Genomic DNA, 228,614 nt, shown 5'->3' with positions numbered 1-228,614 from the left:
TTCCGGCGGCAGGGCATCTCCTCGATCCTGATTTCGCACAAGCTGAACGAGATTTCCAAGGTGGCCGACCGCATCACCGTGCTGCGGGACGGCAGGACGGTCGCCACCATGGATTGCCATGCCGGCCCGGTCGAGGAAGACGAGATCATCCGCAAGATGGTGGATCGCGACCTCGAAAGCCGTTTCCCCAAGCGCGAGCCGAAGATCGGCCCAACCATCCTTTCCATCCGCGACTGGTCGGTGGAGGATCCGCTCCACCCGGGGCGGCAGGCGGTCAAGGGCCTGAGCCTGGACCTGCGCGCCGGTGAAATCCTCGGCATCGCGGGGCTGATGGGCGCGGGGCGGACGGAATTCGCCATGAGCGTCTTCGGCCGCTCGTGGGGGCGCAATATCCGGGGCACCGCCACCATGCACGGCAAGCCGGTGGACCTGTCCACCGTGCCTGCGGCCATCCATGCGGGGCTTGCCTACGTGACGGAGGACCGCAAGCAACTCGGCCTGCTGCTGGACGAGGATATCCGCAAGAACATCACGCTTGCGCATCTGCGCGGCGTATCGCGGCGCGGCGTTCTGGACGACATCGAGGAACTGCGGGTCGCCAACACCTATCGCCAGAAGATGCGTATCCGCTCGTCCAGCGTCTACCAGGAGGCCGGGAAGCTGTCGGGCGGCAACCAGCAGAAGGTGGTGCTGTCGAAATGGCTCTTCTCCGAGCCGGAAGTGCTGATCCTCGACGAGCCGACGCGCGGCATCGACGTCGGCGCGAAATATGAAATCTATTCCATCATCAACGGCCTTGCCGACAGCGGCAAGGGGGTGATCGTGATCTCGTCCGAGATGCCGGAACTGCTGGGCATCTGCGACCGCATCCTCGTCATGAACGAAGGCAGTTTCGTCGGCGCCTTCGGCAGGGAAGAGGCCAGCCAGGAAAAGATCATGCGCGCCATCATGCGCAAGGAGACCCTGAAATGAGCGACAATCCGGCAACCATCGGGGAAACGCGCAGCTATAGCGGCTTCCTGAAGAACAATCTGCGCGAATACGGAATGCTGCTGTCGCTGCTTGCGATCATGATCTTCTTCCAGGTCATGACCGACGGTACGCTGATGCGGCCGTTGAACCTGACCAATCTGATCCTGCAGAACAGCTATATCGTCATCATGGCGCTCGGCATGCTTCTGGTGATCGTATCGGGCCATATCGACCTATCGGTCGGTTCCGTCGCCGGCTTCGTGGGCGCGGTCGCCGCGGTGCTGATGGTCAGGCTCGACATGCCCGCCATCGCCGCCGTTGCCATCTGCCTCGCCATCGGAGCGGCCATCGGGGCGGCGCAGGGCTGGTTCGTCGCCTATCTGCGCATCCCCTCCTTCATCGTGACGCTGGCGGGCATGCTGGTGTTCAAGGGGCTCAGCCTCGCCGTGCTCGGCGGTGCTTCCGTCGGGCCCTTTCCGACCACCTTCCAGCGCCTGTCGTCCGGGTTCATCCCCGATGTCTTCGCGACGCCGGGGCTGAAGCTGACGTCGCTGATCCTCGGCACCGTGCTGGCGCTGGGGCTGGTCTATCTCAACTTCCGCAACAGGGCGCGCCAGCAGCGCCACCAGACCGAAACGGAGCCCTACGGCTTCTTCGTCCTGAAGAACATCGTGCTCTTCTGCGTGATCACCTATTTCACCTACCTGCTCGCATCGCTGCGCGGCCTGCCCAACGTGCTCATCATCATGGTGGCGCTGATCGCGCTTTACGCCTTCGTCGCCAACCGGACCACCATCGGGCGGCAGATCTATGCCGTCGGCGGCAACGAGAAGGCGGCGAAGCTCTCGGGCGTCATGACCGAGCGACTGACCTTCCTGACATTCGTCAACATGGGCGTCCTGGCGGCGCTGGCGGGCCTGATCTTTGCCGCGCGGCTGAACACGGCAACCCCCAAGGCGGGCCTCGGCTTCGAGCTGGACGTCATCGCAGCCTGCTTCATCGGCGGCGCTTCGGCCTATGGCGGTGTCGGCAAGGTGGTGGGCGCGGTGATCGGCGCCTTCATCATGGGCGTCATGAACAATGGCATGTCCATCCTGGGCATCGGCATCGATTACCAGCAGGTCATCAAGGGCATCGTGCTCCTGGGAGCCGTCTGCATCGACGTCTACAACCAGCGCCGGTGAGGCGTAACGCGGTTTGCGCAAGGGCCGGGATGATCTATAGGCGGTGCAACATCCCTTCCGTGGAGTCGCCGCCATGCCCGACCAGTATGTCCTGTCGCTGTCGTGCCCGAACAAGCCGGGCATCGTGGCCTCGGTGTCGCGCCACCTCTACGAGCATGGCGCCGACATCCGCGAGGCGCACCAGTTCGACGACGCGGAAACCGGCCGCTTCTTCATGCGGGTCCGCTTCAATTTCGTCGAGGCCGGCAGCGACAGCGAAGCGCTGCGCAGCGCCTTCGACGCGGTTGCGCAGCGCCACGACATGGACTGGAGCCTCAATTGCGCGGCCCGGCGCCAGAAGGTTCTCATCCTCGTCTCGCGCTTCGACCATTGCCTCGCCGATCTCCTGTATCGCTGGCGCATCGGCGAACTGGCCATGGACATCGTCGGCATCGTCGCCAACTACCCGCGCGAGAGCTATGCGCATCTCGATCTTGCGGATATCCCCTTCCACTATCTGCCCGTGACCAGACAGACCAAGCTGGAGCAGGAGGCGGACGTCTGGCGCGTCGTGCAGCGGACAGGGGCCGACCTCGTCGTGCTGGCGCGCTACATGCAGATCCTGTCGGATGGGCTGGCCGCGAAGCTGGCCGGCCGCTGCATCAACATCCACCACTCCTTCCTGCCGGGGTTCAAAGGGGCGCGGCCCTACCACCAGGCGCATCACCGCGGGGTCAAGCTGATCGGTGCGACGGCGCACTACGTGACGGCCGATCTCGACGAAGGGCCGATCATCGAGCAGGACGTGGAGCGCATCGCCCACCACGACACGCCGGAGGATCTCGTCCGCAAGGGGCGCGATATCGAACGCCGCGTCCTGGCGCGTGCGATCACCTGGCATCTGGAAGGCCGTGTCATACCGAACGGTGCCAAGACCGTCGTATTCCGGGATTGAGGGATTTCCCATGCAGGGCAAACTGATCGACGGCAAGGCCGAATCCGCAAAGGTCCGCGCGGCGGTGGCGGAAAGGGCCGCAGCGTTTTCGGCGCGCCACGGCCGCAGGCCTGGCCTGGCCGTGGTGCTGGTGGGCAACGATCCCGCCAGCGAAGTCTATGTCGCCTCCAAGGTGCGGCTGACGCGCGAGGCCGGCATGGAAAGCTTCGAGCATCGCCTTGCCGCCGATACGGCGCAGGACGATCTCCTGGCGCTGGTTCGCCGCCTGAACGCCGACGATGCCGTCGACGGCATCCTGGTGCAATTGCCGCTGCCCGCTCCGCTGGATGCGGGGCCGGTCATCCTGGCGATCGATCCCGCCAAGGACGTGGACGGGCTCCACCCGGAAAATGCCGGTCGCCTCGTTGCCGGACTGCCGGGCCTCGTACCGTGCACGCCGATGGGGGCAATGCACCTGGCGCGCAGCGTGCGTCCGCGCATGGACGGCCTCACCGCCGTCGTCATCGGGCGCTCGAACCTGGTCGGCAAGCCGGTGGCGCAATTGCTGCTCAACGCCAACGCGACGGTGACGATGGCCCATTCGCGCACGCAGGACCTGGCAAGCCTGTGCCGCACGGCGGATATCCTCGTACCCGCGGTCGGCCGGGCGGAGATGGTGAAGGGCGACTGGATCAAGCCGGGCGCAACCGTCATCGATGTCGGCATCAACCGGCTGCCGCCGGCCGAAGGTCAGGCAAAGGGCCGCCTGGTCGGCGACGTCGCCTTCGACGAAGCGATCGCGGTTGCGGGCGCCATCACGCCGGTTCCCGGCGGTGTCGGACCGATGACGATCGCCTTCCTGCTGCAGAACACCCTGACGGCCGCCGAGCGGCGTGCAAATGTGACACGATAACCGCAGATTTCATTTTGATTTTCAGGCGGAAACAGACATATAGGCTGCGTTCCACCATCGAGAACCAAGATGACCGACCAGGCCATATCCTTCGGCTCCAAACCACCGCGCGGCGGTGATACGGGCGCGCTTCTGCGTGCCTACGACTGGCACTTGACGGGGCTGGGCCCGCTCGAAAGCTGGTGCCCGAACCTGCGCGTCACCGTGGACGTGATGATCGATTCCCCGGTGCCGAAGGTCCTGATGTGGGGCCCGGAGCACCGGATGATCTACAATGACGGCTATATCGCCATTGCCGGGCGCCATCATCCGCATGCTTTCGGCGGACGCGTCGACGAGGTGTGGCCCGAGATCTGGGACTTCAATCGCCAGGTGCTGGAAACCGGCATGCGCGGCGAGGTGCAGGCTTTCCATGACCAGTTGATGGTGCTGAACCGCAGCGGCGTGATGGAGGAGGTGTATTTCGACCTTTTCTACACGCCGATCTACATCGACGAGGATACCGTCGGCGGCGTGTTGTGCACCGTGGTCGAGAATACGGGCCGTGTCCGCATGCGGCGCGAGCTGCTGCACAGCACCAGGCGTTTCGAAGCGGCCGTGGCGGCGGTGGACGGGATCGTCTGGACCAATGATCCCGAGGGGCGCATGTCCGGCCCGCAGCCGGGCTGGCAGGCGCTGACCGGCCAGACGCAAGAGGAATGCGCGGGTTTCGGCTGGTCCGAAGCCGTCCACCCGGATGACCGTGCGGCGAGCGTCGCCGCATGGAACGAGGCGGTCGCCGAGCGAAAGACCTTCGTTTTCCAGCATCGCGTGCGCCGCAAGGATGGCGAATGGCGCTGGTTCTCCATCCGCGCCGTGCCGAGCCTTGGCGACGACGGCAGCATCCGCGAATGGGTCGGCGTCCATACGGACGTCACGGAAAAGCACCGGCAGGAGATCGCCCTGCAGGAGCATGCCGAACAGCTCGAGCGCCAGATCCGCCACCGCCAGCGTGCCGAAGACCAGCTCCGCCAGCTCAACGAGACGCTGGAGACCCGCATCGTGGAGGCCATCGCCGAAAGGCGCCAGGCCGAGATCGCCCTGGCGCAGGCGCAGAAGATGGAGAGCATCGGCAAGCTGACCGGCGGCGTCGCGCACGATTTCAACAATCTGCTGCAGGTGGTGTCCGGCAATCTGCAATTGCTGGCCAACGACATCGCCGGCAATGAACGGGCAGAGCGCCGCGTCGCCAATGCCATGGCCGGCGTATCCCGCGGATCGAAGCTGGCGGCGCAATTGCTGGCTTTCGGCCGGCGGCAGGCGCTGGAGCCCAAGGTCGTCAACGTGACGCGCTTCGTGCGCGGCATGGACGATATGCTGCGCCGTGCCATCGGCGAGGGGATCGAGGTCGAGACGGTGGTCGGCGGCGGCCTGTGGAACACCTTCATCGACCCGACACAGATCGAGAACGCGTTATTGAACCTTGCGATCAACGCGCGCGATGCGATGGACGGGCAGGGGCGGCTGACGATCGAACTCGGCAACGCCAGCCTGGACGACGACTATGCGCGTGCGCACGAGGAGGTGACGCCCGGCCAGTACGTGATGCTGGCGGTTTCGGACACCGGCTGCGGCATGACGCCGGAGGTGATGGAGCGCGTCTACGAGCCCTTCTTCTCCACCAAGAGCGAAGGCAAGGGTTCGGGCCTCGGCCTGTCGATGGTCTACGGTTTCGTCAAGCAGTCGGGCGGGCACGTGAAGATCTATTCGGAACCCGGCCACGGGACCACGATCCGGCTGTACTTGCCGCGCGCCGTCGAGGCGGAAGACCTGGAAGTCGAAGTGGACAACGGGCCTGTGTCCGGCGGCACGGAAACCGTCCTGGTGGTGGAAGACGACGACGAGGTGCGCGCCACCGTCGTCGAGATGCTGGGCGAACTCGGCTATCGCGTCCTGAAGGCGGTGGATGCGACTTCCGCGCTGAGCGTGGTGGAAAGCGGCATCCCGATCGACCTTCTGTTTACGGACGTGGTCATGCCGGGCGCGCTGAAAAGCCCCGAGCTTGCCCGCAAGACGCGCGAGCGCCTGCCGGGCGTCGCGGTTCTGTTCACCTCGGGCTACACGGAGAATTCGATCGTGCATGGCGGCCGGCTGGATGCCGGGGTCAACCTTCTGTCCAAGCCGTACACGCGCGAGGCGCTCGCGCGGAAGGTGCGCCATGTGTTGGCGAACCAGGCGCAGGTCAATTCGGGCGCGGCGCCGCTGCCCCCGGCCGACGCCACGGCCACGGGCAGTGACGGCAAGAAGGCCAATGTCGTCGGCATTTCGGTCATGCTGGTCGAAGACGACATGATGATCCGCATGAACACGGCCGAACTCCTGAAGGAAATGGGGCATCTCGTGGTCGAGGCCGGCAGTGCGGAAGAGGCGACGACCGCGCTGCAGACCATGCCGGTGAACGTGCTGGTGACGGATGTGAACCTGCCCGGGATTTCGGGGCCGGAACTGGCGCGGCGCGCGCTGGAACTGCGCCCCGAAATAGGCATCGTGTTCGCCACGGGCGACAGGCATGTCGACGGCATCGAGGCTTTCGACCCGGCACGCACCACAATCCTGTCCAAGCCCTACGACATGCGTGGGCTCGAGAAGGCCATTTCCGGGGTGTTCGGTGGTGTCGCCGCGCCGGCAGGCTTAGTCGCGGACAAGCTTTAGCAAGGGTTCGAACCGATAGAGTGCAGGCCGTCGGCCTGCAGATGCTTCTATCGTCTGCAGAAGTCCGCTCTCGACCAATACGCGGGTGAAGCGGTGCGCCGTCGGGGCCGGAATCCCCGATCGTGATGTAAAAACGTTGTTCCTGAAAACCGGTCTGGAGAACAGGAAGTCGAGCGCCGCGGTGCTCCATTGTGAGTTCAGGAGCTTGGGGAAATCCTTCTTGAGCGTGTCGTAAAGAATGCGGATGGACTCGGCGGTAGCAAGGTTCTTGTTGGCCTGCGCTTCCAAGGCTTCGAGGAAAAACACCGCCCATCCGGTCCAGTCATCGCTGCGCGAGACTTCTCGCATTCTGTCGATATATTCATCACGACGATCTTCCAGATAGTTACTGATATAGAAGTGCGGTGCGCTGATGGCGCCGAACTTCCAAAGCATCAACGTGATGATCATGCGGCCGATACGGCCGTTCCCATCCTTGAATGGGTGAAGTGCCTCAAACTCGAGATGGGCGATGGCCGTGCGCAAAAGTATCTGGCACTGGTCATCCTCGATAAAGGCGAATAGCCGCTCGAGGCCCACATCAAGCTGCTCTGGTCGGATCGGCACGAACTGGATTTTGCGACGCGACCTGTCCGCAAGGTAATTCTGCTCGGTCTTGAAGTCTCCCGGCGCCAGGTGGGCTCCTCGTCCGAAACCCAGAAGGACACGGTGGGCCGAACGAATGAGCCAGGGCGAAAGCGGTGCGTTGTCCTCAAGGCTGCGTTGGGCGTAGGTCAAGGCGCGCCCATAGAGGAACACTTCTACTGCTTCGCTTCGGTAACCCGACTCGGGTGGTGCATCATCACCCTCCTGATCGGCACCGTATTGCAGTACCTCATCCAGCGTGCTTATCGTCCCCTCCATTCGAGATGAGACAACGGCTTCCTGACTGCGGAGAGGAGTCAGCAGGATTTCGCTGTTGTGCATCCCCTTCAGCATCTGATCGTATCTGGCAAGCGCTGCGGAGGCCGACGCGATTGGGCCGATCAGCCGTCCCGCATCAAGCGAGCGCGGCGGGAAACGACCATAATGGTAATCGACCGCATCGTTGAAGTCGAAGTTGCGAATGTCGCTCATTTGAGTCTCATAAAGCGGAAGATGTGATATTCAACGCACGTTGCCTATCACACTAGATACTCAAATGGCTTTCACTCTCAAAAATTAAAAAATCTGCAAAACAAAGAGCCGAAGCCTTTGCCCCGGCCCTTTGACAGCGTCGATCGAAGGTCAGGCTACGGTGCCGTCCGCCTTGAGGGCGGCATAGGTGTCGTCCAGCGCCTTGCCGAAGCGGGAGACCATCTCCCGCACCTCGCCTTCCGTGATGATGAGCGGCGGGCAGAAGGCGATCTGGTCGCCGATGGCGCGGATGATCACGCCATGTTCGTGCCCCTTGGCGAAGAGTGTCCCGCCCGCCCGGCCTACGGGGTCGAAGCGCGCCTTGGTCGCCTTGTCCGCCACAAGTTCCACCGCCGCGATCAGGCCGACGCCCCGTACGTCGCCGACCAGCGGATGGTCGCGGAAACGCTTCAGCTCTTCCTGCAGGACTGCGCCGGAGCGCGCGGCATTCTCGACAAGGTTACGCTCGCGGATGATGGCGAGGTTCTCGTTGGCGATGGCGCAGGACACGGGATGCCCCGTCGTCGTGAAGCCATGGCCGAGCGTGCCGATCTTTGCCGTGTTGTCGGCAATCCCCTGGTAGATCGCGTCGGAGATCAGCACCGCCGCCAACGGCGCGTAGGACGAGGCGATCTGCTTGGAGGTCACCAGCACGTCGGGCTCGATACCGTAATATTCACAGGCGAAGGTGGTGCCGAGACGTCCGAAGCCGTTGATGACCTCGTCCGCGACGATCAGTATATCGTGCTTGCGGCAGATTTCCTGCACGCGCGCCCAATAGCCCTCCGGCGGCGGCAGCACGCCGCCGGCGCCCATCAGCGGCTCGCCGATGAAGGCGGCGATGGTTTCCGCCCCCTCCGTCGCGATCGTGTCCTCGAGCTCCTGCGCGAGCCGCTCGGTGAACTGCGCTTCCGTTTCACCGGGCTGGCCGAAGCGCCAGTAATGCGGGCAGGTCAGGTGCCGCACCGGGATGATCGGCAGGTCGAAATCGCGGTGGTTGACCGGCAGTCCGGTCAGCGACCCGGATACCATGGTGATGCCGTGGTAGGCATTCTGGCGCGACAGGAACTTCTTCTTTTCCGGGCGGCCGCGCGCATTGTTGTAATACCAGATCAGCTTGACGACGGTGTCGTTGGCTTCCGAGCCGGAATTGGTGAAGAACACCCGGTTGACGCTGGCCGGCGTCATCTTGACCAGCGTTTCCGCCAGGTCCACCGATGGCTCGTTCGTCTTGTGGCTGAACGTGTGGTAATAGGGCAGCTTCTGGAGCTGGGCATAGGCGGCATCCGCGATGCGCTTCTCGCCGAAGCCGACGGCCACGCTCCACAGGCCGGCCATCGCCTCGATATACTGCTTGCCCTGATCGTCGAAGACATAGATGCCTTCGCCCCGGTCGATCACGATGGGGCCGGTCTCCTCATGCTTGCGGGCATTGGTGACGGGATGGAGGATATATTCCACATCCCTCGCATAGACGGAATTCGGCAGCGCCGCAGACATGATGGCAGTTCCTTTCCCTGTGAGGCCGTCAAAACCATAAGGTTTGCTGACGGATATGCGATCTTCATAATGCGCTTCAGACCTTGGCGGCCAGCGATCTTTCCTGCCGCCACCGCAGCAGCGCGGCCAGTCCGGCCAGAAGCAGCGTCCCGAGAATGAGCAGGAACGCTGCGGCGGCCACGGCCGGGCTGATATTCTCGCGGATGGAGGAGAACATCTGGCGGGCCAGCGTGCGCTGGTTCGGGCCGGCGACGAACAGCGTCAGCACCACCTCGTCCAGCGAAGTGGCGAAGGCGAAGACCGCGCCGGTCACGATGCCGGGCGCGGCAAGAGGCATGGTCACGCGGCGGAAGACGGTGAATGGATTGGCGCCGAGGCTGGCCGCTGCCCGCAGGGAGGTGCGGTCGATACCGGCCAGCGCGGTGGATACGCTGACGATGACGAAGGGGATGCACAGCACCGAATGCGAGACGATGACGCCGAGATAGGTGGAGGAAAGGCCGATCCGCGCCAGCGATATCTGGAGGCCGACGCCCAGGACAACCGCCGGCACGACCATCGGCAGCAGGAAGACCGTGCGGAACAGGCCTGCGAAGGGCAGGGCGCTTCCCGCCAACCCCAGTGCGGCGAGCGTTCCGAGGACGACGGAGACCAGCGTGGCCCCGCCGCCGATGATGAGGCTGTTGACGATGGATCGCTGCCACGCCCCGGCGCCCAATTGTTCGAACCAGCGCAGCGAAAAGCCGGGGATCGGGTAATTCAGGAAGACCGAATCGGTAAAGGCCAGCGGCAGGATCGCGACGATGGGCAGCAGCAGGAACACGATGGCCGCGATGCCGAAGACGAGCTTGAGTGCGCGCATGTCAGGCCCCCAGCGGCGCGCCGTTGCGCGACAGCCTATTGTAGACGACATAGAGCAGCGTCGTGACGACGAGCAGGATGATGCCGAGCGCACCGGCCATGCCCCAGTTTGCCGTCTGCAACGCGTAGAAGGCGATGATGGACGAGATCATCTGGTCGTTCGGGCCGCCGACAAGCGCAGGCGTGATATAATAGCCGATCGCCACCATGAAGACGAGCAGGGATCCCGACAGCACACCGGGCAGGCTGAGCGGCAACAGCACCCGCCAGAAGGCGCGGAGCGGCGATGCGCCCATGGAAGCGGCGGCCGGCATGAGGTTCTTCGGAATGGCGGTGATGACGGAATAGATCGGCAGCACCATGAAGGGCAGGAGCACATGCGTCATGGCGACGATGACGCCGGCCCGGTTGAAGATCAGCGGCAGCGGCCCGGATATCAGGCCGAGATCCATCAGCGTGCGGTTGATGAGCCCCTGGTCCTGCAACAGGATGAACCAGGCGGCGGTACGGACCAGCAGCGACGTCCACAGCGGCAGGAGAACCGCGAGCAGCAGGATGTTGCGCTTCCAGCCGGAGACCGACGCCGCAAGCATGGCGTAGGGCAGGCCGATGGCGATGCAGAACAGCGTGATGACGGCGGCAATGGAGAAGGTGCGCCAGATGATCAGCCGGTTGGCCGAACTGCCGGCCGGGCGCGCCTCGATGTCTCCGGCGTCGTTGCGCTCCAGATCGACCGCAGCCAATAGATTGCGATCCGTGTAGGGACTGGCTGCGTTCTGTATGGCGGTCCAAAAGGCCGGGTCGCTCCAGCGGTCGTCTATGGACGGCATGTCGACCGGCTCGCCATCGGCCATGTCGCGCGCCACGCGCTGGGTTTTCCCCATCAGCGTGCGGAAACCGGAGACGGCACTGTTGAGGCGGCGCACGGCTGGCCCCAGTGTCGCGTTGTCCACTTCGCGCAGGTCCTTCATGAAGGCCTGCTGGATATCCATGGAGGGCGGGGCCTCGCCATCCCACCCGCCGATGACGGCGGCCGTCTCGGGCAGCGCGCCGGCCATGGCGTCGTCGCGAACCGCCACGGCGATCATGGTCCAGAGCGGCCACAGGAAGAAGACGGCGAGGAACAACGCCAAAGGCAAAATGAGCAGCCCGGCGCGCAGGCGGGCGGGCATGGTGACGTCGCTCATGTCGAAAATACCGAGCAGTCCGCCGGATCGAACGACATGTTGACCCGCTCGCCCGGGGTGAAACTGCGCGCGCTGCGCTCCAGCCGGGCGACGAGCGGCAGTTCCCCGGCGCTGAGATGCAGGCGGATATGGTCTCCCTGGTAGACGGCGTCATCGACGGTAACGTCGAAACTGTTGGGGAGGGGCGGGGTCCGGTCGAGCGCCAGCCGTTCGGGCCGGATCGACACGGTAGCGGCCCCGGATGCCGCGCCATCCTGCGGCGCGGTGGCCATGATGCGCCGCCCGCCGGGAAGATCGACCGCGACGAAAGCGCCCTCGCGGCCGGCGAGGGTGCATTCTATCAGGTTCGTCTCGCCGATGAACTGCGCGACGAAGCGGTTTTCGGGCCGGTCGTAGACCGCATCGGGAGCGCCGATCTGCGCGATCCGGCCCTTGTCGAAAATGGCGATCCGGTCCGACATGGTCAGCGCTTCGGACTGGTCGTGCGTCACGAAGACGATGGTCAGGCCGAGGCGGCGATGCAGGGCACGGATTTCCAGCTGCATCTCCTCGCGGAGTTGCTTGTCGAGCGCGCCGAGCGGCTCGTCCATCAGGATGACCTTCGGCTCGAAGACCAGCGCCCGCGTCAGCGCCACCCGCTGCTGCTGGCCGCCGGACAACTGGGACGGCTTGCGGTCGGCAAGGTGGCCGAGGCGCACCCTGTCGAGCGCCGCCTCCACGGCCTTGCGGGATTCCGCCTTGCCGACGCCCCGCATGTCGAGCGGGAAGGCGACGTTTTCGGCGACGGTCATATGCGGGAACAGCGCATAGTTCTGGAAGACGACCCCCATCCCCCGCTTGTGCGGCGGCAGGTCGTTGAGCTTCTGCCCGTCGAGCCAGATGGTCCCCGAGCTGGCGCGCTCGAAGCCCGCCAGCATCATCAGGATGGTCGTCTTGCCGGAGCCGGAAGGCCCCAGCAGACTCAGGAACTCGCCTTTCGCGACTTCGAGGTTCAGGCCCTCCACGACGCGCATCGGCCCATAGCTTTTCGACACGTCGTGGAGGTGGATGAAGGCGCGATCATTCATGCGGGTACAGCCTTACTGGGCAAGCCATGCGTTGAAGCGGGCGCTGAGCTCCTCGATATGGTCGATCCAGAAATCGGTATCGAGCGAGATCGCGCCTTCCATGTTTTCCGGAGAGGTGGGAAGCTCGGTGGCCTCTGCCGCCGGCACGAGCTTGCCGGCCTCGATGTTGGACAATCCATAGGCGATGTAGTTCGGCAGCTTGGACTGGTTTTCCGGCTGGCTCGCAAAGGCGATGAACTCGAACGCGGCGTCCTTGTTGGGCGAATCCTTCAGCACGACCCAGCTGTCCACGGCATAGATGCTGCCGGGCCAGACGATCTTCAGGTTCCGGTTCTCGGTCTTGTTGATGCCCGTCAGGCGGCCGTTATAGGCGGTCGTCATGACGACCTCGCCCGAGGCCAGGAGCTGGATCGGCTGGGCGCCGGCTTCCCACCAGACGATATCGGACTTCAATTCGTCGAGCTTGGCGAAGGCCCTGTCGACACCCTCGTCGGTGCCGAGAACCTCATAGACTTCCTCGGGCTTCACGCCGTCGGCCATGAGCGCGAATTCCAGCGCGTATTTCGGCCCGCGGCGCAGGCCGCGCTTGCCCGGGAACTTCTCCGTGTCCCAGAAGTCGGCCCAGCCCTGGGGCGCTTCCTTCAGCTTGTCGCCGTCGTAGCTGAGGCCGGTCGTCCAGACGATGGCGCCGACCCCGCATTCGTTGACCGCGGACGGAATGAACTTGTCCTCGCCGCCGAGGGCCGACCAGTCCACCGGCTCATAGAGGCCGTCGGCGCAGCCGAGGGCAAGTTCCTCGGCTTCGACCTGGACGACATCCCAATTGGCCGGAATGCTTTCCATCTTGGCGGCGATGACGCCGTATCCGCCATCCCAGGATTCCTCCAGCACGGGCTTGCCCGTCTTTTCGGCGAAGGGCTTGAAGTAGATCTCGCGCTGCGCGTCCTGGTAATTACCCCCCCAGGACACCACCGTCAGGTCGCGGGCCGAGGCCGCGCCGGAAGAAAGGGCGATGCCCAGCGCCACGAGGCCTGCCGCAGTCGAAATGAGTTTCTTCATTGAAATCGTCTCCTCTGGAAGTCCGGGCGAAAGTCAAACACAACCCGCCATGGTCCGCAGCAGGGAAAAGCAGGCGTTGAATATTCTGTCCGCGATGGCCTTCGCAGCTGCACTGGAACGGCCCCCGAGAGGCTAATAGGTGGGCGGTGTAATGGCGCTGACGATCCGCGCCGGTTTCCCCGAAACGTTGCGGAACCGATGCGGGATCTGGCTGTCGAAATAATAGGCGTCGCCCGTTTCGAGCACGCGCGACTGTGCGCCGACGGTCACTTCCACCGCACCCTCCACCACGATGCCGGCTTCCTGCGCGGCATGCGATATGGCCTCACCCGTATCGGCCCCCGCCGCGTAGGTCTCGTGCAGCATCAGGAGAGTTCGGTTGGGATGGTCGATGCCGACGATGCGATAGGAGATACTGGTGGGCCGGCCCGCTTCCGGCAGGTCTTCCGCGCGGTAGAAGGGGGAGTAGGGGGCGCTGGACGCAAGTTGCGAGAAAAAGCCGCTCATGGTGGAGCCCATGGCCTCCAGAATCGCGCCCAACGTGTCCACCGACGGGCTCAGCTTATCCCGCTCGATCAGCGAAATGGTGGAATGCGAAATGCCGGAGCGCACGGCAAGCTGCCGGGTCGACAATTGCCGCCTCCTGCGCAGCTCCCTCAAGCCGTGTCCGATCGCGGGCATTCGATGCTCCCGTTTGATCCCGTCGGGGCGGGCTGTCGACGCACCGCACAATTTTCAGTCATTACCATCCTACGACTGGTTATTATTTTCAACACCCCGGCCCCGGCGGATTGGCAGGCGCTGCGCCGGGTGACAGCTTCTGCGCGACAGAAAACCCTCTCTGACCTCCGCAGGAATGCCCGATGACAATGTCTACGCCGTCCCAGCCTGCCGTGCACGGCCTGTTCCACATCAAGGCTCCGGCGGCCAGCGCCGAAGTCGACGGTACGGAGATCGAATCGACGGTCCGCGAAATACTGCGCCGCGTGGCGCGGGAGGGCGACGACGCCGTTCGGCACTACAGCGAAGCCTTCGACGGGTCGGCGCCGGAGCGATTCGAGGTTTCCGATGCCGATAAGCAGGAGGCGGTCTCTGCCCTCGACCCGGAAGCGCGCGAGGACATGCAGTTCGCCATCGAGCAGGTGCGCCGCTTTGCCGAGGCGCAGCGGCAGACCATCCTGCCACTGGAGATAGAGACCTTGCCGGGCCTGCATCTGGGCCACCGCATCATCCCGATCCGCCGCGTCGGCGCCTATGTGCCCGGCGGGCGCTATCCGCTTCTGTCGGCGCCGGTGATGACCATCGTTCCGGCGGCTGTCGCGGGCTGCGCCGAGATCGTCGCGTGCCTGCCGCCCAACGCCCACCCGGCCATGGTCGCGGGCTGCCATCTGTCCGGCGCGACGCGCATCTTCCGGATCGGCGGCGCGCAGGCGATCGCGGCGATGGCCTACGGCACCGACAGCGTGCCTGCGGTGGACAAGATCGTCGGTCCAGGCAACGCCTATGTCAACGAAGCGAAGCGGCAGGTGTTCGGGCGGGTCGGGATCGACCAGCTGGCGGGCCCGAGCGAGATTTACGTACTCGCCGACGAGTCCGGCGATGCCGCGATGATCGCCACCGATCTGCTTGCCCAGGCCGAGCACGACATCCGGACGCGCGTCGGCCTGATCACCACGTCGGAAGCCCTGGGCCGCGCGGTGCTGGCCGAAGTGGAGGCGCAACTCGCCACACTGTCCACGGCCGCGGTGGCCGGTGCGGCGTGGCAGAGCTACGGCGAGATCGCCGTCGTGCCGGACGAGGATGCGATGGTGGCCTATTCGGATCGGATCGCTGCGGAGCACCTGCAGGTCCATACAAAAGACGCGGCGCAATTTGCGACGCGCCTGTCCAATTACGGATCCCTGTTCATCGGAACGCGGGCGAGCGTCGTCTATTCCGACAAGTGCTGCGGCACCAACCATACCCTGCCGACCATGGGGGCCGGCCGCTACACCGGCGGACTGTGGGTCGGATCCTATCTCAAGGTCGCGACGCACCAATGGCTGGACGACGAGGGTGTCGCCGCCGTCGCGCCGCATGCCGTGCGGCAGAGCGCCCGCGAGGGTCTTGAGGGCCATCGCCGCGCCGCCGCATTCAGGCTGGGGCTGGACTGATCGCTAGCGACAATCGGCCCGGCGGATATAAAAGGTCTGGATCTGGCCGTCGCCTTCGTAGCGATGCTCGACGGCGGCGAGGTCGCCACGCAGCAAGGCAGGCTTGAAGGTGGCGCATCGTTGCCCCGCCATCGCCGACTTCTCCTGTCGCGCGTCCACCGGTCCGTCCGCCGCGAAGGCGTAGACGACCTTGTCGCCCTCCTGCCGGATGTCCATCAGGCGCACGCCCGGGAGGACCTCCCGCGGGAGGCTCTGCGCCTCCCTGGCGATCGCATCATAGACGAATGTCTGGCTGTGTGGCATCGCCCAGGCCTGAACCTCGTCGACGGGTAGCTGCGTTGCAGCAATCCCAACTGCTCCGAGAAGTCCGATCTGGCTGTATCTGCTCCGCAATATTCGCATGACGATGTGCACCATCTTGACCACTGGAAGCTTGTTTAAACGATTCAAATGACATTGGGTTGCGCTTGCCGCCGGCCAAGTGTCGATTTTTGCCGCAGAATTGCCGGAATGGTTAACGCCGCCTTTCGCACCGCACCACTTGCCGTCTTGCTTGTAATGTTATAACAAACCGGCAACTGGAACATCCCGGCGACCTGATGCTCGAAGACAGCAAGACCCGATCGGCCGACACAGGCCGCAAACCGCGCTCCGTCATGCAGATGTCGGCCTTTCAACGCCTCGGTATCGTCGCGGCGCCGCTTCTGCTGCTCTGGGCGGCCGTCCTTCTGGTGATGGTGCGATGAGGGCCGGTGCGCCCGTCATCGCGCTGAAGGATCTGACGCTCGCCTATCGTCGGCAACCGGCCGTGCATCACGCGACGGGTGCTTTCGCACAGGGTTCGCTGACGGCGATCATCGGGCCGAACGGCGCCGGCAAGTCCACCCTGCTCAAGGGCATCATGGGCTTGATAGACCCATCCACGGGCAGCGTCTGCCTGCACGGCCTGAAACGTCACGACGTGGCCTACCTGCCGCAGGCGGGAGATCTGGATCGCAGCTTTCCGATCGACGTCGCGGACCTCGTCGCCCTGGGCGCTTCGCGCAAGTCCGGCTGGTTCCGCCGCATCGCCCAGGACGATCTGTCCCGGGTGGAGGAGGCCATCGCCGCCGTCGGCCTGCGCGGTTTCGAGAGCCGCGCCATCCATACCCTGTCGGGTGGCCAACTGCAGCGCGCGCTCTTTGCGCGGATGCTGGTGCAGGATGCGCGCGTTCTGCTGCTGGACGAGCCGTTCACCGCCATCGATATGCGCACGACGCTCGACCTTCTGGCCGTCGTGCGGCGCTGGCACGGGGAGGGGAGAACCATCATCGCGGTTCTGCACGATCTCGAACTGGTGCGCGAGCATTTTCCGGACACGCTGCTGATCGCCCGCGAAGTCGTGGACTGGGGCCCGACTGCGCGCGTGCTGACGCCGGAGAAGCTGCGCGAGGCGCGAACCTTGAGCGAGAACTGGATCGAGGATCCCTATTCGAGGTCGGCGGCATGAGCGCGTTGCTGTCTCCGTTCGCCGACTATGCCTTCATGCTGCGGGCCCTGACGGGCTGTCTCGCCCTTTCGCTGGGGGCATGCCCGCTCGGCGTCCTTCTGGTGCTGCGGCGCATGAGCCTCGTCGGCGATGCGATGAGCCATGCGATCCTGCCGGGCGCCGCGATCGGCTTCATGATCGCGGGTTTCTCGCTGGCCGCCATGACGCTGGGCGGCCTCGTCTCGGGCCTGGCCGTGGCGCTTCTGGCGGGCATCGTCTCGCGCTTCACCGCCCTGCGGGAAGACGCCAGCTTCGCCGCGTTCTACCTTGCGTCGCTGGGCCTCGGGGTGCTGATCGTCTCGCTTTACGGCTCCAATATCGACCTGCTCAACGTGCTGTTCGGCACGGTGCTCGGGCTCGACGACGCGGCGATCCTGCTGATGGCCGGCATCGCGACGCTGACGCTCGCGCTCACGGCCATCTTCTATCGCGCCATCGTGGCCGAGTGTCTGGACCCCGGCTTCCTGCGCTCCGTCGGCGGAGCCGGCGGACTGGCCCATATGCTGTTCATGAGCCTCGTCGTGCTGAACCTCGTCGGCGGCTTCCAGGCGCTGGGCACGCTGATGGTGGTCGGCATCATGATGCTGCCGGCCGCCGCCAGCCGCTTCTGGGCCGAGACCGTACCGGGCCAGATGCTTGTCGCCATTCTCGTCGGCTTCGCGTCCTCGGTGTGCGGCCTGCTGGTTTCCTATCATTACGGCGCGCCGGCATCCCCGGCGATCATCCTGTCCGCTTCGGCCGTCTACGCCGTCTCCGTCCTCGCCGGGCGCTTCGACAGCGTTATCGCCCGTTCCATCCAGTTCCGTCATATCCATCACTGAGGTCCTTGCATGTCGAAGTTCCTGTCCATCGGTGCCGTCTCGGCGATCGCGCTTCTTTCGGCCCCGGGCTTGGCGGCGGCCGAGCCCATCAAGGTCGTCGCGAGCTTCTCCATCCTTGCGGACATGACGCGTGAGATCGGCGGCGACGCGGTCGAGGTTCAGCCGCTTGTCGGCCCGGATGGCGACGCGCATGTGTTTCAGCCCTCGCCGGCCGATACGCGCAAGCTTGCAGACGCCGACCTCGTCGTCATGAACGGACTCGGCTTCGAGGGCTGGATGCCGCGCCTCGTCGAGGCGTCCGGTTATGCCGGCAAGACGGTCGTGGCATCGACCGGCGTTGTGGAGTTGAAGAGCGAGGAGCATGACGAGCACGAGCACGAGCACGGTCACGCGCACGACCATGACCATGACCACGGGCACGAAGATGCGGCCTCCCATGAGGGGCACGATCACGGGCCGATAGACCCGCATGCGTGGCAGGACCTGTCGAACGGCGTCGTTTATGCGCGCAACATCGCCGACGGCCTGGCCGAGGCCGACCCGGCCAATGCGGAAGGTTACCGGCAGCGGGCGGCGGCCTACGTCGCCGAAATGCAGGCGTTGGACGCGGAGGTGAAGGCCGAGCTTGCGACGATTCCGCAGGATCGCCGCAAGGTGGTGACGTCGCATGACGCATTCGGCTATTTCGCGCGTGCCTATGGGGTGGAGTTCATCGCACCGGAGGGCGTCTCCACCGAGTCCGAGGCTTCGGCCGCCGATGTCGCGGCGATCATCTCGCAGATCAGGGCCGAGGGCATCACCGGCGTCTTCGTCGAAAGCATCACCAACAGCCGGCTGATCGAGCAAATCGCCCGCGAGACGGACGCCCATGTCGGCGGAACGCTGTATTCCGATGCGCTGTCGGATGCGTCCGGACCGGCGCCCACCTATCTGGACATGTTCCGCAACAACACACGAAAGATTCTGGATGCGCTGAAGCTCGGCTGAGCGCTGCCGAAGATTTTTCCACGGATGGGCGCGGCGGCGGAAGATTGGTTCCACGCCGCCGCGCGATACGACCGGCTTCGACCTCGTCGCGCGGCGCGCGGCAGGAGATAAAGGGTCTTCGATCCAGAGCCAATTGCCGAGAGATACCCGATGAAGAAGTCCCTTCTGCTCAGCCTTGCGATAGCGCTTTCCACAGCCGGAGGCGCACAGGCGCAGGAGGCGGACAAGCTTCTGAACGCGTCCTACGATATCGCCCGCGAACTGTTCGTGGCGATCAACCCGGCCTTCATCGCCGACTACAAGGCGAAGACCGGACGCGACGTGACGATCGACCAGTCGCATGGCGGGTCGTCGAGGCAGGCGCGCTCGATCCTGGAGGGGCTGGAAGCCGACGTCGTCACCTTCAACCAGGTGACGGACGTCGATATCCTTGCCAAAAACGGCTTCGTCAGTGCCGACTGGCAGCAGGAATTCCCCAACCAGGCGTCGCCATACTACTCCCTGCCGGCCTTCCTGGTGCGCGAGGGCAATCCGAAGAACATCAACGATTGGAGCGATCTCGTCCGCGACGACGTCCAGGTGATCTTCCCCAATCCGAAAACCTCCGGCAATGCCCGCTACACCTATCTGGCCGCGACGGCCTATGCGCTGGAGGCCTTCGACGGCGACCAGGAGAAGGTGAGCGCGTTCATCGGTAAGCTGTTCGACAACGTGCCCGTCTTCGATACCGGCGGTCGTGCCGCCACCACCACCTTCGTCGAGCGCCAGATCGGCGACGTGCTGATCACCTTCGAGGCGGAAACGCGCGGCATCGAGCGTGAGTTCGGCACCGACAGCTTCGATACGGTGGTTCCGTCGGTCAGCCTTCTTGCCGAGTTTCCGGTCGCGGTCGTCGATCGCGTGGCCGAGCGGCGCGGCACGGCAGACCTTGCCAAGGCCTATCTGGACTTCCTCTATACGCCGGCCGGGCAGGAGATTCTGGCCGAGAACGGCAACCGGGTGCATGACGAGGCGGTGGCCGCGAAGTTCGCAGGGGAGTTTCCGCAAGTCCGTCTCCTGACGGTTGAAGACGTCTTCGGCGGCTGGGACAAGGTGCAGGAAGAGCATTTCGCTTCTGGCGGGACGCTCGACCAGCTCTACGGCAGCCGCTAAGAGGGTGACGTCCGAAGGCCGGCCAAAGGGCCGGCCTGTTCCTGTTTGCGCCAAAGTCGAGGGGGCGCCCGAAACGTGTCGCGTCGTGTCCTGCCGGGGTTCGGGCTGAGCCTCGGCTTCACCCTGTTCTACATCACGGTCATCGTGTGCCTGCCCCTCGGGGCCCTCGTCTTCAAGGCAGCCAGCCTTGGGCCGGAGGCCTATTGGCGGATCGTATCGGCGCCGCGCGCCGTGGCCAGCTACCAGGTCACCATCCTGACGGCGCTGGCGGCGACGGCATTCAACGTCGTCTTCGGGCTGGCGCTCGCCTGGGTGCTGACGCGCTATCGCTTCCCGGGGCGCCGGCTGCTCGATGCCATCGTCGACCTGCCCTTCGCCTTGCCGACGGCGGTGGCGGGCATCGCGCTGACGACGCTGTTCGCGGCCAATGGCTGGCTGGGCGGCGCGCTGGCCGATCTGGGCATCACGGTGGTCTACACGCCGCTCGGCATCATCGTCGCTATGACCTTTACCAGCGTGCCCTTCGTGGTGCGGACGGTGCAGCCGGTCCTGGAGGATCTGGACCCCGCGCTCGAGGAGGCGGCCTTGTCGCTGGGCTCCGGCGAGGGCCGCGTCTTCCGCAAGGTGATCCTGCCGCTGCTGGCTCCCGCGCTGCTGGCCGGGACATCGCTGTCGTTCGCGCGCTCGCTCGGCGAGTTCGGCGCCATCATCTTCATCGCCGGCAACCAGCCCTTCTACAGCGAGATCACGGCGCTGTTGGCCTTCATCCGTCTGGAGGAATACGACTACCCGGCCACGGCCGCGATCGCCTCCGTCATGCTGTTCGCCGCCTTCGTGATGCTGGCGGTGACCAATGTCCTGCAGGCCCGGGCGCTGCGCTACACGGAAAGGGGCTGAGATGGACATGCGCAAGGCTCGCATCGGCGATCGCCCCATCTTCCGCCTCGGACTGATCGGCTTCGTGCTGATCGTCGCCCTGGTGCTGATCGTCGCGCCGCTCGGGATGATCTTCGCGGCGGCCTTCTCGCAAGGCGTCGCCTATTTCGCCGAGACGATCCGCCAGCCGGATACGCTGCACGCCATCGGCCTGACGGTGACGACCGCGTTGATCGCCGTTCCGCTGAACACCGCATTCGGCGTCGCGGCCGCCTGGGCGGTGACCAAGTTCGATTTTCCCGGACGGCGCGCGCTGATCGTGCTGATCGAAATTCCCTTCTCGATCTCGCCCATCGTCGCCGGCATCTCCTATCTTTTCGTCTACGGCCTGCAAGGGCTGTTCGGCAGCTATCTGATGGATGCGAACCTGCAGATCCTGTTCGCGCTGCCGGGCATCGTGCTGGCATCCATGTTCGTCACGGCGCCCTTCGTGGCGCGGGAACTGATCCCGCTGATGCAGGCGCAGGGCCGGGATCTGGAAGAGGCGGCCGTATCGCTGGGCGCCGGCGGCCTGCGCACGTTCCTGCGCGTCACCCTGCCCAACATCCGTTGGGCGCTGTTGTACGGCATCGTCCTGTGCAACGCCCGCGTGATGGGCGAGTTCGGCGCCGTCTCGGTGGTTTCCGGCAATATCCGGGGGCAGACCAACACGCTGCCGCTGCACATCGAGCTTCTGTACCACGACTACAACACGGTGGGGGCCTTCGCCGCGGCGTCGATCCTGACGGTTCTGGCGCTGGTGACGCTGGCGGTGAAGGTGGCGCTTGAATCACGCGGTGCCGGACGACGCAAGCGCCCGGCCACGGCCCAACCCACCATTGCCCCGCCCGGAGGATTTGCGCGATGAAGATCAGCCTCGACACCGTGGTCAAGACGTTCCGGACCTTCCGGGCAGTGCATGGCGTATCGCTGGACATCGAAAGCGGCCGGCTGGTGGCGCTGCTCGGCCCGTCCGGCTCGGGCAAGACGACCATCCTGCGCATGGTCGCCGGGCTCGAATATCCGGATTCCGGCCGCATCCTGTTCGGCGCCGAGGATGCGACGGGCATCCCCATCCAGGATCGTGGCGTCGGCTTCGTGTTCCAGCACTATGCCCTGTTTCCGCACATGACGGTCGCCGAGAATGTCGCCTTCGGCATGCAGGGTGGCAAGGGACGCAAGCGTGGGCGGGCCGAAATCGGCGCGCGCGTCGCCGAACTACTCGGCCTTGTGCGCCTGGACGGGCTGGAAGATCGATTTCCGAACCAGATCTCCGGAGGGCAGCGCCAGAGGGTGGCGCTTGCGCGGGCGCTGGCGGTGGATCCACGCGTTCTCCTGCTGGACGAACCGTTCGGCGCGCTCGACGCTGCCGTCCGGCGCGACCTGCGGCGCTGGCTGCGGGAAATCCACGGCGAGCTCGGTATCACGACCCTGTTCGTGACGCACGACCAGGAAGAGGCGCTGGACCTTGCGGACGAGGTGGTGATCCTGAACGAAGGGCGCATCGTGCAGCGGGGCACCCCGCGCCAGGTGACGCGCGCGCCGGCCAATGCATTCGTGATGCAGTTCCTGGGGGATTCCAACCGGCTGTCGGTCGATGTGCGCGACGGGTTCGCCCGGCTCGGCGGCATCGCCATTCCGGCGCCCGGCGTGGGCGATGGAAAGGCCGGGCTCTTCGTGCGGCCGCGCGATGTGGATTACGCCCCCGCCGGTGAAGGACTGCCGGTCACGGTCCGGCAGGTGCTGGACCGCCCCGACAGCCGCCGGCTTGTTGCCGCCACCGACAGCGGCGAGATGCTCGAATTCGACGTTCGGTCCGATGTTGCCGTCAACTCCGGGGATCGTGGCTCCATCGCCATCCGGGACGGGCGGGTGTTCGCCGAATGATCAGTCCTCGGACCGGCCGCCCGAAGGCCTATCCTTCGCATGGCGGCGGATAAGCGGGAAGGCAGGCAGCCAGCCCTCCCGACGGATGGTCCACAGTTCGTAAGTCGGAACGAAGCGATCGATCTCGTCCAGCGCGCCCAGCGCGATCTCGATCTCGTCGGCGGACCTTCCGAAGACGGAGGAGCCGCAACGCGGACAGAAGTTGCGGCCCTGATACTCATGGGTGTCGCCCGAGACCGACACCGCATCCTGCGGAAAGATCGCCGAGGCATGGAACAATGCGCCATGGTGCTTGCGGCAATCGAGGCAATGGCAGATGCCGACGCGGAAAGGCGCTCCCGCCGCCTCGACCCTTACGGCCCCGCACAGGCATCCACCAGTCACTCGCTCCATGATCCAGTTCCTTGATTTGCGGGTGTGTAGCGCAGCTCCGTTCCCCATGGGTCTGTCAGCACGCGTGCCGCAGCATCGGCGCGGCGATCCAGCACCTCGAACCACAGAAGCCCTGTCCGGTTGCCCCGCAGGCCGGACCCGGCGCTGCGCCAGACATTGGTGCCGACATGGTGGTGATAGTGCCCGGTCGACAGGAAATGCGCCCCGGGATAGGTGGTCGCAAGCTCGAAACCGGCGTCACCGAGATAAAATCCGTCGCTGTCCTTCAGGTCGCCGACCCGCAAGTGGATATGGCCGACCGTGGTGCCTTCCGGCGCGCCATCCCAAAGCGGCTCAGAGAGGTCGACCTCGGCGAACAGGCTGTTGGTGTCCAAAGGTTTCGTCGCCATCTCCACCGCCTCGTTGCGCCACGTCCAGGCCGAGGACGGCCTGTCGGCATAGATCTCGACGCCGTTTCCTTCCGGATCGGACAGATAGAACGCCTCGCTGACGATGTGGTCGGATGCGCCTTCCAGCGGGACCTGCCGGCGGACGCCGATTTCGGCGGCCCATTCGGCAAGCGACTCCCGGTCGGGCAGCAGGAAGGCCGTATGAAACAATCCGGCTTCACGCGGGTCGTCCGGCTGGGCATTCGGCCGGTGGACGAGTTCGAGAAGCGGGGCGTCCGGGGTGCCGTACAATGCGCCTTCCTCACCCTTGCCCAGCGGGACGAGCCCGACGACATCGCGATAGAAGGCGCCGACCGCCTCCGGATCGCGGACGGCCAGCGCTACGCGGCCGATGCTGAGTGGGGCGAAAGAGGGGTGCGTTACGATGTCCATGACCGTCGATCCTGATTGCGACTTGCGGTGGTGTGAAGATGGATATTCCTTGCCGTGTGAGCAATTATCCCTGGATGCATCAGCGCTCACACTATCAGGCATCAGACCGGGAGCTCGCGGTCCCAGGGCGGCGTGCCGCTCCATACCGAAACCAGATGGTCGATCATCGCGCGCATCTTGGCGGAGGGATGGCGGGTCGCGGGCCAGACGGCATGGACCCCGCCAAGGCGAACCGGCGGATGATCGAGCGCGATCGGGACGAGTTGGCCGCCGCGCACCGCGTCTCCGACGATGAAACTGGGCTCGTAGACGATGCCGAGGCCCGCTATGGCCGCCAGCACGAGCGCGTCGCCGCTGCTGGCGGTGAGATTGCCCGATACCTTGACGGGCACTTCGCCATCTACGCCGAAGGTCCACAGCCCCGCGCCGGTGACGGTGGAGAGCGTATAGCCGAGACAGTTGTGATCCGGCAGTTGCCCGACGGACCGGGGCGCCCCATGCCGCTCGATATAGGAAGGCGCCGCGCAGACGAGGACGTTGCAAGGGGCGAGGCGCCTTGCCGTCAGGCTGGAATCCTTCAGGCGTCCGATGCGGATCGCCATGTCGAAACCTTCCGAAAGGATGTCGACCAGCCGGTCGTTGAAGTCGACGTCGAGCCGCACCTTGTCGTGGCGCGACAGATAGGCCGGCACGACCTTGGAGAATTCGCGAAGCCCGAAGGACAAGGGCGCGCTGACCCGCAGCGTGCCCTGTGGCTCGATCGTCTCCGCGGCCGCCAGCGCCTCCGCCTCGCGGATTTCCTCCAGGATGCGCTCCGCGGATTCTGCAAAGCGGCGTCCGGCCTCGGTCGGCGTCACGCGTTGCGTCGTGCGGCGGAGAAGCTGAACGCCGAGCCGGCGTTCCAGGGCGGCGACATGCTTGGTCACCATGGTCTGCGACATGTCCATCGCCCGGCCCGCCGCCGAGAAACTTCCGGCTGCGACGACACGGGCAAAGACTTCCATGGATCGCAGGTGATCCGGCATCTATTCCTCCGGGTGTGAGCCCTTATCCTGAAAAGCAGTCTTCTCCAATTTTGCGATGGAGGCAATATGCGACCCAGAACGACACGAACGCTTGAAAGCGACAATCATGATCGACACCAAGACCGCACCTTACGCGGCGCTCGCCCTGCGCCTCGTCCTGGGGCTCCTGTTTCTGGCCCATGCCGGGCTGAAGATCTTCGTCTTCACGCCGGCGGGGACGGCCCAATTCTTTGAAAGCCTCGGCCTTCCAGGCGTTCTCGCCTACATCGTGATGCTGGCGGAAGTGCTCGGCGGCGTGGCCCTGATCCTCGGTTTCAAGACCCGGATCGTGGCTCCCGCGCTCATCCCCATCCTTCTCGGAGCCATCGTCACGGTGCACGGGCCGGCCGGGTTCTTCTTCACCAATGAAGGGGGCGGCTGGGAATTCCTGGGCCTGTGGATCGTCGGCCTCGTGGCGCTGGCGCTGCTTGGCGACGGTCCCTACGCGGTGAAGCCTTCCATCGGGGGCTGAGGCGCGGCGCGCCTTTCGAGCCAACCGATCAGGCCCGCAAGATCGGCAACGATCACATCGGCATGGCCGGCGAGCGCATCCCGCGCCGCCGGCGTCCGCGCGATCCCGATCGGGTGCGCGCCGGCGGCCTTTGCGGCATCCATGTCGTGGCTGGAATCGCCGATCAGGGCGACGGCCTCCGGCGCAAGCCCGACATGCCGGGCAAAGGCCTCGACCATGCCGGGACCAGGCTTGGCGCCATGGCCCGAATCGTAGCCGGCGACATAGTCGAACCGGTCGAGGATATCGAGTGCGGACAGGTGCGCGCGGGCGGTGGCCTCGGCGTCATTGGTGGCCAGGCCGATGCGATAGCCCCGGGCGACGAGATGGTCGATGCCTTTCGCCACGTCGTCGTAGCCGCGCAATGTCGACAGGCTGGCGCTTCGATACAGGTCGTTGACGCGCGTTTCGAAGGCCTTGTCGAAGGGCACTCCGATAAGCTCGGCCCAGACGGGGGCATAGTCCGCCGTATCGCCGGCGATGATGGGGGAGCCCGGCCGGAAGCTCATGCGGCCGGTGTCGAGTCCGCAGGCATCGGCCATACGTCGGGCGATGCCCGGCCGCCGGCTCGCCAGCGCATCCAGAACCTGCATCGTCGCGGGCGCCCATGTGGCGTCGAAATCGAGCAGCGTTCCGTCCTTGTCGAAGAGTATGCCCTGCAGCCCCGCCATGCCCGGTCCTTCCGATACACGGGACCGGCATTGCAGCCAGGCGCGGCAACGTCAAGGCCGGGGCGTCGCCACCCCGGCCTCGTCTTCGCTCTACGTCCTATCGGCGATCGCCGCGCTCGTGCTGGCCGTGCTGGTGCGGGCCCTTGCCGTGGCGGCCGGGGCGCGGCAGCTCGCGCAGCAGCCTCTCGGCCGTTGCGGTCTGCTCCGGCGTCAGTTCGCCGGCCAGCTGCGCCATGGCGGTGCGCAGCGTTTCCGCGGCCTGTCCGCGTGCGATGCTTCGTTCCAGCATCCGGTCCACCCGCGCGAAGGGGCGGCTGTCGGGTAGCGACGGGGCTGCCACATCCGCCTCTGCCGCGTCGACGTCGTCCGATGCCGGGCCGGCATCGTCATCCTCGTCCTGCGCGGCCATGTCCGGCCCGCCGCGCGCCGGCCGCCCTGCTTCCACGAAGGCGATCGCGGCTCTCGTGAAGGCGTTCCAGCTATCCTGCTGATCGGCGGTTATGCCAAGCGCCGTCTGGGCCGCGGCGAGCCGCGAGGATACGTTCCAGAGCATCGACGGGCGGTCGCCCCTGTCGCCGCGCATCATGCGGCCATGGCCGGCCGGGCCCTGCGGCGGGCCCTTGGCCTCCGGTCCGGCAGAAGCGGGCGGCGGGGGCGGAGGCGCCGGCTGTGCCGTCTGCGCCAGCGCCGGAAGCGCGATGCCGGCGGCGAGCAGGCCGGCCAGTAGTTTCGATGACGTCTTCATCCGTTTCGCTCCTTTGTGCCTTGCGATGAACGAACAGATAGCGTCGCTTCGCGGCGGGACCGCGCCTGGCGTGTTTCGATATGTTGCAAAGTGTCGCTCCGGTTTCCGGCCCGCGGGAAAGCCGGAGCGCGCTGCAAGGTTTCGCAACAAATTTCCGCAAGAAATGCGGTGCGCCGCCGCTTACATGATGTCTTGGACGGTAATCGAAGGAACCGGAGATGGACGGTCGAACCCGCGTGCTGGTGGTCGACGACGATGCGGATATCCGCAATCTTTTGAGTCGCTATCTGGAAGGGCAGGGCTTCAGTACGGATCTGGCGGCCAATCGCTCGGAGGCTGAACAGAAGGTGGAGGCCGGGGGCATCGACCTCGTCGTTCTCGACGTGATGCTGCCCGATGGTTCGGGGCTGGACCTGTGCCGGGAACTGAAGGATCGCCGGCCCGAGCTGGCCATCATCCTTCTGACCGCCCTGAAGGAGGATGTGGACCGCATCGTCGGGCTGGAGCTCGGAGCCGACGATTACCTCGGCAAACCCTTCAACCCGCGCGAGCTTGCGGCGCGTATACGCGCGGTCATGCGGCGCGGGGCCGAGCGTGGTTCCGCCGAGCCCGAAAGCGGCGTCTACCGCTTCGAAGGCTTCACCGCCGACAGGACGGCGCGGCGTGTAACGGACGACGCCGGACAGGATCTCGACCTGACGGGGGCGGAATTCGATCTTCTGGTCATCTTCCTGGAGCGGCCGGGCCGGGTCCTGTCGCGCGATACGCTGCTGGACCTCCTGCACGGGCGCAGCTTCACCGACCCGTTCGACCGCACCATCGACGTGACGATGAGCCGCCTGCGCCGCAAGTTCGGCGATGGCGGGGTATTCCGCCTGTTCAAGACCGTTCGCAACGGCGGGTATCAGTTCTCGACGCAGGTGGAGCGCATATCCTGATGGGCTCGATCCGCTCCCGCCTGGCCCTTCTTCTCGTGGTCTCCATCGTCGGCGTCGTCGTGCTGGCGGCGCTGGTGAGCTGGCGCGTCCTTGAGCGCCCGGACCGCCGCAGCTTTGCCGCCAGCTTTGCCGAGGAAGTGCGCATCGTGGCAAGCGTGCTGCGGCACGATCCGGCTGCCGCCGCGCGCCATGGCATACGCACCGGCCCGCCGCCGGGCGGGGAAGACGATGGCGAACTGGCGCGCGAGGCGCGTGGCGTGCAAAGGGTGCTGGCCCGGCAGGGAGACCCGATGCAGGTGCTGATCTTGCAGGATGCGGAGGGTGCGCGCCGTCTCGCGCTCGAATACGAGCCAGGGCAATGGGCCTACCTGACCTATCCCGCGCCGCCGCCCTCGGCGCGCGCGCCGCTGGTGTTCTATCTCGGCCTCGTCATCCTCGGCGCGCTGGCCATCGCCTTGATCGCGGCAACCATGATGACGCGCCCTCTGCGCATGCTGGACGAGGCGGTCGGCGCCATCGGGCCGGACGGACTGCTTCCGCATGTCGAGGAACGCGGCCCCGCGGAGGTGCGCGAAACCGCGGCCGCCCTGAACCGCCTGTCCGCGCGCCTGCGCAACGCGATGGAAAGCCGGATGCGGCTGGTGGCGGCGGCCGGCCACGACCTGCGGACGCCGATGACCCGCATGCGCCTGCGAGCCGAGTTCCTGCCCGAGGAAGAGCGTGAAGTGTGGCTGCGCGACCTGTCGGAACTCGACAGGATCGCCGACAGCGCCATCCGCCTCGTGCGGGAGGAGGTGGCGGGCCCGGAAGGGAGAGAGCCTGTCGACCTTGCCGCCTTGACCCGCGAGATCGTCGACGAACTCGGCGAGATCGGCCTCGCCGTCACGCAGCGCGGCGCGGTGGCCGACGCGATGGTGAATGCGCGGCCGCTGGCGATCAAGCGCGCCTTGCGCAACCTCATCGAGAACGCCTGCATCCATGGCGGGGGCGGGACCGTGTCCCTGCAGGCCGACGGGCCGCGCCTGCGCGTGATCATCGGCGACGAAGGGCCGGGCATACCGGCCGAGTTGCTGGACAGGGTCTTCGAGCCGTTTTTCCGCGTCGATCCGGCACGCCGCAAGACGGCGCCGGGCGCCGGGCTCGGGCTTGCCATAGCGCGGGAGATCATCGAGCAGGAAGGCGGCACGCTGACGATCGCCAACCGGCCCTCCGGCGGGTTGGAGCAGGTGGTGTCGCTGCCTGCGGCGACCTAGCGCTCGCGTCCGATGCGCGAGAGGATGGCGACGGGCACCATGCCCACCAGCACGATCAGAAGGGCGGCGACCGACGCATCCTCATAGGTGCCGCGCGCAGCCTCGCCGTACAGATGCGTCGCCAGCGTCTCGAAGTTCAGCGGCCGCAGCAGCAACGTCGCGGGCAACTCCTTCATGCAGTCCACGAAGATCAGGATGGCCGCAGCCGCGATGGCCGCGCGCGACAGGGGGATGTGGATCGTAGCGAGAAGCCGAAGCGGTGTCGCGCCCAGCGTGCGCGCCGCGCCGTCGAGCGATGGCGGAATGCGCGACAGGCCCGCTTCTATGCCGCCGGTCGAGATGGCCAGGAAGCGCAGCGTGTAGGCCAGCACCAGCGCGCTGCCCGAACCGAGCAGAAGGAGGCCGAGGCCGGTGCCGAAATAGCTGCGCCAAAGCCCGTCCATCCAGCGATCCGCCAGAGTGACGGGATAGAGGACGCCGATGGCGAGCACCGTTCCCGGTATGGCGTAGCCCACCAGGGCGGCGCGCGTGAACAGGCGCGACACGCCACCCGGCGCAAGGCGCGCGGCAAAGGCGATGACGAGGCCGAAGGCAAGCGCCGCCAGCGTGCCGGCCGTGGCGATGGACACCGTGTTGACGACTTCGTTCAGGATGGCCGGCGATACGCCGCTGAAGGCGATGCGCTTGCCGGCGGCGTCCGCCAGGTAGGATGCGGGAAACAGGAAGCCGAAGCATACGGGCACCAGCGTGGCCAGAAGGGCCAGGAGGCCGGCCGCCCTGGACAGGCGTTTCGGCTCCAGCCGGCGGGGACGCTGCGCCGATGCCGCGTAGGCCTGATGCCGGCGTGCCCATCGCTCCGCCGCCACGACGAGGATGACGAGCAGCAGCAGGGCGAGCGCGATCTGCGCGGCGCCCGGAAGGTCCGTCCGGTTGACCCATTGCGAATAGATCGAGACCGTCAGCGTGCGGATGCCGAGAAACTCGGATGCGCCGATATCGTTGAGCGTTTCCATCAAGGCGAGGCTGATGCCGACGGCGATGGCGGGCCGCGCCTGCGGCAGCGCCACCCGGAAGAAGGCGGCGCGGTAGCTGCAGCCGAGCGTGCGCGATACGTCGATCAGGTTGGCGGCCTGCGTCATGAACATCGCGCGGGTGGTGATGTAGACGTAAGGATAGAGGACCGAGGAGACGATCAGGATGCAGCCGGCCATCGAGCGCACGTCCGGCAGGCGGAAATCGCGCGGGCTTTCATAGCCGAGGATCAGCCGGATCGTGGATTGCACGGCCCCGACGGGATGCAGGAGGTCCAGATAGGCATAGGCGACGATATAGGTCGGCACCGCCAACGGCAGAAGCAGCGCCCATTCCATCTGGCGCCGCAACGGAAAGTCGTATGCGGTCACCAGCCAGGCCGTGCCGCAACCGACGATACCGGTGATCGTGCCGACCCCGCCCAGCAGTAGAAGGGTGTTCCAGGTTGCGCGCGGCAGGACGTTTGACAGGAGGTGCGGCCAGACGTCGAGCGATCCGCCCAGCGCCAGCACGGCCAGCGCCACGATCGGCATCATCGCGAGTGCGGCGACGATGCCCGCAGCCACAAGCCACGCGGCGCGTCCGCGACGCCATGGGCGGACGCCGGATAAGGCCCGTGCCGGAAAGGTCGGCGTCGTCATGCTGGATTCCAGTGTGCGGATATGCGCCGCCGCCGGGACGAGCCGGCGACGGCGCGGGTTTCAGTCTGCTTAATCGTCGAAGCCGACCTTCTCCGCAAGGTTCGTCGCATCGGCCCGGCGTGTGGCGATGGTGGCCAGCGGCGTCGGGTCGATCTCGAGCGTGCCGAACTCGGCGATGATCGGGTCTACCTCGACACCGGCGCGTACCGGGTATTCGTAGTTGGCGCGGGCATAGATTTCCTGCGCCTCTTCCGAGACGAGGAATTCCAGGAAGTCGACGGCCACATCCTTGTTCGGCGCATGCGCGGCGACTGCCGCGCCCGAGATGTTCACCTGCGTGCCGCCGCCCTCGAAGGTGGGCAGGATGACCTTTATGGCCTTGGCCCATTCTTCCTGGTCTGGCCCGCCGGCGCCGCTGCGCATCAGGCCGACATAATAGGAATTGGCGATACCGATGTCGCAGATGCCGCCCATGATGTCGCGCGCGACGTCCCGGTCGCCGCCGCCGGCCTTGCGGGCGAGGTTGGCCTTGACGCCCTCGAGCCAGGTTTGCGTGGCCTCGCTGCCGTGATGGGCGTCGTAGGCCGCGAACAGGGCCGTGTTGTAAGGGTGCTGGCCGGAGCGGATGCACACCTTGCCGCGCCATTCGGGATCGGCCAGTTCCTCATAGGTGAAGCTGTCTAGGTCCAGGTCCTTGGCGGCATAGAGGACCCGGGCGCGGGCCGAGAGGCCGAACCAGTTGCCATCCGCATCCCGCAGGTTTTCCGGAATGGCGCTTTCCAGCGCTTCCGAGGTGACCGGCTGTGTCAGGCCCTTGTCGACGAGATCGACGAGGTTGCCGAAATCGACCGTCATCAGGACGTCGGCCGGCGAGCTTTCCCCCTCGCTGGCGACGCGTTCCGCAAGTCCGTCCTTGAGGAAGATCGTGTTGACCGTGTTGCCCGTCTCCGCCTCGAACGCATCGATCAGCGGCTGGATCAGACCCGGCTCGCGGGTGGTGTAGAGATTGACCTCGGCTGCGAGGGCCGATCCGGCGCCCGCCGAAAGGCAGACGCCGCACAAGAGCGCCCTGCCGAAAGTTCCGTTGATCGCGCGCATGAACCATGCCTCCTGTGGTGACCTCGATGGCCACGCTAGAAACCCAACATGATTTGGCTAGTCAAGTTTAAATCGACCACTCGCGAAATTGTCACGAGGTTACGGGAAATACAAAGGCGTCCTTACGGTCGAGTACGACGCGGATACGGTCGGCGCCGGAAATAAAGTCGCCGACGTTTCTTCGAATGGTTACAAGTTGCGGATGCGCATCCAGCCTGATGTCGAGTTGTTCCACTTCGCCGCAGAAGCGTCGATGTACGATCCGTGCCTCTATGCTGCCGTCGCCATGGCCGGGGCGCAGGCCGCCCGGGCGTACGAGCACAAGCATCTCGCTTCCCTCGGCAGCGTCGCGCCCGGCCGCCACGCGGCCGAACGGGGTGTCGATTTCGCCATGGTGCACCGTGCCCCGCACCTCGTTGAAATCGCTGAAGAACCGCGCGACGAACGGGGTTTGCGGCCCGTAATAGAGGTCGCGGCCGGTGCCGGCCTGAATGATGCGGCCCTTGTGCATCAGGGCGATCCTGTCGCTGACCATCAGGGCTTCCTGCGGATCGTGCGTCACCAGAACCACCGTCGCGCCGATCTGGCGCAACAGCGCCAACGTCTCCATGCGCACCGTCTCGCGCAGGCGGCTGTCCAGGTTGGAGAAGGGCTCGTCCATCAGCAGGACGCCCGGGCGCGGCGCGATGGCGCGGGCCAGGGCCACGCGCTGCTGCTCGCCACCGGACAGCATATGTGGATAGCGCGCCCCGAAATGCGCGATGCCCAGCCGTTGCAGGGTAGACTCGACGCGTGCCGCGATTTCGCCCCTCGACCGTCCACGCAGGCCGAAAGCGATGTTCTGCCGCACCGTCAGATGCGGAAAAAGCGCATAGTCCTGGAACATCAGGCCGACGCCGCGCTTCTCGGGTTCGACGAAGCGGCCAGGGCCGGCCACGACCTCGCCACCGAGGGCGATCTGCCCGGCACTGGGTGCGTCGACGCCGGCGATCAGCCGCAGGAGCGAGGATTTGCCGCATCCCGAATGACCGACGAGGCAGAGGATTTCCCCTGCGGCGACCTCGAGGTCGATGTCGGACAGGATATCCAGCGCACCGATGCGGCGCGACAGGCCCGCCAGCGATACCGGAATGGCCGCGCCTTCGTCGGCCGTCGTCTGCAACACCGCCAAGAGCGCCCCCGTAAACTGGAGCCCTCTACTACACAAAATGGCGTGCCGACTTCAACTCCGTCGGGGCGCGGCGCCCGTCACAGCGTCGCCAGCACGCCGCCGTCCACATAGATGGTCTGACCGTTGACGAAGTCGGAAGCCGACGATGCCAGGAAGATGGCCGCGCCCTGCAGTTCCTTCACATCCCCCCAGCGGCCGGCCGGGGTGCGGGTGCGCAGCCAGGCATCGAATTTCGGGTCTTCCACCAGGGCCTTGTTCAGCGGCGTATCGAAATAACCGGGGCCGATCGCGTTGACCTGAAGACCGTGCCGCGCCCAATCCGTGCACATTCCCTTGGTCAGGTTCTTCACCGCGCCCTTGGTCGCCGTGTAGGGCGCGATCGAATAGCGGGCCGCTTCGCTTTGCAGGCTGGCGATATTGATGATCTTGCCGCGCTTGCGCCCGATCATGTGGCGGGCGACCGCCTGCCCGACAAAGAAGACGCTGTCCAGATTGGCGGAAACGATCTCGCGCCAGGTATCCAGCGCGAAATCCTCCAGCGGGGCGCGGCGCTGGATGCCGGCATTGTTGACGAGAATGTCGATGGGGCCGGTCTCCGCCTCGATCCGGTCGACGCCGGAACGCACCGCAGCGGCGTCCGTCACATCGAAGGCGGCCGCCGTGGCGTCGAACCCGCGCGTGCTCAGGGCCTCGGCCGCCGCTTCGACCCGCGGCGCGTCGCGCCCGTTGAGCACGATCGCCGCGCCTGCCGCCGCAAGGCCTTCCGCCAGTGCCAGGCCTATGCCCTGGCTTGAGCCGGTGATGAGGGCACGGCGCCCCGCAAGGTCGAACAGGGACAGCGACATCGGTTTTCTCCCGGGGATTGATTCTCGTTTGGCAGCGCTGCCATTTTTCTCCTGTATGCTCCCGCCGCCGGCCTCGCGCAATGGCCGGTTCATTCGGCAGCGCTTGTGCGCTATGTCATGCGCCACTTTCAACCGACGGAAAGCGCATGCCCGAATCGCCAGCCCTGGCCGCGTCCAACGCCGTAACCGCGGATCTGATCGCCGTGCTGGCCGCAGTAACCGATGGCGCACCGACGGTCCTGACGACGGCCGATGGGCGGTCCCTGCCATCCGGCCCGTTCGAATCGGGGCACCGTTCGCTGCAGTTGGGCCTGCGCGCCTGGGTGGAGGAGCAGACCCATCATCCGCTGGGCTATCTCGAACAACTCTACACCTTCGCCGACCGCGATCGCGACGTCGCGGGCGGCCGGGCCATCTCCATCAGCTATCTCGGCCTGACGCGGCAGGCCAACACGACGCTGGACGGCGGCGCCGGCTGGATGGATTGGTATCGGTATTTTCCGTGGGAGGATCATCGAACCGGGGCGCCTTCCATCCTGGCCCAAATCCGGCAGGCATTGGCTCGTACGCAGGGCGACGACGCCTTCCGCCAGCGGGCGGCCACGGCCTTTGCCATGGAGGGACAGGGCTGGAACGAGGAACTGACCCTGCAACGCTACGAGCTCCTCTACGAGGCGGGCCTCGTCGACGAGGCATGGCGCGACCGGGGCAAGACACGAGCGCCGGAATTGCCGACCGGCTGCGCCATGGCGGCCGACCATCGGCGCATCCTGGCGACCGGGATCGCGCGGTTGCGCGCCAAGATCAAATACCGCCCCGTCGTTTTCGAACTGATGCCGCCTGACTTCACGCTGCTTCAGCTGCAGCGCAGCGTGGAAGCCTTGTCGGGCCGGCTGGTGCACAAGCAGAATTTCCGTCGTCTGATCGAGCAGCAGGAACTGGTCGAGGAAACCGGCGCCATGGCGGGCGATACCGGTGGAAGGCCGGCGAAGCTGTTCCGGTTTCGACGCGCCGTCGTTGCCGAACGCGATGCCGTAGGGACGAAGCTGCCGCTTACCCGCTCTTGACAACGCTTATACTCATAGTAAGCATATGGCCGATATATACTCAATATGAGCATTATTATGGCCATGAACGCAGATTTCCTCGAACGCACCGCGCCGCTCTATGACCGCGTGTCCCGCGTGATCCCCGCGATCGAATGGCCTGCCATGGCCGGCGACGTGGATGCGATCCTGCGGCTCAAGCGCGAGAAGAACGCGATCATCCTTGCGCACAATTACCAGTCGCCGGAGATATTCCATTGCGTGGCGGACGTCGTGGGCGACAGCCTGGCGCTGGCGCGCGAGGCGATGAACGTGGATGCCGATATCATCGTCCTGGCGGGCGTGCACTTCATGGCGGAAACCGCCAAGCTGCTGAACCCCGGCAAGACGGTTCTGATCCCCGACATGGGGGCGGGCTGTTCGCTGGCCGACAGTATCACGGCCGCCGACATCCGGCTGCTGCGACAGCGTTATCCGGGCGTGCCGGTGGTGACCTACGTCAACACCAGCGCCGATGTGAAGGCGGAGTCCGACATCTGCTGCACCTCCGGCAATGCCCGAAAGGTGGTCGAGGCGCTGGGCGTGCCGCGGGTCATCATGCTGCCGGACGAATATCTGGCGCAGAACATCGCGCGCGAAACCCATGTGGAAATGATCACCTGGGCGGGCCATTGCGAAGTGCACGAACGGTTCACGCCGGGCGATATCGCCGAATTGCGCGCCAGCCATCCGGGCGTGATCGTGCTGGCCCATCCGGAATGCCCGCCCGAGGTGGTCGAGGCGGCGGATTTTTCCGGCTCGACGGCCATGCTGTCGGATTACGTGGAAGAAAAGCAGCCGGGACGGGTGGTTCTTCTGACCGAATGTTCGATGAGCGACAATATCGCCGTCCACCATCCGAAAGTGGATTTCATCCGCCCGTGCAACCTCTGCCCCCACATGAAGCGGATCACGCTGGCCAATATCCGGGAAGCGCTGGAGTTCGGGCGCCACGAGGTGACGGTGGATCCGGCGGTGGCCGACCGCGCGCGGTTGGCCGTCGAGCGGATGCTGGCGATATGACCGGCCGCAGCCAGCCTGCCGTGATCGTCGGGGCGGGGCTGGCCGGAATGCTGACGGCGCTGTCGCTGGCCGAGCCCTGCATGCTCGTCTGCCCGTCGCTGAAGGCCGCGACATCGTCCACCGGGCTGGCGCAAGGGGGCGTCGCCGCGGCAATCGGAGCAGGCGATGACGCCACGCTGCATCTGGCCGATACGCTTGCCGCGGGCGACGGCCTGGTGGAGGCCGGTGCCGCCGGACGAATACTTTCCGGCGCGGCCGGGGCAATCGCGCGCCTTGCCGGCTTCGGCGTCCGCTTCGACCGCGACGCCGATGGCGCGCCGGCGCTGGGGCTCGAGGCAGCCCACGCACGGCGCCGCATCGTGCACGCCTTCGGGGATGGCACGGGCGCGGAAATCCACCGCGCGCTCGCCGCCGCCGTACGCGCCGCGCCGCATATCCGCCTCGTCGAAGGCCGCCGGGTGCGCCGGCTGCAGCTCTGCGACGGGCGGATCGCCGGCCTCTGGCTCGACGATACATTCGTGCCGACGGCGCGGGTCATCCTTGCGACGGGCGGGGTCGGCGGTTTGTTCATGGCCACGACCAACCCGGCGGGCAGCATCGGCGGCGGGCTTGCCCTCGGTCTTCGCGCCGGTGCGCAACTGCAGGATCCCGAGTTCGTGCAGTTTCATCCGACCGCACTCGACTGCGGTCGCTTTCCGCTGCCGCTCGTCTCGGAAGCCGTGCGGGGCGAGGGGGCCATCCTGGTCGATGGGGAGGGGCGGCGCTTCATGGCCGACACGCCGGGAGCGGAACTGGCGCCGCGCGACGTCGTGGCGCGCGCCATCCACGCCCGGATCGCCTGTGGGCAAAAAGTCTACCTCGATGCGCGCGGAATCTGCGACGGCGCCTTCGCCGATCGCTTCCCCGCCATCGCCGCGCTCTGCCGCGCCTTCGGGGTGGATCCGTCGCATGATCCGATCCCGGTCCGTCCGGCGGCGCATTACCATATGGGCGGTCTTGCCACGGACCTGTCCGGACATACGACGGTTCCGGGCCTATGGGCGGTGGGCGAGGTAGCGTCGACCGGGCTGCATGGCGCCAACCGGCTGGCCAGCAATTCGTTGCTGGAAGCGGCGGTGATGGCGCCGCGCGTCGCCGACAGCATAGCCGGCGCGCCGGCCGCCGGTCCGATCGTAGAGGCCGCGCCGCCTTCGGATACGGGCGATGCCGCGCTGGAACAGGTGCGCCGGATCCTGGGGCGCGATCTGGCCCTCATCCGCGACGAAGCCGGCCTGACGCGCGCCGTGGCGCAATTGCTGCCTCTGGCCGACACCAGCGATCCCGCTCTCGTCGGCCTCGCCATGGCCGTCGGGGCGTTCGAACGACGCGAAAGCCGTGGCGGGCATTGGCGCTCGGATCATCCCGCCCCTGCGGCGCAGGCACGTCATACATGCCTCGACCTTTCATCCATCCACACGGCGGCGCGTGACATCGCCCGGCCGCTTGCCATGACCGCCTGACAGAGCGGTGGAGACCATGCTGACACCCTTGCCCGATATCATGCTGGAGCCGGTGGTGCGCGCCACGCTGCTGGAAGACCTTGGACGCGCCGGCGACATCACCACCGACGCCATCGTGCCGCCGGATCATCGTTCGCGCCTTGCATTGGGCGCGCGGCAAAATGGTGTCGTCGCCGGTCTCGACCTCGCCCGCATCGCGTTTCGGATCATGGACCCGGCCATCGAGATGACTGTGCATCGACCGGATGGCGCACCTGTCCGGGCAGGCGAGGCGATCGCGACCCTGTCCGGCCCGACGCGAGGCCTGCTGACCGCCGAGCGGACGGCATTGAACCTGTTGTGCCGGCTGTCCGGCATCGCCACGGCGACGGCCGGCCTCGTCGAGGCCGTCGGGGGATACCGGGCCAGCATCGTCTGCACCCGCAAGACGACGCCGGGCCTGCGCGCGCTGGAGAAATATGCCGTGCGCGCGGGCGGCGGCGGCAACCACCGCTTCGGGCTCGACGACGCGATCCTCATCAAGGACAATCACGTTGCCATCGCAGGCGGCATCCGCCCCGCCCTTCAGCGCGCCCGCAGCCATGCCGGCCACATGGTGAAGATCGAACTCGAGGTCGACAGCCTCGACCAGCTTCGGGAGGCCATGGAGATCGGGGTCGACGCGGTGCTGCTGGACAATATGGGCCCGGACATGCTGGCGGAGGGCGTCGAGATCATTGCCGGGCGCGCGATCAGCGAAGCCTCGGGGCGGATCACGCCGGAAACCGCCCGCGCCATCGCGGCCAGCGGGGTGGACCTTATCTCATGCGGATGGATCACCCATTCGGCCGCGATCCTGGACATCGGCTTCGACCATCTGGACTGAGCGAGTCCTCGCAAATGGATTGTCTTTGCATTACATTGTCATGCAGCATGGAGGTTGAATCATGGGCGCGAACCGGCTGGTGCAGACGCGTATAGACGGCGACGTAAAGGATGAGGCTACCGCTGTTCTTGCGGCGATGGGCCTGACCGTATCCGATGCGGTTCGGCTGATGTTGACCCGGGTAGCGCGCGAGAAAGCCCTGCCGTTCGAGCCGTTGGTACCGAACGATGAGACGATCGCGGCAATGCGTGAAGCAAGAGAAGCAAAGCTCGAAGCCGTGACGATCGATGAGTTGCGATCCGCCATCCGTGCGCAGCATTGAGCAGACAAACGCGTTCAGACGCGATCTCAAACGTGAGGCAAGAGGGCGTCATCGAACCACGCTCGAAGGAGAACTTCTATCGGTAATCGACGCGTTGGCGTGCGATAATCCGCTCCATGTGAAGCATCGCGACCACGCCCTAACCGGGAATTGGCGTGATTATAGGGACTGCCATATCCGGCCAGACCTGCTGCTTATTTACCGCAAGCCGGACGATCGGACCCTGCAACTCGTTCGTCTCGGCTCTCACGCAGAACTTGGTTTGTGACTGCAGCGGCGCCGCCGCCGCAGTCACGGTGACGATTGCATTTTCAGGCCTTCGACCAGTCCAGGACGATCTTGCCGCTTTCGCCCTTCATCATGGTGTCGAAGGCTGCGCGGTAGTCGGCGACATCCATGCGATGGGTGATGACGCCCCGCACGTCGAGGCCGCTTTGCAGCATGGCGAGCATCTTGTGCCAGGTCTCGAACATTTCTCGCCCGTAAACGCCTTTGATCGTCAGCATCTTGAAGACGATCTTCGTCCAGTCGACCGGCGCGGGACGGGGCGGAATGCCGAGCATGGCGATCTTGCCGCCCATCAGTAGCTGGTCGACCATCTGATCGAAGGCGGCGGGCGAGCCGCTCATCTCCAGCCCGACGTCGAACCCCTCCTTGAGGCCCAGCCGCGACTTGACGGACCGCAGGTCCTCTTCCGCTACGTTGACCGGCGTCACGTCGGCGACGCGGCCGGCCAGTTCCAGGCGCGCGGGGTTGATGTCGGTGATCACGACATGGCGTGCGCCGACATGGCGGGCCACCGCCGCACTCATGATGCCGATGGGCCCGGCGCCGGTAATCAGCACGTCCTCGCCGACGAGGTCGAAGGACAGCGCCGTATGCACCGCGTTGCCGAGCGGATCGAGGATCGCGCCCATCTCGTCGTCGATATCGTCGGGCAGCGGCACCACGTTGAAGGCCGGCAGCTTGACATATTGCGCGAAGGCGCCCGGGATGTTGACGCCGATGCCGCGCGTTTCCGGATCGAGATGGAAGCGGCCGCCGCGCGCCGCGCGGCTCTGCATGCCGATGACATGCCCCTCGCCGGAGACGCGTTGACCCACCTTGAGATTGCGGACGGACGCGCCCGTCTCGACGATTTCGCCGGCATATTCATGGCCGACCACCATGGGCACCGGTACGGTGCGGCTGGCCCATTCGTCCCATGCGTAGATGTGGATGTCGGTGCCGCAGATGCCGGTCTTGTTGACCTTGATCAGTACCTCGTCGGGGCCGATGGACGGCACCGGCTGCTCTTCCAGCCAGAGGCCCGGCTCGGGCCGGGTTTTCACGAGAGCTTTCATGGATGATACCTCAGATGATGCCGAGCGATTTGCCGGCATCCTTGAATGCGTCGATGGCGAATGAGACGTCGTCCGGCGTCAGCGCCGCCGACATCTGGGTGCGGATGCGCGCCTTGCCCTTCGGCACGACGGGGAAGAAGAAGCCGGCGACATAGACACCGCGCTCGTCCAGGGCGGCCGCCATGTCCTGCGCCTTGCGCGCTTCGTGCAGCATCACCGGGATGATCGGCGTCGAGCCGGGCAGGAGATCGAAGCCGGCCTCGGCAAGGCCGCTGCGGAAACGCTCGGTATGCCGGCTCAGCAGTGCCCGGCGATCGTCCGCCTGTCGCGCGATCTCGATGGCCTTCAGCGAGCCTGCCGCAACAGACGGCGCAAGGCTGTTGGAGAAGAGATAGGGGCGCGCCCGCTGGCGGAGCAGGTCGATAACCGGCTGCGAGGCGGCGACGAAGCCGCCCATGGCGCCGCCGAGGCTTTTGCCCAGGGTGCCGGTGATGATGTCCACCTTGCCTCCGACGCCTGTCAGCGTGGGCGTGCCGCGTCCCTCCGCGCCGAGATGGCCGGTGGCATGGCAGTCGTCCACCATGACCAGCGCGCCGTAGCGCTCGGCGAGGGCGCAGATGGACGGCAGGTCGGCCACGAAACCGTCCATGGAGAAGACGCCGTCGGTGACGATGAGCTTGAAGCGCGCTCCCGCGGCGTCGGCTTCCTTCAGCCGCGTTTCGAGCTCGTCCATGTCGCCATTGGCAAAGCGGTAGCGTGCCGCCTTGCACAGGCGGACACCGTCGATGATGGAGGCATGATTGAGCGAATCCGAGATGATCGCGTCTTCGGCGCCGAGGAGCGGCTCGAAGACGCCGCCATTGGCGTCGAAGCAGGCGGCGAACAGAATGGCGTCGTCCTTGCCGAGGTAGCTGGCGATGGCTTGCTCCAGCTCCCGGTGCAGCGTTTGCGCGCCGCAGATGAAGCGGACGGAGGCCATGCCGAAGCCGAACGCATCCAACCCCGCATGCGCGGCGGCGATGACCTCCGGGTGGTCGGCGAGGCCCAGGTAGTTGTTGGCGCAGAGATTGATGACCTCACGCCGGCCTCCCCGGCCCTCGATGGCGATGCGGCCGCCTTGCGGGCCGGCGATCAGGCGCTCGCGCTTGGTGAGGCCTTCGGCCTCGATCTCGGCGAGCGTCGCCTTCAGATGGTCTGCGAAGCCAAGGGCCATGATCGCCTCTCCATAATTCCACGATATTGGAAATTACAGTATACCGGAAATATGGCAAGGCAGCGTCGGTTGAATTCGCCCGCTTCCTAGCCGTAATGCAGCACCATCAGCGCGCGCGCCGGCGCATCCGAGAGATTGTCGATGGCATGCGGGATATCGGCCTTGTAGCGCGCCGTCTCGCCCAGCGACAGGGGGCGGGTAACGCCGCCGCTGGTGACGCTGAGACCTTCCGTCAGCGCGGTGAGGTGCTCGAACGCGCCGGGCGCATGCGGTGCGCTGTCCAGCCGTCCGCGCGGTGCGATCTCCACCTCGTACCATTCGGTCAGGCCGGCAAGGCGCGGCGGACTGAGGATGCGCAACCGGCAGGAACCGTCCGGGCTGCGGATTTCCGGCGTGTTGAAGGCGGAGACGATCTCGACTGCCGGCTCTTCCACCGGCGCGGCGCGCGCGCCGCCGACGAGGTCGGAGAAATCGATCTTGAGCGCGCGCGTCAGGCTCCAGAGCACGGCAAAGGTCGGGTTGGCGCTGCCGCGCTCGATCTGCGACAGCATGGAGCGCGATACGCCCGACAGCGCCGAAAGTTGCTCCAGCGAGAGGCGTCGCGCCTTGCGCTCGCGTTGGAGGATGGGGCCGATGCGCGGCGTTTCCATGGTGCTCTCCCGTCAGGAAAGAAGCCGCGCCGCCGCCAGGGATAGCGCGACGACACCATGCCGGATGCAGCCCTCGTCGGGCTGGTAATCGGCGTTGTGCAGCCTGTCCTGGCGGCCGGGCTGGCCCGAGCCGACGCCGAGCTGGAAGGTGGGTACGATCTGCGAGACGAAGGCGAAGTCCTCGGCGCCGAGGTCGGCCGGCTTCTCGTCGGCGACCGGGCCGTAATGGGCCTGCACCACGTCCACCGTCGCCGCCAGGATGCCGGCGTCGTTTTCCAGGCATGGCGTGCCGCGCTGCCAGTCGAGGTCCGCCGTCACCCGCATCGAGGCTTCGATGCCGGCGCATAGCCGGCGCAGGGCCGCTTCGATCGTTGCGCGTGCCGCGTCGGACTGGGTACGGGCGGTGCCGCGCAGGATCGCGCGTTCCGGGATGATGTTGTGCGTATCGCCGGCCTGCAGCGCACCCACGGTCACGACCGCAGGCAGCATCGGATCGATCTCGCGCGAGACGACGGTCTGGATCTGCAGCACGAGGAGCGCCGCCGCGATGATCGGATCGCTTGTCTGGTGCGGGCTGGCGGCATGGCCGGACCGCCCGCGCAGGACGATGTCGAAATCGTCGGAGGATCCGTTGGCGACACCGCGGACGTAACTGAACCGGCCGACGGGCACTTCCGGGTAGTTGTGGAAGCCCAGCGCCATGTCGGCTCCGTCCAGCACCCCGTCGCGGATCATCGCCTCTGCCCCGCTGACCGGGGTTTCCTCCGCCGGCTGGAACATCAGCCGGACCGTGCCGGCGAGGCCGGGGGCGATGTCGCGCAGGACGCGTGCAACGCCCAGCAGCGTGGCCGTATGGAGGTCGTGCCCGCAGGCATGCATCTTGCCGGGCACCGAACTGGCGAAGGGCAGGCCGGTTTCTTCGGCGATGGGCAGCGCGTCCATGTCGGCTCGCAGCACCAGGACGGGACCCGGCCGTCCGCCGGCGATCTCGGCCACGACCCCGGTCTGCCCGACGCCGGTCTGCGGGGCGAGGCCCAGCGCACGCAGTTCGTCGGCCACGATCGAGGCCGTGCGCACCGTGTCGAAACCGGTTTCCGGATGGGCATGCAGATCGCGCCGGATGGCGACCAGCCGCGCTTCGTCTTCCGCCGCCATGGCTTCGACGCGCGATCCGAGATCGTTGACCATGCGATTCATCGACGGCTCCTTCCTTCAGGACCGTCCTTATAGGCCGCGCGCCCCTCCGCTGGAAGCGGCCGCGCGGTCAGTCGTCGCCGCGTGCGCCCCTGCGCGCCTCGTCTCCCGCCGCCCCGCGCCGCCAGTAGGCCGCGACGAGATGGCGATCCTTGGCCACCTTCAGATCCTTCCGGACACTGCGTCGAATGGCCTTGAAGGCATCGAACTCGCAGCCCGCCCAGATATAGAGGTCGTCGGCGATACCGTCGGCGGCGACGCTTTCCAGTGCATCCTGAAGCAGCCGCGTCGTGCCCGCCGGTGCGCCGAGGCGGTGCAGATAGCGTATATCGGCCTTGCAGGCGGCGGCGATGGGTTGTTCTTCGGCGGGCCCGTCGACTTCGATGAAGGCGGTCGCCGAGGCGTCCGGCGCGGCATTTTCCAGAATGCGCGCCATCGCGGGCAGGGCGGTCTCGTCACCCAGCAGCAGGATGCGCCGCGCCTGCGGCAGGAAGCCGCCGCCGGGCCCGGTCATGCCGACGAGGTCGCCCGGTTCGGCGGTTTCGGCGAAGCTTGCGCCCGGCGTGTCGGCGCCGGGATGGAGCACCATGTCCACATCGAGCGTGCCGGCCGCGACGTCGATGGCGCGGATGGTGTAGACGCGCAGCACGAGCCGGTCCTCGCCCTGCGGCCAGACCGGCATGCCGTCTTCTCCCATGACGGGCCAGACGGGCACGCGCCCGCGTGGCGGAAAGACGAGGCGTATATGGAGGCCGCCGGCCGCGAACCGCCCGATATCCTGCCCCGACAGGGTCAGCCGTTGCATGTGCGGCGTGATGCGGCGGCTGGAAACCACCTGCATCACGCGGAAAAACGGCGGCTGCACGCCGCTGACGCCGTCTCCCTGCCAACGCACGGTCGGGGCGGGCTGCGACGCGAATTCCAGCACATGGCTCGTCACGCCCATCTTCACATAGGCAAGGCCGGTCTCGTCACGGGATTCGGCGATGGCGTGAAGCGCCCCGTCCACCACGCTCAGCCGGGCTTCGCCGAAGCTGACCACGATGCGCGCCGTTCCGTCGCCATGCGTCACCTGGCCATGCTCGGAGTAATGGCTGCACAACGCATCCAGCAGCGACTGCGCTTCGGCCACCTCGATGCGCGACCAGGCATGCAATACCATCGTTCGACCTCCGGACCGGATAACCGGTCGAAGGGCTATTTAACTAGACATTCAAAGTCAAGTTTCAGCTTCCGCCCTCGACCTGCCGCTTCAGGCCGTTGAGCCCGGTGCGGATGAATTCGGTCATGGCGCGTACGGCATCCTCGTCGGTCTTGCCTTCGGCCGGCTCGTTGTTGGTGTCGGCACGATAGAAGCGGCCGAGCCAGGTGACCTTCGTTGCCTGGCCCTCCGGCTCCAGCTTCATCTCGGCGGTATAGGAGGAGACCGGCAGGGCTTCCGTTTCGCCCTGAAGGCGATAGCGATAGCGCATGGACTCCGGGCGATGGGCATCCAGCCCTTCGGTCACGGTGCCGGACGGCAATGTCAGGGTGCGGTGCGAGCCACGCTCGTTGCCGTTGGAGACGGTGGCTTCGGTGACGGCGGGGCTCCAGTCCGCGATGGAGCCAAAATCGCCCATCACCGCCCATACCCTCTCGGGTGGCGCGTCGATGACGACGGTCTCGTCCACTTTCTGGGGTGTCGGCCCATGGGCCATGGCGGGAGCGGCCATGACGCCGATTGCAAGAACGGCGGGAAGGAGGATCGTGCGTATCATCGGGGTCTCCTGTTGACGAGCAGGGCGGAAACGGCGGCGACCAGCGACCCCATGGCGAAGAGGGGCGACAGGTCGCGGTGGCCGGCCAGCGCAACGGCGCGCGTGGTGGTCATCAGGCGGGCGGACAGGGACGGATCCTCGAGCCGCGCGAAGCCGAGGCCGGCTTCGGATGCCATCGCCTCCAGATAGCCGGCGCGCAGCGCCGAGAGATGCTCGGAGCCGTTGAGATCGGCTTCGCCATACGGGTTGTTGCGCGGATGGAAGCCGGGCTCGGACGACGCGGTGGGCGAGGGCGCGCCGATGCGCGAGCCGTGCACCATGTCCTCCATGCGGTAGAAGCCGATTTCGCGCCCACGCTCGTCGTGACGGGGTATCGGGGACGGCCTGTCCGCACCGACGCCGATGATGAGCCCGCCGACGCCGCCGTCGTTGCGCATGGGCTTGCGGCCGCCATGGGGCAAGGGCGGCGCCTCGTGCCCGTCGGTCAGGAATACGAGGTCGGCGCCGTCGTCCGCCGCGAAGCGCAGCGCGCTGTCGACGCCGGACGATATACGGCTGTCGCCGTCCCAGCCCATCCGCCAGTCGAGCCTTTCGATGGCCTGGCTTAGCGGCGTATAGTTGGCGCAGACCTCTACCGGACGGAAGAAGGTGAAGCTCTGGCGTTCGGCGAAGACGGCAAGTCCGGCGCGCGAGCCGCAGGGGAGGCCGCGTATGAGGGCCGGCAACGCGCGGCGCACCGCGTCGAGCCGGCTGTGCGGCGCCTGAGGCGGCCCGTAATCGCGCACGTTCATGCTGCCGGTGATATCGACGGTGAAGAGGATGTTGCGGACCGACGTTTCCGCCGGCACGGAAGGCGTGGCCGCGGCCAGCGCCGCCAGCCCGGCGCCCAGCGCCAGCAGCGCGAAGCCGGCCCTCATGGCAGGCCACGCGGCAGGCCCGGCAGGTCCGTCCATATGTTGCGGGGGCGGCTGCCGTCTTCCTCTTCCTCGGCCGCCGCGCGGGGAAAGGCGCGGACCAGCCTGCTGGCGAGGTCGAGGTTCCACTTGGCGTCGAAATCTCCGGGATCTGTCCGCAGCGCGCGGCGATAATCCTCCTGCGCCACCCGCACCACCGGTATGGCCGCATCGATGCGATTATCGTCCACCATGGCGAAGGCCTGCCGCATCCGGCCGTTGCCGAGATTGTAGGCATGCGCCGCCGCAAGGCCGGAATTGCCAGCCATCGCGATGGCCGGCGACAGGGCTTCCGCCTCGTCCGGACGGTCCCGGCGCAGGAGATAGCGCGACTGCGCGAACAGAACCTCGGCGCGCCGGCTGGCCGTCTCGACCTCGATGCCCGAGCCAAGGGCCGCGATGGCGCGGTTGTCGCGTTGCTCGGCCACCAGTTGCACGCTGGCCCAGATGGCCAGCGTGCAACTGGCCAGGACCGCCGTGAGGAGAAATCCGGTCGCGATCCGGTCTCGGACCCGATAAGAAAGGCCGGTCATGCCGTGTCCTCCGCACGGAAAGGCGGCAGCGGCCTGCCGGGAAAGGGCGACCGCTCGACCGCCTTGGCCAGCGCCAGCAGGGCGAGCGATAGCGCGGCGACGCCGTAGGCCAGCGGCGCAAGGCTTTTTTGCGGGATCGTCGCCAGATAGGTCAGCGGACGTGCTTCCAGGCGGTCGATTTCGGCGATTGCCGCCGCGACGGCATCGGGATTCTCGGCCTCGAAGGCGCGATAGGGGACGCCCAGCCGCCGCAGGAACAGGTCGAGATGGCGTTCGGGACGCACCTGCGGGGTATCCATCTCTCCCCTTGCCGGTGGTTCGAAGATGCCCTTGGAGCCTTCGGTGCGCAGGAAAAGCCAGTAGAGGTTCACCGGCTGGCGGGCGACCATGTCGGTCAGCTCCTCCTGGACGTCGCGGCTGATGACGCCGGCCCCGTCGGACACCAGCACCACGGCGCGCGACGCCGTGGCCGGCTCGTCGTCGAACAGCGACAGCGCCATGGCGAGGCCGCGTCCGACATTGGTCTGCGTCAGGCCCGGCTCGTCCATCGCCGCGATCGCGGCATGCACCGTGTCCATCCGGTCGGTCAGCGGCACGGCCAGCATCGGCGCGGTCGAAAAGGCCACGACGCCGACCTTGTCCTGGGCCCGCCCGCGAACGAATTCGGCCAACAGGCGCCTGGCCGCCGTCGCCTTGGATTCTTCCGTGCCGTCCGGACGGCGGTTGGCGAAGGTGTTGTCCATGGAACTGGACCGGTCCAGCAGCAGAACCAGATGTGCACCGAGGCCCGTTCTCGCCTCCTGCATGTCCGTTCGCTTCAGCCCCGCGAGGCCGACGAGCAGCGCGGCGATGGCGAGCGCCGCGAGGGCGCGCAGCGCGGCCGCGACGATGCGGGACAGCGTATCCGCCGGTGCGATGGCCGTCTGCGGCACGGAAACGGGATGCAGCAGGGACAGCAGGAACGGCAGCAGGGCCATCGGCAGCGCAATCAGAATTTCGGGACGGTCGAAGGCCAGGGGAATCATGGCGCACGCTCCAGCGCGGACAGGCGGCGGGCCAGAGGCAGCAGGGCCTCCGGCGGAAGCAGCCGGGCCGCCTCGTCGGGGCGCTCGGAAAAGTGGTACAGGCGTGACGCCTCGAAGAACCGCTCGAGGTCGGCGCGCCCGGCACGGTAACGGGGTGCGTGCGCCGCGAAGGCATCGAGGTCGCCGGCGAACAGGCGGCGTCCATGGGCGGCATCCAGCGCCCGATGCAGGACGGCGAGGGACTGGCCGTAGGCTTGCGGCCTGCGGGACAGGGCGCGCAAGCGGCGGGCCGCCAGCCGGAGAGGGCGCGGCGGGCGATGGCCGAAGGACCAAAGCCCGCGATATCGCAGCAAAGCCAGGAGCGTGAGCGCAAACAGCGCCCACGCGCCTGCGACCTGCCATTGGCGCGGACGCGTATCGATGGCGCGGGACAGGATGTCCGGCTGCATCGCTTCGGGCCGGGAGCGCTGCATGATGGGGCGCAGCGGCGACATCACGAAGGAAAAGGACGGCAACGCGGCTTCGACGGGCGCACCATCGCCTTCGTCGGCAAGGAAGCGCAGCCGTTGCGCCGGCAAGATCCGCTCGGACGGCTCGAGCGGCACGTAGAACGCCTGGTACCGAAGGTCGATCGTCACGACGCCGTCGGTCTCGTCGACGTCCATGGCGACGAGGTCGAGCCAATAGTCGAGGGGGCCGACCTGCGGCAGCGAGGCGCCGTCCAGCCCGTAACCCGGCGGCGGAACGATGATCGCGCGATAGTCCAGGACATCGCCGACGAAATATCCGAAGGCGCGGGGCAGCCGGGTTTCCACCGTCGGGGCGGTGTCCTGCCCGGCTGACGTGCAGGGGGCCGTCGCGATCAGCACTGCGAGAAGGCCGGCAAGACGACGACGCCTCATGGCGTGGGCCCTTCGGCCAGCAAGGCTTCGAGCAGGCGGTCCACGTCGATCTGATCGGAGACGATGATGGGCGAGACGCCGTGCGCGGCGAACACCCGCTCGAGGCCGCGCGCATGCTCCTCGGCCGCCCGGCGCCACCGCGCGGCCAGCGCGGGGCGCATGAGCACGGTCGTGCGCCGGCCGGTTTCCGCATCGCGCAGTTGCGCCAGCCCGACGCGTGCCGGCGGTGCGTCGAGAAGGCTGTCGGCCAGCACGAATGGCCGCAGGTCGTGCCGCGAGAGCGCGCCAACCAGTCGGTCCGTGATGGCCGGCGGGAAGGCGAAGTCGGAAATCAGGAAGGCGATGCCCGGCCGTGTGGGCAGCGCCGCCATGCCCGCCAGAAGCCCGTCCAGCCGATGGCCTGCAGGCGCCATCGCGGAGAGCGCTCCGAGAACCTCCCCGGCGATGGAACGCCGCCGGTTGGGTGCAAGGTGCAGCGGCGCGCCGTCGCTGCCGGCCGTCAGGGAGACGCGGTCGCCGGCGCGCCGCGCCATATGGGCAAGGCCGGCCGCCAGATGGGTGGCCACCTGCCACCGCTCGACGCGGCCGATGGCAGCCATGGAAGCGGAACTGTCGACGATCACATGGACATCGGTTTCGGCCGGCATGCGGTAGCGGCGCACGAGAAGTGTTCCGAACGGGTCGCGCAGCGAGGCGCGAAGGTCGAGGCGGCGCGGATCGGGCCGCTCAGTCAGGGGTACATGGATATCGAAAAGACCCTGCGCGCCCGGCTGTCGGCCGCGATGCCCGCCCGGGCGAAGTCCGCGCGCCGGAAGCCGCAGGCGGTAGGCAAGCTGTGCGAAACGCTCGACCCCGTCCGGCAGGAGGCTTTCGGAAACCCGGCCGGAGTCGCTCATGCGGGGGCGGCCACCTGGCCGAACAGCGCGTCGATGAGCGCCGGCACGATCGCGTCCCGGCGTATTTCGTACATCGGCGCCAGGAAGATGCGGTGGCCCATCACGCAAGGGAACACGGCGCGGACGTCTTCCGGCACGAGAGCGTCCCGTCCCTCCAGGAAGGCGTGGACGCGTGCGGCCCGCACCAGCGCCGAAACGCCGCGCGGGCTGACGCCTCCGTCCACCAGCCGCTCCATGTCGACGCCCGGCAGCGCCAGCCCGTGCCGCGCCGGATGCCGGACGGCATCCCACAGCGAGACGACGTAATCCTCGACGGCGCGGCTGCTGCGCACATGGGCCTGGATCGTGTCGGCCCGCCGGTTGAGCTCCCGATAGGGCAGGATGCCGGGCTGTATCTCGGCGATCAGGGCGTCGGCGTCGTGGTAGCGCGTGTCGAAGGCGAGGGCGCGGCGCAGCCCGCGCTCTTCCGGCGCTTCCACGGGAATCTCCATGAAGAAGCGGTCGCGCGCGGCGGCAGGCAGTTCAAACGTCTCGTCGCGCTCCACCTTGTTGCGGTCGGCGAAGACCTGCAAATGGGGGAAGGCGAACTCGCGCTGGAAAGCGGTGGTGCTGCGCTCGGCCATCAGGCGCAGCAGCAGCGAATGGACCTGCGGGCGCGCGCGGTTGATCTCGTTGAAGAAGAAGACGGCAAGGTCTTCCCCCCGCGCCAGCAGCGGCCCGGGCTCCATGCGGGGGCGGCCGTCCTCGCCCACGAAGGCGCTGTAGAGCATGTCGCCCGGCATCAGGTCTATCGTGCCCTCGATGCGCTGGTACGGCCCGCCGAGCGCGCGGGCGACGGCGCGCAGCAACGTCGTCTTGCCGACACCGACATCGCCTTCCAGCAGGACATGTCCGCGCGCCAGTATGGCGATCGTCATCATGCGAATCGCGGCGTCCTGCCCGATGACGACGCTCGCAAGCGCCCGCTCGAATTCCATGGCTTCGTCCCGGATGGCGAGTGGCGTCGTCGCATCCGGCCTCATCGCAATCTGCATGTCCCGACCGTTCGAAATCGCATGGATACAAAGTCTGGAAACAAGGGCGCCGCGCCGGGCGTCCGGGCCGTGCTGCCCCGAACGCGCGCCGCGCGGCGCCCTGCCGGACGACGGCTCAGTTGGCCGTGCCGCCCTCCGGCGTCGGGGATGCGCCTTCCGCGGACGCCTCCTCGATGCGGTTGACGTCGAAGACGAATTCGCCCGTATCCTTGAAATGCTGGAGGCGCTTGGCGTTGCGCTCTTCCATGGCGGCGATGGATTCCATCTGCTTGTTCAGTTCCGCCGGATCGTGCTGCGGATCGTATTCCGAACCCTCGACCCTTTCCGGATAACCGGGCTTCGGCTCCCAGCAATTGCCGGGCTCCTTGCAGTTGGTGCCGTCATAGGCCAGCACCGGGGCGGCGCCAAGGCCGATCGCGGCCGCCATGGCCAGGGCCAGCGTGCGTGTCGTTCCATGCATGTCGGTATCCTCCCGTTCTGATTTCAGCGGTTCAACCGCCTTCGCTTCCGTAGGGCTTGAAGGACTGGCGCTGCTCGCGCGTCAGCCACACGGCCTCGCTCGGATCCCCGGTGAAGAGGTGCCGGGTCCAGGCCATCACCTTCAGCATCTCGTCGAGGTTGAGATGGCCGTATTGCGGGCCCATCATCCCCTGCGCGCCGCCGTAGATGGTTTCGAACAGACCCTTGTCGGTCTCGTTCTTCGGGTAGGTCCAGTAGGAGTCGTTCAGCCCCGGCCCGAGCTTGCCCTCCGCCGTATGGCCATGGCAGCCGGAGCAGGCGGTAAGGTAGAGTTCCTCCCCCTCCTTCAACGCGTCCGGCTGCTCGTTGTACTGGTTGACGCCGGTCTGCAGGAAGGCCTTCACGGCCTCCGTGTCGCGCCCTTCCTCGGGGGCGAAGGAGAGGTCGAGGGGCGTACCCTCGACCGTATGGCTGAACTGCATCTGTGCCGCCGCCGCGAAGGTGAGGGCCAGTGCGGCGCCGCCGGCAAGAAAGATCGTCTTGAGCGTCATGAGCCTGTCGTTCCTGTGAACCCGAAATTGCCCACCGGGAACCGGAGCCTTTTCGAACGGAGGCTCCGGCAACTTCACAAGGACAGCGGCCGCCCTTAGCTGGACAGCGGCAACAGCGGTATGCCTTCTTCCTCGAGGATCGAGCGGATCCGGTCCTGCGCCTTGGCGAGGCCGTCGTTGACCTCCTTCAAGAGGGCGTCGTCGCCCTTCCGCACGCCGACGGTCTGGCCGTATTGCAGAGGGATGGTCACGCCATCCTGCCGCTCCAGGCTGTTCTCGATCAGGGTCAGCTTCAATTCCCCGTCCGACGCCTCGACATACCGGGCGACATCGGGGGCGAAGGCGATGGCCAGATCGGCCTCGCCGTTGCGCACCTCGCTCGCCAGCCTGTCGGCTGCGACCTCGGTGAAGGCGTTGCGGTTGGACTTGAAGTTCACCAGTCCGTAGAGATAGGCGAGGTTGTCCTCGTACTTGCCGGCATATTTCAGCATGGTCTGCGCCGGTGAGTGGATGCGCGTCGCGAAGCGCGTCAGCCCGTCGCGGCCCGCATCCTGCCAGCGATGGCCGTCGAAGCCGGAATCCGCCCGGCTTACGAAGGCGTAGGCCGTCCGGAAATAGGGCTCCGAAGTCTGTACGCGCGGATCGCCCGGATCGATGCCGAAGACGACGTCGCATTTCTTCGGATCCAGCAGATCACGCACATTGTAGATCGATGCGCGCTCCGAAAAGACGAACTCGGCCTCGCGGCCCATCGCCTGCGCCAGGGCCTCGGCGATCCGGTTCTCGAAGCCGTCCTTCGCCGCGGTCGAGTAGGGGGCGTCCTTGCCGGAGGCACACACCATCAACCTGTCGCTCATCGAGGTCGGGCTGGGGCCCCGCTCTTCGGCGGTCGGCTCGTGGACCTGCGGTATGACGCCGACGGCCTCGGCGCGGGCCGGGCCGGCTGAGACGGCGAGCGCCAGCACGGCTGCGGTCATGGAAAGCTTTGCGAACATGACTTTCATCCTTCGATCGGTGGGCGGAATGCCGGGGTGACGGCATTCCGAACCAAGCCTGTTCAGTTGACCGTCCGTCCGGGAGCGTCGCCCTGCAGCGAGGCGTCCCGGCCCACTGGAGCGGGCGGCTCGTTGATGCGGGGCTGGTATTCGCCCTTCTCGAGGTCGCTGTAGGGGCCTTCGCCATCCAGCGAGAAGACCATGATGCCACCGCCCATTTGCGTGTAGTTCTGCAACTGGCGGAAGGCGCCGACCGAGCCGAGGCCGGCCGTCGGGTCGTTCAGGTCGAAGACGAGGCCGACGCCCGGCCAGCCGCCGACGCCGTAATAGATGGCGACGTACTGGATGCCGTCATGCTCGTAGGTCATCGGGTGGCCGATGGCGCCCGAAGGCATCTTGAACTTCCACAGGAGGTCGCCCGTGTCGGAATCGCGTGCCTTGATGAAGCCGTCCAGCGTGCCGTAGAACATGACGCCGCCGGCCGTCGCCAGCGTTCCGCCCCAGGCCGCGAAGCGCTCCATCACCTCCCATTTGAAGTCGCCGGTGATGGCGTCATAGGCCTTCACCTGCCCGAGGCCGAGGCCGTTCTGGCGGTCGCCCTTGGGCCCCGGATACATGCTCAGCGTCGCCCCGACGAAGAACTGGCCGGCGCGGTAGGGCAGCATGAACGGCTCCCAGTCCATGCAGATGTGGTTGATGCCCATGTAGAAGAGCTTGCGCTCCGGGTCGTACGAATCGTGGCCCTGGTTATGGTAGCCCATGGCCGAGGGGCAGATGTCGCGGGCCTGATGGTCCATGCGGGTGCCGAATTCGGGGTCGCGCTGGGGAATGCCCGTCTCCAGGTCCACCTGCGTCACCCAGTTGACCGTATCGTCGATCTTGTCGGCCGAGATCAGGTCGCCATTGGTGCGGTCCAGAGTATAGACGATGCCGTTCCGGTCCGGGTGGGTCAAAAGCTTGCGCGTCTGGCCTTCCTTGTCTTCCTGCTCCGACAGCATCATCACGTTGACGCCGGCATAGTCCCATTCGTCATGCGGTGTCTTCTGGTAGGCGAAGCGCGCCTCGCCCGTGTCGGCGTCGCGGCCCCAGATGGCCATGGTCCACTTGTTGTCGCCCGGCCGCATCGTCTCGTTCCACGGCGCGGGGTTGCCGGAGCCGTAGTAGAACAGGTCCTCTTCCGGATCGTAGGCATACCAGCCCCAATTGGTGCCGCCGCCGATCTTCCAGGCGTCGCCCTCCCAGGTGCGGGTGCCGAGGCCCGTCTGGCCGTAATGCGGGTTGGCGTCGTTGAAGTCGGCCGCCAGCAGCACCTCCTCATCGGGACCGGTGGCATAGGCGCGCCATAGCTGTTCGCCCGTCTTGACGTCGTAGCTGGTGACATAGCCGCGAACGCCCAGTTCCGCGCCGGACGATCCGACCAGCACGGTATCCTTGATGACGTAAGGCGCGATGGTGAGGGTGGAGCCAACGCGAATGTCGGAATTTTCCATTTCCCACCGGGTCTCGCCCGTCGCGGCATCCATCGCCACGATGCGCCCGTCGAGCTGGGTGCGGAAGATCAGCGGGTCGACGTCGCCATCGCCGGGCCAGTAGGCAAGGCCGCGATTGACGACGTCGCAGCAGGCGACGGCGCGGGCCGTCGGATCCTGTCGGGGCTTGTTCTGCCACAGGATCTTGCCCGGCTCGTCGAGGTCGAGCGCAAACGTCGTGTTGGGGAAGGGCGTGTGCACGAACATCTTGCCGTCCACCACGAGCGGCGTTCCCTCGTGGCCGTGCAGCACGCCGGTGGAGAAGGACCATGCGGGCCGCAGCTCGCCGACGTTCTCCTTGGTGATCTGCGTGCTGGGAGAGAAATTCTGCGCGTTGTAGTCGCGCCCGGTCATGACCCAGTTTTCAGGGCTCTTCGCAAGCTCGACCAACGCGTCGTTGGCCTGCGCGCCGCCCTGAGCCCCAATTAACAATGCGCATGAAAGCGCGGCGCCTGACGCCGAAGCCCAGAGTCTGTTCATTGTGCCTCCCCATCAACTTCGTGTTGCCAAGGCCCACCAAGTCGTTCCTTGGGACGATCCCCAAGTGCCGCCCTTTCCGGATGTTTTGTCGTGTCGAGGCACTTGCCGCGATGCTCCGGGGACGTGCTGTTGGAGAAAAGAGTTACACAGGCATTGTGGAACGTCTCTAGGCTATTTGTGCAGAGGAACCGGGAAATACTTCCCGATGGTGTTGGACGAAGTCTCCGGGAAATATTCCCGATCATGGCGGGAAGGCACGCCGATCCGGTAGGAAGGCTTTACCCGCCTCGCGTGCGGCGCTTAAGCTGGTCTCGGCAAACGCCCGGCGATGGGTGGGCACCCAAGTACGGAGTGTGCGGATGAGCCATGGCGTCTCCTGCGCCATGCTGGCACTAATATCGGGCGGGCTCGCCGCCTGTGACGAGCCACCGGTGGCGGAAACGGTCCCTGTGCAACGGCAGACAGAGGCCCATTGGCAAGCCTATGGCGTCGACCGGCCCGCCGGCGAGTGGCTCGCCATGCTGGAGGCCGGCCGAGAAGTGGGCCCAAAGGATGCCCGCGCCCGCGATTACGACGCGCTTTTGGACCACGCGGCGCGCCGCTTTACCGAATCTCCGCGCATGATCGCAAATCGCCTCGTCCAGGCGCAGGACACCCTGCAGGCCATGGGAGAGGTGCACGGCATGGACGAACTGCTGAACGATTTCCTGGCAGAGGCGGCCGGTGACGGACGCCTGTCCTTCGGCACTCTCCTTCATCATTACCTGAACCTGAGGCGGCAGGGCCTGGATCATGGCTCCGCCGTCGCGGAGCTGCATCGCACCGGGCCCGGCGGGAGAGCGCAATGACCGTTCGGGAAGGACGTGGCCTGAGCCTGTCGCTCGCCTTGTCCGGATCGCACGCCGCCGGGCGGCGCCTGCCGCAATTGCGCAGCCGCATCATGCTTGGCGTCGTGGGGCTGAGCGCCGCGCTGTGGCTGTTGCTGGCCTTCGGCATGGTGGTCAATGCGCGGCTTGCAACGCGTGCCGAGGTTTCCGCCTCGTTCGCCATCGCGGAGCGCTTCGCCGAGGCGCGGATCGCCTCCATCGGCCCGGATGGGACGCTGGAGGCGTATCGCCGGCTGGTGGATGAACTGGGCGAGATGCGCCATGTCAGCGCCGCGCTGTCGCATCCGCTCGCAGGGCCGGCCGAGGATGCCGCCGCCGACGACGACGATGACGGGGAAGAGGCGCCGCGCTGGTTCGCCGCGCTGATCGAGATCGAACCGATCGACAGCCTGTTCAATCTGACGCTTGACGATGGATCGACGGCCACCCTGATGCTGTCGGCCAACGACGCGGACGAGATCGCCGAGGTCTGGCAGGATTTCAGCTTCATCCTGCCCGTCACCATCCTCTACGGGGCGATCCTGTCGCTCCTGTCGATGCTGCTGGTCAGCCTTGTCTTCGCGCGGCTGCGCCGCATCGAGGATGCGCTGGACCGGTTGCGCGAAGGCGCCCTGGATACGCGGCTGGATCGGGCCGATTTCGCCGAGTTCGACCGTGTCACGGGCGGCTTCAACGATCTTGCGAGCCACCTTTCGGAGGAAAAGCGCCTCAACCGCAATCTGGCTCGCCGTCTGCTGGACGCCCACGAGGCCGAACGCCGAGCCCTGGCCAACGATCTCCATGACGAGTTGGGGCCGCATCTTTTCAGCCTGCGGGCGGCCGTGGCCATGCTGAAGCGCAAGGCTGCACGCGCCGAGGACGGCGGAGGGCTGGAAGAGCCGCTGCACATGCTGGAAGACGAAGTCGCGACGCTGCAATCCGCGACGCGGCGGCTTCTGGCGGGCCTGAGGCCGATGGCGGTCGGTGGCGTGCCCCTTCGCGACACGGTGGAGGGCGCGGTGGATTCGTTTCGCCGGTCGTCGCCCGACACGCATTTCGCGTGCCGGACGGAAACGGCGGACGCCACTTTCGGCGAGGTGGTGGACCTGACCGTCTATCGCTTCGTGCAGGAAAGCGTTCTCAATGCGCTGAAGCATGGCAAGGCCGGGCGCGTGGAGGTGGCGATCGCGCTGCGACCCGGAGATGCGTCCTGCGACGCGGTGCTGGAGGCGACGGTTGCCAATGACGGGACGATGCCCGTCGCATCGAACAGGGAGGGTTACGGATTGATCGGTATCGCGGAACGGGTGGAGGCCCTGGGCGGCTTTGCGACGGCGCCGGCCGTAAGCGGCGGACAGACGATCTGCCGGATCGCCATTCCGGTCCGCGCGGCCGGCGACGGCGCGGCGCGGGGGGCGCGGCCATGACGCGCGCGCTCGTCATCGACGATCATCCCGTCGTGTTCCAGGGATGCCGACAGACCATCACCGATTACGGGGCCAGCGAGGTGTTCGGCGCGTTGTCGCCCCTGGAGGGGTTCCGTGCCTACAGGCGTTTGAACCCGGACGTGATCCTTCTCGACCTGTCCTTCGGGCCCAACATGTTCGGCGGGTTCGCCTTCATCAAGCGGTTCCGCTCGCGCGACGGGCGCACGCCCATCCTGATCTTCTCCATGCATGACGATCCCGTCATCGTCCGGCGTGCGCTCAACCTTGGCGCGACGGGCTATGTGCAGAAGGATGCCAGCCCCGACACGATCGGCGAGGCCTTCGATACGGTGCGGCAGGGCAAGCCCTATCTGCCCCCGGACATGGCCGCCCGCGTGGCCTTCCTGAACCGGCCCTCCGGCAGTTCCGACCGCGACAGGCTGACCGACCGCGAACTCGAGATCCTGGGGCTGCTGGCGGCGGGCCGCTCCTACGCCGAGATCGCGGAAGGGCTCAGCATCAGCTACAAGACGGTGGCCAATGCCTGCTCGTCGCTCAAGGTCAAGCTGGCCGCCAAGACGCTGCCCGATCTGGTGGCCAAGGCGGTACGCATCACCGGAAGTGCGTAAGGGGCAGGCGCACCGTATGCGCCGCGACATGGCCGAGAAGGGCTTCGTCATGGCTGATCGCCAATATGCCCGTTCCCCAATCGGCGCAGAGGGATTGCAGGCCGCGCCACACATGCGCCTGTGCGACGGCGTCCAGCGAGGCCGTCGCCTCGTCCAGCACGAGAAAGCGCACGGCGGGCGCCAATGCCCGCACAAGCACCACCCGCTGCAACTGCCCGCCGGACAGCGATTGCGGATAGCGGCCGGCCCAATCCGGGTCGACGCCGAAGCGGCCCAGCAATTCCGCCGACGGCCGGTGCGCCTCGGCCAGGATGCGCTGTATGCGCCATGCCGGGTTGACCGCGCCGAGCGCGTGCTGGGCCACATACTGGATGGGGCTGAGGCCGCGCGCAGGTAAAGGACGGCCATCGATATGGACGGCTCCTGCGGCCGGGCGCAGCAATCCTGCAAGGATGCGCCCCAGGGTGGATTTGCCACAGCCGGACGGACCGGCCAGGCCGACGATCTCGCCCGGCCGGATGGTCAGGTCGAAACCCTCGAACAGGGTTGCGCCCCTGCGCGATGCCGTGATGGCGTGCGCCTCAAGCATCGACCGTCATCCCGTTTGCCGGTGTTGCGCGCCACAGGCGGCGTGCCTGCGCATCGGGGATATCTGCGCCGTCCGCCACGAAGGCCGAGGCGGGCATCGGCGCGGCGAATCGGTCGGGCGACAGGACGGCGATCCTGTCGGCGAGGCCGCTTGCGAAGACGAGATCGTGCGTGATGACGAGGAGGGCGCACCCGTCCGACGCAAGGCGGCTGAGGTCGCCGGCGACATGGTCGATGGCGGCCCGGTCGAGGCCGCTGGTCGGCTCGTCCACGATCAGGACTTGCGGACGGCCGACGGTGGCGATGCCCAGCAGGATCCGGCGCGCCATGCCGCCGGACAGATGGTGCGGGTAGAGGCTCGATGTCCGTTCCGGCAGGCCGAGCCGTGCCAGCGCCGCGGCCGGCGCCGCCTTGCAGGCCGCCCCGGACAGGCCGGCGCGCCGCGCCGCCCAGCGGAACTGGTCGTCGATCCGTGCGGAGGGGTCCAGGCTCGACAGTGGTTGCGGCGCCAGGGCGATCCGCCGTCCCCTGGCGGCGCGCAACCGCGCGTCGGTCATCGTCTCGCCATCGAGGAGCAGCGTTCCGCCGCGTCGCCCGCCCCCCGGCAGCATACCCAGGAGCGCAGCCGCGATCAGCGACTTGCCGATACCGGACGCACCGGCCAGCGCCAGGATCTGCCCCCGCTCGAGCGTAAAGGAGACGTCGGATACGAGGCGGCGTCCGTCGACGTCGATCGCCAGATCCTGCGCCTTCATCATCGGGCCGCCTCCGGCATGGGTGTGAGATGTCGCTGCAGGCGGGCTCCGACACGCTCCACCATCAGCACCGTGGTCACCAGCACGAGGCCCGGAAACAGCCCGAGCCACCAATAGCCGGCACTCAGGGTTCGCATCGCCTCGGACATGAGGATGCCGAGGGCGGGGCGTGTCGGCTCCAGCCCGAAGCCCAGAAAGGTGAGGGCGGCCTCGTGCAGAATGGCGTGCGGCAGCATCAGGACGGCTCCGACCGCCAGTTGCGGCAGCAGATGCGGCAGAACGTGCCGTGCGGCCACATGCAGACGCGAGCGGCCGAATGCTCTGGATGCGGCGACGAAGTCCGATGACAGGACCTGCTCCAGCTCCAGGCGCAGCAGCCGCGTCAGCCTTGGCCAATGGGAAAGGGCCACCGCCACGACGACGGCTTGCGCACCACCGCCCATTGCGAAGGCGATCAGCACCAGCAGCACCAGGTGCGGAAGGCTCAGCACCGCATCGGTGACGAAGGAGACGAGCCCGCCGGCCATCCTGTGCAGGCTTGCCGCCATCGTCAGGCCGAGGGCGATGGCGGTGGAGGCGAGCGATGCGGCAAGCCCGATGTGCAGGCTGAGGGAAAGCCCGGCCAGGCTGCGCCCGAACAGGTCGCGGCCGAGCGCGTCGGTGCCGAAGGGCGCCTCCAGGGATGGCGGCATCAGACGGCGCGCGAAATCGGGCATCGGCCCGGCGTCGCCGGACGCCGCCAGCGCGGTGAGGGCCAGCACCGGCAGGGCGAGAGGCCAATGGCGGGCGATCCTGGATCCGGTCATGGGGCGAAGACGGCCTCCGCATCGCGAAGGCGCGGATCCACCGCCCTGGCCACCAGACGCGCGGCCATGCCGCCCAGCCCGACGACGAGCGCGGTCAGGAGCGTGATCGCCAGCAGTAGCGGGACGTCGCCTTGCAGGCCGGCGTCCACCGCTGCCCGGCCGAGGCCGGGATAGGCGAAGACCTGCTCGGCCAGCATCGCGCCGCCGAACAGCTCCCCGATGGATGCGAGCATGAGCGCGATGCCGGGCAAGGCCGCGTTGCGGGCCACGTGGCGCAGGGCGACGTCGACCCGGCCCGCCCCCTGCGCAAGGGCGAAGCGGACATGATCGGACCGCATGACGAGAACGGCCTTGGCGCGCGTATGGAGGGCGATCTGCGCAACGCCGAACAAGGTCAGGGTGACGAGCGGCAAAGCCAGGTGCAACAGGGCCTGCATCGGCGACACATCCTGCGGGCGCACGCCGATGGGGCCGGCGCAGCACAATGGCGCCCAGCCGAGGCCGACCGAGAAAACGGTGAGCATCAGGATCGCCAGCCAGAAGGTGGGCGTGGATGCAAGGATGAAACACCAGAAGCGCACGACACGGTCCAGTACCGTATCCTCGTAGACGCCCGCCAGGATGCCGAGCGTGAAGCCTGCAAGGCTCGAAAGCAGCCAGCTCGTCCCCGCAAGGGCAAGGCTCGGCCCCGCCCTTGCGGCGATGACCTCGGCGACCGGGGCGTTGTAGGAGAGGCTGTAGCCGGCATCGCCCGACAGGAGATTGCCGAGCCACAGCAGGAATTGTTCAGGCCAGGGGCGATCCAGCCCCCACGCCGCGGCGATGGCGGCGCGCTGCGCCTCGCCGACGCGCGCGATGGCGGGCCCGAGATAGGCATCCACGGGATCGACAGGCGACAGCTTGACCAGCAGGAAAGCGCAGAGGGCCACGAAGGCCAGAAGCGCCGCCAGCCTTGCCAGCGCCGATACGAGAGAGCGGATCAGTCGCACGTCCAGCGCCAACCCGCGATGCCTGCCGTAACCGGCCAGCCATGGCCATGCGGCTCGATCTGCGTTTCGCCGATGTCGAGGCATGCGCCGACCAGATAGACATGGGTAAGGTTGACCAGCCAGGCATAGGCGGCATCGCCGCGCGAGCCGTAGCCGGTCGCGCCATCGAACGCGGCGGCGCGCCAGTGGGGATAGGATGCCTCCATGCTGGCGGCGGCCTCGGCCGCATCGAGATGCCCGTCGACGGCGGCATTGGCGTAGAAGGTCGGGTTCATGTAGCCGCGCCCGGCCAGCGAGGAATGGTAGAGGCTGTAGACTTCGAAGGGCGAGTGGCTGCCGAAGCCGAACATCACCGGCTCCGAATGCATGATGCGGCGGATCGCCGACCACGGCGCGCCCTGCGGTCGCATCTCGATGCCAAGCGGCCGGACAAGGGTGGCGACCGTTTCGGCCAGGATCTGCCTGGTGCCGTCCCCGGCGGGATAGTACAGGGGGACGCTGGCGCGCAGCCCGTCCCTGACCCGTATGCCGTCCGCGCCAGCCTGCCAGCCGGCCTGTTCCAGCAGACGCACGGCGGCTTGCGGATCGTGGATGGCGGCTTCGTCGGCATTGCCCCAGGGCAGCCCGTCGGCCGGACCGGTCGCCGGGCTGCCGAAGCCGCCCAAAGCCACCTCCGTCAGAAGGTGCCGGTCGATACCGATGTCGATGGCGCGGCGGATTGCGCCATCGGCCGTTACGGCGTTGCCGATGGGCAGCCCGTTCCGTGTGGTCCTGCCGGGAACCTGCGTCGGCAGGCTGATGCCGCGGTTGTCCACGGAACGGACCTCCCTGCGGCGGAAGCCTTCCGGCACGATGCCGGCGAGCATGCCCGGCACCGCCGCCATGTCCACCGCCCTCGCACGGGCGGCGGCGAGCGCGCCATCCTCGCCGGTGAACAGGAAGGTCAGTTGCCGGAAGGCCGGCGCCTCGCCGTAATAGAGCGGATTGCGCTCGACGATGAGCTGCTCGCCTTCGCTCCATGAGACGAGCCGGTAAGGACCGGATCCGACCGGCCGCCGCGCGTAGCCCGGACCGTAGGATGCCGCGGGCACGATGCCGAGCGTGTGGAAGAACTCGGTGAAGGTAATGGCCGGCTTGCGCAGGCGAAACGTGACCGTAGTGGCATCTTGCGCCGTCGCCGCCTCCAGCATGGTGAGGTCGAGCGCGCCTGCGGCATCCCGCGCCGTGTTGAAGGTGAAGGCGACGTCGCTGGCGGTCAGCGGCGTATCGTCCGAAAAGCGGGCGTCCGGGCGGATGGCGACCGTCCAGGTCAGCCGGTCGTCGGACAACGACCAGCGCGTCGCAAGGTCCGGCCGGCTGGCAAGCTTCGCATCGCGGCGGAGCAATGTAGACTGGAACAGGGGGTGTCCGTAGGCGCCCCAGCCCAGTACCGGGTCGAAGCCGGTTTCGGGCTCGCCGCCGATGGCAAGAACGAGAGTGTCGCGCGGGGCGGCGCCCGCTGGAGCGGATAGTATCCCGCAACAGATTGCAACCAACCCAAGAAAAGCGGCAAAACGCATGAACCATACCCCGACCTGGCCGAATCGCCGAGACAATAGGATCGGCTCAGTATGAGGTCTATATAAAAACATCATACGCGCGAATGCGCGAGGGAGTGGACATGCAGCGCGTTACGGTGACGCTCGACGACGATCTGATGGACGAGCTGGACCGCATCATGGACGAGCGGAACTACCAGAACCGGTCCGAGGCGGTGCGCGATCTGGTGCGTGCGGGGCTGCGCGACGCCAAGGTGGACGGGCCGGAAACCGGCGCGTGCATGGGCGCCCTCGTCTACGTCTACGATCACAATGCGCGGGAGCTGTCGCGGCGGCTCACCAATGCCTATCACGACCATCACGACCTGTCCGTCGCGTCCCTGCACGTGCATCTGGATCACGACACCTGCATGGAGCTGTCGGTTCTACGGGGCGAGGTGCGGGCCGTGCGCCACTTTGCCGACCACGTCATCGCCGAGCGCAGCGTGCGCCATGGAGAGCTGGTGATCATTCCGCTGGAGCCGGGGAAAGACGGTCGCGATGGGTGACAAAAAGTCACGCCGCGTGCGCAAGGGAGAGAAGCGGCAGGTGGCGGCGCTGCCCGTGCGGGTGGACGAGGACGGCAATCTGCTCGTCCTGCTGATCACGTCCCGCGAGACACGGCGCTGGGTGCTGCCCAAGGGCAATTTGATGAAGGGCAAGACGCCGGCGCGCGCAGCGGCCATCGAGGCGATCGAGGAGGCGGGCGTCGTCGGCAAGACGATCAAGAAGCCCTATGACAGTTTCCAGTACTGGAAACGCGGCAAGCGCGCCTTCGCCTTTGCGGTCGTCGACGTCTACCTGCTCATCGTTGCCGGGCGGCGACCGACCTGGAAGGAAAAGGGGCAGCGCAGGCAGGTTTGGGTGACGCCGTCCCAGGCGGCCCTCATGGTGCTGGAGCCGGAACTGCAGTCCTTGCTGCAGCGGCTGGACGCGGACGACGCCGTGGCGCGTCAGATCCGCGACAGTTTTCCGGAACCGTCCTAGAAGGGAGTGGCGCCAGCCATTCCCTATCGCCGCCGCGGACCTAGTTTCCCCGAAAGGCAAGCCGCAAGGGGTCAGATAAATGCGTTCCATTCTTATCGCAGCGGCATTGGCCGCAAGCGTTGCGGCCGGCCCGGCGCTCGCAGCGCCGGTGGTCGTTTCCTCCAAGATCGATACCGAGGGTGGCGTACTCGGCAACATGATCCTGCTGGCGTTGCAGAATGCCGGCATCGAGACGACCGATCGTATCCAGCTGGGCGGCACGCCGGTGGTGCGGCAGGCGATCGTCGCCGGCGAGATCGACATCTATCCGGAATATACGGGCAATGCCGCCTTCTTCTTCAACAAGGAAGGCGAGGCCGATACGTGGAAGGACGCCGCGAAAGCCTACGAGGCCGCCAGGCAGCTCGACTACGACGCCAACAAGATCGTCTGGCTCGCCCCGTCGCCGGCCAACAACACCTGGGGCATCGCGGTGGCGGGCCCGGTTGCCGAAGAGAATTCCCTGAATACGCTGACCGAGTTCGGCGCCTGGGTTGCCGGCGGCGGCGACGTCAAGCTTGCGGCATCGTCCGAGTTCGTCAATTCGGCGGCGGCCTTGCCGGCCTTCCAGGCAACCTACGGGTTCACCCTGACGCCCGATCAACTGCTGACCCTCTCGGGCGGCGATACGGCCGCCACCATCGCGGCCGCCGCGCAGGGCACCAACGGGGTCAATGCGGCCATGGTCTACGGCACCGATGGCGGCATAGCCCCGTCCGGCCTGAAGGTGATGGACGACGACAAGGGCGTGCAGCCGGTCTACCAGCCCGCGCCGATCATCCGCGAGGCCGTATTGCAGGAGCATCCGGACATAGCCGAGATCCTGCAGCCGATCTTCGCCAGCCTCGACCTGACGACGCTGCAGGAGTTGAATGGCCGCGTGCAACTGGGCGGCGAACCCGCCCGCGCCGTTGCCGAAGACTATCTGACCTCCAAGGGACTGATGAAGTAGCCGGACGGGGCAGGGCTGAAGGGTGCACAGGCTCGACAAGCTCGGACTCGTCATCGCCGCGATGGCGTCGGCGGCACTGTTCGCGCTGCCCTTCGCTACCTTCCGGGCCAACCGCATCGTCGCCGGCGAAGGCCGCACGCTGCTCGACGCACTTCCGCCGACGCCGTCGGCGATAACCCTTGCCATCCTTTTGGGCGTCGGCGCCCTGGCGCTGCTGCGCACCGGGCCGGTGCCGCGCCTTGTCGGCAGCCTCATCGCCCTACTTGCCCTTGTCCTGGCGATCGGAATGGCTCCCGCCCACCTGACGCCGCCGGAAAACGGCTTCGCACGCGTGTCGCCGGCTTCGGGGTTCTGGGTGCTGCTGTTCGCCTATGCCCTGCTGGCCACCGACGCGCTGGCGCGCCTGAAGCCCCCGCCGCTTATCCGCGTGATGATCCTTGCCGGCGCACTCGGGGTGCTGGCGCTGGTGCTGTGGTCCGGGCGGTGGGATGGACTGTCGCTGATGCGTGAATATGGCAGCCGCGCCGATTCGTTCTGGCGGGAACTGGGCCGTCACCTGGTGCTGGCGCTGGGGTCGCTCGTCGCATCGGTCGTCGTCGGCATTCCGCTCGGTATCGCCTGTCATCGTATCGCCGCCATCCGCGCCCCGATCCTGAACGGCCTGAACGTCGTGCAGACCATTCCGTCGATAGCGCTGTTCGGCCTTCTCATCGCGCCGCTGGGCTGGCTGGCGGCCAACGTGCCGCTGGCCAACGCCATCGGCATTCGCGGCATCGGCGTGGCGCCGGCCTTCGTGGCCCTGTTCCTCTATTCGCTGCTGCCGGTCGTGGCCAATACCGTGGTGGGCCTTGCCAGCATACCGGCCGATGCCGACGACGCGGCCCGCGGGGTCGGCATGACGGACAGGCAGCGCCTGTTCGGCGTGGAGCTTCCGCTCGCTTTTCCCGTTATCCTGACGGGCATCCGCATCGTGCTGGTGCAGAATATCGGCCTTGCCACCATCGCCGCGCTGATCGGCGGCGGCGGGCTCGGCGTCTTCGTGTTCCAGGGCATCGGCCAGACGGCAATGGATCTGGTTCTCCTGGGCGCGCTGCCCACCGTGGTCATGGCCTTCAGCGCCGCCATCATCCTGGATGCCGCCGTGGAGGCATCCAGCCACCAAAGACCGGGAGCACGGGCATGATCGAGCTTCGCAGCCTCACCAAGCGCTATGGCGACGTCGCCGTGGTGGACGACGTCTCCTTCACGATGCAACCGCACAGCGTAACGGCCATCGTGGGCACGTCCGGTTCCGGCAAGACGACCCTGATGCGGATGATCAACCGCATGACGGAGCCGACGGACGGGGCCGTGCTGATCGACGGCGAGGACAACCGCTCCCTGCCGCCGCACGAATTGCGCCGGCGCATCGGCTACGTGATTCAGAACCATGGCCTGTTCCCGCATCGCACCGTTGCCGAAAACATCGCGACGGTGCCCAACCTGATCGGCTGGGACAAGGAGCGGATCGCGGCGCGCGTGTCCGAACTGCTCGACCTGTTCCAGCTCGATCCTTCCGATTACGCCGGCCGCTACCCGCATGAGCTGTCCGGCGGGCAGCAGCAGCGCGTCGGCGTGGCGCGGGCGTTGGCGGCGGAACCGAACATCCTGTTGATGGACGAGCCCTTCGGGGCGCTCGACCCGATCATCCGCACCAAGGCCCAGGCCGACCTGATGGCGATCCAGAAGCGCTTCGGAACCACGATCGTCTTCGTGACGCACGACATGGAGGAGGCCATCCACCTGGGCGACAACATAGCCGTGATGGATGGCGGCAAGGTGATCCAGTACGCATCGCCCAAGGAAATCCTGTCCAGGCCGGCGGACATGTTCGTCGACAGGCTCATTGGAACCGGCGACAGGCCCTTCCGCTACCTGTCGCTCAGCGGGGTCGGCGACCTCGTGGAGCAGGGAGAGGCCAGCGGCGCCCCCATCGCGCGCGACGCCAGCCGCAGGGATGCGCTGGCCGAGCTTCTGTGGTCGGGTCGCGACGTTGCGCCGGTGGCCGACAGCGGCGGCGCGACGCTGGGGATCATCCGGCGCGCGCGGCTGATCGCGGAGGCGGCGCGTCCGGCATGAGGCGCCTTGCCTCCATTCTCTGGCGCGTCTGCCTGCTGGGATTGCTGGCGGCTTTCCTGTTGCGGCCGGAAGCCTTCGCGCCGCTACTGCGTCCGCTGACGCAGAATAACGCCCCGGCGATCTACGCGCAGGGCAGCCTCATGGAGCTGACGGTCCTGCACCTGAGGACCGTCGCCATCGCGACCCTGGCGGCGACGATCGTCGCCCTGTCGCTGGCCATCCTGGTGACGCGGCCGGGCGGGCGGGAATTCCTGCCGCTGTCGCGCAGCGTGGTGAATATCGGCCAGACCTTTCCGCCGGTCGCGGTGCTGGCGCTGGCGGTGCCGGCGGTGGGTTTCGGCGAGGCGCCGACGCTGATAGCGCTGTTTCTCTACGGGTTGCTGCCGATCTTCGAGAATGCGATGACGGGACTTACAGGCCTGCCGCCCGCCGTGGTGGAGGCGGCGCGCGGCACCGGCATGACCAACTGGCAGCGGCTGTGGCGGGTGGAACTGCCTTTGGCGCTGCCCGTCATCCTGGCGGGCATCCGGCTTTCGGTGATCATCGGTCTGGCCACGGCGACCATCGGATCCACGGTGGCGGCGCGGACGCTGGGCGAGGTCATCATCGCCGGGCTTTTGTCCAACAACCTCGCCTATATCGTGCAGGGCGGGCTCATCGTCGCGGTGCTTGCGGTGCTTCTGTCGGACCTCTTTTCGCTGGCCGAACGCATAACCGCCCGCCGCATGGGGCAGGCGGGGCGGCAGGGCTGATCCGCGGGAACGCCGCGCCTGGGCGACCGTCAACAAGCAGGATGGCGGCGGCAACAAGCCCGGCGGCTCGGGCAGGGGCAAGCGGGCGCCCTGACCGGCATCAGGACCCGCCGGACACGATCCTGGGCTCTTCGGTGTCGCCGGGTCGGAAAGCACCCGCGATGCTGAGCCCGTCGAGCACGTAGACCTGGCAATCCGGGCAGCTTTCCTTCTCGCGCGGGGAAGGGGGCACCTGCCGGAAGAAGCAATAGGCCTTGGCCGCGATCGGCTCGCCGTAGATGTTCGCCGCCTCGAAATGCACGACCATCACATAGTTCTGCGATCCGGGCTCGCGCTGGTTTTCCACCTCGCCCCGCCGGTAGCTGGCCGGGTTCTGGATGGCGGCCGTCACCCCGGCTTCGCACCGTGCGACGGCCGTCGAGTCGGCGGCACGCACCGGCGCGGCGAGCGCCAGCGAGGCCATGAGCAAGCAGAAACGGAGAGGCTTGGTCGAAACCGCCATGTCACCCTGTCGTTCGTATCCGACGGGCATACTATCCAAGACTGCGGCATTCAGACGGCAAGCCCCGGACATTCGGTTTCGCTACTCGGCAGCGCCACGAAACGACCGTTCCGTCGCATCGCGGAACTGCATGCGCGCAAGCTCCGAATAGAGGCCGCCGGAAGCGGCCAGACTGGCATGGGTGCCTTCCTCGATGATACGACCGCCGGACATGACCAGGATGCGATCGGCCTTCAGGACGGTGGCGAGGCGATGCGCGATGACAAGCGTGGTGCGTCCCTGCATCAGGGTTTCCAGCCCTTCCTGGACGGCCCGCTCGCTTTGCGAGTCGAGCGCGGACGTCGCCTCGTCCAGGAGAAGCACGGGCGCGTCGCGCAGGATGGCGCGCGCGATGGCCAGCCGTTGCCGCTGGCCGCCCGACAGTGTCACCCCCCGCTCTCCGACCGGTGTATCGTAGCCCTGCGGCAGATCCCGGATGAAGCCATCCGCCATGGCCGAGCGCGCCGCCGCCTCGATCTCGTCGCGCGTGGCGTCGGCCCGGCCGAAGGCGATGTTGTCGGCGATGCTGGCGGCGAAGGCCGCGACGTCCTGCGGCACCAGCGCGATGCGACGCCTGAGCGCGTCGAGGCTTACCGACCGGATATCGCAGCCATCCATCTCGATGCGGCCGGATGTCGGATCGTAGAACCGCTCGATGAGCGAGAAGACGGTGGATTTGCCGGCTCCGGAAGGCCCGACGATGGCGACCGTCTCGCCCGGACGGACCGTGAAGGAAAGGCCGGATACCGCCGGCATGCCCCCCGCGGGATAGGCGAAGCCGACATCGTGGAAGGCGATGGCGCCGCGTGCCGGCTGCGGCATGGGCAGCGCCGGAACGGGCTGCGGCACCGACGGCTCCTCGACGAGCAGTTCGGTCAGGCGTTCCGTGGCGCCCGCGGCCAGCGCAAGATCGCCCCAGACCTCGGACAACTGCCCGAGAGCGCTGGCCGCGAAGACGGCGTAGAGAATGAACTGGCCCAGCGTGCCGGCGGTCATGTCGCCGGTGATGACCTGCTGCGAGCCGATCCAGAGAACCGCCACGATGGACGAGAAGACGAGGAAGATGGCGAAGGCGGTCAGGAAGGCGCGCGCCTTGATGGTGCCGCGCGCGGCCTCGAAGGCATCGTCCACCGCGCGCGTGTAACGCCCCGTCGCCATATCCTCGGCGGTGAAGGCCTGTACCGTGCGCATCGCGCCGATCGCCTCGGTGGCGTAGGCGCTGGCATGCGCCAGCGTATCCTGCGCCGCCCGGGACTTGCGCCGCACGGAGCGGCCGATGGCGATCAACGGAACCACGATGACGGGGATGACCGCGATGACGATGAAGGACAGCGCCGGCGCCGTGAACACCATCATCGCCAGCGAGCCCGTGACGAGGATGGCGTTGCGCAAGGCCAGCGACGCGGTCGAGCCGACCGCGGATTTGACCTGCGTCGTGTCGGCAGTGAGTCGCGAGACGATCTCGCCGGACATCGTCCTGTCGTAGAAATCCTGCGAAAGGCGGGTCACCTGTGCGAAGACATCCTTGCGCAGGCCGGCGACGACGCGCTCGCCCAGCGTCACGACGAAGTAATAGCGGCCGGCGCTGGCCACGGCCAGCAAGCCGGCCAGCACGACGAGCATCGCGAAATAGGTGTCGACGAAGCGGGTGTCCGGCGTATCGAAGCCGAGGTCGATGACGCGGCGCACGGCCAGCGGCAGGGACAGGGTGGTCAGCGAGGCGAGGGCCAGGAAGACGATCGCGCCGGCAACAAGCCCGCGATTGGCGGCCAGGTAGGGCAGCAGCTTGCGCAGCGGGCGCAGGTTTCGACGTTTGGCCCCTCCCGGCGCAACGGATGTTTCGGCCAAGCTCAACTCTCCTGTATCTGACCCTTGTGCCCCATGGGCCGCTGATGTATAGGCTCACCCTCGAATTTGGAAGCATTTGCGCGATGGTTCTTCGGGAGCCGGCCTTTTGGCGCCACCGGGTGGCAACAGGTCATCACGCGCTGCCGACGCCTAAAGGATCAGGAAGCATGAAAGCCAAGATTCATCCCGATTACCACACCATTACCGTGGTGATGACCAATGGTACCGAGTACCAGACCCGCTCCACCTATGGCCGTGAGGGCGACAAGCTGAACCTCGACATCGACCCGACCAGCCACCCGGCCTGGACCGGTGGCAACCAGCAGCTGATGGATCGCGGCGGCCGCGTCTCGCGCTTCAAGAAGCGCTACGAAGGCCTCGGCATCTAAGCACGGTGCATCGTCGAATTGAAAAGGCCCGGTGCGAAAGCGCCGGGCCTTTTTCATTGCGTTTCGAAGTTTCGTCGCGGGCCGCGCGTCTGGTTGCGGCGGCGCCGCCATCAAAAGGAGAAGGCGGTCTTCAAGAGGTCGATCTGCTCGGCAACGGCGTTGCGGGGCGCCTCGCGCAGCGGCGTGCGCCCTGTCAGGCCGGCGTCGAGCCGGCGGACCCTGTCTTCGAGCCGGTCGGCGCGGCGTACCAGATGCAGGAATGTCTCCGGCAGTTCCGAAAAGTTTGCCGAATCCTGTGCCGCAGAGGTGCCGTCCAGGCGCACCTTCGCCTTCTCTGCCGCCACCTGCTCGGCCGACATCTCGCCCTGGATGGCCGCACGCTGCAGCAGCAACCAGGAGGCCAGATGCATCAGCCGCGTCGTGAGGCGCATGGACTCGGCGGCATACAGGGTGGAACCGGAGCGATCCAGCCGCTCGCTGTCGCGGCGACCTTCCCCGTCGAGATAGGTTGCCGTTTCGTCCACGAGAGCCATGCCTTCGCGAAACAGGCTTTGAAAGGATTGACCGCAGGCATGCCGCTCCGCAAGCCGGATCGGGCCTTGGACAGAACGGTCGTCGTGGAAGCCAGTGTTCATGGTGTCGAAAACGGCGGACTCGTGTTGAAAGTTGCAGCCGCCTGGCGGAATCGCCATCGACCTGGCCGGGAAAGTGCGGCGATGCTGTCCATAAGGCAAGGATGGACTATGTCCTTGGTTAATTCACGTTAAGCTTCTGTGGACAAGATGGGAAGGTGGCGTTCGTGGCGGAGATGACGGCGGTCGTTCTGGATGGATTCGGTGGCCCGGAGGTTCTGAAGGCAGCAACGGTTGCGCGGCCCCGGCCGGGCCAGGGCGAAATCCTGATCGAAGTTCAGGCGGCCGGGGTGAACCGGCCCGATGTGCTGCAACGCAAGGGTGCCTATCCGCCGCCGAACGGCGCGCCCGCCTGGCCGGGCCTGGAAGTGGCCGGCACCGTCGCGGAGCTCGGCGAGGGCGTCGACGGCCACGCTGTCGGCGAACCGGTCATGGCGCTTCTGCCGGGCGGCGGTTACGCCGAATTTGCCGTGGCCCCGGCCGGCTCGGTCCTGCCCGTGCCGGCCGGCGTCTCCATGGTCGAGGCGGCAGCGATGCCGGAAACCTTCTTCACCGTCTGGCACAACGTCATCGAGCGCGGCGGCCTGATGGCCGGGGAAACCCTGCTCGTGCATGGCGGCGCCTCCGGCATCGGCACGACCGCCATACAATTGGCGCGCGCCCGCAACGCGCGCGTGGTGGCGACGGCCGGCAGCGCCGAAAAATGCGCGCGGCTGGTGGAGCTCGGCGCCGACAGGGCGGTGGACTACCACACCGAGGATTTCGTCGAAATCGTGCGCGAAGCGACCGGCGGGCGCGGGGCCGACGTCATCCTGGACATGGTGGGCGGCGACTATCTGGCGCGCAATCTCAGGGCGGCAGCCGCCGACGCGCGGATCGTCCAGATCGCCTTCCTGCGAGGGCAGAAGGCCGAACTGGATATCGGGCTTCTGATGGCCAAGCGCATCACGGTAACGGGGTCGACGCTGCGGGCGCGCGACGCGGCCTTCAAGGCCGGCATCGCCCAGGCTATCGAGACGCATGTCTGGCCGCTGGTGGAAGAGGGAAGGGTGCGCCCCGTCATCGACCGGACCTTTCCGCTGGAAGAGGCGGCACAAGCGCACCGCGCCATCGATGCCGACCATTTCGGCAAGATCGTGCTGACCACGGCGCGGCACGCCGATCTGTGACGGATGCAGCCGAATTCGCCGACGCTTCCTTGCGGAGCGGCTGCCTCATGCCTATACTACGCCCGAATTTCCCTACATGTGGCGCTTGACCACGGCCCGCTCGGACGAGCGGGCGAACAGGAGACCTTTACCCCATGGCCCAGCAGCTTCTGATGCCAAAGGCGACCGCAGTCTGGCTGGTGGACAACACCGCCCTGTCGTTCGACCAGATCGCCGAATTCTGCAAGATGCATCCGCTCGAGATCAAGGCGATCGCGGATGGCGAGTCGGCGCAGGGCATCAAGGGCATGGACCCGATCATCACCGGCCAGCTGACCCGCGAGGAGATCAAGCGCGCCGAAGGCGACGAGAATTACCGGCTGAAGCTGGCGCCGCCGAAGGTGCGCGTGCCGGAGGCCAAGAAGAAGGGGCCGCGCTACACGCCCGTCTCCAAGCGGCAGGACCGTCCCAATGCCATCCTGTGGCTGGTGCGCAACCATCCCGAATTGAAGGACGCGCAGATTTCCCGCCTTGTCGGAACGACGAAGCACACGATCGAACAGATCCGCGAGCGCACCCACTGGAACTCCGCCAATCTGCAGCCGATGGACCCCGTGACGCTGGGCCTTTGCTCGCAGATCGACCTCGATCTCGAGGTGGAGAAGGCATCGCGTGGGCTGCCCCGGCCCGAGCAGGACGAGGAAGAGCGTCTGCTGGCCGCCGCCCAGACGCAGGAATACCAGGATGGCCGCTCCGGCGCCGAAAGCGAGGAGCTGGACGCTGCCGCCGTCTTCGCCAAGCTCAGCTCGATGCGCAATGCGCCCAAGGAAGACGAGGAGGAAGACAGCTACTAAGCTGTCTTTCCTGAAACCGCTTCCGGGGCCGGCCGGTCAGCCGCCGCCCCGGAACTCGGGATACAGCGTCATGCCGCCGTCGACGAACAGGGTGTGGCCGACGACATAATCGGAGGCGTCGGACGCCAGCCAGGCGGTGGCGCGTCCGACGTCTTCCGGATCGCCGATCCGCTTGTAGGGGATCAGCTTCAACATCGCCTCTTCACCACCATCCTTGTCGCGTTCGGCACGGTTGATGTCGGTGGCGATGGCGCCCGGTCCGACGGAATTGACGCGGATCCGCTCCTGCGAAACTTCCTGGGCGAGGGATTCCATCAAGAGTTTCAATCCGCCCTTGGAGGCCGCGTAGTTGACGCGGAACGCCCAGGGAATCCGCTCGTGCACGGACGAGTTGAAGATCAGCTTGCCGAGCGCCCGGCTGACATCGGGCCTCAAGCCCTTTCGGCGGAAACGCAGGATGGCTTCCCGACCCACCAGGAATGCGCCCGTCAGGTTGGTCGAGACGACGGCGTTCCAGTCGTCCAGCGTCATGTCGCCGATGGCGGCGTCCTTTTGCCGTCCGGCATTGGAAACCACGATGTCGAGTGGGCCGAGCGCCTGCTCAGCCGTGTCGAACATGGCCTTTACATCGGCTTGCGAGGCGACGTCGGCCCGGATGGCGACAGCCCTGCGGCCGAGAGCACGGACCATTTCCACCGTCTCTTCGGCGCCGTCCCGCGATCCGTGGTAATTTACCGCGACATCGGCGCCGGCCTCGGCCAGCGCAACGGCGACGGCACGCCCGATGCCGGCGGAGGCGCCGGTCACCAGGGCCGACTGCCCCGTCAACGAATGCATGTCATGATATGCCATCCGGATCCTCCAGTATGTGCCTGTGCTCGCCGACGCTGCGGTCGCTGAGGGCGCGATCCAGCCAGATCGCCGCCGAAATCAGCGACAGATGCGTCAGCCCCTGTGGGAAGTTGCCGAGATGATCGCCCGAGGACGACAATTCCTCGGCGTAGAGGCCGAGGTGGTTGGCGTAGGAGTGCAGCTTCTCGAACAGCAGCCGCGCTTCCGCGACATGGCCAGTCCGCGCCAGCGCCTCCACATACCAGAACGAGCAGATCGTGAACGAGCCTTCGCGTCCTTCGAGGCCGTCATGGCTGGCTTCGTCGTGATTGTAGCGATGGACGAGGCAGTCATGGACGAGGTTTTCCTGAACCGCCTTCAGCGTCGAAACCCACATGGGATCGCGCGGGTTGATGAACCGGACCAGCGGCATCAACAGCACCACCGCATCCAGCGCGACGCCGCCCTTTACCTGCGTGAAGGCGCCGATCTCCGGGTTCCAGAACTCTTCCAGTATGGTTTGCTGGATCGTGTCTCGCGCCGTGCGCCATGTTTCGACGTCACATGGAAGCGACTGGCGCAGGGCGATGCGCAGCCCGCGGTCCAGCGCAACCCAGCACATCAGGCGGGAGGAGAGATACTCCTCGTCTTCCCCACGGCTTTCCCAGATACCCTTGTCCGGCAGGTGCCAGTTGGCCGCGAGCCAGTCCAGCATGCGGCGCATCTTCTTCCAGGCGCTGGTCGTCGGTTTGCCGCGCGCCTTGGTGGAGATGTAGACGGCGTCCATGAACTCGCCGAAAATGTCCATCTGCCGCTGGGTATAGGCCTCGTTGCCGATCCGGACCGGGCGCGAGTTCTCGAAGCCGTCCATATGGTCGAGCGTGCGTTCGTGCAGATGGTCGTGGCCGTCCATCGCATACATGATCTGCAGGCCCGGTCCGCCGTCCTCCGGTTCTTCCATCACCCGCTCCAGCAGGAAATGGGTAAAGGCTTCAGCCTCGTCGTAATAGTTCAGCCGCGAAAAGGCATAGAGCGTGAAAGCGGAATCGCGGACCCAGCAGTAGCGGTAATCCCAGTTGCGTTCTCCGCCCAGAACTTCCGGCAGGCCGAAAGTGGCGGCCGCCGCGATGGATCCGTGCTTCTGCGATGTCAGGAGTTTCAGCGTCAGGGCCGAGCGGACGACGAGCTCGCGCCAGTTGCCCGGATAGCGGCCCGCCGCGACCCATGTGTGCCAGTATTCGCTGGTCTGCCGGAAGGCGTCGCGGACGTAGTCCTTGTCGATCTTCGGCATCTCGGCACGGCCCGGGCAGAAGACGACATGAAAGGTTTCGCCTTCCTTCAGCGTCCATCGGCCGGATGCGCTGTCCTCTCCGACCGTCATCGGCCGATCGCTGTAGAAAAAGAGCTGGTAGTCCTTGCCGTCCTGCTTCCAGGATACCGCGAAACCGCCATCAACGGGTTCCAGCGTGGGCACGATCCGCCCGTAATCCGGACGGGGTACGATCTTCAACGCAAAGGTGACCTCGCCGAGAACGGCCTTCGCACGGCGTACGATGCGCCCCGAACCGTCGGTCGGCATGAAGTCCGACACCTCTCCGATGGCCCCGTCGTTGAGGAAGCGCGTCAGGAGGATGTTGGTATCGGGCAGATAGATCTGCCGCGTGCCGAACCCGTCATTGTCGACACAGAGGCTGAAGAAGCCGGCGCCCGGATGCAGGAGGCTGCAGAACAGGCTGGGCGCGTCGAAGTCCGGATGGCAGAAGAAATCGATGGTGCCGTCTACGGCGACGAGAGCGGCCGTGCGCATGTCGCCGATCACGCCATGGTCTGCGATGCGGTTGGGCACGGTGTCGCTGGATGCTTCGTTCATGATGCGGTGCCCTGCGGATCGGATGGGGGATGGGGCGGCGGGATGGCCGCGCCTGGATGCGGTGCGTTGCACCCTATAAAGCTTCTGCATCCTGGGCAGTTCCGACTTGGCAAGCCGGTGCCGCCTATGAGACACAAGGTTCGTGTCATGCCGGTGGTGCATGATGCACAGGGCCGCAAGCCCGAGCGGAGGTGTAATGAGTGCATTGGAAGAAAGCCTGCGGCGCGCGCTGAACGGCGGTGATGCAGCCGACCCCGAATTCAGGCTTTCAATCTATCAGGCATCCGAGCGCGCCCTCGAGAAGATGCTTGCCGAGAAGGCCGTGCCGGCGGACGAGGCACATCGACGCCGCCATGCGCTGGCGGACGCGATCTCGCGGATCGAAGACGATTTCGAGGCCGGTGCACTGCCGGCCGGGCATGATCATGATGCGGCGCCCCCGCATGCAGGCGATGACGACGTCTTCGACGACGAGCGCGCCGGCTATCGGTCGCCGGAGCCGCATGCGGACTACGAGCCCGGCATCGACCGGCCTCCTCCCCGCCGGGGCCTCGTGTCCACGCCGACCCTGATCGGCATCGGCGTCGCGCTTTTCCTCGTCATCGCACTTTACGTCCTGAGCACGATCTTCCAGACGGGCGATGCCGTTCCGGCGGGCGACGGCAGCAACGCGGCTCTGACCGGCGAAGCGGCTTCGCCGACCGACATCTCGTGGATCAACGTCTTTTCCGGCGGCAATATCGAGACGCTGTCGACGCCGGAGGGCGGCCGCGTCGAGGCGATCACCGCCAATGGGCGCGAGGCGGTGCGCATGCAATCTCCCAGCGGCCAGACCAGCGAAGTGATGCTGGCCGTCGGGCCGGGGCTCGTCGGCGAGATCGCCGGATCCACGGTGCGGGTGGAGCTGACGGCCGGCTCGCCCGATTCCCGCGCGCGGGAATTCAGCGTGCGATGCCTCTTCGCCAGCAACAGCATCTGCGACCGGCAGCGATTCGTGACGAGCATGCAGGAAGAGGCCTTCGTCTTCGACATCGCCGTGCCGGGCGACGCCGCCAGCCCGGCCACACTGGCCATCGCCCCCGGCGTCGGCGGCGAGGGCTCCGACCTCGATCTCTTCGCCGTGCGGATGCGCGTCATCGGATAAGGCCGGCTTGCCATGGCGGACGACCGATCCTTCCTGTCCCGCGCCGCATCCCGCCTGGCCTCGCGCCTCGGCGCGGAAAGGCCCGGCGGCGTCGGCGGGCCGCGCATGCAGCCCCACTGGCCCGACGCCGGAATGAAAGCCGTTCTGGAGGCCATGCAGGAGCCGGCTTTGCTGGTGGACAAGGCGCTCGTCATCCGATTCTGCAATTCGACGAGCCAGGCGACGTTCGGTGCGATGTCTGTCGGCGACCCCTTGTCGATACGGTTCCGGGCGCCGGAGCTTCTGTCAGCCGCACAGGCCGTGCTTGAAACGGGTACGCCGAGGCAGGTGGAACTGGCCGAGAGGGCGCCGCGCGTGCGCTCCTTCGGGGTGGAGATCGTGGGCATCCGCGAGGCGCCGGACGACGCGCCGGAGCTTTTGCTGTTCACCATGCAGGACCGCACCGCCGAGCGGCAGATCGAGCGGATGCGCACCGATTTCGTGGCCAATGCAAGTCATGAATTGCGGACGCCGCTGGCTTCGCTGATCGGCTTCATCGAGACGCTTCAGGGGCCGGCGCGCAACGATACCGGTGCGCGCGAGAAATTCCTGGCCATCATGCGCGAACAGGCGGGCCGCATGTCCAGGCTCATCGACGACCTTCTGTCCCTGTCGCGAATCGAGACGCGCCCGGCGCTCGGCCCGGGTGAGCGCGTCGACCTTTGCCGGATGCTGGAGGAGGTCCGGGATGCGCTCGAGGCCCGCGCCGGCGCGGCTGGCCTGCGCCTCGAACTCGAGGTGCCCGACACCGCCGTCGAGGTCAACGGCAGCCATGACGAGCTTTCGCGGGTCTTCTCGAACCTCGTCGAAAACGCGATCAAATATGCCGGCGGCGGCGAACGTGTCATAATGGGGATACGTCCGGCGCCGAAGATGCAATCGACAGTCGAAGCCTTCGTGCAGGATTTCGGGCGAGGCATTCCTGCCGAGCACGTTCCGCGCCTGACGGAACGCTTCTACCGCGTCGAAGAGGGCAAGGCCGCCAAGGCGGACGGCACGGGCCTCGGCCTGTCCATCGTGCGCAATATCCTGCAGCGCCACAACACGCGACTCCTCATTCAGTCGCGGCCGGGCGAGGGCTCCACCTTCGCAATGCGCTTCCCGACCATGACAAAGAATCGCCCTTAGTGGAATAATCTTATATTTTTCAATATTTTGCGCTGTCATAAATCGGAAACCAGACCGTCATATATGGTTCAAGGCAAACCGGTAGAGGGTTAGCCGACCCGAAGACGGCGGCGCGACAGCGTTGCGCGGGTCGAGGCAAATTCCAAAGACAACTCCCGAAGGAGTAGAACCCGTGACGACCAAGACCCTAGCGAGCCTCGCGCTCGGCGCCGCTTTCTTCATGTCCGCCGGGGCGCATGCCCAGTCGGTCGAACAGATCCAGATCGCCGGCTCCTCTACCGTGCTGCCCTATGCGCAGATCGTCGCCGAAAACTTCGGCGAGGTGTATCCCGACTTTCCGACCCCCATCGTCGAATCGGGCGGCACGTCCGGCGGCTTCCGCCAGTTCTGCCAGGGCGTCGGCTCTCAGACGGTCGATATCGCCAATGCCTCGCGCCCCATCAGCGACAGCGAGCGCAAGGCCTGCCAGGATGCCGGCGTGACCGACATACAGGAAGTGCAGTTCGGCTATGACGGCATCGTCTTCGCCTCGGCCGCATCGGGCCCCGATTTCGCCCTGACCCCGGAACTGGTCTTCAAGGCGCTGGCCGCGAAGGTGGTCAAGGACGGCCAGGTCGTCGACAACACCGCCGCCACCTGGGCCGACGTCGACGCCTCGCTGCCGGCCCAGCCGATCTCGGCCTTCATCCCGGCCGAAAACCACGGTACGCGTGAAGTCTTCGACGAAAAGCTGCTGGCCGCAGGTTGCGAGGCTTCCGGCGCTCTCGAGGCGTTCACGGCTTCCGGCATGGACAAGAAGGCCGCGCACGACCAGTGCATCTCGGTTCGCGGCGGCAACATCACCACCGACATCTCCGGCGACTACACCGAGACCCTGTCGCGCATCGACGCCAACCCGCAGAGCGTCGGCGTATTCGGCCTCGCCTTCTACGAGCAGAACCAGGACCGCCTGAAGGTTGCGACGATCAGCGGCGTGACGCCGAGCGTCGAGACGATCTCGGCCGGCGAGTACCCGGTTTCGCGCCCGCTGTTCTTCTACGTCAAGAAGGCGCATGTGGGTGTCGTCCCCGGCCTGCAGGAATTCGTCGAATTTTTCCTCGACGACCAGATGGTCGGCCCGGACGGTCCGCTGGCGCAGTACGGCCTCGTCCCGGCGCCGGACGCCGAGCGTGAGGCGGTCCGCGAAAAGTTCACGGCCGGCACCACCATCGAAGGCTGATGCAGCCATAGCGGCCGGGCGCTTCGGCGCCCGGTCTTCGCATGCCCGCGGCGCAAATCCGCCCGCGCGCTCCCCCGGCCTTCGACGAGCGTGAAACGATGTCCACACTTTCGATCGTTGCAACCGTCCTGCTGATTGCATTGGCGGGATTTTTCATGGGCCGGGCCCGCGCCATGCGCCTTTCGGGCGAGGGGGGCGTCAAGCTTCATTCGCGCCCCGTCTATCATGGCTCCTACGTCTTCAGTTTCGTGGCCGTTCCGGCAATCGCGCTGCTGGCCGCGTGGGTCGCCTTCGCGCCTGTGCTGACGGCCAACGACATCTCCGGCCGCCTCGCCGAGGTCGAGACCAGCTTGCCGCCGCATCTGGCGGCGAACATGGTCGGGTCGCTTGCCGCGGGCATCCGCGCGCTGCCCGACGACGAAAAGCAGAACCTCGAAAACGCGACCGTCGACGAATTGCGGCCTCTCCTGCAGCGTCGCGGCATTCCGCTGGCTGCCGAGACGCAGGATTTCATGGTTCCGCTGGCGCTGCGGCAGATCGCATCCGAGGATTACAGCCGGCTCGGCATGAGCATCGCGGTTCTGGCCGTCGCGGCGGCTGGCCTCGTCTTCGCGCTCTCCCGCATCCAGCGGCGCCTGAAAGCGCGCAATGCGGTCGAGGGCGTCGTGAGGGGCTTTCTTATCCTCGCCTCGTCCATCGCCATCCTGACGACGGTCGGCATCGTGTTCTCGATGCTGTTCGAATCTCTCGATTTCTTCTCGCGCATTCCCCCGGCCGACTTTTTCTTCGGGACCGTGTGGGAGCCGCGTTTCGCCGCCGCAGGCTCCAGCGTGCAGGGGCAGTTCGGCCTGATCCCGCTGTTGCTCGGCACGCTCTACATCGGCTTCGTGGCCATGCTGTTCGCGGTGCCGGTGGGCCTGTTCGCGGCCATCTACATGGCCGAATATGCCAGCAACCCCGTTCGCGCCTTCGTCAAGCCGCTGCTGGAAGTGCTGGCCGGCATTCCCACCATCGTCTACGGCTTCTTCGCGCTGATCACCGTCGGCCCCTTCCTGCGCGACCTGTCGGCACAGCTTTCCGGGCTCGCGACCGGTGATTACACAGCCTTCATCCAGGCGCAGAGCGTGCTGACGGCGGGCCTGGTGATGGGCATCATGCTGATCCCCTTCGTGTCGTCCCTGTCCGACGACATCATCACCGCCGTTCCACGTTCGCTGCGCGACGGCTCGCTCGGGCTCGGAGCGACGCGCTCCGAGACGGTCAAGCGCGTGGTCCTGCCGGCGGCGCTGCCGGGCATCGTATCGGCGTTGCTGCTGACCGCCTCGCGCGCCATCGGCGAAACCATGATCGTGGTTCTGGCGGCGGGCATCGCTGCCAACATCACCATCAACCCGTTCGAGGCCATGACGACGGTGACGATCAAGATCGTCAGCCAGCTGACGGGCGATCTCGACTTCACCTCGCCGCAGAGCCTCGTCGCCTTTGCCTTGGGCATCACGCTGTTCGTCATGACGCTGATCCTCAACGTCGTCGCCCTCTACATCGTGCGCAAATACCGGGAGCAGTACGACTGATGACCGACATTTCCATCGACAAGGCCGGCGCCGTCAGCAAGGCGCCGCCGCGCCGCGACATCGGCATCAAGCGTCGCTACGCCGCCGAACGCCGCTTCAAGGCCTACGGCATCGCAGCCATCGCCATCGGCCTGATCTTCCTGTGCACGTTGCTGTGGACGGTCATCTCGCAGGGTTATACCGCCTTCTGGCAAACCGAGATCCGGCTGCCGATCACCTTCTCGCAAGAGGTCATCGACCCCGACGGCACCGGCGGGCAGGACGCTTCGGCCCTGATGCGCGCCAACTATCCGCGCCTGACGCAGGACGCCATCGTGCAGCGCCTCGGAATCGACCCGTCGAACCGGCAGGAGGTGCAGCGCGCCGCAGGGCTGGTATCGCAGGGCGTACGCCTGCAGCTCCGCCAGATGGTGCTTCAGGATCCGTCCATCATCGGCACCACGCAGGACGTCTGGATCTTCGCCAACTCCACGGTGGACAGCGCCCTGAAAGGCCAGTTCAACCTTTCCGTGGAGGAAAGCCGCAGACCGCTGAACGACATGCAGCTGCGCTGGATGGACGAGCTGGAACAGGCCGGCGATCTTGCGCAGCGCTTCAACACGGCCTTCTTCACGAGCGGCGCCTCGAGCCGCGCGGAAACGGCCGGCGTCGGCGTCGCCATCCTCGGTTCGCTCTACATGATGCTGATCGTCCTGGTGTTGTCGCTGCCCATCGGCGTCGCCGCGGCGATCTACCTCGAGGAGTTCGCGCCGAAGAACAAGCTGACCGACCTCATTGAGGTGAACATCAACAATCTGGCGGCGGTGCCCTCCATCGTCTTCGGTCTTCTCGGCCTCGCCGTGTTCATCAACTGGTTCGGCCTGCCGCGCTCGGCATCCCTGGTCGGCGGCCTCGTGCTGACGCTGATGACGCTGCCGACGATCATCATCGCCACGCGCGCGGCGTTGAAGGCCGTGCCGCCCTCCATCCGCGCGGCTGCGCTGGGTCTCGGCGCCTCGCGCAACCAGATGGTGTTCCAGCATGTTCTGCCGCTTGCCGCGCCCGGCATCCTCACCGGCACCATCATCGGGCTCGCCCAGGCGCTCGGAGAGACGGCCCCGCTTCTGCTGATCGGCATGGTCGCCTTCGTCGCCGATTTTCCCTCCGGTCCGATGAGCCCGGCGACGGCGCTGCCGGTGCAGATCTTCATGTGGGCCAACGAGGCCGACCGCGCCTTTGTCGAGCGCACATCCGGCGCGATCATCGTGCTGCTTGCGTTCCTTGCATTCATGAATATCGCTGCGGTGCTTCTGCGCCGCCGGTTCGAACGTCGCTGGTAGGAGCGGCAGGAGCAGATCATGATGGAACATCTTCACATCACGGCCGCCCGGCCAGCAGGAAAGCCCGACATGCCCATCAAGATGCGTGGTGAGAAAGTCTCCGTCTTCTACGGCGCCAAGCAGGCGCTGTACGAGGTGGACCTGAATGTCGCGGAGCGGCAGGTGACGGCGCTGATCGGCCCGTCCGGCTGCGGCAAGTCCACTTTTTTGCGGACGCTCAACCGCATGAACGACACGATCGAAGGCTGCCGCGTCGAAGGGCGGATCACGCTCGACGGTGACGATATTTACGACCGCGACCTCGACGTGGTGGAACTGCGCGCCCGCGTCGGCATGGTGTTCCAGAAGCCGAATCCCTTTCCGAAGTCCATCTTCGAGAATGTCGGCTATGGCCCCAAGATCCATGGCCTGGCTCGCAACAAGACCGACCTCGAGGAAATCGTCGTCACCAGCCTCAAGAAGGCCGGCTTGTTCGAGGAGGTGAAGGATCGCCTCCATGACGCCGGCACCGGACTGTCGGGTGGCCAGCAGCAGCGCCTCTGCATCGCTCGAGCCATCGCCGTGTCGCCGGAGGTGATCCTGATGGACGAGCCATGCTCGGCGCTCGATCCCATCGCGACCGCGACGGTCGAAGAGCTGATCGACGAGTTGAAGCAGAACTTCACCATCGTCATCGTGACGCACTCCATGCAGCAGGCGGCGCGCGTGTCGCAAAGCACGGCCATGTTCCACCTCGGGCGGATCGTGGAGGTCGGACCGACGGAGAAGATGTTCTCCAACCCGGACGACAAGCGCACGCAGGATTACATCACCGGCCGCTTCGGCTGACCGGGGGAGGGGAAACATGGAAGATCACATCGTACGCTCTTACGACGAAGAGCTGAAATACATCATGCGCCGCATCTCCGAGATGGGCGGCCAGGCCGAGCGCATGGTGGAGCAATCGGTGCGCGCCCTGACGCGGAGCGACTTCTCGCTTGCCCAGTCGGTGGTGGCGGACGACGTTCTCCTGGACGCAGCCCAGCGCGAGCTGGAAGAGCGCGCCATCCTGACGATCGCCAAGCGCCAGCCGATGGCGCAGGACCTGCGCGAGATCGTCGGCTCCATCCGCATCGCCTCCGACCTGGAGCGCATCGGCGACCTCGGCAAGAACATCGCCAAGCGCGTCATCGCGGTCCACGAGTTCGGGCAGCCGGTCCAGCTGACGCGCGGGATCGAGCATATGGCCGAACTGGCCCTCGACCAGTTGAAGGACGTGCTGGATTCCTATGCGACGCGCGATACCGACCGGGCCGAGGCGGTGCGTGCCCGCGACGAGGATATCGACGCAATGTACACGTCGATCTTCCGCGAGCTCCTGACCTACATGATGGAGGATCCGCGCAACATCTCGGCCTGCACCCATCTCCTGTTCAGCGCCAAGAACATCGAGCGCATCGGCGATCATGCGACGAACATCGCCGAGACGATCTACTACATCAAGACGGGCCAGCAGATCGAGGACGAGCGTCCCAAGGGCGACCGCACCCCTTCCATGGTGCTGCCGGTGAACGTCGATACGGGCAAGTGAGGGCATCGGGATGAACGCCAGGGTTACTGTTGTCGAGGATGAGGAGGCCCTCAGCGTCCTCCTGCGCTACAACCTCGAGGCCGAGGGCTTCACCGTCGACACGATCATGCGCGGCGACGAGGCCGATCTTCGCCTCAAGGAAGAGGTTCCGGATCTCCTGATCCTGGATTGGATGCTGCCGGGCCTTTCCGGGGTCGAGCTGTGCCGCCGCCTGCGTCTGCGGCCGGAAACGGAGCGTATGCCGATCATTCTTCTCACCGCGCGCGGCGAAGAGAGCGAGCGTGTGCGCGGGCTTTCCGTGGGCGCCGACGATTATGTGGTCAAGCCGTTCTCCACCCCGGAGCTGATGGCCCGCGTGAAGGGGCTTCTGCGGCGGGTGAAGCCCGAGCGCATCTCCTCCCAGTTGACGGCCGGCGACATCGACCTCGACCGCGAGACGCATCGCGTGCGCCGCGCCGGCCGCGAGGTAAAGCTGGGGCCGACCGAGTTCAAGCTCCTGGAATTCCTGCTGCAGGCTCCCGGTCGCGTCTTCTCTCGCGAGCAGTTGCTGGACGGTGTCTGGGGCCGCGACATCTATGTCGACGAGCGTACGGTGGACGTCCATGTCGGCCGCTTGCGCAAGGCGATCAACCGTGGCCGCCAGCGCGACCCGATCCGCACCGTCCGCGGCGCCGGCTACGCGCTGGACGAAACCTTCGCATCCGTCCGCCAGGTCGCTGCGCGCTGAACTGAAAATTTAGGCCTCGCAACCCATGAAGCCCTGAACGAGCCGAGGGTGCGAGGCCTGCAAGTCCCTTTCGGGATGTGCTGCCAATTTAGCGTAACGCGAATAGGATATCAATCTTCCGAAAATCCGAGCGCGTGCCGCAGGCCGGTCTCGACACGTAGAATGTCGGCGTCCGTCATTCCCTCACTGAGGTACTGACCGCTAACCCGCACACGATCCAAGCGTCTGTGCGAAACATGCGCCAACATTTCGCAGATTGCCCAAGTCCGCACCTTGAGACTGAGATACGTTTCCTCGTTGAAAGACACGTGGGACGCTCGGGGCTCGCGTGGTTCAGACGCCGTAAGAGGAACCACGACGCATTTGCCTGAAGCGGTGAAATGCGGGGAGTTATATGATCTTGGAGATACTACGACGACTCTGCGCACTTTTCGCATCTCTGGGGGGACCGTCGCCATGTCGAAGTTGCAGATAAGGATTTGCCCACGTTTTGGAGCGAAGTTGATCATGCAAGGCGGCTTTCTTCAATTCAAGCCGCCAATTATATCATTAAAAAGTTAAACTCTATATGTTTTGCGCGTTGGCGCGTGAAAGTCGGGCGGGCGGCGGGCGATCCATTTCAGGAAACCGGTAAGTTCCGGTCGCTCGCGCAGGCTCTGGCCCTCCAATTCCATTCGGGCCAGTTCGGTGTTGGTGAAATACGCGTGCATGGTGCGATGGCAGATCGGATGCACCGGAACGATCTGCCGGCCGCCGCGGCTCTTCGGGACAGGATGATGCCATTCCACGCGGCTGCCCAGCGGGCGGCCGCACAGCCAGCATGCATCCGCATTTGCCATGGCGTTCAGAGTCCTCGTAGCATCGTTCAATTCGACAGCAGGAACAGGTTCGTCCAGGGAGCAGATCCGTTCGCTCCATTCCGTCGAGATAGGGCGCAAGCAAGCCGACCGGGCAAAAACTGCATCCCGGCCGGCCGAAGCGGGCGCCGATCAGGCGAAGGCCTGCAGCCCCGTCTGGGCGCGACCCAGGATAAGCGCATGCACATCGTGCGTGCCTTCATAGGTGTTGACCGTCTCGAGGTTCTGGAGATGCCGCATCACATGGTACTCGCCCATGATGCCGTTTCCGCCATGCATGTCGCGCGCCATCCGCGCGATGTCCAGCGCCTTGCCGCAATTGTTGCGCTTGACCAGGCTGATCGCCTCCGGCGCCAGCGCATCCTCGTCGAACAGCCGTCCGACACGCAAGGAAGCCTGCAGACCCAACGCGATCTCCGTCTGCATGTCGGCCAGCTTCTTCTGGACGAGCTGCGTGGCCGCGAGCGGGCGGTCGAACTGGATGCGCTCCAACGTGTAGTTGCGGGCGCGCTGCCAGCAGTCTTCCGCAGCACCCAGCACGCCCCATGAAATGCCGTAGCGTGCACGGTTGAGGCAGCCGAAAGGCCCTTTCAATCCGCTGACATGCGGCAGGAGGGCGTCTTCCGGAACGACGACGCCGTCCATGACGATCTCGCCGGTCACGGAGGCGCGAAGCGACAGCTTGCCGTTGATCTTTGGCGCGGAAAGACCGGCCATGCCCTTTTCCAGCACGAAGCCGCGTATGGCGCCGTCATGGGCATCGGACTTCGCCCAGACCACGAAGACGTCGGCGATGGGCGAATTGGAGATCCACATCTTGGCGCCGCTGATGCGGTAGCCGTCGGCGACCTTTTCGGCGCGCGTCTTCATGCCGTTCGGATCGGACCCGGCATCGGGCTCCGTCAGTCCGAAACAACCGATCCATTCGCCGGAGGCAAGCCGCGGCAGGTACTTGCGCCGCTGCTCTTCCGTTCCGTAGGCGTAGATCGGGTACATGACGAGCGAGGATTGCACGCTCATCATCGAGCGATAGCCGGAATCGACACGCTCCACCTCGCGCGCGACGAGGCCGTAGGCGACATAGGATGCGCCGGCGCAGCCGTAATCCTCCGGCAGGGTGACGCCGAGCAGGCCGAGGGACCCCATCTCGCGGAAGATGTCCGGCTCGACCGTCTCCCGCTCATAGGCTTCGAGGATACGGGGCTGCAGCTTTTCCTGGGCGAAGTCCCTGGCGGAATCGCGGATCAACCGCTCGTCCTCGGTGAGCTGCGCTTCCAGCATGAACGCGTCCGCCCAGTCGAACCGGCCCATCGCGGGTTGCCCACCGGCGGGAAAAGCGTGTGTCATGTCCATGTCTCCCAAATCGATGGGCCTGCTATCGCATGAATTTCGCATCGTCTCCACCGCCGAGGTCGACTGGGGGCTCTACCGATCGGAATATAGTTGATATCAACGTAAAGTACGGTCGGGGCTTGCCATGAAACCCGGCTGTCCTAGGCTTCCCTTCCACGAGCAACGGATGGGGATGACGATGACAGCCGTTTGGAGCCGCTTTGCCGCACTGGCCCTCGCAGCCTCGGTCGTCTTTGCAGGGGCCGCACCGGCGAAAGCGCAGACGCCGCCGGGCGTCCTGATCGTGGGGCAGATCGCCGAACCGCAATCGCTGGACCCGCACCGGGTGACGGCCGCCAACGACTTCCGCATTCTGACGAACGTCTATGACGGCCTCGTTCGCTACGAAGCGGGTACGCTCGACCTGGAACCGGCCCTGGCCACCGCGTGGGACATCTCGGAGGATGGGCTCACCTATACGTTCACCCTGCGCGAGGGCGTGACATTCCACGATGGGTCCGCCTTCGACGCCGAGGCGGTGAAGTTCAACTTCGACAGGATGCTGGACGAGAGCCATCCGTTCCACGATACCGGTCCGTTCCCGCTGTCCTTTCAGTTCGATGCCGTCGACAGCGTCACGGCGGTCGATCCGTTGACGGTCGAGTTCACGCTGAAGGAGCCCTTCGCGCCGTTCCTTTCCAACCTCGCCGCGCCTGTTGGCCTGATCGTTTCGCCTGCCGGAGTGGAGGCAGCAGGCGGTGAGTTCGGCCGCAGCCCCTCGGGCACCGGGCCTTTTCGCTTTGCCGAATGGGTGGCGAACCAGCGGGTGGTCGTGGAAGCCAACCCCGACTACTGGGATGGCGCACCCGCCCTTCAGGCCGTCGTCTTCCGTCCGATCACCGACGCCAATACCCGGATCGCCGAGATGATGGCAGGCGGTATCGACGTCCTGGTCGAAACGCCGCCCGACAACGTCGCGGTCTTCCGCGACGATCCGACCTTCACCGTCCACGAGGCGGTGGGCCCGCATGTCTGGTTCCTGATCCTGAATACGCGCGACGGCCCCTTCGCGGACAAGCGGGTCCGGCAGGCGGTCAATTACGCCGTCGACAAGCAAGGCATCGTCGACAACATCCTGCAGGGCACGGCGGAAGTCGCCGCCGGACCGATCCCGCCCGCCTTCGACTGGGCGACGGACCCCGGCATCGCGCCTTATCCGCACGATCCCGAACGTGCGCGGGCGCTGCTGGCAGAGGCCGGGGTTACCGAGGCGGACATGACCTTCCTGGTGACGGAAGGCGGTTCCGGCATGCTGGACCCGGTGCAGATGGCGACGGCCATCCAGTCGGACCTCGCCGCTGTCGGCCTCAACGCCAATATCCAGACCTACGAGTGGAACAGCTATCTGGCCCAGGTGAATGGCGGCCTGTCCGGCAAGGGCGACATGGCCGAGATGGCGTGGATGACGAACGATCCGGATACGCTGCCCTTCCTGACGCTGCATTCAAACGCGATGCCGGAGGCCGGCGGCTTCAACTCGGGCTACTACAGCAACCCGCATCTGGATGGCCTCCTGGATCAGGCCCGCACGGCGATCGACTTCGAGGAACGGGCCGACCTGTACCGCGAAATCCAGGGCCTCGTGCACGAGGAGGCCCCCTGGCTCTTCGTCGCCAACTGGAAGCAGAACGCCGTGACGACGGCGCGGGTGGAAGGGTTCACCCTCCAGCCCGACTTCACGCTGATCCTGCGCGACGTCGTGAAGAACTGAAGGCCCGGCGCATGGCAGCCACGATCCTGAAGCGACTGCTGGCGGCCGTGCCGGTTCTGGTCGGCCTGTCGATCCTCGTCTTTGCCATCATGGCGATGATACCGGGCGATACCGCGCTGGCCATACTCGGATCCTACGCGACGCCGGAAAACGTCGCGCGGCTGAACGCGCAGCTCGGCCTCGACCGGAGCCTGCCCGAACAATACCTGATCTGGGCCGGCAACCTGCTGCAGGGCGATCTCGGGCAATCCTACATCCTCAACCGCCCGGTGCTGGACGAGGTCGCAGAGCGATTTTCCGCAACGCTGATCCTTGCCGGAACGGCGCTCGTCCTCGCCTCGCTGCTCGGCATCCTCGCCGGGATCGTCTCTGCGGTCCGGCAGTTCGGCTGGGCGGATCGCATCGTCACCTTCGCGGTGCTGATCGGCATCTCCATGCCGGCGTTCCTGCTGGGACTCCTGTTCATCCTGATCTTCGCGGTCCGGCTGCGCTGGCTGCCGGCCTCGGGCATGACGGCAGTCTATGGCGGCGGCGGGCCCGGCGACATCATCCTGCATCTCGTGCTGCCTGCGTCCACGATGGCGATCATCGCGGCGGGCGTCATCGCGCGGCTGTCGCGCGCGGCCATGCTGGAGGTGCTGCGGCAGGATTTCATCCGCACGGCCCGCGCCAAGGGACTGCCCGAGCGCCTCGTCGTCGGGCGCCACGCCCTGCGCGCCGCGCTGGTGCAGATCATTCCCATCGTCGGGCTCCAGGCCGGCTTCGTGCTGGGCGGGGCCGTCTATGTCGAGACGGTGTTCCAATGGCCCGGCCTCGGGGCCATGCTGGTGCAGGCAGTGTCGACACGCGACCTCCTGCTGGTGCAGGGCGGCGTCCTGGTGGCGGCCGGCTGCTATGTCCTGGTGAACCTGGCGGCCGATATCGCGCAGGCGATGGTCGATCCGAGGCTGCGGGCATGACATCGCACGCGCGCCCGTCCACCCTGCGCCTCATCCTCGCCAATCGCCTCTCGGCGATCGGCATGGCCTTGTTCGTTCTCATCCTCCTGACGGCGCTTGCCGCGCCGTTGCTGCCGCTGCCGGACCCCGATGCGACGGACACCGCCGCAAGACTGCGGCCGCCCTTTTCGCCCGGTCATCTCCTCGGTACCGACCCGCTTGGACGCGATGTCCTTTCCCGCCTGGTGTGGGGCACCCGCGTCTCGCTCGCCGTCGGAATCGGCGCAACGCTGGTGGCCGCGGTCCTTGGTACGGCGCTCGGCCTCGTGGCCGGCTATGCCGGACCGCGCACCGATACGGTGCTGATGCGCCTCGTGGACATGCTGATGGCATTCCCCTACGTGCTCCTGGCGCTCGCCATCGTGGCCGTGCTGGGGCCGGGACTGATCAATGCCCTCTACGCCATCGCAGTCGTCAACATACCCTTCTTCGCGCGCAACATCCGGGGGCGCGTTCTGGGGCTGAGCCATCAGCCCTTCGTGGAAGCGGCGCGGCTGTCGGGCAAGGGCCACCTGTCGATCCTGGCCACCGAGATTTTCCCCAACATACTTCCGGTTATCGTGGTGACCATGTCGTCTACCGTGGGTTGGATGATCCTCGAGACGGCCGGCCTGTCATTCCTGGGGCTCGGCGCACAGCCGCCGCAAGCCGATCTTGGCTCCATGCTCGGGCAGGGGCGGGCGCAGCTTTTCACCGCAGCGCATGTGGCGCTGGTCCCCGGCCTGATGATCTTCATACTGGTGATGAGCATCAATCTTGCCGGGGACGGCATCCGCGATGTCCTCGACCCGCGGCTTCGGTCGGGCGCCCTCGCGCGCCCGCAGCCCGTAACGGAAATCGCGCGGCGGGCCGCGCCACCCGCGCAGGCGCGCAAAGCGCCCCTGGCGGTCGACTCCCTGTCGGTCGGCTTCCGGTCGGGAAAGGCGATACGCCCTGCCGTGCGTGACGTCTCGCTGACGCTGGGGCAGGGGGAATGCCTCGGCGTGATCGGCGAATCCGGCTCGGGCAAGAGCGTCACCGCCCTGTCGATCATGGGCCTCGTCACATCGCCTCCCGGCGTCATCACCGGCGGTGCGATCCGGCTGGACGGACACGATCTCATGGCGCAGCCCTCGCGCATGGCGTCCCTGCGGGGGGCAAGGGTGGCCTACATCTTCCAGGATCCGCTCACCAGCCTGCACCCGATGATGCCGATAGGCCGCCAGATAGCCGAGGCGGTCACCGCCCATCGTCCGGTCGGCCGCACGGAAGCACGCCGCCGCACCCTGGCCCTGATGGAACAGGTCGGGTTGCCGGACCCTGCCGGGCGATACGGGGCCTATCCGCATCAACTGTCCGGAGGCCAGCGCCAGCGCGTCGGCATCGCGATGGCGCTGGCCAACGATCCCGACATCCTCGTGGCCGACGAACCGACGACGGCGCTGGACGTGACGGTGCAGGCCCGCATCCTGACGCTGCTGAAGGAACTGCAGCGGGGCCGGGGCCTGTCGCTGCTGCTGATCACGCACGATTTCGGCGTGGTCGCCGGCATGTGCGACCGGGTGGCGGTGATGAAGGACGGTTCCATCGTGGAAGAGGGCGCCACGCGGGACGTGCTCGCCGCACCGTCGCATGCCTATACGCGCCGCCTGATCGCCAGCGTGCCGCGTCCCGGCGAAGGGCGGCACTTCCTGTCCCGCGTCAGGGCCATGCGGGACGTCGACGCCCTCGAGGCGCGCGCATGACCGCCCGGCCGCTGATCGAGGCCGAGAACCTCAACCGCACCTTCCAGCGCGGCGGCTGGCTGTCGCGTCGCGCTTCCGTCGTCGCGGTCCGCGACGCCACTTTCCATGTCGCCAAAGGCGAGACCCTGGCGATCGTCGGGGAGTCCGGCTCCGGCAAATCCACCGTCGCGCGCATGCTTGTCGGGCTGGATCGGCCGACCGGAGGCGCGATCCGCCTCGAGGGCGAGGACCTTTCGACCCTGACCGCGCGGGACAGGCGCATGCTCGGCCGCCGCATCCAGTACGTATTCCAGGATCCGGTCGCATCCCTGAACCCACGACACCGGATCGGCGAAATCCTCGGCGGCACGCTGATGCGTCTTGCCGGAATGTCCGATAGGGCTGCGCGCCGCGCCCGCATGGAAGAGCTGCTCCATCATGTGGGATTGGCGGCGGAAACGCTGGATCGCTACCCGCATGAGTTTTCCGGCGGGCAGGCGCAGCGCATCGCCATCGCGCGGGCGCTTGCCGCGGAGGCGCGCATCATCGTGCTGGACGAGCCCGTCAGTGCCCTGGACGTATCGGTGCAGGCGCAGGTTCTTCTGCTGCTGGACAGGCTCAAGGCCGAGTTCGATCTGACCTATGTCTTCATCAGCCATGACCTTGCGGTCGTGGAGGCGATCTCCGACCGGGTCATGGTGATGCAGGGGGGCGAGATCGTGGAGAGCGGACCGGCCGGAAGCCTGTTCGCGGCGCCCCAGGCTGCCTATACGCGGTCGTTGCTGGCAAGCGCCCCGAGGCTGGATCGAGCGCTCGAAACGCTTTAGAGCGTTCAAAGGCTCTAATACCGCATCGCGCGAAAAGGAAGATCCAGATGAGCGACCGTACCCAGCAACGGGCCTTCATGATCTTCCTGATGATCGTGACGATCGGCTTCCTGTGGTTGATAATGCCCTATCTGGGCGCGGTGCTGTGGGCGGTCGTGCTGGCCGTCATCTTCAACCCGGTCCACCGCCGTATCCAGGCCGGGTTGAACGGCCGCAACTCGCTTGCCTCGGCGGTCAGCGTTCTCGTGTGCTTTCTCGTGGCGATCATTCCGATGGCTCTTCTGGTGGGCTCGATCGTGCAGGAGGGGCGCAACCTCTACCGCCGCATGACGAGCGAGGGCTTCGAGCCGGCGGCCTACGCACAGGCCTTGTACGACCGCCTTCCAACGGAGGTGCAAGGGTGGCTGCAGGGGCTGGGCGCCGACAATCTTTCGGAGCGCATCACCTCGGCCGCGGCGCAGGCCGGCCAGATCGTCGCCGGCCAGGCCTGGAATTTCGGGCAGGGGACACTTGGCTTCTTCGTCGCCGCCGGCCTGATGATCTATCTTCTGTTCTTTCTCTTCCGCGACGGCGACCGGATCGCCCGGGCCCTGCGCGACGCATCCCCGCTGCGCCCGGACCATACCGAAGCGGTCCTGAGCCGCTTCATATCCGTCGTACGCGCCACGGTGCGGGGCAATTTCATCATCGCGGCGTTGCAGGGGTCCATCGGCGGCATCGCCTTCTGGGCGCTCGGCGTCAACGGCGCGGTGCTTTGGGGCACCCTCATGGCCTTCCTGTCGCTGCTGCCGGCCGTCGGTGCGGCCATCGTATGGATGCCCGTCGCGCTTCACTTCCTGATCACGGGCGAATACGTCAAGGGCGCGATCCTGATCTTCGTCGGGGTTGCGGTCATCGGCCTCGTCGACAACGTGCTGCGTCCACCGCTGGTGGGCAAGGAAACGCGGCTTCCCGACTACATGGTCCTGTTTTCCACCGTCGGCGGCCTGACGCTGCTCGGCATCAACGGTTTCATCATCGGCCCGTTGATCGCCGCCCTGTTCGTGACCGTCTGGTCTCTCTACACCGAGGAGCGGCGCAAGCCGCGGCTGATTACGCCCGATCGCTGAGAACGCGCCGGACGGCGTCCTCCCACCCTGCGAGCTTGCGGTTTCGCAAATCCTGCCGCATCGACGGTTCGAACCGCCGGTCGAGGCTCCAGCGGTCGGCAAAACCGTCCATGTCCGGCCAGACGCCGCTATGGCGGCCGGCCAGCCACGCCGCGCCGAGGGCGGTCGTCTCCAGTACGGTCGGGCGATCCACCGGGGCGTCCAGAAGGTCGGCAAGCCGCTGCATGGTCCAGTCGCTCGCCACCATGCCGCCGTCCACGCGCAGCACCGTATCGGAAGCGGCGGGCCAGTCGCGCCGCATGGCCTGCAGCAGATCGGCCGTCTGATAGCAGACGGCTTCCAGCGCCGCCCTGGCGAAGTCGTCCGGCCCGGTATCCCGCGTCAGCCCGAAGATGGCCCCGCGCGCGTCGGCATCCCACCAGGGTGCGCCCAGCCCGGTAAAGGCGGGCACGAGATACACGTCGTGCCTGTCGTCGACGCGTTCGGCCATCAACCCCGTGTCGGAAGCGCGCTGCACGATCCTGAGCCCGTCGCGGAGCCATTGAACCGCCGCGCCGGCAATGAAGATGGAACCTTCCAGCGCATAGGTGGACCGTCCGTCGAGGCGGTAGGCCAATGTCGAAAGAAGGCGATTGCCCGAGCGGACTCGCTCCGTCCCGGTGTTGAGGACGGCGAAGCAGCCGGTGCCGTAGGTGGACTTCATCATGCCCGGCTCGAAGCAGGCATTGCCCAGCACGGCGGCATGCTGGTCGCCCGCCATGCCGCAGATGCGGATGGCTCCGCCGAACAGGGCCGGGTCCGTTTCGCCGAAATCGGCGGCGCAGTCGCGGACCTCCGGCAGCAGCGCGGCCGGCACCCGGACAAGCCGCAACAGCTCTTCGTCCCAGGCGTTGGCCCCTGTATCGAACAGCATGGTGCGGGCCGCGTTGGTCGCGTCGGTCAGATGCATGCGGCCGCCGGTCAGCCGCCAGAGCAGAAAGGTGTCGACTGTCCCGAAGGCCAGCCTGCCGTCTTCGGCCTTTGCCCGCGCGCCGTCCACATTGTCGAGGATCCAGGCGATCTTGGTGCCCGAGAAATAGGAATCGATGACCAGGCCGGTCCTGTCCATGACGATCTCTTCGGCCCCCTCGCGGACCAGCTCCCGGCAGCGTTCCGCCGTGCGCCTGTCCTGCCAGACGATGGCGTTGTGGATGGGCCTGCCCGTGTCCCGCTCCCAGATGACGGTCGTCTCGCGCTGGTTGGTGATGCCGAGGCCGGCGATGTCAGCGGCCGACAGCGACGCGTCGGCCAGCGCCCGCTTCACCGTGGCGACGACCGTGCGCCAGATTTCCTCCGGATCGTGCTCCACCCAGCCGGATTGCGGCAGGATCTGGCCGAACTCCTCCTGCGCGACGCCCACCACCCGGAAGGACGCGTCGAAGACGATGGCGCGCGTGGATGTCGTGCCCTGGTCGATGGCGAGGATATAGCCGGACATGGGTGAGGGGTCCTCCCGTTGAAGATGTGGCGATGGTCGAGACGAAGGGGCCGGGCCTCCCGGCCCGGCCCCTTCGATGGATGACGGATTTGCCGTAAGGGCTCAGTTGGCCGGGGCCGCGTCGGCGCGGTCGCTGCCGGCCGCATCGGCCCAGCTCTTCACCAGTTCGTCGTAGTTGACGGTGATCGGCGTTTCCTTCTCGTTTTCCTTCTTGGGCTGCGGTGCAAGCGTGCCGTTGGCCTTGGCCTGCTCCACCCAGTACTCCATGTCGTGCTCCTCGTTGAGGACAGGGCCCTTGTCGCCCTGGACACCGGCGCGCTCGAGGCGCGCCATCACGCGTTCCTGCTCCTCGCAGAGAGAGTCCATCGCCTCCTGCGGCGTCTTGTTGCCGGCCGCCGCATCGCCGATGGCCTGCCACCAGAGCTGCGCCAGCTTCGGGTAATCCGGTACGTTGGTGCCGGTGGGCGACCACTGCTTGCGGGCCGGCGAACGATAGAACTCGACCAGGCCGCCCAACTCCTTGGCGCGGTCGGTGAAGCTCTTGTCGCGGATGGTGGATTCCCGCACGAAGGTCAGGCCGACATGGCTCTTCTTCACGTCGACCGTCTTGGAAGATACGAACTGGGCGTAGAGCCACGCGGCCTTGGCGCGGTCGATCGGGGTGGATTGCATCAGCAGCCACGAGCCGACGTCCTGGTAGCCGAGCTTCATGCCCTCGACCCAGTAGACGCCGTGCGGCGACGGGGCCATGCGCCATTTCGGCGTGCCGTCCTCGTTGACGACGGGCAGGCCCTGCTTGACCGCATCGGCGGTGAAGGCCGTGTACCAGAAGATCTGCTGGGCGATCTCGCCCTGCGCCGGAACCGGACCGCTTTCCGAGAAGGTCATGCCCTGGGCGGCCGGCGGAGCGTAGGCCTTCAGCCATTCGAGATACTTCTCGATGGAATAGACGGCCGCCGGTCCGTTGGTATCGCCGCCCCGGGCGACGCAGGAGCCGACCGGCTGCGACTTGTCGTTGACGCGGATGCCCCACTCGTCGACCGGCAGGCCGTTGGGCAGGCCCTTGTCGCCGTTGCCGGCCATCGACAGCCAGGCATCCGTGAAGCGCCAGCCGAGCGAGGGGTCCTTCTTGCCATAATCCATATGGCCATAGACCTTCTTGCCGTCGATCTCGCGGCCGGTGAAGAACTTGGCGATATCCTCGTAGGCCGACCAGTTGACCGGCACGCCGAGGTCGTAGCCGTATTCGGCCTTGAAATCGGCCTTGTTCTTCTCGTCGTTGAACCAGTCGTAGCGGAACCAGTAGAGGTTCGCGAATTGCTGGTCCGGCAACTGATACAGCTTGCCGTCCGGCGCGGTGGTGAAGCTGGTGCCGATGAAATCGGCCAGGTCCAACCCCGGATTGGTCACGTCGGCGCCTTCGCCGGCCATCCAGTCGGTCAGGTTGCGCACCTGGTTGTAGCGCCAGTGCGTGCCGATGAGGTCGGAATCGTTGACATAGGCGTCGTAGATGTTCTCTCCCGACTGCATCTGCGTCTGCAGCTTTTCGATCACGTCGCCTTCGCCGATGATATCGTGGGTCAGCTTGATGCCCGTGATGTCCGAGAACGCCTTGGCGAGCACCTTCGACTCATAATCGTGGGTGGTTATGTTTTCGGAGACGACCTTGATCTCCATGCCGGCGAAGGGCTTAGCCGCATCGATGAACCATTGCATCTCCGCTTCCTGCTGCGCGCGATCCAGCGTCGACAACTCGCCGATCTCGCTGTCCAGGAATTTCTTGGCGGCGTCCATGTCCGCCGCCGCGGGGCCGGCCGCGACCATCATCGCAAGGCTAGCGGCACCCAGCATCCATCTCGTCTTCATGAAGATTCCCTCCCAGGAACGATGTTGACCGGAGACAAACCCGTTCCCGCGCGACCGGCGACGCGCGGCGGGCACCTGCAACCCGCTTCAGACGAAGCGGAAGACCAGCCCCGCATAGGCGAGGCAGACGAGGAGCGCCGGCCACAAGGTGGCGTCCTCGAAGAAGAAAAGGGAGCCGAGACAGATGAAGGCCGAGCCCAGCAGCGACAGGAACAGGCGGTCGCCGCGCGTCGTCTCGAAGCGCAGTATGCCGTAGCGCGGGCCGCCGCCCGGCGACACGGCCTCCCAGACGCCCATCAGGGCGATGAGGAGGGCGATGGTCAGAAAGAAGATCGCCGTCGGCCATGTCCAGGCCATCCATGAGAAATCGGGCATGATCACCTCCGTCAGACCCGGCCCAGGGCGAAGCCCTTGGCGATGTAGTTGCGTACGAACCAGATGACGATCGCTCCGGGGATGATCGTCAGCGCCCCGGCTGCGGCCAGCACGCCCCAGTCCATGCCGGATGCCGAGACGGTGCGTGTCATGATGGCCGAGATGGGCTTGGCGTCCGTCACCGTCAGCGTGCGGGCGATGAGAAGCTCGACCCACGAGAACATGAAGCAGAAGAAGGCCGCCACCCCGATGCCGCTGGCGATGAGCGGCATGAAGATCTTGAAGAAGAACCGCGGGAAGGAGTAGCCGTCGATATAGGCGGTCTCGTCGATCTCCTTCGGCACGCCCGACATGAAGCCTTCCAGGATCCACACCGCCAGCGGCACGTTGAACAGGCAGTGCGCCAGCGCGACCGCGATATGCGTGTCGATGAGGCCGAAGGCCGAATAGAGCTGGAAGAAGGGCAGGGCGAAGACGGCAGGCGGCGCCATCCGGTTGGTGAGCAGCCAGAAGAAGAGATGCTTGTCGCCGAGGAAGCGGTAGCGCGAGAAGGCATAGGCGGCCGGCAGGGCGACCGACACGGAGATGACCGTGTTCATCACCACGTAGATCATCGAGTTGATGTAGCCGCGATACCAGGACGGATCCGTCAGGATGGTGCGGTAATTGTCCAGCGTCGGGTTGACCGGCCACAGCGTGACGCCACTGATGATTTCCTGGTTGGTCTTGAAGCTCATGTTGACCAGCCAGTAGATCGGCACCAGCAGGAACAGGATGTAGAGGGCCGGTATCAGCGCCTTGAGGTGGAAGCGCCGGCTGGCGGCCTGTGCCGAGCGGCGCTTCAGCGCGTCCTCGGCGTGCAGGGCGGGCGGCACGGAAGCGGCGGGATGGGTGACGCTGCTCATGACTTGTCTCCCTGGCCCTGGGGCCGGTCCGTGCCGACATTCGTCATCACGGTGTAGAAGACCCAGGACAGGGCGAGCACGATCAGGAAGTAGATCAGGCTCATTGCCGCCGCCGGGCCGAGGTCGAACTGGCCGACCGCCGTCTTGACGAGGTCGATCGACAGGAACGTGGTGGAATTGCCCGGTCCGCCGCCGGTGACGACGAAGGGCTCGGTGTAGATCATGAAGGAGTCCATGAAGCGCAGCAGGACGGCGATCACCAGCACGCGGCCCATCTTCGGCAGCTGGATGTACCGGAAGACGGCCCAGCGCGAGGCACCGTCGATGCGCGCGGCCTGGTAGTAGGCGTCGGGGATGGAGACGAGGCCGGCATAGCACAGGAGCACGACGAGGCTCGTCCAGTGCCAGACGTCCATCACGATGACGGTGATCCAGGCGTCCAGCGGGTTCTGGACGTAGTTGTAGTCGATGCCGAGCCGCGTCAGCGTGGCTCCGAGAAGGCCGATATCGGTGCGTCCGAAGACCTGCCAGATGGTGCCGACAACATTCCAAGGGATCAGCAGCGGCAACGCCATCAGCACCAGGCAGACCGGCACCCAGAAACCCTTGCGGGGCATGGCAAGCGCCACCACGATGCCCAGCGGCACCTCGATCGCCAGGATGATGGCCGAAAACAGAAGGTTGCGGCCCAGCGCATCATGGAACCTCGAGGACTGCAGAACCTCGGTGAACCATTCCGTGCCGGCCCAGAAGAATTCATTCTGGCCGAACGTGTCCTGCACCGAATAGTTGACGACCGTCATCAGCGGGATCACCGCCGAAAAGGCGACGAGAACCAGCACCGGCAGGACCATCAGCCAGGCGCGATTGTTCCAGGTTTTTTCCATCGGTCAGGCCCTCCCGCCCACAAGCCAGGAATCGGCATAGAGATTGACGGCACGCGGCTCGAAGAGCACCGCGGCGTCGGCGGGAACCGGTGCGTCGTCGGCCAGCACCGCCGTCAACTTCTCGTCACCGAGGCGCGAGCGCACGATGCGGCTGGAGCCGATATCCTCGACCTTGTCGACGGTGATCGGCAGGGCGCCCGCCGTGCCCGCAGGCACGACGCGGACGAATTCCGGCCGGACGCCGATCTCCATGCGCGCATCGGTCGATGCCGTCATGCCCTGCGGCAAAGGCAGGCGCGCGCCGCCGACAAGGGCGACGCCATCCGCGACGCGGCAGGACAGAACGTTCATGCCGGGAGAGCCGATGAAATACCCGACGAAGGTGTGGCGCGGCCGCTCGAACAGCTCTTCCGGCGTGCCGATCTGCACCACTTCGCCCTCGTACATCACCACCACCTTGTCGGCGAAGGTCAGGGCCTCGGTCTGGTCGTGGGTGACGTAGATCATCGTGGTGCCGAACTGGCCATGCAACTCCTTCAACTGCGAGCGCAGGATCCATTTCATGTGCGGGTCGATGACGGTCAGCGGCTCGTCGAACAGGATGGCGGCGACGTCCGAGCGGACGAGGCCGCGCCCCAGCGAAATCTTCTGCTTTTCGTCGGCCGTCAGCCCGCGCGCCTTGCGGCCGGCCTTGTCGGCGAGCCCCAGCCGCTCCAGCATCGCGGCCACGCGGCGGCCGATCTCGGCTTCCGGAACGCGCCGGTTGCGCAGGGGAAACGCCAGGTTCTCCGCAACGCTCATCGTGTCGTAGATCACGGGAAACTGGAACACCTGCGCGATGTTGCGGCGCTCGGGCGAAAGGTCCGTCACGTCGCGCTCGTCGAAGAGGATGCGCCCTTCGGTCGGCGTGACGAGGCCGGACATGATGTTGAGCAGCGTGGTCTTGCCGCAGCCGGACGGGCCCAGCAGGGCATAGGCGCCGCCGTCTTCGAACGTATGGTCGATCTGGCGCAGCGCATAAGTGCCCGCAGCCGCCAGTTGCGGAGTGTAGGCGTGGCGGAGGCGATCGAGTCGGATACTGGCCATCGGCGTTTTCCCCTCAAGCCGCGCGGCTGGCGGCATGCGTCCGGTCGACGCGGCGGCCATCGGCGGTGAACAGCATCATGTCGGCCCTGTCGAAGGCCAGTTCCATCGTGTCGCCCGCCTGCAGGCGGCGCACGCCGGGCAGCACGGCGACAAGGCGGGCGCCCGCGCCGTCCGCATGGGCAAAGGTCTGGGAGCCGGTGACCTCGGATGTCGCAAGGCGCGCCACCAGCCGGCCCTGGGCCGCGGTCGCCGCTGTCGGATGCAGGTGGTGCGCGCGGATGCCGAGCGCATAGGCGCCGTCCGCAAGCCCCGCGAGCGTACCGGCGGGCAGTGTCAGGCCATCGGATCCTGTCAGGGCGCCATCGGAGACGGTCAGCCCTATGACGTTGAGTGGCGGGTCCGACATGATGCGCGCCGTTTCCAGGTCGGCCGGCCGCCGGTAGAGCTCGCTCGTCGGGCCGACGGCCGTGACGCGGCCCTCGCGCAGCGTCACGGTGCGCCCGCCGAGCAGCAGGGCTTCGGTCGGCTCGGTCGTGGCGTAGACGAAGATCGCCCCCGTCTCGCTGAAGATGCGGGGCAGCTCTTCGCGCAGTTCCTCGCGCAGCTTGTAGTCGAGATTGGCCAGCGGCTCGTCCAGCAGCACCAGGTCGGCGCCCTTGACGATGGCGCGGGCCAGCGCCGTGCGTTGCTGCTGCCCGCCGGACAGGTTCAGCGGCGTTCTGTCCAGATAGGGTTCAAGCTTCATCAGGCGCGCCGCGCGCGCCACCGCCGCATCGATCTCGGCGGAACTGCGCCCCGCGACCCGCAGGGGGGAGGCGATGTTCTCGCGCACGGTCATCGCCGGATAGTTGATGAACTGCTGGTAGACCATGGCCACGTTGCGGCGGCGCACGGACACGCCCGTCACGTCGACGCCGTCCATCAGGATGCGCCCGCTCGTCGGCTTGTCGAGCCCGGCCATCAGGCGCATCAGGCTCGTCTTGCCACTCAAGGTAGCGCCCAGAAGGACGGTCAGCGTTCCGCGCTCCAGCGACAGGGATACGTCGCCGATATGCGTATCGGCCCCGACACGCTTCTCCACATCGATGAGTTGCAGCACCGTTTCCTCCCGTGCGCGCCCCGGACAGATCTTACTCTGCCGCGAGTGGCGGCCTTGCGATTTCCTCGACCCTGTTTTCCAGGGATTGTCTTTCTTCCGGGGCGAACACGAGCCCCAGCTTGGACCGCCGCCAGAGGATGTCCTCGGCGCTCATGGCCCACTCCCGTTCCACCATCCACCGCACCTCGCCCTCGTGCAGCCCATGGCCGAGATCGGGTCCGAGCCCGGCGGCGATGGCGAGGGCGTCGGTGCCGTAGGCGCTCACCATGCGCGCCCGCGTGGCCGAATCCAAGCCGGGCGCGATGTCGCCAAGTCGCGCTTCGAGCGCGGCCACGCCATCCACCGGAAAATCTCCACCGGGCAGGGGCCGCATGCCGGTGAAGGCAGGCCCGCGAACGCCGAGACGGCGCTCGATCTCGGCGAGAACGTCTTCGGCCAGCTTGCGGTAGGTGGTGATCTTGCCGCCGAAGATGTTGAGCAAGGGCGGCTCGCCGGCATCGCCCTCCGTCTTCAGGACGTAGTCGCGCGTCGCCTCCTGCGCCTTGCCGGCATGATCGTCGAACAGGGGGCGTACGCCGGAGAAGCTCCACACGATGTCGTCGCGGCGCAGCGGCTTTTCGAAATACTCGCCGGCGGCTGCGATCAGATAGTCGATCTCCTCGTCGGCGATGGCCGCCCTGGCGGGATCGCCTTCGTAGTCGCGGTCGGTCGTTCCGACGAGCGTGGTGCCGAAATGATAGGGAATGGCGAAGATGATGCGGCCATCGGCATTCTGGAAGATGTAAGCCCGGTCATGCTCGTACAGCCTCCGCAGTACGATATGCGAGCCCTGGACGAGGCGCACGTTGCGGGGCTCTGCCCTCTTGACCACGCCGGCCAGAACCCTGTCCACCCACGGGCCGGCGGCATTGACCAGAAACCGTGCCACGACGTCGCTTTCAACGCCCGTGCGGGCGTCGCGGAGCCTGACCTGCCAGCCGCCCTCGATGCGGGTGGCGCCGACCACCTCGGTCCGCACCGCGATCCTGGCGCCGTGCGCCGCCGCGTCGCGCGCATTCAGGACGACGAGTCGGGTATCGTCCACCCGCGCGTCGGAATATTCGAAGCCCTTGCGAAACTCAGGCTTGAGCGGCGCGCCCATCGGGCCTGTCAGGTCCACCGCGGTCGTGGCCTTCAGTCGCTTGCGACCGCCGAGATGATCGTAAAGGAAAAGCCCGATGCGCAGCAGCCATGCGGGCCGCAGCCCCTTGTGCAGCGGAAGGATGAAGCGCAGGGGGCGCACGATATGCGGTGCGATGCCCCATATGACCTCGCGCTCGGCGAGCGCCTCGCGGACCAGCCGGAACTCATAATGTTCGAGATAGCGCAATCCGCCATGGATCAGCTTCGTGCTCCACGACGAAGTGCCGCAGGCAAGGTCGCCCCGTTCCGCCAGCATGACGGAGAAGCCGCGGCCGGCCGCGTCACGCGCTATGCCGCAGCCGTTGATCCCGCCACCGATGATGAAGACATCCAGCATGTTTCGTTGCCACCCCCGCTTTCGCATTGCAGCACTGACGGGCAATTTCGAAAGCGATGTGATTTAGAAACGAAAATAAACGAAAGTCAAGCGACAGAGTCTCGGTCGAGGCTCGTTTCGATCAGGCGTACGCCGGCGGCGTGACACAGATCCCTGACCTTGTCGCTCGGGCAGCGGTCCGTAACGAAGGTTCCGATCTGCTCCAGGCGGGCGAGGCGCACGGGCGCGGTGCGCTCGAACTTCGTCGAATCGGAGACGAGCACGACGTGGCGCGCATTGGCGATGATGGCCTGCGCCACGCGTACTTCCCGATAGTCGAAATCGAGGAGGGCGCCGTCCTCGTCGATGGCGGACGCGCCGATGACGGCGAAGTCCACCTTGAACTGCCGGATGAAGTCGACGGCCGCTTCGCCGACGATGCCGCCGTCCGACCGGCGGATCAGGCCGCCGGCCACGATGACTTCGATTTCCGGGCTGGCGCGCAGCGCGTGTGCGACGTTGAGATTGTTGGTGATGACCATCAGGCCGGAATGATGCAGCAGCGCGCGCGCCGCGGCTTCGGTCGTGGTGCCGATGTTGATGAAGAGGGAAGACCGGTCCGGAATCAGGTCCGCGGCGGCCTTGCCGATGGCCGCCTTCTCGTTTGCGGCGATCGCCCGCCGCGCGTCGTAATTGAGGTTTTCGGCGCCGGCGCCGAGCACGGCGCCACCATGGATCCGCGACAGAAGGCGCGCGTCGCAGAGTTCGTTCAGGTCTTTCCGAATGGTCTGTACGCTGACGGCGAAGCGGCCTGCCAGCGTCTCGACCAGGACGCGGCCGTCTCCGCGCGCCAGTTCCATGATGGCGTTCTGCCGTTCCGAAAGCATTGGCCTCCCTCCTTCGCTTGCGTCGTTATCGCTTCATAAAACGAAATGGAGGCGAAGGGAAAACGAAACTCGCCGATGGTTTCGGCGGCCGGCCGCGGCGGCTGCACGACGCGATCACAGATCCGTGGGGCCCTCGAGCGCCAGTTGACCATGCGTATCGCGCGCTACTTCGCCGCATGTGACAGGATGATCGACGCGTCGGCCAGGAGAACTCGATGACCAGCAATTCACGGACCGCGTGGGGCGTGTTCTACCTCGTCGTGGCAGCGTCGGCTCTCCTGGTCGGCCTGCCGACGCTGGGGCTCGGGCTGTGGCTGATCGCGCTCGGCGGAAACTGGTTCTATGCCCTTCTCGGATTCGCCCTGTCGCTGGCCGGCCTGCTGTCGTTTCTCGGGCATAGACGGCTTCCGACGGCGATCATGGTGGGCGCTGCCGCCGCCACCATCCTCTGGTCGCTTGCCGAGATCGGCCTCAAGGGCTGGATGCCGGCATGGCTCGTCGATCTTGCCGCGCGATCCGGCCTCGTCGTCCTGCTTGCGGCGCTGTCGCTCCTTGCCTTCGCCATGGAGCGTCGCGGCCCCGGAACCGGCCGTGCGAGGGTAGCCGTGCTGTCCGTTCTTGCCGGCGGCATAGTGGCGGCTGCCGCGCTCGTCGCCGTCTTCTGGGAGCGGCCGGTGGATCCGCAGCAGCCGGCCGAGGCGACGATACCGTTTCCCGCCGATACGGATTGGGTCGCGTTCGGCGGCACGCCGGAAGGTCGGCGCTACCAGGACATTTCGCAGATCACTCCACAGAACATCTCTGGCCTGGCGGAGGCATGGCGGTTCAGCACGGGGGATGTGCAACCGAATGATCGGGTCTTCTACTCGTCGCAGAATACGCCTCTGAAGGTCGGCGACACGCTGTTCCTGTGCTCGCCCGGCAACAAGGTGTTCGCGCTGGACCCCGGGACGGGCGAGGAGCGCTGGCGCTTCGACCCGCAGGTTGAGCCGCGTGCGATGGAATCGATGTTCAGCGCCGCCTGTCGTGCGGTCGCCTTTTTCGAATCGGACGGCCTGCCCGCAAACGGACCCGGCGATGCGCCGTGCCAGCGACGCATCTTGGTCGCCGTTGCCGATGGGCGGCTCGTGGCCCTGGACGCCGGCTCGGGCAGTCTTTGCCCCGGTTTCGGGACACAAGGCGTCGTCGATTTGACCGAGGGAATGGACATCCGGGAACCCGGCCACGCCTCTTCGAATTCGGGCCCCGCCGTCGTCGGAAACCTCGTGCTGGTCGGGCAGCAGGTCTCGGACAACCAGCGTCGCGATGCACCGTCCGGCGTCGTCCGCGCTTTCGACGCCATGACGGGCGCGCTGGTCTGGGCGTGGGACGCAAAGCGGATCGACCGGCCGATGCAGCCGCTGGCCGAGGGCGAGATCTGGCCGCAAGGCACGCCGAACGTCTGGAACGTCATATCCGGGGACGAAGGGCTCGGTCTCGTGTTTCTCGGCACAGGCAACCCCGGTAACGACCATTGGGGCGGCAACCGCGATCCGGAGGACGACGAATACGCATCGGCGGTCGTCGCCGTCGATCTTGCCTCCGGCGAGACAAGGTGGCACTTCCGGACCGTTCTGAACGACCGTTTCGACTACGATATCGGCGCACAGCCCGTGGTTGCGGATATAGACGTTGACGGTACGCGCAGACGCGCCGTCATCCAGGCAACCAAGACGGGTTCGCTGTTCGTGCTGGACGCAGAGACCGGCGAGCCGTTGCGGCCGGTGGACTACAAGCCGGTTCCGACGGTCGCGCTCGAGGGCGAGCAACTCTCACCGGTTCAGCCGCAGTCGGTGTTCTATCCTAACCTCGCCGGACTGTCCGGGCCGGATCCGGAAGTCATCGATGCCCGCCATGCCTTCGGCCTGACGCCGATCGACGCCGCCCTTTGCCGGATACAATATCATCGTATGCGCTACGAAGGCATCTATACGCCGCCTGAGGAAGAGGGCCTGGGAACGCTTCTCTTTCCGGGCACGGTCGGCGGGCCGAACTGGGGCGGCATCGCGGTGGACGAGCGCCGCGGCATCGCCATCGGCAACCATAGCCGGCTTGCCAACCGGGTCGAGATGATCCGGAACGAAGATTTCGACGAGGTGCCGATCGGCGATGGCGGCCGACGGCCGGACCAGGCCGTGGCGCCACAGGCGGGCGCCCCGTGGGGCGTCGATCGTCCCGTCTGGCTGTCACCTCTCGGCGTGCCGTGCATCGCGCCGCCCTGGGGCTTCCTCTGGGCCGTCGACCTTGCGAGCGGCGCGCTGTTGTGGAGCGAGCCGCTCGGCACGGGCTACGACATGGGTCCGTTGGGCATCCCTACGTTCCTGCGCGTGGCCATGGGCACGCCGAACCTTGGGGGCGCGGTGCTGACCGCATCCGGCCTGGCGTTCATCGCCGCCGCGCAGGACGACTTCCTGCGCGCATACGAAACGCGAACCGGCCGGATGCTATGGTCGGCGCGCCTGCCGGCCGGCGCGCAGGCCGGTGCGATGACGTACATGCATGAAGGCCGCCAGTACGTCGCGATCGTCGCCACCGGCCATGCCCGCTTCGAGACGACCCCGGGGGACGAACTCATCGTCTACGCGCTTCCGCAATAGGGTAGCCGGCGCTGCTGCGACGCATCAGGCGATGGTGCCGCCGCCGTCAACCGTGACGGTGGATCCGGTTGCGAATGGGTTGGTGGCGACGAAGAGGATGGCTTGCGCGATATCGGCCGGCTGGCCGACGCGGCGGGCCGGCAGGTGGGCTGCGACCTTGTCGAACATCGCGTTCCGGTCGGCGGCCGCCATGCCGCTCCACAGCCTCGTGTCGATGAGCCCGGGCGAAACGGCGTTGACGCGCACCGGCGCACGCTCCAACGCCAGGCCACGCGTCAGGGATTCCAGCGCCGCGTTGATCGCGCCTTGCAGCACGGACGTTGCGCTTGGCCGCGTGGACAGGAAACCCGACACGAATGTCAGCGAACCGCCATCGTAAATGCGCGCTGCCTTTGCCACACGATAGGCTCCGAAGAACTTCGAGTTCATCGCGTCGCGTGCATCCGCCAGAGCGAGGCCGGCGACCGGGCCGGCCCTGGTCTGGGCGGCGGCGACCACGACATGGTCGAACGGGTCAGCGTCCGTGAAGTAACGCTCGACCGAGGCGTCATCGGTGATGTCGAGTGTGCCGCGGCCGGGTCGCTCGACCGTGCCACCGGCGGCCGCGAAGGCATCGGCGGTGGCGCCCCCGATGCCGCCGGACGCGCCGACGACCAGCACGCGGGCGTGGGAAAGATCGATGGTCATGGTCTTGTCTCCTCGATGGTTCGGACCCGGAAGCCGCGGTTGCATCCCCGCACGCGGCTGTCGTGTTGCCGATATACGACTTGCCACCAAACGTGATAATCGAGCGCACGGCCGATACAGTCTCAACTTCGGGGCGACATGCTGAGCGATCTGAACGAACTGCGCACCTTCCGCCAGGTGCTCGTCAGCGGCTCGCTCACCGGCGCTGCTCGTGTGCTTGGTGTGACCCTTGCCGTCGTCAGCAAGCGGCTTGCGACGCTCGAGAGGCGCGTCGGCGTGCGGTTGGTGAACCGCACGACGCGCAGCCTGTCACCGACCGAGGAGGGCGAGCGGCTGCTGGTCGAGGTGGACCGCGCCCTGGAAGCGATCGCGCAGGGCGAAGCGCTGTTGGCGACCGGGCGGGACGAGCCGGTCGGCACGCTTCGGGTTTCGGCACCGGTCTCTTTCGGTCGCCGCCATGTCGCGCCGGTCCTGGGCGCTCTGACGGAGCGCCATCCGCAACTTGCCGTTCTGCTGTCGCTGGACGACCGGCTTGTCGATGTGGTGGGTGGCTCCGTCGACGTGGCCGTCCGGATCGGGGGACTGGCGGACGCAAGCGCGACGATGCTCAAGCTCGCCGACAATCATCGTGTGCTGGCTGCCTCTCCCGCCTACCTCGACCGCCATGGGCGGCCTGCTATGCCGACAGACCTCTCCGCCCACGCGCTCCTGCGGTACGGTGACGGCATCGCCCCGTGGACCTTGTCGAGCCCGGACGGTCGTTCTGCAACGATCGCCGCGCAGCCGCGGCTGCGCGCGGACAGCGGCGACGTCCTGCATGACTGGTGTCTCGGCGGATACGGAATCACGCTGAGGTCGATCGTCGACCTTCGGGACGATCTCGCGAGCGGCCGGCTGGAACGGGTGCTGCCCGGTTGGAGCGAAGACGCGGCGCCGGTGGTCGCCCTCTACGCCAGCCGCCACAACCAGCCCCGGAAGGTGCGGGTCTTCCTTGACGCCATGGCCGCCGCTATGCGCGGCGGAGCAATGGCGGGCACACCGGATGATCTCGATACGGGAGAAGGCATGCGGCGGCGCGGCCCGATAGAAGGCAATTGACGCAATCGCCGTTCGCCGAACCCGTCTCGCCATTCGTGTTTTCGGCGCCCCGAAGGGCGTTTTCAAAGCAGTAGCGAGATCAGCGGGAAATTTGGTCGGAGTGGCAGGATTCGAACCTGCGACCCCCTCGTCCCGAACGACCATTCCTTCTCAAAATTCTAGCAGATTCAACAGCTTATCGGTATCGTTTGCGTCAACGAAACGCGGTTTGTTCCGTCGTATCGTTGCCAATCGTTGCCGTGGCACGCCAAACCTAACCCAAGGAAACTGCCATGCGAGTTCTCTACGCGCACCGGCTGGACGAGATCCAGCGGGACGGAAACACCTGCCTAGCATCTGTCGACATCGAGCTGAACGACCACGTTAGGCTTTACGCTTTGCGCCTCCTCCGCATGTCGGACGGCTCTCACTTCTTGTTCGCACCGCAAGCCGGGAAGCGCCGCACGGCGACGTTCTCTGTCGCGATGTCCAAGCACCTCACTAGCCTCGCGCTTGCCGCCTATGAGGCCGACAATGACCGCTAAATCTGGCGGTCTGCTCGCACGTCACATCCTGGTCGTCGAGCTCATCCGCTCAGAGTGGTCCACCCGGCTTGACCATAAGATCTTCGCGGAAATCGTCGAGCGATACATGGAGGCGCATGGCAACGCTCGCGTGAGCCTGCGGTTTCTCGAGCGCGCGACCAAAGCAACCCGGCCGAATATCATTGCGGCACTGCGCCGCCTCCTGGACAGACAGGCCATCCTCATCGTGCGTGAAGGGCTTGGCACCAGGCCAACCGAGTACGGCCTAAACTTCGCATTCACGTCTAGCGGTATCGCCCACGATACCGCTGAGGCGGTGGAAGCTAGCGGTATTGCTGACGATACCGCAGGAGGTATTGCAGGCAATACCTCTAAGGGCTCTAGCGGTATCGCTGACGATACCGAATCCCTCTTACGTAAACCGGTTACAATAACCGTGTTTACGGAAAGAGATCTTGATCCAGCCGCGCCGACGGCGCCGCTTCCCTCCTTCCCTGTGGGGGCGGAGGTCGCGGTTTCGGCTGGAGGTTTTGAGTCGTTGTGGATCGCCTACGGCCACCGGCAGAAGAAAGCCGAGGCACGCGCAGCCTACAAGAGCCTGAATCCAGACGCCGAGATGCAGGCCCGTCTCGTCGAAGCGGCAACCGCATGGCGGATGCGATGGGAAGAGCAGGGCAATCCACAGGCTGCTCGCTACACCTTGGCGAAATGGCTCGAGCGTGAAGAGTTCGAGTGCGACCCTCCGGCAGGCTACAAGGCGAAGGCTCCGAAGGCGCGAGTTCCAGCCGCTAACAGTAATCGTCCCGCTGCGCCCGCCATACTGGCGCCTGCGACGCGGCTTCCCTTCCATCCATCCCGCGTAGTGGAAGTTGTCGCGAGCGAGGTTGCAGATGAAGGGCGCGCGACGGTCTTGAGGCTTTCCCTTCGCCGAGACGATGGCGCCTTAGAAACCATGTCGATCGATATCGAAAGCAACGATGCGTCTGAGCAGGCTAGGGGGCAGCGACGTCTTGGGGAGCTTGCTACAGCTGCCGGGCTAGACGCTATCGATGATACTGGCGAACTGCACGGTCGGCGCTTCACCATCCTGGCTGACGGGGATCTCAGGGCAGCTTGAGCCCGCACCACGATGCGACCAATGTTTGCTGTGTTCATCGTGGCTTCGGTGCCGTGTTTGGTGGTGTAAGTGCGGGGCTCCGGGTCACTATCCAAATTGGATAGTGACGACCGGGCTGTTCAACGGTGCGCGGCGCATCTTGTGATCGATCACAAGATAGAGGTTCCGGGTCACTGTGTTCTGAACACAGTGACGACCGAAGCGGGCCAACACGGGGCGTAGCGTTTCCGCACTGGAAATGCCACCGCCGCCGATATCGGCCTTTCTCAGCGCAGCATAAATTCGCTGCCGACCTCCTCAAAATCTTCGCCGAACACTATATATCTAAGAGTGCCGCATGGGCGCTCCGGCTGGACAGAGCCGCATCAAGGAGCGCAATCATGACGAATGCAAACGCTGCCGCTCGCAGCCATTCAACTCCAGTCCTCGATCGATTGAAGGCCGGGCGGCTATTCCCTACGCCAGAGGCCAGTCTCGCCGCGCTGCGGGCCTTCCTGCGGTTCGATGCTACGATCGGCGAGGCGGAAGCCGAGAGCTGTTACCCGCGATGGCTTGAGGGCGCGGCCGACACTGAGGACTACTCAGGCCAAACGCCATCGCGTGAGGTTCAGGGAAGGTCTGCGGAGCGCGTTATCGCGGACTACGACGACGGGCCACTGGAGCTGCACGAGCCAGTGCGGTTGCACGTACCTGCCAATGACAATTTCGACGCTCTCGACGCGGTTACGACGTCGCCAAGCCGGGCCGGGCGATACAAGTTCAACCAAGCCGGTATCGTCATTGGCTACCGCCTGAACAAGGAATCGAAGGCGGGCGGAGACGTATGGGTATCGTCGAGCCATCCGAAGTTCCCCGACAATGTCGCGACACCTCGGTACGCCTCCGGTGGGCATTCCCAGGCTACTACTGCCCGCGACACCTTCGACGCTCGCAGTACGATATCCTGGCTGAAATTCAGAATGTCGCCCGAGCATTTTGAAGCAATCTACGACGCCACTGCCGGGCTTGGCTTCGGCGCGATAGGCGAGGCGTCGGGGTATAAGGGCAAGCAGGCCGAGGCGGTCGGTAAGGACCGTGTCGTTTGCGGCCTGTCTCGCCTCGTTGGCCTGTTCGCCGAGTATGATCAGGCCGGGTGCACCTAGAAGCCTCTCCGCGGATCTACATAGTAGGAATTACAGTTTGGCCCGCCATCGCGCGGGCCTTTTCATTGTCCTGAGCGCTCCTCAGGCCATGCGCCGTGATGGCTGTCACCATTGCGGCGACCTCTTGTAGTGCGGATTGCAAGAGCCGCAGCCCTTCTCGCGTCCCCAAACTGGGGAAGGGCTGCACCCTATTTCGCATCGACCGCGGAAGTACCGGCGATGCATGGCGCCTCGGCTTCGGCCGGGCGTCGCTCTTTTTATCCATCGACAAATATTCCCCACAAAACGGAGGAGCGGACGTGACACTGCGACCGACCGACCGCGTCTTCACGTCCGTTGAAGCCGCAGAAATTACCGGCATTCCCGAAGCCACCATACGGACCCATCTGCACAAAGGTGCCGTCGACCTGGTGTCTGGAAAGACAAAGGGCAATCGCTTCTTCTCTGCGGCTGACCTTTATGTCGTTGCCTTGGCGAATGAACTCATCCGGCACGGCTATCGGATCGACCATGCCTACTGCCTGGCTCACCTAGAGACCAAGCGCGGCACAGCCGATCCAGCGGAGCAGCCCGGCTACATGATGCTCGTCGGCCTGCCGCAGCAGAACGAGGCAAAGCTCGTGATGCTGGGCAAGGCAAGCGCTCTAATGGCGCAGCCTGGCGCGTTCGCGTCGCCAGCCGGCCTCATCGCGGCTCGCATCGCTGCCTGCACCCATGAGTTCGCAAAATCAGAGCCTGTGCCGGCGTGATGATAGTGCGCAGGCGAGGGCGCGCTGGGATGGCACAGAGACGCCGCAGGTTGGCACAGGAGCCGCTCTGTCGTGACTGCCATGATGCAGGTCGGACGCGTGAGGCTACCGAGGTCGATCACATCATCCCGCTGTCGCAAGGCGGCAAGGATGAGGACGACAACTGCCGCAGCCTATGCCGCGACTGCCACCTCGAACGCACGGCGCAGCAGTTCGGCCATCGTCGACGGCGACGACCCATCGGGACAGACGGATGGCCACTGTGACCGGGGGGCACCTCGATCTCTGGGGCATCCCACAGGGACACCGGCGGGCAATCTTCTTTTATCGCTAATACAGATTTTTCGATTCATGCGCGCGCGTGCGCGCAAGGGAGGCATCAATGTCTGAGCTTTTTAAAGCCGGCGCGCCGCTCGAGCTGAAGCTACAGGACGCCGACGCCGGCGCCGTTTCTGGCTATGGCTCAACTTTCAACGACGTTCCTGACTCGTATGGCGACGTCATACTGCCTGGCGCCTTTACGAAGAGCCTTGCCAGCTCATCTGGCCGGGTGCCCATGCTGTGGGCGCACGACCAGGCGCGGCCCTGCGGCTCTTGGCATGCAGTCCGCGAGGACAGCCGCGGGCTGCTGGTCGAAGGCAAGTTCAATCTGGATACGACTGCCGGCCGAGAGGCGCTTGCGTACGTGCGGGCCGGCGACGTCACGGGCCTTTCAATCGGCTTCAGAACGCCGCCAGGGGGCAGGAAGTCGGCTCAGCCAGGCGTCTACCAGATTTCCGAGATCGACCTCAAAGAGGTGTCAATCGTCGCTATCCCGGCCAACCCCTCGAGCCGCATCATGCTCAAGAGCGCGTTGAGTGGCGACGAATTCGCTCACTTCCTCGCACAGGCCGGCCTCTCCGAGCGCGATGCAGAACGTGTCGCCGCACGCGGATGGGATGCGCTCCAGATCGACCCCGAAACCGAAGAATTCAACCATCTGGCCGGCCTCGTGAAGGCTGCGGCTGCCGAACTGAAGGGAATGAAGATATGAGCATTGAGACGCTGACGAAGCAGTTCGAAACCTATCACGGCGAGATCAAGGGGCTGGCCGATAGCCTGAAGGCGACGCACGCCCGCCTCGACGACATCGAGAGGAAGGCCAACCGCTTCGGTGGTGCGCCCGTCGAGACGAAGACCGCCGGCCAGCTTGCCGTGAAGTCCGAGCAGTTCGAGACCCTGGCGCGTGAAAAACACGGCACGGCGCGCATTACGCTCGAGTCTAAGGCGCTCATCACAACGGCCGATGTCGGCAACGCGGTTCGCGTCGATCGTGAAAGCGACATTCAGGCGCTTGCCCGCAAGCCGCTGATGGTTCGGCAGCTCCTTAGCGGCGCGAACACCACGGCGAAGAGCGTCGAGTACACCCGGCAAACGGGCTTCACAAATGCGGCTGCTCCGGTGGCGGAAGGACAGCTCAAGCCGGAGTCGAGCATCGCGTTCACCGCAGCGAAAGCTGACGTAAAAACGATCGCGCACTGGATTCCGGCGTCCCTCCAAGTTCTGGATGACGCGCCGGCTCTTGCTGACATGATAGACTCGGACCTCCGGTATGGTTTCGAAGATGAAGTCGAGCAGCAGTTGCTGAACGGCTCCGGCATCGGCGAGAACCTGCACGGGCTTATCCCCAACGCGACCGATTACGACCCGGCTGGCATTCCCGCGGGTGCAACGAACGTCGACACGCTCGCTTGGGCCATCCTGCAGTCAGAGCTCGCGAAGCTGCCCGCGACCGGCATCATCCTGCATCCAACTGACTGGTGGACGATGCTGCTTCTGAAGAAGACGGACGGCTCCTACTTGTCCGGCGGCGCCTTCGAGGCCACCGTCAAGCGTGTATGGACTCTACCGGTGGCAACGTCGCTCAATATGGCGCCCGGCACCTTCCTGGTGGGCAACTTCGCTGATGCTGCGACCGTGTACACGCGCCAAGACGCGACGGTCCAGGTATCGACCGAGGACCGCGACAACTTCATCCGGAACATGGTGACGATACGCGCCGAGGGACGCCTTGCGCTCGCCGTGAAGCGGCCGGAAAGCATCATCTTCGGCGAATTCTGAGCCTACGGGCGGCGATCGTAGTGATCGCCGCCACCTTCATTCCATGTACGAGGAAAACCATGGTCGCGATGACGCCTTTGCAACTAGCTGTTGTCCGCTCGCTCGATGAGGCGGACATTGCACAGCGGATCACTGAGCGAGCCGTCGCGGCTATGACGACGGCCGGGTGCACCACTCACGAGAAAATCGAGGCCTTGCTTGCGCTTGCGATGACCGTCGCGCTCGCTGACGACGATGTCGGGCGTTGGGTTGAACTTTTCGCGGCGGCGCCCGGAATTATGGAGGAGCGGATCAATGGCGAGTGAGGTTGAGCGCCTGCTAGTCAGGCTAGAGGTCTCGCAGAACAAGTTCGAGCGGCAAATGGCTGCCATTTCATCGTCTGCGGACCGTAGTGCGAGGCGTGTTGAAAGCCGTTTTGCATCGATGAACAAAAAACTGCAGTCTCAGTTCAGTGGTCTGGGTGGGCTGGCAGGAGCATTCGCGGGCATTGCATCGGCTCGTGGCGCGCAACAGCTTCTGGATGCTGCCACTCGCATCACGAACTCACTTCGCGTTGCTGGTCTCGAAGGCGAGGCACTGACTTCGGTCTACAACCAGCTTTTTGAGAGCGCGCAGCGCAACGCGGTGCCGATCGAGAGCCTAGTCACGCTCTACAGCCGCCTGACCGTCGCGCAGAAGGAACTCAACGTCTCCAATCAGGAGATCGTGCAGTTCACGGATCTCGTGGGCATGTCCCTTCGTGCATCGGGGCAGTCTGCAACCGAGGCGCAAGGGGCGCTCTTGCAGCTTAGCCAGGCGCTTGGGGGCGGTGTCATCCAGGCCGAAGAATACAATTCGCTTCTCGACGGCGCGCGCCCGCTTCTACAGGCGGTTGCGGCAGGGATGAAAGAGGCCGGGGGATCAGTTGCGACACTGACGCAATTGGTCAAAAGCGGCCAGGTGTCGTCCGAGGCATTTTTCCGTGCCGGACAGGCAGGCGCGGCCATCCTGGAGCAACAGCTTTCGGGCGCCGAGACTACTATCTCCGGATCGTTTGTTCGGCTTCAGAACGTGCTGGTCGACACCGCGCGCAAACTGGACGAAGGCACCGACGCCAGCGATCGGGTCTCGGAAGCGCTGTCGGCTTTGTCGAAGGTGATTGCCGAGACCGACTTCTCTCCTTTGATCCAGGGAGCGATGGATTTCGCAGGTGCCCTGATTGGGGTTATCGGCAAAATCCAAGAGATGGCGGGTGCGCGCTTGGTAACCTGACCGGCGCAAGCAGTTTCGGAGACTACGTACGGGGGCTGAGGGCTGAGCGTGCGAAGGTCGACGCCGAAAACAAGAAGATCCAAAGCCGCATCGACAATGCGTTCGACGACACCGCTGGGTCAGGCCTAACGCCGTCTGGGACCGTCGTTGACGTCCCTGGTGGTGGCATCACCCCGATCACCTTGGCAGATTATGCGCCACCTCCCAGAAGTTCGGGCGGTGGGTCCGGTGGTCGCAAGGGACGCGGCGGCGGAAGAGGCGGAGGCGGTCGCTCAAGCGAGGATCGCTTTGGCCGCGAGTTGGAGCGCACGCAGGGGCAGATCGACGCCATGCGCGCGGAGACGGCTGCCATGGCGCAGCTCAATCCGCTGATCGACGACTATGGCTATGCGCTGGAGCGTGCCCGCACTCAGCAGGATTTGCTAACCGCAGCGAAAGAAGCCGGGATTGCGATCACGCCCGAGTTGCAGGCGCAGATCGATGCTCTGGCCGATGGCTATGGCAGTGCGTCCGCCGAGGCCGCAAAGCTGTCGGAAAGTCAGGACCGGGTACGACAATCTGCCGAGGATTTCCGCAGCATCCAGAAAGAGGCCATCGGCGGCTTCATTCAGGATATGCGCAACGGCGTCAGCGCGTCCGAAGCCCTGTCGAATGCCTTGAGCAAGGTGGTCGATCGACTGATCGAGATCAGCTTGAACGACATCTTCGATAGCAAGGGTGGCGGTGGCGGTCCTTTGGGTCTTCTCGGCAAGGTGTTCGGGTTCAAGGACGGCGGTGTTGCCGCTCATGGTCGACCCCGGACATTCGCCCGAGGCGGCATCGCCAAGTCCGCTTCGATCTTCGGTGAAGCTGGACCGGAGGCAGCTGTTCCGTTGCCCGATGGTCGCCGCATACCGGTTGACCTGAAGACTCCGACAGCGAGGGCAGGGAGACAGCAGAGCGCGCCAGTCAACGTGCGTGTGGCAGTCGATCAGAACGGCAACCTGCAAGCCTTCGTCGATCGCCGTGCGGACGAGATATCCAGAGCCAATGTCGGTGCAGGTATGAGCCAAGCGCAACGTGCCTGGCCTGCCCAGCAGCGCGACCAGCAATTGCGACGCTCGTGATTGAAGAAGGGCCAGCGGGAAGGCTGGCCCTGTTCCTACCGGTATAGGCTTGAGAGAGGGCCGAGTACTTGACCGTTAGACGGCGGTCCTGACGGAGCAACGTTTACGCTCAGCCATTCTGCAGCGTTCTCATCTGCGTTTCGGGTAGCCCAGTCGGCACCGACCTTCATTTCGATAACGATCAACCGGTCGGCTACCCCGAGGAATGTTCGGATCGAATCTCTCAAGTACTCCGCGCTGTACGGCGAGCTGACGAACCAAACAGATTGCGCAGGCGATCTGCCGTTCAGCATCCGAAGGTAATCATGCAGTCCGTCGTAATTGACACCGGGCCGCTTGTCGTAAGTTATCATGTAGGCGCGCATGGCTGCCTCCGCATCAGTTGCAATGCGAGAACAATGGCAGAACATCCGATTTAACGCAACATGTAGTGGGCGATATCCACACACTGGGGCTAGATCTAGCGACTCACGCCGATCCCCTTCAGCCATTTCTCCATCGGATCTACCTCTTCCGTCTTCGCGGTATCGATGCCAGACGCCCGGTCAATAGCTGCATCGATTGCGCGCTTGTCCCACCGCTTGGACCCGAAGAGCGGGCGGGGCAAATATCCCTCTGTCACCCACCTTGAGAAGGTCGACGGGCTGCATCCACAGTAGGCAGCAGCCTCGTGGCGCGACAGGAGGCGAGGGCCGTCGTCGGTCACTCGGCGGCGCCTGGATGAAGAAAGCCCTTTGCCTCAAGATCGCTGACGATAAGCGTCTCGATGTAGCTGGCGACCGACCGACGATCGGCTTTAGCAGCTTTCTCGAGAGCCTCTTTAACTTGCGGCACAACACGGATTCCGATGCTGGCGGTTCTAGTCGCGGACATTCTTTTCCAAGCCCTTCAGGTTCGTTCGCATTTGTTAGCAAATGATGGTTGACAAGTCCAATCTGCCCCGGCATAGGTTAGCAATCTGCTAACAAACGCGAGCAAGTGTTATGACCCGGAAGACCAAGCCCTTTACCCTTCGCGGCGACAATTTCGCAGCCGTCACTGCCGCTCGAGCTGAAGACGCTATCAAGGCCGGCGCAGTTGACCCACGCCGGTTGTCCGCCCTCGAGACCGTTGCAACATTTCAGGAAGCCAAGAGCAAGGAAGCCGCGCTCTTTCACGTCGGCCTGCTCTGCCAGGTGGGCGACCGGTTGTCTCGAGCCTGCGCGCCGGACGTCCGCGCCGCGCTGCAGGCTCAGCATGACCGCCTGACTCAATCGATCGCTCGCTATCTCGAAGGCGTCACTGGAGTGGACCGCCATAAGTGCGGCTTTGACTACTATCTCGGTGCGGCTTGATCGAAGTGGGCATTCGCCCTTCAATGAATACTCCAACGATCATCACCAGGGAGATTCCATGCAGGCGGCAAACGACAATACCCCTGTCCGCCTGACGGACATTATCCCGATAGCCTTCCCCCTCGGGGGAATTACCGCAGCCGGCCTACGTCGAGAGGCCAGGCGAGGGCGACTTACCCTTATGAGGATTGCAGGCAAGGACTTTACGACCCTTTCCGCAATCGAGGAGATGAAAGCAAAATGCCTCGTGCCCGCAAACCAGCACGCCTCTGGCTCAGACCCGCTGGCAAAGACCGAGACGCTGTCTGGATCATCCTCGACGGCGGCAAGCAATACGGCACGGGATGCAGCGCTGCTGATGTGCAAGGCGCTCAGGAAGCGCTCTCCGAACACATAGCCCGCCAGTTCATCGTCGCTCCAAAGCAGACGGGAAGGGCAGCTAAGGAGGTCCAGGTTGCCGAGGTGATTGCCCACTATCTTTCAGTCAAGGCGGACGCAGCGCGCCGTCCGACAGAGCTTGCAGCACGTGCAGAGGCATTGCTTGCCTTCTGGGGCGACAAGACCCTGGACGACATCACAACCGCGACGTGCAAGGCTTATGTCGCATCCAGGAAATCTCAGAGCATGGCGCGGCGCGAGCTCGAGGATCTGAGAGCCGCTTGCCGGATGGCAATCGCTGACAACGTGACGCGACAGGCCGTCACCGTGACATTACCGCCGAAACCAAAGGGGCGCGTTGCCCACCTGGAACGGGACGCGTTGGCGCGTTTGATATGGGCTGCATACCGCAAGCGTGAAGTGCAGAGGGGAGCCCCAACCAAGAAGAGGGCCACCCTGCACGTTGCGCGCTTTCTGCTTGCCGCCACCTATACCGGGAGCCGGTCGGCACGCGTCTGGCAGGCATCGTTCGTGCCAGAGGCTAATCGGCCGTACGTCGACCTAAAGGCCGGCGTTTTCTATCGAGCTGCCCCAGATGAGCGGGTGGCTGCGAACAAGAAGGCTCCGCCCATTCGCCTTCCTAAGCGCCTGCTTTCGCACATGCGACGGTGGCACAGGAACGGCGCGCAATATGTCGTCGAGTATCAGGGCAGGCCAGCCGACCCAAAACGGGCGTATCGGAACCTTGTCCGCGACGTGCTGGGGGAGGAGGGAGTCGGCGTCGTGCGGCATACGCTCCGCCATACGGCGGCGACTTGGCTTATGCAGTCAGGCGTCGATATGTGGCAGGCGTCTGGCTATCTCGGCATGACGCGCGAAACGCTTGAGCAAACTTACGGGCATCACCACCCAGACCATCAATCAGCGGTCGGGGATGCGTTCACGCGCGGCAAGGCCGGCCGACTGTGAGTCGTTGCCGTTATCGTTGCCGTATAGTCGGGAGGGCCTCAGTAAAGTACTGAGAAGATTGGTCGGAGTGGCAGGATTCGAACCTGCGACCCCCTCGTCCCGAACGAGGTGCGCTACCAGGCTGCGCTACACTCCGAAACCGCCGTCCGTATAGCGGCGGGGCGAGTGCGGTGCAAGCGGTTCTTTCGGCAAAATTTTGGCTCCGTGCGCTGATTGCCAGTGCGCGCCGGAGGGGGTATAGAGCCAGCGCTGCGACAGCGGCCGGTGGGGCGTAGCCAAGCGGTAAGGCAGCGGTTTTTGGTACCGCCATTCCCTGGTTCGAATCCAGGCGCCCCAGCCATGCTCATTTTTATTGATGATATCAGTGTCTTAGGCGATCCGCCTTCGGCTCATGTGTTACATCCATGTGACGCTCCACGCTTGATAGACAATCGAATCGACCCGCAGGTCTCGCTATTGCGAGACATACGCGCGCCTTCCGCCGAATTCGGTAGTTGTCACGATTGATGCGATGCTTACAGTTATCGATACAACGGTTTAGGTATTTAATGGGTGCCGAAAAGCCAGTTGGCGAGGAGCTTTAGAGGGTGCTGCGTCCCGGTAGGTCCGTGTCGTAACTGTGAGCCGCTGCCGGTTTTTCGGACACCAGGTTAAGCTAGCATAGCTATTTCCTCGAACTCGACAGGGCTCAGATAGCCCAATGTCGAGTGCAGTCGTCGAGGATTGTAGAAGCGCTCGATGTAGTCGAATGTCGCGGTCCGCTTTCAGCTTCGCCACTTCCTTGCGCAGCCGGTCACTCTCCAACAACTTCGGCTTCATCATGGCGTCGGGGATTCCCCTACCTAGAGTTCCGTACGCTTCGCATCCTGAAAGCGCGCGATTTTACCGTTGCGGCGGGCGATAAGATACCGTGGCCGCCTCTTTGTCTCCAAATAGATTCGGCCGACATACTCGCCCAGGACGCCGATGCCGATGAGTTGGACTCCGCCTAGGAATAGGATGGACACGATCAGGGACGGGTAGCCCGGAATAGGGTTCCCCCAGACGATCTTCTCGATCAGCATGTAGAGGGCGACTATCAGGGCCGCCGTCGCGACGCCGAAGCCGAGATAGGTCCAAATGCGGAGAGGCACCGTCGAGAAGGACGTGACGCCTTCCAAGGCGAGGTTCCAGAGCCGCCACCCATCGAATTTTGAGGCGCCGACTGAACGCTTTGGACGGACGTATTCCACGATCTCGATGTGTCCGCCTACCCAACTGAGAAGACCTTTCATGAAGAGGTTCCGCTCTCCCATGAGAAGGATCCTGTCGACCACCTCCCGCGACATCAGGCGGAAGTCGCCGACATTCTCCTCGATCTTCGGACGGCTGATCAAATTGTGGACCTTATAGAACATCCCGGCAGCCCGCCTCTTCATCCTCGTATCCGAGGAGCGGTCGATCCGCTTCGCTAGGACCATGTCGGCTCCTGTCTGCCACTTTTCCACCATCGACGGGACGATCTCGACCGGATCTTGGAGATCGACGTCGATCGGGACGACAGCGTCTCCGGTCGCGTTCTCGATGCCAGCGAGGAGGGCGGACTCTTTGCCGAAATTGCGTGTGAGCGAAAGGGCCGTGACAAGCGGATCTGCGATCGCCAGCGCCTCGATGAGCCCCGCAGTGCTGTCGGTGCTCCCGTCGTCCACGAAGACGATCTCTACCTCGCCCTCGGCGAACTGCAGGACTGAGCGGACGCGGGTATAGAAAAGGGGTATCGCCTCCTCCTCATTGTGAACGGGGACGACCAGGGACAGTCTCACGGCTTGATCCCGAACACGATGAACCGGGAATAGGCGAACCCGGCAAAAAGGCTGAAGAAGCTAAAGGTCGCGAGCGTGAGAAGAGGATTAAGTCCGCTGCGGTCGCCGGCCCAGCCGGTGCCGAACGCGACCGTACCCATGAACGCGACGAAGAGGACATAGCGACCGGCAGTCGCGGATCGTCTGAACGTCAGGCGGGCGTTGGCGAAGAAGGAGACGGTGACGGCAGCGCAAAAGGCGAGGACGTTGGCTTCCGCCTGCGACGTGCCCAAGGCGACAAGAGCGCCGAAGATCGCCCAGTGGATTATCGTGTTCAGCACACCCACGAGCGCATATCGCGCCATGAGCCACAGCCCCGTTCTCGGCGCGGAGCGATTGTCGTCGATCGTCATGGGCATCTCTGTTGGGGCATCGATCGTTGTTCTCGACAGGGTCGATAAGGTTGCGCTCGTCGGTTTCGGCCGGTGGACGCCCCGGCCGCGGCGTTCTTATAGCATTTCTGGCGGGGGCGGAACGCCTCGGCGTTGGGCCATGCGACGAGCCGGTCCCTATCTCGGCGCCAGAAGCAGCCGACGCGAATCTTTGCATTATTCGAGACCGAGGCGCCATTCGCGGCCTACGGGCGACCGGCAGGGTGGACACGCACGCGTCCGTCGGGCTAAGCGCGACGGCATTGCTCCATGAGATCAATCGGAGTCTGCGGCCATTGTCCACCCAGCGTCTTTTCCGCGTCGTGACGCCTCTTGCGCTGTCCGGCCTCATGGGAGCGATCGTCTTCCTGTGGCAGTCGGGGCGCGGACACGGTTGGACCTATTACGGTAGCGATCTCGTCCATCCCTTCCTGCTGGCCCAGGATCTCCTGGCCGATCCGTCGTCCTGGACGGCCTGGACCCACCCGCCCGCACCCTACATCTTCCCGGACGTCGTCGTGGCGGCGATGCTCGTCACGCTGCCTTTGAGCGCGGCGGCTCTGCCGGTTGCCTATGCTGCCAGCCTGTCGCTCGGCTACGTCGCCGCCACCGCATCGATCGCGCGATCCGCGTCCGGCGCCGCCTGGGTAACGTGTCTCTGGACGTCCTGCGCCGGATATGCGGTTCTCTTCGCTCTATCCGGCTTCACGCGCGGCGACGTGCCCGACATCAGCGCCTACCTTCTCGCTCCATTCATTCATTCCGGAGCAGTTCTGTTCTTTCTCGTCTCGGTCGCTCTGTTGCTGCGCACTCTCTCGGGAAGCCGCCGCGCAGGCGTCCTGCTCGGCGTGGTCGCGCTCCTCTCGACGTTGTCGGACACTCTTTACGCGGTCTGGTTCGTGGCCCCTGCGTTGATGACACTCCTCCTGCTCGCCGCCAACCGTGGCAGCATCTGGCCGGCGCGAATTGCAGCCCTCATTCTCGCTGCGTCGGGGGCCGGAGCGCTGCTCGCGCACTTTGCCCTTCCGTATAACAAGGCGTATTTCGAGGCCACGGCATCTTCGCCGAGCGTCTCGTTGGAACGGTTCCTCGCCTCGCTCGCGCAACTCCCGGCGGAGCGCGACATCGCTTTAATGATCGTCCTTATCGCCGGTTTCATCCTTGCCTTCCGAGCTGCGCAGCTCGTGGCGAGGATTCGAAAACTCCGGTTCGGTCAGGATGGGGTTGCGGTTCTGATTCTCGCAGGCGCCTTTGGCACGGCACTGTTGGCTCCGGTGATCAGCGGGCGCTTTCTCGATGCCACGAGTTGGCGGTACAGCATCGTTCTCCCCGTTCTGCCTTTGGTGTTCGCCTCGCTTGCCGTCGCGGCATCCGGATGGGCGGACCGGCGCATCGTGTCTTTCGTTCAAGTCGCTGTGGTCAGCGCGCTCTGTTTGGTGCTCCTTAGACAAATTCCCACTGAGGGTCATCGCCTCGCGATCTCATCGGAGCTGGCAAACTGTCTTCCGTCCGGTCCTTATGGGATCGTCGGAGACTACTGGACCGCCAAGCGGAACATCTTCCTTTCGGATCGGCGGTTCCATGTTTTGCAGGTCCGCCCCGATGGAAGCCCGTACGCCTTCAACTACAACGGGCGATGGTTCTTTCCCGGCGGAGAGACTGGCGTCCCCGAACCGACCGCCGTTTGGCTCGACCGGCTTGATGGGGAATCGATCCGGCATAAATATGGCGATCCCACCGAAATCCGAACATGTAGCGGTAGCGAAGTCTGGCTCTACGACGATGTCCTCGCCCCTTACGATATGTACTATCGCGCCGACCGTCTGCCGGGCCATGTCGGCACCGTGGAGGGGTCGGATCGACGCGTAGAGGATGGATCGCTCGAGGGCTTCGCGCTGTTCGGCCCGCATATCGATCTGCCGCGCGGACGCTACGAGATCTGGATAGACTACACGGCCGAGGAGTTCGGCCACCGGTGGGAGGTCACTGGCAACGCTGGGAACATAATCTTCGCGTCTGGGATCCTCGATCCGGGATATAACAGCCAGCGTGTCGTCATCGATATCCCGAGCGAAGTCTCGCTTTTCGAAGTGCGGGTCTGGTTCACTGCGGAATCGGGCCCTTTGACGCTACGCGGGTTCGGCCTCCGCTATCTCAAAGCCGAGGGTTCGTGAGTTGGAAGGATCGTCTGGTCGTGGCCCAACATTACAGTTGCATTTTTTGTTTTGAGATAGGCTCGTCGAGCGGCCGCCTGATGGGCACGTCTTCAGCATGACCATGCGATGACGTAGGCGGGGTTCATGCGACGCTGATTGAATCTGATAGCGATGCGCCGCACTTCTTGGATAGACCAGCGGATCAAATCCTGATGGTCGGCATCCGCGGTCTTTTTGGGGGCGTCGCGTCATTGGCGCGGGACCGGATCACCACCATCATGGCGAAGGCGAGCATGACGAGGGAGACGTGGCGATGCCAGCCATGCCATGATTGGGTTTCGTTGTGATCGAGGCCGAGCTCGTTCTTGGCAGTCTCGAAGCTGTCTTCGATCGCCCAGCGATGGCCTTCAACGGAAACGAGCGTCTGGATACCGGTCCCGGCCGGGCACCATGTGATGAAGAATGCAAGATCACCGTCACTGATATTGCGCCGGATCAGGAGGCCACGGGTCCAAAGCACCGATTTCGTCTCGTTGTATTCGTCGGCATCAAGATCAGCGAGTTCGCAGTAGGCCCAGTCATGAAGCCGCGCACCGTTGGTGCCATTACCGGCGGAAAGACGTTGCCAGGCACTTGGATCGAGATCACCGGCGATTTCCTGACAGTCCCGATGAAGAGCCAGGATCGACTAGACCTGCAGACTTTGCACCGGGCACGCTCTCGGCTGGTGGCGGCGCGCAAGCCACTCGAGAACCAACTCCGGGCAGTCTTGCTCGAGCGTGGCCATGCGTTCACGCAGGGACGCGAGGTTCTCGAACGGGAAATCGATCCGTTCCTCGCTGGACTGTCAGGAATTCTGTGCGGGTGGTCATGATGATTGAAAGGAAAGGACCATCGCATGGCTATCGACAAAGAGCTTTTGGACCGGCTTTCTGGCGGGACGCGATCCGCAGGATGTCTTCGCCCGTGACGGGCTGCTCGACGATCTGAAGAAGGCGCTGTCGGAGCGCATTCTGAACGCCGAACTCGACGAGCGTCTCGAAGGGGAGCAGGCCGACGCCAAACCAAACCGGCGCAACGGCTCGTCGAAGAAGACGATGCTGACGGGGACATCGAAGATCGACCTGGCGATCCCTCGGGACCGGGCCGGCACCCTCGATCCGCAGCTCATCGCCCGCTATCAGCGCCGTTTCCCGGACTTCGACGCCAATATCGTCTCGATGTACGCCCGCGGCATGACGGTGCGCGAGATCCGCGGTCACCTGGAGAACCTCTACGGGATCGACGTCTCGCCCGACCTGATCTCGACGGTCACCGACGCGGTGCTCGACGAGGTCGCCGAATGGCAGAACCGTCCGCCGGATGCCTGCTATCCGCGTGTCTTCTTCGATGCCATTCGCGTGAAGATCCGCGACGAGGGCTTCGTGCGCAACAAGGCGGTCTACATCGCGCTCGGCATTCTGCCGGGCTCGGGACGCGGAGGCTGGGATGAAAGCCGTGGAAGCGTTCGAGGCCGGCGAATGGGTCCAGCGATACCCCGCGATCGGCTTGAGCTGGCGGCGCAACTGGGCCCAAATCGTGCCCTTCTTCGCCTATCCCGAAGGCGTGTGCCGGATCATCTACACCACGAACGCCATCGAGGCGCTGAACTCCAAGCTGCGGCGTGCCGTCCGGACGCGAGGCCACTTCCCCAATGACGAGGCCGCCATGAAGCTGCTATACCTCGTCCTCAACCACGCGGCCCAGGATTGGAAACGTCCTCCGCGCGAGTGGATCCAGGCCAAGACGCAGTTCGGAGGATCGCCCGTGCATAAACTCGTTCTGCCGGTCGCCGCATTGTGCCTCGGCGGCTGCGTCGCCACGAGCGAGCTGGGCAAGGCGGAACTGGAAGCCGGAGCCGCTTCCCCGGCGGTCAAGACGGCCATCGTCGAGGGTGCGCGTAGCTATATGGAAGAGCCCTATATCCTGCGGGCTGCCGAAATTTCCACCATGCCGTTCGATGCCCTGCGCAACCGCCACTACGTTTGCGTCCGGGCCGATGCCGCAGATGCGAGAGGCAACGATCTGGGGCGCAAGGCCATGGCCGTCTTCGTTCGAGACGGGCGGCCGGTGGCCACCTCCCTGAACGATCCGCTCTGCGCCAGAGCCGGCCTTCGGTGGGAGCCGTTCCCGGAACTGGACGCCCTTCAGCGCTCCTAGGGCCAGGCCCTATCGTTTTATCCTGCGACGGGCCATGATGCCGGTCATGACCGAAACACCCATCGTCCTCGTCGTCGCCATGGCCCGCAACCGCGTGATCGGCGCGGATGGCGGCATGCCCTGGACGCTTCCAACGGATCTTGCCCGCTATCGGCGCCTGACGATGGGGCGCCCGATGATCATGGGACGTCGCACGCTGGACGCCATCGGGCGCGTGCTCGACGGCCGCGATTCGATCGTGCTGTCCCACGATCCGGGGCGAGTGCGCGACGGGGCCCTGCACGCGAACAGCCTGGAAGCCGCCCTCCGGCTGGCGCGCGCCAGCGCCGGCAAGCGGGGCGCCGACGCCATCATGGTGGTGGGCGGCGAGGAAATCTTCCGGCAGTTCATGCCGATGGCGAACCGCATAGAAATGACGGTGGTCGAAACCGAGCCGGAAGGCGATGCCTTCTTTCCCGAACTCGGCGACGAGGAATGGCGCGTGGTTCTGGACGAGCCGATGAAGCGCATCGAAAGGGATGATGCGGACGCCCGCTTTTTGTCCCTCGAACGGCGGCGAGTTGCGATTTAGGCTCAAATCTCGGATTTGTGCTTGGCGGAATTAGCCGGCCGTCATTGAATGCAGAATTGGCAGTTCCTATAAGGGCCTGAAACGTCAGGTCGCCGCCATGTCCGTGGTGCGCGTGCCCTTGTGTGAGAGGACATAGATGCCCTGGAGCAATCAGAGCGGGAACGGCGGCTGGAAAGGCGGCGGCGGTAACAATGGCGGCCCATGGGGGCAGGGGCCGCAGAACCCTCGCCCTGGCGGCGGCGGCGGCGGATCGCCCGACCTCGAGGAAATCCTGCGTCGGGGCCAGGACAGGCTGCGCCGCGCGATGCCGGGCGGCGGCGGCGGATCGGGCGGCGGCGGCCGCGGCAGCGGACTGGCCTTCGGCGGTCTCGTGGTGGTCGGCCTGGCCGTCATCTGGGCGCTCAACGCCATCCATGTCGTGGAGCCGGGCGAGAACGGCGTGAAGATTCTGCTCGGCCAGCCGCGCGAGGAACTGTCTCCGCCGGGCCTGCACATGACGCTTTGGCCCCTGGAAACCTTCGAGACCGTACCCGCCGTCGAGAATCGTCTTCAGATCGGCGGAACGGGCGGCAGCGATACGTCGGGCCTGATGCTCTCCGGCGACCAGAACCTCGTCGACGTCAAATTCTCGGTTCTCTCCTTCGTGTCCGATCCGCAGGCCTATCTGTTCAATGTCGACGACGCGCCGGGCATGCTGCGCCAAGTGTCCGAAAGCGCCATGCGCGAAGTGGTCGGCCGCAACCCGGTGGACGACCTCTTCCGCGACGACCGTGCCGCCATCGCCGAAATGGTGCGCGCCATCACGCAGCAGACACTCGACAATTACGGCGCCGGCATCACCATCAACGCCGTGTCAATCGAGGAAACCGCACCGCCGACGCAGGTCGCCAGCGCCTTCGAGGAGGTGCAGCGCGCCACGCAGGACCAGGATCGCTTCGTCGACGAGGCGAATATCTACCGAAACCAGCAGCTTGGCCGCGCCCGGGGCGAGGCGGCGCAGATCAACGAGGATGCGCTGGCCTATCGCAACCGCGTGGTGCAGGAGGCGATCGGTGAATCGCAGCGCTTCGCTTCCATCCTGGAGGCCTACGAGCAGGCGCCGGAAGTCACGCGCCGCCGCCTCTATCTGGAAACGATGGAAGGCGTACTGCGCGACTCCAACAAGGTCATCATGGACAGCAATGGCGATGCCAGCGGCGTCGTGCCCTATCTGCCGCTGACCGAACTGGACAGGCTGCGCAACACCAATAATACCGGCAACGCCAATCAGGGCGGAACCGGCAGCGGGAACGGCGCCGCGGCTGCATCGATACCGCCGTCCGGACCATCCGCGAACACGCAGGGGCGCAACTGATGAGCAACCGTTTCTATGCCGTGCTGGCGACGGTCGCTGTCGCGATGCTCTTCGTCTGGAACTCGGCCTTCATCGTTTCGGAACGCCAGCAGGCGCTGGTGCTTCGTTTCGGCGAGATCCAGCGCGTGATCCAGCAACCGGGCCTATATTTCAAGCTGCCCTTCAGCTTCGCACAGGCCGATAATGTGCAGTTGCTGCCAAAGCGTCTTCTCCGCTCCGACCTGAACAATTTGCGGGTGCAGGTGTCGGGCGGCGCCTTCTACGACGTCGACGCCTTCATGGTCTATCGCATCGAAGATCCGGCGCTGTTCCGCCGCGGCGTTCGCGGCGGTCAGCTGGACGAGGCGGAGCGCCTGCTTCTGACGCGCTTCGACTCGGCCATCCGCGCCACTTACGGCCGCCGCAGCTTCTCGGCCGCGCTGTCGGACGAGCGCGCCTCGATGATGGTCGAGGTCCGCGATCAGGTGCGCCCGGAAGCGCAACGCCTGGGAATCGACCTGGTCGACGTCCGTATCGGCCGCACGGATCTGACGCCCGAGATCTCGGAACGCACCTATGAGCGCATGGCCGCCGAGCGCCTTGCCGAAGCCGAGCGCCTGCGCGCGGAAGGCCAGGTGCGCGCCCGAACCCTGCGCGCCAACACCGACCGCGAGGCGTCCGAGACGGTCGCCGGCGCCCGCCGCGACGCGGCGGTGCTCCAGGGCCTGGGCGAGGCCGAGCGCAACGCAACCTTTGCCGAAGTGTTCAGCCGCAATCCGCAGTTCTTCGAGTTCTACCGCTCGATGCAGGCTTACCGAACGGCGCTGCAGGACACCGGTACGACGATGGTGCTGTCGCCCGATTCGGAGTTCTTCCGGTATTTCGGCACGGATGGCTCCGACATCGACGGCAACCTGACGCCGCCGCGCGACACGCCGCCCGCGACCGGGCCAGCGGCGGCGGCGACGCCATCCTCCGCCGCGATCGGCAACTGATGTGGAAAGCCCGGGCATCGTCCCGGGCTTTTTGCTGGCAGCCACGGGTGCGTTCTTGATTCAGTCGCTTTTATCGGCTTGCCTCGACGGCTGAAGCCGTCAGGGATGGAAAGGGCAGTGATGACGCAGCTACCGCAGGCCCGCAATGCGATCGCAGCGGCACTCCTGGCCGCGATGACGGGCGGCGCGCTGGCGCAAGGCGTCATCCCGCCGCCGGCCGAGGGCCAGCAGATCGCGCCGCAGCGGCCGCCATCCGAAACCCAGGACCCATCGGCCCCCGGCGTTCCGCCTGCATCGGCCCAGCCGCGCATGCAGGGGCCGGCTTCCGTTGCCGGGCTCGCCGAAGGCCTGCTCGACGCGGTGGTGAACATCTCCACCTCACAGCGCGTGGCCGGCGGGTCGGCGGTGCCGCCTCTGTCCGCGCCGGAGGGCTCTCCGCTGCAGGAGTTCTTCGACGAGCTGCTGCAGGGAAACGAGGGGACGAACGCGCAGCGCGTGCAGTCGCTCGGATCGGGCTTCGTTATCGACCCGGCGGGCATCGTCGTCACCAACAACCACGTCATCGCGGACGCCGACGAGATCACCGTCAATTTCGCGGACGGCTCGTCGCTCAAGGCGACGCTTCTCGGCACCGACACGAAAACGGATCTTGCCGTCCTGAAGGTGGAGCCCGAGGAGCCCCTGACCGCTGTTTCCTTCGGCGACAGCGAGGAGGTGCGCATCGGCGACTGGGTCATGGCCATCGGCAACCCGTTCGGCCTTGGCGGCTCCGTGACGGTCGGCATCGTTTCCGCGCGCGGGCGCAACATCAACGCCGGCCCCTACGACAACTTCATCCAGACCGACGCCGCCATCAATCGCGGCAACAGCGGCGGCCCGCTCTTCGACATGTATGGGCGCGTCATCGGCATCAACACGGCGATCATCTCGCCAACGGGCGGCTCCATCGGCATCGGCTTCGCCATTCCCTCGCTGCTGGCCGAAAACGTGGTGGACCAGCTGCGCGCGTTCGGCGAAACGCGCCGCGGCTGGCTTGGCATCCGCCTGCAGGAGGTGACCGACGAAATTGCCGAAGGCCTCGGGCTGTCGGACAATTCGGGCGCCATCGTCATGGGCGTGGTGCCGAACGGGCCTTCGGATACCGATGAGATCGAGATCGGCGACGTGATTACCCGCTTCGATGGCCGGCCGGTGCCGACCTCGCGCGACCTGCCGCGCATGGTGGCCGAGACGGAAGTCGGGAAACGCGTCACGCTGACGCTGATGCGCAAGGAAAGCCAGGATGCGGAGCCGCGCTCCATCGACGTGGAGGTGACGCTGGGCCGGCTCGAGGATGGCGAAGCCATGATGGAGCAGCAGGAGGGCGCAACCGGCGAAGAGGGCGGAGAAGAACCCGCTGCCGAGGCCACCGCCGAAACGCTGGGCATGACGCTTGCCGACATGTCCGACGCGTTGAAGACGCAGTTCGGCATCGATGAGGAACTGGAAGGCGTGGTCGTGACCGAGGTCGCCGCCGAATCGCCGGCGGCGGACAAGGGCATCGAGCCCGGCTCGGTCATTACCGAGATCGGACAGGAGTCGGTGGGCACGGCGGCGGAATTCCGCAAGAGCCTCGCTGCGCTGCGCACAGACGGCCGCCGCAACGCCCTGCTGCTCGTCGCCTCGCCTGGAGGCGATCTGCGTTTCGTGGTGCTGCCGCTCGATTGAGGCAGGCGGCGCCTATGCAGCGATGAACTGCTCCGCCTTGTAGCCCTGCAGGAACAGAAGACCGGTCAGGTCGGCATGGTCGATCCGGAATGGCGCCTTCGCGGCGACGGCCGGCTTGGCGTGCAGGGCGACGCCGGTGCCGGCGGCAAGGATCATCGGCAGATCGTTGGCTCCGTCTCCAACCGCCAGCACGTCGCCCGCGCCGACGCCGCGCGCCGCGGCGATCTCGTGCAGGGCAGCCAGCTTGGCGTCGGCGCCGAGAATCGGCTCGGCGACCGTGCCCGTCAGCGCGCCGTCCGCGATATCCAGCTTGTTGGCGCGGTTTTCGTCGAAGCCGAGCTGCCGCGCCACCTCCTGCGTGAACAGGGTGAAGCCGCCGGAAACGAGGGCCGCGTAGGCGCCATGGCCACGCATGGTGGCGACCAGGGTCGCACCACCCGTGGCAAGCTGGATGCGCCTGGCCAAAACGTCCTTCACGCGGGCGACGGGCAGGTCCCGCAGCAGGGCCACCCGTTCGCGCAAGGCCGGCTCGAACGCGATTTCGCCGTTCATGGCGCGGGCGGTGATGGCGGCGACCTTGTCCTTGATTCCGATTTCGGCGGCCAGCTCGTCGATGCACTCCTGGTCGATCATGGTGGAATCCATGTCGGCCAGCAGAATGGATTTCCGGCGGCCTTCGACCGGCTGGACCGTGCAGTCCACCGCGGCGGATAGGGCGAGCCGTGACAGGGCCTCGCGCGTGGCGGCGTCGGGGGTCTCTTCCGTCACGAGGTCGCAGGCTGTATCCCGCTCGAGCCAGAAGATCTCGGCCTCGCCGATGATATACTGCGCCTGCTCTGCGAGGGAGCGGCTGACGCGCGGATCGTTCCGGGCGGATATCAGGGTAACGACGTGCATTGGCAGGGGACCTGGCAGGCTTGGACCGGTTGAACGCGATTTTGATAGCGGGCCCCACCGCGAGCGGCAAGTCGAAGCTGGCCGTGGACCTGGCGCGGAGCCTGGGCGGCGTCGTGGTGAATGCCGACTCGATGCAGATCTATGACGGGCTGCGCATCCTGACGGCGCGCCCGTCCGAGGCGGACATGGACGGCATTCCCCACCATCTGTACGGCTATGCGGACCCGGCCGCGCCCTATTCGACGGGCTTGTGGCTGACCGAGGCGGAACGCGTGCTCCGCGCGATACGCGGGGCGGGCGCGGTACCGATCTTCGTGGGCGGCACGGGGCTGTATTTCCGTGCCCTGACGCAGGGGCTGGACGATATGCCGGCGGTTGCGCCGGAGCTGCGCGCGGCGCTGCGCGCGCGCCACGCACAGGAAGGGCCGGGGCGGATGCACGAGGTTCTCTCCGGCCTCGATCCGCAGGCTGCGGCAAGGCTGCGCCCAACGGACAGCCAGCGTATCCTGCGGGCGCTCGAACTGGTGATGACGACGGGCCGGCCGCTGGCGTCGCTTCAGGAGGGCAAGGGGCGGCCGCTCGTAACGGGCGCGGGCATTCGCCGGATCGTTCTCGCGCCGGACCGGGCCGTCCTGCGGGCGCGGATCGCCCGGCGGTTCGATGCCATGATGGCCGAGGGAGCGGCGCAAGAGGCGCTGCGCTTCGCGCAGCGTCCGGGCGCTCTGGACCATTCGGCGGGGCAGGCGATCGGCGTGGCGGAGCTGCTTGCGGCGGAGCGCGGAGACATGACGCTTCGCGATGCCGTGGAACGGGCGGTGGTGCGGACGCGACAATATGCGAAGCGGCAGGAGACGTGGTTCCGCAACCAGTTCGGCCCGGATTGGGAGCGCCTCGAGACCTGAGCGAAATTGCGTTGACGTGCGAAGTCTATGGAAGTATCGTCCCGCCCCATGAAGAACATCACGCTCATTCTCGTAGGCAGGCGCACACGCGAGGCGGTTTAGAGACCGTCCGGCGAATGCCACGTGTGCGCGAAAGACAGGCCCCTCGAAGGGCCTTTTTTATTGCCTGAAAGAAACCAAGGGAAACGACGCGCACCGCTTGACGGGAGGCGCCCAGCAGGAACAGCAGCCATGGACGACATGACGACCAATCCGGAGATCCGCAGGATGACCGGCGCCGAAATGGTGGTACAGGCCATGAAGGATCACGGTGTCGAGCACCTCTTCGGATATCCGGGCGGGGCGGTGCTGCCGATCTACGACGCGCTGTTCCAGCAGGATGCCGTGCAGCACATCCTCGTCCGCCACGAACAGGGCGCCGGCCATGCGGCCGAAGGTTATGCCCGCTCGACCGGCAAGGTCGGCGTGATGCTGGTCACCTCCGGACCCGGCGCAACCAATGCGGTGACGCCGTTGCAGGACGCGCTGATGGACTCGATCCCGCTGGTCTGCATCACCGGGCAGGTTCCGACCTTGCTGATCGGCTCCGACGCCTTCCAGGAATGCGATACGGTGGGCATCACGCGGCCCTGCACCAAGCACAACTGGCTGGTGAAGAGCGTCGAAGACCTCGCCGAGATCCTGCACGAGGCATTCCATGTCGCGACATCCGGACGGCCCGGGCCCGTCGTGGTCGATATCCCGAAGGACGTCCAGTTCGCCACCGGCACCTATACCCCGCCGCAATTGAGCCGCGCCGCCAGCCGCTATCACCCGCGCGTCGACGCGGATCGGGGGCGCGTGCGCGCGGCCGTCGAACTGCTGGCCTCGGCGAAGCGGCCGGTCTTCTATACGGGCGGCGGCGTCATCAATTCCGGGCCGGAGGCAAGCCGCCTGCTGCGCGAATTCGCGGCCGAGACGGGCATACCCGTCACCTCGACGCTGATGGGGCTCGGCGCCTATCCGGCATCGGGCGAGAACTGGCTGGGCATGCTCGGCATGCACGGTACCTACGAGGCCAACCTCGCAATGCATGACTGCGACGTCATGCTGTGCCTGGGCGCGCGCTTCGACGACCGGATCACCGGCCGCCTGGATGCCTTCTCGCCCAATTCACGCAAGATCCACGTGGATATCGACCCGTCGTCGATCAACAAGAACGTCCGCGTCGACCTGCCGATCATCGGCGATGTCGGCCATGTGCTGAAGGCCATGCTGGAGGCTTGGCGCGAGCTGGGGCTCAAGACGGACACGGCCGCTCTGGCCGAGTGGAAGGGCCAGATCGCACGGTGGAAGGCGCGCAACTGCCTCGCCTACCGGCAGGACGGCGACATCATCATGCCGCAGCACGCGGTCAAGCGCCTGTACGAACTGACGAAGGACCGCAAGACCTACATCACCACCGAAGTCGGCCAGCACCAGATGTGGGCGGCGCAGTTCTATGGCTTCGAGGAGCCGAACCGCTGGATGACGTCGGGCGGGCTCGGCACCATGGGCTACGGCCTGCCGGCTGCGCTGGGCGTGCAGATCGCCCATCCGGACGCGCTCGTCATAGACATCGCCGGCGACGCTTCCGTGCAGATGACGATGCAGGAGATGTCGGCGGCGGTGCAGTACGAGGCGCCGATCAAGATCTTCATCCTCAACAACCAGTACATGGGCATGGTGCGCCAGTGGCAGCAATTGCTGCACGGCAACCGGCTGTCGCATTCCTACAGCGAGGCGTTGCCCGACTTCGTCAAGATGGCGGAAGCCTTCGGGGGCGTCGGGCTGCGGGTCGAGAAGGCGGGCGATCTCGATGGGGCCATCCGCGAGATGATCGACATCCGCCGCCCCGTCATCTTCGATTGCTGCGTGGCGAACCTCGCCAACTGCTTCCCGATGATTCCCTCGGGCCGCGCCCACAACGAGATGCTGCTGCCGGACGAGGCGACCGACGAGGCCGTCGCCAACGCCATCGACGCCAAGGGCAAGGCGCTGGTCTAGACCGGTCCCGCCCTTCGATCCAACCGTTTTCCAGAGTCCGAGATCCATGAACAGTCCGCTACAGCCGCCCGCATCCGCCTATTTCATTACCGAGGAGAAGGAGAGGGCGGAATCGCATACGCTCGCCGTCATCGTGGACAACGAGCCGGGCGTGCTGGCCCGGGTGATCGGCCTGTTTTCGGGCCGTGGCTACAATATCGAGAGCCTGACCGTGTCGGAAACGGAGCATGCGCGCCATCTGTCGCGCATTACGGTGGTGACGCGCGGTGCGCCGCACGTCATCGAGCAGATCAAGAGCCAGCTCGACCGGATCGTGCCGGTGCATAGCGTCGTGGACCTGACCAACGCTGCCGCCGGCAATGGCGAGGACGGCCCCATCGAGCGCGAACTTGCGCTGGTGAAGGTTGCCGGCGAGGGGGATGACCGCGTGGAGGCGCTGCGGCTGGCGGACGTGTTCCGCGCCAAGGTGGTGGATTCCAGTACCGCTCATTTCGTGTTCGAAATTACCGGCCGCAGCACCAAGATCGAGAAATTCATCCAGCTGATGAGCCCCATAGGCCTGGCCGAAGTGTGCCGCACTGGCGTTTCGGCCATGAGTCGGGGCCGCGAGCCGATGATCGTTATCGAGCAGGAGTAGCTCCGACTAAGGCTCTGATGCATGACCTATGAACTCCTGGTCGGCCTGGTGGTCTTCGCGTTCGTGTCCTCCATCACGCCGGGGCCCAACAACCTCATGCTGATGGCGTCGGGCGTCAATTTCGGCTTTCGTCGTTCCATCCCTCACATGCTCGGCATCTCGGGCGGGTTCGCCCTTCTGCTCCTGGCCGTCGGCATGGGGCTGGGCGTCGTCATCCACGCCTATCCCGGCCTGTCGCTGGCCATGAAGTTCGCCAGCGCGGCCTATCTCATCTATCTGGCGTGGCGGATCGCCTTTTCGCGCAGCGTCGGATCCGGCCAATCCGCTGCCGAGCCCCTGACATTCCTGCAGGCGGCGATGTTCCAGTGGGTCAATCCCAAGGCCTGGGCCATGGCCCTTGTCGGGATGGGGGCCTACGTCAACATGGAACGGCCCTGGCTGTCGGTGATCCTGGTCGCGGTCGTCTTCACCCTCGTCAACCTGCCGAGCGTGTCGGTCTGGACCGGATTCGGGATCGCCCTGCGCGGCTTCCTGGCCAACCGCACCCGCCTGCGCCTCTTCAATATCGCGATGGGGCTCCTGCTGGTCGCTACACTGTGGCCGATGCTGCGATGAGCTTGCGGCGGCGGTGTTTTTCTGCGAGGCGATTGGCATGAAGCTATCGTCACAGCAGGAAGATGCGCTCGACCGCGTCGCAGAATGGTTGAAGAGCCGCAACCAGCCGGTTTTCCGGCTGTTCGGATATGCCGGCACCGGCAAGACGACGCTGGCCCGCTACTTTGCCGAGGGGCTGGACGGGCAGGTGCAGTTCGCCGCCTTTACCGGCAAGGCGGCACAGGTGCTGCGCAGCAAGGGCGCGCGCAACGCCCGCACCATCCATTCGCTGATCTACCGCCCGCGCGGCGAAGAAACGGTCGAGGACGCCGAGACGGGCACCTCCCGCGTGTCGCCGGCCTTCTCGCTGAACCGGCAAAGCCCGGTCGCCAAGGCCAAGCTCATCATCGTCGACGAGTGCTCCATGGTCGACGAGGCGCTGGGCCGCGACCTCCTCAGCTTCGGAACGCCGGTCCTGGTGCTGGGCGATCCGGGGCAGTTGCCGCCGGTATCGGGCGGAGGCTTCTTTACCGAGGCGGAACCCGATTTCCTGCTGACCGAGATCCACCGGCAGGCGCGCGACAATCCGATCATCGACCTGGCGCTGAAGGTGCGCGAGGGGGAAGAGATCGCCTATGGGAATTATGGAGCGGCGCGCGTCATCTCGCGTCACGAAGTGGACAGGGATGCCGTCCTTGCGGCCGACCAGGTGCTGGTGGGCACCAACCGCACGCGGCGTCGCTACAATACCCGCCTGCGGGAATTGAAGGGCTTCCAAGGCGCCACGCCCATTTCCGGGGACAAGCTGGTCTGCCTGCGCAACGACCCGGCCAAGGGGCTGCTGAACGGCTCCCTGTGGCAGGTCATGACCGCCTCGCGCGAGACGGTGAAGCCCGGCGTCAACCTGATCGTCCGCCCGGAGGACGACGATCTGGACCGGGGCGCTGCCAAGATAAAGCTGTTGAAATCCGTGTTCGAGGAGCCGGATACGGAAATTCCGTGGCAGACGCGCAAGCGCTACGACGATTTCGATTTCGGCTATGCCCTCACCGTGCACAAGGCGCAGGGCTCGCAATGGAACGACGTGATGCTGTTCGACGAAAGCTTCGCCTTCCGCGACACGCGGGAGCGGTGGTTGTATACGGCGATCACGCGGGCGGCGGAACGGTTGACCGTCGTTCGGTAGGGGGAAGGTTCGATGACCAGTCTGTCGGTGAACGTGAATGCGGTGGCCATGCTGCGCAATCGGCGCAACCTGCCCTGGCCGAGCGTGACGGGCCTGTCGCGCATCGCGCTGGCGGCCGGCGCGGCCGGAATCACCGTGCATCCGAGGCCCGACCAGCGACATATCCGCTTTTCCGACGTGCCGGACCTGCGCGCGCTGCTGGATGCCGAGTTTCCCGACGCCGAATTCAACATCGAGGGCTATCCGACGCCCGAATTCCTGGCCCTCGTGCGGATGGGCCGTCCGGACCAGGTGACGCTGGTGCCCGACGATCCGTCGCAGGCGACATCGGATCATGGTTGGGATTTTGCCGGCAGGGCCGAGTTCCTGAAGCCCGTCGTCGAGCGCCTGAAAGGCGAGGGCATTCGCGTTTCGCTCTTTGCGGACCCGGATCCGGCGGGATACGAACAGGCCGTCGAGATCGGCGCGGACAGGCTGGAGCTCTATACCGGGCCCTATGGCGCCACCCATGGCGACAGTGCCGCGGCAGGCCGGGAGTTGGACCGGCTGGAGGTTGCCGGAAATCGCGCAACGGCGCTCGGTCTTGCGCTCAATGCCGGCCACGACCTGACCATTGCCAACCTGCCGCCGCTGTTGCACCGGCTGCCCGCCATCGCCGAGGTTTCCATCGGCCATGGCCTGACGGCGGACGCGCTGGAATTCGGGATGGCCGGCGCCGTCGGCCGCTTCATCCAGGCCACCCGGCCGCACGGCTGACCTTCGGGGTACTTGCAGCCGCCCGGCAAGTGCTGTAGAGCCTCTGACCGTAACCAAGGTTACGGTATGGCGCCTAAGGCGCGGCAGAGGATTGCGATCGTCTTGAACGACTTGGGCGACATCGATTGGACGGAGAGGCAGGTCGAGCTGCTGGACGCGGCGCTGGCGCTGCTCGTCGCACTCGGCCGGGCGCCTACCATGACGGAAGTGGCGCGCGAGGCCTCCTGCTCGAAGGAAACGCTCTACAAGTGGTTCGGCGGTCGCGACGGGCTGCTTGCTGCCATGGTTCGACGCCAGGCCTCGAAGGTTCGTGGCCTGCCGCTGGGCGCCGACGGGCTGGATGCGGCGGCCCTGGTGCTGCGGCTGGAGGTTTTCGCCCGGGACTGGCTGCAGGTCATCCATGGGCAGACATCCGTCGCACTCAACCGGCTTGCCGTCGGGCAGGCGGGCCATCAGCGGCATGGCCTCGGCGATATCATGCTCGACAACGGGCCGGCCGCGGTGCGCAGCCGCATCAAGACATTGCTGGAAGAGGGGCGGTCGCTCGGCCTGCTCGCCTTCGACAGTCCCGACGAGGCGTTCGGAGCCCTGTTCGGACTGGTCGTTCGCGATACGCAGATCCGGCTTCTCCTCGGCGAAAAGCTCAATGCGGACGACGCATTGGTGGAACACGACGCCAGGCTGGCGGTGCGCCAGTTCCTGGCGCTCTACGGAACAACCGGGATTCGGCCCTGACGGCCGAACCAATCCTAACTTGGAGGACATGACTATGCGCGTCTATTACGATCGCGATGCCGACCTGAACCTGATCAAGTCCCGCAAGGTGGCGATCGTCGGCTACGGCAGCCAGGGCCGCGCCCATGCGCTGAACCTGAAGGACAGCGGCGCAAAGGACGTCGCCGTCGCGCTGCGTCCCGGGTCGGCGACGGCCAAGAAGGCCGAGGCCGATGGCTTCAAGGTCATGACGGTGGCCGAGGCGGCCGGCTGGGCCGACCTCCTGATGATGGCGACGCCGGACGAGCTGCAGTCCGACATCTATCGCGACGAGATCGCCCCGCATATCCGCGACGGTGCGGCCATCGCCTTCGCGCACGGCCTGAACGTGCATTTCGGGCTGATCGAGCCGAAGTCCACCGTCGATGTCGTCATGATCGCCCCGAAGGGCCCCGGCCACACGGTGCGCGGCGAATACCAGAAGGGCGGCGGCGTGCCGTGCCTCGTGGCCGTGCATCAGAATCCGTCGGGCAATGCCCTGGAGCTTGCGCTGTCCTATGCCTGCGGCGTCGGCGGCGGCCGCTCCGGCATCATCGAGACGAACTTCAAGGAAGAGTGCGAGACCGATCTCTTCGGCGAGCAGGTGGTTCTGTGCGGCGGCCTGGTGGAACTGATCCGCGCCGGCTTCGAAACGCTCGTTGAGGCGGGCTATGCTCCGGAGATGGCCTATTTCGAGTGCCTGCACGAGGTGAAGCTGATCGTCGACCTGATCTACGAGGGCGGCATCGCCAACATGAACTACTCCATCTCCAACACGGCGGAGTGGGGCGAGTACGTGACCGGGCCGCGCATCATCACGGACGAGACGAAGGCCGAGATGAAGCGCGTCTTGAAGGATATTCAGAGCGGTCGTTTCACGTCCGAATGGATGCAGGAATACCGCTCGGGCGGCGCGCGCTTCAAGGGCATCCGCCGGATGAACGACGGCCACCAGATCGAGGAAGTCGGCGAGAAGCTGCGCGGCATGATGCCGTGGATCAAGTCCAACGCGCTGGTCGACAAGGCCCGCAACTGACCTGAGCGCCCCGGGCCCGGCCCGGGCGCCATCCCGCTTTACCGTCTTTGTTCGATGCCGCCCGGCGCACCGCGCCGGGCGGCATTATTGTTTGCGTGAACAGTATAACTTGATGTATAGGATATCATGTAGTATAAATTAAATACAACTATAAGTTTTTATTTTAAGGCGGCGGCCATGACTGATATAAGCTTGACACTCGACGACGTCGTCAATCTGCAACGGAAGCAGAGCGTCTCCCTCGTTACGGCGGAGCATGGCGCGCTTGCCGCCGGCACCCGACTCGAGTTGTGGCGCGACAATGTCCGCGTGCGCAGTGTGGTCGTGGGCAACAACGCAGTCTCTACGACGTTCAGCCTGTCCGGTGCCGATTGGGGCGCCGACGGCACGAGGTCGTTCAAGGTCAGGACGATCGCCCCCGGCACGGGTGCTGCAGGGGCCTGGAGCGCAGAAGAATCGGTCCTGGTGGATACGCGTCCGCCGTCACGTCCGACGATTCTGTCCGTATCCGGCGACAACAAGGTCAACGCCAGCGAGCGGTCCGCCGACATCCCCGTCGTTGTCTCGCACGAGGCGGCTGTCAGCGGAACTACCATGGACATCCTGATGAACGGGATGCTGGTCAAGACCGTGACGCTGGAAGCCGGCGCCCGCAGCACGACGGTCGATCTGTTGGCGGCGCTTTTCCACGAGGTCACGTCCTTCACCATTTCCGCTCGTCTGATCGACAGTGCCGCGAATTCGAGCCCTGTGAGTTCCGAGCGTTCGGTTCAGGTGATCACGCAGACGCCGGCGGGCGTCGCCATGCCCGTCATGGCCGGGGACAATATCGTCTCCGCGGCGGAGCGCGCCACGGTCACGACCGTTTCCGTTGAACATGCGAGCAATCTGGGCGGCGGCAAACTGGAAATCTGGCGCGACGGCGTGTTGCTCAAGTCGATCGCCATCGCCGCAAACGCGACCTCCACCGCCGTGCGCTTCAGCGGCGCGGACTGGGGGGCCGATGGAAGCCATACCTTCCAGGCCCGTATCGTCGACAGCGCGGGCAATCCCGGCGATTTCGGCGGTTCCCAGACCGTCAGGGTCGATACGGCCGCGCCGCAGGCGCCCGTCTTTTCCGCGATCGCAGGCGACGGGTTCGTCAACGCCGTCGAGTCTGCCCAGGGTGCGAGCTTCTCTATCGATCACGAAGTCGCCGGCGCCGGCGACAGACTGGAACTCTATCGTGATCGCGTCCTGATCAAGACCATCGATCTCGATGTCGGATCCTCGTCGACATCCGTCAGCCTGCTGGGGGCCGAGTGGGGTACCGAAGGTGCGCATACGCTCCGCGCACGCGTAGTCGACGCCGGCGGGAATGTCGGTGCGTGGAGCGCGAATGCCTCCTACAGCGCCGATACCGCCACGCCTGCTGCCGCCGAGCTGCTGATCATCGCCCGCGACGACCAGGTGAGCGCGGCAGAGAAGGCGCAAGCGACGGCGGTTGTCGTCCGCCACGGTCTGGCCATGAGCGGATCGCGGGTCGAATTGATGCGCGATGACGTGGTGCTGAAGACGGTTACCCTGGCCACTGCCGCTTCCTCGACATCCATCAGTCTCACCGGCGCCGACTGGGGGGATGATGGGGCCCATGAGTTCAAGGCGCGCCTGATCGATGCCGCCGGCAACGAAGGCGAATGGAGTGCGGTCCGTTCGGTTACGGTTGCGTCGACGCTCCCGGGCGCGCCCGTGCTCGGTATCTTCGCAGGCGACGGAATGGTGAACGCGGCCGAGCGCATCGCGGGGTCGACGCTTTCCATTGCGCACGACGCGGCTTCCGACGGGGCGCAGCTCGAGCTGTATCGTGGATCGACGCTTGTGCGTCGCGTAACCATGGCGGCGGGATCGACAGCCACGGAAATGCAGCTTGCCGGTATGGACTGGGGTGCCGATGGCCAGGCATCCTTTACGGCGCGGATCGTGGATGTGTACGGCAACGCGAGCGCGTCGAGTGCCGTTTCCACCGTGCTGGTGGACACGCGCAGCCCTCTCGCCGTCACGCTGCCCTCCATCACCGGTGATAACAAGATCACACTCGGCGAGAAGCAGGCGGACGTAACCATCGCGATCGGCCACGAAGCCGCCTCGGCCGGTTCGGTCCTGCAACTCTATCGCGACGGCACCCTGTGGAAGACGGTCGAACCGGTGGCCGGTACGACGTCCACTGCCGTCATCGTGGCGCCTGCCGATTGGGGCGCACCAGGAACGCTGCAACTCAAGGCAAGGCTTGTCGATACGGCAGGCAACGAGGGCGCATGGAGCGTGGAGCAGCGGGTTTCCGTCGCCGGCGCCCTTCCGGCGGCGGTGACTTTGGCGACGGTTGCCACCGACGGAATCGTCAACGCCGAGGAGCGGCGTTCCGTCACCCTGTGGCAGGCAAGCCATGAGGCCGCCCTGCCCGGAAGCGTCATCCAGCTGTACCGGGACAACGTCCTGTTGAAGTCCGTCACCGCGATCACCGGCGCGACATCGACCGCGATCTCCATGGCCGGAGCGGAATGGGGCATGGACGGCCAGCATCAGTTCAAGGCACGCTTGGTCGATCCGACCGGCGGCGCGGGTGAATGGAGCCTCGTATCCGACGTCCGCGTCGATACGAGCGCGCCTGCAGCGGTCGTCGTGCCCGTCATTGCAGGGGACGATCGTGTCAACGCTGCCGAGAAGGCGGACGGCGTCCAGGTCGTCATACCGCACGAGGCGGCACAGCCGGGAAGCGTGCTTCAGATCTACCGCGATGGCGCGGCCTTGCGGACCGTGACCCTGTCGGACGCGTCCGTGGCCACGACGGTAACGTTGCTCGATGCCGACCTTGGAGCTGACGGTGTCCATGCCTTCAAGTTCCGCCTGGTAGATGGCGCCGGCAATATCGGAGCCTGGAGCTCGGAGCGCCGTGTCCTCGTGGATACGGTGGCCGATGCCGCACCCGTCATCGAAACGGTGGCCGGCGACGATTTCATCAGCGCTCTCGAAAAGACGAATGTCCGGCTGATCACGGTCAGCCACGGTGCAGCCGCGACCGGAACGACGATGGCCCTCTACCGGGACGGCGTCCTTCTGAAGACGGTGATGCCGGCCTATGCGGCCACCTCGACCAAGATCGCCATGAGCGCAGCCGAATGGGGCGCCGACGGCGCGCACGAGTTCACGGCAAGGCTGGTCGATGCCGCCGGCAACCAAAGCGACCTCAGCGTCGAGCGTCACGTCACCGTGATGACCGGCACCCCGACTGCACCGACTCTTCCGGTTCTCGGCGCCGACGCGATCATCAGCGCGACCGAGAAGGCGGCCTCGTCTACGGTTTCCGTCACGCACGGGGCAATGAGCGACGGGGCGACGCTGGAGCTCTATCGCGATGGCGTCCGCGTGAAGACCGTCCAGGTCGCCGAGGGCGCCACGTCGACGGATCTTGCGATGAGCGGCTCCGACTGGGGAACCGACGGGTTCCACGGCTTCAAGGTCCGCATCGTGGACGTTGCCGGAAACGTCAGCCAGTTCTCGACCGAGCAGAGGATCTCCGTCGATACGATCGCGCCTGTGGCAGCCGTCCTGGCGGCTGTCGGCGACGGCTACGTGAACGCAACCGAAAAGCAGGGCGCCACCATCGTCAGGATTTCGCACGAGGCGGCGACTGCCGGCTCGGTCGTCCAGCTCTGGAGGGGTGACGATCTGGTTCGTGCGGTTTCGGTTTCCGCCGGCGTCAGGGCTACCGCAATCACGCTGACCGGCAGCGACTGGGGAAGCGAGGGTCCGCACGCGTTCAAGGCGCGCCTCATCGATGGCGCCGGCAATATCGGCGCATGGAGCGATGTGCAGACGGTTACCGTGGCATCGGCCGCACCGCCGGCGGTTACCTGGGGTACGCTCGCGACGGACGGATTGGTGAACGCGGTAGAGAAGGCGGCCGGGGTCGAGGTCGCGATCGGGCATGGCGCAGCGCAAACCGGTGCACGTCTGGAAATCTACAGGGATGATCGACTCGTCAAGACGGCCGCTCTCGAACAGGGCGCCACGAGCACGATGGTGTCTCTGGCCGCCGGCGACTGGGGCAGTGAAGGCGCGCATGTTTTCAAGGCGCGCATGGTCGACGGTAACGGGAATGCGGGCGCCTGGAGCGAGGATCGCTCCGTTCTGGTCGACAGCGTGGCGCCGGCAGCATCGTCCATCCTGTCGATCGCGAACGGCGGTTCCGTCGGTGCAGCGGAGCTGAGCGCGGTTTCGCATGCGACCGTGAGGCACGATGCGGCGTCCGCTGGCTCCAAGCTGGAGCTCTACAGCGGTGATACGCTGTTCAAGCGCATCGATCTGACGGTCGGCTCCACGCAGACGACGGTCGACATAAATCCGGCCGAGTGGGGGCCCGACGGTGTCTATACATTCAAGGCGCGCGTGGTCGATGCCGCCGGCAATATCGGCGCCTTCAGCTTCGCCAAGACCGTGACGGTCGCCCTGCCGACCGCCCTTTCCGCTCTCTCCGACGGGGTCGTCAACGGCACGGAACGCATGCAAACGACGGTTGCGACCGTTTCGCACACCGCGCTGGGAACCGGCTGGACGGTCGAACTCTATCGGGACTCGACCTTGGTCAAGACCGTTTCGGTGACTTCCGGGGCGACATCGACGGCAATCCCGGTGACGAACTCCGATTGGGGCGTGGAGGGCACGCACAGCTTTACCGCGCGTCTCGTCAGCCCGGCCTCGGTAAGCCGGACGACCGCCGCCCATCAGGTGCTGGTCGATTACACCGCTCCGAACGCGACGTCCCTCGCCCTGGGCATAATTGCAGGAGACGATACGGTCACATCGGTCGAGCGGCAGCAATCGACGGACGCCATCGTAACGCATGCCGCGGCAGAAACCGGAGAACGCCTCAACCTTTACCGGGACGGCGTCCTGGTGAAAAGCATTGCGGTTGCCGCCGGCTCCACTTCCACGGCGCTCTCCTTCGCGGAATCGGACTGGGGCAGCGATGGCTCGCACGCCTTCACGGTCGGGTTGATGGATGCAGCAGGCAACGTCAGCGTACACAGCGCGGCTCGAACCGTCGTGGTCAATCCCGCAGCGGCGCTTCTCGATATCGCGGCAGCGGCCGTGCGCGACGATTCGGCGCTGCTCGTCTGGGATCGTTACACACCGACGCAGTCGGGGCATTCCGTCGCCTACCGGATCTACAATGGATCTACCCTGATGGGGGAAACGACCGACCTCGCCTTCAAGGTCGAAGGGCTGAATGCCGCGACCAATTACGTGCTGTCGGTGAAGGTGGTCGAGCAGGGTGTCGAAACCAATCTCGGCGAGCAGATCGCATTCCATACGACGGCATCCGACTGGTGGGATATCCCGCAGGTCTACTCTCCCTACATCGACGTCGGGATCGGGCCGGTCACCTACAACAACCATCTCAAGATCATAGAACAGTCCGGGCTGAAAGCCGTCACACTCGGCTTCCTCGTACTGAAGCCCGAGGGCTGGATCGACGCCGACCACGCTTCCCAGGTAGACGGCGCGGGACTTCCGACCGGCAACACCAAAGGTCTCATGTGGGGTGAGTCCAACACGTCCGTCTTCCCATCGGACATGATCACGGAGACCGTCTCCGTGAAGGCGATGATCGCCGAGCTGCAGAGCAAGAACATCGATGTCACCATCGCGCTCGGCGGCTTCTCGGGCAGCGAGCCCGCCCTTTACGAAACGGATGTCGCCAAGCTTACGGCGATCTACCAGTCGATCATCGACGAATACGGCATCAAGCACCTCGACATCGATATCGAGGGCGCGTCGCTGAATTCGCTGGAATCCGGTGCCTATCACGGCTTCTATCCGCAATCCTATCTGGATCAGACGCATCTCAACCGGATCGAGGCGCTCAAGGCCATCAAGGATGCGAACCCGGGCGTGTCGATCTCCTTCACCCTGCCGGTCCTGCCGACAGGATTGCTCCCGAACGCCGTCGCCCTGATGCAGATGGTGAAGGACGAGGGATTCAGCCTCGACGTCCTGAACATCATGGCCATGGATTACGGGACGGGCGATCCGGATCAGGGGCGCAACGCTGTCGAGGCCGCCCGGAACACCATTGCCCAGTTGCGCGGAGTCGGGTTGGCCACAAAGGTCGGCGTCACGCCGATGATCGGCATCAACGACGTGATCAGCGAGGTGTTCACGCTGGAGGATGCGCGCGAGTTGCTGGAATTCGCCAAGGACAATCCGGATATCGCCTCGCTCGGCATCTGGTCGCTCGGCCGCGACCTTCCAAGCGATCCCGGCTCCAACGGCTTCACGCAGGACGACGTCAAGCCCAACGGCAGCGCGATCGTCGACCAGACGCGCTACGAGTTCTCGAACATATTCAACCAGCTCTCCAATGCGGGCGCGGGTTACGATCCGGCCAGCGGGGTGACCCTTCTGGGGGTGGTCTCCGGCAATGATATCGTCGGTTCAGCCGAAAGTACCGCGACGACCCAGGTGACGGCCAACTTCCCGGCAGCCGTAGCCGGTTCCCAACTGCAGGTAATTCGCGACGGTATCGTCATCAAGACTCTCGCACTTACCGCCGGCAGCACATCGCGCGAGGTGGCGTTGAGCGGTGCGGACTGGGGTGCGGAGGGCGTCCACATGTTCTCCGTCCGCGTGGTCAACGGCAGTGGAGCGACCCTCTCCACCAGCGTGCCGCGCGCAGTGACCGTGGACAAGACCGCCCCTGCCGCGCCGGTGATCGGCCAGCAGGCCGGGGACGATGCGGTGGGCCTGCAGGAGGCGACCGGTGGCCTTGCCTTCACCTTCACGCACGCCGTCGCTGATGCCGGAACCAAGGCACGGATCTTCCGTGACGGGGTTCTGGTCAAGACGGTGACGCTGGCGACGGATTCTACACAGTCGGAAGTCATGCTCTACGGTAGCGACTGGGGAACGGTGGGCGCTGCCGCCACGCCGTCCTTCACGGTCCAGCTCATCGATGCCGCCGGCAATGCCTCGGCGATGAGCGCGGGGCATACCGTCGCGGTCTCCAAATACGCGACGTTGCAGAACTGGGATGTCGGCAAGAACTATCCGTACAATTCGACTGTCGAAGGCAGCCAGCCGATCTATGTCCTGCACGAGGGGGTCGTCTATCGCACGAAGTGGTACGCTTCGCTCGGCGAGGAACCAGGTACGATCAGCGATCCGTTGTCGGATCCATGGGAAGTAATCGAAATTCTGCCTACCGAGCCTGAACCGCAAGACGGAGCGTTGCGAGTCCTGCCGACGGCATTGGCCGATACATCGGTCATGCTCATGTGGGATGCGCAAACGGCAAGCAGCAGCGGCGCGGCGGTTGCCTACAAGATCTACAACGGCAGCGATCTGCTCACGACGACTTCGAGCCTTTCCTACAAGGTCACCGGCCTGACCGCTGCAACGGCCTACCAGTTCTCGGTCCATGTCGTCGAGAACGGGGCGGAGACGCAAGTCGCCGAAACCGTTTCGGTTCAAACGGCCGCCTACCCACTGTGGGATATCGCGCAATACTATTCCCCCTACATCGACATGGGCCTCGGAAAGTCCCAGGCCCAGTTGGAAGCGCTGACCACGAGCAACGCCAAGCACGTGACCCTAGCCTTCCTGGTGCTCAAGCCGGACGGATGGGTGGATTCCGACACGCCGGCAGCCGTCGATGCAAATGGAAACCCGACGGGCGTCACCCATGGTCTGCGGTGGGGTGAAGGCAATACGTCGTTCTTCCCGGACGACAAGACGGCGAACGGCAGCACCACGATCAAGGCGCTGATCCAGCAGTTGCAGGGCAGGGGCATCGAAGTCACGATCGGGCTGGGCGGTTTCTCCGGCAGCGAGCCGGCCCTGTTCGTGACGAACGTGCAGGCGCTCACCGCAATGTATCAGTCCGTGCTCGATACCTACGGGGTCAAGCATCTCGACATCGACATCGAAGGCGCGTCGCTGAACTCTCTCGAGTCCGGCGGGTATCACGGCTTCTACCACCAGGCCTACCTGAACCAGACCCACCTGAACCGGATCGAGGCGCTGAAAGCCATCAAGGCCGCCAACCCCGACGTGACGATCTCCTACACGATCCCGATCACGCCGGACGGCATGCTGCCGAACGCGGTTGCACTGATGCAGATGGTCAAGGATCACGGCCTCGATCTGGATGTCGTCAACATCATGGCCATGGATTATGGGGCCGGCGATTGGGGTCATCGCGGCGACCAGGGACGCAACGCGATCGATGCCGCGCGCAATACCATCGCGCAGTTGCGGCAGATCGGCCTCAGTTCCAAGGTCGGCGTCACGCCGATGATCGGCATCAACGACGTCCAGACCGAAATCTTCACCCTGCAGGATGCGCAGGAACTCCTGGCGTTTGCCAAGGATAATCCCGATATCGCCTCGCTCGGCATATGGTCGCTTGGCCGGGACGAAACGGGTACTGCAGGTCAGCTCACCGTGGGTGGAAGCGGGATCACGCAGGACCCGTACGGGTTCACCACGATCTTCGAAGGCATCACCGATATCGGGGCGGGCTATGACACGCGATCCGGCCTGTCGATCGTCAATCCCCTGTCGTCGGACAACATCGTCAACGCCGCAGAGAAGTCCGGAGGCGTATCCTTTACGGTCAACCATGCCGCGGCGGTGGCCGGTTCGACCGTCAAGGTCTATCGGGATGGCGTCCTGATAAAGACGGTCTCGGCATCGGCCGGATCGAACCAGACGACGGTCAGCCTCAGCGGAACAGACTTCGGCTCGATCGACGGTGACTATACCTTCGCCGCGTCGCTCGTTTCCAACGGTGTCGAAGGAACCAGAAGCACCCTCCGCCACGTGCAGATCGATACGAGCGCTCCGGCTGCCCCGGTCATCGCCGCGGTCAGCAGCGACCACAAGGTCGTCGGAGGTGAGGGTGCAGATGGTATTCCCGTTTCCTTCTCGCATGGCGCGGCGTCGGCCGGATCGAAGCTCGACATCTACAAGGACGGCACGCTGATCCGCACGGTGACGATGCTTGCGGGGACGACACAGACGTCGGTAAGCCTGTCCGCAGGCGACCTTGCCCTGGCGACGGAATCCAACACGACGATAGGCCTGACCGCCAAGGTGCGCGATCTTGCCGGCAATATCGGCGCGACCTCCGCCACGGAATCGGTCATCGTCCAGAAATTCGCCTTCGTGAAGCCCTGGTCGGATGCGGTCGGCGCTTATACGAGCGGGGGTCTGTACGCGAGCTATGAGGGCCAAGTTTACAAGACGAAGTGGTATCCGAGCGACTACACGCCCCCTTCGGCCAGTTCGGAGTGGACGCTCGTCGGGCCCCTGTATTCCGATCCGGCAGTGCCCAACGCGCCGAAACGCCTTTATGCGACGGGCATAAGCCAGACCGGCGCCTTCGTCATGTGGGACAAGGCGCTCATACCAGGCACCGGAACGGTTTCGGGGTACGACATCTTCGTCGACGGATCGAAGGTCGGCAGCTCGACCGATACGCAATTCTCGCTCACCGGCCTCACGGCAGCGCATACTTATGCCGTGACAGTCGTGGCCAAGGACGCGACCGGGTCGTCAGTCGCATCCACCCCGTTGTCAGTGGTCACACGGTCAACGCCGGCGCCCGACATTGCCCAAACCTACACAATGGTGGCCGATGTAAGCCGCGTCGATACCGACGTCACAAACTTCATTGGTCATTCGTCGTCGATGTCCACAAGTTACATCCACAACCATGTTGAGAACTTGAGCAACTCGATCGTCTGGGCCGGAGGCAACTCCTCATTGGTCAGCACTGGCGGTCAGGATAGATGGATGAACTACGGTGCGTCCGGTACCGGAAATACCATCGGGCGGGATCAGATCAGCGAATACCGCAGCGGCGCAGGGGCGCCGGTTATCCTGTCGTTCGCACGGGATACCTCGGATAGCACCAGCGATCTGGCCCTCGGATATCCAACCGCGTCGGACTTGCTGCCCCAGCTGTCAAGCTTGACGAGTCAATATAACACCAACTACGTCGATTTCACTTTCTGGAATTCGGATCTCAGCTCATACTCGGCGAATGCAAGCAAGCATACAGTCCGCGATGTCGCCCTTCGGAATCTCGACACCCAAAAGGGAGATGCGCTGCACATATCCTATACGGTCGAAACGTCGACGACCGGCCTCACTGCCGGCGCGATACAGATGTTGCAGAGCGCCCATGCGAACGGTGTGAAGCTGGACGTGCTGAACATCCTGGCTGCGGACTACTGGGGTTCCGGCAGCGGAATCGATCTGGGCCGTACGGCCATCGATGTCGCGCTGGATGCGATCCAGAAGCTCGATGCCGCCGGCTATACCGACACCAAGGTGGGCATCTTCGTGCGCGCCGGTGCAAACGGTGGCGGGGGGACGTTCTCGCTCGACGATGCGCAGCAGATATACGCGTTCGCGAAAGAGAATCCGCATATCTCCGGCATCGGGTTGCTCAACCCGTACCAGGAAACGAACTACAACTACTCGAACATATTCAACGGGCTATAGGCGGATCGGCGCCCGGCATGCCAAGCGCATGCCGGGCGACGGCTATCGAAGACCGTGACAAAGACAAGAAGCGAGCCGGAACTCCGGTTCGCTTTTTTTTGTTCGAACGCGCGAACAGTGCTCCCCTTACGGGCGTAGAATGCAGCATCGCATGGAAGGTATTTGGTGGGTGATGTAGGGATCGAACCTACGACCCGCTGATTAAGAGTCAGCTGCTCTACCAACTGAGCTAATCACCCGAGCGCCTTGGCGCTGTGAACCGGTTGGCCCGTGCTCACGAGCGGCTTTCTAGTGGCTGCGGGCGGCGGTGTCCAGAGCTTCGCCGCACTTTTTTCACGAAGCAGCCCGGGCCTCGTCGAAATAGCGGGTTCGAAGCCGAAAAGGGTGTGATGCGAGGCGGTGCGTGCCTATATGGAAGCTGCCAGACACGGCCTGACGACAGGCCAGATTGATGGGGTTTCCAGATGTATCCGCATACGCAGCTTCTGATCGCCGGCGAATGGGTCAACGGCGAGGGTGGCGACTCGATCGACGTCGTCAACCCTGCAACCGGCGAAGTCGTCGGCACGGTGGCCAAGGCCTCGACATCCGATCTGGACAGGGCTCTCGAGACCGCCGATTCGGCCTTCCGGGCCTGGCGCAAGGTGCCTGCCGTCGAACGCTCGCGGCTGTTGCGGCGTGCAGCGGAGATCGTCCGCGAGCGCGCCGGCGACATCGCCCGCATCGTCACGACGGAACAGGGCAAGCCGCTTGCCGAAGCGCAGGGCGAGGTGCTGTCCTGCGCCGACGTGCTGGAATGGTCTGCGGAGGAAGCGCGCCGCATCTATGGGCGGCTCATCCCGCCGCGCGCCGATGGCGTGAACCAGCGTGTCCTGCGCGAGCCGGTCGGCCCCGTGGCCGCCTTTACCCCGTGGAACTTTCCGGTCAGCCAGGTCGTCAAGAAAGTGGCTCCCGCCCTTGCCGCCGGCTGCAGCATCATCGTCAAGGCGGCCGAGGAGACACCGGCTTCTCCGGCGCTGCTGATCCGCGCGATCGTCGATGCCGGTATTCCGGCCGGCGTCGTGCAACTCGTCTACGGATCGCCCGCCGAGATTTCCGGCCACCTCGTGCCCCACCCGGTTATCCGCAAGGTGTCCTTTACCGGGTCGGTGCCGGTCGGCAAGCATCTCGCCGCACTGGCCGGACAGCACATGAAGCGCGCCACGATGGAACTGGGCGGCCATGCGCCGGTCATGGTGTTCGAGGATGTCGATGTGGACAGTGCCGCCGCGACGCTGGTGGGCTCCAAATATCGCAATGCCGGGCAGGTCTGCGTATCGCCGACGCGCTTCCTGATCCAGGAATCGATCTACGACGATTTCGTCAGCCGCTTCGTGGAGAAGGCATCGGCACTGAAGGTTGCCAGCGGGCTCGAGGACGGGACCCAGATGGGGCCCCTCGTCAACGAGAAGCGGGTCCAGGCGGTAGACGAGCTGATTGCCGATGCGGTACGTGACGGGGCCGACCTGGCGCTGGGCGGCGAGCGGATCGGCAACAAGGGGTCGTTCTACAAGCCGTCCGTCCTGCGCAATGTCGACAGGACGATGCGCATCATGAACGAAGAGCCATTCGGCCCGGTGGCGCTGATGACTCCATTCGCCAGGGTGGATGAGGTGATCGAGGAAGCCAATCGCCTGCCGTTCGGTCTTGCGAGCTATGCCTTCACGCGGTCTGCGCGGACGGTGGAAATGCTGGCCGATTCCGTCGAAGCGGGCATGATGACGGTCAATCATCTGGGCCTCGCGCTTCCCGAAACGCCGTTCGGCGGCATGAAGGATTCCGGCTACGGGTCGGAAGGCGGGGCGGAATCCATGGACGCCTACCTGACCACCAAGTTCGTGACGCACAACGCCCTCTACTGAGGGCGAGCCCGTCTTTCACGCATTCGTGAATTGCCCCCCGCCTCGGGCGGGGGGACGCTTCGTGCATGCGCTGCCGACCGTTCAGTCCCGCTGCCATCGCATTATGTGCTGCCGCTGCTTCCCTTGCTGCGCCGGCGGCGGCGCAGGACGTCGAGGTCGACGTGGAACTGGTGCTGGCAGTGGACGTGTCCTGGTCGATGGATCTGTCGGAGCAGGCGATCCAGCGTGACGGGTACATCGCCGCCTTTCGAAGCCCGGAGGTCCAGAAGGCCATCCTGGAAGGGGGGTGGGGCCGGGTCGCGGTGACTTATGTCGAATGGGCCGGCAGCTTCACCCAGTCCGTCGTGGTGCCGTGGACGCTGATCGACTCTCGCGAGGCGGCCGACGGGTTCGCCTATCGGCTGTCGCAGGAAGAACCGAACCGCGAAAGACGCACATCCATCTCGGCCGCGCTGGATTTTTCCGTATCCCTGTTCGATGACAATGGCTTTGCCGGATTGCGCCGGGTTATCGACCTCTCGGGCGATGGCCCCAACAACCAGGGCCGTCCAGTCGACGAGGCGCGGGATGCGGCAGTGGCCCGCGGGGCGACGATCAACGGCCTACCGCTGATGACGTCTGGAGAGGAAGGCGGCGCATTCTCGTGGGGCGGGATCGCCGATCTCGATGCCTATTATACGGCCTGCGTGACGGGCGGCGCCGGAGCCTTCGTGATTCCGGTCAACGACTGGTCGCAGTTTCCGGAGGCCATACGGCGCAAACTGATCCTGGAGCTTGCGGGCACATGGCCGAAGACTGCCGGCGGCGAGGCGGTCATACAAGTCCAGGCGGGCGAGGCCCCGGTCGATTGCCGCATCGGCGAACGCATGTGGCAGCAGCGCCAGGAGCGCTGGAACATCCCCAATTGATCAGCGCCGCGGCGTGCCCTGCCTGTGGCGACGCCAGATCGAACTCTGCTCGAAACCCAGCACGATGACGATCGCCATCGCGAAGGGGATGAGCAGATACAGGATGCGGAATACCAGCAGTGCCGCCAGGACATCCGTTTCCGGCAGGAAGGGGAAGCCGGCCAGGAAAGCCACTTCCAGGACGCCGAGCCCGCCCGGCGCATGGGATATGAGCGCCAGCGAGAACGAGATCACGAAGACGGCGACGACCATCATGTAGCCGGGATGGTTTTCCGGCGGCAGCGCGAAATAGATGATGGCGGCCGCAGCGAGAATCTCGGCCGGCGCGATGGCCAGCTGGCGCATGACGACGTCGCGCGCAGGATAATGCAGCTCGAACTTGCCGATGCGCAGGGGCCGCAGCCCCGCGAAGCTGCCGAAGACGTAAAGCGCGACGAGAAGCAGGATCGCAGTTGCGATGCTGCGCGGCACGATGGGCGACACATCGAAATAGCCGTTCACCGCTTCGGGATAGACAAGCAGCGACACCGCCGAGACGATGAGGACGCCGAGAGCGAAGGTGAAGGAGCAGAACGCGATCAGCAGCGCGACGTCGGAAACGCTGAGCCCCTTGGACGTGTAGGCCCTGTATCGCACCACCGCGCCGGAAAAGACGGACGCTCCGATATTGTGAGACAGCGCATAGGTGGTGAACGAGGTGGCGAAAACGAAGCGGAAAGGTATCCAGCGCTTCAGATGGCGCAACGCCAACTGATCGTACAGGGCAAGCATCGTGTACGCCACGATGGCGGCAATGGCGCTGAGCGTCCACTGCCGGGCCGAGATGGCCTGGAAGCTGGTGAGGATCGCATCGAGCGAGAGTTCCCGCACTTCATGAAACAGGATCCAGCCGGAAAAGATCACCGCCGCAAGACCGATGACCGGCCAGATGTAGTCCTTAAGCTTCATCGGCTCCTCGCTACCTCCAGTTTTCGGGTTGGTCCTATCCCGCGGCGCGGCAAGGCGCGCCCTGTCTTATCGTCTGCCCGGATGCGAAGAAAGGCCGGCAGGCGATTAATTGACCGCTCCCGGCAAAGGCCGGCTCGGCCTCAAGACGCTGTCATCGAATTTTGAAGACGGGTGGAACGAATTGCCACATGCGGCGTTTTTCACGCATAGGCAGTTTAACCTGGAGTAGCCACGATGCCCCGTCGTACCGCAACCATCGCCCTCGGCCTCGTCGCTGTCATGGCGCTTTCGGCATGTGCCAATACCGTGCGTGGCGTCGGCCGCGATGTCGGCAATACCGTTTCCGCAACCGAGGGTGCCGTTAACGACGTGGCACGCCGCTAGTCCGCCCTGGCGGACGGCGCGGATATTCGAGCCTGATGAAAATACCTGCGAGCGGTTGCCGCTCGCAGGTATTTTGCGTGCCTACAGTGAGAGGGCGGGCGCGTTAGGCGAACCTTAGTGATTAGGCCTTAAGCCTGATGACGCGGCAACGTCGCCAATGCCCCGGCTTCAGGTCTTGCGTACCGGGGCAGACCGCCATTCCCACCCGATGTCCGGGGCAGGGTCCTTTCGATCTCGCTGTGATGGAACGGCTTGTGCACATGCGGCACCGACCGCAGGTGCGCCGGTATCTCATCGGGATTTGCCGTTACGAAGACAAACCGCACTCCCATCGCCTGGAGACGCTCGGCGATCGGTTGCGAGGTGGTGCCGGCCGGCCGCAGGTTGACATCCAGCAAGGCAAAGTCGACGCCGCGCGACAGGTGTGCCAGCGCCTGGTCGACGGTCGCGGCGAACAGGCATTCGGCGCCGGTGCGGGCCTGCACGATATCTTCCAGATCCATGGCGATAAGTGCATCATCTTCGACGATCAGGATACGCATCGTACGGCCTCCTGCCTGAAAGCAAACCGGCGCGAGATTGCCGGAACCCGAGGCGGAGCCGAATCCGCCTGGCAGGGAAACACCGTCGGTCAACGACGGTTGCCCCGCATGACGATTCTGTTTCGACATGCTCTATGAACGGTTAACGATCTGCCAGCGCCGGTGGAACCACATCCACTGTTCCGGAGTTTCGCGCACCCAGCGCTCGACGACGTCGTTCAGCAATTGCGTGCTTGCGGCGACGTCGACGTCGCCGTCCTCCGTGCGAGGCAGATCCAGCCTCGGCTCGAGTTCCAACCGGTAGCGTCCTTCCGGCAGGCGAATGCAGCGCGCCGGATAAATCTCGGCGTCGAACTGGCGCGCCAATTTGGGCAGAAGCGGGTTGGTCAGGCACGGTCGGCCGAAGAACAGGCCCGGCGTTCCTTTCTGAAACTTCTGGTCCACCAGCATGCCAACGGCCCGGCCTTCGTCCAGCCTGGCGGCAAGGTTGCGGGCAGCCCCGGCCTTGGATGGCACCAGGTGACCGCCATCGGTGCGCCGCGCATTCAGGACACGCGCAGCGATGAAGGGGTTGTTGGGCTGGCGGAACAGGGCGGTGACCTCAAGCCCAAAGGTTGCCGCGCAGACGGGCAGCAGTTCGAAGCAGCCGATATGCGCCGTGAAGAAGATGAAGGGGCCCTTGCGGTCCCGCAGTTCCTCGAAGAGCGCAACCCCTTCCACGTCGATCAGGCCTTCGCCGTCGGGCCGGCCGGGCACATAGTCGAAAAGGCGGTCCAGGAAGACATATTCGGCGGCGATCCGCCCCATCTGCCCCCAGTTCGCGCGGGCCGTCCGGTCCGCCCAGGCCGCATCCTTTTCGGGATAGGCCTGCCTCAGATTGTCGAGTGCCAGCTTGTGGCGGGGCGTCAGCGGGCCAAGCGTTCGCGCCAGCCGATCGGCGAAGTTCAGCGCCTTGTGAGGCGGCAGCCGTTTCAGCACCGCGAGAAGCGAAAAGGCGATCTGCGCCACGACCCAGTCGACGATGAGGCCGAGGCGGTGGCGCAGGCGGCGCAACCCCTGCTTCATCCGGCCTGCTCGTCCGACATGCGCAGGATGATCTTTCCGAAGACCTGCCGCCCCTCCATCCGTTTCAGGGCAGGGTCGATATCGTCGAGGCCGACTTCCATGTCGATTACCGGATGCACGCGGCCTTCAGCCATCTTCTGCATGGCGTCGGCCATGTTTTCCATCCGGCAGCCGAAAGAGCCCAGCAGCTTCAATTGTTGCTGGAATAGCTGCATCAGGTTCATCTGCGTCGAGACGCCCGAAGTCGAACCGCAGGTGACCAGCCGGCCACCGCGCTTCATGCACAGCATGGAGCCGGCCCATGTGTCGGCGCCGACATGTTCGAAGACCACGTCGACGCCGCGCTTCCGCGTGAGCTTGCGCACGACGCCTTCGAACCGGTCGGTGCGATAATTGATCACGTGATCGGCGCCGAGCGCGCGCGCCTTTTCGATCTTGTCGTCCGAGCCCACCGTGGTGATGACCGTGGCGCCGTGCCGCTTGGCAAGCTGGATGGCGGCTGTGCCGATGCCCGAGCCACCGGCATGAACCAGGATGGTCTCGCCGGGTTGAAGCCGGGCATTGTCGAAGAGCATGTGCTCGACGGTGCCGAAGGTGACGGGGGCGAGCGCCGCCCCGACCGCGTCGCAGCGGGGCGGCGCAGGCACCAGAAGGCGGGCCGGCAGGTTGATGCGCTCCTGCGCGAACCCGTCGAGATGAAAGCCGTGGACGCCGGAGACATGCTCGCAGAGATTGTCGCGCCCTTCCCGGCAAGGGCGGCACAGGCCGCAGGTGCGCGCGCCATAGATCGATACAAGCTGGCCGGGAACGAGCCCGGACGTGCCCTCGCCAAGGCGTTCCACGACGCCGGAGGCCTCGGCGCCGATCGTCAGCGGCAGCTTGCGCCTGGCGAAGGCCATGCCGCGCCAGCCCCAGACATCGATATGATTGAGCGCGACGACGCGGATGGCCACGGTGACCTCCCCCGGGCCGGGCGGCGGCGGCGGCGGCAGGTCGACCAGTTTGAGGTCGCGGTCCGCGACGAGTTGCAAGGCGCGCATCTTGATCTCTTCGTCCAGGGGGCTGTCGTGCGGGTCAGTCGCGCGGCGCGCGGCCGACGACCAGGCTGACGTTCTGGCCGCCGAACCCGAACGAGTTGGAAAGGGCGGTCGCCGCCTCTGCCGTACGCGCCGTATTGGGCACCGTATCGAGCGGAATGGCCGGGTCGGGCGTGTCGTAATTGATCGTGGGGGGCAGCACGCCGCGTGCGAGCGTCAGCGTGGAGAACACCGCCTCGATCGCGCCGGCCGCCGTCAGCGTATGGCCGATCATCGATTTGTTGGAAGAGATGGGCGTCTCGGCCACCGCATCGCCGAATACCTTCGACAGGCCCGTATATTCCATGCGGTCGTTTTCCGGCGTCGAGGTGCCGTGCGCGTTGATGTAGCCGATATCTTCGGGCCGAAGGCCCGCATCGGCCAGCGCGCGCTGGATGGAGGCTACGATGGGCGTGGCGTCGGGCTTGGACCGGGTGCGATGGAAATCGTCCGCCGATTCCCCGTGGCCCAGCATGATGCCGAGAATATCGGCGCCGCGGGCACGGGCCGCTTCCAGCGATTCCAGCACCACGGCGCCGGCGCCCTCCGCCATGACGAAGCCGTTCCTGTCTTTCGAGAAGGGGCGGGACGCCTTTTCGGGTGCGTCGTTCGCCGTGGTCAGGGCCGACAGCAGCGAGAAGCGGATCAGCGCTTCCGCGCCGACGGAGCCGTCCGTGCCGATGGCGATCGCGCGCGGGGTCTCTCCGCGCCGGATCGCCTCTATGCCGAGCTGGATCGCCGTCGCGCCGGAGGCGCAGGCGGTGGACAGGGTGACCGGCAGTCCGCGTGTGCCGAAACTGTCGGCCAGGCGTTCGGAGATGCCGCCGAAAAGCGTGAGACGGTAGATGTCCGGTGCATGCCGCCGGGCGGCCAGCAACATCAGCCGATCGTAGCCGGCCTCTTCCAGGACGGCGTCGGGCAGGCTGTCGAGATAGAGCCGCTGCGACCATTCGAGCTCGATCGGAGGCGCCGCAAGGAACAGTGGCGCGTCGAAGCGGCGCGCGTCCAGGCCGGCGCCCTCGATGGCCTCCGTTCCGGCCGCCTCGGCCAGCGCGTAGGACAGGTCGATGCCGCTCCAGGGCTCGACATCCATGAAGTCCACGGTGCCTGCGATGGTAGTGCGCAGATTGTCGGTGGGAAAGCGGGTGATCCGGTGAATGCCGGAACGCCCCTCTGTGAGCGCGGCCCAGTTCTCTTCGACGCCGCGGCCGAGCGAGGTGACGACGCCGACGCCGGTGATGGCGACGACAGGCCGTCCGAATGTGTCCAGAAGATCTGCGCTCATGGCTTAACCTACCGCCTCGAGAAGGCCGACACCTTCGCCGCGAACATGCCCGACCGTGGTCACGAGGGCCTGCCGGGGCGTGAAACCTGCCGGGCGCTCTTCACCGCCATCGGCAGGCGCCGGCATCGCCCCGCGCGACAGCGCCGCCGCGGCCAGTGCCAGCCCCATGCCGAACTGCGCTTCCATGCCGTGGCCGATGGCATTGCCGTAGGCGCGCAGCGCGGCATCCGGATAGCGGGCGGCAACCGTGCGGCGCTCGACGTCCGTGATGGGCTGCAGCCCGGTGGCTCCCGACAGGATCATCAGATCGCGGGCCTCGGCGCCGCTATCGGCCAACAGGCGCGACAGGCGGGCAGCGAGCGCTTCTTCGTCGCGCGGACCGCGATCTCCGGCGACGTAGCCCAGCTTCGCATAGGCCGGAACGTTGCGCTCCGCAGCCGACTCGGCCGATTCCAGAACCAGGAAGGCGCCCATTCCGCCGGGCGTGAAGCCGCCCTTGCCGCTGCGCGAGAAGACCGGCTGCCAGGGCGCGTGCAGCAGGTAGTCGCCCAACTCGTAATTGACGAGGATATCCTTGCGTTGCGCCGAAAACGCCCCGCCGACGAGGCAGATGCGGCTCTGGCCCGCCGCGATGCGGGACGCCGCCACATGGAAGGCCGATATGCCGGCGCTTTCCTCGCCCATGAAGGTGCGGGACGAGCCGGTCACCTTATGGACGATCGAGATGTTGCCCGCCATCAGATTGGACAATTGCGCCAGAAACAGCGTCGGCCGCAATTCGCTCATCAAGAGTTCGTTGATGTCGGCGCGTGGGTCTTCCACGCCGCGCGCGCGCGCCATCACCAGCGCGTCGACGGTCTCGTCCCGCTCGCCGCCGCCGGCCGCGACGATCATGTCCATCGTTGCGCGAAAGGCTTCGTCCTTGGGGATGGCGGCATCGTCCAGCGCCAGCCCGGCCGTATACGTGCCGAGCTTCTGCCAGGTCTCCATCTGGCGCAGGTCGCCCTTGCGCTCGATCTGTGTCGACCAGTCTATGGAGGGAAGCGGATGGACGAGCGCCGGCGTGTATGCGCCGGCCTCGATGATGGGCTGCGGCGCGCTGGCGCCGGCAAGCTGGCGCAGATGCGACTCCACGCCCTCGCCCAGCGAGGAAACCAGCCCGATGCCGGTGACGACGACGGATTGCTTGGCCATGGCGGGCTTGCGCCTCAGGCTGCCTTGGCGGCGCGCAATTCGTCGATCTTGGCGCAGAGGTTTTTCATGACGAAATACTCTTCCGTGTCGACCTGGCCGTCATTGACCTCCTGCGTCCACTTTTCCAGCGGGATCTTGATGCCGAATTCCTTGTCGATCGCGAAGACGACGTCCAGGAAATCGAGCGAGTCGATGCCCAGATCGTCGATCGTGTGGCTTTCCGGCGTGATCTTGGAACGGTCGATCTCGCTGGTTTCGGCGATGATGTCGGCGACCCGGTCGAAGGTGTTGGACAAGGTTCCATCTCCTGATGCTGGCTGCCCGATCGATGCGCAAGGACGGCAGCGATTTTATGACGGTTCGGGCCACGAATGATGTCGTGCAGCACCTAATGCCGCGCGGCTTTGCGCGCAAGCTATAAGGTCTCGCCTGCCATTTTGCAAAGAATGAAACCGCCGGTATTCAAGGGACGGCGGACTGGCAGACATCCACCCATCGGCCGTCGGCGATCTCCGCGAGCCGCTCCGGCGCGATACGCACCGCGCTGTTGCGCGAGCCGGCCGCGGGCACCACGATGTCCCACGCGCGCAAGGATACGTCGCAGTAGACCGGCAAGGGAGCGCGCAGGCCGAAAGGGCATACCCCGCCGACGGGATGGCTCGTCAGCCGCTCCACCTCCTCGGCGTCCAGCATGCGGGGCTTTCCGCCCAGGAGCTGCTTCACCTTGCGGTTGTCGAGCCGCGCATCGCCGGCCGCAACGACGAGGACGACCCTGTCGCCGACACGCAGGGACAGCGTCTTGGCGATCTGTCCGGGCTCGACGCCATGGCCGGCCGCAGCCTCGGCAACCGTGGCGGTGCTGACCTCGAGTTCCATGACGACGATTTCGGGGGCGTGCTCCTTCAGGAACGCGCGTACGGACTGCAGGCTCATCGGGATGGTTCTTTCAGTGCCGGCCCAGATGGTCGATCAGCGCCATGGCCGCGTGCGGGTTCTTTTCCTTGGCGCCGCTGATGACGTAGAGGAACACGTCGCGGGCGGCTGCCTTCTTGCGGGCAGGGCGGACGGGCGCAAGCTCGGCAGGGGTTTTCCCGTCCGCCAGCGCGCGCGCCGTATCGGCCCAGGCGGCAAGGCGCTCGTCCGGGTAGCCGAGTGCCTCGCCGTCGACGGTGCCCATGATGCGCAGGTATGAGAAATCGGCAGTCTGGTCGCCGATGAGCGGGTATTCGGAATCCGCGGCGGTCACGATCGCAACTCCGCACGCGGCGCACAGATCGACGAAGCGCTCGTCGCGGAAGCTTTCATGGCGCACCTCCACGGCGTGGCGAAGCGGGTGGGCGCCGGCTGCCTCGGGGAGCAGGCGTAGAAACGACTGGAACTCCTCGGGGTCGAAGCGCTTGGTCCCGGCAAATTGCCAGTTGATCGGGCCCAGCCTGTCGCCCAGTTCCGCGATGCCGCCCTCGGTGAACCGGCTTATCGATTCGCCCGCTTCCGCAAGGTTGCGCCGGTTGGTGGCATAGCGCGGCGCCTTGAGCGCGAAGATGAAGCCATCCGGCGTCTCGTCCCGCCATTTGCGAAACGTATCGGGGCTCTGGGAACGGTAGAATGTTCCGTTGACCTCGATCGTCGTCAGCCTGCGGCTTGCGAAGGCAAGCTCGCGGGAATGGGTGAGGCCCTTGTCGTAGAAACTGCCGCGCCACGGCTCGAAGGTCCAGCCGCCGACGCCGACCCGGATCGAGGGGTTGACTGACATGAACTTTACCCTTTCACCGAACACCGTTTTCGATCGGAGCGCACAGTGACTGTATCCATCTACGGAATCAAGAATTGCGACACCATGAAGAAGGCGCGAGCCTGGCTCGACTCGCATGGGGTGTCCCATGTCTTCCACGACTACAAGATCGAGCCCCCGGAGCCGGCGCGCCTGCAGGGCTGGATCGACGATCTCGGCTGGGAGGCGGTGCTGAGCCGCGCCGGCACGACGTTCCGCAAACTGCCGGACGAGGCGAAGTCGGGGCTGGATGCGGAGCGGGCCAAGGCCTTGATGCTGGAGCAGCCTTCGATGATCAAGCGCCCGATGCTGGAGGCCGACGGCGCCCTTCTGGCCGGCTTCAGCCCGGCGCAATACGAGCGGCTGTTCCTGTAAAGCTCCGGACGCCCGAAAAGGGCGCCCGAAGGGAAGGCCATCAGGAAGGTGGCTGCTGGTCGCGGACCTGGTCCAGGATGGTGTTCTGCGCCAGCACGAGGGCCTGGATGCAGCCGTTCTCGTCGGAACGGGCCTGTGCGGCCTCCGCTTCGCCGACATGCGTCTTGGCCTGTGCGGTCTCCAGTCCGCTCGATTCGGCCTGGCCGACGAGCTGGTTGATCTGCGGGAGGGCTTCCGCGCAGGTTGGGGGTGACGCCTGCGGCGCCGTGGCGTCCTGGGCGAGTGCGGGTGCTGCTGCCAGGGCGGCAAGCGCGCCCACCAGTATCCAAGGCTTCACTGGCTTACTCCGTGTTCGGTTCCTGTTTGCCGGCATCGTTCGATGCGGCAGACGGAGCCTCGTCACCGGGTATGGCGAGAACAGGCAGCCGGGATGGTCATTGCTTGACGATTTTGTGAAGGGTTGGTGGCTCGGTCTGCACCGCGCGGATCAGGTCTTCGATCGCCTGCATCTTGGAACGCTTGAGCGCTTCGCGCGCCGAGATGACCCCCGAGAGATAATCGGCAAGGATAACGGTAAGCGGCATGTGGAAATCCCCCGATTCGCATGTGGAAAACAAGGGTAGAGTCTGTGGATAATTTTGCCATAGCCTCGCCACAAATGGTTAACGCGCGTTGCAATTCCGACTCACCTGAACGAATGCGGAACGCTTGTAAATCAGGAGTTTTGGGGCGATAGCGGAGGGCTGACCTCTGATTGGAGATTGTGCCGTTTTCGCGGCCGGATCATGGCCGCGGCGGCCGATCTTCCTCGATGACGGTCGCGATGTCCGGTGCGATCGTGGCTGTCGGCGTATGCCCTTTCTTCTGCTCGCGCAGAAAGATGAACAGGCCGGATCCGATAATGAGCACCGCACCGGCCAGAAGTGCCGGCTTCGGCTCGTCGCCGAAGAACAGCGTTCCGTAGACGATGGCCCACACGATCAGCGTATATTGATACGGCACGACCACCGAAGCCTCGGCCAGCCGCAGCGACTGGTTTACGCATACATGGGCCAGCATCGCGATCAGGCCGAGCAGGACGAGAAGCGCGAAACCTGTCAGGTCGATGGGCGCCCAGTCGAACGGAGCCGCCGCCAGCCCGAAAAGGAGGGCGCCGGCCGTCTGCCAACTGATCAGCGTCGTGCCGCTGGCACCGGACAGCGAGCGCGTGGAGATGATCAGCAACGCATAGGCAAGGCTGCCCGCGATCGCCAGCAGGGCGCCGGTGGATGCTTCCTGGAAGCTGGGTCCGAGGGCTATGACGACGCCGAGAAAGCCCACGAGAACGGCAGACCAGCGCCGCCATCCCACAGGCTCGCGCAGGATGAGCGCCGACAGCGCCGTCACATAGATCGGCCCGGCCAGATAGAAGGTCATGACATCGGCGAGCGGCAGATAGAACAAGGCTGCGTAGAACAGCGCGACCTCGGCTGTCGAGCACACCATGCGCAACAGGTGGATGCGCTTGCGCTCGGGTTTCAGGATCGTGGCGCGCTCGCGCCAGATGAAGGGCGTCAGCATGAAAAGCGCCGCCGCGCTGCGGATCAGCAGGATCTGCCCGATCGAGAAAGTGGCGATGAGGAATTTCCCGAGCGCGTCGTTCGATGCGAACATGAACACGCCGAACAGCATCAGCCCGATGCCCGCCAGGGAATTGGCGGCCGGCGCCGAAGAAGACTTGCTAGACATGGCGATTCCGAAACGGCCCTCCCGACCCGACGCTCCTGACGTAGCACCTTCCGCACCGCCATGCAGGCCCTATTTCCATGGCAACTGGACGAGAGGACGACGATGGGGAACGCACCGGTATCGCGGCGTGAACGGCAGGCGAAACGTGCATCGCGCGCGGGCATCACCCTTTTCTGCGCCGCTTGCGTCTTCATGATCTCGGCACTCGGCTACTATGTCTGGCTGTTCCTGACGCAGGTGTGATGGCCGGTTGCGTTGACCGTGCAGACTGTGGCCTCGACGGCCGTCATGACGGTCTAAGCCCTGCCGGATCGGACGTTTGACGGTGTTGGCGCCTTCCATCGACGCGACGGCATGAACAACTGGAAGTTGCATTGCTGCAACAGGGTGTTGCGAACTTGCAGCCCGCCCTCAAAGCGGCGCGTTGTCCTGCAAGCATGAGCACTCCAATTTGCAGTCAGTCAGACATATCAAGGTTCAGCATGTCACATCACCTCAGCCGCCGCGGCTTCATGGTTGCCGCGCCGCTCTTCCTTGCCGGGTGCGCGACGGCGCAGACCGGCAGCCCGGTCCAGCCGGCGCGTCGGGCGATTCCACAACAGTATCTGTCGATGTACGCCGCGGTGCAGGACGGTGAATTCGCGCTTCCGGCGATCGACCTGACTGGGGTCGATCCGCAGTACTGGCGCCGCGTGGTGCGGTATTACGGGCCCGAAACGCCCGGCACGGTGGTCGTGGATCCGGAGCGGCGCTTCGTCTACCTGGTACTCGAAGACGGCGAATGCGTGCGTTATGGTTGCGGCGTCGGGCGCGCCGGCTTCGGGTTCAAGGGGGATGCCGTCATCCAGCGCAAGGCGCAATGGCCGCGCTGGACGCCGACGCCGAACATGATCCGCCTCGACCCGGAGCGCAACGGCCCCTTTGCGGGCGGCGTGCCGGGTGGACCGGCCAACCCGCTTGGGGCGCGGGCGCTTTATTTGTACCGGGGCGGGGTGGATACGCTGTATCGCATTCACGGAACCAACGAGGCCTGGAGCATCGGGCGCTCGGTATCGAGCGGCTGTATCCGCCTGTTCAATCAGGATATCATGGATCTCTATGGACGGGTTCCGACCGGCGCACGTGTCGTCGTGCTGCAGCCGGGCTCGGCGGACCGATCGGGGAACCCGGCAACCCCAGCCGCGGTTTAGCCACGGTTCATCAAGGAGGGTACGGTGGCTCAGATACACTACAAGATCGTCGAGCATGACGGCGGATGGGCCTACAAGGTCAACGACGTCTTTTCGGAAACCTTCTCGACGCATGACGATGCGCTGGCTGCGGCAAAGGACGCGGCCGCGCGGCAGGCGCTGAGCGGCGAGACCGAAGGCATCGTGTTTCAGACGGCCGACGGCAAATGGCACAGCGAGGTCTCGCGCGGGGACGATCGTCCGCAGGCCGACGTCGAGGACGAGGACGTGGCCGAAGGCACCGGGCGCTGACCGGGAGGGGTTCGATGCGCCGCGTTCCGGCATTCCTGCTCAGCATCGCGGCGCTTCTGGCCCTTTCCGGAGGTTCGGGGGCGCAGGTCGCCACGCCGAACTTCATCGACCAGGCACAGCGTGGCGGAGCCTCGCAGACGCTTGCTCCGCCCGTACGGATACGGTTCCTGACGAGCGTGGATTTCCCGCCTTTCAGCTTTCTGGATTCACGCGGGCTGATCACCGGTTTCAACGTCGACCTGGCGCGCGCCGTCTGCGAGGACATGGCGATAACGGACGTCTGCCAGATCGAGGCGCGGCCCTTCGCCGAACTGGAGCCGGCCCTCCTGGCCGGGGAGGGGGAGGCGATCATCGCCGGCGTCGGGATCGACGAGGCATCGCGCGCGCGTCTCGCCTTCACCCGCACCTATCTTCACTTTCCGGCGCGATTCGCAGCTCCATCCGCTTCGGCGCTCGGCGACGATCTTCCCGGTTCGCTGGACGGGCAGCGCGTGGCAGTCGTCGCCGGTACGGCGCACGCCGCGATGCTGGCCGCTTTCTTTCCGGCGGCGGTTGCCGTTCCCGTGCAGAATGCCGCACAGGGCCTGTCGGCGATGCGCCGGGGGGATGCGGCAGCCTATTTCGGCGATGGCATCAGCCTGTCCTTCTGGCTGGCCAGCGAGGCGGCAGCCGATTGCTGCCGGTTCATCGGCGGCCCCTATCTTTCCGACCGGTATCTCGGCGAGGGGCTCGCTTTCGCGCTGGCGCCGGACGACGCCAAGCTTGCCGCACGCTTCGACGAGGCGTTGCGGCGGGTCGTGGCCAGCGGCCGGTTCTCGGAGCTGATGCTTCGTTATTTTCCGGTCAGCGCTTTCTGACCGGGCCATTTGCCTTTAAACGATGCCGCACAGTCAATGACGAGCATGGCGAGTTGAAGGTATGGATACGGAACTTCTGAACGAGGCCCTGAAGTCGAACGCCTGGCCTTTCGAGGAAGCCCGCAAGCTGCTGCCCAAGGTCGAGGGTCCGGACGCCAGACCTGAGATCCTGTTCGAGACCGGCTACGGGCCATCGGGCCTGCCGCATATCGGCACCTTCGGCGAAGTCGCCCGAACCACGATGGTGCGCCATGCGTTCCGCGTGCTGACCGAAGACAAGATCAAGACGCGCCTCATCTGCTTTTCGGACGATCTCGATGGTCTGCGCAAGATTCCGGACAACGTCCCGAACCGCGAGCGCATGGCCAGCTTCCTCGGCAAGCCGCTCAGCCGCGTACCGGACCCGTTTTCCGATGCCTACCCATCGTTCGGTGCCGCCAACAATGCGCGCCTGCGCCAGTTCCTGGACCGGTTCGGCTTCGATTACGAGTTCGCTTCCGCGACCGATTACTATACGTCCGGCCGGTTCGACGCGATGCTGCTGAAGATGCTGGCCGTCTATGACGAGGTCATGGACATCATCCTGCCGACGCTCGGGCCCGACCGCCGGGCCACCTATTCGCCTTTCCTGCCCATCAGCCCGCGCAGCGGCAACGTGTTGCAGGTTCCCATGGTCGACCGCGACGCCGAACGCGGCATGATCGCCTATATGGACCCGGACACCGGCGAACGCGTCGAGACGACCGTTACCGGCGGCGCGGTGAAGTGCCAGTGGAAAGCCGATTGGGCCCTTCGGTGGGCGGCGCTGAAGGTGGATTACGAAATGGCCGGCAAGGACCTGATCGATAGCGTCGCGCTGTCGTCGCGGATCTGCCGTGCGCTGGGGCAGACGCCGCCGGAGGGTTTCAACTACGAACTCTTCCTCGACGACAAGGGCGGCAAGATTTCCAAGTCCAAGGGAAACGGGCTGACCATCGACGAATGGCTCACCTATGCCTCGCCGAAGAGCCTGTCCTTCTACATGTTCAACAAGCCGAAGGCGGCCAAGAAGCTGTATTTCGACGTCATTCCCAAGGCCGTCGACGACTACTATGCCTTCGTCGATGCCTATCGGCGGCAGGACACGCGCCAGCGACTGCAGAACCCTGTCTGGCATGTCCATTCGGGTTCGGTGCCCGAGAAGGGCGTGGACGTTCCCTTTGCGATGCTGCTGAACCTCGTCTCGGCCTCCAATGCCGGCGACAAGCAGACATTGTGGGGCTTCATCTCGCGTTATGCGCCCGGCGTGACGCCGCAAAGCGCGCCCGAACTGGACGAACTCGTCGGCTATGCGCTCGCCTATTTCGAGGATTTCGTCAGGCCGGCCAAGGTGTTCCGCGCGCCCGACGACATCGAACGGCAGGCGTTGGCGACGTTGGACGCCAGGCTGGCCGCGCTGCCGGCCGAGGCGGATGCCGCCGCCATCCAGGACGCCGTCCTGGATGTGGCCCGGCCCATCGAGCGGTATCAGGACGCTTCGAAGAAAGGGCCGGACGGCGGCCCGGGCGTTTCCGTGGAATGGTTCCAGGCTCTGTACCAGATCCTGCTTGGGCAGGAGCGCGGCCCGCGTTTCGGATCGTTCGCGGCGCTGTACGGCATCGACGAGACACGCGCGCTCATCCGAGCGGCGCTGGACGGTACCCTGCGCTAGCCGCCCTCGCCATCGTAGCGCCAGAGGCCGCGCTCGTCCCGGCGCGCGGACTCTGCCGCGCTTTCATAGGCGCTTCCGGGTGTGGGCCGTGCCCAGCCCTGCATCACCACCCAGCGGGCCACATCCTCGCCACCCACATGGCAGGTGGCTTCGACGCCGCCTTCGCGCGCGTCCGCAGGCACATCACAGGACAGGCTGCGGCCGCGCAGCCAACCGCGCAGCGCCGTGCGCGCCTGTGCTCCGCATGGCGCGGACAGCGTGCCGAGCCGGCATGTTTCCTCGAAGGGCAGGCTTTCGACGCCCGCGAGCGAAATCCGCAGGCCGTCGGCCTCGAAGTCCGTGGCCGTCACCGCCACCGCGCGGTGGAAGATCCGCTCCGGATCGCCTGCCGGCTGCTCGGGGGCCGGCTGGGGCTCCGGGGGGGCTTGCGGCTCGGGCTCGGGCTCCGGCGGCGCGTCGTCCGTCTGTGCAGGCGGCTCTTCCTGGCGCGCGGGCGCCGGTGCGGGAGGCGCTGCCTGGCTCTGCCGCTCGGCCAGCCGCTCGGCCCGGCTTGGGCGATCCGGCCATTTGGGAAAGCTCGAGACGTCGGGCAGGATCAGCAGCAGTACGAGGCACATCACCAGAAGCGACGCGGCGATCTTGATTGCCTGGCTTATCGAACGCATGCGCAGTATCCCCGAACGTCTACTGGCTCGCCCAGACGATCCGGGCCATATGGCGGATGGCCTTGCGTGCATAGCGAACCACCGGCAGCGCCGGATCGAGCGGGGCGATTTCGACCCGGCCGGGGGCGTTGCGCCTGACCGTGCCGATGACGAAATCGTCGCCGTACAGGACCGCAAGAACGCGGTCGCCGGGCCGAGCCGAGGTGTCGGGCGTCAGAAGCAGGATATCGCCCTCCGCATAGCGGGGCGCGAATTGCCGCTCGTTACCGACCTCCAGCGCATAGGTGCCGAAGGAAGATCCGTCGATCTTGATGTCCAGCGACATCGCTCCCGACCCGGCGACCGGCCCGTCGGAGCCGAACTGGCGGGCATCGGTAAGCTGTGCGCCGGTGGCCAGGGGCAAGGACACCTTCACGGAGGTCGGGCGCTTTATGCCCAGGAAATCCTCCATGCTCGTCCCGGTCGCCACCAGCACCTTGGCGACGGATTCGGTCGAAGGCCACCGTGGGCGGCCGTCGCCGGACCGGCGCTTGGACTTGTTGAAGGAGGTCGCGTCCAGCCCAGCCTGCCGCGCCAGCGCGGATGGAGTGAGACCGCGCGTCTCGGCCAGACGGTCTATGGCCGCCCACCATTCGTCGTTCGATAGCATCGGTCTCTCGTCAGAAAGCAGGCAACTCAATTACCACTACTCAAGCAATATTATCGTGCAACCATGAGATTCAATTCCCCGCTTGCGGAACATTGACCTAAATATGGCATTGACGTTGCTGCCCAAGGCGAACGAGACGATTATGAGGCGTTCGGGTTGGACGATGGGCCCGGCCGCAGGGGGGCATTCATGGTGGTGAAAAGTCTGCGTTTCGCACCACACACGAGCGAAGAAACCAAGCTGCGCGCCAGCGAGCCCGGGCGAGGGCGCGCGGCCAAGGGCCCATGGCACATCCCATGGAAGGGCTGGAAGGACATACTCGCGCGCCTCTACGTGTCCTTCTTCGAAGACCGGATCATGCTGATCGCGGCGGGCGCCACCTTCTACCTTCTTCTCGCGCTGTTTCCCGCGCTCGCCGTATTCGTGTTCTTCTACGGCATGATGGCGGATCCCGCGACGATCGCCGGGCATATCGAGTTTCTCGGCCGCTTCCTGCCGCAGGCCGGACTGGAACTCGTCAACGCGCAGTTGGAATATCTGGTGAACCAGGACAGGTCGTCCCTGTCGGTCGGCTTCGTGACCAGTCTTCTCTTCGCGCTGTGGAGCGCGAATAACGGTATCAAGACACTCTTCGAGGCGATGAACGTCGCCTATGGCGAGCAGGAGGAGCGCAGCTTCCTGAAGCTCAATGTCGTCGCACTGTGCTTCACGATGGGCGCCATCTTCATCATCTCGGTGATGTTCATTGCCATCGGCCTCATCCCGGCGATCATGGGCGTCATCGGAGCGTCCAACTTCACCGACGACCTCGTCTTCATAGGGCGCTGGCCGATCCTGTTCGCGATCGTGGTCGTATCCATCGGCATGATCTATCGCTACGGGCCGAGCCGGGCGCGGGCGCGCTGGACATGGGTGATCTTCGGCGCGACGTTGACGGCGACCGTGTGGTTGATCGCAACGATCGGCTTTTCCTGGTACCTGCGGAACTTCGCCAACTACAACGCCATGTACGGCTCTCTGGGAGCCGTCATCGGCTTCATGATGTGGGTCTGGATATCATCGGTGATCTTCATCCTCGGTGCCGAGATCAACGCCGAGATGGAGCATCAGACGGCCGTCGACACCACGGTTCGCGGGGATACGCCGCTGGGAATGCGCGGCGCCCGCGTCGCCGATACGATCGGCGCGCGCGCCGGGGGCGACAAACCGCCGCCCACCGAGAAGCCCGGCCTGTTCGGCTGGTGGCGCAAGCGGGGCCAGAAGAAGGACTGACCCCCGCCGGTGCGCTGCCTGGTTCAGGCCGCCTCTGCCTGCCGGGCGGGTCGGAACCGCCCATAGAACGTCTGCCCCGCGGATGCCATCTCGTGCAGGAGAGGGATAGGAGCGAACCGCTCTCCGTGCCGCCGCTCCAGTTTCTCGCAGAGCGCAACGAACGCCTTGACGCCCATGCCGTCGATATAGGACAGGGCTCCGCCCGTGTAGGGCGCGTAGCCGAAGCCCAGGATCGAGCCGACATCGGCCTCGCGCGGGTCGGTGACGACCCCTTCGGCCATTGTGCGTGCGGCCTCCAGCGCCATTGTGACGAGGAAGCGCTGCTTCAATTCCCCGACATCGACATCCTCGGCGTTCTGCTGTGGGTAGAGATCCTTGAGGCCCGGCCACAGATGCTTCTTCGCCGGCTTGGCCGGATAGTCGTAGAAGCCCTTGCCGGCCTTGCGGCCAAGCCGGCCCGCATCCACCAGCCGGTTGACGAGCTCGAAATGGCGCTTGTCCACCGCCGCCTCGCCGAGGTCGGCCATCGTGGCCTGCATGATCCTGCGTGACAGGTCGATGGCGACCTCGTCATTCAGGGCCAGCGGACCGACCGGCATGCCGGCCATGCGCGCGGCATTCTCGATCATGGCGGGGGGCACGCCCTCGACCACCATGTCGTAGGCTTCCGACATATAACGCAGCACGCAGCGATTGGCGAAAAAGCCGCGCGTGTCGTTGACGACGATCGGCGTCTTGCGGATGGCGCGCACGAAATCCAGAGCCGTGGCCAGGGCCTCGTCGCCCGTCTTGTCGCCCAGGATGACTTCCACCAGCATCATCTTGTCGACCGGCGAGAAGAAGTGGATGCCGATGAAGCGGGCAGCATCCGGGAAGCTTTCGGCAAGCCCGGTTATCGGCAGGGTCGAGGTATTCGAGGCGAAGATCGCCCCCGGCTTCATGGCGGCGGCCGCCGCCGCGATAACCTCGGCCTTCACCTTGCGGTCCTCGAAGACGGCTTCGACCACGAGGTCCACGTCGGCAAGCCCGTCATAGCCGTCGGCAGGGGTGATCCGCGACAGAAGCGCCTCTGCCTCGGCCTCCTTGGCGCGGCCTTTCCTGACACGATCCGCCATCAGCGCGGCGGAATGCGCCTTGCCTTTTTCGGCCGCCGCCAGGTCGCGGTCCACCAGCAGCACCTCGATGCCCGCCATGGCCGACACATAGGCGATGCCGGCGCCCATGAACCCGGCGCCGATGACGGCGATCCGCTTCGGTTGCCGGTTCTCCACGCCCTGCGGGCGGCGCGCGCCCTTGCCGAGCTCCTGCATGGAAACGAAGAGCGAGCGGATCATCATCCCCGCTTCGGTGGAGCGCAGGACGGAGGCGAAATAGCGTTGCTCGACCTTGAGGCCGAGATCGATCGGCAGGAGAAGGCCCTCGTAGACGCATTTCACGATGGCGCGCGCACCCGGATAGTTATCCTGCGTCTCCTTGCGGTAGAGCGAGGAAACCGCCGGCCAGAGCTGCGCGCCCGCTGCGGAATAGACAGGCCCGGAGGGCAGCTTGTAGCCTTTCTGGTCGAAGGGCTTTACGGCCGGGATGCCTGCCTTCAGCATGGCCTTGGCCGTTTCCACCAGCTCCTCCGGCGCGGCGACCTTGTCGATCAGCTTCATGGCCAGCGCCTTGTCGGCGCCGATGGCCTCGCCTTTCAGCAGGAACTGCAACGCCGCCTGCGTATCGAGCATGCGGGCGATGCGCTGCGTGCCGCCCGCGCCGGGAAAGATGCCCACCTTGACTTCGGGCAGGCCCAACCTGGCGCGCGGGCTGGCGACGCGGCCATGGCAGGCGAGGGCCAGTTCGAAACCGCCGCCCATGCAAGTGCCGTCGATGGCGGCGACGACCGGCTTGCCGCAGGTCTCGATGCGGCGCCACAGGGCGCCCATGCGGCCGCATCGCTCGAACAACTGGGTCATCGCGGCGTGCGGGTCGCTGGCCTCGAGCGCGCGATAATCGCCCAGCATGCGGCCGAGCATCTTGAGGTCCGCACCGCCGGTGAAGCTGCCGGCCTTGCCGGACGTGAAGACGATGCCCTTGACCGTTTCGTCGGCGACGAGTCCGTCCAGTGCCGCCTCGATCTCGTCCATCACCTCTTCGGTGAAGACGTTCATCGACCGGTCGGGCATATCCCAGCTCAGAAGCGCGATTCCGTCGGTGTCGACGGCGAGGGTGAAGTTGTTGAAATCCATGTCCGTGCCTCCCCTTACACGCGCTCGATGATGGTTGCCGTGCCCATGCCCGCGCCGATGCACAGGGTCACCAGGGCGGTCTGCTTGTCCTGCCGCTCCAGCTCGTCCAGCACGGTGCCGAGGATGATGGCGCCGGTCGCGCCCAGCGGATGGCCCATGGCGATGGCGCCGCCATTGACGTTCATCACGGCCGGGTCGATGTCGAAAGCCTGCATGTAGCGCAGCACCACCGCTGCGAATGCTTCGTTGAGCTCGAACAGGTCGATGTCGGACAGTTGCATTCCGGCGCGGTCCAGCAGCTTGTGGGTCACGTCGACGGGGCCGGTCAGCATCAGGGCCGGATCGGAGCCGATATTGGAAAAGGCGCGGATGCGCGCGCGCGGCTTCAGGCCGAGCGTTTCGCCGCCCCGGGCGGAACCGATCAGCACGGCCGCCGCTCCATCGACGATGCCCGACGAATTGCCGGCGTGGTGTACGTGGGTGACGGACTCGATCTCCGGATGGGCCTGGATGGCGACGGCGTCGTATCCGCCCATCTGCGCCACCATCTCGAACGAGGCGTTCAGCCCGCCCAGCGCCTGCATGTCGGTACCCGGACGCATATGCTCGTCGCGGTCCAGGATCGTCAGGCCGTTCTGGTCGCGGACGGGAACGACGGACCGTGCGAAGCGGCCTTCCTGCCAGGCAGTGGCGGCACGCTTCTGGCTTTCGACGGCATAGGCGTCGACGTCGGTCCGCGAGAAGCCGTACTTCGTGGCGATCAGATCCGCCGAGATGCCTTGCGGCATGAAATAGGCGGGAATGCCGACCGACGGGTCCATGAACCAGGAACCGCCCGACATGCCCATGCCGACGCGCGACATGCTTTCGACTCCGCCGGCGATGACGATGTCGTCCGCGCCCTGCGCCACCTTTGCGGCGGCAAGATTGACGGCGTCGAGGCCCGAGGCGCAGAAGCGCGAGATCTGCATGCCCGGCGCTGCATAATCGTAGCCGGCCTCGAAGGCGGCGGCCTTCGGGATGACGGAGCCGGCTTCGCCCACCGGGTCGACGCAGCCGAAGATGATGTCGTCGACCCGTCCCGTATCGATGCCGTTGCGGTCGCGCAGGGATTCCAGCACGCGTGCGCCCAGGCGCACGGCCGGCACCTCGTGCAGGGACCCGTCCTTCTTGCCACGCCCGCGCGGGGTGCGGACGTGATCGTAGATGAATGCTTCGCTCATTTTCTGCGCTCCCATCAGAATTCGTCGGCGCCGAGCGCCATGAGGCTGTCCGCGCCGGAGGCGATCCGCGCAAGGTGCGCCGCCGTCTCCGGCATCAGCCTGTCTATGAAGAAGGCCGCCGTCACCAACTTGCCGTTCAGGAAGGCCGCGTCTTCCGCATCCCCTGCGGCCAGCCGGCGATTGGCCGCCAACGCCATGCGGGCCGACATGTACCCGAGGGCCACCAGGCCGAAGAGGTGCATATAGTCCGTCGCGGCGGCGCCGCCATTGTCGGGCCGGGCCGGGCCGTTCTGCATCAGCCAGCCCGTGGCCTGCTGCAGGTCGTTCAGGCCCTTCTTGAGGCCCTTGGTGTAGCGCGCCATGACCGGATCGCCGCGGTTCTCCTCGCAGAACCGACCGACCTCGCCGAAGAAGGACATGATCGCCTTGCCGCCGTTCAACGCCAGCTTGCGCCCGACGAGGTCGAGCGCCTGGATGCCGTTAGCGCCCTCGTAGATCTGGGCGATGCGCGCATCGCGCACGAACTGCTCCATGCCCCATTCGGCGATGTAGCCATGACCGCCGAAGACCTGCTGCGCCATCACAGCGCTTTCGAAGCCCTTGTCGGTCAGGACGCCCTTGATGACGGGTGTCAAAAGGCTCAGCCACTCGTCCGCCTCGGCGGCTTCCGCCGCATCGGTGGAGCGATGGGCTATGTCGCCCTTCAGCGCCGCATGCAGGATCAGCGCGCGGCCCGCCTCGTTGATGGCGCGCATCGTCATCAGCATGCGGCGGATGTCGGGGTGCACGATGATCGGGTCGGCCGGCTTGCCCGGCTCTGCCGGACCGGCAAGGCTGCGGCCCTGCAGGCGCTGCCGTGCATAGTCGACCGCATTCTGGTAGGCGATCTCGCCGATGGCGAGCCCCTGCACGCCGACGCCGAGCCGCGCTTCGTTCATCATGGTGAACATGGCGCGCAGGCCCTTGTGCGCCTCGCCCAGCAGCCAGCCCTTCGCGTCGTCGTAGTTCATGACGCAGGTGGCATTGCCATGAATGCCCATTTTTTCCTCGATGGCGCCGCAGGACACGCCGTTGCGCGCGCCATCGTCGAGGACCTTCGGCACGATGAAGAGCGAAATGCCCTTCACCCCCTCGGGCGCGCCGTCGATGCGGGCCAGCACGAGATGGATGATGTTGTCGGACAGGTCGTGCTCGCCGGCCGAGATGAAGATCTTTTGCCCGGATATGGCGTAGGAGCCGTCAGCCTGCGGGCTTGCCTTGGTGCGCAGCAGGCCGAGGTCGGTACCGCAATGCGGCTCCGTCAGGTTCATCGTACCGGTCCAGCGCCCGTCGATCATGTCGGGCAGGTAGGCGCCTTTCTGTTCCGGCGTGCCATGCGCCTCGATGGCCGCGATGGCCCCGCGGGTCAGGCCCGGATACATGGCGAAGGCCATGTTCGCAGAGGACAGATACTCGTTGACCGCCGCCGCCAGTACATGCGGCAGCCCTTGCCCGCCATAGGCGGCGTCGGCCGAAAGGCCGCCCCAGCCCGCTTCGCGGAACCGTGCATAGGCCTCGCGGAAACCGGCAGGAGTGGTAACGGAGCCATCGGCGGCACGCGCGCATCCCTGCCTGTCGCCGGACTGGTTGAGCGGATGGAACACCTCTTCGGCGAAGCGCCCGGCTTCGTCCAGAATTGCTGCGACCGTGTCGGACGTGGCATCCTCGAAACCCGGCCGGTTGTTGTGGGCGTCCAGCCCCACGATCTCGCGCAGCACGAATAGCGTATCGGCAACCGGGGCCTTGTAGAGCGTCATCGAAAAACCTCCCTTCGATTGACGTTTTCGTAAACGTAAATCATGGCCTCTGTAAAGCGGAGCGCGTGCAAAATTCCGCGTGAGGCGCCGCTCTGCCCCAGTCATTAGCGCGCAATTAACCATTCCCCGCGAAGATGCCGGTGGGATTGACGAGACGCCGCAAGGCGGGCCTTTGCGCCTGTGCCGAGCGTTCGAGGGGACGGAAATGGGCGTAGCCGACAAGGCGAAGGCGGCAAAAGGCACCGGCGATCCGCCGGGCGCGCCCAGCATGGCGACGCTGACCCGGACCCTCGAGGAACTGGAGCGCCGGCTTGCGCGCCTGTCGACGCAGAAGCAGGCAGACGGCCGCGCATCGGCATCGGCCGGCCCTGGCGCCACCCCGGCCGAAAGGCTGCGCCGCATCGTGGACCGGAGCGCCGAATATGCGGCCGCCGCCCCGGCGGCGCGGACCCGGTCGAGCGAGGCGATCGACGAACTCGTGCAGGAAATGCGGTCATTGAGAGGCGAGATGCGCAAGGAAATCGCCGCCGGAACCAAAGCCGGGCAGGCGACGATGGGGCATGCCTTCGCCACGCTCGAAGCGTCGCTTGCCGCGCGCGACAGCTCCGATCTGATCGCCGACGGGCTTGCCGCCATGCTGACGCGCATGTCGACGCTGGAAGAGCGCGGCGCGACCAACGAGGCCCTGTCGGAACTCAATGCGGATCTCGATCGGATGCGGGCCATCGTTTCCGGGCTGGCGACCCAGGAAGACCTGACCCGGCACATGGGGTCGGTCACCGGTCGGCTCGACGCGCTGCTGGAATCGAGTGCCGCCGCGGTGGATCGCGGCGCCTTCGACGCGGGCGTCGCCGCACTGGGCGAACGGCTGTCGGGGATCGAGTCGCTGCTGGCACGGCTTCCCGAAACCCTCGGGATCGAGCGGATTGAGGATCGGCTGAAGGCGCTTGCGCCGGCGTCCGGCTCCGTCGCGTGGGACACGCTGTCGGTCAGCGTCGATCTTTCGGCGCTGGAGGAACGGCTTGACGAGATTTCCGGCGCGATTTTAGTGCTGGACCGGCCGGAACCTGGCGCCGACCGCATCGAGAAACGCCTGGAGGCGTTGTCGGCCCAGCTCGACGGCTTCATGGAGCGTCTGGAGCAGGCCGAGGCAGAGCGTTCGCTGCGTCATGCGGAAGCCTTCACCCAGGAGTTGAAGCGGCTGGAGGCCCTGTGGCAGGGCTCCGACGAGCGGGCGGCGGAAACCGAGGCCCAGCTTCTCTCGATCCTCAGAAATGTCGCCGACAGGCTGGCCGATCTGGAAACGGAAGCCCGCCAGCCCGGCGAAGACATCGGCGGTACCGTTTTCGATGCCGAGTTCGCGACGTGGCAGCCGGCCGAAGACGGTCAGGAGGACAGTCTGCGGGCGACGCTCGACCGGCATCTGAAACGCCGGCGGGCCGATGGGGGCCCGCAGGCGGAGGCTTCCGGAGGCGCGGCGCCGGCCGAGCCGGAAGGTTCGACACGCTATGGGCGGGACGTCGCAGACTTCGGCAGCATCCTGGAGCGGGTCCGCCGCCACGAGCGTGCTGCCGGCCTCGGTCCGTCCACGCGGGCGGATTTCATCGCGGCGGCGCGGCGCGCCGCCGCAGCCGCGGCGGCTGAAGCCGAAAGCCTCCATGCCGCGAACGGGTCCGGCAACGGCGCAGGCGAGGGGGCGTCCGGCCGCGATCGCAGCTACCGCAAGCCCATGGTGATGGCGGCCGGCGCGATCATGCTGGCGCTGACGGCCCTACCCATCTCGCGGCTGCAGACCGGCCCCTCCGAGCCTCCGGCCGAAATCGCCGACAATGGCGCCATGCGAGGCCCCGGCGTGACGCAGGAAACGACGGCCTCCATTCCGCGTCCGCCCGAGGCCGGGCTGACAAGCGGCGACCTCATCGGACGTCTGGTCTCGCGTCTTCCGCAAGGCGCGGCAGGGGCCTTGCCCGTTCCGCCGGCGGGCAACGCGACCCTTTCGCGCGCCGCGATCGGCGGCGATGCCGCGGCGATGGCCGCGATCGGCGCCGCCGCCATCGACCGCGGGGCGACCGCCGAGGGTCTCTCATGGCTGGGCCAGGCGGCGCGGCGCGGATACGCACCGGCTCAGTATCGCCTGGGCAGCCTCCATGAGCGGGGCGTCGGCGTGGCCAAGGACCTCTCCCTTGCGCGCGGCTGGTATCTCGTCGCCGCGCGGGCCGGCAATGTCCGCGCCATGCACAATCTGGCGGTCATCGATATTTCCGGCCTTGCCGGCCCCGCCGACCGGGGCGCGGCAGCGGACTGGTTCCGCATGGCGGCCGAGCGGGGCATGGCCGACAGCCAGTTCAACCTTGCCGTCCTCTATGCACGGGGGGCCGGGATGCCGCGGGATGCCGCGGAGGCCTATCGCTGGTTTTCCATCGCGGCGCGCGGCGGCGACGCGACCGCGCTGCGCAACCGCGACGAGGTCGGGGCCGAGCTGGATGCGGCACGGCGCGCGGCCATCGATGCTGAAGTGGCGCGGTGGCGGCCGGCGACGCCGACCCGCGCCGCGAACGAGGAGCGATATTCCGGATCTCGCGTTTGACACGACCCTTCGGGTCGGCTTAGTGCGGGGCGGTGCCCTGCCAGACGGTGGAACGCATCTCCGGGGATCGAAGGTAAGGGCGCTTGGGGGCCGGTCTTGAATCTCTACCTGCCCATTGCTGAAATCTCGGTCAATGCCCTCATCCTGATCGGCATGGGAGCGGCCGTGGGCTTTCTGTCCGGCCTGTTCGGCGTGGGCGGGGGATTTCTGATCACGCCGCTCCTGATCTTCTACAACATCCCTCCCGCGATCGCCGTGGCCACCGGCGCGAACCAGGTCATCGCCTCGTCCTTTTCGGGTGCGTTGGCGCATTACAAGCGGGGCACGGTCGATATCAAGCTGGGCCTGATGCTGCTGATCGGCGGTGCCGCCGGCTCGGTCGTCGGCGTCTGGCTGTTCACGCTGCTTCGGCGTCTCGGCCAGCTCGATCTCGCCGTCTCGCTGCTCTACGTCGTCATGCTGGGGACGGTGGGCGGCCTGATGCTGGTGGAGAGCGTGCAGGCGATGCTGCGCGTCCACAAGGGCGGCTCCGGAGAGGTTCGGCACTCGTCGCACCACAACTGGGTGCAGAAGATGCCGCTCAAGATGCGGTTCAAGCGGTCCAAGCTCTACGTTTCCGTCATACCGGTCCTCGGCCTCGGTTTCGTGATCGGCGTGCTGGCCTCCATCATGGGCGTCGGCGGCGGCTTCATCATGGTGCCCGCGATGATCTACCTCCTGCGCGTGCCGACCAACGTGGTCGTCGGCACCTCGCTGATGCAGATCATGTTCACCGCCGCCGTGACGACCGTCCTGCAGGCCGCGACCAACCAGACGATCGATATCATGCTCGGCTTTCTGCTGATGGTCGGTGGCGTCGTCGGTGCGCAGTTCGGGGTCGAGGCCGGGCGCAAGCTGCGCGGAGACCAACTGCGTGCGCTTTTGGCGCTCCTCGTCATCGCGGTCGCCGGCCGCCTGCTGGTGGAACTCGTCGTCACTCCCGCCGAGCTGTATTCCATCAGCCTGCCGAGCGGGGTGCGGGAATGAAGGCGATCCTTGCCGCATTCGCCATGCTTCTCATGGCTGCTGCCCCCGCCGCCGCGCAATCGGTGGCGGAAGGGTTCGAAATCGGCCTGTCGACCGACACGATCACCGTCGGAACCAATTTCGGCGGTTCGCGGCTCGTCGTCTTCGGCGCGCTCGACAATGCCGATACGCGGATACTGCGGCAGGGCCGCTACGACATCGTCGTGGTGCTGGAAGGGCCACGACGCAATGTGGTGGTGCGGCAGCGCGACCGCGTCTTCGGCATCTGGATCAACCGTGGCTCCGAGCGGTTCGACAATCTGCCGCAATCCTACGCGCTGGCTTCGAGCAGGCCCTTGCGCGATACGGCGGCCGCCTCCGTCCTGCAACAGCTGAACATCGGACCGCGCAACGAGGTGCTGCGCGCGCAGCGCAGTACCGACGACACGACGGCGGAAGCCGACGACTACGCCAACGCCATGCTGCGCCTCAAGGAGCAGAGCCGTCTCTACTCCGTCTCCTTCGGCACGATCGAATTCGTCAGCCAGACCCTTTTCCGTGCAACGCTTGTCCTGCCGCCGGACCTGCCGGTCGGGCGGCATCTGGTGCGTGCCTACCTGTTCCGCGAGGGGCAATTCATCCGCGAGCGCAGCGAAGAGCTCTGGGTGCGAAAGACGGGCCTTGAGAACGAGGTGTCGACCTTCGCTGCCAACTACGGCGCGCTCTACGGCCTCATGGCCGTAGCGCTGGCCGTGGCGACCGGCTGGTTCGGGCGTGTCCTCTTCAAGCGGGATTGAGTCGCTAGCGGCAGAGAGCGGCGAAGGACAGCGGAAAGATGCCGGATAGGCCGACCACATAGGCCTTGCCGCGCTCTGCGGCGAACATGCCGGCAAAGGCCTGGCCAAGCACGTTCAGTCCACCCGTCGTCACACCGAAGGACGGCATGATCATGCGCCGGCCGTCGGTGGCGAAGCAGGCCGACCGCACCGTGCGCCCGCGCCCCGCCACCTTGGCCACCGGGTGCAGGTGCCCCGCGATCTCGCCCGCACCGGCCGCGATGCCGGGCTCGTGACGAAAATGCAGCCCCGCCACATGGGCAACGCCGAGCGTCCGTCCCCCCACCGATGCCGGTGGCTCCGGGTCGTGATTGCCGGTGATCCACGTCCAGTCGCGCCCGGCCATCAAGGCCAGCAGTTGCTGCCTGTAAGGCGCGGGCATGTACGCCGCGCCGTGCGTATCGTGGAAACTGTCGCCCAGCGAAACGACATGCGACGGCTCGTATCGGGCGATCACGCCGGCCAGCAGGGCAAGCGTCGCCGCCGTATCGTAGGGCGGCAGCATCATGCCGCGCCGCGCGAAGGCCGCGCCCTTTTCGAGATGCAGGTCGGACACCACCAGCAGGCGATGCGCCGGCACGTAGAGCGCGCCCGTCGGGTCGCAGACGAGGCGCTCGCCGTTCACCTCTGCCTCCGTGCCCGGCTGCTCTGCCAGCCTGAAGCGGCGCTGGATCATGTTCATCGACGAGGCCCGTGCATGGTGATTCGCATTCGATGCGTTAACCATACCGGATTTGCGGCCCAAGTGAGGGTGGCCACGCATCATCCCAGCGCCTGCGCCACCAGTTCGGCCTCCATGGCCTCGCGGAGAACCTCGTCCCGTGCCTCGCCCTCGACACGTTCGCGGCCGATCTCCAGCATGATCGGGACGGCCAGAGGCGATATCTGGTCCAGGTCGCGATGCACGATATGGTGGCGGATGCGGGCGAGGAGGTCCGACACGCGGCGCACGTCGAGAAGGCCGGTGGCCGCATCCTCCCAGGTGGCGCGCAGAAGGATATGGTCCGGCTCGTGGCCGCGCAGCACGTCGTAGATCAGGTCGGCCGAAACGGTAACCTGCCGCCCCGTTTTCTCGGCGCCGGTTTGCCGGCGATGGATGAGCCCCGAGATTTCGGCGCATTGGCGGAAAGTCCGCTTGAGAAGCCAGGAATCGGCCATCCAGTCTTCCAGGTCGTCGCCCAGCATGTCCTCGTCGAAAAGGTCGGACAGATCCAGCCGGCCGCTGTCGATCATATGGCCCATGTCGGCGGCGCCCCAGATGGACAGCGCATAGTCGGTCGCGACGAAGCCCAGCGGCCTGGCGCGCGCCCGCTCCAGCCTCCGGGTCAGCAGCATGCCGAGCGTCTGGTGCGCCAGCCGCCCCTCGAAGGGGTATGCCACGAGATAGAAACGGTTGCCGTTGGGAAACGTCTCGATAAGGAGGTCGTCGGGGCCGGGGATGAGCGATTTGGCCTTCTGGATTTCAAGCCAGAAGGAGACCTGCTCCGGCAAGGCGCGCCAGCGGGCCGGGTCGGCCAGCATCTCGCGCACGCGGGCGGCGAGAAACGTGGTGAGCGGAAACTTCGAGCCCCCGTAATAGGGGATCTTGGCTTCCTCGCCGTCGGGTGCCCGCGTGACGAGGCATTCCATCTCGTGGATGCCCTCGAAGCGAAGCACTGTGCCGGCGAACAGGAACGTATCGCCCGGCGACAGCGTCTCGAGGAAGTTTTCCTCGATCTGGCCCAGCACCGGCCCGCCGCGCGCGATGGCGGCGCGTGTGCGGCGCTTGATGACGCGCACCTTCAGGTTGTTGGCCTCGATGATCGTGCCGGCGTTCAGGCGGTAATCCTGTGCGACGCGCGGATGCGTGATGCGCCAGGTGCCGTCTTCCGTCTGGCGAATGCGCGCATAGCGGTCGTAGACCTTCAGCGCATAGCCGCCGGTTGCCACGAAATCCACGACCCGGTCGAACGTCTCCCGGTCGAGGGCCGCATAGGGCGCGGCACTTCGTATCTCCTCGAACAGATCGTCCGCCCGGAAAGGGGCGGCAACGGCCATGCCCAGTACGTGCTGCGCAAGTACGTCCAGCGCGCCGCTTCGCAAGGGCGGCGTGTCCTGATCTCCCAGATAGTTGGCATCCAGCGCCGCCTGGCACTCCATCACCTCGAACCGGTTGGCCGGCACCAGGATGGCGCGCGACGGTTCGTCCATGCGGTGGTTGGCGCGGCCGATGCGCTGGGCAAGGCGGCTGGCGCCCTTCGGCGCCCCGACATGGATGACGAGGTCGACGTCGCCCCAGTCGATGCCGAGATCGAGCGTCGATGTGGCCACCACGGCGCGCAACTGGTTGGCCGCCATGGCGCTTTCCACCTTGCGGCGCTGCTGCACGTCCAGCGAGCCGTGATGCAGCGCGATCGGCAGCGTCTCGTCGTTGATGCGCCACAGATCCTGGAACAGCAGCTCGGCCTGGCTGCGCGTATTGACGAAGAGCAGCGTCGTCTTGTGCCGCCGGACGGCATCGTAGATTTCGGGAATGGCGTAACGTGCGCGGTGGCCCTGCCAAGGAATGCGCGTTTCGGATTCCAGGATGGTGATGTGCGGCCGTGCGCCGCCTGCGATGGTAATGAGGTCGGCCATCGGCGCTTCGCTGCCGGGACGCTGGCCGACAAGCCAGCGTTGCAGTTCCGCAGGCTCCGAGACGGTGGCCGATAGGCCGATCGTCTGCAGGTCGGGACGTAGCTTGCGCAGTCGCGCAAGGCCGAGCGACAGGAGATGGCCGCGCTTGGATGTGACCAGCGAGTGCAATTCGTCGAAGATCACGACCCTCAGATCGGAAAAGAAGGCTTCCGCATCCTTTGAAGCGATGAGCAGCGCCAGTTGCTCGGGCGTCGTCAGGAGGATGTCCGGTGGGCGCAACTTCTGGCGTTGGCGACGGTGCTGGCTGGTGTCGCCGGTCCGCGTCTCCATCTCGATCCTGAGCCCCATTTCCTCCACCGGTGCGGTGAGGTTGCGGTGGATGTCGGTGGCGAGCGCCTTGAGCGGCGATATGTAGAGCGTGTGGACGCCGGGCGCACGTGTGCCGGGCCTGCGCCGTATGCGGCGGGACAGGTCCACAAGCGACGGCAGAAAGCCGGCCAAAGTCTTGCCGGCTCCGGTGGGCGCGATCAGCAGCACCGAGCGCCCGTTCTCGGCACGGTCGAGAAGATCAAGCTGATGGGGACGCGGGCTCCAGCCCTTGCCGGCGAACCACGCGCGGAATGTTTCGGGCAGGCGCATGCCGGCGTCGTGGGTGGGGTGTATCGTCACCGCCTCAAGATAGGATCGGGCACGGACGCCGCCAAGTCAGGTGGCGACGTATCGGTCGGTCCGGTGATTGATCGCCAGGAAGGCGTTCAGCACGATGGCGCCGATGACGGAATAGGCGATGGCCCGCGGCGATATGACGGCGAAAGAGGTAGCCAGAACCAGAAGGTCGGTGGCCATCTGCGTGATGCCGGCGCGCCAGCCGAACCTGTCCTGCAGATAGACCGCAAGGATACCGACGCCGCCGGCGCTGGCGCGGTGACGAAAGAGGGCCAGAAGCCCGAAACCGACGAGCAGTCCGCCGAGGCAGGCGCCCAGCAGCGGCTGGATATGGTCGAAGCGCAGATAGGATGGCGCCACGGCCGTCATGAGCGACAGGAGCGCAACGCCGAAGGCCGTCTTGATGGTGAAGGCACGTCCCATGCGCCCGACGGCGAGTGCGTAAAAGGGAAGATTGACGAGAAAGAAGACGAGGCCGTAGTTCCAGCCGCCGGCATAATGGATGACGAAGGCAAGCCCCGCCGTGCCGCCCGTCAGGAAGCCGAGTGCGCCCAGCATCGACAGGCCGAGCGCGGTAAGCACGGTGCCCGCCAGAATGCCGAATGCGTCTTCCCATATGGTGTGGCGCGTGGGCGTCGCGCTCCAGTTGCCGAAGCGGTGGGCCCGCTGCGCGTCCTGAACCTCGGGCGGACTGTCGGTATCGAGCGTTGCCATGCGCCACCTTTTCGCAACTGCGAAGAGGTTATAACGCGTTGCACCCAATTTCAATGCTGCGGCTTTGCGCGGGATGCGCAGAGATGCAGGACGCCCGCGACATCCTCTCCCCGGTCCCGGCGGAGGACGGCCTCCTTCGCCTCGATAAGGTCGAAGCCCGCCTGCGACAATGCGGCCTCGACGTAATCCGGCGCGTGGGCATACCGCAGCGTCTGATCGAGGCTGTAGCCGGTGCCCGGTTGTCCCGCTTCCACCGAGAAGGCGAACCTGCCCGCCGGCGCCATCACCGACGCGACAGTCCGGAGAACCGGGGCCAGGTCGCCGATATAAATGAGGACGTCGGCCGCGGTGACGAGGTCGTAGCGCCGGGCAAGAACCTCTGCCGGCGGCGCGCACAGATCGGCGTGGTAGAGCGTATCGTAGATCCGCTTCTGCCGTGCATGCGACAACATCCTGTCCGACAGGTCCAACCCGTCGAGCCGGCTTGCGCGGGCGCGGACCTGCTCTCCCATCAGGCCGGTCCCGCAGCCGAGGTCGAGGACGGCGCCGAGATCGCCGGGGCCTTCGAGCAGTTGCGCGATCAAGCCGGGAACGCCGTAGGAAAGGCGCTGGACGAGCGCCGTTTCGAACCGGTCGGCATACTGGTCGAAGAGGTTGGCGACGAAAGCCGGCGGGGGACTGTCCGGAACGGGCGCACGGCCCAATGCCGCCAGCTTGAGGCCGGCGCCGTAGACATCGTCGTCGCCCTCGGCGGAAAGGTCGCGGTATAGGGTCGCCGCCGCGTCGGGTTGCCCCGCCCTTTCCAGGTACTCGCCAAGCCGGAGGCGGCCCAGCGGCCAGCCGGGCGTCAGTTCGAGCGCCTGGCGCATCAGCTCTATCGCTGCCTGGACATCGCCGGCCTGCGCGTAATCTTCTGCATATTCGGCACGGCGGTCGGCACGTGCGTCGCCGGAGCGATGACGTTGTCTGAACACGGGATCTGTCGATAGAGTTGTCCTGCTGCATATGGCGTGGCGGCACCGAGGTGCGCAAGCACTTTCAGATAGTCGAACATAACCGGGAGTATGCAGTGGCAGCCTATGAGACCCTGTTGCGGCCAACCGAGGAAGGGCTCTACTGCCCGCCCGGGGACTTCTTCATCGATCCGGTGCGGCCCGTGGCACGAGCCCTCGTCACCCATGGGCATGCCGATCATGCGCGGCCCGGCAACGGAGCCGTGCTTGCCACGCGGCGCACGCTCGACATCATGGCGCTGCGCTACGGCGCGGATTTCGCCGGGGCGCGCCAGGAGGCCGAGTGGGGAAAGCCGATCGCCATCGGCGACGCTACGGTGACCTTCCATCCGGCCGGACATGTCCTCGGCTCCGCGCAGATCGCAGTGGAGCACAAGGGCATGCGTATCGTGGCCTCGGGCGATTACAAGCGAACGGCGGACGCGACGTCCGAACCGTTCGAGCCGGTGCCATGCGACGTGTTCATAACCGAAGCGACCTTCGGCCTGCCGGTTTTCCGCCACCCGTCCGGCCGGCACGAGATCGGCCGGCTACTGGAGTCGCTGCGCCAGTTTCCGGAACGGGCGCATGTCGTGGGTGCGTATGCCCTCGGCAAGGCCCAGCGCGTGATCCGCATGATCCGCGACGAAGGGTACGACGCCCCCATCTATATCCATGGCGCGCTGGTGCGGTTGTGCGACTACTATGCGCAGGAGGGCATAAGCCTCGGGCCGCTGTTGCCGGCCACACTCGGCAAGGGCCAGAAGGCCGAGTTCTCGGGAGCCATCGTGGTCGGCCCGCCCTCGGCTTTCGCCGACCGATGGGCGCGGCGCTTTCCCGATCCGGTCGCCTGCTTCGCCAGCGGCTGGATGCAGGTGCGCCAGAGGGCCCGCCAGCGCGGGGTGGAGCTGCCGCTGGTCATCTCCGACCATTGCGACTGGGATGAGCTGACCGACACCTTGTCGGAATTGAAGCCGGACGAGACCTGGGTCACCCACGGCCGGGAGGAAGCGCTGGTGCGCTGGTGCGAGCTGCAGGGTATGCGGGCACGCCCGCTTCACCTCGTCGGCTACGAGGACGAAGGCGACTGAGTGCCGGCCGGCCCGGTGGCGGGAAGATTGATGGTCGCGTGATCCCCGATCACATAGGAGACGAGGTGACCGGCATAGTAGGCCGACCCCTCCGCGGAGGCATGGAACCCGTCGCGCGAGAACCCCGCCGGCTCGACGCGCGGCAGGCTGATGGACGGGATTGCGCCGCGCTCGTGGCAGAGGCGCGTCCCGAGCCGGCGGAACAGGTCCGCCCGCATCTCGAGAACGGCGCCGATGCCGCGCGGAAGCGCGGGCACGCGGCGCATGTCCACCGGCGGGGACCAGACGATCCGGGCTTGCGGCCAGCGGGCCCGCAAGGCGTAGAGCAGGCCGCCGAAGCCCTTCTTGAAGCGGCGCAGGCCGTGGAAGTTCTTGACGTCGTTGGTGCCGACCATCAGCACGATGTGGGTGAACGCCTCGCGGGCGATATTGGGCACGACGTAGTCGCGCAGCTCCGCCGACACCGCGCCGTTGGAGCCGATCGCGCGCCATGCGACGGTCAGGCCCGAGACGGCATGGAGGCGTTCGGCCAGCCGCACGGCCAGGCTGTCTTCCATGCGGTCGACGCCGACACCCGCGGCAGACGAGTCTCCGAGAACCAGCAGCCGGATATGCGGGCTTTCGGCCTGTGGGCCGAAATAGCCCGCCAACGGGCCCTCCGGCGGACGCAGCCTTTCGATCCGCCTGCGGATCCGGGTGCCCTGCCAGACGTATACCGGAAACATCAGCCATGTCAGAAAGGCCTTCCACATCGGTGACCTCCTTCTCGTATCGATCGGCATGAAAACGGGGCCGGCAAGGCCGACCCCGACACTATAGGCTTCAATTACGTGACGGGCGCATGAAACTTCTGTCAGGTCAGGCCTTCAGCGCGTCGACACCGGGCAGGGGCTTGCCTTCCATCCATTCGAGGAAGGCGCCGCCCGCCGTGGACACATAGGTGAATTCGTCCACCACGCCGGCATGGTTGAGCGCCGAAACCGTATCGCCGCCGCCCGCGACCGATACGAGATGGGCGTTGCGCGTCCGCTCTGCCGCATGCCTGGCCGCCACGACGGTGGCCGCGTCGAACGGTGCGATCTCGAAGGCGCCGAGAGGCCCGTTCCAGACCAAGGTGCGGGCCTTGGATATCCACTCCTTGATCTGGCCCGTGCTGGCCGGCCCGAGATCGAGGATCATGGCGTCGCACGGTACCCTGTCGACCGACACCGTCTGGCTCGGCGCGTTGGCCTTGAACTCACGCGCGACGACCGCATCCACGGGCAACAGCACGACGCATCCCGACCCTTCGGCCGATTTCAGGATGGCGCGGGCGGTGTCGGTCAGATCGTGCTCGCACAGAGATTTGCCGACATCCTTGCCGAGTGCGGCCAGGAAGGTGTTGGCCATGCCGCCGCCGATGACGAGGCAGTTCACCTTGGTCACGAGGTTGGAGAGAAGATCGATCTTGGTGGAAACCTTCGCGCCCCCGACGATGGCGACGACCGGGCGCGCCGGATCGCCAAGGCCCTTTTCGAGCGCGTCCAGCTCTGCCTGCATGGCGCGGCCCGCATAGGAGGGGAGGTGATGGGTGATGCCTTCCGTCGAAGCATGGGCGCGATGCGCCGCCGAGAAGGCATCGTCGACGTAAAGATCGCCGAGGCTGGCAAGCCTGGCCGCGAAGGCGTCGTCGTTTTTTTCCTCTTCGGGGTGGAAGCGCGTGTTCTCCAGCAGCAGAACGTCGCCATCGGCCATATTGGCGACTATGCCTTCGGGGATCGGGCCGACGCAGTCTTCGGCGAAGCCGACGGGCTTGCCCAGCTTGTCGGACAGCGCCTCGGCCACCGGCTCAAGCGACTGGGCCTTGTCCACCTTGCCCTTGGGGCGGCCGAAATGCGCCAGCAGGATGACCTTGCCGCCCTGGCCGACGATCTCGCGGATGGTCGGCAGCACCCGGTCGATGCGCGTCGTATCGCTGATCCGGCCGTCCTGCATGGGCACGTTCAGGTCCACGCGGACAAGAACGCGCTTGCCCGCCAGGTCGACGTCGTCCAGCGTCTTGAAAAGGGTCATGCGGTCCTCCGTCAGGCTCGGCCTCAGCCGCCGAGCCGCTTGAACAAGGTGGGATAGTCGAGCACCAGCCCGTCTTCGTCGACGGGCAGGTCCGCGGTGAAGGTGCGGTCCGCCGCCTGGTAGCGATACAGGCGGGCCGGCGTCAGGCAGGTATAGCGCTGGCGGTCCACGACCGGCGCGAAGCTGTCGAACGGCACATAGACCATGGTCAACTCGGCCGTGCCATGGTCGGGGGTCAGCCCGAGCCTTCGGATGGGCAGCGTGTTGGTGAAGGGCGTTCCGGCCAGATCGACGTCGATGCAGCCGGCAAGGTCGGGCAGCGGTTCGCCTTCCGCCGTGCACCAGTTGCCTTTCCCGTCGGACTCGAGCGCAAGCCGGCGGCCGTCGGTGACCGCCAACCCGAGGCGGCGTATCGTCCAGCCGGCATCGCAATCGATCCGGTAGGAAACGCCATAGGTCTTGCCGCCGCGCGCGCCGATGACGACGCCACGCGCCGTGACGCCGCCGGCAGCGGGCCGGAGGCTGAGCTGCTCCAGCCCGTCTCCGTCCAGCGGGCGCCAGCGAACGTCACATGCGCGCGGCGGTGCGAACATGCTCAGGCCTTGGCGAGGGCCAGGGCCGTATCGGACATGCGGTTGGAGAAGCCCCACTCATTGTCGTACCAGGACAGGATCCGCACCAGCGTGCCGTCCATGACCTTGGTCTGATCCATGTGGAAGACCGAGGAATGGGCGTCATGGTTGAAGTCATGGCTGACATTGGGGAAGTCGGTATAGCCGAGAATGCCCTTGAGCGGACCATCGGCGGCCGCCCGGATGGCCTGCTGCACCTCTTCCACCGTCGTGGCGCGCTTGGCGACGAACTTGAAGTCCACAACCGAGACGTTCGGGGTCGGCACGCGGATGGCGACGCCGTCCAGCCGGCCCTTGAGCTCGGGCAGCACCAGCGAGACGGCCTTGGCGGCGCCGGTGGAGGTGGGGATCATCGAAAGCGCGGCGGCGCGGGCGCGATACAGATCCTTGTGCATCGTGTCCAGCGTCGGCTGGTCGCCCGTGTAGGAGTGGATCGTCGTCATGAAGCCCTTGTCGATGCCGATGGCATCGTTGAGGACCTTGGCCACCGGCGCGAGGCAGTTGGTGGTGCAGGACGCATTGGAGATGATCTTGTCGTCGCCGGTCAGCGTCTGGTGGTTGACACCGTAGACGATGGTCTTCTCCGCACCGGCGGTGCCGGAAAGCGGGCCGGAGATCAGCACCTTGCGGGCGCCGGCCTCGAGGTGCGCGCCGGCCTTCGCCGGATCGGTGAAGATGCCGGTGCACTCCATCGCGACGTCGATGCCGAGCTCTTTCCAGGGGAGGTTCTTCGGATCGCGCTCGGCAGTCACGCGGATCTTGCCGCGCCCGACGTCGATCGTGTCGCCATCCACCTTGACTTCGCCGGGGAAGCGCCCGTGCACGGAGTCGAAGCGGATCAGGTGCGCATTCGTCTCGACCGGGCCGAGATCGTTGATGCCGACAACCTCGATATCGGTCCTGCCCGATTCGACGATCGCCCGAAGCACGTTGCGGCCGATGCGGCCAAATCCGTTGATGGCGACGCGAATTGCCATTGCTGTCCTCCTTGGAACCATTCGCCCCAGAAACTGGAACCTGCCGGCGCAGGGGATGGCCGGCCCGTAGCGCCAAGCTTCTTAGAGCATTCGAGCGCCGGGTGGGAACCGAAATTGCGGGTTTTTCTGGGCCTTGCGCGCAAAAAAGTGCCCCGCCTTTCATTCAACCGATTAGGGAGCGTCGTTCGGAAAGCCTGACTTATTCCGGCCTTTTGCCGCATTTACCGCATCCAAGGCGGTCCGAAAGAATCGCTTGTCGCAAGGCCGTGCTTCTCAACGCGCCTCAGGTGATCTACAAAACTGCCATCGGCTTGCTGCCCGGCATTCATGAAGGCCTTCGGCCACGACGCCGCGGGCATGAGGGGGTATTTGACGCACATGGAGGACCAGACGACGCTGGCGGGCGCCTCGGCACGATTGCAGAGAGCGTTGGAGCGCCTCGAGCAGGCCAGCGACACGGTCATCGAAAACGGCGCTTCCATGACGGTCGACGAGGAAATCCAGCGCATGACCGCCGATCGCGGCCGCCTTGCGGGGGAACTGGATGCCTGCATGCTCAAGGCCGGACGGCTGGAAGAGGCGAACCGCGAGGTCTCGCGGCGGCTCGTCGCCGCGATGGAGGCGATCCGCCAGGTAATGGAACAGAGGCGCGGCTGACGGGCAAGCCGCGCAGCTTCGTGCGTAACGGGGGATGACGATGCCGCAGATCGTGGTGACCATCGACGGCAAGGCCTATCGCATGGCCTGCGCTGAAGGAGAGGAAGACCATCTCCTCTCGCTTGGCGCGAAGCTGGACGAGCGCGTCGTGGAACTGCGGTCGAGCTTCGGCGAGATCGGTGATCAGCGCCTGACCGTGATGGCCGCCATCATGACGATGGATGAATTGTCCGAAACCCAGGCCCGACTTTCCGCACTGGAATCCGAGATGGCGTCCTTGCGCGAGGCGCAGGAAAAATCGCGAAACGGCCGGGAAGTGCTGATCGAAACCATGAACGGCATGTCGGAGGCCATAGAACGCGTGGCCCTGAAGCTTGAGCGTGCCGGCGAAAAACGCTGACCTTCGTCGAGGCACCCACTGGCAAGGGGCACACGGCGCCGCTATATTGGTGCATGACGGGCTGCGCGGTGCGACAGGGATAACTTTTCCTCGGGGCCTTAGTCATTCCGAAGGGAGCTGTCCCTGCCTTGGTCCGTGGACCGGGGCACACGGCGCCCACCTACTCTGTAGGTTCCCGGGATCGACTTTCTCATCGGCCGAGGTGGCTCGTCACTTCCTCATCTTCTCCCATCCGACAGACGGTGCGCGGCGTGCATCCATCCTTGCGTGAACAGAAGGCGATCGTCCGTGCGCTCGGCCTTCGTCGCCGCGATGCGCTGCCCGCCGGGGCGCGTGCCGCGGCGTCGGCCGCCATCAACGACCGCCTCTTGGCCCTGATCGACGAACGCAGGACAGCTTCGGCCGGAGGCTATCTGCCGATCCGCTCGGAGGTCGATCCGCGAGCGGCCATGATGGCGCTTGCGGCGCGCGGTATACCCGTCGCCGTACCCGCCATCGTAAACGCGGAGCTTGTGTTCCGTCGCCTGGACGGCGCGCAGGACATGGAACGGCAGGGGTTTGGCACCTATGCCCCGGGCGCCGGCGCGGAACAGCTTTATCCAGACCTCTTGATCGTTCCGCTGGCCGCCTTCGACCTGTCGTGCGGGCGCTGCGGCTATGGCAAGGGCTTCTACGACCGGGCCATCGCACGCCTGGCACTTCGCGGTCCGCTCCTGGCGGTCGGCGTCGCCTTCGACGCCCAGCGCATGGACCATGTGCCGATGGAGGCGCATGACCGCGCGCTGGACATGATCGTCACGGAAAGCGCAATACACCGCCCGTCGACAGCACCCGGCCCCTGAAGGCCACGCCGCCCGCCGATGCTTCCGGCCGTGGCGCGGCGAAGACCTGCGCCCAATAGTTTCGGCCGCCCTCCGCCCGGCGCGCGCCGGCAAATCCGATATGGACGATATTGGGATTCAGGAGGTTTTTGCGGTGCCCCGGGGAGCCGATCCAGCCGCGCATGGCTGCTTCGTAATCCGCATAGCCGCGACCGATGTTCTCCGCGGTCGTCGACCATTCGTAGCCGGCCGCCGAGACGCGGCCGGGCAGGCGGCCGCCGGCGGTGTGGCTGAGGCTGTCGGAGGCGGCCATCGCCTCGGCCTGGATGCGGGCGGCCTGCATCAGCCGCCCATCGATGGACAGAGGCGGCAGGCCATTGGAGGCGCGAAAGCGATTGACGCTGGCCAGTGCCGCGCCGTCCGCGATGGGCAGGGGAACGGTAGCCGACCCGCCGGCCATCGGCCCCGCACAGCCGGCAAGGGCGGCGGCACAGCCCGCCAGGACGAAGGCGCGCCGCGACATGCCGGGGGAGGCCGCCGAATCTGTTTCTTTCACGTTGTCTCCTATCTGGCGTACTGGAAGGCAAGAATGACACGAATCGGGCAAGGGGGTGGCATGCGTTTTCTTTTCCTCGGCGACCTGGTGGGGCGCAGCGGCCGCACCGTCGTCCTGGATCGGCTTCCCGGTCTCATCGCGGACTGGAAGCTCGATTTCGTGGTGGTGAACGGCGAAAACGCCGCCGGCGGGTTCGGCGTCACGGAAGACATACTGGAAGCGACGCTGGAAGCCGGCGCCGACGTCATGACGACCGGCAACCATGTGTGGGACCAGCGCGAGGCGCTGGGCTTCGCGGGGCGCTACGATGCCTTCCTGCGGCCGGCCAACTATCCACAGGGCACGCCTGGGCGCGGCAGCGGACTGTTCATTGCCCGCAACGGCGCGCGCATCGTGGTCGCCAACATCATGGGGCGTGTCTTCATGGCGCCCGATCTCGACGATCCTTTCCGATGTGCCGCGGATCTGGTCGAGTCCAGCCCGCTGGGAGAGCAGGCCGACGCCGTGATCGTGGATTTCCATGCCGAGGCCACGAGCGAGAAGCAGGCGATGGGACATTTCCTCGACGGGCGGGCAAGCGTGGTGGTGGGGACGCACACGCATGTGCCGACGGCGGACGCGCAGATCCTGGCTCATGGGACCGCCTACCAGAGCGACGCGGGCATGTGCGGCGACTACGACTCGTCGCTGGGGATGGACAAGGAGGAGCCGCTCAACCGCTTCGTCACCAAGGTGCCGCGCGGTCGCTTCGAGGCGGCGTCCGGCCCCGGCACGCTCTGCGGGCTGGCGGTGGAGATATCGGATCGCACCGGGCTTGCCGAGCGGGTGTCGCCGGTGCGGCTTGGCCCGCGCCTGGCGCAATGCGTGCCGGATTTCTGGTAAGGGGGCCAACTTTACGCGGGCCCCGCGTTTTTTTATATGTCCGCCCAACCCAGTGCATAATCGACAAGAAGCAGGTGCCAAATGGCCGGTCATTCACAATTCAAGAACATCATGCACCGGAAGGGTCGGCAGGATGCCGTCCGCTCCAAACTCTTCTCCAAGCTGGCGCGTGAAATCACCGTGGCGGCCAAGAGCGGTCTGGCCGATGCCGACATGAACCCGCGGCTGCGCCTGGCGATCAATAACGCCAAGGCGCAGTCCATGCCCAAGGACAATATCGAGCGCGCCATCAAGAAGGCCGCCGGCGGCGAGGGCGACAATTACGAGTCCGTCCGCTACGAAGGCTATGGCCCGGCGGGCGTGGCGGTGATCGTCGAGGCATTGACCGACAATCGCAACCGAACCGCCTCGAACGTGCGTTCCTATTTCACCAAATCGGGCGGTGCGCTGGGCGAAACAGGCTCCGTCGCCTTCATGTTCGATCGTGTCGGCGAGATCGTCTATCCGGTTTCGGCAGGCGACGCCGACACCGTCATGGAAGCGGCGATCGAGGCCGGCGCCGACGATGTCCAGTCGGACGAGGACGGCCACCGCATCATCACCGCCTTCGAGGATATCGGCGATGTCGCCAGCGCGCTCGAGGCCTCGCTCGGCGAAGCGGAAAGCGTGAAGGCCATCTGGCGCCCGCAGACCGGCGCGCCGGTCGACGAGGAAAAGGCGCAGTCGATCCTGAAGCTGATCGCCAACCTCGAGGACGACGACGACGTGCAGAACGTCTATGCCAACTTCGAGGTGGACGAAGAGGTTCTGGCGCGCCTGTCGGCCGCATAAGGCAGGGCCGGCTCAGCCGGCCTCTCCCCCCTCGGCCTGCATGGCGGCCTCGGCCGCCGGCACCACCTCTTCCGCCACGATCCGATGAAGCTGCCGCACATAGCCGCTGCGGCCCGAGGGCTGGGACTCGTCCGAGGTGATGGCGATGGTGAGCGCCAGGTCGGGGATGACATAGATCATCTGGCCGCCATAGCCCCAGCCATAGGCGCCGTCATGGCCGGCAAAGCGGGACAGGAACCAGCCATAGCCGTAGGATTCGCCCGTGAAGCGCGATCGGGTGCGCGGCGTCCAGCTTTCGTCGATCCAGTCCTGCGAGACGACGCGCCGGCCTTCCGCATCCAGCCCGCCGCGGCGATAGATTTCACCGAAGGCCAGAAGAGCGCGCGGCGTCATGGCCGTCTGGTTGCCGCCGAGGTCGATGCCCTGCGGATCGCGCTCCCATCCGGAAACGACGGCTCCTGCCGGCGACAGCCATTCCTGCGCCAACTGTCGCGTCGGCTTGCCGCTGGCGCGCGTCAGAATGGCGGACAGAAGATGGGTCGAACCGGTGGAATAGAGCATCGCGCCACCCGGTTCGTCCACGAAGGGGCGGGCCAACGCGTCGGAAACCCAGTTGCGACTGGCGATCCAACCTCCGTAATTGCTGCCCGAGGTTCTCTCCAGCCCGGCCTGCATGGACAGAAGATTGCCGATCGTGACGTCGTCCAGGCGCGGGTCGTGATCGACGGGGAACGAGCCCGACAGAACGGTCGCTATCTTCTGGTCCGGCCCCTCGAGGATGCCCTTGTCCATGGCGATGCCGACGAGAGCGGAGATGACCGATTTGGACGCCGACTTGATATTGGTGGCCCGGTCGGTCCGGTTGCCGCGGAACCCGCGGTCGAGAACGATCTCGCCATTGCGGGCGATCACCACCGTTTCCAGCGGCTGCAGGGCCTCGAAGGCGCCGGACAGATCCGCGATGCCGGGCGACGCCGCCGCCGGCGGCCTGGCCTCGCGCACATCGTCCGGAACGGCATCCTGCGCGCTGGCGGCGAGCGGCGAGCCCAGCATGGCGGCAATGGCGAGGGTGCGTATCGTCAGGGTCATCGGGCGTCGTCCTTCGGCCGGTTCCGACCCGGCATATGTCGCCTGTCGGGCGGCATTGCGACCGGTGCGGCCGATGTTTCTCTTTTGTTCACTCTTGCGCTTTATCGAATCGGCCGATGTGCCTATGAATGGAGAAGATATGGTCCGCCCGAGGCAGGAGAGCGTCATTCGCATCATCGGCATCGATCCGGGGCTGCGTCGTACAGGCTGGGGTGTCGTCGAAACCCTTGGAAACAGCCTTCGCTTCGTGGATTCCGGTACCGTCACCTCCGACAACAGGCTCGATCTCGCATCCCGCCTGCGGCAGCTTCACGACGGCCTGGCCGAGGTGATCCATCGCTTCCGCCCCGAGGAAGCCGCCGTCGAGCACACCTTCGTGAACAAGGATGCGACGGCCACGCTGAAGCTCGGGCAGGCGCGCGGCATCGCCATGCTGGTGCCGGCCCTTGCCGGCCTGCCGGTATCGGAATATGCCCCCAACGCCGTCAAGAAGGCGGTCATCGGTGTCGGCCATGGCGAGAAGACCCAGATCCACATGATGGTCAGGGTACTGATGCCCAAGGCCGTCTTCGATACGGACGATGCCGCCGATGCGCTGGCCATCGCCATATGCCATACGCATCAGCGCCAGTCCGCGACGGCGCGGCTGGCGGCAACGCAAGCGGAACGCGGCAACCGCGTTCCGGCAGGGGGCAGGGTTTGATCGGCAAGCTCAAGGGCACGGTGGACGAGATCGGCGGCGACCATGTGGTGGTGGATGTCCATGGCGTCGGCTATGTCGCGTTCTGCGGCGCGCGGACCTTGTCGAACCTGCCCGGCGCGGGAGAGGCCGTGACCCTGTTCATCGAGACGATCGTGCGCGAGGACATGATCCGTCTGTACGGCTTCTCCAGCGATGCGGAGCGCGGCTGGTTCCGCCTGCTGCAGAACGTGCAGGGCGTCGGGGCCAAGGTGGCCATGGCGGTGCTGAGCACCCTTTCGGCCGGCGACCTGGCCAATGCCGTGGCCCTGCAGGACAAGGCGATGGTGGCACGCGCCCCCGGTGTCGGCCCCAAGGTGGCCGCACGCATCGTCGCGGAGTTGAAGGACAAGGCCCCGGCCTTCGCCACGGCCGGCGATATCGACGGTTTCGCCCTGAAGCGCGACCTCGGCGACGGAGTGGCCGGAGGGGCGGTGTCGGATGCGGTGTCGGCGCTGGTCAATCTGGGCTACGCCCGCGACCAGGCGGCCGGCGCCATCGCGAGCGCCGTACGCGAGGCGGGCGAGGACGCCGAGTCCGCCCGGTTGATCCGCCTCGGCCTCAAGGCGCTCAGCCGATGAGCGACGCCCGGCGCCTCATTACGCCCGACAATCGCGGCGACGAAGACAACACGCTCCGGCCCCAGCGGCTGGAGGACTTCGTCGGGCAGGCGGCAGCGCGCGCCAACCTGAAGGTCTTCATAGAGGCCGCAAAGGCGCGCGGCGAGGCGCTGGACCATGTCCTCTTCGTCGGTCCGCCCGGCCTCGGCAAGACGACCCTGGCGCAGATCATGGCGCGCGAGCTCGGCGTCAACTTCCGCTCTACCAGCGGGCCGGTCATCGCCAAGGCAGGCGACCTGGCCGCGCTTCTGACCAACCTCGAGGAGCGCGACGTGCTCTTCATCGACGAAATCCATCGGCTCAATCCGGCGGTCGAGGAAATCCTCTACCCGGCGATGGAGGATTTCCAGCTCGACCTCATCATCGGCGAGGGGCCGGCCGCCCGCTCGGTGAAGATCGATCTGTCCCGTTTCACCCTCGTCGCTGCGACCACCCGCATCGGCCTTCTGACGACGCCCCTGCGCGACCGGTTCGGCATTCCAGTCCGGCTGAACTTCTATACGGTCGAGGAACTGGAACTCATCGTGCGGCGCGGCGCCCGGCTGATGGGGCTGGAAATGGCCGATGACGGCGCGCGCGAGATCGCCCGGCGGGCCCGCGGTACGCCGCGCATCGCCGGCCGGCTTCTGCGCCGCGTGCGGGATTTCGCCACCATCGCCGATGCCCCCCGCGTGGACCGCCGCGTGGCGGACGAGGCGCTGACCCGCCTGGAGGTGGACAGCCTGGGGCTGGATCCGCTGGACCGGCGCTATCTCGACCTCATCGCGCTCAATTTCGGCGGCGGCCCGGTGGGCATCGAGACGATCGCCGCTGCCCTGTCGGAGCCGCGAGACGCCATCGAGGATATCGTGGAGCCGTATCTCCTGCAGCAGGGCTTCATCCAGCGCACGCCGCGCGGGCGTCTGCTGACGGCCCATGCCTTCCGCCATCTCGGGCTTGCCGTGCCCTCGACCTATCAGGGCGCGCAATCCACCCTGTTCGACGAGCCGGATTCATGAGCGGCGAGGCGGGCGTGCCCGGACTTGCCGGAGAATTGACGCCGGCGGGGCACCGGCTGATGGTGCGCGTCTATTTCGAGGACACGGACTTTTCAGGCGTCGTCTACCATGCCCGTTACCTGCACTTCCTGGAGCGTGGACGCACCGACTACCTGCGTCTTCACGGAATCGGGCACAGGGAATTGATGGATGGCCGCTTCGGTGAGCCGATGGCCTTCGCCGTGCGCCACATGGATATTGATTTCCTGCGCCCCGCACGGATCGACGATATACTGACGGTTGAGACTTCGACCGTGCTTCTCGGCGGGGCGCGCGTGGTGCTGAGCCAGCGGATCAGCCTCGGCGACGCGGTTCTGGTCCAGGCCAGGGTCAAGGTAGCGGTGATTTCGCCGGAGGGCAGGCCGCGCCGCATGCCGGCCGCGGTGGCGCGCCTGCTCGGAGCACCCGAGGGTTGAAAAGCGCGCTTGTAACGCAGCGTTAACCTTAACGAGCCAATAGTCCGCAGGCTGCTTCACACGCCTTTACGCCATTCTTTTACCTGATTCTATGGGTGAAAGGGCGGCTTGGGGGAAGGGGCGGTCGGACGCTTCGTGTCCGCCGCCTCAGGCAATTTTCAAGGAAAGCTCAGCCGCGCCTCGTGCGAGCCGCGGCCATTCGAGGGTCAAAGCACATGAACGAAGTCGCCCAGACGAGCCTTGCCGCGCAGGCTCACGGCGTCGGCCTGATGGACCTGTTCTGGCAGGCCGGCATCATCGTCAAGCTTGTCATGCTCGGGCTTCTTCTCGCTTCCGTCTGGAGTTGGGCGATCATCTTCGACAAGGTGACGCGCTATGCCGCCTTCCGCCGCCAGCTAAACCAGTTCGAAAGCAATTTCTGGTCGGGCCAGTCCCTCGAAGAATTGTATCACACCCTGTCCGACCGCAAGACGACCGGCATGGGCGCGCTGTTCGTGGCCGCCATGCGCGAATGGAAGAAGAGCTTCGAAAAGGGCGCCCGCTCGCCCATCGGCCTCCAGACCCGCATCGAGAAGGCGATGGACGTGTCCATCGCCCGCGAGGTCGAGGGGCTGGAATCCCGCCTGGGCTTCCTCGCCTCGGTCGGCTCTGCCGCGCCTTTCGTGGGGCTGTTCGGCACGGTGGTCGGCATCATGACCTCGTTCCAGGCCATCGCCGCTTCGGAACAGACCAGTCTTGCGGTCGTCGCCCCCGGTATCGCCGAGGCGCTTCTGGCAACCGCCATCGGCCTCGTCGCCGCCATCCCGGCCGTCATCGCCTACAACAAGCTGTCGGCCGATGCCGGCAAGCTGGGTGCGCGCATGGAAGCCTTCGCCGATGAGTTCTCTGCCATCCTTTCGCGGCAGATCGATGAAAAGATGGCGGCGCGCTGAGCGGCACCGGAACGGAGGACGAGCGACATGGCCATTTCCGGAATGCCCTCCGGCTCCAGCCGCGGCAGGCGCGGGCGCGCAAGGCGCGCGCCGATGAGCGAGATCAACATGACGCCGATGGTCGACGTCATGCTGGTGCTGCTGATCATCTTCATGGTGTCCGCCCCGTTGATGACGGTGGGCGTGCCGCTGGACCTGCCCAAGACGCAGGCCCGCGCGCTGAACGCCGATACGCAGCCCATCACCATAGCCATCCAGGCGGATGGCAAGGTCTACATCCAGGAAACGGAAGTCGAGCCCGAGGCGCTCGTGCCGCAACTGCAGGCCATCGCCCAGACAGGCTACGAGGAGCGCATCTTCATCCGCGCCGACCAGGCCGCCGACTATGGCGCCGTCGCACGCGTCATGGCGCGCATATCGGCTGCGGGCTACAGCAATATCGGGCTGGTGACGGCTCAGGAAACGCGGAGCTGAGCGCACCGCGATGAAATCCCTCGCCACATCAGCGGCCCTGCACACAGCCTTGCTGACGGCCATGCTCGTGTCGTTCGGCTCGCCGCGGCCGCTCGATCTGACGCAGGGCGAAGCGTTGCCGGTCTCCGTGGTTCCCATCGAGGAATACAGCCAGGCGGTGCAGGGCGAGGCCGATGCCGAGATGACGGATACGCCTGCCCCGACGCCGACGGAAGCGCCGGAGCGCCTGCCCATGCCGGCCGAGAACGTCGGCAACAACGAGGTGGACCTGGAAAGCGCGCCGCAGCCGGAAGCCGCCCCGCGCGAGACGGTGCAGACGGCTACCGCCGAGGCTCCTCCGCCGCCCGCGCCGCAGCAGCCGGCAGAAGAAACCCCGCCACTGCCGGCCGAGGAGCCGGCGCCAGCGCCCCAGCCCGAGCCGCCCGCAGAGGCCGAGCCGGAGCCGGAACCGGCCCCGGTGGAGGAAGCCGCCGTGGAACCGGCGCCGCAGCCGCCGCAGAACGTCCCGCTGCCGCAGGTGCGCCCGCAGCCGCCGCGCCCGCCGGAGACGCCGCGCCAGCAGCCGACACGCACCGCCGAGGCGCAGCCGCAGCAGCGCGAAACCGCAAACGACACGCGCGAACGCGAGTTCGATGCCGACGAGATCGCCGCGCTTCTGAACCGCGAGCAATCGGCCGGCGGGGGCGCGCGGCGCTCGCAGCAGCAGGCTTCGCTGGGCGGCACCCACACGACGGGCGCGCGGTTGAGCCAGTCCGAATACGATGCCCTGCGCGGCCAGGTCAGCCGCTGCTGGTCGCCACCGTCGGGCGTATCCGATGCCGGCTCCCTGCGCGTTTCGCTGCGGCTGCAACTGGATCAGTCGGGGCAGCTCATCGGCTTGCCCGAGATCATCGAGGGCGGCTCCGGATCGACGGCACAGCGAGTGGCGGCCGAAGCGGCCGTCCGCGCCGTGCGGCGTTGCGCACCCTATTCGCTGCCCGCCGAGAAATACGAGACGTGGAAGGACGTCACCTTCAATTTCGATCCGAGCCAGATGTTCTGAGCGCGCGCATGAGCCGAAACCGCCGCCCAAGCCATCCTACCCGAAATTCTTCCCGGAACCGGAGGGGTCCCGAGTCATGAAATCCATTCTAAAACCGATGCTGGCCATTCTTGCGCTGACCTTGAGCGGGGTGGCCATGACTGCGCCCGCCCGGGCGCAGGTGGAGATCGACATCACGCAGGGCAACGTGCAGCCGCTGCCGATCGCCCTGCCGGCATTCCAGTCGGGCAACCAGCTCGGCCAGCAGATCACCGAAGTCGTCACGGCGGACCTGCGCCGTTCCGGGCTGTTCGCGCCGGTGGCGCCCGCCGCCTTCATCCAGAAGGATGCGGGGCCGGACGCCACGCCGCGCTTCCAGGACTGGACCGTCATCAATGCGCAGGCGCTCGTGGTCGGCCGCGTGACGCCGGAAGCGGACGGACGCCTGCGCGTCGAGTTCCGCCTCTGGGATACCTATGCCGGCCAGCAGCTCGACGGCCAGCAATTCTATGCCAACCCGGACAATTGGCGGCGCATCGCCCATATCATCTCCGACGCCATCTACGAGCGGCTGACCGGCGAGAAGGGCTATTTCGATACCCGCGTCGTGTTCGTCGACGAGACCGGCCCCAAGGACCAGCGCCGCAAGCGCCTTGCCATCATGGACCAGGACGGCGCCAATGTGCGCTACCTGACGCAGGGCAACGACCTGGTGCTGACGCCGCGCTTTTCGCCCAACCGGCAGGAGATCACCTACATGTCGTTCGGGCAGGGCGATCCGCGCGTCTACCTGCTGCAGCTCGAAACGGGCCAGCGCGAGATCGTGGGCAACTTCCCCGGCATGACCTTCTCGCCGCGCTTCTCGCCCGATGGGCAGCGCGTCATCATGAGCCTGCAGCAGGACGGCGCATCGAATATCTATGCGCTGGACCTGCGCTCGCGCGCCACGACCCGGCTGACATCCACCAACGCGATCGACACCTCGCCCTCCTATTCGCCGGACGGCTCCAGGGTGGTGTTCGAAAGCGATCGCGGCGGCCGGCCGCAGATCTACGTGATGGGCGCCGACGGCAGCGGGCAGACGCGCATCTCGTTCGGGCAGGGATCCTACTCCACGCCCGTCTGGTCGCCGCGCGGCGATCTGATCGCCTTCACCAAGCAGACGGGCGGCCAGTTCCAGATCGGCGTGATGCGGCCCGATGGGTCGGGCGAGCGCATCCTGACCTCCGGCTTCCACAATGAGGGGCCGACCTGGGCCCCGAATGGCCGCGTCCTGATGTTCTTCCGCGACGATCGTGGCAGCGGCGGGCCGCAACTCTACTCGATCGACCTGACCGGCCGTAACGAGCAGCGGGTCGCAACGCCGAACTTCGGCTCGGACCCGGCCTGGTCGCCCTCGCTGGAATAGGCCCTGCCATCGGGCGCCGCGTCTTGACGGACGCGGCGTCTTTTTTCATTGACCTTGCGTTAACCCGCTTAGGGTAAATGCAAGATCACCAGAATCGATCAAATTCGAAGGAGTCGGCCATGCGCCGCACAGACAGCCGCGTACCAATGGGCCGGATCGTATTGGCCCTCGTCGCCGCACTCGCTCTTGCCGGTTGCGCCAAGAAGAACCAGGGACTGCCGGACAATGCCGGTGGCCTCGGCCTCGGCGGCGCCGGTGGTTACGGTGCGGGCAGCGCCGCACCGGGCACGCAGCAGGACTTTACCGTCAATGTCGGCGACCGCATCTTCTTCGATACGGACTCCACCTCCATCCGCGCCGATGCCCAGCAGACCCTGGCGCGCCAGGCCCAGTGGCTGAACCGCTACCCGAACTACCAGATCGTGGTGGAAGGCCATGCCGACGAGCGCGGCACGCGTGAGTACAATCTGGCGCTCGGCGCACGCCGCGCCGCCGCCACGCGTGACTACCTCGCGGCGCAAGGGGTGCAGCCGCAGCGCATGCGCACCATCTCCTACGGCAAGGAGCGCCCCGTCGCCGTCTGCGACGACATCTCCTGCTGGTCGCAGAATCGCCGTGCCGTCACCGTGCTGAGCGGCGCCGGAAGCTGATCCGCCTGCCGGCCCACCTGCTGGCGCAGGCGCAACACTCACGCTGAAATGAAGCGGCCCTTGCGGGGCCGCTTCGCGTTTCTGCCGTCCGATGCGCGCAATGCCAAAATTTGGCCGAACTGCCATTCTCCAGAAAGTAAAAGAAGCGTAAAAGCGGCCGTCGCGTATCGGCCGCGACACTTCAGGGGAATTGCCATGACCTCGTCACCCAGGACCCGGCTTTCGGGACTCTCCATTCTGTCGCTCGCCGCCGGCCTCATGACGGTGCAGCCGGCGGCCGCTATCGATATTTTCGGCGGCCAGCGGACGCAGGGCGCGCCCGTCATCATGGCGCAAGCCGGCGATACGTCCGTGCGCCTGTCCCAGATGGAAGACGAAATCCGCCGCCTGACCGGCAAGGTCGAGGAGATGTCGTTTCTGGTGCTGCAGCTGCAGGAGCAGCTTCGCAACGCGCAGGCCGACAACGACATGCGCTTCCAGGATCTGGAGGGCGGCAGCGGCGGCGGTGCCGGCGGTTCGAGCCAGAGCGGCCAGCGCAGCGGTGTCTTGACGACGCCGCCCGCCGGCGGAAGCGGCGATTCCGATTTTGCCGCAGGAACGCCGCCGACATCCTCCGGGGCGCAGATCAGTTCGGCGGGCTCCGACGAGATCGGTTCGATCCTCAGCTCCAGCATCGACGGCGGCGCATTCCAGACCGCACCCACCGGCGGTTCCGATACCGTGGCATCGATCCAGCCGCACACCGAATCCGACCTTTACAGCCTCGGCTACAACTACCTCCTGGCCGGTGATTACGTTCGGGCGGAAGAGACGTTCCGGCAATATACGCAGACCTATCCGAGCGCCGAAAACGCAGGCGACGCGCAGTACTGGCTCGGCGAAAGCCTCTATGCCCAGAAAAAGTATCGCGAGGCCGCGGAAGTGTTCCTGACTGCGCAGAAGCAGCATGGCACCAGCGCCAAGGGGCCCGAAATGCTGCTGAAACTCGGCATGTCGCTTGCCGCGTTGGACAATCGCGATACTGCATGCGCCACCTATGCCGAGGTAGAAAAGCGTTATCCGCAAATGAGCGACAATGTCCGCCGCAAGCTCCAGACGGAAGAGCAGTCATCCCGCTGCAGCTAGGCGACGACAGCCCCGTCGGCGCCCGCGAGGCCGCGGCGCTCTTTGCCTCCACGCCCCATACCGCGGGTGCGGCCAGGCTGGTTCTGGCCGTGTCGGGCGGCGCGGACTCCACCGCGCTCCTGCATCTTGCCGCGATGGCCCGTGCGCATCTGGCCGACCCTGCAATCCATGTCGTGACAGTCGATCACGGCCTTCGGGCCGGGTCCGCCGCAGAGGCACGGACGGTCGAACGCCTGTGCCGCTCCTACGGCCTGCCGCACCGGACCTTGCTCTGGCGTGGCGGCGAAAGCGTCGGCAACCTTTCGGCCGCGGCGCGCGAAGCGCGCTACGACCTTCTGGGCCAGGCCGCGTGGAGCGTGGGTGCGGAAGCCGTCGTGACGGCGCATCATCTGGATGACCAGTTCGAGACCCATCTTCTTGCCAGGGCGAGGGGGGGCGAGGGAGGGGCCCTTGCCGGCATGCGGCCGGTTCGCGCGTTGCGGCCGGGGGTGGTGCTGGCGCGCCCCTTCCTCGGGATTGGCGGCGCGCGGCTGAAGGCAACGCTGGTGCAGGCCGGGATCGCATGGTGCGAAGATCCCACCAACCGGGACATGCACTATGCCCGCGCGCGGCTGCGCGCTGCGTTGAAGGACGGGGCTGTGGACGCGTCGCAGGTGCCTGCCGCCCTGGAGAGGGCCGGTCGGGAGCGGGATGCGCACGACCGCGAGGTGAGATCGGCGATCGCGAACGCCGGCATGACGGTCCGCGACGACGGATCGCTGGACATCGTGACGGCCGAGCTTTCCACGCTTGAACCTGGTATCGGGCGCGCGGCCATCGGCCGGGCCGTCACCGCGGCCGGCGGCGGATTGTACCCGCCACAGGCCGACAAGCTGGCACGGCTGGTCGATGGTCTGGGCGCCGATGAGGGGTGTGCCACGCTGGGTGGGGCATGCGTCCGCTGGCGCAAAGGCCGCGCCACGATCGGCCGCGAATATGGCCGCGGGGGAATCGGCACCGTACCGGTCACGGCCGGGCGGGCCTGGTTCGATCGCCGCTTCGTGGTGTCGGGGCCATTGCCCGGCACGATCGCCGCCCTCGGCGTCCTGGCGCGGGGAAACGCCGCCGAACGCTGCCTGCCCGTGCTGATCTCGCCGACAGGCGAGGCGGTGGCCCGCCATCCGGCGATCCGCCCCTGGCGCGACGGGCCGCCGCACGTGCTGGATACTCAGGAAAGCGTAGGCTGGCGGCTGACGGCCGACCTTTAGAAGTCGATGAAAACACCGAAAATTCAGGGCGAGGATCGATTTTGCCGCAAATCCGCCCTTGCCTGTTGGCAAGCATTTGGCGGATTACTATCTTGACCACTGACGGACTTGCCGTCGTTTCCGGTATCGTCGCGATCGCGGCGGGGCCGCGGCGCACATCCAGGACGGATAATGAATCAGAATTTCCGGAATTTTGCCCTTTGGGCGATCATAGCGCTCCTGCTGATCGCGCTGTTCCAGCTCTTCTCGAACGGCTCGCAGACGGCGGCATCGCGTGAGATCCCCTATTCGCAGTTCCTTTCCGACGTCGAGGGCAATCGCGTTCGCTCGGTGACCATACAGGGGCCGCGCATCACTGGCACCTACACCGACAACACCAACCCGTTCCAGACCTACGCACCCAACGATCCGGAACTGGTCACGCGGCTGCGCGACGCCGGCGTGCAGATCAGCGCCAGCCCGCCGGCCGACAACAGCAACCCCATCTGGTCGATGCTGCTTTCCTTCGGCCCGATCCTGCTGATCCTCGGCGTCTGGATATTCCTGATGCGGCAGATGCAGGGCGGCGCGGGCGGCAAGGCGATGGGCTTCGGCAAGTCCAAGGCAAAGCTTTTGACCGAGGCGCATGGCCGGGTCACCTTCGCCGACGTGGCGGGTGTGGACGAGGCGAAGCAGGACCTGGAAGAGATCGTCGAATTCCTGCGCGAGCCGCAGAAGTTCCAACGCCTCGGCGGCAAGATCCCGCGCGGCGTGCTGCTGGTCGGCCCTCCGGGCACCGGCAAGACGCTGCTCGCCCGCTCCGTCGCCGGCGAAGCGAACGTTCCTTTCTTCACCATTTCCGGCTCCGACTTCGTCGAGATGTTCGTGGGCGTCGGCGCCAGCCGCGTGCGCGACATGTTCGAGCAGGCCAAAAAGAACGCGCCCTGCATCATCTTCATCGACGAGATCGACGCGGTGGGCCGCCATCGCGGCGCGGGTCTCGGCGGTGGCAATGACGAGCGAGAGCAAACCCTGAACCAGCTTCTGGTGGAGATGGACGGTTTCGAGGCGAATGAGGGGATCATCCTGATCGCCGCCACGAACCGCCCGGACGTGCTGGACCCCGCCTTGCTGCGTCCGGGCCGTTTCGACCGTCAGGTCATGGTGCCGAACCCCGATGTCGGTGGCCGCGAGAAGATCCTGAAGGTGCATGTGCGCAACGTGCCGCTGGCGCCCAATGTAGACCTGAAGACGATCGCCCGCGGCACGCCCGGTTTCTCGGGTGCGGACCTGTCCAACCTCGTCAACGAGGCTGCCTTGATGGCGGCGCGCCGTTCCAAGCGGCTGGTGACGATGCTGGAATTCGAGGACGCCAAGGACAAGGTCATGATGGGCGCGGAGCGCCGCTCCATGGCGATGACGGAAGACGAAAAGCGCCTGACAGCCTATCACGAGGCCGGCCATGCCCTGGTCGGTATCTACGAGCCGGGCAACGATCCGCTCCACAAGGTGACGATCATTCCGCGCGGCCGCGCGCTGGGCGTGACGATGAACCTGCCGGAGCGCGATCGCTACGGCATGCGCAAGAACGAGATGGAGGCGCGCCTTGCGATGATCTTCGGCGGACGTGCCGCGGAAGAGATCATCTACGGCCTGGAAAACGTCACGACCGGCGCCTCGAACGACATCCAGCAGGCCACCAACATGGCGCGCGCCATGGTGATGGAGTACGGCATGAGCGACAAGCTGGGCCGGCTTCGCTACCGCCAGAACCAGGAAGAGGTTTTCCTGGGCCATTCGGTGTCGCAGCAGCAGAACATGTCCGAGGAGACGGCGCGGCTGATCGATTCGGAGGTGCGCGGCATCATCGAGGTCGCCGAGAACCGGGCGCGCAAGATCCTCAACGAGCATATCGAGGATCTCCACACGGTGGCCAACGGTCTCCTGGAATACGAGACCTTGTCGGGTGACGAGGTGCGCGACCTTCTGGCAGGCAAGCCGCTGTCCCGCGACATGGGCGACGATACGCCGCCGTCGCGCGGGTCGGCGGTGCCGAAGGCCGGATCCTCCAAGCCGTCCGGCAAGGAAGACGGGCTGGAGCCTCAACCATCCACCTGATCCAGAAGCCTATCCGGATTGTCGAAGTGCCGTATCCTGCAAGGGATGCGGCACTTTCCTTTTGGGGATACGGTCCGACCTTTCCGGGTGATATTCTTTTTTACTTTTTATGGCAGTGTCGGTTGCCCTAGATGCGCGCAACCAGCCAATGGATAGAGACGCATGAGATCTTATTTCGGAACCGATGGCATTCGCGGGCGCGCCAACACGCATCCGATGACGGCCGAGATCGCCATGAAGGTCGGCATGGCCGCCGGCATCGCCTTCAACCGCGGCAGCCATCGGCACCGGGTCGTGATCGGCAAGGATACGCGTCTTTCCGGCTATATGATCGAAAACGCCCTGGTGGCGGGCTTCACCGCCGCCGGCGTCGACGTTTTCCTGGTGGGGCCGATGCCGACGCCCGCCGTCGCCATGCTGACCCGCTCCCTGCGGTGCGATATCGGCGTCATGATCTCCGCCTCGCACAATCCGTTCGAGGACAATGGGATCAAGCTGTTCGGACCAGACGGCTACAAGCTTTCAGACGATCTGGAGCGCCAGATCGAACTTCTGATCGAAGAGGATCTGTCCCGACAATTGGCGACCAGCAGCGACCTCGGCCGCGCAAAGCGCATCGACGGCGTGCATGACCGCTATATCGAATTCGCCAAGCGGACCCTGCCCAAGGACTTCACCCTGGACGGACTGCGCGTTGCCATCGACTGTGCCAACGGCGCGGCCTACAAGGTCGCGCCCGAGGTGCTCTGGGAACTCGGCGCCGAGGTTGTGGCTATCGGCGTGGAGCCGAACGGCGTCAACATCAACCTCAATTGCGGTTCGACCAATCCGGTCGCGCTGTCGGCGAAGGTCCGTGAGGTGCGGGCCGACATCGGGATCGCGCTCGATGGCGACGCCGACCGCGTCCTCGTGGTAGACGAGCATGGCGACATCGTCGACGGCGATCAGCTTATGGCCGTCATTGCCGAATCCTGGGCAGACGAGGGGCGGCTCGCCGCGGGCGGCATCGTGGCCACCATCATGTCGAACCTGGGCCTGGAGCGATTCCTGTCCGGCAAGGGGATCGAGCTGGCGCGCACCAAGGTCGGCGACCGTTATGTCGTGGAGCACATGCGCGAGCATGGGTACAATGTCGGTGGCGAACAGTCGGGACATATCGTGCTGTCCGATTACGGCACCACGGGCGACGGGCTGATCTCGGCGCTGCAGCTGATGGCCGTCATGCGCGGGCGGAACCAGCCCGTCTCCGTGGCCGCACGCAAGTTCGATCCGGTACCGCAGGTCTTGAAGAACGTCCGCTTCGCGGGCGGCAAGCCATTGGAGCGCAGCGACGTGCGGGAAGTCATCGACGCGGGGCGCGTGCGCCTGGGGGGCGGCGGGCGTCTCGTCATCCGGCCGTCGGGCACCGAGCCGCTGATCCGCGTGATGGCGGAGGGCGACGACCTTTCCCTCGTCAATGCCGTGGTGGACGACATCGTCGGGGTACTCAAGCACCAGCAGGCGGCCTGACGCCCAAGGCGAAAGCCTGGCACAGGAAATAGTTAATAAAGTGCGGAAACGACCGCCGGTATTCTTGCCGGCGGATCTCATGGAAGCGCCGAGGCGCCAGAAGTTGGATATCCGCAATGCGTCTGCCGTCCCGTCTCGCCTGTCTGCTCATCGTAACGGTGGCCTTGCCGGCACACGCCAGCGACCTCGTCGACGCGCCCGAGATCACGACCGCCTCCATACAGCCGGACAGCGGCTGGTATGCGCGCATCGATGCGGCCCATTCGCTGGGCAACGGCAGCAAGGGGGCCAGGGTACTGGACCCTGCCGGCGATGCGGGTGGTGGGTATCTTTCGGAATCGGACGATTTCTCCGGCGGCGCCGGCATAGGTTATCGCTTCAACGACATCCTTCGGACCGACGTGACTGCGCGGTACGGCAGATATGATGTCGGTGGAGCCGCCGATATGGACGCCTTCTGCGGTGTCGGCTGCCGGCTCGACATGGCCGGACGGCGAGACGTCGTCGACCTCGATGCGAATCTCTATGCCGATCTGGGCACGATCATGGGCGTGACGCCCTATGTCGGAGCAGGGGTCGGAGCCAGCCACATATCGTACGAGGCCGTCGCGGCGGGTCTTTGCGCCGGCGACGCCTGCACCGGAGCCACCGATATCGCTGAGCGGGACGGCTGGCGCGCCAGCTATTCGCTGATGGCCGGCGCGGCCTATGCCCTTTCAGGCACGATCTCGCTCGATGCCGGCTATCGCTATACCCATACCGGCGGTGGTGATGCATTCGAGGCTGGATTTTCCGGTCGCGATCTCCTGGTTCAGGACAAGGGCACGGATCGTCACCTCGTCACGCTGGGGCTGCGTTTCCGGTTGCCATGAGAGGCATGCACAAGCTGGCCATGAAATACGAAGGATGACTCTTTTGCCGCTTGACTGCGGATTGCGGCACGGATAGCACCGTCAGTGGGACACGCCTCCCCAACGAGGCGCTTCTATCTGAAAGGGTAGCATATGGCTCCGCTTGCCAAACCCGCCGTTCGCACGGCAAATCCTCGATTCTCGTCTGGCCCTTGCGCCAAGCGCCCCGGCTGGACGCTGGATGCGCTCTCCGATGCTGCGCTGGGTCGCTCGCATCGCGCCAAGCTCGGCAAGGCCAAGCTTCTCAAGGCCATCGAAGACACCCGCGATATTCTGGGCGTTCCGGCCGACTACCGTATCGGCATCGTGCCCGCATCCGACACGGGCGCCGTCGAGATGGCGCTCTGGTCGCTTCTCGGCGCACGGCCCGTCGACATGCTGGCCTGGGAAAGCTTCGGCTCCGGCTGGGTGACCGATGTCGTCAAGCAGCTCAAGCTTCCGGACGCCCGCGTCCTCGAAGCGCCCTACGGCGAGATCGTCGATTTCGCCACCGTCGATTTCGACAAAGACGTCGTCTTTACCTGGAACGGCACGACATCGGGTGTGCGCGTGCCCGACGGCGACGCCATCCCGGCCGATCGCCAGGGGCTGACCATCTGCGACGCAACGTCCGCCGCCTTCGCGCAGGACCTGCCTTTCGAAAAGCTCGATGTCGTCACCTTCTCCTGGCAGAAGGTTCTGGGCGGCGAGGGCGCGCACGGCATGCTGATCCTCAGCCCGCGCGCCGTCGAGCGCCTTTTGAATTACAAGCCGGCCTGGCCGCTTCCCAAGATCTTCCGCCTAACGTCGGGCGGCAAGCTCAGCGAGGGCATCTTCAAGGGCGAGACGATCAACACACCTTCAATGCTGTGCGTGGAGGATTATCTCGACGCTCTCAACTGGGCGCGGACCATCGGTGGCCTGCCGGCCTTGAAGGCGCGGGCCGACGCCAATCTGAAGGCGATCGAACGCTTCGTCGATACGCACGCATGGATCGATTTCCTGGCGCGCGATCCGGCAACGCGTTCCAACACGTCGGTCTGCCTGTGCTTCACGGCGCCGGAGATCGTCGCGCTTCCGAAAGAGGCCCAGGACGCTTTCGCCAAGGGCGTCGCCGCGCAACTGGAAAAAGAGGGCGTCGCCCTGGATATCGGCGCCTATCGCGATGCCCCTCCGGGGTTGCGCATCTGGGCGGGGGCCACGGTGGAGCTTGCCGATATCGAGGCGCTTCTGCCTTGGATCGCCTATGCCTACGAGGCGCAGAAAGCGACGCTGGCCGAGGCGGCCTGATCCGACCGGGCGTCCGCCAGCGGACGCCCGGCCAATCGTTCCATTCCCATTCTTTCTCTTCCGGGCTGGCGCGCCGCGCCGCCCGCAGCCCGAGGTATTGTCATGGCCCGTGTTCTCGTTTCCGACAAATTGTCCACGACCGCCGTCCAGATCTTCAAGGATCGCGGCGTCGAGGTGGATTACCTGCCCGATCTGGGCAAGGATAAGGACAAGCTTCTCGAAGTCATCGACCAGTATGACGGCCTCGCCATACGCTCCGCCACCAAGGTGACGGAGAAGGTCATCGAGGCGGCGACGAAGCTCAAGGTCGTCGGGCGCGCCGGTATCGGCGTCGACAATGTCGACATACCGGCTGCAAGCCGCAAGGGCATCATCGTGATGAACACGCCCTTCGGCAATTCGATTACGACGGCGGAGCATGCCATCGCCCTAATGTTCGCTGTGGCCCGTCAGATCCCAGCCGCCGATGCCTCGACGCAGGCGGGCAAGTGGGAAAAGAACCGCTTCATGGGCGTGGAGATCACGGGCAAGACGCTGGGTATCATCGGCTGCGGCAATATCGGCGCGATCGTCGCGTCACGCGGGGTCGGCCTCAAGATGCGCGTCGTCGCATTCGATCCTTTCCTCTCGCTCGAGCGGGCCGCAACGCTGGGTATCGAGAAGGTCGAGCTGGAAGAGCTGTTCCGGCGGGCGGACTTCATCACTCTGCATACGCCGCTGACCGACAGGACGCGGAACATCATCGATGCCGCGGCCATCGCCATGATGAAGGACGGCGTACGCATCATCAATTGCGCCCGCGGTGGCCTTGTCGTCGAAAAGGATCTGGCCGACGCCATCCGTTCCGGCAAGGTGGCCGGGGCGGGCGTGGACGTCTTCGAGACGGAACCGGCGACGGATTCGCCGCTCTTCGGGCTCGACAATGTGGTGTGCACGCCGCATCTCGGCGCTTCCACCTCCGAGGCGCAGGAAAACGTGGCGCTGCAGGTGGCCGAGCAGATGGCGGACTATCTGGTGCAGGGCGCGGTTTCGAACGCCCTCAACATGCCGTCCATCAGCGCCGAGGAAGCTCCCATCCTGACGCCATACGTGAAGCTGGCCGAGATCCTGGGCAGCTTCGCGGGCCAGTTGACGGAAGAGCCGATCAAGGAAGTCGAGATCCTGTTCGACGGCGCCCCGTCGGGCATGAATACGAGGGCGCTGGTCGCGGCGACGCTCGCGGGTCTTCTCAAGCCGCAGATGCAGAGCGTCAACATGGTGTCCGCACCGCTGATGGCCAAGGAGCGGGGCATCGCCGTTTCCGAGGTGCGGCGCGACAAGAGCGGCGTCTTCGATGGTTATGTGCAACTGACGGTCAAGACCGGCAAGCAGAGCCGCTCGGTGGCGGGAACCTGCTTCTCCGACGGCAAGCCGCGTTTCATCCAGATCAAGGGCATCAACATGGAGGCCGATGTCGGCAGCCATATGCTCTATACGGCGAACAAGGATATTCCGGGCGTTATCGGCGAACTCGGCATGACCTTCGGTCGCAAGGGAATCAATATCGCCAATTTCCATCTGGGTCGCGACCACGAGGGCGGGAACGCCATTGCGCTCCTGTATCTCGATGGGCCGCTGAGCGAAGAGTTCCTGGACGAGGTGAGGGCGCTGAAGGCGATCGGGCAGGCAAAGCTGCTGACCTTCGACGTCTGAGACGAAGCGGCCGCATTTGGCAGGAAACCCGGCCTTCGGCTCTCGCATCGCGGGCCGGGTTTCTCTATAGTCGCGCGCGTTTGCTCGGGGGCTGTCGCCGGGCAACGCCTGTCCCGCCGTTGGCGGGGCACCTTGGGCAGCGACGGGATCGAATGGGGCGCTCGCCCCCGCAGGAGAATTCATGGGCAATTGTGTTGTCGTCGGCTCCCAGTGGGGAGACGAGGGAAAAGGCAAGATCGTCGACTGGCTCTCGGAGAGGGCCGACGTGGTCGTGCGTTTCCAGGGCGGCCATAATGCCGGGCATACGCTCGTCGTCGACGGTGTATCCTACAAGCTGTCCCTGCTTCCCTCGGGTGTTGCGCGGGGCGGGAAACTGTCCGTCATCGGCAATGGCGTCGTCTTCGACCCGCATGCCTTCGTCGCCGAAAAGAAGCGCCTGGAAGACCAGGGGCTGACGATCACGCCCGAGACGCTGCGCATCGCCGACAATGCCGCTCTGATCCTTTCTCTGCACCGCGAGCTGGATGCCATCCGCGAGAATGCGGCGGGCGGCACGAAGATCGGAACAACCAAGCGCGGCATCGGCCCCGCCTACGAGGACAAGGTCGGGCGGCGCGCCATCCGCGTGATGGATCTTGCCGAGATCGACGCCCTGCCGGAGCGTATCGAGCGTCTGCTCGCCCACCACAACCCGCTGCGGCGGGGCCTGGGCGAACCGGAGATCCAGGCGTCCGCCATCCTGGATGAACTGACCTCGGTCGCGGCCGAGATCACCCCCTATATGGATCGCGTGTGGCGGCTTCTCGATGCGCGCCGCAAGGCGGGAGACCGTATCCTGTTCGAAGGCGCGCAGGGTACGCTCCTGGATATCGACCACGGTACCTATCCCTTCGTCACCTCCTCAAACACGGTTGCGGGGCAGGCAGCCGCCGGTTCGGGCCTCGGCCCTTCGGCCGCGGGTTTCGTGCTCGGCATCACCAAGGCCTATACGACCCGGGTGGGCGAGGGGCCTTTCCCGACCGAACAGGACAACGAGGTCGGCCAGTTTCTCGGCGAGCGCGGGCACGAATTCGGCACGGTTACCGGGCGCAAGCGCCGCTGCGGCTGGTTCGACGCGGTGCTGGTGCGCCAGGCGGTGGCGATCAACGGCATCTACGGCCTCGCCCTGACGAAGCTCGACGTCCTGGACGGATTGGACGAGATCAAGATCGCCATCGGCTATGAGCTGGATGGTCAGCAGATCGACTATTTTCCGGCCAGTCTCGCGGCGCAGAGGCGCGTGCGTCCGATCTACCGCAGCTTCGAGGGTTGGCGGGACACGACCGCCGGCGCACGATCCTGGAGCGATCTTCCGGCTCAGGCCGTCAAGTATGTCCGCGAGATCGAGGAGCTCGTCGGGGCGCCGGTGACGCTTCTGTCGACCTCGCCCGAGCGTGACGACACGATACTTGTTCGCGATCCCTTTCAGGACTAAGTTCCAGCACGATTGCCCATTCGAGCTGAGAGTATCTCATTGCCATGGCGGATTTGAGCGCCGTTCTTCGAAAGACCATCGATGGTCTGCCCGGCTCGAGCCCGCAGCTGCGCGCCAAAGTCTACGACAAGGCGCGCTCGGCCATCGATAGGCAGATCGCCGCCGCAAATCCGCCGCTTGGCGACGAGGCGGCGCAGGCCAGGCGTGATTCTCTAGAGGATGCGATCCAGCGCACCGAGGCGCATTACAACGCCTTGGAGGCCGAGCCCGAGGACGACGTCGATCCGGAACCGGCAGCCGAGCCCCATGTCGCCGGGCCGATGACGCCCGCCGCGCCTGCCGGCACTGCCGAGTCGGTCGGCGAGATCGGGCCGTCGTCCCCGTCCGGCAGCGAGGCGCGGCGCGCGGAAGGAAGTGCGGACAAGGATTCGCAGGATACGGCCATTCCTGCTCCCGATATGGCCGCACCGCGATATTCGAGCGCGCGGCGGGCCTCTGCGCCGGAGAAGAAATCGCGCACGGGCCTTTATGCCGGTGTCGCACTGCTGCTGATCGCGGGTGGTGCGGGCGCAGCCTACATCTCGGGTTATGATTTCGGCGGGTTGCTGCCTCGGGGCGGACAGGATGTCCAGACCGCGGAGCAACCCATCGAGGGGACGGACAGCGGCGAAACGCCCGACGCATCCGTCGCCGAAACGCCGCCAGAGGCGACGCCGCCGGCGGAGGGCGCCGCCGAAGCGCCACCGGCTGCCGCCACGCCCGAGCCGGGAGCTCGCGACTATACGCAGCGCCTTCTGCCTGACGGCACGGAAACGGATCCAGGCCCGGGCACGTCCACGGCCAATGCCTTCGATGAAGGCACCGACGTTGCCGCCGCTTCCGAGGCGCCGACGACGGCGCCGCCGCCCGCGACGCCGCCCGGGCAGCCGGCGCCTGCCGCAGGGGCTGCCGTTCCCGAGGGGGCGGAAGTGGCCGTGTTCTACGAAGAGCGTTTCAACGATACGCCGGGCGCGCAGCATCAGGGTAATGTGCGCTGGAGTGTCGTCCAGGAAGCACCGGCCGATGGGCAGCCGCCGGAGCCTGCCGTACGTGCCGTGGTGCAGATCCCCGATACCAGCGTCACCATGACGATGACGATCCGTCGCAACGCAGACGCGTCGCTGCCGGCCAGTCATGTCATCGAGATGATGTTCGATGTACCCGAGAACTTCCCTGGCGGCGAGATCGCCAACGTCCAGCGTCTGGCGTTCAAGCCCACCGAGCAGGACAGGGGAAGCCCCTTGATCGGCGTTGCGGGCAAGATTTCGGATGGATTTTTCTGGATCGCGCTGAACGATCTGCAGCAGGCGGTGCAGGACAACCTGTCGCTGATGGCAAACGAAAAGTGGATCGACGTTCCGCTCGCCTACGAGACGGGCCAGAGGGCGCTGCTGTCCATCGAAAAGGGAGCGGAGGGCGAGGCAGCCTTCCGCGAGGCGCTTGCGGCCTGGGACGCACGCACCTGAGGGCTGCTGAAGGCCCGCATTGAATCCAATTCATTAGAGCGATCTCCGGTCCGCCGACGCGTTTCAAACCGAAGCGCGTCGGCGGACCTGTTTTCGCGCGTCCGTTTCACTTTGCGAAAGAGATGCAACCCAGCATTTCATAGACATTTATATGATATCAAAAATATGTACTAGGTTGAAAAATATCCGTATTTCTGCTTATCATGTACGCTGATGTGTAAACCCTAGATCGCGAGTTGAAGATGACGAATTCCAAAAAAACCAGCAGTGGCAACTTGGTTGGGAAAAGCGGTTCAACTTCAACAGCCGACGGCGCGAATCGCAGCGGGGGTACAGCGCCGGCCGATGGGGTTCGTGTCCTTGGATATGTCGTCTTCGACGGCGTCGACAGTATCGACGTATCTGCAGGTGGAGCGAAGACGGTCAGGCCGGTAGCCGGGCGTCGTTACCGGATCATGGAGCGCAAGCTCGTCGGTGGCGACAGGATCATCGAGGACATTTCCGAGGTCGCAGCGGTTCGCGCCGACGGCAAGGCGGATTCGGACCTGATCCTGATGCTCGGCAAGGATACGCGAATCGTCTTCGACAAATTCTATTCCGTCTGCGATGACGGTCTGTGCGGCCTGGAGTTGCCCAGCAGTTCCGGCGGGTGGACCGTACTAGGTACCGCAACGCAGGGGCATGCACTGGGCGGTGGCGATGCGCGCCTCGTCTATTCGCTCGGCGGAGCGGGCTCTGTCGCCGAACTCGTGGAAAGCTACGGTCACTATTTCGGCAGCGTGTCCGTGGAGGCGTCGAACGGTGCCGATACTCACGCATCGGTCGGCTCCGGTATTGCCGGTCTCATGTCCCATGGACCGGCTCTTCCGCTCGGCATGCTCGCCGCAGTCGGCGGTCTCGTCGCGGTGGCCGCGGGCGGCGGCGGCGGCGGTTCGGGAGGTGCCGCACCTGCACCTGTGCCGACCCCGACACCCGTGGATCAGACCGTGACGGTCTATGGCTCCGTCGTAGCGGGTCCGGTCGTCAGTGGAAACGGCCTGTCGGTTACCCTTTATCGGGCGGACGGAACGGTCCTTTCCGGGCCGGTGGCCGTCGCATCGGACGGGACGTTCGTGCTCAGCTATTCCGGTAGCTACACCGGCCCCGTGCTCGCGCGCGTCGTCGATAAGGATGCCGGTAACGACTACGCGGACGAGGCGACAGGCGCCCAGAAGGACCTGGTCGGAGATCTGCGGACGATGTTCGTCTCCGCTTCCGGAATCCAGACGATCAGGATTTCCGTCAACCCCATCTCCGAACTCGCCGTGCGTGAACTCGGGTTGGCTTCGGGAGATGATGGCCTCTCATCGCTGACGGCAGGAAATTTGACCGCCGCCCAGGTGAATGCGATCAATCTGAAAGTCGCGAAAGCCTTCGGGCTGGATGGCGACGCGACCCAACCGGCAATCGCCGTCATCAACCAGGACGGGTCGCCGAATGCCGGCGCCAATGCAGTCGGCGTGGCCCTTGCCGCGCTGTCGGGCCTGGACAAGCTGTATGCCGGTGGCGACTACCTCGCAAAAGTTGCATCCGCGGTCGCTTCCGGCGATACGGATCGGATCGTCGCGCTCAGGATTGCGGGGGCAAAGGTTGCGGACGCGTCCGGTCAGTTGCTGGCCGGCATGGCGGCGGCCGATGCAGCGGTGGCGTCGGCCGTGTCGGCCGCCGGCAGCGCGACGCAGAGCTTTTCCCAAAAAGCTGTCGGCGAGATCGCGCAGGTTTCCCTCTCGCAGGTCGCAGCACTGTCCGCCGACGCCGTTCGCGCGCTGTCCGCAACGCAGGCGGCGGCATTTACGCTGGACCAGCTTTCGGTTCTGTCGCCGTCGGCGCTTGCCGCGCTCAACACATCCCTTTTCAGCGATTCTCAGCTTTCTGCCCTGAGCAAGTTGCAGTTGTGGTCGACCTACACGGATAGCGACACTTCTTACGTCTCGCTCCCCCAGCTGGCCATATCGATCAGGAACATGCCCACCATCGGCGGTCAGATCCGTTCCAAGATCGCTGCGGGCGTTAAGCTCCATGTCTACGAGGGCGATGTCTATCTGGGCGAGGCAACGGTATCCGGAGATGGAACCTCCTGGACATTGACGCCTCGGATCGAGATGGCCGGCGGGCGGCATTCGCTGACGGTCAAGGCCATTATGCCGGACGAGATAACGTCCTATGTCGTCGGGGAGGCGCTCGTTTTCGACGTCAGTCAGGTGGGTGACGTCGCGAGCTCCGATATGGGGCGTATTCCCGTCACCCAGTTCGCGACTCTCTCCAGTAGCGAACTCGCTTCCTTGTCGGCGGGGCAGGTCGGCGGCCTCAGTGCTGCGCAGGTGGCCGTGCTTACGTCTGACATGATCGTTGAGCTGCAGCCATCGGCATTCGCGTCGCTCAATGCCTCGATCATCTCAAGTATTTCCGTAGCGGCTATCGGATCGATTACGGTTGACCAGATCCACGACATGACGACCGCTCAGTTTGCGGCGCTCACCGCTTCGCAGGTGGCCGCCTTCCAAGGCTCGCAGATCGAGCAGTTTTCCATCAGCCAGGTCGCTGCTTTGTTACCGGCAGCGTTTGCGGGATTCTCTGCAGCGCAGCTTGATCATTTTTCCGCGTCACAGATATCCCACATCTCCGTCGCTGCTGTCGCGCAGATGACCGCAGCACAGATCGCATCGCTTGATGTCGATCAGTTTTCTGCATTTTCGAGCAATCAACTCCATGCAATCGGCCCAGTACAGGCTTCGGGTTTGTCCGCATTGCATCTTGCGACAGTTTCCAACGTGGAGATAAGCGAATTCAGCCTTGAGACGATCGCTGCGTTATCTGCATCGGCGATCTCCGGTCTTCCGACTGGAACCGTTTCGGCAATGAGTACGGCCCAGGTTTCCGCTCTGACACCTGCACAACTGCACGGGATGACGGACGCTCAACTGGGGGCGATGACCTCATTGCAGGCTGCCGTGCTCGATGCGAACCAGATCGATGCCATCGTCAGCGCTTCCACGCGCCCCGGCGTGTCCGATCACGTTGGGAACATTACCGGTCCCGTAGGCGTCGGTAGCGCTATCGATGATCCGATGCCGACCATATCCGGCACCATCGACGGCGTACTCGTCGCGGGCATGGCGGTCGTCATTTACGATGGGCAGGTCCTTCTGGGTGTGGCGACGGTCAACGAGAATCAATGGAGCTACACTCCTTCGGTCTACCTGCAGGATGGCGCGCATTCGGTCCACGCCCGTATCAAGGTGGTCGGCGGCGCTGCCGGCTCCGCTGGCATGTCGCTCGATTTCTCGGTCGATACTGTTCCGCCTGCCATCGAGCATTCCTACCGTGTCGGTGAATCGACGGCCGCCAACCCGATACCGCCCAGCGTTTCGCTCACCGCTAGCGAGGCTCATGGTCCGGTCACTTGGACCAATCTTTCAGGGACCGATGCAGCCGCCTTTACGCTCGGCTTTGACGGTACGTTGACGTTCGTCGGCGCGCCGAACTTCGAGGTGAAGAGCTCTTATTCTGTTCAGGTCACGGCAATCGACGCGGTCGGCAACGCCTCAACGCAAACGATCGCGATCGCCATCGACGATAGGAACGATGCCCCGGTTGCCGAGGGCCATATTGATGGCCAAACGGCGGTCACGAACCAGAGCGGCTGGTCTCTTGCGCTGGCAAACTACTTCAGCGATGTCGACCAGGGAGACACTCGTACCTATTCGATCACATCCGGCACTTTGCCGGCGGGGCTTCAGCTCGACGCGCAGACCGGCGTTATCTCCGGCACGCCCCTCAGGGATTCAACCGCTACTCCCTACACGGTCACGGCAACCGATCGGGGCGGCCTTTACGTCTCGCAGACGTTCAACCTTGCCGTGGTATCCGCCCCGACGATCTCCAGTTTCACCGTTTATGATGCTGTTGGGGACACTGCCGTCGGCAAGGGGGGGACATCACTGACCTTCAAGGTGGTTTTCTCTGAGACCGTAAACGTCACAGGGACACCCGAGATCAATTTTGTGATCGGCGGCGTGGCCGTTACCGCGACCTATCAACTCGGGAGCGGTTCCGGCACGCTGTATTTCACGGGTACGGCGCCGGGCAGCGTGAATGGGACGCAGTTCTCGGTTGCTTCGGTGTCCGGCACGGTCACGGGAGGCGTCAGCAACCAGAATTGGGTAGGCTCTACCAGTGCGATCGGCGCCTATGACCTGGACAACGCTGCGCCCACCATCACGACCACGAGCTTCAGTGCGGCTGAAAATGGCACCGTCGTCGGTCAATTGGCTGCAACGGATTCGCATAACATCAGCTGGACGCTCAACTCCGTGTCCGGAGATGGCGCGCTCTTCAATCTGACGAGCCAGGGCGCGTTGGCGTTCAGATCCGCACAAAACTTCGAGTCCCCATCCGATGGAAACGCAGACCGCGAATATTTGCTGGATGTCACCGCAACGGATACCGCCGGCAACAGCTCGACGCAGACCATCTCCGTCCACTTGACGAATGTGAACGAGGCTCCGGTCGCCACAGGGCAGATTGGCGCAAACGGCGGTCACGAACCAGAGCAGTTGGACCCTGGCGCTGGCGGGCGCCTTTAGCGATGTCGATGTCGATGACACTCGGACCTATTCGGTCACTTCCGGCACGTTGCCTGCAGGTCTTCATTTGGACGCGCAGACGGGCATAATCTCCGGAACGCCAACTGTTGCTTCCGGACCGACCAACTATACGGTCACGGCGACTGACCAGGCCGGCCTCTTCGCCTCGCAGACATTCAATCTCGCCGTGGTCGCCGCGCCGACAATTACCAGCTTCACGGCCTATGACGCGGACGATAACCTCTATGTCGGCAAAGGGGGTAACTCGCTGACGTTCGAAGTCGTCTTCTCTGAGGACGTGATCGTGCCCAACACGCCTCAAATCACCTTCGTGATCAACGGTGTGGCCGTAACGGCGGATTATGAAAGTGGAAGCAATTCCAACACGTTGTATTTTGTAAGCACGGCGCCTGGCAGCGTGGATGGAACACAGTTCTCGATTTCCTCGGTATCCGGCACCGTAGAAGGGAAGATCAGTCACCAAAACTGGGCGGGCACGTCGAGTGCGACTGCAGCCTATGCCCTCGACAACACCGCGCCCGTCATCACGACAACCAGTCTCAATGCATCTGAAAACAGCACCGTCGTCGGGCAGTTGGCAGCTACTGACGCACATGACGTCACCTGGACGCTCAACCCCATGTCCGGCGACGGCGCGCTCTTCAATCTGACGAGCCAAGGTCAGTTGACCTTCGTCACACCTCAGAATTTCGAAAGCCCAAGCGACTCGAACACAGACGGTAGTTATGCAATCGTGGTGCAGGCAACCGATAGTGCCGGCAACCATTCGACGCAGAATATCGTCGTTCATCTGACGAATGTGAACGAAACGCCCGTACTTGCGAACGCACTCGCAGATCAGACCGCCGTCATCGGCCAAGCCTTCGACTTCACCGTTCCAGCCAATACATTCCATGATCCGGATGGTGGGACGACATTCAGCTATACGGCGACGCTCGACAACGGATCGGCTTTGCCCAATTGGCTGACGTTCAACTCCGCAACCGGTGCGTTCCATGCAACGTCCGTCAGCGGTGTTGCCGGCGCCATCGACGTCAAGGTTACGGCATCCGATGGCTCGCTGACGGTGTCGGATACCTTCGCCCTGAACATACAGTCGGCACCCACGATGAGTGCTTCCTTCTCGAACATCACGAATTTCGACGTGCGAAGCAATCTCGTGCTGGTTCTGAATCAAGACGTCAATTTCAGCGGATCCGGCAGCGTGACGATCACCGATCTGGGCGGTTCAGGGGCCGGCGGAGCGGGCTACCAGGGCGAGAACGAAAACCATACGCAGACGATCTCCCTGTCCGGCCTGCATCCGGGCGTCAGTATCCAACGCGTCGATGGACAAGTCCTGCTTGTCATCGATCCCACCTTCGATCTCGACCTGTCTTCCAACTACCGGCTGGAAGTTTCGGCCGGCGCGTTGACCGGTGCGATTTCGGGTGTCGCCAGCACGGCCTTCTCGACGACGTTCGGCACCATTACGCCAGGGGTCTGGAACCAGGGCAGCAGCGGCGTTCTGGCACAGAAGGTGGACAACGCTACCGGTGCCCTGATGACGACGCAGAAGTGGCTCGATCTTACCGACCCGGCGTCGGACAATCCTGGAAACCAAATTTACCAAAATTTCGACGCTGCAGGCGATAAGTATTCTTTTGTCGTCTCGGATCTGGATCCAGCTACCGACAACTGGAAGATTAAAGATACTTATGCAAAGATTTTGAACTTCGGTCTGGAAGACACCTTCTATGTTGATGACAAGTTCAATCTTCCGGGTGCATTAGCAGGATTTAAAGAGGGCGTATTCGCCACTGGTGATGGCTCCACACTGTTTCCGTTTGGCTTGGCATTCCAAGGGGAAACCTCCTACGCGGACATCGCGATCGTTCTGGAATCATCGCTTCAACCATTAGTCCAGAACGGTGCTTTGACCGTCGAGTCTTTGCTCCCATACATTCCGCAGATAATTGATATGTGGACTATGGGATGACACCGATTTCAGTCCAATAACATCGCATTGTTTCTAAAAAACGGATTTGTAAGTCGTCATTTTTGTAAATGTCGATCTCTTGAGGTTGTTCGATGTCTGTAATTCTAAGCTATCTGATCAAGGGCTCCAACCAAGACGTTCTTGATCTGCGGACACCTGGCCGAGAATATGAACTCGTCGGACAAAGCGTCGTCGTCACTGGGTCGACCGCAAGCAACATCGTCTACTCCGCTCCCGGGGTCGAGCTGGACGCGCGCGGGTTGGGTGGTGGGGAAGACGTCATCGTCTTCACCCATGCCTGGTCCGACTACGCCAAGGATACAAGTTCGGTTCCCGGGGGAATCGTCTTCACATATGTCGACAGCTCGGCTGGGTTGACGGAAAGGGTCATCGTCGGCAACGGCGTTGCAACCCTGACCCGTGACCTTCTCGTCTTCGCGGATGGTGCCGCTCTGACGCAGAACGTCAATACCGCCGTCCGGGCGAACCCGAATGTCGCGATCTCGACAGTCACAGGCTACAATGCCTCATTGACGAACGAGAGTATCGTCGTTCCCACGGACAGCGGCAGTATAACTAACGTCAGGGCGTCCAGCACGGGTCCCGGCGCAGTTTTCGCCATGTCAACCCCGGGCCAAGAAACCCAATTCACTGGCACCGGCGGGGTCGACAAGGTCTATATCAAGGCCGGCTCGGTGGTCGACGCCCGCGGTCTCCTCGGCGGCGAAGACATCATCTATTTCACAGGAAACTGGTCGGACTACGCCAAGAGCACGACCGCGGTGTCCGGCGCCATCCAGTTCACCCGCAGTATCGGTGGTCGTACGGAGATCGTCACGGTCGGCAACGGCGTTTCCACGCAATCGCGCGACAAACTCGTCTTTGCAGACGGTGCGGTACTTACGCAGAATATCAATAATGCTCTTCGTACGGATGCCAACGTCGCCATAAGTGCGATCACCGGCTACGAATCCGCCACGACGACGCCATTTCTCTCGGACGTTTCGTCGGTCACATTCAGTGGCGGGCAGAGCTCGGGCCTTGCCAACGGTACCGCCAACGCCGGCGATATCGTCGTCTTCGACGTTGCGATGAAAAGCGCGGTCACGGTAGACACGACCGGGGGAACGCCGAGGTTGGCGATCAACGTCGGCGGACAGACGAAGTTCGCCGATTACGACGCTGCGTCCTCCACCGGCACGACGCTGCGATTCAAGTATGTGATCGCCGCCGGCGATACGGACGCCAACGGCATTTCCGTTACCGAGAACGCGATCGACCTCCATGGTGGCTCCGTTACGGTAGACCGAAGCGGAGCGGCGGCGGGCCTGAAACATTCGGCTTTAACCGACAATACGAGCTTCAAGGTCGACACGAGCGCGCCGTCCATTGCCTCGGTCGCGATCATCGGACAAACCGGCGCGATCAATCATACGCTCAACGCCGACGATACGGTGACGCTGGAAGTTTCTTTCAGCGAGGCCGTGTTCGTCACCGGCGTGCCCAACCTGCGCATCAAGGTCGGTACGCAGGACCGTGATGCAGTCTATGTATCGGGTTCCGGTACGTCGAAGCTGAGTTTCCGCTACACCGTCGTCGCCGGTGATACGGACGCGGACGGGATTTCCGTCGACGCGGGCAACCTTGTGCTGGGTGGCGGAACCCTGCAGGACGCGGCGGGCAACGATGCCCTGCTGTCGCATGCCGGTATTGCTGCCGACACAAACTATAAGGTCGACGCCGTCGCCCCCATCCTCTCCTCGCTCGCCATCGCAGGGCAGACCGGCGCCCAGAACAATCTTCTGAACACGGGCGATACGGTAACCCTGGAAGCGACGTTCAGCGAAAGCGTCATCGTAACGGGTACGCCTTCGATTGCGATCAGGGTCGGCGCCACAACCCGGAATGCCGTCTATGTCGGGGGCTCCGGGACCAACAAGCTCCAGTTCCGCTATACGATCGCAGCCGGTGACGGCGATGCGAACGGCATCTCCGTCGATGCCGGAACGGTGAACCTTGCAGGGGGCAGCATCGGGGACGCGGCAGGAACCGCCGCTACGCTCACCCATGGCGCTGTCGCCGATGACCCCTCCTACGGGGTGGACACCGCCGTTCCGGCGATCGTTTCAGTTGCCGCGACCGGCCAGACGGGTGCCCTCGGAACCTATCTGAACGCCGGCGACACGCTTTCCTTCGAAGTGCTTTTCAGCGAAGCGGTAACCGTAACGGGCACGCCTGCTTTGATCGTCAAGGTGGGCACACAGAGCCGGAGCGCGAACTATTCGAGCGGGTCCGGTAGTGACCGTCTCGTCTTCGTCTACACAGTGGCAGCGGGGGACATCGACGCCGACGGGGTCTCCGTCGACGGCGGCAGCCTCGTCAAGAACGGCGGCAGCATCCGGGACGCGGCCGGAAACGACGCCAATATGGTCCATACCGGGGCCGGCGACAACGCGTCCTTCAAGGTCGACACCACATCTCCATCTATTGCCTCCGTCGCCTTCGCCCCACCAACCGGCGCACATGGCGGCATTCTCAACGAGGGCGATGTCGTCACCTTCGACGTGACATTCAACGAGGCTGTCACCGTTGCCGGCCTACCCACCGTCAATCTGCGTGTCGGCAACGACATTCGCCGCGCCTCATATGTGAGCGGAAGCGGAACGAGCAAACTTTCGTTCGCCTACACGATCGCCGCGGGTGACGTCGATCTCGACGGCATTTCGGTGGACGCGAACGCGATCGCCCTGGATGGCGCCACCATTGTCGACGTTGCCGGTAACAATGCTTCGCTGCTGCATTCTTCGCTTGCAGCGGATTCCGGTCTCGTCGTCGATACCACCGCGCCCACCATATCCTCGCTTTCGATCTCCGGGCAGACCGGACGCCAAAACGGTTTCCTGAATGCCGGCGATACGGTTACCTTCGCCGCGACTTTCAGCGAGGCAGTCTTCGTGGACGGGGCGGTCGGCGCTCCTGTGCTCAAGGTCAATGTCGGCGGCCAGCTGCGCAATGCCGAATACGTCTCCGGCAGCGGCTCGACCGTTCTCCTGTTCCGCCTGACGATCGCCGCCGGCGATAGCGACCTCGGCGGTATCTCGGTCGATGGCGGCAGCCTGGTGGCAGCTCCCGGCTCCGTCACGGATCGTGCGGGGACGAATGCGAACCTTACGCATGATCCAATACTCGAACAGCCCCAATACCTCGTCGACACGACGGCACCCGTGGCGACGGGTGCGGCGATCCTCGAGGCAACCGGTGCTGTCGACGATTTTCTGAACGCCGGCGATACGGTCTCGTTCACCGTATCTTTCACCAAGACCGTGGTCATCGATAATGCTGCCGGCGCCCCGACGCTCAAGATCCGCGTGGGCGGCACGGAGCGTGAGGCTGCGTATGTCAGCGGCTCGGGCAGCGACACCATCCGCTTTGCCTATGTGATCGCCGCCGGTGAAACCGATCTCGACGGCATTTCCATCGTCGAGAACGGCTTGGTCGCCGCGCCGGGCGCCATCCGTGACATGGCAGGAAACGATGCCGTCACCGCCGTTTCGGGACAGGCGGACGATTCCGCGTTCCGGGTCGATACGACTGCGCCGGCCGTCACGAATATCGCGTTGTCCGCCGTTGGAACCCTGAACGGCATCGTCAACGTCAACGACTCGCTGATCGTTAAGGCGACGTTCGGCGAGACCGTCTTCGTGGACGTCTCCGGCGGGAGGCCGTCTATCGGGCTCATGGTCGGCAGCGTACGCAGGGAAGCCGTCTACGTGTCCGGCAGCGGGTCGAGCGAACTGACGTTCGCCTATACCGTCCGCGCGGGCGACGAGGATATCAACGGTGTTTCCGTGCCGGCCAATGGCCTGGCCCTCAATAGCGGCCGGATCGTAGACATCGCCGGCAACAATGCCGTCCTGTCCCATGCCGCGCTGGCCGACAACCCCGGCTACATGGCCGATACGACCGCACCGACGGTCACCTCGGTCGCCGTCACCTCCGCAATCGGCGCCGCAAACGGTTGGGTGTCGCTTGGTTCCGTGGTGACGCTGACCGCCAGCTTCAGCGAGTTGGTCTATGTCGATACGTCCAACGGCGTGCCGACCATGCGCATCCGGACGGACGCCGGCGAGAGGCAGGCGCATTACGTTTCCGGCTCGGGAACAAACAAGCTGAAGTTCGAATACACGATCGCAGCCGGCGACGATGACAATGACGGCCTGTCCATCCTTGCGGACAGCATCACGCTCAACAGCGGCGTGATTACCGATCTCGGCGGCACGAATGCAAATCTGCTTCATGCGGCGGTTGGAAACAACTACAACTACAAGGTCGATACGAGCGTCCCGACGGTGGCTTCGGTCGCTATCCTCAGTGCGACCAATATTCAGAACAGCACCCTGAATGCAGGCGACCGTGTGACGGTCGGCGTGTCGTTCACCGAAGCGGTGACCGTGAACACGCAAAGCGGCTTGCCGACGGTTCGCATCAAGATCGGCGACATCGAGCGCGACGCCGTTTACTCCGGCGGATCCAGCACCACCACCCTGCGTTTCGACTATACCGTGCAGGCCGGCGATACGGATGGAAACGGCATCTCATTGCCGGGCAACAGCATCTCCCTGGCTGGAGCGACGATACGGGATACGGCCGGAAACGCCGCGATCCTGTCTTACGGAGCGGTCAGCGACAACGCTGCCTACAAGGTCGATACGACGGCGCCGTCGATCACCAATGTCGCTATCCAAAGCGCTGTCGGTCTGAAGAACGATTTTCTGTCGGTCGGGGACTCCGTCACCTTCGCGGTTACCTTCTCGGAAACGGTGCTCGTCGATACAAGCGCAGGCGTACCGCGCTTGCGCATCACCGTCGGCGAAACGACAAGAAACGCTTCCTATGTCAGCGGTACGAATTCGAATACGCTGCTTTTCACCTATGCGATCCAGTCGGGCGATACTGACGCAAACGGGATTTCCGTTTCCGCAAACGCCCTCGTCACGAATAATGGCAAGATAACCGACATCGGCGGCACCGCCGCATCTCTGACCCATGCCGCGCTCGGCGACGACAGCCACTACAAGGTCGATACGACCGTCCCGTTGGTCTACTCCGCGTCGATCGCGACCGCCGGCGGGATCGAGAACGGGCTTCTAACGGTCGGCGACACCGTCGATTTCAGCGTCCGTTTCAGCAAGGTCGTCCAGGTTTCGACCGCAGCCGGCACCCCCAGCCTGAAGATCCTGATCGGCAGCGTGCAGCGTGAAGCCGTCTACCTGTCCGGTACGGGCACCGACAACCTGACCTTCCGCTACACGATCGTCGGCGGCGACAACGACCAGGATGGCATCTCCGTCGTGAGCAACGGGCTGGTCGTGCCTGCGGGCTCGATCGAGGACCAGGCAGGCAACGCCCCGGGAGTGGCCTTTACCGGAGACGCCGACAATCCATCCTACAGGGTGGATACGGTTCCGCCGCTGGTTTCCGCACTGGCGGTCACCGCGCAGACCGGCGGTCAGAACGACACATTGAACGTCGGCGATACGGTTACCGTCAGCGTTACCTTCGACCAGGCGGTAACCGTCAACGGCGGCACGCCGACGCTGAAACTGCTCGTCGGCACGACGGAGCGTCTGGCCACCTACGTAGCGGGTTCTGGCTCCAGCGCGCTACAGTTCCGTTATACGATTGCGGCCGGCGACAATGATGCCAACGGGGTCGCGATCGTCGCCAACGGCTTGTCGGCAAGCGGAGCGACGATCCGAGATCTTGCCGGCAATGATGCCGTCCTGGCGCATTCACCCGTCGGCGACAACCCTGCCTACAAGGTCGATACCCAGGCGCCGACTGTCTCTTCCGTCGTCTTCTCGAGCGCGACGGGTGCCCGCAGCGGCATTCTCAACGAAGGCGACCAGGTGGTCCTTTCGGTCACCTTCAGCGAGATCGTCACGGTTGCGGAAGGCAACGTTCCACCCTTCCTGAAACTGAGCATCGGTGGCCAGGAGCGCAACGCCACCTACAGTTCGGGGTCTGGCACGAACGTTCTGCAGTTCACCTACCATGTCCAGGCCGGCGATACGGATGGCGACGGGATAGCGGTCCCGGTGAATGCGCTGAGCCTTGGCAACAGCACGATTCGGGATGCTGCGGGCAACGACGTCGTTGCGGCGCATCCGGCGGTTGCGGATGCGTCGGACTACCGGGTCGACACCACGCATGCGGCGATCACGTCTGTCGAGTTCGGCGGCACGGAAGGGCAGACGGGCACGGCGCTGAAGGCTGGTGGCGTAGTGCTGTTCACGGTGCGGTTCGACGAGGTCGTGGAAGTTGACACGACCGGCGGAACGCCGTGGCTGAAGGTCAAGGTGGGTAGCGCGCAGCGCCATGCGGTCTATCGTTCGGGATCGGGCACGAGCGATCTGGTTTTCGCGTATACGGTCGCGGCGGGGGACAACGATGCGAGTGGCGTGTCGCTGGACGGCAACGCGCTGGAGTTGAACGGCGGCTCGATCATCGATACGGCCGGGAACGCTGCGCAGCTTTCGCACGATGCGCTTGAGGACGACGCCACCTATAGCGTAGACACGACGAGCCCGGCGATCGGCTCGGTCGTGGTGAGCTCGGCGAGCGGTCGGCTGAACGGGCTTCTGAATGCGGGTGACGCATTGACGCTGACGGTTTCGTTCAGCGAGAAGGTCTTCGTTGACGTCACGAGCGGCGCGCCGGCGTTGAAGATCCTGATTGGCGGGCAGCAGCGCGAGGCGGTCTATGCCGCCGGTTCGGGCAGCGACGTGCTGACGTTCCATTATACGGTGCAGAACGGCGACAACGATGCAACCGGCATCGCGATCCCGGCGGATGCGATCGTTCTTCACGGCGCCACGATCGTCGACGTTGCCGGCAACGCCGCGCCGCTGACGCATCCGGAGGTGGCCGCGAACCCGGACTATCGCGTCGATACGGCCGAGGCGACGATTTCCGGCCTGGCCTTTGCCGGGCAGAGCGGCGCGCATGAAGGCCTGCTCAAGGCAGGCGGAAGCGTTACGCTCGAAGTCTCGTTCAACGAGATCGTGACGGTGGATACGGGCGCCGGTACGCCGACCCTGGCCGTGAACGTGGGCGGGCAGGTGCGCGAGGCCGTCTACGTATCCGGTTCCGGAACGACGAAGCTCAACTTCCGCTATACGGTAGCCGCCGGCGACAACGACGCGGACGGCATCTCGATCGATACCGGGGCTCTCGCCCTGAACGACGGCATCATCCTGGACCTGGCCGGTAATCCCGTGTCCCTGGCGCATGGTGCGTTGGCGGGCAGTGCCGACTACCGCGTGGACACGACGGCACCGGAAGTCGATACGATCGCGGTGACGGGCGGGCAGGGCATCCGCAACGGCATCCTGAACGCCGGCGACGTGGTGACGGTATCGGTGACGTTCACCGAGGCGGTCCTCGTGGACACGGTCAACGGCATTCCGACGCTGAACCTGCAGGTCGGTGGCGGCGTTCGCGTGGCCACCTACAGTTCGGGGTCTGGCACGAACGTTCTGCAGTTCACCTACCATGTCCAGGCCGGCGATACGGATGGCGACGGGATAGCTTTCGGTGCGGACGCCCTGAACCTCAATGGCGGCCATATAACGGATATCGCCGGAAACACGGCTCCTCTGCATCACTCGGCGGTTTCGGATGCCGTGGACTATCGGGTCGACACGACCTCTGCCGCAATCACCACGGTCGCTTTCAGCGGAACCGAGGGCATGGACGGCGAGCTTTTGAAGGCCGGTGACAACGTCCTTCTGAAAGTCAGTTTCGACGAGGCGGTAACGGTGGATCCCGCTGGCGGTACGCCTCGCCTCAAGATTCTCGTGGGTGCGGTCGAACGCTATGCGACCTACCGTTCGGGATCCGGGCTGAATGAACTGATCTTCGCCTACACGGTCCAGCCCGGCGACACCGACATCAACGGTATCTCGGTGCCGGCGAATGCCGTGCAACTCGAAGGCGCGCTGATCGAGGACCTTGCCGGTAACGCGGCCACGCTCACCCATGCTGCCGTTTCCGACAACCGGAACTATGGCGTCGATACGACGGCCCCGACGGTGACCACGGTCGCGATCACCGATGCGGTCGGCCTCTCGTCCGGGTTCCTGAGCAGGAACGATCAGGTTACCGTGACCGTCAGTTTCAGCGAAAACGTGACGGTCAATTTCGGTGCCGGCGAGCCGGGCCTGCTGCTGAACATCGGGGGAGTTTCACGCGAGGCCTCCTATGCGGGCGGCTCCGGCGGAAACACCCTGACCTTCACCTATACGATTCAGACCGGCGATGACGACGCCAGCGGGATATCCATCCCTGCAGACGCCTTGAAGCTGAACGGATCTGCAATCATCGACGCCGCAGGCAATGATGCGGTGCTGGCGAGCGGGGCCGTGGCCCACAATGCAGCTTACAAGGTCGATACCACTCCGGCGGCCGTGGCGGCCGTGGCGATCCTGGGGCAGACCGGCGCTCAGAACGGAATCTTGAATGCAGGCGACGCCGTCCTCTTCGAAGTTACGTTCTCGGAGAATGTGGTCGTCGACATTGACGGCGGCCTTCCGCAACTTACCGTCATGATTGGCGATGCGGCACGCAACGCCGTCTACGTGTCGGGATCCGATACGACGAAACTGCAGTTTCGATATGTCGTCCAGCCGGACGATGTCGACGCCAACGGCGTCTCGGTCGATGCCGGAGCGATAGAAGCACCGGTCGGCGCCATCCAGGACCGGGCCGGAAACGATGCTGTTCTGGAGCACGGCAGCGTTGCGGACAACGGCCAGTATATCGTCGATACGACGTCACCCGTCATCTCGTCGGTCGCGATAAGCGGACAACTGGGAGCGCAGAACGGCATTCTCGGTGTCGGCGATACCGTCACCATCGACGTCACGTTCAGTGAAACGATCGTAGTCGCGACCGCGTCGGGATCCCCGACACTCAGGATCAAAGTCGGCGCCGCCTATCGCGAGGCCAGCTATGTCGGTGGCAGTGGCACCGGCAAGATCCAGTTCCGTTACACCGTTGCGGACGGCGATAACGATGCGGACGGCATCTCGATCGACGCCAATAGCCTGGCTCTGAACAGCAGCACCATCCGCGACCTCGGCGGAACGTCCGCCGTGCTCGACCATCCCGCCGTATCGGACGATATCGGGTATGTCGTGGATACGGCGCCTCCCGCGATCGTGTCCGTCGCCATGTCCGGCCAGACCGGCCGGCAGAACAACATCCTCAATGCCGACGATACCGCCACCATCGAAGTGACCTTCAACGAGAAGGTGCTCGTTTCAACTGTCGGCGGCACGCCGACCCTGCAGATCATGGTCGGCGGCGAAGTTCGGAACGCAACCTATCTTG

At 65.5% G+C, this 228,614-nt stretch carries 204 protein-coding genes, 3 tRNA genes, 1 other RNA gene and 4 pseudogenes (1 of these 212 running past the window's edge); 121 read left to right on the top strand and 91 right to left on the bottom strand.

Annotated features, from left to right (window positions below; translation table 11 throughout):
• The 5 genes from mmsA to NDN16_RS13450 form a co-directional block, all read left to right on the top strand.
• Window positions 1-972, top strand: the 3' portion of a protein-coding gene (mmsA, locus tag NDN16_RS13470; RefSeq protein ID WP_251114092.1) for a multiple monosaccharide ABC transporter ATP-binding protein. 561 nt of this gene lie to the left of the window's left edge; the window shows 972 of its 1,533 coding nt (coding positions 562-1,533); its start codon lies beyond the left edge, outside the window; it ends in the stop codon at window positions 970-972.
• Window positions 969-2,156 (top strand): multiple monosaccharide ABC transporter permease, encoded by a 1,188-nt coding sequence (mmsB, locus tag NDN16_RS13465; RefSeq protein ID WP_251114091.1) that lies wholly within the window; start codon window positions 969-971, stop codon window positions 2,154-2,156. Before mmsA ends, mmsB begins: the two co-directional genes overlap by 4 nt.
• Window positions 2,157-2,229: 73 nt before the next feature.
• Window positions 2,230-3,090: a formyltetrahydrofolate deformylase gene (purU, locus tag NDN16_RS13460; protein WP_251114090.1), complete on the top strand. Its 861-nt coding sequence runs from the start codon at window positions 2,230-2,232 to the stop codon at window positions 3,088-3,090.
• Between the two features lie 10 nt (window positions 3,091-3,100).
• Window positions 3,101-3,982 (top strand): bifunctional methylenetetrahydrofolate dehydrogenase/methenyltetrahydrofolate cyclohydrolase FolD, encoded by an 882-nt coding sequence (gene folD, locus NDN16_RS13455; protein ID WP_251114089.1) that lies wholly within the window; start codon window positions 3,101-3,103, stop codon window positions 3,980-3,982.
• 69 nt (window positions 3,983-4,051) lie between these two features.
• Complete coding sequence (locus NDN16_RS13450; RefSeq protein WP_251114088.1) at window positions 4,052-6,673, top strand: hybrid sensor histidine kinase/response regulator; 2,622 nt, start codon at window positions 4,052-4,054, stop codon at window positions 6,671-6,673.
• Here NDN16_RS13450 and NDN16_RS13445 read toward each other — a convergent pair.
• The 7 genes from NDN16_RS13445 to NDN16_RS13415 all read right to left on the bottom strand — a co-directional run bounded on the left by NDN16_RS13445 (window position 6,653) and on the right by NDN16_RS13415 (window position 14,183).
• The gene (locus NDN16_RS13445; protein WP_251114087.1) at window positions 6,653-7,789 is read right to left on the bottom strand and encodes a Fic family protein; all 1,137 of its coding nucleotides are present in this window, start codon (window positions 7,787-7,789) and stop codon (window positions 6,653-6,655) included. The genes NDN16_RS13450 and NDN16_RS13445 overlap by 21 nt on opposite strands.
• 150 nt (window positions 7,790-7,939) lie before the next feature.
• The gene (locus NDN16_RS13440) at window positions 7,940-9,328 is read right to left on the bottom strand and encodes an aspartate aminotransferase family protein (RefSeq protein WP_251114086.1); all 1,389 of its coding nucleotides are present in this window, start codon (window positions 9,326-9,328) and stop codon (window positions 7,940-7,942) included.
• Between the two features lie 76 nt (window positions 9,329-9,404).
• A complete protein-coding gene (locus NDN16_RS13435; protein ID WP_251114085.1) occupies window positions 9,405-10,190 on the bottom strand; it encodes an ABC transporter permease in 786 nt (261 codons plus the stop codon).
• A gap of 1 nt (window position 10,191) precedes the next feature.
• The gene (locus tag NDN16_RS13430; protein ID WP_251114084.1) at window positions 10,192-11,376 is read right to left on the bottom strand and encodes an ABC transporter permease; all 1,185 of its coding nucleotides are present in this window, start codon (window positions 11,374-11,376) and stop codon (window positions 10,192-10,194) included.
• The gene (locus tag NDN16_RS13425; protein WP_251114083.1) at window positions 11,373-12,443 is read right to left on the bottom strand and encodes an ABC transporter ATP-binding protein; all 1,071 of its coding nucleotides are present in this window, start codon (window positions 12,441-12,443) and stop codon (window positions 11,373-11,375) included. Before NDN16_RS13425 ends, NDN16_RS13430 begins: the two co-directional genes overlap by 4 nt.
• A gap of 12 nt (window positions 12,444-12,455) precedes the next feature.
• Window positions 12,456-13,502: an ABC transporter substrate-binding protein gene (locus NDN16_RS13420; RefSeq protein ID WP_251114082.1), complete on the bottom strand. Its 1,047-nt coding sequence runs from the start codon at window positions 13,500-13,502 to the stop codon at window positions 12,456-12,458.
• Between the two features lie 132 nt (window positions 13,503-13,634).
• The gene (locus tag NDN16_RS13415) at window positions 13,635-14,183 is read right to left on the bottom strand and encodes a cupin domain-containing protein (RefSeq protein ID WP_251114081.1); all 549 of its coding nucleotides are present in this window, start codon (window positions 14,181-14,183) and stop codon (window positions 13,635-13,637) included.
• 182 nt (window positions 14,184-14,365) lie between these two features.
• Here NDN16_RS13415 and hisD point away from each other — a divergent pair, with 182 nt between their 5' ends.
• Window positions 14,366-15,655: a histidinol dehydrogenase gene (gene hisD / locus NDN16_RS13410; protein ID WP_251114080.1), complete on the top strand. Its 1,290-nt coding sequence runs from the start codon at window positions 14,366-14,368 to the stop codon at window positions 15,653-15,655.
• A gap of 3 nt (window positions 15,656-15,658) precedes the next feature.
• Here the strand turns inward: hisD and NDN16_RS13405 are convergent, their stop codons facing one another.
• Entirely contained in the window at window positions 15,659-15,958 is a 300-nt protein-coding gene (locus NDN16_RS13405; protein ID WP_251114079.1) for a hypothetical protein, read from the bottom strand.
• Between the two features lie 296 nt (window positions 15,959-16,254).
• Between NDN16_RS13405 and NDN16_RS13400 the strand changes: the two genes are divergently transcribed.
• From NDN16_RS13400 to NDN16_RS13365, 8 genes are all read left to right on the top strand, one after another.
• Window positions 16,255-16,401, top strand: coding sequence for a hypothetical protein (locus tag NDN16_RS13400; RefSeq protein ID WP_251114078.1), 147 nt, complete (start codon window positions 16,255-16,257; stop codon window positions 16,399-16,401).
• The gene (locus NDN16_RS13395; RefSeq protein ID WP_251114077.1) at window positions 16,398-17,144 is read left to right on the top strand and encodes a metal ABC transporter ATP-binding protein; all 747 of its coding nucleotides are present in this window, start codon (window positions 16,398-16,400) and stop codon (window positions 17,142-17,144) included. Before NDN16_RS13400 ends, NDN16_RS13395 begins: the two co-directional genes overlap by 4 nt.
• Complete coding sequence (locus NDN16_RS13390) at window positions 17,141-18,004, top strand: metal ABC transporter permease (RefSeq protein WP_251114076.1); 864 nt, start codon at window positions 17,141-17,143, stop codon at window positions 18,002-18,004. Before NDN16_RS13395 ends, NDN16_RS13390 begins: the two co-directional genes overlap by 4 nt.
• Before the next feature lie 9 nt (window positions 18,005-18,013).
• Window positions 18,014-18,991: a metal ABC transporter substrate-binding protein gene (locus tag NDN16_RS13385; RefSeq protein ID WP_251114075.1), complete on the top strand. Its 978-nt coding sequence runs from the start codon at window positions 18,014-18,016 to the stop codon at window positions 18,989-18,991.
• Window positions 18,992-19,141: 150 nt separating this feature from the next.
• Entirely contained in the window at window positions 19,142-20,143 is a 1,002-nt protein-coding gene (locus NDN16_RS13380) for a sulfate ABC transporter substrate-binding protein (protein WP_251114074.1), read from the top strand.
• A 75-nt stretch (window positions 20,144-20,218) separates the two neighbouring features.
• Complete coding sequence (gene cysT / locus NDN16_RS13375; RefSeq protein ID WP_251114073.1) at window positions 20,219-21,040, top strand: sulfate ABC transporter permease subunit CysT; 822 nt, start codon at window positions 20,219-20,221, stop codon at window positions 21,038-21,040.
• 1 nt (window position 21,041) lies between these two features.
• Entirely contained in the window at window positions 21,042-21,926 is an 885-nt protein-coding gene (gene cysW / locus NDN16_RS13370) for a sulfate ABC transporter permease subunit CysW (RefSeq protein WP_251114072.1), read from the top strand.
• Window positions 21,923-22,945 (top strand): sulfate/molybdate ABC transporter ATP-binding protein, encoded by a 1,023-nt coding sequence (locus tag NDN16_RS13365; RefSeq protein WP_251114071.1) that lies wholly within the window; start codon window positions 21,923-21,925, stop codon window positions 22,943-22,945. Before cysW ends, NDN16_RS13365 begins: the two co-directional genes overlap by 4 nt.
• On the opposite strand, the gene NDN16_RS13360 is transcribed toward NDN16_RS13365, so the two are convergent.
• The 3 genes from NDN16_RS13360 to NDN16_RS13350 form a co-directional block, all read right to left on the bottom strand.
• Complete coding sequence (locus NDN16_RS13360; protein ID WP_251114070.1) at window positions 22,946-23,338, bottom strand: GFA family protein; 393 nt, start codon at window positions 23,336-23,338, stop codon at window positions 22,946-22,948.
• Window positions 23,326-24,159, bottom strand: coding sequence for a VOC family protein (locus NDN16_RS13355; RefSeq protein ID WP_251114069.1), 834 nt, complete (start codon window positions 24,157-24,159; stop codon window positions 23,326-23,328). The genes NDN16_RS13360 and NDN16_RS13355 overlap by 13 nt, the downstream gene beginning before the upstream one ends.
• 101 nt (window positions 24,160-24,260) lie before the next feature.
• Entirely contained in the window at window positions 24,261-25,184 is a 924-nt protein-coding gene (locus tag NDN16_RS13350) for a LysR family transcriptional regulator (protein ID WP_251114068.1), read from the bottom strand.
• A gap of 106 nt (window positions 25,185-25,290) precedes the next feature.
• On the opposite strand from NDN16_RS13350, the gene NDN16_RS13345 reads away from it, so the two are divergent.
• On the top strand, window positions 25,291-25,695 hold the full coding sequence (locus NDN16_RS13345) for a DoxX family protein (RefSeq protein ID WP_251114067.1): 405 nt from the start codon (window positions 25,291-25,293) through the stop codon (window positions 25,693-25,695).
• Here NDN16_RS13345 and NDN16_RS13340 read toward each other — a convergent pair.
• Window positions 25,665-26,405 (bottom strand): HAD family hydrolase, encoded by a 741-nt coding sequence (locus NDN16_RS13340; protein ID WP_251114066.1) that lies wholly within the window; start codon window positions 26,403-26,405, stop codon window positions 25,665-25,667. The two genes, NDN16_RS13345 and NDN16_RS13340, sit on opposite strands and share 31 nt — an antisense overlap.
• A 97-nt stretch (window positions 26,406-26,502) precedes the next feature.
• On the bottom strand, window positions 26,503-27,150 hold the full coding sequence (locus NDN16_RS13335) for a Spy/CpxP family protein refolding chaperone (RefSeq protein WP_251114065.1): 648 nt from the start codon (window positions 27,148-27,150) through the stop codon (window positions 26,503-26,505).
• Window positions 27,151-27,368: 218 nt separating this feature from the next.
• Between NDN16_RS13335 and NDN16_RS13330 the strand changes: the two genes are divergently transcribed.
• Both NDN16_RS13330 and NDN16_RS13325 read left to right on the top strand, forming a co-directional pair.
• Window positions 27,369-28,088, top strand: a complete 720-nt coding sequence (locus NDN16_RS13330) for a response regulator transcription factor (protein ID WP_251114064.1) — start codon at window positions 27,369-27,371, stop codon at window positions 28,086-28,088.
• Complete coding sequence (locus tag NDN16_RS13325) at window positions 28,088-29,341, top strand: ATP-binding protein (protein WP_251114063.1); 1,254 nt, start codon at window positions 28,088-28,090, stop codon at window positions 29,339-29,341. The genes NDN16_RS13330 and NDN16_RS13325 overlap by 1 nt, the downstream gene beginning before the upstream one ends.
• Here the strand turns inward: NDN16_RS13325 and NDN16_RS13320 are convergent.
• The 4 genes from NDN16_RS13320 to NDN16_RS13305 form a co-directional block, all read right to left on the bottom strand.
• The gene (locus NDN16_RS13320) at window positions 29,338-31,014 is read right to left on the bottom strand and encodes an ABC transporter permease (RefSeq protein ID WP_435301101.1); all 1,677 of its coding nucleotides are present in this window, start codon (window positions 31,012-31,014) and stop codon (window positions 29,338-29,340) included. The genes NDN16_RS13325 and NDN16_RS13320 overlap by 4 nt on opposite strands.
• Window positions 31,015-31,083: 69 nt before the next feature.
• Window positions 31,084-32,112, bottom strand: a complete 1,029-nt coding sequence (locus tag NDN16_RS13315) for a Fe(3+) ABC transporter substrate-binding protein (protein WP_251114062.1) — start codon at window positions 32,110-32,112, stop codon at window positions 31,084-31,086.
• Between the two features lie 91 nt (window positions 32,113-32,203).
• Window positions 32,204-33,277: an ABC transporter ATP-binding protein gene (locus NDN16_RS13310; protein WP_251114158.1), complete on the bottom strand. Its 1,074-nt coding sequence runs from the start codon at window positions 33,275-33,277 to the stop codon at window positions 32,204-32,206.
• An 83-nt stretch (window positions 33,278-33,360) separates the two neighbouring features.
• The gene (locus NDN16_RS13305) at window positions 33,361-34,128 is read right to left on the bottom strand and encodes an SDR family oxidoreductase (protein WP_251114061.1); all 768 of its coding nucleotides are present in this window, start codon (window positions 34,126-34,128) and stop codon (window positions 33,361-33,363) included.
• A 146-nt stretch (window positions 34,129-34,274) separates the two neighbouring features.
• Here NDN16_RS13305 and NDN16_RS13300 point away from each other — a divergent pair, with 146 nt between their 5' ends.
• The 6 genes from NDN16_RS13300 to NDN16_RS13275 all read left to right on the top strand — a co-directional run bounded on the left by NDN16_RS13300 (window position 34,275) and on the right by NDN16_RS13275 (window position 39,190).
• On the top strand, window positions 34,275-35,195 hold the full coding sequence (locus tag NDN16_RS13300; RefSeq protein WP_251114060.1) for an NUDIX hydrolase: 921 nt from the start codon (window positions 34,275-34,277) through the stop codon (window positions 35,193-35,195).
• A gap of 63 nt (window positions 35,196-35,258) precedes the next feature.
• Window positions 35,259-36,236 carry a quinolinate synthase NadA gene (gene nadA, locus NDN16_RS13295; protein WP_251114059.1) on the top strand — a complete coding sequence of 326 codons (978 nt, stop codon included), beginning with the start codon at window positions 35,259-35,261 and terminating at the stop codon, window positions 36,234-36,236.
• Window positions 36,233-37,735: an L-aspartate oxidase gene (locus NDN16_RS13290; RefSeq protein ID WP_251114058.1), complete on the top strand. Its 1,503-nt coding sequence runs from the start codon at window positions 36,233-36,235 to the stop codon at window positions 37,733-37,735. The genes nadA and NDN16_RS13290 overlap by 4 nt, the downstream gene beginning before the upstream one ends.
• 16 nt (window positions 37,736-37,751) lie before the next feature.
• Window positions 37,752-38,600 (top strand): carboxylating nicotinate-nucleotide diphosphorylase, encoded by an 849-nt coding sequence (gene nadC, locus NDN16_RS13285; RefSeq protein ID WP_251114057.1) that lies wholly within the window; start codon window positions 37,752-37,754, stop codon window positions 38,598-38,600.
• Between the two features lie 61 nt (window positions 38,601-38,661).
• Window positions 38,662-38,922, top strand: coding sequence for a type II toxin-antitoxin system RelB/DinJ family antitoxin (locus tag NDN16_RS13280; protein WP_251114056.1), 261 nt, complete (start codon window positions 38,662-38,664; stop codon window positions 38,920-38,922).
• The gene (locus tag NDN16_RS13275; RefSeq protein ID WP_251114055.1) at window positions 38,909-39,190 is read left to right on the top strand and encodes a type II toxin-antitoxin system YafQ family toxin; all 282 of its coding nucleotides are present in this window, start codon (window positions 38,909-38,911) and stop codon (window positions 39,188-39,190) included. The genes NDN16_RS13280 and NDN16_RS13275 overlap by 14 nt, the downstream gene beginning before the upstream one ends.
• Window positions 39,191-39,233: 43 nt before the next feature.
• Here NDN16_RS13275 and tdh read toward each other — a convergent pair whose 3' ends face one another.
• The 16 genes from tdh to NDN16_RS13195 form a co-directional block, all read right to left on the bottom strand.
• Window positions 39,234-40,265: an L-threonine 3-dehydrogenase gene (tdh, locus tag NDN16_RS13270; RefSeq protein WP_251114054.1), complete on the bottom strand. Its 1,032-nt coding sequence runs from the start codon at window positions 40,263-40,265 to the stop codon at window positions 39,234-39,236.
• A gap of 10 nt (window positions 40,266-40,275) precedes the next feature.
• Complete coding sequence (locus tag NDN16_RS13265) at window positions 40,276-41,478, bottom strand: glycine C-acetyltransferase (protein WP_251114053.1); 1,203 nt, start codon at window positions 41,476-41,478, stop codon at window positions 40,276-40,278.
• An 86-nt stretch (window positions 41,479-41,564) separates the two neighbouring features.
• The gene (locus NDN16_RS13260) at window positions 41,565-42,128 is read right to left on the bottom strand and encodes a helix-turn-helix domain-containing protein (RefSeq protein WP_251114052.1); all 564 of its coding nucleotides are present in this window, start codon (window positions 42,126-42,128) and stop codon (window positions 41,565-41,567) included.
• Between the two features lie 12 nt (window positions 42,129-42,140).
• The gene (locus tag NDN16_RS13255; RefSeq protein ID WP_251114051.1) at window positions 42,141-43,325 is read right to left on the bottom strand and encodes a M20 metallopeptidase family protein; all 1,185 of its coding nucleotides are present in this window, start codon (window positions 43,323-43,325) and stop codon (window positions 42,141-42,143) included.
• A gap of 67 nt (window positions 43,326-43,392) precedes the next feature.
• A complete protein-coding gene (locus NDN16_RS13250; protein WP_251114050.1) occupies window positions 43,393-44,484 on the bottom strand; it encodes a siderophore-interacting protein in 1,092 nt (363 codons plus the stop codon).
• 64 nt (window positions 44,485-44,548) lie between these two features.
• The gene (locus tag NDN16_RS13245) at window positions 44,549-45,079 is read right to left on the bottom strand and encodes an SRPBCC family protein (protein WP_251114049.1); all 531 of its coding nucleotides are present in this window, start codon (window positions 45,077-45,079) and stop codon (window positions 44,549-44,551) included.
• On the bottom strand, window positions 45,076-45,996 hold the full coding sequence (locus tag NDN16_RS13240; protein ID WP_251114048.1) for a vWA domain-containing protein: 921 nt from the start codon (window positions 45,994-45,996) through the stop codon (window positions 45,076-45,078). Before NDN16_RS13240 ends, NDN16_RS13245 begins: the two co-directional genes overlap by 4 nt.
• Window positions 45,993-46,565 carry a hypothetical protein gene (locus tag NDN16_RS13235; protein ID WP_251114047.1) on the bottom strand — a complete coding sequence of 191 codons (573 nt, stop codon included), beginning with the start codon at window positions 46,563-46,565 and terminating at the stop codon, window positions 45,993-45,995. The genes NDN16_RS13240 and NDN16_RS13235 overlap by 4 nt, the downstream gene beginning before the upstream one ends.
• Window positions 46,562-47,590: a vWA domain-containing protein gene (locus NDN16_RS13230; protein WP_251114046.1), complete on the bottom strand. Its 1,029-nt coding sequence runs from the start codon at window positions 47,588-47,590 to the stop codon at window positions 46,562-46,564. The genes NDN16_RS13235 and NDN16_RS13230 overlap by 4 nt, the downstream gene beginning before the upstream one ends.
• Entirely contained in the window at window positions 47,587-48,492 is a 906-nt protein-coding gene (locus NDN16_RS13225) for a nonribosomal peptide synthetase MxaA (protein WP_251114045.1), read from the bottom strand. The genes NDN16_RS13230 and NDN16_RS13225 overlap by 4 nt, the downstream gene beginning before the upstream one ends.
• Window positions 48,489-49,388 (bottom strand): DUF58 domain-containing protein, encoded by a 900-nt coding sequence (locus tag NDN16_RS13220; RefSeq protein WP_251114044.1) that lies wholly within the window; start codon window positions 49,386-49,388, stop codon window positions 48,489-48,491. The genes NDN16_RS13225 and NDN16_RS13220 overlap by 4 nt, the downstream gene beginning before the upstream one ends.
• The gene (locus NDN16_RS13215; RefSeq protein WP_435301100.1) at window positions 49,385-50,422 is read right to left on the bottom strand and encodes an AAA family ATPase; all 1,038 of its coding nucleotides are present in this window, start codon (window positions 50,420-50,422) and stop codon (window positions 49,385-49,387) included. Before NDN16_RS13215 ends, NDN16_RS13220 begins: the two co-directional genes overlap by 4 nt.
• A gap of 115 nt (window positions 50,423-50,537) precedes the next feature.
• A complete protein-coding gene (locus NDN16_RS13210; protein WP_435301099.1) occupies window positions 50,538-50,882 on the bottom strand; it encodes a methanol dehydrogenase [cytochrome c] subunit in 345 nt (114 codons plus the stop codon).
• 31 nt (window positions 50,883-50,913) lie between these two features.
• Entirely contained in the window at window positions 50,914-51,432 is a 519-nt protein-coding gene (gene moxG / locus NDN16_RS13205; protein WP_251114043.1) for a cytochrome c(L), periplasmic, read from the bottom strand.
• A 95-nt stretch (window positions 51,433-51,527) separates the two neighbouring features.
• The gene (gene moxJ / locus NDN16_RS13200) at window positions 51,528-52,427 is read right to left on the bottom strand and encodes a methanol oxidation system protein MoxJ (RefSeq protein WP_251114042.1); all 900 of its coding nucleotides are present in this window, start codon (window positions 52,425-52,427) and stop codon (window positions 51,528-51,530) included.
• A 62-nt stretch (window positions 52,428-52,489) separates the two neighbouring features.
• Window positions 52,490-54,436 carry a methanol/ethanol family PQQ-dependent dehydrogenase gene (locus NDN16_RS13195; protein ID WP_251114041.1) on the bottom strand — a complete coding sequence of 649 codons (1,947 nt, stop codon included), beginning with the start codon at window positions 54,434-54,436 and terminating at the stop codon, window positions 52,490-52,492.
• Window positions 54,437-54,795: 359 nt separating this feature from the next.
• Here NDN16_RS13195 and NDN16_RS13190 point away from each other — a divergent pair, with 359 nt between their 5' ends.
• From NDN16_RS13190 to NDN16_RS13180, 3 genes are read left to right on the top strand one after another with little or no spacing between them, the layout of a single operon-like run.
• Window positions 54,796-55,284 (top strand): hypothetical protein, encoded by a 489-nt coding sequence (locus NDN16_RS13190; RefSeq protein ID WP_251114040.1) that lies wholly within the window; start codon window positions 54,796-54,798, stop codon window positions 55,282-55,284.
• Entirely contained in the window at window positions 55,281-56,729 is a 1,449-nt protein-coding gene (locus NDN16_RS13185) for a histidine kinase (protein ID WP_251114039.1), read from the top strand. The genes NDN16_RS13190 and NDN16_RS13185 overlap by 4 nt, the downstream gene beginning before the upstream one ends.
• A complete protein-coding gene (locus tag NDN16_RS13180) occupies window positions 56,726-57,358 on the top strand; it encodes a response regulator transcription factor (RefSeq protein WP_251114038.1) in 633 nt (210 codons plus the stop codon). Before NDN16_RS13185 ends, NDN16_RS13180 begins: the two co-directional genes overlap by 4 nt.
• On the opposite strand, the gene NDN16_RS13175 is transcribed toward NDN16_RS13180, so the two are convergent.
• From NDN16_RS13175 to NDN16_RS13155, 5 genes are read right to left on the bottom strand one after another with little or no spacing between them, the layout of a single operon-like run.
• Complete coding sequence (locus NDN16_RS13175; RefSeq protein ID WP_251114037.1) at window positions 57,342-57,947, bottom strand: ABC transporter ATP-binding protein; 606 nt, start codon at window positions 57,945-57,947, stop codon at window positions 57,342-57,344. The genes NDN16_RS13180 and NDN16_RS13175 overlap by 17 nt on opposite strands.
• Window positions 57,940-58,704 carry an ATP-binding cassette domain-containing protein gene (locus tag NDN16_RS13170; protein ID WP_251114036.1) on the bottom strand — a complete coding sequence of 255 codons (765 nt, stop codon included), beginning with the start codon at window positions 58,702-58,704 and terminating at the stop codon, window positions 57,940-57,942. Before NDN16_RS13170 ends, NDN16_RS13175 begins: the two co-directional genes overlap by 8 nt.
• Entirely contained in the window at window positions 58,701-59,507 is an 807-nt protein-coding gene (locus NDN16_RS13165; RefSeq protein WP_251114035.1) for an ABC transporter permease, read from the bottom strand. The genes NDN16_RS13170 and NDN16_RS13165 overlap by 4 nt, the downstream gene beginning before the upstream one ends.
• Window positions 59,504-60,496 (bottom strand): ABC transporter permease, encoded by a 993-nt coding sequence (locus tag NDN16_RS13160; protein ID WP_251114034.1) that lies wholly within the window; start codon window positions 60,494-60,496, stop codon window positions 59,504-59,506. Before NDN16_RS13160 ends, NDN16_RS13165 begins: the two co-directional genes overlap by 4 nt.
• Window positions 60,487-62,055 carry an ABC transporter substrate-binding protein gene (locus NDN16_RS13155; RefSeq protein WP_251114033.1) on the bottom strand — a complete coding sequence of 523 codons (1,569 nt, stop codon included), beginning with the start codon at window positions 62,053-62,055 and terminating at the stop codon, window positions 60,487-60,489. Before NDN16_RS13155 ends, NDN16_RS13160 begins: the two co-directional genes overlap by 10 nt.
• A gap of 101 nt (window positions 62,056-62,156) precedes the next feature.
• Between NDN16_RS13155 and nikR the strand changes: the two genes are divergently transcribed.
• The 7 genes and pseudogenes from nikR to NDN16_RS13120 all read left to right on the top strand — a co-directional run.
• Window positions 62,157-62,582: a nickel-responsive transcriptional regulator NikR gene (nikR, locus tag NDN16_RS13150; protein WP_251114032.1), complete on the top strand. Its 426-nt coding sequence runs from the start codon at window positions 62,157-62,159 to the stop codon at window positions 62,580-62,582.
• A complete protein-coding gene (locus NDN16_RS13145) occupies window positions 62,575-63,060 on the top strand; it encodes an NUDIX hydrolase (protein WP_251114031.1) in 486 nt (161 codons plus the stop codon). Before nikR ends, NDN16_RS13145 begins: the two co-directional genes overlap by 8 nt.
• Before the next feature lie 79 nt (window positions 63,061-63,139).
• Window positions 63,140-64,051 carry a glycine betaine ABC transporter substrate-binding protein OsmF gene (gene osmF / locus NDN16_RS13140; protein WP_251114030.1) on the top strand — a complete coding sequence of 304 codons (912 nt, stop codon included), beginning with the start codon at window positions 63,140-63,142 and terminating at the stop codon, window positions 64,049-64,051.
• A 61-nt stretch (window positions 64,052-64,112) separates the two neighbouring features.
• Window positions 64,113-65,234 carry an ABC transporter permease gene (locus NDN16_RS13135; RefSeq protein WP_251114155.1) on the top strand — a complete coding sequence of 374 codons (1,122 nt, stop codon included), beginning with the start codon at window positions 64,113-64,115 and terminating at the stop codon, window positions 65,232-65,234.
• The gene (locus NDN16_RS13130) at window positions 65,231-66,169 is read left to right on the top strand and encodes an ABC transporter ATP-binding protein (protein WP_251114029.1); all 939 of its coding nucleotides are present in this window, start codon (window positions 65,231-65,233) and stop codon (window positions 66,167-66,169) included. The genes NDN16_RS13135 and NDN16_RS13130 overlap by 4 nt, the downstream gene beginning before the upstream one ends.
• A complete protein-coding gene (locus NDN16_RS13125; RefSeq protein ID WP_251114028.1) occupies window positions 66,166-66,921 on the top strand; it encodes an ABC transporter permease in 756 nt (251 codons plus the stop codon). Before NDN16_RS13130 ends, NDN16_RS13125 begins: the two co-directional genes overlap by 4 nt.
• A 7-nt stretch (window positions 66,922-66,928) precedes the next feature.
• Window positions 66,929-67,003, top strand: a pseudogene (locus NDN16_RS13120) (plasmid stabilization protein); the annotation flags it as partial.
• Window positions 67,004-67,021: 18 nt separating this feature from the next.
• Here the strand turns inward: NDN16_RS13120 and NDN16_RS13115 are convergent.
• Both NDN16_RS13115 and NDN16_RS13110 read right to left on the bottom strand, forming a co-directional pair.
• Window positions 67,022-67,423, bottom strand: coding sequence for a hypothetical protein (locus NDN16_RS13115; protein WP_251114027.1), 402 nt, complete (start codon window positions 67,421-67,423; stop codon window positions 67,022-67,024).
• Between the two features lie 81 nt (window positions 67,424-67,504).
• Window positions 67,505-69,310: an ABC transporter transmembrane domain-containing protein gene (locus NDN16_RS13110; protein WP_251114026.1), complete on the bottom strand. Its 1,806-nt coding sequence runs from the start codon at window positions 69,308-69,310 to the stop codon at window positions 67,505-67,507.
• A 167-nt stretch (window positions 69,311-69,477) separates the two neighbouring features.
• On the opposite strand from NDN16_RS13110, the gene rpmE reads away from it, so the two are divergent.
• Complete coding sequence (rpmE, locus tag NDN16_RS13105; RefSeq protein ID WP_060600008.1) at window positions 69,478-69,699, top strand: 50S ribosomal protein L31; 222 nt, start codon at window positions 69,478-69,480, stop codon at window positions 69,697-69,699.
• A gap of 110 nt (window positions 69,700-69,809) precedes the next feature.
• Here rpmE and NDN16_RS13100 read toward each other — a convergent pair whose 3' ends face one another.
• Window positions 69,810-70,232, bottom strand: coding sequence for a DUF1465 family protein (locus NDN16_RS13100; RefSeq protein ID WP_435301098.1), 423 nt, complete (start codon window positions 70,230-70,232; stop codon window positions 69,810-69,812).
• 275 nt (window positions 70,233-70,507) lie between these two features.
• On the opposite strand from NDN16_RS13100, the gene NDN16_RS13095 reads away from it, so the two are divergent.
• Together NDN16_RS13095 and NDN16_RS13090 are read left to right on the top strand one after the other, a co-directional pair.
• On the top strand, window positions 70,508-71,500 hold the full coding sequence (locus NDN16_RS13095) for an NAD(P)H-quinone oxidoreductase (protein WP_251114154.1): 993 nt from the start codon (window positions 70,508-70,510) through the stop codon (window positions 71,498-71,500).
• 134 nt (window positions 71,501-71,634) lie between these two features.
• Window positions 71,635-72,333, top strand: coding sequence for a DUF1013 domain-containing protein (locus NDN16_RS13090; RefSeq protein WP_251114024.1), 699 nt, complete (start codon window positions 71,635-71,637; stop codon window positions 72,331-72,333).
• Between the two features lie 36 nt (window positions 72,334-72,369).
• Here NDN16_RS13090 and NDN16_RS13085 read toward each other — a convergent pair whose 3' ends face one another.
• Complete coding sequence (locus tag NDN16_RS13085; protein ID WP_251114023.1) at window positions 72,370-73,185, bottom strand: SDR family oxidoreductase; 816 nt, start codon at window positions 73,183-73,185, stop codon at window positions 72,370-72,372.
• Complete coding sequence (locus NDN16_RS13080) at window positions 73,172-75,034, bottom strand: glycoside hydrolase family 15 protein (RefSeq protein WP_251114022.1); 1,863 nt, start codon at window positions 75,032-75,034, stop codon at window positions 73,172-73,174. The genes NDN16_RS13085 and NDN16_RS13080 overlap by 14 nt, the downstream gene beginning before the upstream one ends.
• Before the next feature lie 196 nt (window positions 75,035-75,230).
• Here NDN16_RS13080 and NDN16_RS13075 point away from each other — a divergent pair, with 196 nt between their 5' ends.
• The 8 genes from NDN16_RS13075 to phoB all read left to right on the top strand — a co-directional run bounded on the left by NDN16_RS13075 (window position 75,231) and on the right by phoB (window position 83,754).
• On the top strand, window positions 75,231-76,178 hold the full coding sequence (locus NDN16_RS13075; RefSeq protein WP_251114021.1) for a hypothetical protein: 948 nt from the start codon (window positions 75,231-75,233) through the stop codon (window positions 76,176-76,178).
• Between the two features lie 12 nt (window positions 76,179-76,190).
• The gene (locus tag NDN16_RS13070) at window positions 76,191-77,345 is read left to right on the top strand and encodes an ATP-binding protein (protein ID WP_251114020.1); all 1,155 of its coding nucleotides are present in this window, start codon (window positions 76,191-76,193) and stop codon (window positions 77,343-77,345) included.
• A 220-nt stretch (window positions 77,346-77,565) separates the two neighbouring features.
• A complete protein-coding gene (locus NDN16_RS13065; RefSeq protein ID WP_251114153.1) occupies window positions 77,566-78,564 on the top strand; it encodes a PstS family phosphate ABC transporter substrate-binding protein in 999 nt (332 codons plus the stop codon).
• A 98-nt stretch (window positions 78,565-78,662) separates the two neighbouring features.
• Window positions 78,663-80,138 (top strand): phosphate ABC transporter permease subunit PstC, encoded by a 1,476-nt coding sequence (pstC, locus tag NDN16_RS13060; RefSeq protein ID WP_251114019.1) that lies wholly within the window; start codon window positions 78,663-78,665, stop codon window positions 80,136-80,138.
• Window positions 80,138-81,457, top strand: a complete 1,320-nt coding sequence (pstA, locus tag NDN16_RS13055) for a phosphate ABC transporter permease PstA (protein ID WP_251114018.1) — start codon at window positions 80,138-80,140, stop codon at window positions 81,455-81,457. The genes pstC and pstA overlap by 1 nt, the downstream gene beginning before the upstream one ends.
• Before the next feature lie 18 nt (window positions 81,458-81,475).
• On the top strand, window positions 81,476-82,285 hold the full coding sequence (pstB, locus tag NDN16_RS13050; RefSeq protein WP_285292664.1) for a phosphate ABC transporter ATP-binding protein PstB: 810 nt from the start codon (window positions 81,476-81,478) through the stop codon (window positions 82,283-82,285).
• A 16-nt stretch (window positions 82,286-82,301) separates the two neighbouring features.
• Window positions 82,302-83,027 carry a phosphate signaling complex protein PhoU gene (gene phoU, locus NDN16_RS13045; RefSeq protein WP_251114017.1) on the top strand — a complete coding sequence of 242 codons (726 nt, stop codon included), beginning with the start codon at window positions 82,302-82,304 and terminating at the stop codon, window positions 83,025-83,027.
• 10 nt (window positions 83,028-83,037) lie between these two features.
• Entirely contained in the window at window positions 83,038-83,754 is a 717-nt protein-coding gene (gene phoB, locus NDN16_RS13040) for a phosphate regulon transcriptional regulator PhoB (RefSeq protein ID WP_251114016.1), read from the top strand.
• Window positions 83,755-83,864: 110 nt separating this feature from the next.
• Here the strand turns inward: phoB and NDN16_RS21120 are convergent, their stop codons facing one another.
• From NDN16_RS21120 to NDN16_RS13030, 3 genes are all read right to left on the bottom strand, one after another.
• Window positions 83,865-84,263: a type II toxin-antitoxin system PemK/MazF family toxin gene (locus NDN16_RS21120; RefSeq protein WP_353050217.1), complete on the bottom strand. Its 399-nt coding sequence runs from the start codon at window positions 84,261-84,263 to the stop codon at window positions 83,865-83,867.
• 48 nt (window positions 84,264-84,311) lie between these two features.
• Complete coding sequence (locus tag NDN16_RS13035; protein ID WP_251114015.1) at window positions 84,312-84,593, bottom strand: HNH endonuclease; 282 nt, start codon at window positions 84,591-84,593, stop codon at window positions 84,312-84,314.
• A 150-nt stretch (window positions 84,594-84,743) separates the two neighbouring features.
• A complete protein-coding gene (locus NDN16_RS13030; protein WP_435301097.1) occupies window positions 84,744-85,958 on the bottom strand; it encodes an acyl-CoA dehydrogenase in 1,215 nt (404 codons plus the stop codon).
• Window positions 85,959-86,142: 184 nt separating this feature from the next.
• Between NDN16_RS13030 and NDN16_RS13025 the strand changes: the two genes are divergently transcribed.
• Genes NDN16_RS13025 through NDN16_RS13005 form a run of 5 tightly spaced genes read left to right on the top strand, consistent with a single transcriptional unit; the run spans window position 86,143 to window position 92,351 of the window.
• Window positions 86,143-87,714, top strand: a complete 1,572-nt coding sequence (locus tag NDN16_RS13025) for an ABC transporter substrate-binding protein (RefSeq protein WP_251114014.1) — start codon at window positions 86,143-86,145, stop codon at window positions 87,712-87,714.
• An 11-nt stretch (window positions 87,715-87,725) separates the two neighbouring features.
• A complete protein-coding gene (locus tag NDN16_RS13020; protein ID WP_251114013.1) occupies window positions 87,726-88,673 on the top strand; it encodes an ABC transporter permease in 948 nt (315 codons plus the stop codon).
• Window positions 88,670-90,436, top strand: coding sequence for a dipeptide/oligopeptide/nickel ABC transporter permease/ATP-binding protein (locus NDN16_RS13015; protein ID WP_251114012.1), 1,767 nt, complete (start codon window positions 88,670-88,672; stop codon window positions 90,434-90,436). The genes NDN16_RS13020 and NDN16_RS13015 overlap by 4 nt, the downstream gene beginning before the upstream one ends.
• A complete protein-coding gene (locus tag NDN16_RS13010) occupies window positions 90,433-91,242 on the top strand; it encodes an ATP-binding cassette domain-containing protein (protein ID WP_251114011.1) in 810 nt (269 codons plus the stop codon). Before NDN16_RS13015 ends, NDN16_RS13010 begins: the two co-directional genes overlap by 4 nt.
• A gap of 47 nt (window positions 91,243-91,289) precedes the next feature.
• Entirely contained in the window at window positions 91,290-92,351 is a 1,062-nt protein-coding gene (locus tag NDN16_RS13005) for an AI-2E family transporter (RefSeq protein WP_251114010.1), read from the top strand.
• Here the strand turns inward: NDN16_RS13005 and glpK are convergent.
• The 9 genes from glpK to NDN16_RS12960 form a co-directional block, all read right to left on the bottom strand.
• Window positions 92,335-93,828 (bottom strand): glycerol kinase GlpK, encoded by a 1,494-nt coding sequence (gene glpK, locus NDN16_RS13000; protein WP_251114009.1) that lies wholly within the window; start codon window positions 93,826-93,828, stop codon window positions 92,335-92,337. The genes NDN16_RS13005 and glpK overlap by 17 nt on opposite strands.
• Window positions 93,829-93,930: 102 nt before the next feature.
• Window positions 93,931-95,679 carry an ABC transporter substrate-binding protein gene (locus NDN16_RS12995; RefSeq protein ID WP_435301103.1) on the bottom strand — a complete coding sequence of 583 codons (1,749 nt, stop codon included), beginning with the start codon at window positions 95,677-95,679 and terminating at the stop codon, window positions 93,931-93,933.
• 102 nt (window positions 95,680-95,781) lie between these two features.
• Entirely contained in the window at window positions 95,782-96,069 is a 288-nt protein-coding gene (locus tag NDN16_RS12990; protein WP_251114007.1) for a DUF2160 domain-containing protein, read from the bottom strand.
• A gap of 11 nt (window positions 96,070-96,080) precedes the next feature.
• Complete coding sequence (locus tag NDN16_RS12985) at window positions 96,081-96,974, bottom strand: carbohydrate ABC transporter permease (RefSeq protein ID WP_251114006.1); 894 nt, start codon at window positions 96,972-96,974, stop codon at window positions 96,081-96,083.
• A complete protein-coding gene (locus NDN16_RS12980; RefSeq protein WP_251114005.1) occupies window positions 96,971-97,861 on the bottom strand; it encodes a carbohydrate ABC transporter permease in 891 nt (296 codons plus the stop codon). Before NDN16_RS12980 ends, NDN16_RS12985 begins: the two co-directional genes overlap by 4 nt.
• Before the next feature lie 3 nt (window positions 97,862-97,864).
• The gene (locus tag NDN16_RS12975) at window positions 97,865-98,947 is read right to left on the bottom strand and encodes an ABC transporter ATP-binding protein (RefSeq protein ID WP_251114004.1); all 1,083 of its coding nucleotides are present in this window, start codon (window positions 98,945-98,947) and stop codon (window positions 97,865-97,867) included.
• Between the two features lie 13 nt (window positions 98,948-98,960).
• Complete coding sequence (locus tag NDN16_RS12970) at window positions 98,961-100,046, bottom strand: ABC transporter ATP-binding protein (protein WP_251114003.1); 1,086 nt, start codon at window positions 100,044-100,046, stop codon at window positions 98,961-98,963.
• Between the two features lie 31 nt (window positions 100,047-100,077).
• Window positions 100,078-101,565 (bottom strand): glycerol-3-phosphate dehydrogenase, encoded by a 1,488-nt coding sequence (gene glpD, locus NDN16_RS12965; RefSeq protein WP_251114002.1) that lies wholly within the window; start codon window positions 101,563-101,565, stop codon window positions 100,078-100,080.
• Window positions 101,566-101,651: 86 nt separating this feature from the next.
• Window positions 101,652-102,431, bottom strand: a complete 780-nt coding sequence (locus NDN16_RS12960; RefSeq protein ID WP_251114001.1) for a DeoR/GlpR family DNA-binding transcription regulator — start codon at window positions 102,429-102,431, stop codon at window positions 101,652-101,654.
• 215 nt (window positions 102,432-102,646) lie between these two features.
• Here NDN16_RS12960 and NDN16_RS12955 point away from each other — a divergent pair, with 215 nt between their 5' ends.
• A complete protein-coding gene (locus NDN16_RS12955) occupies window positions 102,647-105,067 on the top strand; it encodes a PQQ-binding-like beta-propeller repeat protein (protein WP_251114000.1) in 2,421 nt (806 codons plus the stop codon).
• Window positions 105,068-105,091: 24 nt separating this feature from the next.
• Here the strand turns inward: NDN16_RS12955 and NDN16_RS12950 are convergent, their stop codons facing one another.
• The gene (locus NDN16_RS12950) at window positions 105,092-105,754 is read right to left on the bottom strand and encodes an SDR family oxidoreductase (RefSeq protein ID WP_251113999.1); all 663 of its coding nucleotides are present in this window, start codon (window positions 105,752-105,754) and stop codon (window positions 105,092-105,094) included.
• Window positions 105,755-105,892: 138 nt separating this feature from the next.
• Between NDN16_RS12950 and NDN16_RS12945 the strand changes: the two genes are divergently transcribed.
• The 11 genes from NDN16_RS12945 to NDN16_RS12900 all read left to right on the top strand — a co-directional run bounded on the left by NDN16_RS12945 (window position 105,893) and on the right by NDN16_RS12900 (window position 114,841).
• A complete protein-coding gene (locus tag NDN16_RS12945; protein WP_251113998.1) occupies window positions 105,893-106,852 on the top strand; it encodes a LysR family transcriptional regulator in 960 nt (319 codons plus the stop codon).
• 272 nt (window positions 106,853-107,124) lie between these two features.
• Window positions 107,125-107,376: a hypothetical protein gene (locus NDN16_RS12940; RefSeq protein ID WP_251113997.1), complete on the top strand. Its 252-nt coding sequence runs from the start codon at window positions 107,125-107,127 to the stop codon at window positions 107,374-107,376.
• Window positions 107,366-108,493, top strand: a complete 1,128-nt coding sequence (locus NDN16_RS12935; RefSeq protein ID WP_251113996.1) for a hypothetical protein — start codon at window positions 107,366-107,368, stop codon at window positions 108,491-108,493. Before NDN16_RS12940 ends, NDN16_RS12935 begins: the two co-directional genes overlap by 11 nt.
• A 380-nt stretch (window positions 108,494-108,873) precedes the next feature.
• The gene (locus tag NDN16_RS12930) at window positions 108,874-109,635 is read left to right on the top strand and encodes a hypothetical protein (RefSeq protein WP_251113995.1); all 762 of its coding nucleotides are present in this window, start codon (window positions 108,874-108,876) and stop codon (window positions 109,633-109,635) included.
• Between the two features lie 98 nt (window positions 109,636-109,733).
• Window positions 109,734-110,384 (top strand): MerR family transcriptional regulator, encoded by a 651-nt coding sequence (locus NDN16_RS12925; RefSeq protein ID WP_251113994.1) that lies wholly within the window; start codon window positions 109,734-109,736, stop codon window positions 110,382-110,384.
• Window positions 110,384-110,650, top strand: coding sequence for an HNH endonuclease signature motif containing protein (locus NDN16_RS21115; protein ID WP_353050218.1), 267 nt, complete (start codon window positions 110,384-110,386; stop codon window positions 110,648-110,650). The genes NDN16_RS12925 and NDN16_RS21115 overlap by 1 nt, the downstream gene beginning before the upstream one ends.
• 116 nt (window positions 110,651-110,766) lie before the next feature.
• A complete protein-coding gene (locus tag NDN16_RS12920; RefSeq protein ID WP_251113993.1) occupies window positions 110,767-111,417 on the top strand; it encodes an HK97 family phage prohead protease in 651 nt (216 codons plus the stop codon).
• A complete protein-coding gene (locus NDN16_RS12915) occupies window positions 111,414-112,484 on the top strand; it encodes a phage major capsid protein (RefSeq protein ID WP_251113992.1) in 1,071 nt (356 codons plus the stop codon). Before NDN16_RS12920 ends, NDN16_RS12915 begins: the two co-directional genes overlap by 4 nt.
• A 59-nt stretch (window positions 112,485-112,543) precedes the next feature.
• Window positions 112,544-112,789, top strand: a complete 246-nt coding sequence (locus tag NDN16_RS12910; protein WP_251113991.1) for a hypothetical protein — start codon at window positions 112,544-112,546, stop codon at window positions 112,787-112,789.
• Complete coding sequence (locus NDN16_RS12905) at window positions 112,779-113,735, top strand: tape measure protein (RefSeq protein ID WP_251113990.1); 957 nt, start codon at window positions 112,779-112,781, stop codon at window positions 113,733-113,735. Before NDN16_RS12910 ends, NDN16_RS12905 begins: the two co-directional genes overlap by 11 nt.
• Window positions 113,736-114,085: 350 nt before the next feature.
• Window positions 114,086-114,841 (top strand): hypothetical protein, encoded by a 756-nt coding sequence (locus NDN16_RS12900; RefSeq protein ID WP_285292658.1) that lies wholly within the window; start codon window positions 114,086-114,088, stop codon window positions 114,839-114,841.
• A 702-nt stretch (window positions 114,842-115,543) separates the two neighbouring features.
• Here NDN16_RS12900 and NDN16_RS12895 read toward each other — a convergent pair.
• Window positions 115,544-115,714: a hypothetical protein gene (locus tag NDN16_RS12895; protein WP_251113988.1), complete on the bottom strand. Its 171-nt coding sequence runs from the start codon at window positions 115,712-115,714 to the stop codon at window positions 115,544-115,546.
• Between the two features lie 110 nt (window positions 115,715-115,824).
• Between NDN16_RS12895 and NDN16_RS12890 the strand changes: the two genes are divergently transcribed.
• Together NDN16_RS12890 and NDN16_RS12885 are read left to right on the top strand one after the other, a co-directional pair.
• Window positions 115,825-116,175 (top strand): hypothetical protein, encoded by a 351-nt coding sequence (locus NDN16_RS12890; RefSeq protein ID WP_251113987.1) that lies wholly within the window; start codon window positions 115,825-115,827, stop codon window positions 116,173-116,175.
• 240 nt (window positions 116,176-116,415) lie between these two features.
• Window positions 116,416-117,522, top strand: coding sequence for an integrase (locus NDN16_RS12885; protein ID WP_251113986.1), 1,107 nt, complete (start codon window positions 116,416-116,418; stop codon window positions 117,520-117,522).
• Window positions 117,523-117,581: 59 nt separating this feature from the next.
• Here NDN16_RS12885 and NDN16_RS12880 read toward each other — a convergent pair.
• Window positions 117,582-117,658 (bottom strand) — tRNA-Pro (locus NDN16_RS12880).
• Window positions 117,659-117,787: 129 nt separating this feature from the next.
• On the opposite strand from NDN16_RS12880, the gene NDN16_RS12875 reads away from it, so the two are divergent.
• Window positions 117,788-117,862, top strand: a tRNA-Gln gene (locus NDN16_RS12875).
• A 310-nt stretch (window positions 117,863-118,172) separates the two neighbouring features.
• Here NDN16_RS12875 and NDN16_RS12870 read toward each other — a convergent pair.
• From NDN16_RS12870 to NDN16_RS12860, 3 genes and pseudogenes are all read right to left on the bottom strand, one after another.
• Window positions 118,173-118,283 (bottom strand): annotated as a pseudogene (locus tag NDN16_RS12870) (IS3 family transposase); the annotation flags it as partial.
• Between the two features lie 81 nt (window positions 118,284-118,364).
• Window positions 118,365-119,324 (bottom strand): glycosyltransferase family 2 protein, encoded by a 960-nt coding sequence (locus tag NDN16_RS12865; protein ID WP_251113985.1) that lies wholly within the window; start codon window positions 119,322-119,324, stop codon window positions 118,365-118,367.
• Window positions 119,321-119,716 (bottom strand): GtrA family protein, encoded by a 396-nt coding sequence (locus NDN16_RS12860; RefSeq protein WP_251113984.1) that lies wholly within the window; start codon window positions 119,714-119,716, stop codon window positions 119,321-119,323. The genes NDN16_RS12865 and NDN16_RS12860 overlap by 4 nt, the downstream gene beginning before the upstream one ends.
• Window positions 119,717-120,084: 368 nt before the next feature.
• Between NDN16_RS12860 and NDN16_RS12855 the strand changes: the two genes are divergently transcribed.
• Window positions 120,085-121,908 (top strand): hypothetical protein, encoded by a 1,824-nt coding sequence (locus tag NDN16_RS12855; protein ID WP_251113983.1) that lies wholly within the window; start codon window positions 120,085-120,087, stop codon window positions 121,906-121,908.
• A 184-nt stretch (window positions 121,909-122,092) separates the two neighbouring features.
• Here the strand turns inward: NDN16_RS12855 and NDN16_RS12850 are convergent.
• A pseudogene (locus tag NDN16_RS12850) lies at window positions 122,093-122,551 on the bottom strand (IS701 family transposase); the annotation flags it as partial.
• On the opposite strand from NDN16_RS12850, the gene NDN16_RS21205 reads away from it, so the two are divergent.
• The 6 genes and pseudogenes from NDN16_RS21205 to NDN16_RS12820 all read left to right on the top strand — a co-directional run bounded on the left by NDN16_RS21205 (window position 122,471) and on the right by NDN16_RS12820 (window position 128,695).
• On the top strand, window positions 122,471-122,764 hold the full coding sequence (locus tag NDN16_RS21205; RefSeq protein WP_435301096.1) for a hypothetical protein: 294 nt from the start codon (window positions 122,471-122,473) through the stop codon (window positions 122,762-122,764). The pseudogene NDN16_RS12850 and the gene NDN16_RS21205 sit on opposite strands and share 81 nt — an antisense overlap.
• Before the next feature lie 24 nt (window positions 122,765-122,788).
• Window positions 122,789-123,684, top strand: a pseudogene (locus tag NDN16_RS12840) (transposase); the annotation flags it as partial.
• Window positions 123,685-124,135: 451 nt separating this feature from the next.
• On the top strand, window positions 124,136-124,660 hold the full coding sequence (locus tag NDN16_RS12835) for a dihydrofolate reductase (protein WP_251113982.1): 525 nt from the start codon (window positions 124,136-124,138) through the stop codon (window positions 124,658-124,660).
• A gap of 136 nt (window positions 124,661-124,796) precedes the next feature.
• Window positions 124,797-126,014, top strand: a complete 1,218-nt coding sequence (gene hflK, locus NDN16_RS12830) for an FtsH protease activity modulator HflK (protein WP_251113981.1) — start codon at window positions 124,797-124,799, stop codon at window positions 126,012-126,014.
• Window positions 126,014-126,988, top strand: coding sequence for a protease modulator HflC (hflC, locus tag NDN16_RS12825; protein ID WP_251113980.1), 975 nt, complete (start codon window positions 126,014-126,016; stop codon window positions 126,986-126,988). The genes hflK and hflC overlap by 1 nt, the downstream gene beginning before the upstream one ends.
• 120 nt (window positions 126,989-127,108) lie before the next feature.
• Window positions 127,109-128,695, top strand: coding sequence for a Do family serine endopeptidase (locus NDN16_RS12820; protein WP_251113979.1), 1,587 nt, complete (start codon window positions 127,109-127,111; stop codon window positions 128,693-128,695).
• Window positions 128,696-128,707: 12 nt separating this feature from the next.
• On the opposite strand, the gene serB is transcribed toward NDN16_RS12820, so the two are convergent.
• Window positions 128,708-129,592, bottom strand: coding sequence for a phosphoserine phosphatase SerB (serB, locus tag NDN16_RS12815; protein WP_251113978.1), 885 nt, complete (start codon window positions 129,590-129,592; stop codon window positions 128,708-128,710).
• A 20-nt stretch (window positions 129,593-129,612) separates the two neighbouring features.
• Between serB and miaA the strand changes: the two genes are divergently transcribed.
• The 9 genes from miaA to NDN16_RS12770 all read left to right on the top strand — a co-directional run bounded on the left by miaA (window position 129,613) and on the right by NDN16_RS12770 (window position 148,029).
• The gene (gene miaA / locus NDN16_RS12810; protein ID WP_251113977.1) at window positions 129,613-130,494 is read left to right on the top strand and encodes a tRNA (adenosine(37)-N6)-dimethylallyltransferase MiaA; all 882 of its coding nucleotides are present in this window, start codon (window positions 129,613-129,615) and stop codon (window positions 130,492-130,494) included.
• A 231-nt stretch (window positions 130,495-130,725) separates the two neighbouring features.
• On the top strand, window positions 130,726-132,519 hold the full coding sequence (locus tag NDN16_RS12805) for an acetolactate synthase 3 large subunit (protein WP_251113976.1): 1,794 nt from the start codon (window positions 130,726-130,728) through the stop codon (window positions 132,517-132,519).
• Between the two features lie 46 nt (window positions 132,520-132,565).
• Entirely contained in the window at window positions 132,566-133,156 is a 591-nt protein-coding gene (gene ilvN, locus NDN16_RS12800; protein ID WP_251113975.1) for an acetolactate synthase small subunit, read from the top strand.
• Window positions 133,157-133,177: 21 nt separating this feature from the next.
• Window positions 133,178-133,771, top strand: a complete 594-nt coding sequence (locus NDN16_RS12795) for a LysE family translocator (protein ID WP_251113974.1) — start codon at window positions 133,178-133,180, stop codon at window positions 133,769-133,771.
• A 37-nt stretch (window positions 133,772-133,808) separates the two neighbouring features.
• Complete coding sequence (locus tag NDN16_RS12790; protein ID WP_251113973.1) at window positions 133,809-134,936, top strand: ATP-dependent DNA helicase; 1,128 nt, start codon at window positions 133,809-133,811, stop codon at window positions 134,934-134,936.
• Window positions 134,937-134,948: 12 nt separating this feature from the next.
• Entirely contained in the window at window positions 134,949-135,692 is a 744-nt protein-coding gene (locus tag NDN16_RS12785; RefSeq protein WP_251113972.1) for a pyridoxine 5'-phosphate synthase, read from the top strand.
• A gap of 102 nt (window positions 135,693-135,794) precedes the next feature.
• The gene (locus NDN16_RS12780) at window positions 135,795-136,427 is read left to right on the top strand and encodes a TetR/AcrR family transcriptional regulator C-terminal domain-containing protein (protein ID WP_251113971.1); all 633 of its coding nucleotides are present in this window, start codon (window positions 135,795-135,797) and stop codon (window positions 136,425-136,427) included.
• A gap of 34 nt (window positions 136,428-136,461) precedes the next feature.
• Complete coding sequence (gene ilvC / locus NDN16_RS12775; RefSeq protein ID WP_251113970.1) at window positions 136,462-137,481, top strand: ketol-acid reductoisomerase; 1,020 nt, start codon at window positions 136,462-136,464, stop codon at window positions 137,479-137,481.
• 177 nt (window positions 137,482-137,658) lie between these two features.
• Window positions 137,659-148,029 (top strand): fibronectin type III domain-containing protein, encoded by a 10,371-nt coding sequence (locus NDN16_RS12770; RefSeq protein ID WP_251113969.1) that lies wholly within the window; start codon window positions 137,659-137,661, stop codon window positions 148,027-148,029.
• Between the two features lie 163 nt (window positions 148,030-148,192).
• Here the strand turns inward: NDN16_RS12770 and NDN16_RS12765 are convergent.
• Window positions 148,193-148,268: transfer RNA gene (locus NDN16_RS12765), tRNA-Lys, on the bottom strand.
• A 225-nt stretch (window positions 148,269-148,493) separates the two neighbouring features.
• On the opposite strand from NDN16_RS12765, the gene NDN16_RS12760 reads away from it, so the two are divergent.
• Together NDN16_RS12760 and NDN16_RS12755 are read left to right on the top strand one after the other, a co-directional pair.
• Window positions 148,494-149,930 carry an NAD-dependent succinate-semialdehyde dehydrogenase gene (locus NDN16_RS12760; RefSeq protein ID WP_251113968.1) on the top strand — a complete coding sequence of 479 codons (1,437 nt, stop codon included), beginning with the start codon at window positions 148,494-148,496 and terminating at the stop codon, window positions 149,928-149,930.
• Between the two features lie 65 nt (window positions 149,931-149,995).
• Entirely contained in the window at window positions 149,996-150,838 is an 843-nt protein-coding gene (locus NDN16_RS12755) for a DUF1194 domain-containing protein (RefSeq protein ID WP_251113967.1), read from the top strand.
• Here the strand turns inward: NDN16_RS12755 and NDN16_RS12750 are convergent, their stop codons facing one another.
• The gene (locus NDN16_RS12750) at window positions 150,839-151,786 is read right to left on the bottom strand and encodes a lysylphosphatidylglycerol synthase domain-containing protein (RefSeq protein ID WP_251113966.1); all 948 of its coding nucleotides are present in this window, start codon (window positions 151,784-151,786) and stop codon (window positions 150,839-150,841) included. It abuts the gene before it with no gap.
• Between the two features lie 234 nt (window positions 151,787-152,020).
• On the opposite strand from NDN16_RS12750, the gene NDN16_RS12745 reads away from it, so the two are divergent.
• Entirely contained in the window at window positions 152,021-152,170 is a 150-nt protein-coding gene (locus NDN16_RS12745; RefSeq protein ID WP_251113965.1) for a hypothetical protein, read from the top strand.
• A gap of 128 nt (window positions 152,171-152,298) precedes the next feature.
• Here NDN16_RS12745 and NDN16_RS12740 read toward each other — a convergent pair whose 3' ends face one another.
• From NDN16_RS12740 to NDN16_RS12705, 8 genes are all read right to left on the bottom strand, one after another.
• Window positions 152,299-152,712 (bottom strand): response regulator, encoded by a 414-nt coding sequence (locus NDN16_RS12740; protein WP_251113964.1) that lies wholly within the window; start codon window positions 152,710-152,712, stop codon window positions 152,299-152,301.
• Between the two features lie 132 nt (window positions 152,713-152,844).
• The gene (locus NDN16_RS12735) at window positions 152,845-153,777 is read right to left on the bottom strand and encodes a lipid A biosynthesis lauroyl acyltransferase (protein WP_251113963.1); all 933 of its coding nucleotides are present in this window, start codon (window positions 153,775-153,777) and stop codon (window positions 152,845-152,847) included.
• Window positions 153,774-154,817, bottom strand: coding sequence for a zinc-binding dehydrogenase (locus NDN16_RS12730; protein ID WP_251113962.1), 1,044 nt, complete (start codon window positions 154,815-154,817; stop codon window positions 153,774-153,776). Before NDN16_RS12730 ends, NDN16_RS12735 begins: the two co-directional genes overlap by 4 nt.
• A 34-nt stretch (window positions 154,818-154,851) precedes the next feature.
• A complete protein-coding gene (locus tag NDN16_RS12725; protein WP_251113961.1) occupies window positions 154,852-156,138 on the bottom strand; it encodes a beta-ketoacyl-ACP synthase in 1,287 nt (428 codons plus the stop codon).
• 3 nt (window positions 156,139-156,141) lie between these two features.
• Entirely contained in the window at window positions 156,142-157,332 is a 1,191-nt protein-coding gene (locus tag NDN16_RS12720; RefSeq protein WP_251113960.1) for a beta-ketoacyl-ACP synthase, read from the bottom strand.
• A gap of 14 nt (window positions 157,333-157,346) precedes the next feature.
• The gene (locus NDN16_RS12715; protein WP_039191744.1) at window positions 157,347-157,628 is read right to left on the bottom strand and encodes an acyl carrier protein; all 282 of its coding nucleotides are present in this window, start codon (window positions 157,626-157,628) and stop codon (window positions 157,347-157,349) included.
• A gap of 166 nt (window positions 157,629-157,794) precedes the next feature.
• The gene (locus NDN16_RS12710) at window positions 157,795-158,265 is read right to left on the bottom strand and encodes a YbaK/EbsC family protein (protein WP_251113959.1); all 471 of its coding nucleotides are present in this window, start codon (window positions 158,263-158,265) and stop codon (window positions 157,795-157,797) included.
• 13 nt (window positions 158,266-158,278) lie between these two features.
• On the bottom strand, window positions 158,279-159,085 hold the full coding sequence (locus NDN16_RS12705; RefSeq protein ID WP_251113958.1) for a DUF72 domain-containing protein: 807 nt from the start codon (window positions 159,083-159,085) through the stop codon (window positions 158,279-158,281).
• Window positions 159,086-159,130: 45 nt separating this feature from the next.
• Between NDN16_RS12705 and NDN16_RS12700 the strand changes: the two genes are divergently transcribed.
• Window positions 159,131-159,478 carry an ArsC family reductase gene (locus tag NDN16_RS12700; RefSeq protein WP_251113957.1) on the top strand — a complete coding sequence of 116 codons (348 nt, stop codon included), beginning with the start codon at window positions 159,131-159,133 and terminating at the stop codon, window positions 159,476-159,478.
• A gap of 40 nt (window positions 159,479-159,518) precedes the next feature.
• Here the strand turns inward: NDN16_RS12700 and NDN16_RS12695 are convergent, their stop codons facing one another.
• The 3 genes from NDN16_RS12695 to NDN16_RS12685 form a co-directional block, all read right to left on the bottom strand.
• Window positions 159,519-159,815: a hypothetical protein gene (locus NDN16_RS12695; protein WP_143190093.1), complete on the bottom strand. Its 297-nt coding sequence runs from the start codon at window positions 159,813-159,815 to the stop codon at window positions 159,519-159,521.
• Window positions 159,816-159,912: 97 nt separating this feature from the next.
• The gene (locus tag NDN16_RS12690; RefSeq protein WP_251113956.1) at window positions 159,913-160,062 is read right to left on the bottom strand and encodes a hypothetical protein; all 150 of its coding nucleotides are present in this window, start codon (window positions 160,060-160,062) and stop codon (window positions 159,913-159,915) included.
• A 199-nt stretch (window positions 160,063-160,261) separates the two neighbouring features.
• On the bottom strand, window positions 160,262-161,212 hold the full coding sequence (locus NDN16_RS12685) for a DMT family transporter (RefSeq protein WP_251114150.1): 951 nt from the start codon (window positions 161,210-161,212) through the stop codon (window positions 160,262-160,264).
• 96 nt (window positions 161,213-161,308) lie between these two features.
• Between NDN16_RS12685 and NDN16_RS12680 the strand changes: the two genes are divergently transcribed.
• The 5 genes from NDN16_RS12680 (at window position 161,309) to NDN16_RS12660 (ending at window position 165,234) form a co-directional block, all read left to right on the top strand.
• The gene (locus NDN16_RS12680; protein WP_251113955.1) at window positions 161,309-161,449 is read left to right on the top strand and encodes a hypothetical protein; all 141 of its coding nucleotides are present in this window, start codon (window positions 161,309-161,311) and stop codon (window positions 161,447-161,449) included.
• A 239-nt stretch (window positions 161,450-161,688) separates the two neighbouring features.
• Window positions 161,689-162,396: a L,D-transpeptidase gene (locus NDN16_RS12675; protein WP_251113954.1), complete on the top strand. Its 708-nt coding sequence runs from the start codon at window positions 161,689-161,691 to the stop codon at window positions 162,394-162,396.
• A 24-nt stretch (window positions 162,397-162,420) separates the two neighbouring features.
• Complete coding sequence (locus tag NDN16_RS12670) at window positions 162,421-162,687, top strand: DUF2188 domain-containing protein (protein WP_251113953.1); 267 nt, start codon at window positions 162,421-162,423, stop codon at window positions 162,685-162,687.
• Between the two features lie 14 nt (window positions 162,688-162,701).
• Window positions 162,702-163,544 carry a transporter substrate-binding domain-containing protein gene (locus NDN16_RS12665; protein ID WP_251113952.1) on the top strand — a complete coding sequence of 281 codons (843 nt, stop codon included), beginning with the start codon at window positions 162,702-162,704 and terminating at the stop codon, window positions 163,542-163,544.
• Between the two features lie 61 nt (window positions 163,545-163,605).
• Entirely contained in the window at window positions 163,606-165,234 is a 1,629-nt protein-coding gene (locus NDN16_RS12660) for a lysine--tRNA ligase (RefSeq protein WP_251113951.1), read from the top strand.
• Here the strand turns inward: NDN16_RS12660 and NDN16_RS12655 are convergent.
• Both NDN16_RS12655 and NDN16_RS12650 read right to left on the bottom strand, forming a co-directional pair.
• Window positions 165,231-165,899, bottom strand: coding sequence for a thermonuclease family protein (locus NDN16_RS12655; RefSeq protein ID WP_251113950.1), 669 nt, complete (start codon window positions 165,897-165,899; stop codon window positions 165,231-165,233). The two genes, NDN16_RS12660 and NDN16_RS12655, sit on opposite strands and share 4 nt — an antisense overlap.
• A gap of 19 nt (window positions 165,900-165,918) precedes the next feature.
• Window positions 165,919-166,548 (bottom strand): S24 family peptidase, encoded by a 630-nt coding sequence (locus NDN16_RS12650; RefSeq protein WP_251113949.1) that lies wholly within the window; start codon window positions 166,546-166,548, stop codon window positions 165,919-165,921.
• Between the two features lie 189 nt (window positions 166,549-166,737).
• On the opposite strand from NDN16_RS12650, the gene NDN16_RS12645 reads away from it, so the two are divergent.
• Window positions 166,738-167,820 carry a YihY/virulence factor BrkB family protein gene (locus NDN16_RS12645; RefSeq protein WP_251113948.1) on the top strand — a complete coding sequence of 361 codons (1,083 nt, stop codon included), beginning with the start codon at window positions 166,738-166,740 and terminating at the stop codon, window positions 167,818-167,820.
• A 23-nt stretch (window positions 167,821-167,843) separates the two neighbouring features.
• On the opposite strand, the gene NDN16_RS12640 is transcribed toward NDN16_RS12645, so the two are convergent.
• From NDN16_RS12640 to NDN16_RS12630, 3 genes are read right to left on the bottom strand one after another with little or no spacing between them, the layout of a single operon-like run.
• Window positions 167,844-170,048, bottom strand: coding sequence for an FAD-dependent oxidoreductase (locus NDN16_RS12640; RefSeq protein WP_251113947.1), 2,205 nt, complete (start codon window positions 170,046-170,048; stop codon window positions 167,844-167,846).
• A gap of 14 nt (window positions 170,049-170,062) precedes the next feature.
• Window positions 170,063-171,271 carry an acetyl-CoA C-acetyltransferase gene (locus NDN16_RS12635; protein WP_251113946.1) on the bottom strand — a complete coding sequence of 403 codons (1,209 nt, stop codon included), beginning with the start codon at window positions 171,269-171,271 and terminating at the stop codon, window positions 170,063-170,065.
• Between the two features lie 14 nt (window positions 171,272-171,285).
• Window positions 171,286-173,067: an acyl-CoA dehydrogenase gene (locus tag NDN16_RS12630; RefSeq protein WP_251113945.1), complete on the bottom strand. Its 1,782-nt coding sequence runs from the start codon at window positions 173,065-173,067 to the stop codon at window positions 171,286-171,288.
• A gap of 205 nt (window positions 173,068-173,272) precedes the next feature.
• Here NDN16_RS12630 and NDN16_RS12625 point away from each other — a divergent pair, with 205 nt between their 5' ends.
• The 3 genes from NDN16_RS12625 to NDN16_RS12615 all read left to right on the top strand — a co-directional run bounded on the left by NDN16_RS12625 (window position 173,273) and on the right by NDN16_RS12615 (window position 177,456).
• A complete protein-coding gene (locus tag NDN16_RS12625; protein ID WP_251113944.1) occupies window positions 173,273-175,654 on the top strand; it encodes a hypothetical protein in 2,382 nt (793 codons plus the stop codon).
• A 96-nt stretch (window positions 175,655-175,750) separates the two neighbouring features.
• Window positions 175,751-176,680 (top strand): sulfite exporter TauE/SafE family protein, encoded by a 930-nt coding sequence (locus NDN16_RS12620; protein WP_251113943.1) that lies wholly within the window; start codon window positions 175,751-175,753, stop codon window positions 176,678-176,680.
• On the top strand, window positions 176,677-177,456 hold the full coding sequence (locus NDN16_RS12615) for a TIGR02186 family protein (RefSeq protein WP_251113942.1): 780 nt from the start codon (window positions 176,677-176,679) through the stop codon (window positions 177,454-177,456). The genes NDN16_RS12620 and NDN16_RS12615 overlap by 4 nt, the downstream gene beginning before the upstream one ends.
• A 4-nt stretch (window positions 177,457-177,460) precedes the next feature.
• On the opposite strand, the gene pdeM is transcribed toward NDN16_RS12615, so the two are convergent.
• From pdeM to NDN16_RS12595, 4 genes are all read right to left on the bottom strand, one after another.
• Window positions 177,461-178,177, bottom strand: a complete 717-nt coding sequence (gene pdeM, locus NDN16_RS12610) for a ligase-associated DNA damage response endonuclease PdeM (protein WP_251113941.1) — start codon at window positions 178,175-178,177, stop codon at window positions 177,461-177,463.
• Between the two features lie 80 nt (window positions 178,178-178,257).
• Window positions 178,258-180,750 (bottom strand): ligase-associated DNA damage response DEXH box helicase, encoded by a 2,493-nt coding sequence (locus NDN16_RS12605; RefSeq protein WP_251113940.1) that lies wholly within the window; start codon window positions 180,748-180,750, stop codon window positions 178,258-178,260.
• A gap of 66 nt (window positions 180,751-180,816) precedes the next feature.
• On the bottom strand, window positions 180,817-181,491 hold the full coding sequence (locus tag NDN16_RS12600) for a YitT family protein (protein ID WP_251113939.1): 675 nt from the start codon (window positions 181,489-181,491) through the stop codon (window positions 180,817-180,819).
• A 50-nt stretch (window positions 181,492-181,541) separates the two neighbouring features.
• Complete coding sequence (locus tag NDN16_RS12595) at window positions 181,542-182,465, bottom strand: methyltransferase (protein ID WP_251113938.1); 924 nt, start codon at window positions 182,463-182,465, stop codon at window positions 181,542-181,544.
• 95 nt (window positions 182,466-182,560) lie between these two features.
• Between NDN16_RS12595 and NDN16_RS12590 the strand changes: the two genes are divergently transcribed.
• Complete coding sequence (locus NDN16_RS12590) at window positions 182,561-183,574, top strand: ligase-associated DNA damage response exonuclease (protein ID WP_251113937.1); 1,014 nt, start codon at window positions 182,561-182,563, stop codon at window positions 183,572-183,574.
• Here NDN16_RS12590 and NDN16_RS12585 read toward each other — a convergent pair.
• The 4 genes from NDN16_RS12585 to gap all read right to left on the bottom strand — a co-directional run bounded on the left by NDN16_RS12585 (window position 183,553) and on the right by gap (window position 187,235).
• Complete coding sequence (locus NDN16_RS12585) at window positions 183,553-184,326, bottom strand: SGNH/GDSL hydrolase family protein (RefSeq protein ID WP_251113936.1); 774 nt, start codon at window positions 184,324-184,326, stop codon at window positions 183,553-183,555. The genes NDN16_RS12590 and NDN16_RS12585 overlap by 22 nt on opposite strands.
• 106 nt (window positions 184,327-184,432) lie before the next feature.
• A complete protein-coding gene (locus NDN16_RS12580; protein WP_251113935.1) occupies window positions 184,433-185,626 on the bottom strand; it encodes a phosphoglycerate kinase in 1,194 nt (397 codons plus the stop codon).
• A 23-nt stretch (window positions 185,627-185,649) separates the two neighbouring features.
• On the bottom strand, window positions 185,650-186,219 hold the full coding sequence (locus NDN16_RS12575; protein ID WP_251113934.1) for a putative glycolipid-binding domain-containing protein: 570 nt from the start codon (window positions 186,217-186,219) through the stop codon (window positions 185,650-185,652).
• A gap of 2 nt (window positions 186,220-186,221) precedes the next feature.
• Window positions 186,222-187,235: a type I glyceraldehyde-3-phosphate dehydrogenase gene (gene gap, locus NDN16_RS12570; RefSeq protein ID WP_251113933.1), complete on the bottom strand. Its 1,014-nt coding sequence runs from the start codon at window positions 187,233-187,235 to the stop codon at window positions 186,222-186,224.
• Between the two features lie 378 nt (window positions 187,236-187,613).
• On the opposite strand from gap, the gene NDN16_RS12565 reads away from it, so the two are divergent.
• The 4 genes from NDN16_RS12565 (at window position 187,614) to NDN16_RS12550 (ending at window position 189,134) form a co-directional block, all read left to right on the top strand.
• Window positions 187,614-187,892: a DUF4164 family protein gene (locus tag NDN16_RS12565; RefSeq protein ID WP_060600495.1), complete on the top strand. Its 279-nt coding sequence runs from the start codon at window positions 187,614-187,616 to the stop codon at window positions 187,890-187,892.
• Between the two features lie 40 nt (window positions 187,893-187,932).
• Entirely contained in the window at window positions 187,933-188,292 is a 360-nt protein-coding gene (locus NDN16_RS12560) for a cell division protein ZapA (protein ID WP_251113932.1), read from the top strand.
• A gap of 55 nt (window positions 188,293-188,347) precedes the next feature.
• Window positions 188,348-188,505, top strand: a non-coding RNA gene (ssrS, locus tag NDN16_RS12555) — 6S RNA.
• Between the two features lie 50 nt (window positions 188,506-188,555).
• Window positions 188,556-189,134, top strand: coding sequence for a 5-formyltetrahydrofolate cyclo-ligase (locus NDN16_RS12550; RefSeq protein ID WP_251113931.1), 579 nt, complete (start codon window positions 188,556-188,558; stop codon window positions 189,132-189,134).
• Here NDN16_RS12550 and NDN16_RS12545 read toward each other — a convergent pair.
• Window positions 189,088-189,669 (bottom strand): CAP domain-containing protein, encoded by a 582-nt coding sequence (locus NDN16_RS12545; RefSeq protein WP_251113930.1) that lies wholly within the window; start codon window positions 189,667-189,669, stop codon window positions 189,088-189,090. The genes NDN16_RS12550 and NDN16_RS12545 overlap by 47 nt on opposite strands.
• 60 nt (window positions 189,670-189,729) lie before the next feature.
• On the opposite strand from NDN16_RS12545, the gene NDN16_RS12540 reads away from it, so the two are divergent.
• Complete coding sequence (locus tag NDN16_RS12540) at window positions 189,730-190,551, top strand: TIGR00282 family metallophosphoesterase (protein ID WP_251113929.1); 822 nt, start codon at window positions 189,730-189,732, stop codon at window positions 190,549-190,551.
• 81 nt (window positions 190,552-190,632) lie between these two features.
• Window positions 190,633-191,382 carry a YebC/PmpR family DNA-binding transcriptional regulator gene (locus tag NDN16_RS12535; protein ID WP_251113928.1) on the top strand — a complete coding sequence of 250 codons (750 nt, stop codon included), beginning with the start codon at window positions 190,633-190,635 and terminating at the stop codon, window positions 191,380-191,382.
• Window positions 191,383-191,394: 12 nt separating this feature from the next.
• On the opposite strand, the gene NDN16_RS12530 is transcribed toward NDN16_RS12535, so the two are convergent.
• Entirely contained in the window at window positions 191,395-192,471 is a 1,077-nt protein-coding gene (locus NDN16_RS12530; RefSeq protein ID WP_251113927.1) for a serine hydrolase domain-containing protein, read from the bottom strand.
• Between the two features lie 139 nt (window positions 192,472-192,610).
• Here NDN16_RS12530 and ruvC point away from each other — a divergent pair, with 139 nt between their 5' ends.
• The 21 genes from ruvC to NDN16_RS12425 all read left to right on the top strand — a co-directional run.
• A complete protein-coding gene (gene ruvC, locus NDN16_RS12525; protein WP_251113926.1) occupies window positions 192,611-193,174 on the top strand; it encodes a crossover junction endodeoxyribonuclease RuvC in 564 nt (187 codons plus the stop codon).
• Window positions 193,171-193,791, top strand: coding sequence for a Holliday junction branch migration protein RuvA (gene ruvA / locus NDN16_RS12520; protein WP_251113925.1), 621 nt, complete (start codon window positions 193,171-193,173; stop codon window positions 193,789-193,791). Before ruvC ends, ruvA begins: the two co-directional genes overlap by 4 nt.
• A complete protein-coding gene (gene ruvB / locus NDN16_RS12515; RefSeq protein WP_251113924.1) occupies window positions 193,788-194,828 on the top strand; it encodes a Holliday junction branch migration DNA helicase RuvB in 1,041 nt (346 codons plus the stop codon). The genes ruvA and ruvB overlap by 4 nt, the downstream gene beginning before the upstream one ends.
• Window positions 194,825-195,283: a tol-pal system-associated acyl-CoA thioesterase gene (gene ybgC / locus NDN16_RS12510; protein WP_251113923.1), complete on the top strand. Its 459-nt coding sequence runs from the start codon at window positions 194,825-194,827 to the stop codon at window positions 195,281-195,283. Before ruvB ends, ybgC begins: the two co-directional genes overlap by 4 nt.
• A 215-nt stretch (window positions 195,284-195,498) precedes the next feature.
• The gene (tolQ, locus tag NDN16_RS12505; RefSeq protein ID WP_251113922.1) at window positions 195,499-196,215 is read left to right on the top strand and encodes a protein TolQ; all 717 of its coding nucleotides are present in this window, start codon (window positions 195,499-195,501) and stop codon (window positions 196,213-196,215) included.
• A 27-nt stretch (window positions 196,216-196,242) separates the two neighbouring features.
• Complete coding sequence (tolR, locus tag NDN16_RS12500) at window positions 196,243-196,689, top strand: protein TolR (RefSeq protein ID WP_251113921.1); 447 nt, start codon at window positions 196,243-196,245, stop codon at window positions 196,687-196,689.
• A gap of 10 nt (window positions 196,690-196,699) precedes the next feature.
• Window positions 196,700-197,731: a hypothetical protein gene (locus NDN16_RS12495; protein WP_251113920.1), complete on the top strand. Its 1,032-nt coding sequence runs from the start codon at window positions 196,700-196,702 to the stop codon at window positions 197,729-197,731.
• A gap of 97 nt (window positions 197,732-197,828) precedes the next feature.
• Window positions 197,829-199,118, top strand: a complete 1,290-nt coding sequence (gene tolB / locus NDN16_RS12490; RefSeq protein WP_435301102.1) for a Tol-Pal system beta propeller repeat protein TolB — start codon at window positions 197,829-197,831, stop codon at window positions 199,116-199,118.
• 119 nt (window positions 199,119-199,237) lie between these two features.
• Window positions 199,238-199,768, top strand: coding sequence for a peptidoglycan-associated lipoprotein Pal (gene pal, locus NDN16_RS12485; protein ID WP_039191830.1), 531 nt, complete (start codon window positions 199,238-199,240; stop codon window positions 199,766-199,768).
• 195 nt (window positions 199,769-199,963) lie between these two features.
• Window positions 199,964-200,893, top strand: a complete 930-nt coding sequence (ybgF, locus tag NDN16_RS12480; RefSeq protein WP_251113918.1) for a tol-pal system protein YbgF — start codon at window positions 199,964-199,966, stop codon at window positions 200,891-200,893.
• Complete coding sequence (gene tilS, locus NDN16_RS12475; protein WP_285292651.1) at window positions 200,794-202,140, top strand: tRNA lysidine(34) synthetase TilS; 1,347 nt, start codon at window positions 200,794-200,796, stop codon at window positions 202,138-202,140. The genes ybgF and tilS overlap by 100 nt, the downstream gene beginning before the upstream one ends.
• 171 nt (window positions 202,141-202,311) lie before the next feature.
• Window positions 202,312-204,237, top strand: coding sequence for an ATP-dependent zinc metalloprotease FtsH (gene ftsH / locus NDN16_RS12470; RefSeq protein WP_251113916.1), 1,926 nt, complete (start codon window positions 202,312-202,314; stop codon window positions 204,235-204,237).
• A gap of 162 nt (window positions 204,238-204,399) precedes the next feature.
• Window positions 204,400-205,746: a phosphoglucosamine mutase gene (gene glmM / locus NDN16_RS12465; protein ID WP_251113915.1), complete on the top strand. Its 1,347-nt coding sequence runs from the start codon at window positions 204,400-204,402 to the stop codon at window positions 205,744-205,746.
• 116 nt (window positions 205,747-205,862) lie between these two features.
• A complete protein-coding gene (locus NDN16_RS12460) occupies window positions 205,863-206,618 on the top strand; it encodes an outer membrane protein (RefSeq protein ID WP_251113914.1) in 756 nt (251 codons plus the stop codon).
• Between the two features lie 132 nt (window positions 206,619-206,750).
• Window positions 206,751-207,926 (top strand): phosphoserine transaminase, encoded by a 1,176-nt coding sequence (locus NDN16_RS12455; protein WP_251113913.1) that lies wholly within the window; start codon window positions 206,751-206,753, stop codon window positions 207,924-207,926.
• 102 nt (window positions 207,927-208,028) lie between these two features.
• Window positions 208,029-209,618, top strand: a complete 1,590-nt coding sequence (serA, locus tag NDN16_RS12450) for a phosphoglycerate dehydrogenase (RefSeq protein ID WP_251113912.1) — start codon at window positions 208,029-208,031, stop codon at window positions 209,616-209,618.
• Window positions 209,619-209,799: 181 nt separating this feature from the next.
• Entirely contained in the window at window positions 209,800-211,092 is a 1,293-nt protein-coding gene (locus NDN16_RS12445) for an adenylosuccinate synthase (RefSeq protein ID WP_251113911.1), read from the top strand.
• 44 nt (window positions 211,093-211,136) lie between these two features.
• The gene (locus NDN16_RS12440; RefSeq protein WP_251113910.1) at window positions 211,137-212,597 is read left to right on the top strand and encodes a hypothetical protein; all 1,461 of its coding nucleotides are present in this window, start codon (window positions 211,137-211,139) and stop codon (window positions 212,595-212,597) included.
• Window positions 212,598-212,839: 242 nt separating this feature from the next.
• Window positions 212,840-217,222, top strand: a complete 4,383-nt coding sequence (locus NDN16_RS12435) for an Ig-like domain-containing protein (RefSeq protein WP_251113909.1) — start codon at window positions 212,840-212,842, stop codon at window positions 217,220-217,222.
• On the top strand, window positions 217,161-219,221 hold the full coding sequence (locus NDN16_RS12430; protein ID WP_251113908.1) for a putative Ig domain-containing protein: 2,061 nt from the start codon (window positions 217,161-217,163) through the stop codon (window positions 219,219-219,221). Before NDN16_RS12435 ends, NDN16_RS12430 begins: the two co-directional genes overlap by 62 nt.
• A gap of 92 nt (window positions 219,222-219,313) precedes the next feature.
• Window positions 219,314-228,614, top strand: a 9,301-nt coding sequence (locus NDN16_RS12425; protein WP_251113907.1) for a beta strand repeat-containing protein, incomplete at its 3' end; no start/stop codon positions are given.

Source organism: Aureimonas altamirensis (assembly GCF_023702225.1).
Classification (GTDB): domain Bacteria; phylum Pseudomonadota; class Alphaproteobacteria; order Rhizobiales; family Rhizobiaceae; genus Aureimonas; species Aureimonas altamirensis_B.
This window is presented reverse-complemented; position numbering and strand designations above follow the sequence as displayed.

Excerpts from the sequence above, each read along its gene's own strand:
- NDN16_RS12820 (WP_251113979.1), top strand. The coding sequence starts at position 127,109 with ATGACGCAGCTACCGCAGGCCCGCAATGCGATCGCAGCGGCACTCCTG.
- NDN16_RS12740 (WP_251113964.1), bottom strand. The coding sequence starts at position 152,712 with ATGCGTATCCTGATCGTCGAAGATGATGCACTTATCGCCATGGATCTG.
- NDN16_RS13125 (WP_251114028.1), top strand. The coding sequence starts at position 66,166 with ATGAGGCGCCTTGCCTCCATTCTCTGGCGCGTCTGCCTGCTGGGATTG.
- tolR (WP_251113921.1), top strand. The coding sequence starts at position 196,243 with ATGGCCATTTCCGGAATGCCCTCCGGCTCCAGCCGCGGCAGGCGCGGG.
- ftsH (WP_251113916.1), top strand. The coding sequence starts at position 202,312 with ATGAATCAGAATTTCCGGAATTTTGCCCTTTGGGCGATCATAGCGCTC.
- NDN16_RS13425 (WP_251114083.1), bottom strand. The coding sequence starts at position 12,443 with ATGAATGATCGCGCCTTCATCCACCTCCACGACGTGTCGAAAAGCTAT.
- NDN16_RS13170 (WP_251114036.1), bottom strand. The coding sequence starts at position 58,704 with ATGATGAAGGCGCAGGATCTGGCGATCGACGTCGACGGACGCCGCCTC.
- NDN16_RS21115 (WP_353050218.1), top strand. The coding sequence starts at position 110,384 with ATGATAGTGCGCAGGCGAGGGCGCGCTGGGATGGCACAGAGACGCCGC.
- ybgC (WP_251113923.1), top strand. The coding sequence starts at position 194,825 with ATGAGCGGCGAGGCGGGCGTGCCCGGACTTGCCGGAGAATTGACGCCG.
- NDN16_RS12600 (WP_251113939.1), bottom strand. The coding sequence starts at position 181,491 with ATGGCAACGCTCGATACCGACAGTCCGCCCGAGGTTCAGGACGCGCAG.
- NDN16_RS13400 (WP_251114078.1), top strand. The coding sequence starts at position 16,255 with ATGCTCGAAGACAGCAAGACCCGATCGGCCGACACAGGCCGCAAACCG.
- tdh (WP_251114054.1), bottom strand. The coding sequence starts at position 40,265 with ATGAAAGCTCTCGTGAAAACCCGGCCCGAGCCGGGCCTCTGGCTGGAA.
- NDN16_RS12585 (WP_251113936.1), bottom strand. The coding sequence starts at position 184,326 with ATGTGGAAGGCCTTTCTGACATGGCTGATGTTTCCGGTATACGTCTGG.
- NDN16_RS12630 (WP_251113945.1), bottom strand. The coding sequence starts at position 173,067 with ATGACGCTCTACAAGGCCCCGGTTGCCGATACGCTATTCGTGCTGCGC.
- NDN16_RS13215 (WP_435301100.1), bottom strand. The coding sequence starts at position 50,422 with ATGCAGATTGCGATGAGGCCGGATGCGACGACGCCACTCGCCATCCGG.
- phoU (WP_251114017.1), top strand. The coding sequence starts at position 82,302 with ATGGAAGATCACATCGTACGCTCTTACGACGAAGAGCTGAAATACATC.
- NDN16_RS12890 (WP_251113987.1), top strand. The coding sequence starts at position 115,825 with ATGACCCGGAAGACCAAGCCCTTTACCCTTCGCGGCGACAATTTCGCA.
- NDN16_RS13290 (WP_251114058.1), top strand. The coding sequence starts at position 36,233 with ATGACCGGCCGCAGCCAGCCTGCCGTGATCGTCGGGGCGGGGCTGGCC.
- rpmE (WP_060600008.1), top strand. The coding sequence starts at position 69,478 with ATGAAAGCCAAGATTCATCCCGATTACCACACCATTACCGTGGTGATG.
- NDN16_RS12580 (WP_251113935.1), bottom strand. The coding sequence starts at position 185,626 with ATGACCCTTTTCAAGACGCTGGACGACGTCGACCTGGCGGGCAAGCGC.
- NDN16_RS13080 (WP_251114022.1), bottom strand. The coding sequence starts at position 75,034 with ATGAACGAAGCATCCAGCGACACCGTGCCCAACCGCATCGCAGACCAT.
- tilS (WP_285292651.1), top strand. The coding sequence starts at position 200,794 with ATGCGCCACCTATGCCGAGGTAGAAAAGCGTTATCCGCAAATGAGCGA.
- NDN16_RS13145 (WP_251114031.1), top strand. The coding sequence starts at position 62,575 with ATGGGTGACAAAAAGTCACGCCGCGTGCGCAAGGGAGAGAAGCGGCAG.
- NDN16_RS13440 (WP_251114086.1), bottom strand. The coding sequence starts at position 9,328 with ATGTCTGCGGCGCTGCCGAATTCCGTCTATGCGAGGGATGTGGAATAT.
- NDN16_RS12675 (WP_251113954.1), top strand. The coding sequence starts at position 161,689 with ATGTCACATCACCTCAGCCGCCGCGGCTTCATGGTTGCCGCGCCGCTC.
- hflK (WP_251113981.1), top strand. The coding sequence starts at position 124,797 with ATGCCCTGGAGCAATCAGAGCGGGAACGGCGGCTGGAAAGGCGGCGGC.
- osmF (WP_251114030.1), top strand. The coding sequence starts at position 63,140 with ATGCGTTCCATTCTTATCGCAGCGGCATTGGCCGCAAGCGTTGCGGCC.
- gap (WP_251113933.1), bottom strand. The coding sequence starts at position 187,235 with ATGGCAATTCGCGTCGCCATCAACGGATTTGGCCGCATCGGCCGCAAC.
- nadA (WP_251114059.1), top strand. The coding sequence starts at position 35,259 with ATGAACGCAGATTTCCTCGAACGCACCGCGCCGCTCTATGACCGCGTG.
- NDN16_RS12565 (WP_060600495.1), top strand. The coding sequence starts at position 187,614 with ATGGAGGACCAGACGACGCTGGCGGGCGCCTCGGCACGATTGCAGAGA.
- NDN16_RS12835 (WP_251113982.1), top strand. The coding sequence starts at position 124,136 with ATGACCGAAACACCCATCGTCCTCGTCGTCGCCATGGCCCGCAACCGC.
- NDN16_RS13185 (WP_251114039.1), top strand. The coding sequence starts at position 55,281 with ATGACCGTTCGGGAAGGACGTGGCCTGAGCCTGTCGCTCGCCTTGTCC.
- purU (WP_251114090.1), top strand. The coding sequence starts at position 2,230 with ATGCCCGACCAGTATGTCCTGTCGCTGTCGTGCCCGAACAAGCCGGGC.
- NDN16_RS13190 (WP_251114040.1), top strand. The coding sequence starts at position 54,796 with ATGAGCCATGGCGTCTCCTGCGCCATGCTGGCACTAATATCGGGCGGG.
- NDN16_RS12435 (WP_251113909.1), top strand. The coding sequence starts at position 212,840 with ATGACGAATTCCAAAAAAACCAGCAGTGGCAACTTGGTTGGGAAAAGC.
- NDN16_RS13265 (WP_251114053.1), bottom strand. The coding sequence starts at position 41,478 with ATGGCCCTTGGCTTCGCAGACCATCTGAAGGCGACGCTCGCCGAGATC.
- nikR (WP_251114032.1), top strand. The coding sequence starts at position 62,157 with ATGCAGCGCGTTACGGTGACGCTCGACGACGATCTGATGGACGAGCTG.
- NDN16_RS12530 (WP_251113927.1), bottom strand. The coding sequence starts at position 192,471 with ATGACCCTGACGATACGCACCCTCGCCATTGCCGCCATGCTGGGCTCG.
- NDN16_RS13280 (WP_251114056.1), top strand. The coding sequence starts at position 38,662 with ATGGGCGCGAACCGGCTGGTGCAGACGCGTATAGACGGCGACGTAAAG.
- NDN16_RS12705 (WP_251113958.1), bottom strand. The coding sequence starts at position 159,085 with ATGTCAGTCAACCCCTCGATCCGGGTCGGCGTCGGCGGCTGGACCTTC.
- NDN16_RS13385 (WP_251114075.1), top strand. The coding sequence starts at position 18,014 with ATGTCGAAGTTCCTGTCCATCGGTGCCGTCTCGGCGATCGCGCTTCTT.
- NDN16_RS12975 (WP_251114004.1), bottom strand. The coding sequence starts at position 98,947 with ATGGCCAGTATCCGACTCGATCGCCTCCGCCACGCCTACACTCCGCAA.
- NDN16_RS12760 (WP_251113968.1), top strand. The coding sequence starts at position 148,494 with ATGTATCCGCATACGCAGCTTCTGATCGCCGGCGAATGGGTCAACGGC.
- NDN16_RS13100 (WP_435301098.1), bottom strand. The coding sequence starts at position 70,232 with ATGGCTCTCGTGGACGAAACGGCAACCTATCTCGACGGGGAAGGTCGC.
- NDN16_RS13305 (WP_251114061.1), bottom strand. The coding sequence starts at position 34,128 with ATGTCGCTGTCCCTGTTCGACCTTGCGGGGCGCCGTGCCCTCATCACC.
- NDN16_RS12895 (WP_251113988.1), bottom strand. The coding sequence starts at position 115,714 with ATGTCCGCGACTAGAACCGCCAGCATCGGAATCCGTGTTGTGCCGCAA.
- NDN16_RS13255 (WP_251114051.1), bottom strand. The coding sequence starts at position 43,325 with ATGAATCGCATGGTCAACGATCTCGGATCGCGCGTCGAAGCCATGGCG.
- NDN16_RS12985 (WP_251114006.1), bottom strand. The coding sequence starts at position 96,974 with ATGAGCAGCGTCACCCATCCCGCCGCTTCCGTGCCGCCCGCCCTGCAC.
- NDN16_RS13405 (WP_251114079.1), bottom strand. The coding sequence starts at position 15,958 with ATGCCACACAGCCAGACATTCGTCTATGATGCGATCGCCAGGGAGGCG.
- NDN16_RS13115 (WP_251114027.1), bottom strand. The coding sequence starts at position 67,423 with ATGGCGGTTTCGACCAAGCCTCTCCGTTTCTGCTTGCTCATGGCCTCG.
- ruvB (WP_251113924.1), top strand. The coding sequence starts at position 193,788 with ATGAGCGACGCCCGGCGCCTCATTACGCCCGACAATCGCGGCGACGAA.
- NDN16_RS12790 (WP_251113973.1), top strand. The coding sequence starts at position 133,809 with ATGAAGCTATCGTCACAGCAGGAAGATGCGCTCGACCGCGTCGCAGAA.
- NDN16_RS13330 (WP_251114064.1), top strand. The coding sequence starts at position 27,369 with ATGGACGGTCGAACCCGCGTGCTGGTGGTCGACGACGATGCGGATATC.
- NDN16_RS12855 (WP_251113983.1), top strand. The coding sequence starts at position 120,085 with ATGGGAGCGATCGTCTTCCTGTGGCAGTCGGGGCGCGGACACGGTTGG.
- NDN16_RS12755 (WP_251113967.1), top strand. The coding sequence starts at position 149,996 with ATGCGCTGCCGACCGTTCAGTCCCGCTGCCATCGCATTATGTGCTGCC.
- NDN16_RS12680 (WP_251113955.1), top strand. The coding sequence starts at position 161,309 with ATGGGGAACGCACCGGTATCGCGGCGTGAACGGCAGGCGAAACGTGCA.
- NDN16_RS13260 (WP_251114052.1), bottom strand. The coding sequence starts at position 42,128 with ATGGAAACGCCGCGCATCGGCCCCATCCTCCAACGCGAGCGCAAGGCG.
- NDN16_RS13395 (WP_251114077.1), top strand. The coding sequence starts at position 16,398 with ATGAGGGCCGGTGCGCCCGTCATCGCGCTGAAGGATCTGACGCTCGCC.
- NDN16_RS13005 (WP_251114010.1), top strand. The coding sequence starts at position 91,290 with ATGAGCGACCGTACCCAGCAACGGGCCTTCATGATCTTCCTGATGATC.
- NDN16_RS13220 (WP_251114044.1), bottom strand. The coding sequence starts at position 49,388 with ATGAGCGACTCCGGCCGGGTTTCCGAAAGCCTCCTGCCGGACGGGGTC.
- NDN16_RS12440 (WP_251113910.1), top strand. The coding sequence starts at position 211,137 with ATGGCGGATTTGAGCGCCGTTCTTCGAAAGACCATCGATGGTCTGCCC.
- NDN16_RS13155 (WP_251114033.1), bottom strand. The coding sequence starts at position 62,055 with ATGCGTTTTGCCGCTTTTCTTGGGTTGGTTGCAATCTGTTGCGGGATA.
- NDN16_RS13450 (WP_251114088.1), top strand. The coding sequence starts at position 4,052 with ATGACCGACCAGGCCATATCCTTCGGCTCCAAACCACCGCGCGGCGGT.
- NDN16_RS13300 (WP_251114060.1), top strand. The coding sequence starts at position 34,275 with ATGCCCGAATCGCCAGCCCTGGCCGCGTCCAACGCCGTAACCGCGGAT.
- NDN16_RS12960 (WP_251114001.1), bottom strand. The coding sequence starts at position 102,431 with ATGCTTTCGGAACGGCAGAACGCCATCATGGAACTGGCGCGCGGAGAC.
- glmM (WP_251113915.1), top strand. The coding sequence starts at position 204,400 with ATGAGATCTTATTTCGGAACCGATGGCATTCGCGGGCGCGCCAACACG.
- NDN16_RS13365 (WP_251114071.1), top strand. The coding sequence starts at position 21,923 with ATGAAGATCAGCCTCGACACCGTGGTCAAGACGTTCCGGACCTTCCGG.
- moxJ (WP_251114042.1), bottom strand. The coding sequence starts at position 52,427 with ATGTTCGCAAAGCTTTCCATGACCGCAGCCGTGCTGGCGCTCGCCGTC.
- NDN16_RS12785 (WP_251113972.1), top strand. The coding sequence starts at position 134,949 with ATGACCAGTCTGTCGGTGAACGTGAATGCGGTGGCCATGCTGCGCAAT.
- NDN16_RS12540 (WP_251113929.1), top strand. The coding sequence starts at position 189,730 with ATGCGTTTTCTTTTCCTCGGCGACCTGGTGGGGCGCAGCGGCCGCACC.
- NDN16_RS12930 (WP_251113995.1), top strand. The coding sequence starts at position 108,874 with ATGACGAATGCAAACGCTGCCGCTCGCAGCCATTCAACTCCAGTCCTC.
- NDN16_RS12495 (WP_251113920.1), top strand. The coding sequence starts at position 196,700 with ATGAAATCCCTCGCCACATCAGCGGCCCTGCACACAGCCTTGCTGACG.
- NDN16_RS13420 (WP_251114082.1), bottom strand. The coding sequence starts at position 13,502 with ATGAAGAAACTCATTTCGACTGCGGCAGGCCTCGTGGCGCTGGGCATC.
- NDN16_RS13135 (WP_251114155.1), top strand. The coding sequence starts at position 64,113 with ATGGCGTCGGCGGCACTGTTCGCGCTGCCCTTCGCTACCTTCCGGGCC.
- NDN16_RS12770 (WP_251113969.1), top strand. The coding sequence starts at position 137,659 with ATGACTGATATAAGCTTGACACTCGACGACGTCGTCAATCTGCAACGG.
- NDN16_RS13390 (WP_251114076.1), top strand. The coding sequence starts at position 17,141 with ATGAGCGCGTTGCTGTCTCCGTTCGCCGACTATGCCTTCATGCTGCGG.
- NDN16_RS12860 (WP_251113984.1), bottom strand. The coding sequence starts at position 119,716 with ATGACGATCGACGACAATCGCTCCGCGCCGAGAACGGGGCTGTGGCTC.
- tolQ (WP_251113922.1), top strand. The coding sequence starts at position 195,499 with ATGAACGAAGTCGCCCAGACGAGCCTTGCCGCGCAGGCTCACGGCGTC.
- pstC (WP_251114019.1), top strand. The coding sequence starts at position 78,663 with ATGTCCACACTTTCGATCGTTGCAACCGTCCTGCTGATTGCATTGGCG.
- NDN16_RS12900 (WP_285292658.1), top strand. The coding sequence starts at position 114,086 with ATGGCGCAGCTCAATCCGCTGATCGACGACTATGGCTATGCGCTGGAG.
- NDN16_RS13380 (WP_251114074.1), top strand. The coding sequence starts at position 19,142 with ATGAAGAAGTCCCTTCTGCTCAGCCTTGCGATAGCGCTTTCCACAGCC.
- serB (WP_251113978.1), bottom strand. The coding sequence starts at position 129,592 with ATGCACGTCGTTACCCTGATATCCGCCCGGAACGATCCGCGCGTCAGC.
- NDN16_RS13070 (WP_251114020.1), top strand. The coding sequence starts at position 76,191 with ATGGCGGACGACCGATCCTTCCTGTCCCGCGCCGCATCCCGCCTGGCC.
- NDN16_RS12945 (WP_251113998.1), top strand. The coding sequence starts at position 105,893 with ATGCTGAGCGATCTGAACGAACTGCGCACCTTCCGCCAGGTGCTCGTC.
- NDN16_RS12635 (WP_251113946.1), bottom strand. The coding sequence starts at position 171,271 with ATGAGCGAAGCATTCATCTACGATCACGTCCGCACCCCGCGCGGGCGT.
- NDN16_RS13020 (WP_251114013.1), top strand. The coding sequence starts at position 87,726 with ATGGCAGCCACGATCCTGAAGCGACTGCTGGCGGCCGTGCCGGTTCTG.
- NDN16_RS12650 (WP_251113949.1), bottom strand. The coding sequence starts at position 166,548 with ATGCTATCGAACGACGAATGGTGGGCGGCCATAGACCGTCTGGCCGAG.
- NDN16_RS13340 (WP_251114066.1), bottom strand. The coding sequence starts at position 26,405 with ATGGCGGGGCTGCAGGGCATACTCTTCGACAAGGACGGAACGCTGCTC.
- NDN16_RS13165 (WP_251114035.1), bottom strand. The coding sequence starts at position 59,507 with ATGACCGGATCCAGGATCGCCCGCCATTGGCCTCTCGCCCTGCCGGTG.
- NDN16_RS13015 (WP_251114012.1), top strand. The coding sequence starts at position 88,670 with ATGACATCGCACGCGCGCCCGTCCACCCTGCGCCTCATCCTCGCCAAT.
- pal (WP_039191830.1), top strand. The coding sequence starts at position 199,238 with ATGCGCCGCACAGACAGCCGCGTACCAATGGGCCGGATCGTATTGGCC.
- NDN16_RS12940 (WP_251113997.1), top strand. The coding sequence starts at position 107,125 with ATGCGAGTTCTCTACGCGCACCGGCTGGACGAGATCCAGCGGGACGGA.
- NDN16_RS13225 (WP_251114045.1), bottom strand. The coding sequence starts at position 48,492 with ATGAGGCGTCGTCGTCTTGCCGGCCTTCTCGCAGTGCTGATCGCGACG.
- ybgF (WP_251113918.1), top strand. The coding sequence starts at position 199,964 with ATGACCTCGTCACCCAGGACCCGGCTTTCGGGACTCTCCATTCTGTCG.
- NDN16_RS12990 (WP_251114007.1), bottom strand. The coding sequence starts at position 96,069 with ATGCCCGATTTCTCATGGATGGCCTGGACATGGCCGACGGCGATCTTC.
- NDN16_RS12690 (WP_251113956.1), bottom strand. The coding sequence starts at position 160,062 with ATGCCGCTTACCGTTATCCTTGCCGATTATCTCTCGGGGGTCATCTCG.
- moxG (WP_251114043.1), bottom strand. The coding sequence starts at position 51,432 with ATGACGCTCAAGACGATCTTTCTTGCCGGCGGCGCCGCACTGGCCCTC.
- NDN16_RS12735 (WP_251113963.1), bottom strand. The coding sequence starts at position 153,777 with ATGAAGCAGGGGTTGCGCCGCCTGCGCCACCGCCTCGGCCTCATCGTC.
- hisD (WP_251114080.1), top strand. The coding sequence starts at position 14,366 with ATGACAATGTCTACGCCGTCCCAGCCTGCCGTGCACGGCCTGTTCCAC.
- NDN16_RS13355 (WP_251114069.1), bottom strand. The coding sequence starts at position 24,159 with ATGGACATCGTAACGCACCCCTCTTTCGCCCCACTCAGCATCGGCCGC.
- NDN16_RS13210 (WP_435301099.1), bottom strand. The coding sequence starts at position 50,882 with ATGCATGGAACGACACGCACGCTGGCCCTGGCCATGGCGGCCGCGATC.
- NDN16_RS12655 (WP_251113950.1), bottom strand. The coding sequence starts at position 165,899 with ATGCGTTCGATAAGCCAGGCAATCAAGATCGCCGCGTCGCTTCTGGTG.
- NDN16_RS13230 (WP_251114046.1), bottom strand. The coding sequence starts at position 47,590 with ATGATTCCCCTGGCCTTCGACCGTCCCGAAATTCTGATTGCGCTGCCG.
- NDN16_RS13430 (WP_251114084.1), bottom strand. The coding sequence starts at position 11,376 with ATGAGCGACGTCACCATGCCCGCCCGCCTGCGCGCCGGGCTGCTCATT.
- NDN16_RS13335 (WP_251114065.1), bottom strand. The coding sequence starts at position 27,150 with ATGAAGACGTCATCGAAACTACTGGCCGGCCTGCTCGCCGCCGGCATC.
- tolB (WP_435301102.1), top strand. The coding sequence starts at position 197,829 with ATGCTGGCCATTCTTGCGCTGACCTTGAGCGGGGTGGCCATGACTGCG.
- NDN16_RS12625 (WP_251113944.1), top strand. The coding sequence starts at position 173,273 with ATGGGCGTAGCCGACAAGGCGAAGGCGGCAAAAGGCACCGGCGATCCG.
- NDN16_RS13435 (WP_251114085.1), bottom strand. The coding sequence starts at position 10,190 with ATGCGCGCACTCAAGCTCGTCTTCGGCATCGCGGCCATCGTGTTCCTG.
- NDN16_RS12980 (WP_251114005.1), bottom strand. The coding sequence starts at position 97,861 with ATGGAAAAAACCTGGAACAATCGCGCCTGGCTGATGGTCCTGCCGGTG.
- NDN16_RS13180 (WP_251114038.1), top strand. The coding sequence starts at position 56,726 with ATGACGCGCGCGCTCGTCATCGACGATCATCCCGTCGTGTTCCAGGGA.
- NDN16_RS13345 (WP_251114067.1), top strand. The coding sequence starts at position 25,291 with ATGATCGACACCAAGACCGCACCTTACGCGGCGCTCGCCCTGCGCCTC.
- pstB (WP_285292664.1), top strand. The coding sequence starts at position 81,476 with ATGATGGAACATCTTCACATCACGGCCGCCCGGCCAGCAGGAAAGCCC.
- NDN16_RS13010 (WP_251114011.1), top strand. The coding sequence starts at position 90,433 with ATGACCGCCCGGCCGCTGATCGAGGCCGAGAACCTCAACCGCACCTTC.
- NDN16_RS12745 (WP_251113965.1), top strand. The coding sequence starts at position 152,021 with ATGCCCCGTCGTACCGCAACCATCGCCCTCGGCCTCGTCGCTGTCATG.
- ilvC (WP_251113970.1), top strand. The coding sequence starts at position 136,462 with ATGCGCGTCTATTACGATCGCGATGCCGACCTGAACCTGATCAAGTCC.
- NDN16_RS12995 (WP_435301103.1), bottom strand. The coding sequence starts at position 95,679 with ATGCTGGGTGCCGCTAGCCTTGCGATGATGGTCGCGGCCGGCCCCGCG.
- NDN16_RS12665 (WP_251113952.1), top strand. The coding sequence starts at position 162,702 with ATGCGCCGCGTTCCGGCATTCCTGCTCAGCATCGCGGCGCTTCTGGCC.
- NDN16_RS12925 (WP_251113994.1), top strand. The coding sequence starts at position 109,734 with ATGGCTGTCACCATTGCGGCGACCTCTTGTAGTGCGGATTGCAAGAGC.
- NDN16_RS12660 (WP_251113951.1), top strand. The coding sequence starts at position 163,606 with ATGGATACGGAACTTCTGAACGAGGCCCTGAAGTCGAACGCCTGGCCT.
- NDN16_RS12535 (WP_251113928.1), top strand. The coding sequence starts at position 190,633 with ATGGCCGGTCATTCACAATTCAAGAACATCATGCACCGGAAGGGTCGG.
- NDN16_RS12795 (WP_251113974.1), top strand. The coding sequence starts at position 133,178 with ATGACCTATGAACTCCTGGTCGGCCTGGTGGTCTTCGCGTTCGTGTCC.
- NDN16_RS13195 (WP_251114041.1), bottom strand. The coding sequence starts at position 54,436 with ATGAACAGACTCTGGGCTTCGGCGTCAGGCGCCGCGCTTTCATGCGCA.
- folD (WP_251114089.1), top strand. The coding sequence starts at position 3,101 with ATGCAGGGCAAACTGATCGACGGCAAGGCCGAATCCGCAAAGGTCCGC.
- NDN16_RS12640 (WP_251113947.1), bottom strand. The coding sequence starts at position 170,048 with ATGGATTTCAACAACTTCACCCTCGCCGTCGACACCGACGGAATCGCG.
- pstA (WP_251114018.1), top strand. The coding sequence starts at position 80,138 with ATGACCGACATTTCCATCGACAAGGCCGGCGCCGTCAGCAAGGCGCCG.
- cysW (WP_251114072.1), top strand. The coding sequence starts at position 21,042 with ATGGACATGCGCAAGGCTCGCATCGGCGATCGCCCCATCTTCCGCCTC.
- ruvC (WP_251113926.1), top strand. The coding sequence starts at position 192,611 with ATGGTCCGCCCGAGGCAGGAGAGCGTCATTCGCATCATCGGCATCGAT.
- NDN16_RS13025 (WP_251114014.1), top strand. The coding sequence starts at position 86,143 with ATGACAGCCGTTTGGAGCCGCTTTGCCGCACTGGCCCTCGCAGCCTCG.
- NDN16_RS12560 (WP_251113932.1), top strand. The coding sequence starts at position 187,933 with ATGCCGCAGATCGTGGTGACCATCGACGGCAAGGCCTATCGCATGGCC.
- NDN16_RS13315 (WP_251114062.1), bottom strand. The coding sequence starts at position 32,112 with ATGCGCGCGATCAACGGAACTTTCGGCAGGGCGCTCTTGTGCGGCGTC.
- NDN16_RS12460 (WP_251113914.1), top strand. The coding sequence starts at position 205,863 with ATGCGTCTGCCGTCCCGTCTCGCCTGTCTGCTCATCGTAACGGTGGCC.
- NDN16_RS12605 (WP_251113940.1), bottom strand. The coding sequence starts at position 180,750 with ATGCGCCTGCCCGAAACATTCCGCGCGTGGTTCGCCGGCAAGGGCTGG.
- NDN16_RS13235 (WP_251114047.1), bottom strand. The coding sequence starts at position 46,565 with ATGACCGGCCTTTCTTATCGGGTCCGAGACCGGATCGCGACCGGATTT.
- NDN16_RS13085 (WP_251114023.1), bottom strand. The coding sequence starts at position 73,185 with ATGGCATATCATGACATGCATTCGTTGACGGGGCAGTCGGCCCTGGTG.
- NDN16_RS13240 (WP_251114048.1), bottom strand. The coding sequence starts at position 45,996 with ATGAGGGCCGGCTTCGCGCTGCTGGCGCTGGGCGCCGGGCTGGCGGCG.
- glpK (WP_251114009.1), bottom strand. The coding sequence starts at position 93,828 with ATGTCCGGCTATATCCTCGCCATCGACCAGGGCACGACATCCACGCGC.
- nadC (WP_251114057.1), top strand. The coding sequence starts at position 37,752 with ATGCTGACACCCTTGCCCGATATCATGCTGGAGCCGGTGGTGCGCGCC.
- NDN16_RS12885 (WP_251113986.1), top strand. The coding sequence starts at position 116,416 with ATGCCTCGTGCCCGCAAACCAGCACGCCTCTGGCTCAGACCCGCTGGC.
- NDN16_RS13320 (WP_435301101.1), bottom strand. The coding sequence starts at position 31,014 with ATGACGACGCCGACCTTTCCGGCACGGGCCTTATCCGGCGTCCGCCCA.
- mmsB (WP_251114091.1), top strand. The coding sequence starts at position 969 with ATGAGCGACAATCCGGCAACCATCGGGGAAACGCGCAGCTATAGCGGC.
- NDN16_RS13130 (WP_251114029.1), top strand. The coding sequence starts at position 65,231 with ATGATCGAGCTTCGCAGCCTCACCAAGCGCTATGGCGACGTCGCCGTG.
- NDN16_RS12615 (WP_251113942.1), top strand. The coding sequence starts at position 176,677 with ATGAAGGCGATCCTTGCCGCATTCGCCATGCTTCTCATGGCTGCTGCC.
- NDN16_RS12920 (WP_251113993.1), top strand. The coding sequence starts at position 110,767 with ATGTCTGAGCTTTTTAAAGCCGGCGCGCCGCTCGAGCTGAAGCTACAG.
- phoB (WP_251114016.1), top strand. The coding sequence starts at position 83,038 with ATGAACGCCAGGGTTACTGTTGTCGAGGATGAGGAGGCCCTCAGCGTC.
- ilvN (WP_251113975.1), top strand. The coding sequence starts at position 132,566 with ATGAACAGTCCGCTACAGCCGCCCGCATCCGCCTATTTCATTACCGAG.
- NDN16_RS12915 (WP_251113992.1), top strand. The coding sequence starts at position 111,414 with ATGAGCATTGAGACGCTGACGAAGCAGTTCGAAACCTATCACGGCGAG.
- hflC (WP_251113980.1), top strand. The coding sequence starts at position 126,014 with ATGAGCAACCGTTTCTATGCCGTGCTGGCGACGGTCGCTGTCGCGATG.
- NDN16_RS12645 (WP_251113948.1), top strand. The coding sequence starts at position 166,738 with ATGGTGGTGAAAAGTCTGCGTTTCGCACCACACACGAGCGAAGAAACC.
- NDN16_RS12575 (WP_251113934.1), bottom strand. The coding sequence starts at position 186,219 with ATGTTCGCACCGCCGCGCGCATGTGACGTTCGCTGGCGCCCGCTGGAC.
- NDN16_RS13445 (WP_251114087.1), bottom strand. The coding sequence starts at position 7,789 with ATGAGCGACATTCGCAACTTCGACTTCAACGATGCGGTCGATTACCAT.
- NDN16_RS12935 (WP_251113996.1), top strand. The coding sequence starts at position 107,366 with ATGACCGCTAAATCTGGCGGTCTGCTCGCACGTCACATCCTGGTCGTC.
- NDN16_RS12955 (WP_251114000.1), top strand. The coding sequence starts at position 102,647 with ATGACCAGCAATTCACGGACCGCGTGGGGCGTGTTCTACCTCGTCGTG.
- NDN16_RS12805 (WP_251113976.1), top strand. The coding sequence starts at position 130,726 with ATGGACGACATGACGACCAATCCGGAGATCCGCAGGATGACCGGCGCC.
- NDN16_RS12710 (WP_251113959.1), bottom strand. The coding sequence starts at position 158,265 with ATGAGCCTGCAGTCCGTACGCGCGTTCCTGAAGGAGCACGCCCCCGAA.
- NDN16_RS13030 (WP_435301097.1), bottom strand. The coding sequence starts at position 85,958 with ATGACACACGCTTTTCCCGCCGGTGGGCAACCCGCGATGGGCCGGTTC.
- NDN16_RS13090 (WP_251114024.1), top strand. The coding sequence starts at position 71,635 with ATGGCCCAGCAGCTTCTGATGCCAAAGGCGACCGCAGTCTGGCTGGTG.
- NDN16_RS13075 (WP_251114021.1), top strand. The coding sequence starts at position 75,231 with ATGAGTGCATTGGAAGAAAGCCTGCGGCGCGCGCTGAACGGCGGTGAT.
- NDN16_RS13415 (WP_251114081.1), bottom strand. The coding sequence starts at position 14,183 with ATGCCCGCGATCGGACACGGCTTGAGGGAGCTGCGCAGGAGGCGGCAA.
- NDN16_RS21205 (WP_435301096.1), top strand. The coding sequence starts at position 122,471 with ATGAAGCCGCGCACCGTTGGTGCCATTACCGGCGGAAAGACGTTGCCA.
- NDN16_RS13325 (WP_251114063.1), top strand. The coding sequence starts at position 28,088 with ATGGGCTCGATCCGCTCCCGCCTGGCCCTTCTTCTCGTGGTCTCCATC.
- serA (WP_251113912.1), top strand. The coding sequence starts at position 208,029 with ATGGCCCGTGTTCTCGTTTCCGACAAATTGTCCACGACCGCCGTCCAG.
- NDN16_RS12950 (WP_251113999.1), bottom strand. The coding sequence starts at position 105,754 with ATGACCATCGATCTTTCCCACGCCCGCGTGCTGGTCGTCGGCGCGTCC.
- NDN16_RS13350 (WP_251114068.1), bottom strand. The coding sequence starts at position 25,184 with ATGCCGGATCACCTGCGATCCATGGAAGTCTTTGCCCGTGTCGTCGCA.
- NDN16_RS12720 (WP_251113960.1), bottom strand. The coding sequence starts at position 157,332 with ATGGCCAAGCAATCCGTCGTCGTCACCGGCATCGGGCTGGTTTCCTCG.
- NDN16_RS13035 (WP_251114015.1), bottom strand. The coding sequence starts at position 84,593 with ATGGCAAATGCGGATGCATGCTGGCTGTGCGGCCGCCCGCTGGGCAGC.
- glpD (WP_251114002.1), bottom strand. The coding sequence starts at position 101,565 with ATGCTGGATGTCTTCATCATCGGTGGCGGGATCAACGGCTGCGGCATA.
- NDN16_RS21120 (WP_353050217.1), bottom strand. The coding sequence starts at position 84,263 with ATGATCAACTTCGCTCCAAAACGTGGGCAAATCCTTATCTGCAACTTC.
- NDN16_RS13360 (WP_251114070.1), bottom strand. The coding sequence starts at position 23,338 with ATGGAGCGAGTGACTGGTGGATGCCTGTGCGGGGCCGTAAGGGTCGAG.
- NDN16_RS12445 (WP_251113911.1), top strand. The coding sequence starts at position 209,800 with ATGGGCAATTGTGTTGTCGTCGGCTCCCAGTGGGGAGACGAGGGAAAA.
- pdeM (WP_251113941.1), bottom strand. The coding sequence starts at position 178,177 with ATGAACATGATCCAGCGCCGCTTCAGGCTGGCAGAGCAGCCGGGCACG.
- NDN16_RS13245 (WP_251114049.1), bottom strand. The coding sequence starts at position 45,079 with ATGATACGCACGATCCTCCTTCCCGCCGTTCTTGCAATCGGCGTCATG.
- NDN16_RS12905 (WP_251113990.1), top strand. The coding sequence starts at position 112,779 with ATGGCGAGTGAGGTTGAGCGCCTGCTAGTCAGGCTAGAGGTCTCGCAG.
- NDN16_RS12750 (WP_251113966.1), bottom strand. The coding sequence starts at position 151,786 with ATGAAGCTTAAGGACTACATCTGGCCGGTCATCGGTCTTGCGGCGGTG.
- NDN16_RS13065 (WP_251114153.1), top strand. The coding sequence starts at position 77,566 with ATGTCCGCCGGGGCGCATGCCCAGTCGGTCGAACAGATCCAGATCGCC.
- NDN16_RS13095 (WP_251114154.1), top strand. The coding sequence starts at position 70,508 with ATGACGGCGGTCGTTCTGGATGGATTCGGTGGCCCGGAGGTTCTGAAG.
- NDN16_RS12455 (WP_251113913.1), top strand. The coding sequence starts at position 206,751 with ATGGCTCCGCTTGCCAAACCCGCCGTTCGCACGGCAAATCCTCGATTC.
- NDN16_RS13250 (WP_251114050.1), bottom strand. The coding sequence starts at position 44,484 with ATGGTATTGCATGCCTGGTCGCGCATCGAGGTGGCCGAAGCGCAGTCG.
- NDN16_RS12910 (WP_251113991.1), top strand. The coding sequence starts at position 112,544 with ATGGTCGCGATGACGCCTTTGCAACTAGCTGTTGTCCGCTCGCTCGAT.
- NDN16_RS12725 (WP_251113961.1), bottom strand. The coding sequence starts at position 156,138 with ATGAGCGCAGATCTTCTGGACACATTCGGACGGCCTGTCGTCGCCATC.
- NDN16_RS13175 (WP_251114037.1), bottom strand. The coding sequence starts at position 57,947 with ATGCTTGAGGCGCACGCCATCACGGCATCGCGCAGGGGCGCAACCCTG.
- NDN16_RS12730 (WP_251113962.1), bottom strand. The coding sequence starts at position 154,817 with ATGCGCGCCTTGCAACTCGTCGCGGACCGCGACCTCAAACTGGTCGAC.